Origin of the sequence: Flavobacterium aquidurense (assembly GCF_031458035.1) — a bacterium.
Classification (GTDB): domain Bacteria; phylum Bacteroidota; class Bacteroidia; order Flavobacteriales; family Flavobacteriaceae; genus Flavobacterium; species Flavobacterium aquidurense_C.
Genome location: NZ_JAVDXR010000001.1, coordinates 115,343 through 346,028 on the forward strand (window position 1 = coordinate 115,343; position 230,686 = coordinate 346,028).

At 34.0% G+C, this 230,686-nt stretch carries 197 protein-coding genes, 4 tRNA genes and 2 riboswitches (2 of these 203 cut by a window edge); of the genes, 99 read left to right on the forward strand and 102 right to left on the reverse strand.

Annotated elements, in window-relative coordinates:
* The 3 genes from J2X17_RS00450 to J2X17_RS00460 all read left to right on the forward strand — a co-directional run.
* Positions 1–1,358, forward strand: partial view of a hydrolase/aminopeptidase gene (locus J2X17_RS00450; protein WP_310293656.1) — the 3' portion only. 490 nt of this gene lie to the left of the window's left edge; 1,358 of the gene's 1,848 nt are visible here — the last part of the coding sequence; its start codon lies off the left edge, out of view; it ends in the stop codon at positions 1,356–1,358.
* 260 nt (positions 1,359–1,618) lie between these two features.
* Positions 1,619–2,170, forward strand: coding sequence for a carboxymuconolactone decarboxylase family protein (locus J2X17_RS00455; protein ID WP_310293657.1), 552 nt, complete (start codon positions 1,619–1,621; stop codon positions 2,168–2,170).
* A 78-nt stretch (positions 2,171–2,248) separates the two neighbouring features.
* Positions 2,249–3,127: a helix-turn-helix domain-containing protein gene (locus tag J2X17_RS00460; protein ID WP_310293659.1), complete on the forward strand. Its 879-nt coding sequence runs from the start codon at positions 2,249–2,251 to the stop codon at positions 3,125–3,127.
* Here the strand turns inward: J2X17_RS00460 and J2X17_RS00465 are convergent.
* Positions 3,124–4,368: a glycosyltransferase gene (locus J2X17_RS00465; protein WP_310293661.1), complete on the reverse strand. Its 1,245-nt coding sequence runs from the start codon at positions 4,366–4,368 to the stop codon at positions 3,124–3,126. The two genes, J2X17_RS00460 and J2X17_RS00465, sit on opposite strands and share 4 nt — an antisense overlap.
* A gap of 115 nt (positions 4,369–4,483) precedes the next feature.
* On the opposite strand from J2X17_RS00465, the gene J2X17_RS00470 reads away from it, so the two are divergent.
* The 4 genes from J2X17_RS00470 (at position 4,484) to J2X17_RS00485 (ending at position 10,536) form a co-directional block, all read left to right on the forward strand.
* The gene (locus J2X17_RS00470) at positions 4,484–5,065 is read left to right on the forward strand and encodes a MiaE family protein (protein WP_310293663.1); all 582 of its coding nucleotides are present in this window, start codon (positions 4,484–4,486) and stop codon (positions 5,063–5,065) included.
* 48 nt (positions 5,066–5,113) lie between these two features.
* Entirely contained in the window at positions 5,114–7,876 is a 2,763-nt protein-coding gene (locus J2X17_RS00475; RefSeq protein WP_310293665.1) for an AsmA family protein, read from the forward strand.
* A gap of 104 nt (positions 7,877–7,980) precedes the next feature.
* On the forward strand, positions 7,981–8,793 hold the full coding sequence (locus J2X17_RS00480) for a helix-turn-helix domain-containing protein (protein ID WP_310293667.1): 813 nt from the start codon (positions 7,981–7,983) through the stop codon (positions 8,791–8,793).
* Between the two features lie 75 nt (positions 8,794–8,868).
* A complete protein-coding gene (locus tag J2X17_RS00485; RefSeq protein WP_310293668.1) occupies positions 8,869–10,536 on the forward strand; it encodes a serine hydrolase domain-containing protein in 1,668 nt (555 codons plus the stop codon).
* A 92-nt stretch (positions 10,537–10,628) separates the two neighbouring features.
* Here J2X17_RS00485 and J2X17_RS00490 read toward each other — a convergent pair whose 3' ends face one another.
* The gene (locus J2X17_RS00490) at positions 10,629–12,173 is read right to left on the reverse strand and encodes an Rne/Rng family ribonuclease (RefSeq protein WP_310293669.1); all 1,545 of its coding nucleotides are present in this window, start codon (positions 12,171–12,173) and stop codon (positions 10,629–10,631) included.
* Positions 12,174–12,585: 412 nt separating this feature from the next.
* A complete protein-coding gene (locus J2X17_RS00495) occupies positions 12,586–12,876 on the reverse strand; it encodes an HU family DNA-binding protein (RefSeq protein ID WP_007805026.1) in 291 nt (96 codons plus the stop codon).
* Between the two features lie 140 nt (positions 12,877–13,016).
* Between J2X17_RS00495 and mutY the strand changes: the two genes are divergently transcribed.
* Genes mutY through gldD form a run of 4 tightly spaced genes read left to right on the forward strand, consistent with a single transcriptional unit; the run spans position 13,017 to position 16,421 of the window.
* Positions 13,017–14,063: an A/G-specific adenine glycosylase gene (mutY, locus tag J2X17_RS00500; RefSeq protein WP_310293671.1), complete on the forward strand. Its 1,047-nt coding sequence runs from the start codon at positions 13,017–13,019 to the stop codon at positions 14,061–14,063.
* A 36-nt stretch (positions 14,064–14,099) separates the two neighbouring features.
* Complete coding sequence (locus J2X17_RS00505; RefSeq protein ID WP_310293673.1) at positions 14,100–14,540, forward strand: single-stranded DNA-binding protein; 441 nt, start codon at positions 14,100–14,102, stop codon at positions 14,538–14,540.
* A 23-nt stretch (positions 14,541–14,563) separates the two neighbouring features.
* Positions 14,564–15,859, forward strand: a complete 1,296-nt coding sequence (locus J2X17_RS00510; RefSeq protein ID WP_310293675.1) for a gliding motility-associated protein GldE — start codon at positions 14,564–14,566, stop codon at positions 15,857–15,859.
* A 1-nt stretch (position 15,860) separates the two neighbouring features.
* Positions 15,861–16,421 (forward strand): gliding motility lipoprotein GldD, encoded by a 561-nt coding sequence (gene gldD / locus J2X17_RS00515; RefSeq protein ID WP_310293677.1) that lies wholly within the window; start codon positions 15,861–15,863, stop codon positions 16,419–16,421.
* Positions 16,422–16,581: 160 nt separating this feature from the next.
* Here gldD and J2X17_RS00520 read toward each other — a convergent pair whose 3' ends face one another.
* Positions 16,582–16,959, reverse strand: coding sequence for a heavy-metal-associated domain-containing protein (locus J2X17_RS00520; protein ID WP_310293679.1), 378 nt, complete (start codon positions 16,957–16,959; stop codon positions 16,582–16,584).
* Positions 16,960–17,061: 102 nt separating this feature from the next.
* Between J2X17_RS00520 and J2X17_RS00525 the strand changes: the two genes are divergently transcribed.
* Positions 17,062–17,928 carry a DMT family transporter gene (locus tag J2X17_RS00525; RefSeq protein ID WP_310293681.1) on the forward strand — a complete coding sequence of 289 codons (867 nt, stop codon included), beginning with the start codon at positions 17,062–17,064 and terminating at the stop codon, positions 17,926–17,928.
* A gap of 202 nt (positions 17,929–18,130) precedes the next feature.
* Here the strand turns inward: J2X17_RS00525 and J2X17_RS00530 are convergent, their stop codons facing one another.
* Both J2X17_RS00530 and J2X17_RS00535 read right to left on the reverse strand, forming a co-directional pair.
* A complete protein-coding gene (locus J2X17_RS00530) occupies positions 18,131–20,179 on the reverse strand; it encodes an insulinase family protein (RefSeq protein ID WP_310293682.1) in 2,049 nt (682 codons plus the stop codon).
* 12 nt (positions 20,180–20,191) lie between these two features.
* Entirely contained in the window at positions 20,192–21,514 is a 1,323-nt protein-coding gene (locus tag J2X17_RS00535; protein WP_310293684.1) for a M16 family metallopeptidase, read from the reverse strand.
* 274 nt (positions 21,515–21,788) lie between these two features.
* Between J2X17_RS00535 and rplU the strand changes: the two genes are divergently transcribed.
* Entirely contained in the window at positions 21,789–22,232 is a 444-nt protein-coding gene (gene rplU / locus J2X17_RS00540; RefSeq protein ID WP_056190314.1) for a 50S ribosomal protein L21, read from the forward strand.
* A 24-nt stretch (positions 22,233–22,256) separates the two neighbouring features.
* Positions 22,257–22,517, forward strand: coding sequence for a 50S ribosomal protein L27 (gene rpmA, locus J2X17_RS00545; protein ID WP_017497241.1), 261 nt, complete (start codon positions 22,257–22,259; stop codon positions 22,515–22,517).
* A gap of 205 nt (positions 22,518–22,722) precedes the next feature.
* On the opposite strand, the gene pbpC is transcribed toward rpmA, so the two are convergent.
* The 5 genes from pbpC to J2X17_RS00570 form a co-directional block, all read right to left on the reverse strand.
* Complete coding sequence (pbpC, locus tag J2X17_RS00550; RefSeq protein WP_310293687.1) at positions 22,723–25,098, reverse strand: penicillin-binding protein 1C; 2,376 nt, start codon at positions 25,096–25,098, stop codon at positions 22,723–22,725.
* Positions 25,099–25,256: 158 nt separating this feature from the next.
* Complete coding sequence (locus tag J2X17_RS00555) at positions 25,257–25,847, reverse strand: transposase (protein WP_310293689.1); 591 nt, start codon at positions 25,845–25,847, stop codon at positions 25,257–25,259.
* A 112-nt stretch (positions 25,848–25,959) separates the two neighbouring features.
* On the reverse strand, positions 25,960–31,632 hold the full coding sequence (locus J2X17_RS00560) for an alpha-2-macroglobulin family protein (protein ID WP_310293691.1): 5,673 nt from the start codon (positions 31,630–31,632) through the stop codon (positions 25,960–25,962).
* 183 nt (positions 31,633–31,815) lie between these two features.
* On the reverse strand, positions 31,816–32,259 hold the full coding sequence (locus tag J2X17_RS00565) for a nucleoside deaminase (protein WP_310293693.1): 444 nt from the start codon (positions 32,257–32,259) through the stop codon (positions 31,816–31,818).
* Between the two features lie 79 nt (positions 32,260–32,338).
* Entirely contained in the window at positions 32,339–33,448 is a 1,110-nt protein-coding gene (locus J2X17_RS00570; protein ID WP_310293695.1) for a Fic family protein, read from the reverse strand.
* Positions 33,449–33,582: 134 nt separating this feature from the next.
* On the opposite strand from J2X17_RS00570, the gene J2X17_RS00575 reads away from it, so the two are divergent.
* Genes J2X17_RS00575 through J2X17_RS00585 form a run of 3 tightly spaced genes read left to right on the forward strand, consistent with a single transcriptional unit; the run spans position 33,583 to position 37,211 of the window.
* Entirely contained in the window at positions 33,583–34,353 is a 771-nt protein-coding gene (locus tag J2X17_RS00575; protein WP_310293696.1) for a hypothetical protein, read from the forward strand.
* A gap of 33 nt (positions 34,354–34,386) precedes the next feature.
* Positions 34,387–36,174, forward strand: coding sequence for a 1-deoxy-D-xylulose-5-phosphate synthase (locus J2X17_RS00580; RefSeq protein ID WP_310293698.1), 1,788 nt, complete (start codon positions 34,387–34,389; stop codon positions 36,172–36,174).
* A 35-nt stretch (positions 36,175–36,209) separates the two neighbouring features.
* Positions 36,210–37,211 carry a DUF3078 domain-containing protein gene (locus J2X17_RS00585; protein ID WP_310293700.1) on the forward strand — a complete coding sequence of 334 codons (1,002 nt, stop codon included), beginning with the start codon at positions 36,210–36,212 and terminating at the stop codon, positions 37,209–37,211.
* Here J2X17_RS00585 and J2X17_RS00590 read toward each other — a convergent pair whose 3' ends face one another.
* Positions 37,212–38,558, reverse strand: a complete 1,347-nt coding sequence (locus J2X17_RS00590) for a deoxyguanosinetriphosphate triphosphohydrolase (RefSeq protein ID WP_310293702.1) — start codon at positions 38,556–38,558, stop codon at positions 37,212–37,214.
* Between the two features lie 447 nt (positions 38,559–39,005).
* On the opposite strand from J2X17_RS00590, the gene J2X17_RS00595 reads away from it, so the two are divergent.
* Positions 39,006–39,380 (forward strand): helix-turn-helix domain-containing protein, encoded by a 375-nt coding sequence (locus tag J2X17_RS00595; protein WP_310293704.1) that lies wholly within the window; start codon positions 39,006–39,008, stop codon positions 39,378–39,380.
* Here J2X17_RS00595 and J2X17_RS00600 read toward each other — a convergent pair.
* Positions 39,366–39,956, reverse strand: coding sequence for an outer membrane beta-barrel protein (locus J2X17_RS00600; RefSeq protein ID WP_310293705.1), 591 nt, complete (start codon positions 39,954–39,956; stop codon positions 39,366–39,368). The two genes, J2X17_RS00595 and J2X17_RS00600, sit on opposite strands and share 15 nt — an antisense overlap.
* A 144-nt stretch (positions 39,957–40,100) precedes the next feature.
* Between J2X17_RS00600 and gldA the strand changes: the two genes are divergently transcribed.
* Positions 40,101–40,997 (forward strand): gliding motility-associated ABC transporter ATP-binding subunit GldA, encoded by an 897-nt coding sequence (gldA, locus tag J2X17_RS00605; RefSeq protein ID WP_310293707.1) that lies wholly within the window; start codon positions 40,101–40,103, stop codon positions 40,995–40,997.
* Positions 40,998–41,083: 86 nt separating this feature from the next.
* On the opposite strand, the gene J2X17_RS00610 is transcribed toward gldA, so the two are convergent.
* The 29 genes from J2X17_RS00610 to J2X17_RS00750 all read right to left on the reverse strand — a co-directional run bounded on the left by J2X17_RS00610 (position 41,084) and on the right by J2X17_RS00750 (position 75,190).
* Positions 41,084–41,938, reverse strand: coding sequence for an alpha/beta hydrolase (locus tag J2X17_RS00610; RefSeq protein WP_310293708.1), 855 nt, complete (start codon positions 41,936–41,938; stop codon positions 41,084–41,086).
* 33 nt (positions 41,939–41,971) lie between these two features.
* Positions 41,972–43,375, reverse strand: a complete 1,404-nt coding sequence (locus J2X17_RS00615) for a pyridoxal phosphate-dependent decarboxylase family protein (protein ID WP_310293711.1) — start codon at positions 43,373–43,375, stop codon at positions 41,972–41,974.
* Positions 43,376–43,408: 33 nt separating this feature from the next.
* Entirely contained in the window at positions 43,409–44,632 is a 1,224-nt protein-coding gene (locus J2X17_RS00620) for a dicarboxylate/amino acid:cation symporter (RefSeq protein WP_310293713.1), read from the reverse strand.
* Between the two features lie 94 nt (positions 44,633–44,726).
* Complete coding sequence (locus tag J2X17_RS00625; protein ID WP_310293714.1) at positions 44,727–45,380, reverse strand: class I SAM-dependent methyltransferase; 654 nt, start codon at positions 45,378–45,380, stop codon at positions 44,727–44,729.
* Between the two features lie 138 nt (positions 45,381–45,518).
* The gene (gene metF, locus J2X17_RS00630) at positions 45,519–46,475 is read right to left on the reverse strand and encodes a methylenetetrahydrofolate reductase [NAD(P)H] (protein ID WP_310293716.1); all 957 of its coding nucleotides are present in this window, start codon (positions 46,473–46,475) and stop codon (positions 45,519–45,521) included.
* Between the two features lie 69 nt (positions 46,476–46,544).
* A complete protein-coding gene (locus tag J2X17_RS00635) occupies positions 46,545–46,901 on the reverse strand; it encodes a four helix bundle protein (protein WP_310293718.1) in 357 nt (118 codons plus the stop codon).
* A gap of 86 nt (positions 46,902–46,987) precedes the next feature.
* Complete coding sequence (gene metH, locus J2X17_RS00640) at positions 46,988–49,663, reverse strand: methionine synthase (protein WP_310293720.1); 2,676 nt, start codon at positions 49,661–49,663, stop codon at positions 46,988–46,990.
* A gap of 261 nt (positions 49,664–49,924) precedes the next feature.
* The gene (locus J2X17_RS00645; RefSeq protein ID WP_310293721.1) at positions 49,925–50,431 is read right to left on the reverse strand and encodes a hypothetical protein; all 507 of its coding nucleotides are present in this window, start codon (positions 50,429–50,431) and stop codon (positions 49,925–49,927) included.
* Between the two features lie 15 nt (positions 50,432–50,446).
* Positions 50,447–51,451, reverse strand: coding sequence for a homocysteine S-methyltransferase family protein (locus J2X17_RS00650; RefSeq protein WP_310293722.1), 1,005 nt, complete (start codon positions 51,449–51,451; stop codon positions 50,447–50,449).
* 325 nt (positions 51,452–51,776) lie between these two features.
* Positions 51,777–51,891: riboswitch (SAM riboswitch) on the reverse strand.
* A 121-nt stretch (positions 51,892–52,012) separates the two neighbouring features.
* Positions 52,013–52,306 carry a type II toxin-antitoxin system RelE/ParE family toxin gene (locus J2X17_RS00655; protein WP_310293724.1) on the reverse strand — a complete coding sequence of 98 codons (294 nt, stop codon included), beginning with the start codon at positions 52,304–52,306 and terminating at the stop codon, positions 52,013–52,015.
* The gene (locus J2X17_RS00660) at positions 52,297–52,524 is read right to left on the reverse strand and encodes a hypothetical protein (RefSeq protein ID WP_310293726.1); all 228 of its coding nucleotides are present in this window, start codon (positions 52,522–52,524) and stop codon (positions 52,297–52,299) included. The genes J2X17_RS00655 and J2X17_RS00660 overlap by 10 nt, the downstream gene beginning before the upstream one ends.
* Before the next feature lie 185 nt (positions 52,525–52,709).
* Positions 52,710–53,762, reverse strand: a complete 1,053-nt coding sequence (locus J2X17_RS00665; RefSeq protein ID WP_310293729.1) for an NAD(P)/FAD-dependent oxidoreductase — start codon at positions 53,760–53,762, stop codon at positions 52,710–52,712.
* A 243-nt stretch (positions 53,763–54,005) separates the two neighbouring features.
* Positions 54,006–54,587 carry a precorrin-2 dehydrogenase/sirohydrochlorin ferrochelatase family protein gene (locus J2X17_RS00670; protein WP_310293731.1) on the reverse strand — a complete coding sequence of 194 codons (582 nt, stop codon included), beginning with the start codon at positions 54,585–54,587 and terminating at the stop codon, positions 54,006–54,008.
* Between the two features lie 124 nt (positions 54,588–54,711).
* A complete protein-coding gene (gene cobA, locus J2X17_RS00675) occupies positions 54,712–55,488 on the reverse strand; it encodes a uroporphyrinogen-III C-methyltransferase (protein ID WP_310293733.1) in 777 nt (258 codons plus the stop codon).
* A complete protein-coding gene (locus J2X17_RS00680) occupies positions 55,481–57,571 on the reverse strand; it encodes a HEPN domain-containing protein (protein ID WP_310293734.1) in 2,091 nt (696 codons plus the stop codon). The genes cobA and J2X17_RS00680 overlap by 8 nt, the downstream gene beginning before the upstream one ends.
* Positions 57,572–57,653: 82 nt before the next feature.
* Entirely contained in the window at positions 57,654–58,898 is a 1,245-nt protein-coding gene (locus J2X17_RS00685) for a sulfate adenylyltransferase subunit 1 (protein ID WP_056207855.1), read from the reverse strand.
* A 145-nt stretch (positions 58,899–59,043) separates the two neighbouring features.
* Positions 59,044–59,943, reverse strand: coding sequence for a sulfate adenylyltransferase subunit CysD (gene cysD, locus J2X17_RS00690; protein WP_072970415.1), 900 nt, complete (start codon positions 59,941–59,943; stop codon positions 59,044–59,046).
* 197 nt (positions 59,944–60,140) lie between these two features.
* Entirely contained in the window at positions 60,141–60,851 is a 711-nt protein-coding gene (locus J2X17_RS00695; RefSeq protein ID WP_310293738.1) for a phosphoadenylyl-sulfate reductase, read from the reverse strand.
* Positions 60,852–60,875: 24 nt separating this feature from the next.
* On the reverse strand, positions 60,876–61,778 hold the full coding sequence (locus tag J2X17_RS00700; protein ID WP_310293740.1) for a sulfite exporter TauE/SafE family protein: 903 nt from the start codon (positions 61,776–61,778) through the stop codon (positions 60,876–60,878).
* Between the two features lie 115 nt (positions 61,779–61,893).
* Positions 61,894–62,304, reverse strand: coding sequence for an RrF2 family transcriptional regulator (locus J2X17_RS00705; RefSeq protein WP_012023576.1), 411 nt, complete (start codon positions 62,302–62,304; stop codon positions 61,894–61,896).
* Between the two features lie 372 nt (positions 62,305–62,676).
* Positions 62,677–63,849, reverse strand: a complete 1,173-nt coding sequence (locus tag J2X17_RS00710; RefSeq protein ID WP_310293742.1) for a trans-sulfuration enzyme family protein — start codon at positions 63,847–63,849, stop codon at positions 62,677–62,679.
* 141 nt (positions 63,850–63,990) lie between these two features.
* The gene (locus J2X17_RS00715; protein ID WP_310293744.1) at positions 63,991–64,416 is read right to left on the reverse strand and encodes an OsmC family protein; all 426 of its coding nucleotides are present in this window, start codon (positions 64,414–64,416) and stop codon (positions 63,991–63,993) included.
* 74 nt (positions 64,417–64,490) lie between these two features.
* The gene (thrA, locus tag J2X17_RS00720; RefSeq protein ID WP_310293746.1) at positions 64,491–66,905 is read right to left on the reverse strand and encodes a bifunctional aspartate kinase/homoserine dehydrogenase I; all 2,415 of its coding nucleotides are present in this window, start codon (positions 66,903–66,905) and stop codon (positions 64,491–64,493) included.
* A gap of 1 nt (position 66,906) precedes the next feature.
* Positions 66,907–67,896 carry an alpha/beta fold hydrolase gene (locus J2X17_RS00725; protein ID WP_409025234.1) on the reverse strand — a complete coding sequence of 330 codons (990 nt, stop codon included), beginning with the start codon at positions 67,894–67,896 and terminating at the stop codon, positions 66,907–66,909.
* A 72-nt stretch (positions 67,897–67,968) separates the two neighbouring features.
* A riboswitch (SAM riboswitch) is annotated at positions 67,969–68,077 on the reverse strand.
* 190 nt (positions 68,078–68,267) lie between these two features.
* Complete coding sequence (locus tag J2X17_RS00730) at positions 68,268–68,471, reverse strand: hypothetical protein (protein WP_310293750.1); 204 nt, start codon at positions 68,469–68,471, stop codon at positions 68,268–68,270.
* Between the two features lie 612 nt (positions 68,472–69,083).
* The gene (locus J2X17_RS00735; RefSeq protein WP_310293752.1) at positions 69,084–70,172 is read right to left on the reverse strand and encodes a homoserine dehydrogenase family protein; all 1,089 of its coding nucleotides are present in this window, start codon (positions 70,170–70,172) and stop codon (positions 69,084–69,086) included.
* 195 nt (positions 70,173–70,367) lie between these two features.
* Complete coding sequence (locus tag J2X17_RS00740; RefSeq protein WP_310293754.1) at positions 70,368–71,672, reverse strand: O-acetylhomoserine aminocarboxypropyltransferase/cysteine synthase family protein; 1,305 nt, start codon at positions 71,670–71,672, stop codon at positions 70,368–70,370.
* Between the two features lie 82 nt (positions 71,673–71,754).
* On the reverse strand, positions 71,755–71,940 hold the full coding sequence (locus J2X17_RS00745) for a hypothetical protein (protein ID WP_310293756.1): 186 nt from the start codon (positions 71,938–71,940) through the stop codon (positions 71,755–71,757).
* 403 nt (positions 71,941–72,343) lie between these two features.
* On the reverse strand, positions 72,344–75,190 hold the full coding sequence (locus J2X17_RS00750; protein ID WP_310293758.1) for a TonB-dependent receptor plug domain-containing protein: 2,847 nt from the start codon (positions 75,188–75,190) through the stop codon (positions 72,344–72,346).
* Positions 75,191–75,717: 527 nt separating this feature from the next.
* On the opposite strand from J2X17_RS00750, the gene metK reads away from it, so the two are divergent.
* From metK to J2X17_RS00765, 3 genes are all read left to right on the forward strand, one after another.
* The gene (gene metK, locus J2X17_RS00755) at positions 75,718–76,968 is read left to right on the forward strand and encodes a methionine adenosyltransferase (RefSeq protein WP_310293760.1); all 1,251 of its coding nucleotides are present in this window, start codon (positions 75,718–75,720) and stop codon (positions 76,966–76,968) included.
* Positions 76,969–77,266: 298 nt separating this feature from the next.
* Complete coding sequence (locus tag J2X17_RS00760; RefSeq protein WP_310293762.1) at positions 77,267–78,082, forward strand: hypothetical protein; 816 nt, start codon at positions 77,267–77,269, stop codon at positions 78,080–78,082.
* On the forward strand, positions 78,082–78,696 hold the full coding sequence (locus J2X17_RS00765) for a deoxynucleoside kinase (protein WP_026983862.1): 615 nt from the start codon (positions 78,082–78,084) through the stop codon (positions 78,694–78,696). The genes J2X17_RS00760 and J2X17_RS00765 overlap by 1 nt, the downstream gene beginning before the upstream one ends.
* A gap of 118 nt (positions 78,697–78,814) precedes the next feature.
* Here J2X17_RS00765 and J2X17_RS00770 read toward each other — a convergent pair whose 3' ends face one another.
* The 5 genes from J2X17_RS00770 to J2X17_RS00790 all read right to left on the reverse strand — a co-directional run bounded on the left by J2X17_RS00770 (position 78,815) and on the right by J2X17_RS00790 (position 86,537).
* Positions 78,815–81,361: a sodium-translocating pyrophosphatase gene (locus J2X17_RS00770; RefSeq protein WP_310293764.1), complete on the reverse strand. Its 2,547-nt coding sequence runs from the start codon at positions 81,359–81,361 to the stop codon at positions 78,815–78,817.
* 112 nt (positions 81,362–81,473) lie between these two features.
* Complete coding sequence (locus J2X17_RS00775) at positions 81,474–82,004, reverse strand: inorganic diphosphatase (protein WP_026983866.1); 531 nt, start codon at positions 82,002–82,004, stop codon at positions 81,474–81,476.
* 132 nt (positions 82,005–82,136) lie between these two features.
* Positions 82,137–82,736 (reverse strand): DNA-3-methyladenine glycosylase family protein, encoded by a 600-nt coding sequence (locus tag J2X17_RS00780; protein WP_310293767.1) that lies wholly within the window; start codon positions 82,734–82,736, stop codon positions 82,137–82,139.
* Positions 82,737–82,990: 254 nt separating this feature from the next.
* Positions 82,991–85,492 (reverse strand): DUF5686 and carboxypeptidase-like regulatory domain-containing protein, encoded by a 2,502-nt coding sequence (locus J2X17_RS00785; RefSeq protein ID WP_310294675.1) that lies wholly within the window; start codon positions 85,490–85,492, stop codon positions 82,991–82,993.
* A 67-nt stretch (positions 85,493–85,559) separates the two neighbouring features.
* Positions 85,560–86,537: a pyruvate dehydrogenase complex E1 component subunit beta gene (locus J2X17_RS00790; protein WP_026983869.1), complete on the reverse strand. Its 978-nt coding sequence runs from the start codon at positions 86,535–86,537 to the stop codon at positions 85,560–85,562.
* 490 nt (positions 86,538–87,027) lie between these two features.
* On the opposite strand from J2X17_RS00790, the gene J2X17_RS00795 reads away from it, so the two are divergent.
* The 4 genes from J2X17_RS00795 (at position 87,028) to J2X17_RS00810 (ending at position 90,585) form a co-directional block, all read left to right on the forward strand.
* Entirely contained in the window at positions 87,028–87,774 is a 747-nt protein-coding gene (locus J2X17_RS00795; protein WP_310293770.1) for an electron transfer flavoprotein subunit beta/FixA family protein, read from the forward strand.
* 126 nt (positions 87,775–87,900) lie between these two features.
* Complete coding sequence (locus J2X17_RS00800) at positions 87,901–88,869, forward strand: electron transfer flavoprotein subunit alpha/FixB family protein (protein ID WP_310293772.1); 969 nt, start codon at positions 87,901–87,903, stop codon at positions 88,867–88,869.
* A 163-nt stretch (positions 88,870–89,032) separates the two neighbouring features.
* On the forward strand, positions 89,033–89,656 hold the full coding sequence (locus J2X17_RS00805; protein WP_310293775.1) for a bifunctional nuclease domain-containing protein: 624 nt from the start codon (positions 89,033–89,035) through the stop codon (positions 89,654–89,656).
* 77 nt (positions 89,657–89,733) lie between these two features.
* Positions 89,734–90,585 carry a thymidylate synthase gene (locus J2X17_RS00810; protein WP_310293777.1) on the forward strand — a complete coding sequence of 284 codons (852 nt, stop codon included), beginning with the start codon at positions 89,734–89,736 and terminating at the stop codon, positions 90,583–90,585.
* A gap of 34 nt (positions 90,586–90,619) precedes the next feature.
* Here the strand turns inward: J2X17_RS00810 and J2X17_RS00815 are convergent, their stop codons facing one another.
* Complete coding sequence (locus tag J2X17_RS00815) at positions 90,620–90,916, reverse strand: isoamylase early set domain-containing protein (RefSeq protein WP_310293778.1); 297 nt, start codon at positions 90,914–90,916, stop codon at positions 90,620–90,622.
* 246 nt (positions 90,917–91,162) lie between these two features.
* Here J2X17_RS00815 and J2X17_RS00820 point away from each other — a divergent pair, with 246 nt between their 5' ends.
* The 4 genes from J2X17_RS00820 to porT all read left to right on the forward strand — a co-directional run bounded on the left by J2X17_RS00820 (position 91,163) and on the right by porT (position 94,035).
* Complete coding sequence (locus J2X17_RS00820) at positions 91,163–91,507, forward strand: 2TM domain-containing protein (RefSeq protein ID WP_310293780.1); 345 nt, start codon at positions 91,163–91,165, stop codon at positions 91,505–91,507.
* Between the two features lie 11 nt (positions 91,508–91,518).
* Positions 91,519–92,001 carry a dihydrofolate reductase gene (locus tag J2X17_RS00825; RefSeq protein WP_310293783.1) on the forward strand — a complete coding sequence of 161 codons (483 nt, stop codon included), beginning with the start codon at positions 91,519–91,521 and terminating at the stop codon, positions 91,999–92,001.
* 581 nt (positions 92,002–92,582) lie between these two features.
* Positions 92,583–93,314, forward strand: coding sequence for a bifunctional demethylmenaquinone methyltransferase/2-methoxy-6-polyprenyl-1,4-benzoquinol methylase UbiE (gene ubiE / locus J2X17_RS00830; protein ID WP_310293785.1), 732 nt, complete (start codon positions 92,583–92,585; stop codon positions 93,312–93,314).
* A gap of 1 nt (position 93,315) precedes the next feature.
* Positions 93,316–94,035, forward strand: coding sequence for a type IX secretion/gliding motility protein PorT/SprT (porT, locus tag J2X17_RS00835; RefSeq protein WP_310293786.1), 720 nt, complete (start codon positions 93,316–93,318; stop codon positions 94,033–94,035).
* 9 nt (positions 94,036–94,044) lie between these two features.
* Here the strand turns inward: porT and J2X17_RS00840 are convergent, their stop codons facing one another.
* The gene (locus J2X17_RS00840) at positions 94,045–94,773 is read right to left on the reverse strand and encodes a TrmH family RNA methyltransferase (protein WP_310293788.1); all 729 of its coding nucleotides are present in this window, start codon (positions 94,771–94,773) and stop codon (positions 94,045–94,047) included.
* 37 nt (positions 94,774–94,810) lie between these two features.
* On the opposite strand from J2X17_RS00840, the gene tamL reads away from it, so the two are divergent.
* The 3 genes from tamL to accD all read left to right on the forward strand — a co-directional run bounded on the left by tamL (position 94,811) and on the right by accD (position 99,430).
* The gene (gene tamL, locus J2X17_RS00845) at positions 94,811–97,366 is read left to right on the forward strand and encodes a translocation and assembly module lipoprotein TamL (RefSeq protein ID WP_310293790.1); all 2,556 of its coding nucleotides are present in this window, start codon (positions 94,811–94,813) and stop codon (positions 97,364–97,366) included.
* A 60-nt stretch (positions 97,367–97,426) separates the two neighbouring features.
* On the forward strand, positions 97,427–98,494 hold the full coding sequence (fbaA, locus tag J2X17_RS00850) for a class II fructose-bisphosphate aldolase (RefSeq protein WP_310293791.1): 1,068 nt from the start codon (positions 97,427–97,429) through the stop codon (positions 98,492–98,494).
* An 81-nt stretch (positions 98,495–98,575) separates the two neighbouring features.
* A complete protein-coding gene (gene accD, locus J2X17_RS00855; protein WP_056190173.1) occupies positions 98,576–99,430 on the forward strand; it encodes an acetyl-CoA carboxylase, carboxyltransferase subunit beta in 855 nt (284 codons plus the stop codon).
* A gap of 155 nt (positions 99,431–99,585) precedes the next feature.
* On the opposite strand, the gene J2X17_RS00860 is transcribed toward accD, so the two are convergent.
* A complete protein-coding gene (locus J2X17_RS00860; protein ID WP_310293792.1) occupies positions 99,586–100,833 on the reverse strand; it encodes an ABC transporter permease in 1,248 nt (415 codons plus the stop codon).
* Between the two features lie 165 nt (positions 100,834–100,998).
* Here J2X17_RS00860 and purH point away from each other — a divergent pair, with 165 nt between their 5' ends.
* The 6 genes from purH to rodA all read left to right on the forward strand — a co-directional run bounded on the left by purH (position 100,999) and on the right by rodA (position 108,247).
* Complete coding sequence (gene purH, locus J2X17_RS00865) at positions 100,999–102,525, forward strand: bifunctional phosphoribosylaminoimidazolecarboxamide formyltransferase/IMP cyclohydrolase (protein WP_310293793.1); 1,527 nt, start codon at positions 100,999–101,001, stop codon at positions 102,523–102,525.
* 55 nt (positions 102,526–102,580) lie between these two features.
* Complete coding sequence (locus J2X17_RS00870; protein ID WP_026983887.1) at positions 102,581–103,609, forward strand: rod shape-determining protein; 1,029 nt, start codon at positions 102,581–102,583, stop codon at positions 103,607–103,609.
* A gap of 108 nt (positions 103,610–103,717) precedes the next feature.
* A complete protein-coding gene (mreC, locus tag J2X17_RS00875) occupies positions 103,718–104,542 on the forward strand; it encodes a rod shape-determining protein MreC (protein ID WP_310293797.1) in 825 nt (274 codons plus the stop codon).
* The gene (locus J2X17_RS00880) at positions 104,535–105,041 is read left to right on the forward strand and encodes a rod shape-determining protein MreD (RefSeq protein ID WP_310293799.1); all 507 of its coding nucleotides are present in this window, start codon (positions 104,535–104,537) and stop codon (positions 105,039–105,041) included. Before mreC ends, J2X17_RS00880 begins: the two co-directional genes overlap by 8 nt.
* A complete protein-coding gene (gene mrdA, locus J2X17_RS00885) occupies positions 105,038–106,996 on the forward strand; it encodes a penicillin-binding protein 2 (RefSeq protein WP_310293802.1) in 1,959 nt (652 codons plus the stop codon). The genes J2X17_RS00880 and mrdA overlap by 4 nt, the downstream gene beginning before the upstream one ends.
* 15 nt (positions 106,997–107,011) lie before the next feature.
* The gene (rodA, locus tag J2X17_RS00890; RefSeq protein WP_310293803.1) at positions 107,012–108,247 is read left to right on the forward strand and encodes a rod shape-determining protein RodA; all 1,236 of its coding nucleotides are present in this window, start codon (positions 107,012–107,014) and stop codon (positions 108,245–108,247) included.
* Positions 108,248–108,373: 126 nt separating this feature from the next.
* Here rodA and J2X17_RS00895 read toward each other — a convergent pair whose 3' ends face one another.
* From J2X17_RS00895 to xrtF, 6 genes are all read right to left on the reverse strand, one after another.
* Positions 108,374–109,060 carry a DedA family protein gene (locus J2X17_RS00895; RefSeq protein WP_310293806.1) on the reverse strand — a complete coding sequence of 229 codons (687 nt, stop codon included), beginning with the start codon at positions 109,058–109,060 and terminating at the stop codon, positions 108,374–108,376.
* A 131-nt stretch (positions 109,061–109,191) separates the two neighbouring features.
* On the reverse strand, positions 109,192–109,533 hold the full coding sequence (locus tag J2X17_RS00900; RefSeq protein ID WP_310293808.1) for a heavy-metal-associated domain-containing protein: 342 nt from the start codon (positions 109,531–109,533) through the stop codon (positions 109,192–109,194).
* 28 nt (positions 109,534–109,561) lie between these two features.
* Positions 109,562–111,568, reverse strand: a complete 2,007-nt coding sequence (locus J2X17_RS00905) for a TonB-dependent receptor plug domain-containing protein (RefSeq protein WP_310293810.1) — start codon at positions 111,566–111,568, stop codon at positions 109,562–109,564.
* 114 nt (positions 111,569–111,682) lie between these two features.
* On the reverse strand, positions 111,683–112,081 hold the full coding sequence (locus J2X17_RS00910) for an HYC_CC_PP family protein (RefSeq protein WP_310293811.1): 399 nt from the start codon (positions 112,079–112,081) through the stop codon (positions 111,683–111,685).
* Positions 112,082–112,126: 45 nt separating this feature from the next.
* Positions 112,127–112,573, reverse strand: coding sequence for an exosortase F system-associated membrane protein (locus J2X17_RS00915; protein ID WP_310293813.1), 447 nt, complete (start codon positions 112,571–112,573; stop codon positions 112,127–112,129).
* Positions 112,563–113,099, reverse strand: a complete 537-nt coding sequence (gene xrtF / locus J2X17_RS00920; protein ID WP_310293814.1) for an exosortase family protein XrtF — start codon at positions 113,097–113,099, stop codon at positions 112,563–112,565. The genes J2X17_RS00915 and xrtF overlap by 11 nt, the downstream gene beginning before the upstream one ends.
* Positions 113,100–113,170: 71 nt before the next feature.
* Here xrtF and J2X17_RS00925 point away from each other — a divergent pair, with 71 nt between their 5' ends.
* From J2X17_RS00925 to rpe, 13 genes are all read left to right on the forward strand, one after another.
* The gene (locus J2X17_RS00925) at positions 113,171–113,626 is read left to right on the forward strand and encodes a GAF domain-containing protein (RefSeq protein ID WP_310293816.1); all 456 of its coding nucleotides are present in this window, start codon (positions 113,171–113,173) and stop codon (positions 113,624–113,626) included.
* Between the two features lie 35 nt (positions 113,627–113,661).
* Positions 113,662–114,678, forward strand: coding sequence for an energy transducer TonB (locus tag J2X17_RS00930; protein ID WP_310293818.1), 1,017 nt, complete (start codon positions 113,662–113,664; stop codon positions 114,676–114,678).
* A gap of 153 nt (positions 114,679–114,831) precedes the next feature.
* Entirely contained in the window at positions 114,832–115,098 is a 267-nt protein-coding gene (rpsO, locus tag J2X17_RS00935) for a 30S ribosomal protein S15 (protein ID WP_026983900.1), read from the forward strand.
* A 220-nt stretch (positions 115,099–115,318) separates the two neighbouring features.
* Complete coding sequence (locus J2X17_RS00940; RefSeq protein ID WP_310293821.1) at positions 115,319–117,454, forward strand: polyribonucleotide nucleotidyltransferase; 2,136 nt, start codon at positions 115,319–115,321, stop codon at positions 117,452–117,454.
* A gap of 181 nt (positions 117,455–117,635) precedes the next feature.
* On the forward strand, positions 117,636–118,382 hold the full coding sequence (locus J2X17_RS00945) for a hypothetical protein (protein WP_310293824.1): 747 nt from the start codon (positions 117,636–117,638) through the stop codon (positions 118,380–118,382).
* A 5-nt stretch (positions 118,383–118,387) separates the two neighbouring features.
* Positions 118,388–121,177 (forward strand): TonB-dependent receptor, encoded by a 2,790-nt coding sequence (locus tag J2X17_RS00950; protein WP_310293826.1) that lies wholly within the window; start codon positions 118,388–118,390, stop codon positions 121,175–121,177.
* Between the two features lie 3 nt (positions 121,178–121,180).
* Positions 121,181–122,362, forward strand: coding sequence for a DUF4249 domain-containing protein (locus tag J2X17_RS00955; protein WP_310293827.1), 1,182 nt, complete (start codon positions 121,181–121,183; stop codon positions 122,360–122,362).
* Positions 122,363–122,449: 87 nt separating this feature from the next.
* Positions 122,450–123,625 carry a DUF4249 domain-containing protein gene (locus J2X17_RS00960; protein WP_310293829.1) on the forward strand — a complete coding sequence of 392 codons (1,176 nt, stop codon included), beginning with the start codon at positions 122,450–122,452 and terminating at the stop codon, positions 123,623–123,625.
* Positions 123,626–123,689: 64 nt separating this feature from the next.
* A complete protein-coding gene (locus tag J2X17_RS00965) occupies positions 123,690–124,856 on the forward strand; it encodes a DUF4249 domain-containing protein (RefSeq protein ID WP_310293832.1) in 1,167 nt (388 codons plus the stop codon).
* Between the two features lie 27 nt (positions 124,857–124,883).
* The gene (locus J2X17_RS00970) at positions 124,884–126,059 is read left to right on the forward strand and encodes a DUF4249 domain-containing protein (protein WP_310293834.1); all 1,176 of its coding nucleotides are present in this window, start codon (positions 124,884–124,886) and stop codon (positions 126,057–126,059) included.
* Complete coding sequence (locus J2X17_RS00975) at positions 126,047–127,795, forward strand: peptidase associated/transthyretin-like domain-containing protein (RefSeq protein ID WP_310293836.1); 1,749 nt, start codon at positions 126,047–126,049, stop codon at positions 127,793–127,795. Before J2X17_RS00970 ends, J2X17_RS00975 begins: the two co-directional genes overlap by 13 nt.
* A gap of 137 nt (positions 127,796–127,932) precedes the next feature.
* Positions 127,933–128,796, forward strand: coding sequence for a sigma-70 family RNA polymerase sigma factor (locus tag J2X17_RS00980; RefSeq protein WP_007804760.1), 864 nt, complete (start codon positions 127,933–127,935; stop codon positions 128,794–128,796).
* Positions 128,797–129,211: 415 nt separating this feature from the next.
* The gene (gene rpe / locus J2X17_RS00985) at positions 129,212–129,874 is read left to right on the forward strand and encodes a ribulose-phosphate 3-epimerase (RefSeq protein ID WP_310293839.1); all 663 of its coding nucleotides are present in this window, start codon (positions 129,212–129,214) and stop codon (positions 129,872–129,874) included.
* Here rpe and J2X17_RS00990 read toward each other — a convergent pair.
* Positions 129,851–130,639, reverse strand: a complete 789-nt coding sequence (locus J2X17_RS00990) for a DNA/RNA non-specific endonuclease (RefSeq protein ID WP_310293841.1) — start codon at positions 130,637–130,639, stop codon at positions 129,851–129,853. The genes rpe and J2X17_RS00990 overlap by 24 nt on opposite strands.
* 98 nt (positions 130,640–130,737) lie before the next feature.
* Positions 130,738–132,921 carry a carboxy terminal-processing peptidase gene (locus tag J2X17_RS00995; RefSeq protein ID WP_310293843.1) on the reverse strand — a complete coding sequence of 728 codons (2,184 nt, stop codon included), beginning with the start codon at positions 132,919–132,921 and terminating at the stop codon, positions 130,738–130,740.
* A gap of 211 nt (positions 132,922–133,132) precedes the next feature.
* Between J2X17_RS00995 and surE the strand changes: the two genes are divergently transcribed.
* From surE to J2X17_RS01020, 5 genes are all read left to right on the forward strand, one after another.
* On the forward strand, positions 133,133–133,912 hold the full coding sequence (gene surE / locus J2X17_RS01000) for a 5'/3'-nucleotidase SurE (protein ID WP_310293845.1): 780 nt from the start codon (positions 133,133–133,135) through the stop codon (positions 133,910–133,912).
* Positions 133,905–134,177 carry a hypothetical protein gene (locus tag J2X17_RS01005; protein WP_310293846.1) on the forward strand — a complete coding sequence of 91 codons (273 nt, stop codon included), beginning with the start codon at positions 133,905–133,907 and terminating at the stop codon, positions 134,175–134,177. Before surE ends, J2X17_RS01005 begins: the two co-directional genes overlap by 8 nt.
* A gap of 67 nt (positions 134,178–134,244) precedes the next feature.
* On the forward strand, positions 134,245–135,363 hold the full coding sequence (gene lpxB / locus J2X17_RS01010) for a lipid-A-disaccharide synthase (RefSeq protein ID WP_310293848.1): 1,119 nt from the start codon (positions 134,245–134,247) through the stop codon (positions 135,361–135,363).
* Positions 135,364–135,374: 11 nt separating this feature from the next.
* Positions 135,375–135,860: a C40 family peptidase gene (locus J2X17_RS01015; protein ID WP_310293849.1), complete on the forward strand. Its 486-nt coding sequence runs from the start codon at positions 135,375–135,377 to the stop codon at positions 135,858–135,860.
* A gap of 51 nt (positions 135,861–135,911) precedes the next feature.
* Positions 135,912–137,936, forward strand: a complete 2,025-nt coding sequence (locus tag J2X17_RS01020) for a ComEC/Rec2 family competence protein (RefSeq protein ID WP_310293851.1) — start codon at positions 135,912–135,914, stop codon at positions 137,934–137,936.
* Positions 137,937–137,957: 21 nt separating this feature from the next.
* Here J2X17_RS01020 and J2X17_RS01025 read toward each other — a convergent pair whose 3' ends face one another.
* From J2X17_RS01025 to J2X17_RS01045, 5 genes are all read right to left on the reverse strand, one after another.
* Positions 137,958–138,410 (reverse strand): thioredoxin family protein, encoded by a 453-nt coding sequence (locus J2X17_RS01025; RefSeq protein ID WP_310293854.1) that lies wholly within the window; start codon positions 138,408–138,410, stop codon positions 137,958–137,960.
* A 219-nt stretch (positions 138,411–138,629) separates the two neighbouring features.
* Positions 138,630–139,097: a thioredoxin family protein gene (locus J2X17_RS01030; protein ID WP_310293856.1), complete on the reverse strand. Its 468-nt coding sequence runs from the start codon at positions 139,095–139,097 to the stop codon at positions 138,630–138,632.
* Positions 139,098–139,149: 52 nt separating this feature from the next.
* Positions 139,150–140,634, reverse strand: a complete 1,485-nt coding sequence (locus J2X17_RS01035) for a peptide MFS transporter (RefSeq protein WP_310293857.1) — start codon at positions 140,632–140,634, stop codon at positions 139,150–139,152.
* Between the two features lies 1 nt (position 140,635).
* Positions 140,636–142,312, reverse strand: coding sequence for a peptide MFS transporter (locus tag J2X17_RS01040; RefSeq protein ID WP_310293859.1), 1,677 nt, complete (start codon positions 142,310–142,312; stop codon positions 140,636–140,638).
* A gap of 37 nt (positions 142,313–142,349) precedes the next feature.
* Positions 142,350–144,521 carry a S9 family peptidase gene (locus J2X17_RS01045; RefSeq protein WP_310293861.1) on the reverse strand — a complete coding sequence of 724 codons (2,172 nt, stop codon included), beginning with the start codon at positions 144,519–144,521 and terminating at the stop codon, positions 142,350–142,352.
* A gap of 180 nt (positions 144,522–144,701) precedes the next feature.
* On the opposite strand from J2X17_RS01045, the gene J2X17_RS01050 reads away from it, so the two are divergent.
* Both J2X17_RS01050 and J2X17_RS01055 read left to right on the forward strand, forming a co-directional pair.
* The gene (locus tag J2X17_RS01050; protein WP_310293863.1) at positions 144,702–146,015 is read left to right on the forward strand and encodes a hydroxymethylglutaryl-CoA reductase, degradative; all 1,314 of its coding nucleotides are present in this window, start codon (positions 144,702–144,704) and stop codon (positions 146,013–146,015) included.
* 153 nt (positions 146,016–146,168) lie between these two features.
* Positions 146,169–147,089: a GYDIA family GHMP kinase gene (locus J2X17_RS01055; RefSeq protein WP_310293865.1), complete on the forward strand. Its 921-nt coding sequence runs from the start codon at positions 146,169–146,171 to the stop codon at positions 147,087–147,089.
* Positions 147,090–147,112: 23 nt separating this feature from the next.
* Here J2X17_RS01055 and J2X17_RS01060 read toward each other — a convergent pair whose 3' ends face one another.
* The 7 genes from J2X17_RS01060 to J2X17_RS01090 all read right to left on the reverse strand — a co-directional run bounded on the left by J2X17_RS01060 (position 147,113) and on the right by J2X17_RS01090 (position 154,072).
* The gene (locus J2X17_RS01060; RefSeq protein ID WP_310293868.1) at positions 147,113–147,547 is read right to left on the reverse strand and encodes a hypothetical protein; all 435 of its coding nucleotides are present in this window, start codon (positions 147,545–147,547) and stop codon (positions 147,113–147,115) included.
* Positions 147,548–147,838: 291 nt separating this feature from the next.
* Positions 147,839–149,938: a peptidylprolyl isomerase gene (locus J2X17_RS01065; RefSeq protein ID WP_310293869.1), complete on the reverse strand. Its 2,100-nt coding sequence runs from the start codon at positions 149,936–149,938 to the stop codon at positions 147,839–147,841.
* 108 nt (positions 149,939–150,046) lie between these two features.
* Positions 150,047–151,306, reverse strand: coding sequence for a hemolysin family protein (locus J2X17_RS01070; protein ID WP_310293870.1), 1,260 nt, complete (start codon positions 151,304–151,306; stop codon positions 150,047–150,049).
* Positions 151,307–151,308: 2 nt separating this feature from the next.
* Complete coding sequence (locus J2X17_RS01075; RefSeq protein ID WP_194658185.1) at positions 151,309–151,503, reverse strand: hypothetical protein; 195 nt, start codon at positions 151,501–151,503, stop codon at positions 151,309–151,311.
* An 8-nt stretch (positions 151,504–151,511) separates the two neighbouring features.
* Positions 151,512–152,063, reverse strand: a complete 552-nt coding sequence (lptC, locus tag J2X17_RS01080; RefSeq protein WP_310293873.1) for an LPS export ABC transporter periplasmic protein LptC — start codon at positions 152,061–152,063, stop codon at positions 151,512–151,514.
* A gap of 52 nt (positions 152,064–152,115) precedes the next feature.
* Positions 152,116–153,345 (reverse strand): BamG family beta-barrel-assembly machinery protein, encoded by a 1,230-nt coding sequence (bamG, locus tag J2X17_RS01085; RefSeq protein WP_310293875.1) that lies wholly within the window; start codon positions 153,343–153,345, stop codon positions 152,116–152,118.
* Positions 153,338–154,072 carry a type III pantothenate kinase gene (locus tag J2X17_RS01090; RefSeq protein WP_310293877.1) on the reverse strand — a complete coding sequence of 245 codons (735 nt, stop codon included), beginning with the start codon at positions 154,070–154,072 and terminating at the stop codon, positions 153,338–153,340. Before J2X17_RS01090 ends, bamG begins: the two co-directional genes overlap by 8 nt.
* Positions 154,073–154,176: 104 nt before the next feature.
* Here J2X17_RS01090 and J2X17_RS01095 point away from each other — a divergent pair.
* The 3 genes from J2X17_RS01095 (at position 154,177) to J2X17_RS01105 (ending at position 156,441) form a co-directional block, all read left to right on the forward strand.
* Positions 154,177–154,252: transfer RNA gene (locus tag J2X17_RS01095), tRNA-Phe, on the forward strand.
* A 454-nt stretch (positions 154,253–154,706) separates the two neighbouring features.
* The gene (locus tag J2X17_RS01100; RefSeq protein ID WP_310293879.1) at positions 154,707–156,203 is read left to right on the forward strand and encodes an MFS transporter; all 1,497 of its coding nucleotides are present in this window, start codon (positions 154,707–154,709) and stop codon (positions 156,201–156,203) included.
* Between the two features lie 13 nt (positions 156,204–156,216).
* A complete protein-coding gene (locus J2X17_RS01105) occupies positions 156,217–156,441 on the forward strand; it encodes a DUF6814 family protein (RefSeq protein WP_310293881.1) in 225 nt (74 codons plus the stop codon).
* Between the two features lie 247 nt (positions 156,442–156,688).
* Here the strand turns inward: J2X17_RS01105 and J2X17_RS01110 are convergent, their stop codons facing one another.
* The 3 genes from J2X17_RS01110 to J2X17_RS01120 are packed head-to-tail and all read right to left on the reverse strand — an operon-like array spanning position 156,689 to position 162,659.
* Positions 156,689–157,786 carry a SusE domain-containing protein gene (locus J2X17_RS01110; protein ID WP_310293883.1) on the reverse strand — a complete coding sequence of 366 codons (1,098 nt, stop codon included), beginning with the start codon at positions 157,784–157,786 and terminating at the stop codon, positions 156,689–156,691.
* A gap of 20 nt (positions 157,787–157,806) precedes the next feature.
* Positions 157,807–159,648: a RagB/SusD family nutrient uptake outer membrane protein gene (locus J2X17_RS01115; protein WP_310293884.1), complete on the reverse strand. Its 1,842-nt coding sequence runs from the start codon at positions 159,646–159,648 to the stop codon at positions 157,807–157,809.
* A 35-nt stretch (positions 159,649–159,683) separates the two neighbouring features.
* Positions 159,684–162,659: a SusC/RagA family TonB-linked outer membrane protein gene (locus tag J2X17_RS01120; RefSeq protein ID WP_310293886.1), complete on the reverse strand. Its 2,976-nt coding sequence runs from the start codon at positions 162,657–162,659 to the stop codon at positions 159,684–159,686.
* Between the two features lie 235 nt (positions 162,660–162,894).
* Between J2X17_RS01120 and J2X17_RS01125 the strand changes: the two genes are divergently transcribed.
* The 11 genes from J2X17_RS01125 to J2X17_RS01175 all read left to right on the forward strand — a co-directional run bounded on the left by J2X17_RS01125 (position 162,895) and on the right by J2X17_RS01175 (position 178,607).
* Positions 162,895–163,926 carry a LacI family DNA-binding transcriptional regulator gene (locus J2X17_RS01125; protein WP_026982748.1) on the forward strand — a complete coding sequence of 344 codons (1,032 nt, stop codon included), beginning with the start codon at positions 162,895–162,897 and terminating at the stop codon, positions 163,924–163,926.
* A gap of 179 nt (positions 163,927–164,105) precedes the next feature.
* Positions 164,106–165,461, forward strand: coding sequence for an MFS transporter (locus J2X17_RS01130; RefSeq protein ID WP_310293888.1), 1,356 nt, complete (start codon positions 164,106–164,108; stop codon positions 165,459–165,461).
* A gap of 15 nt (positions 165,462–165,476) precedes the next feature.
* The gene (pgmB, locus tag J2X17_RS01135) at positions 165,477–166,130 is read left to right on the forward strand and encodes a beta-phosphoglucomutase (protein ID WP_310294677.1); all 654 of its coding nucleotides are present in this window, start codon (positions 165,477–165,479) and stop codon (positions 166,128–166,130) included.
* An 86-nt stretch (positions 166,131–166,216) separates the two neighbouring features.
* Positions 166,217–168,517, forward strand: coding sequence for a glycoside hydrolase family 65 protein (locus tag J2X17_RS01140; RefSeq protein ID WP_310293890.1), 2,301 nt, complete (start codon positions 166,217–166,219; stop codon positions 168,515–168,517).
* A 277-nt stretch (positions 168,518–168,794) separates the two neighbouring features.
* A complete protein-coding gene (locus tag J2X17_RS01145) occupies positions 168,795–170,909 on the forward strand; it encodes a glycoside hydrolase family 97 protein (RefSeq protein ID WP_310293892.1) in 2,115 nt (704 codons plus the stop codon).
* 146 nt (positions 170,910–171,055) lie between these two features.
* Entirely contained in the window at positions 171,056–172,930 is a 1,875-nt protein-coding gene (locus tag J2X17_RS01150; protein WP_310293894.1) for a glycoside hydrolase family 13 protein, read from the forward strand.
* A 228-nt stretch (positions 172,931–173,158) separates the two neighbouring features.
* The gene (locus J2X17_RS01155) at positions 173,159–174,826 is read left to right on the forward strand and encodes an alpha-amylase family glycosyl hydrolase (protein ID WP_310293896.1); all 1,668 of its coding nucleotides are present in this window, start codon (positions 173,159–173,161) and stop codon (positions 174,824–174,826) included.
* A 198-nt stretch (positions 174,827–175,024) separates the two neighbouring features.
* Complete coding sequence (locus J2X17_RS01160) at positions 175,025–175,711, forward strand: glycerophosphodiester phosphodiesterase (protein ID WP_310293898.1); 687 nt, start codon at positions 175,025–175,027, stop codon at positions 175,709–175,711.
* A gap of 147 nt (positions 175,712–175,858) precedes the next feature.
* Positions 175,859–177,067 carry a BaiN/RdsA family NAD(P)/FAD-dependent oxidoreductase gene (locus tag J2X17_RS01165; RefSeq protein WP_310293899.1) on the forward strand — a complete coding sequence of 403 codons (1,209 nt, stop codon included), beginning with the start codon at positions 175,859–175,861 and terminating at the stop codon, positions 177,065–177,067.
* A 4-nt stretch (positions 177,068–177,071) separates the two neighbouring features.
* Complete coding sequence (locus J2X17_RS01170) at positions 177,072–177,719, forward strand: HAD family hydrolase (RefSeq protein ID WP_310293901.1); 648 nt, start codon at positions 177,072–177,074, stop codon at positions 177,717–177,719.
* A gap of 156 nt (positions 177,720–177,875) precedes the next feature.
* Positions 177,876–178,607 carry a hypothetical protein gene (locus J2X17_RS01175; RefSeq protein WP_310293903.1) on the forward strand — a complete coding sequence of 244 codons (732 nt, stop codon included), beginning with the start codon at positions 177,876–177,878 and terminating at the stop codon, positions 178,605–178,607.
* A gap of 51 nt (positions 178,608–178,658) precedes the next feature.
* On the opposite strand, the gene J2X17_RS01180 is transcribed toward J2X17_RS01175, so the two are convergent.
* Entirely contained in the window at positions 178,659–179,135 is a 477-nt protein-coding gene (locus J2X17_RS01180; RefSeq protein WP_310293904.1) for a TspO/MBR family protein, read from the reverse strand.
* 265 nt (positions 179,136–179,400) lie between these two features.
* Here J2X17_RS01180 and J2X17_RS01185 point away from each other — a divergent pair, with 265 nt between their 5' ends.
* The 5 genes from J2X17_RS01185 (at position 179,401) to J2X17_RS01205 (ending at position 184,281) form a co-directional block, all read left to right on the forward strand.
* Complete coding sequence (locus J2X17_RS01185; protein WP_310293906.1) at positions 179,401–180,510, forward strand: diphosphomevalonate decarboxylase; 1,110 nt, start codon at positions 179,401–179,403, stop codon at positions 180,508–180,510.
* Positions 180,511–180,540: 30 nt separating this feature from the next.
* Positions 180,541–180,759: a hypothetical protein gene (locus J2X17_RS01190; RefSeq protein ID WP_310293908.1), complete on the forward strand. Its 219-nt coding sequence runs from the start codon at positions 180,541–180,543 to the stop codon at positions 180,757–180,759.
* 307 nt (positions 180,760–181,066) lie between these two features.
* Positions 181,067–182,005 carry a mevalonate kinase family protein gene (locus tag J2X17_RS01195; protein ID WP_310293909.1) on the forward strand — a complete coding sequence of 313 codons (939 nt, stop codon included), beginning with the start codon at positions 181,067–181,069 and terminating at the stop codon, positions 182,003–182,005.
* A gap of 171 nt (positions 182,006–182,176) precedes the next feature.
* A complete protein-coding gene (locus J2X17_RS01200; RefSeq protein WP_310293911.1) occupies positions 182,177–183,133 on the forward strand; it encodes a geranylgeranylglycerol-phosphate geranylgeranyltransferase in 957 nt (318 codons plus the stop codon).
* 239 nt (positions 183,134–183,372) lie between these two features.
* The gene (locus J2X17_RS01205) at positions 183,373–184,281 is read left to right on the forward strand and encodes a pseudouridine synthase (RefSeq protein ID WP_310293913.1); all 909 of its coding nucleotides are present in this window, start codon (positions 183,373–183,375) and stop codon (positions 184,279–184,281) included.
* 62 nt (positions 184,282–184,343) lie between these two features.
* Here J2X17_RS01205 and J2X17_RS01210 read toward each other — a convergent pair whose 3' ends face one another.
* Positions 184,344–184,946 (reverse strand): DUF937 domain-containing protein, encoded by a 603-nt coding sequence (locus J2X17_RS01210; protein WP_310293915.1) that lies wholly within the window; start codon positions 184,944–184,946, stop codon positions 184,344–184,346.
* A 280-nt stretch (positions 184,947–185,226) separates the two neighbouring features.
* A complete protein-coding gene (locus J2X17_RS01215) occupies positions 185,227–185,727 on the reverse strand; it encodes a DUF456 domain-containing protein (RefSeq protein ID WP_310293916.1) in 501 nt (166 codons plus the stop codon).
* 47 nt (positions 185,728–185,774) lie between these two features.
* On the opposite strand from J2X17_RS01215, the gene J2X17_RS01220 reads away from it, so the two are divergent.
* Positions 185,775–186,158, forward strand: coding sequence for a hypothetical protein (locus J2X17_RS01220; RefSeq protein ID WP_310293918.1), 384 nt, complete (start codon positions 185,775–185,777; stop codon positions 186,156–186,158).
* A 44-nt stretch (positions 186,159–186,202) separates the two neighbouring features.
* Positions 186,203–186,688 (forward strand): hypothetical protein, encoded by a 486-nt coding sequence (locus J2X17_RS01225; RefSeq protein ID WP_310293920.1) that lies wholly within the window; start codon positions 186,203–186,205, stop codon positions 186,686–186,688.
* Between the two features lie 247 nt (positions 186,689–186,935).
* Here the strand turns inward: J2X17_RS01225 and J2X17_RS01230 are convergent, their stop codons facing one another.
* Positions 186,936–188,039 carry a glycosyltransferase family 2 protein gene (locus J2X17_RS01230; RefSeq protein WP_310293922.1) on the reverse strand — a complete coding sequence of 368 codons (1,104 nt, stop codon included), beginning with the start codon at positions 188,037–188,039 and terminating at the stop codon, positions 186,936–186,938.
* Positions 188,036–188,962 (reverse strand): hypothetical protein, encoded by a 927-nt coding sequence (locus J2X17_RS01235; RefSeq protein WP_310293924.1) that lies wholly within the window; start codon positions 188,960–188,962, stop codon positions 188,036–188,038. The genes J2X17_RS01230 and J2X17_RS01235 overlap by 4 nt, the downstream gene beginning before the upstream one ends.
* A 143-nt stretch (positions 188,963–189,105) precedes the next feature.
* Between J2X17_RS01235 and ruvC the strand changes: the two genes are divergently transcribed.
* The 8 genes from ruvC to J2X17_RS01275 all read left to right on the forward strand — a co-directional run bounded on the left by ruvC (position 189,106) and on the right by J2X17_RS01275 (position 195,179).
* Positions 189,106–189,660: a crossover junction endodeoxyribonuclease RuvC gene (gene ruvC, locus J2X17_RS01240; protein WP_035686340.1), complete on the forward strand. Its 555-nt coding sequence runs from the start codon at positions 189,106–189,108 to the stop codon at positions 189,658–189,660.
* 151 nt (positions 189,661–189,811) lie between these two features.
* Entirely contained in the window at positions 189,812–190,945 is a 1,134-nt protein-coding gene (hemW, locus tag J2X17_RS01245; protein ID WP_310293927.1) for a radical SAM family heme chaperone HemW, read from the forward strand.
* Between the two features lie 127 nt (positions 190,946–191,072).
* The gene (locus J2X17_RS01250) at positions 191,073–191,450 is read left to right on the forward strand and encodes a GxxExxY protein (protein ID WP_310293929.1); all 378 of its coding nucleotides are present in this window, start codon (positions 191,073–191,075) and stop codon (positions 191,448–191,450) included.
* A gap of 77 nt (positions 191,451–191,527) precedes the next feature.
* Positions 191,528–192,313: a cyclase family protein gene (locus tag J2X17_RS01255; protein WP_310293931.1), complete on the forward strand. Its 786-nt coding sequence runs from the start codon at positions 191,528–191,530 to the stop codon at positions 192,311–192,313.
* 108 nt (positions 192,314–192,421) lie between these two features.
* The gene (locus J2X17_RS01260) at positions 192,422–193,414 is read left to right on the forward strand and encodes a DUF4421 family protein (RefSeq protein ID WP_310294679.1); all 993 of its coding nucleotides are present in this window, start codon (positions 192,422–192,424) and stop codon (positions 193,412–193,414) included.
* A gap of 90 nt (positions 193,415–193,504) precedes the next feature.
* Positions 193,505–193,909, forward strand: a complete 405-nt coding sequence (locus J2X17_RS01265; RefSeq protein ID WP_310293932.1) for a GNAT family N-acetyltransferase — start codon at positions 193,505–193,507, stop codon at positions 193,907–193,909.
* Positions 193,910–193,997: 88 nt separating this feature from the next.
* Entirely contained in the window at positions 193,998–194,366 is a 369-nt protein-coding gene (locus tag J2X17_RS01270; RefSeq protein WP_310293935.1) for an MmcQ/YjbR family DNA-binding protein, read from the forward strand.
* A 102-nt stretch (positions 194,367–194,468) separates the two neighbouring features.
* On the forward strand, positions 194,469–195,179 hold the full coding sequence (locus J2X17_RS01275; RefSeq protein ID WP_310293937.1) for a PH domain-containing protein: 711 nt from the start codon (positions 194,469–194,471) through the stop codon (positions 195,177–195,179).
* Positions 195,180–195,318: 139 nt separating this feature from the next.
* Here J2X17_RS01275 and J2X17_RS01280 read toward each other — a convergent pair whose 3' ends face one another.
* The 3 genes from J2X17_RS01280 to J2X17_RS01290 all read right to left on the reverse strand — a co-directional run bounded on the left by J2X17_RS01280 (position 195,319) and on the right by J2X17_RS01290 (position 198,799).
* Positions 195,319–196,419: a DUF4407 domain-containing protein gene (locus tag J2X17_RS01280; RefSeq protein WP_310293940.1), complete on the reverse strand. Its 1,101-nt coding sequence runs from the start codon at positions 196,417–196,419 to the stop codon at positions 195,319–195,321.
* A 184-nt stretch (positions 196,420–196,603) separates the two neighbouring features.
* Positions 196,604–198,208, reverse strand: coding sequence for a phosphoenolpyruvate carboxykinase (ATP) (gene pckA, locus J2X17_RS01285; protein ID WP_310293942.1), 1,605 nt, complete (start codon positions 198,206–198,208; stop codon positions 196,604–196,606).
* Positions 198,209–198,412: 204 nt separating this feature from the next.
* The gene (locus tag J2X17_RS01290; RefSeq protein WP_310293944.1) at positions 198,413–198,799 is read right to left on the reverse strand and encodes a DUF423 domain-containing protein; all 387 of its coding nucleotides are present in this window, start codon (positions 198,797–198,799) and stop codon (positions 198,413–198,415) included.
* Positions 198,800–198,992: 193 nt separating this feature from the next.
* On the opposite strand from J2X17_RS01290, the gene J2X17_RS01295 reads away from it, so the two are divergent.
* A complete protein-coding gene (locus J2X17_RS01295) occupies positions 198,993–200,357 on the forward strand; it encodes a saccharopine dehydrogenase family protein (protein WP_310293945.1) in 1,365 nt (454 codons plus the stop codon).
* Between the two features lie 176 nt (positions 200,358–200,533).
* Here the strand turns inward: J2X17_RS01295 and J2X17_RS01300 are convergent, their stop codons facing one another.
* From J2X17_RS01300 to J2X17_RS01320, 5 genes are all read right to left on the reverse strand, one after another.
* The gene (locus tag J2X17_RS01300) at positions 200,534–201,757 is read right to left on the reverse strand and encodes a M56 family metallopeptidase (RefSeq protein WP_310293947.1); all 1,224 of its coding nucleotides are present in this window, start codon (positions 201,755–201,757) and stop codon (positions 200,534–200,536) included.
* On the reverse strand, positions 201,754–202,125 hold the full coding sequence (locus J2X17_RS01305; RefSeq protein ID WP_310293949.1) for a BlaI/MecI/CopY family transcriptional regulator: 372 nt from the start codon (positions 202,123–202,125) through the stop codon (positions 201,754–201,756). Before J2X17_RS01305 ends, J2X17_RS01300 begins: the two co-directional genes overlap by 4 nt.
* Positions 202,126–202,195: 70 nt before the next feature.
* Positions 202,196–203,164 (reverse strand): DUF6624 domain-containing protein, encoded by a 969-nt coding sequence (locus J2X17_RS01310; RefSeq protein WP_310293951.1) that lies wholly within the window; start codon positions 203,162–203,164, stop codon positions 202,196–202,198.
* Positions 203,165–203,182: 18 nt separating this feature from the next.
* Positions 203,183–203,605 carry a toxin-antitoxin system YwqK family antitoxin gene (locus tag J2X17_RS01315; protein WP_310293953.1) on the reverse strand — a complete coding sequence of 141 codons (423 nt, stop codon included), beginning with the start codon at positions 203,603–203,605 and terminating at the stop codon, positions 203,183–203,185.
* A 453-nt stretch (positions 203,606–204,058) separates the two neighbouring features.
* Positions 204,059–205,447: a dipeptidase gene (locus tag J2X17_RS01320; protein WP_310293954.1), complete on the reverse strand. Its 1,389-nt coding sequence runs from the start codon at positions 205,445–205,447 to the stop codon at positions 204,059–204,061.
* 108 nt (positions 205,448–205,555) lie between these two features.
* On the opposite strand from J2X17_RS01320, the gene J2X17_RS01325 reads away from it, so the two are divergent.
* Both J2X17_RS01325 and J2X17_RS01330 read left to right on the forward strand, forming a co-directional pair.
* Positions 205,556–205,637 (forward strand) — tRNA-Leu (locus J2X17_RS01325).
* A gap of 265 nt (positions 205,638–205,902) precedes the next feature.
* Positions 205,903–206,559 (forward strand): 3-keto-disaccharide hydrolase, encoded by a 657-nt coding sequence (locus J2X17_RS01330; RefSeq protein ID WP_310293955.1) that lies wholly within the window; start codon positions 205,903–205,905, stop codon positions 206,557–206,559.
* An 84-nt stretch (positions 206,560–206,643) separates the two neighbouring features.
* On the opposite strand, the gene J2X17_RS01335 is transcribed toward J2X17_RS01330, so the two are convergent.
* The 10 genes from J2X17_RS01335 to trxA form a co-directional block, all read right to left on the reverse strand.
* The gene (locus tag J2X17_RS01335; RefSeq protein WP_310293956.1) at positions 206,644–207,312 is read right to left on the reverse strand and encodes an HAD family hydrolase; all 669 of its coding nucleotides are present in this window, start codon (positions 207,310–207,312) and stop codon (positions 206,644–206,646) included.
* A 292-nt stretch (positions 207,313–207,604) separates the two neighbouring features.
* Positions 207,605–209,188 carry an MFS transporter gene (locus J2X17_RS01340; RefSeq protein ID WP_310293957.1) on the reverse strand — a complete coding sequence of 528 codons (1,584 nt, stop codon included), beginning with the start codon at positions 209,186–209,188 and terminating at the stop codon, positions 207,605–207,607.
* A 1-nt stretch (position 209,189) separates the two neighbouring features.
* Positions 209,190–210,242 carry an HlyD family secretion protein gene (locus J2X17_RS01345; RefSeq protein ID WP_310293959.1) on the reverse strand — a complete coding sequence of 351 codons (1,053 nt, stop codon included), beginning with the start codon at positions 210,240–210,242 and terminating at the stop codon, positions 209,190–209,192.
* A gap of 97 nt (positions 210,243–210,339) precedes the next feature.
* The gene (locus J2X17_RS01350; RefSeq protein WP_310293960.1) at positions 210,340–211,698 is read right to left on the reverse strand and encodes a TolC family protein; all 1,359 of its coding nucleotides are present in this window, start codon (positions 211,696–211,698) and stop codon (positions 210,340–210,342) included.
* Between the two features lie 546 nt (positions 211,699–212,244).
* The gene (locus J2X17_RS01355) at positions 212,245–213,066 is read right to left on the reverse strand and encodes a helix-turn-helix domain-containing protein (protein WP_310293962.1); all 822 of its coding nucleotides are present in this window, start codon (positions 213,064–213,066) and stop codon (positions 212,245–212,247) included.
* 176 nt (positions 213,067–213,242) lie between these two features.
* Positions 213,243–213,316: transfer RNA gene (locus J2X17_RS01360), tRNA-Asp, on the reverse strand.
* Between the two features lie 224 nt (positions 213,317–213,540).
* The gene (locus tag J2X17_RS01365; RefSeq protein WP_310293964.1) at positions 213,541–213,720 is read right to left on the reverse strand and encodes a hypothetical protein; all 180 of its coding nucleotides are present in this window, start codon (positions 213,718–213,720) and stop codon (positions 213,541–213,543) included.
* A gap of 119 nt (positions 213,721–213,839) precedes the next feature.
* Positions 213,840–213,913: transfer RNA gene (locus J2X17_RS01370), tRNA-Asp, on the reverse strand.
* 86 nt (positions 213,914–213,999) lie between these two features.
* Positions 214,000–214,926: a DUF58 domain-containing protein gene (locus J2X17_RS01375; protein WP_310293966.1), complete on the reverse strand. Its 927-nt coding sequence runs from the start codon at positions 214,924–214,926 to the stop codon at positions 214,000–214,002.
* Positions 214,927–215,198: 272 nt separating this feature from the next.
* On the reverse strand, positions 215,199–215,516 hold the full coding sequence (gene trxA, locus J2X17_RS01380) for a thioredoxin (RefSeq protein WP_035621938.1): 318 nt from the start codon (positions 215,514–215,516) through the stop codon (positions 215,199–215,201).
* 263 nt (positions 215,517–215,779) lie between these two features.
* Here trxA and J2X17_RS01385 point away from each other — a divergent pair, with 263 nt between their 5' ends.
* A complete protein-coding gene (locus J2X17_RS01385) occupies positions 215,780–218,251 on the forward strand; it encodes an AsmA family protein (RefSeq protein WP_310293967.1) in 2,472 nt (823 codons plus the stop codon).
* A gap of 510 nt (positions 218,252–218,761) precedes the next feature.
* On the opposite strand, the gene J2X17_RS01390 is transcribed toward J2X17_RS01385, so the two are convergent.
* From J2X17_RS01390 to J2X17_RS01400, 3 genes are read right to left on the reverse strand one after another with little or no spacing between them, the layout of a single operon-like run.
* Positions 218,762–220,132: a hypothetical protein gene (locus tag J2X17_RS01390; RefSeq protein WP_310293969.1), complete on the reverse strand. Its 1,371-nt coding sequence runs from the start codon at positions 220,130–220,132 to the stop codon at positions 218,762–218,764.
* Positions 220,129–221,583: an McrB family protein gene (locus tag J2X17_RS01395; protein ID WP_310293971.1), complete on the reverse strand. Its 1,455-nt coding sequence runs from the start codon at positions 221,581–221,583 to the stop codon at positions 220,129–220,131. Before J2X17_RS01395 ends, J2X17_RS01390 begins: the two co-directional genes overlap by 4 nt.
* Before the next feature lie 48 nt (positions 221,584–221,631).
* Positions 221,632–221,838 carry a helix-turn-helix domain-containing protein gene (locus J2X17_RS01400; protein WP_072970280.1) on the reverse strand — a complete coding sequence of 69 codons (207 nt, stop codon included), beginning with the start codon at positions 221,836–221,838 and terminating at the stop codon, positions 221,632–221,634.
* A gap of 80 nt (positions 221,839–221,918) precedes the next feature.
* On the opposite strand from J2X17_RS01400, the gene J2X17_RS01405 reads away from it, so the two are divergent.
* Positions 221,919–222,188 (forward strand): hypothetical protein, encoded by a 270-nt coding sequence (locus J2X17_RS01405; RefSeq protein ID WP_310293975.1) that lies wholly within the window; start codon positions 221,919–221,921, stop codon positions 222,186–222,188.
* 380 nt (positions 222,189–222,568) lie between these two features.
* Entirely contained in the window at positions 222,569–222,883 is a 315-nt protein-coding gene (locus J2X17_RS01410; protein ID WP_026982687.1) for an HPF/RaiA family ribosome-associated protein, read from the forward strand.
* Between the two features lie 366 nt (positions 222,884–223,249).
* On the opposite strand, the gene J2X17_RS01415 is transcribed toward J2X17_RS01410, so the two are convergent.
* Complete coding sequence (locus J2X17_RS01415) at positions 223,250–223,909, reverse strand: hypothetical protein (protein ID WP_310293978.1); 660 nt, start codon at positions 223,907–223,909, stop codon at positions 223,250–223,252.
* A 447-nt stretch (positions 223,910–224,356) separates the two neighbouring features.
* On the opposite strand from J2X17_RS01415, the gene J2X17_RS01420 reads away from it, so the two are divergent.
* The 5 genes from J2X17_RS01420 to J2X17_RS01440 all read left to right on the forward strand — a co-directional run bounded on the left by J2X17_RS01420 (position 224,357) and on the right by J2X17_RS01440 (position 228,553).
* Complete coding sequence (locus J2X17_RS01420) at positions 224,357–224,848, forward strand: nuclear transport factor 2 family protein (protein ID WP_310293979.1); 492 nt, start codon at positions 224,357–224,359, stop codon at positions 224,846–224,848.
* 263 nt (positions 224,849–225,111) lie between these two features.
* The gene (locus J2X17_RS01425) at positions 225,112–226,494 is read left to right on the forward strand and encodes an ammonium transporter (protein ID WP_310293981.1); all 1,383 of its coding nucleotides are present in this window, start codon (positions 225,112–225,114) and stop codon (positions 226,492–226,494) included.
* A 160-nt stretch (positions 226,495–226,654) separates the two neighbouring features.
* Positions 226,655–227,332: a tRNA (guanosine(46)-N7)-methyltransferase TrmB gene (gene trmB, locus J2X17_RS01430; RefSeq protein ID WP_310294681.1), complete on the forward strand. Its 678-nt coding sequence runs from the start codon at positions 226,655–226,657 to the stop codon at positions 227,330–227,332.
* A 44-nt stretch (positions 227,333–227,376) separates the two neighbouring features.
* Entirely contained in the window at positions 227,377–228,015 is a 639-nt protein-coding gene (locus tag J2X17_RS01435) for a LysE family transporter (protein ID WP_310293983.1), read from the forward strand.
* Between the two features lie 208 nt (positions 228,016–228,223).
* The gene (locus tag J2X17_RS01440; RefSeq protein WP_310293985.1) at positions 228,224–228,553 is read left to right on the forward strand and encodes an MGMT family protein; all 330 of its coding nucleotides are present in this window, start codon (positions 228,224–228,226) and stop codon (positions 228,551–228,553) included.
* Positions 228,554–228,841: 288 nt separating this feature from the next.
* Here J2X17_RS01440 and J2X17_RS01445 read toward each other — a convergent pair whose 3' ends face one another.
* Both J2X17_RS01445 and J2X17_RS01450 read right to left on the reverse strand, forming a co-directional pair.
* Entirely contained in the window at positions 228,842–230,167 is a 1,326-nt protein-coding gene (locus J2X17_RS01445; RefSeq protein WP_310293987.1) for a sensor histidine kinase, read from the reverse strand.
* A 124-nt stretch (positions 230,168–230,291) separates the two neighbouring features.
* Positions 230,292–230,686, reverse strand: partial view of a sigma-54-dependent transcriptional regulator gene (locus J2X17_RS01450; RefSeq protein WP_310293989.1) — the end only. 964 nt of this gene lie beyond the right edge of the window; 395 of the gene's 1,359 nt are visible here — the last part of the coding sequence; its start codon lies off the right edge, out of view — the gene reads right to left on this strand; its stop codon occupies positions 230,292–230,294.

Below are 230,686 nucleotides of genomic sequence, written 5' to 3' on the forward strand. Positions count from 1 at the left end.
TTCCATGTCAGGATTCGCCTGGAATTCGTTTTACTTATAATGCAAAAGTTACAGTTCCTAAAGATTTAATGGCTGTAATGAGTGCTGTAAATCCACAAAAGAAAAACGATACCGGAGTTTATACTTTCAAACAAGACAAAGCGATTCCATCTTATTTAATGGCAATTGCAGTTGGAGATATTGAATTTCAAGCTATCGATAATAGAACTGGTGTTTATGCCGAACCGTCTTTACTAAAAAAAGCGGCTTATGAATTTGCTGAACTAGGCAAAATGGTTGGTGCTGCTGAAAAACTTTATGGACCATATCGTTGGGGCCGTTATGATGTTTTGGTTTTACCTCCAAGTTTCCCTTATGGCGGAATGGAGAATCCAAACTTAACTTTCTTAACTCCGGGTGTTATTGCGGGCGATCGTTCATTAACAAGTTTATTGGCTCACGAATTAGGCCATAGCTGGAGCGGAAACTTGGTTACCAATGCAACCTGGGATGATATTTGGTTAAATGAAGGATTTACAACTTATGTTGAACATAGAATTGGAGAAGAGATTTTTGGTAAAAAAGAAGCTGAAATGCAAGATGTTTTAACCCGCAAAGATTTAGATGATAATATTACAGAATATGGCGCAACAAACCCAGATACAAGATTAAAAGTAAGTCTTACCAACAGAAATCCAGATGATGGAATCAGCCAAATTCCTTATGTAAAAGGATATAATTTCTTAAAAGTAATCGAAGCGGCTGTTGGCCGTGAAAAATTCGATCCGTTTATTAAAAACTATTTTGATGCACATGCTTTTCAATCGATCACAACAGAAGATTTTGTAAAGTATTTAAAGGAAAATCTGATCAAAGATGACAAAGCACTGGCTGATAAAATAAAATTAGATGATTGGATTTACAAACCAGGAGTTCCATCAAACATTACTGCTGTTTCTTCTGAGGATTTTAATGCAATAGATAATATTCAGAAAAACTGGAGAACAACGGGTGTTAAAGGATTAAGCGAGAAAATAAAATCGACTACAGAAAAACAGCATTTTATTGATTATTTACCTGCCGATATTACTGTTGAAGAAATGACAGCAATTGATAACGAATTCAGCTTTACTAAAAACGGAAATTTCGTTATTAAACGTCAATGGTTTATTCAGGCGATTCGTCATCAATACAAAACTGCTTATCCTGCAATTGAACAATTTATGATTGCAACAAGCCGAACCGGATCTTTAATGTCACTTTATAAAGAAATGGTTAAAACTCCGGAAGGAAAAACATGGGCAAAACAGATTTTTGACAAAGCAAAATCTGGATATCATGCAACTACTGTTCAGGCGGTTGGAGGTTTGTTGAAATAGTTTTCAGTCGCAGTTTTCAGTCGCAGTCGCAGTCGCAGTTTTCAGATTACAGCTTAACGCTATCCTAACTGAGACTGAAAACTGAGACTGAGATTGAAAAAATCCCTAATTACATGGTAATTGGGGATTTTTTTATAAAAAACACCTGGGGAAAATTGTCCATCACATAGCGTTAATTCTCCATGTTGTAAAATCTGTCATCGTCGCATCTTTGTAATGTCAAAAGACAATAATTATAAACAAGATAAAAATTACATAAAATGACACGATTAACAGCATTAAACCCAGAAGAAGCAACAGGAAAAACAAAAGATTTATTCAACGCTGTACAAGCTAAATTAGGAGTTGTTCCGAACATGATGAGAACAATGGGGAATTCTCCAGCCGTATTGGAAGGATATTTGAACTTAAGCGGTGCTTTGAGCCACGGAAAAATTGGCGCAAAAACTGGTGAATTATTAGCCTTGGCAATTTCAGAAAGCAATTCATGTGATTATTGTTTAGCCGCCCACACTTTCATCGGTGAAAAATTAGTTAAGGCTGCGCCGGAAGTTTTGCACGCAGCCAGAACAGGTAATTCTGCTGATCCAAAAACAGCTGCTATTCTAAAATTTGCAAAAACATTAATCAGCAAAAATGGTTTGGTAAACGACGAAGATGTAAATATTGTTAGAAATGCCGGAGTTTCAGATGCCGAGATTGCAGAAACTGTTGGTCACGTTGCTTTGAACATCCTGACAAACTACTTCAATAATACTGCAAATACAGAAGTTGATTTTCCAGCAGTTCAAAGTTTAGAACTACAAAACTAATTCAACAAAAAACAATTTATAAAGATAGCTGTGAATTCATTCATGACTATCTTTATATTTTTAAAAACGCTATAGATTATGAGCAGTCAAAATGTTTTTACATTAATAAATCCAAACAACGGAAATTTGGCTTTCAAACTTCTTCCGTTTGACGACAACAGCCATTTCGATCATTTGCAGCGCAATAATTATTTTTCTTTAATTTGGGTTACGAAAGGAAAAGGAAAGGTAAAAGCTGATTTTGCAGAGCATCATTTTGAAGAAAATTCACTCCTCGCCTTCTCGCCTTACCAGCCCTTTATGCTTTGCGTAAACGAACCAATTGAAGGAATTGCAATTCATTTTCATCCCGATTTTTATTGTATTCACTTTCATCAAAAAGAAGTTTCGTGCAATGGCGTTTTGTTTAACAATGTATATCAGCCACCATTTACGATAATTACAGAAGAAGCTGCTACTACTTTTAAAATGGTTTTGGATCAGATGAAAACCGAAATCCAAAATACTGATTTGGCTCACTATGAATCGCTGGTTTCTTATCTAAAGATTTTTTTGATTACGGCTTCCCGATTAAAAAATCAGCAATTGGAAGAAATGAAATCAATTCCGAATTCTAAAGAACCTTTCATTCTTCAAAACTTAAAAGATGCTATTGAAGACAATTTCAAAACCAAACATTCAGCTGGAAATTATGCAGACATGCTGAATATTTCGGCGAAAGCCTTAGCCAAATTATCCAAAAATTATTTCAACAAAACACTAACTGATCTGATTGCCGAAAGAATAATTATTGAAGCCAAAAGAGAATTATACATGACTAACAAAACGGTAAAAGAAATTGCTTACGAATTAGGCTATGATGACGAACATTATTTCAGCCGGTTTTTTAAAACCAACGCTGATGTTTCGCCACAATTATACAGGGAAACGGTGGGATTTGGAAAGATGGAAGCTTAATTTTTATTCTTAGCTTCAATCCATTTTGCCATGTATTTTGTGCTTTTTAAGGTGTGATGCTGTAGCAGGCTTCCCATAAAATTATTTAGACGATGACTTTCGGAATCCTTCAAAAGTGAATTAATTTTTGTCACCAAAAGTGTCGAATATTTACTTAACTGATAACATTCATTCACGATTGCAATTCCATTTTTTTGAGATTGTTTCCACAAATTTTCATCGTGATATAACTCGACTGCTTTTTTTGCAAACACCTCAATATCATCAGAAATAAAACCATTCCATGGCAAATTTGCATACATCGCCTCAGAACCTATGGTCGTAGTTACACTTGGGGTTCCGCATTGCATAGCCTCCAGTAATTTTCCTTTTAATCCGGCTCCAAAACGAATTGGTGCCAAAACTACTCTGGCGTTTTTAACTACTTCATTTGCATTTTCGGCTCTTCCCATGATAAAAAAACCATTTTTAGGCTGATGCAATTGCAAAACTTTCTGCGAAGGATATGCGCCATAAACTTCTAAAACAGCTTCTGGAAATTGCTTTTTGATGATGGGCCAAATTGTTTCTTTCAAATATTGAACGGTATTCCAATTTGGCTCATGAAGAAAATTTCCGATGAAAACAAAATTCCTGCGTTCTTCAAATAATGGCAATTTCAGAAGATCCAATTCGGACATTTCATAGACCAAAAATGGTAAATAATATAATAAATCAGAATCAATTTTAAAAACCTCTTTAAGAACTTTCATTTCAAATTCAGAAATAATAAAAGAGAGATCGCATCTTAAAATACTGGCAATTTCACGTTTTGCCACCTCTTCAGACAATAAATCATTTAGAGCAAAAGTTCTGTTTTCTTTGAAAGCTTTTTGTCTTGCGGTTCTTAAACAATGCAAATCTTCAGTATCTAATAATCGAATGGCTTTTGGGCAATTTTCGGCCACACGCCAGCCAAACTGTTCTTCTATCATGAAACGATCAAACAAAACCACGTCCGGATTTAATTCGATTATAAAATCATCAAAACTGCTGTCGTTCAAAGCAATGCTTCTTTTTTCAACTCCAAACGAATTCAGATCAACCATAAAATCGCTGTCTAAAGCGGGACTTGCAAATGTAATTTCAAACTTATTTTCTTTGAAAATAGAAATCAATTGCATCATTCTGCCGCCAGCCGCAGACGAATTTGGTTCAGGCCAGACAAAACCAATAATTAAAAGTTTTTTTTTCTGATTCATCTTATTTGTTTCATGTTACAAAATAATACTTTTTTACGCGGATTTGCACCATATTTGCTGACTTTCGGTCATAAAAAACACTAATTTTGCAGGATATAACTTTTTGAGTGAAATTATGTTAGGATTAAAATTAGCCACAGACCCTCGCTGGGTAAATATCGTCGAATCGAACATCGAAGAAATTTTGACCGATCATGCCTGGTGCGAGCAAAAAGCAGCTTCAAACGCCATTAGCTTAGTGACTTACAATTCTGAATTAGAAGAATTAGTAACCGAAATGCTCGTAATTGCCAGAGAAGAATTGGAGCATTTGCAAATGGTTCATGATTTGATCAAAAAAAGAGGCCTTACCCTGGGACGCGAAAGAAAAGATCATTATGTAAATGAACTTTTTAAATTCATGAAAAAAGATGGCAGCCGAAAAGACGCACTTTGCGATCGTTTATTGTTTTCGGCCATGATTGAAGCCAGAAGCTGCGAACGTTTTAAAGTACTTTCTGAAAATATAAAAGATGAAGAATTAGCCAAATTCTATCGTGATTTGATGATTTCCGAGGCCGGACATTATACTACTTTTCTTGGTTTTGCCAGAAAATATGCTGACAATGTTGATGTAGACAAACGCTGGAAAGAGTGGATTGAATATGAAGGCTCAATTATTACCAATTACGGTAAAAGCGAAACCGTTCACGGATAATATTACTTATTCGAATCTTATCTTATTATTTACACACCTCAATTTGTTATGACAGCAAGTAAAAAGAAATCCGTTTTATTAAAAATAGCTAAATATTTAGGAATAACTTTTGCCATTATTTTCGGATTACTTTTCTTGATGCCCATTATTTTTGCTGATACCATTAAAGAACAAATTAAAAAAACAGCTAACGAAAAACTAAGCGCAGAATTGAATTATTCTGATGTTTCAGTTTCGTTTTTTCACCATTTCCCCTCGTTGACTTTAACTTTGACTGATCTAAATCTTAACGGATCGGCGCCTTATAAAAACGAAAAATTCATTACTGCAAAAGAAATTTCTTTCGGAATTAATGTTGCCAGTTTAGTCTTCAGCAAAACCGTAAAAATTGATCAGATTTATTTATCGCACTCTTTTATTAACGTAAAAGTCAATGCCAACGGAGAAGCAAATTATAATATTTACAAATCAACAAAACCTTCAAATCCACAGGACAGCACTGAAACTGCTCTGAAATTAGAAAAAATTGAGATTTTAAATAGTAAAATAATTTACGACGATCAATCGACAAAAGTTCATTTTGACGCATTTGGATTTAATTATAAAGGAAAAGGAAATTTAGACAAAGCCGTTTTCGATTTATATTCTGTAGCAAAGATTGAAAAGCTAAACGTTATATACGAAGGCGAACCTTATTTAATGAATAAAAAAGTTGACGCAGACTTGATTACAAAAGTAAATGTAAACTCATTATCGTTTTTCTTCCAACAAAATAACTTAAAAATCAATCAGCTTTTGGTCGATTTTAAAGGGAAATTTGACTTTTTGAAAGATGGCTATAATATGGATTTTGTCATAAAATCAGACAATAGTAATCTGAAAGATGTTTTTACAGCATTTCCTCCAAAATATGTAACATGGCTTTCTAAAACTGAATTAAAAGGAAATACCGATTTGCTTTTAACGCTGAAAGGAGATTATATTGCAGCACAAAACGTTGCGCCAGACCTTAATCTGGATATTAAAATTGACAGCGGATTTGTAAATTATAACAAAAGTGCCTTTCCGGTTTCAAACCTGAATTTGGAAGTAAAAACTAAAGTTCCATCTTTAAATCCGGATCTTTTGGTTGTTGACGCCAAAAACTTGTCCTTAAACATTAATAAGGATTATCTAAAATCAAAATTTTATGTAAAAGGTGCAAATACGCCAGATATTAATGGTGAATTTAAAGCAAAAATAGATCTTGAAAAACTAATGCAAGCGCTTGGGATTCCGAATGTGGTATTAAAAGGAAGTTTGACTGGCGATGTAAAAGCGAACGGAAAATTTGACCAAAAAAACAGACTTTTCCCTGTTACAAAAGGATTTATTGATTTAGAAAACGGTTATTTAAAAACGCTATATTATCCAAATCCGATTACGAATATTACAATAAAATCAAAAATTGACAATCAAAAAGGAACGTTTGATGATTTGAAAGTCAGCCTGAAACCGGCTCAATTTACCTTTGAAGGAAAACCTGTTTTTGTAGAAGCTAATTTGAGTAATTTTGATGATTTAACTTATGATATCAAAGCAAAAGGAGAATTGAATATCAACAAAATCTATAAAGTTTTCTCTCAAAAAGGACTTGATTTAGATGGCTTTGTAAAAGCTGATGTGGTTTTGAAAGGAAAACAAAGTGATGCCGAAAAAGGAAATTACAGTAAACTTCATAATAAAGGAACGCTTGAGCTTCGAAATATTGGTATTACATCAGAATATCTTCCTAAGAAATTTATCATTAAAGAAGGTCTTTTCAAAATCAATCAGGATAAATTGTCGTTCAATAACTTTTTGGCAACTTACGGTCAATCTGATTTTAAAATGAATGGTTATTTACAAAATGTTTTCAACTACGCAACTACAAATACAGGCGTTTTACGAGGTTCATTTACCGTTTTTGCCCGTTATATCAATATTGATGAATTTATGTCGAGTACATCGCCAAATACATCTGTAACAGAAAGTAAAAACGGAACTACAAGTACAACTCCACAAACAGGAACAGAACAAACTGGTGTTATTATAATTCCCGCCAATCTTGACGTGCAATTAACCGCCAATGCTCAAAAAGTATATTTTGACAAATTAAATCTGCTGAATGCTACCGGGAATTTAAAAATGTACAAAGGCAAATTGACCATGCAAAATACAGGCTTTAATTTAATTGGCTGTAATGTTACGATGAATGCCAATTATCAGGCAATAAGTCCTCAAAAAGCAAATTTCGATTACGCAATAAAAGCTTCTGATTTTGATATAAAAAGAGCTTATAACGAAATAGAAGTATTCAGAAAAATGGCTAGTGCTGCCGAAAAAGCCCAAGGAATCGTTTCTTTGGACTATCAATTAAAAGGTCGTTTAAATGGTAATATGGAGCCTGTTTATCCTTCACTAATCGGTGGTGGAACGCTTTCTGTAAAAGACGTAAAAGTGAGAGGATTAAAAATGTTCAATGCCGTCAGTAAGGAAACAAGTTCTGAAGCTATGAAAAATCCGGACCTTTCTAAAGTTGACATCAAAACGACGATCAAAAATAATATCATGACGGTCGAACGCTTCAAATTTAAGTTTGCAGGCTTCAGACCAAGAATTGAAGGTACAACAAGCTTAGACGGAAAATTAAACTTAAAAATGCGTCTTGGCTTACCTCCTCTTGGGATTTTCGGAATTCCGTTAACGGTTACCGGAACACAGGATAATCCGAAAATACAAGTTGGAAAAAAATCCCAGGATTTAGAAGAAACAAAGGATAGTGACGAATAAAATTACAGAAACCTGTTTATTATGAGCAGGTTTTTTTATTTTATTGCCAATTATATTTATAGCTTTGATCTTCAAATCGAAAACAGGCCGTAAGTAATATAATCATGAAACATTCAAAAAAGGGAGAATTTTACGGCCAGACCAATAAAACCATTTCGCTGGAAGGAATAACACTGACAGATACCGTTTATACACATCCAAAAGTAGATTGGCATTATCATGAGCATGCTTATTTTACCTTTATTCTGCAGGGAAATGTCATCGAAGGAAATAAAAAAGAAATTTATAATTGCGCTCCGGGAAGTTTGCTTTTTCACAACTGGCAGGAAGCTCATTATAATATTAAACCGGAAGGTTTTACGAGAGGTTTTCACCTTGAAATTGAAAGACAATGGTTTGATGATTTGACTATAAACAGCAATAATTTACAAGGAAGCACTTCAGTCTTAAATCCGGACATTAAACTTTTGATGTATAAAATTTTTAGGGCAACTAAGATTGATGACACCCATTCTGATCTTGCTACCCAAACTTTATTGATCGAAATACTATCGAAATTAAATGGTGATGCGCAGTCGGTTTTACATAAAAATCCCAAATGGGTTTTAATGATTAACGAAATTCTTCATGAGCAATTTACAGAAACAATCACGCTCGATTATTTATCAAAAATACTGAATATACACCCTATTCATCTTTCAAGAGATTTTTCAAAATATTTTCACTGTAATCTGGGGGAATATATCCGGAAATTAAGAGTAGAAAAAGCATTATCTTTAATTTCATCACCCTATAAATCTCTTACTGAAATTGCCTACGAATGTGGATTTTCTGATCAGAGTCACCTGACCAGATCTTTCAGGGAAATAAACGGTTTAAATCCTTCCCAACATAAAAAATTGCTTTTCAAAAAATAAGCAAGATGTTAATTCTGTACAATTTTTTGAATTTGTTGTACTGTAATTTTACATTTTCACCCTTAAAAAATCCAAATGATAAAACGAATTTTATTAGCATCAATACTATGTTTTGCCTGTATTCTTTCGGCACAAAATAATGATCTGATTAAAACCGATGGAATCACAACCGAACTTCACAAAAAAAATGTCGGAAAGATTACTTTTATGAATGGAAACACTCCTCTAGATCAATACAAAGAATCTGATTTTCTAAAATCTTTCGAGCTGAAACACAAATCAGACCTAAATATCAGGGTTTTCATGAATAATTCTGTTACAAATTATCTACATCAATTAAATCCTGATTTAACTGCAGAAAAGCTTTTGCAGACAGGAAATCTTCAATTTTCTTTTTATATTGACAACAAGTTTGTTTATAAAGAAAATATTAATTACGGATGTAATTTTGGATCAGCAGGAAACAAAAATACTTCAACAACATTTAGGGTTCCACTTACCAGTTCAAAAGGAGAAGATTGGTGGGCAATGTATATGTGGGACCGATTTAAATTTAATGGCGGAGAAAAAGCTATGACTGAGGGCACACACAAATTAAAAATAGAAATTCGTCCTTATCTTAAAAATAATATTAATGATGATGTCAAAACGGGAAATCTAATCGCAAGCGGAGAAATTCGGCTTATTATAAAAACACCCAAATTAACGACTAAACAAATTGAAATTCAGCCAATAGCATCAAACAGCGATTGGGAAATTTCAAATTTTCCTTTAGATAAAAAGAAAATCGAAAAGCTTAATATTGATATCGCAAATTATAATTTGAAAGAAACAACGAGCGTAGTTGTTATTTATGAAGGAAAGCTTTTGCTTGAAGAATATTTCAATGACGCAAGCAGAACCACTTTACATGATACCCGATCAGCGGGAAAATCTTTTGCCTCTACATTAGCGGGAATTGCGATAAAGAATGGTCATATTAAAAATGAAAATCAGACCTTAAACAAGTTCTATAATTTAAAGGAATTCGCAAATTATGAAGCAAAAAAAGACAGCGTAAAAATAAAAGATTTACTCACGATGAGCTCCGCTTTCGATGGTTCTGATCAAGATGGCGATTCACCAGGAAATGAAGAAAACATGTATCCTACGGATAATTGGGTAAAATTTACTTTAGATTTAGCGATGGATAAATCTAAGACTAATGGAGGCAAATGGGATTATTTTACAGCCGGCACAATTTTATTAGGCGATATTATAAATAAATCAGTTCCTGATGGATTAGAGAAATATGCTGATAAAATGCTTTTTAAACCGTTAAATATAACAAATTATCAATGGCAATATACGCCACAAAAGGTTGCCAATACAGCAGGAAGTCTACAAATGACTTCGCTTGATTATGCTAAATATGCGCAGTTATATAAAAATAAGGGTACTTGGAAAGGCAAACAAATTATTCCAACCGACTGGGTTGAAAAAACGTTAACACATCAAATTCAGATCCCGGAGAGAGACAATGAATTCTATGGTTTTTTGTTTTGGAACAAGACCTTTTCTTTCAACGAGAAAAAGTACGAAGCCTATTATTGTGCGGGTAATGGAGGAAATGAGTTTATAATTTTTAATGACCTGCCTTTGGTAGTTATAATAACTTCAAAAGCCTATAACAAACCCTATGCACATCCTCAAGCAGAAAAAATTGTAGTAGATTATATACTGTCTTCGATAATAAAGGAATAAAATTTGCCGTTTCCTTATTATATACGCCGATAAATCAATTTCAATTTTATGCATAAAAAAAACCGCCAATCTTTCGAGAGGCGGTTTTTATTTTATTCTGAAATAACATTTCCTTTTTTATCATAGAAATGGTATTCTAAGTACGTGTAAGCGTCACGAGGTATGATTTTCACCCATTTCTTATGTTCAAAAAACCATTTTGAACGTAATGATGGAAAACCTTTACTGAGGTAAGCAGCCACAAACGGATGTACATTAAGCACAACTTTATTGTGGATTTTTAAAATTCTGTCCAGATCAGATGCGATTTTGTCAATGATTAAAATTGGCGCTTCAATTTCGCCATTTTCATTGTTTGGATCTTCTTCTCTGGTTTTAATATTAACTTCTGGTCTTACGCGTTGTCTGGTAATTTGAACTAAACCAAATTTACTTGGCGGTAAGATTTTATGTTTTGCTTTATCGTCGCTCATTTCTTCTCGCAAGAAGTCGAACAGGACCTTCCTGTTTTCAGGATTAGACATATCGATAAAATCAACTACGATTATTCCGCCCATATCACGCAGACGAAGTTGTCTGGCAATTTCAGCGGCAGCAATCATATTCACTTCCATGGCTGTGTCTTCCTGATTAGTTGCCTTATTCGAACGGTTTCCGCTGTTTACGTCTATAACGTGAAGAGCTTCAGTGTGTTCGATAATAAGATAGGCGCCTTTACTCATGGAAACTGTACGTCCAAATGAAGTTTTGATTTGTCTCTCTATATTGTATTTCTCGAAAATTGGAGTGTCGTTTGATTGATAAAACTTTACAATCGATTGTTTTGAAGGTGCAATTTCTTGCAGATATTCCTTCGTTTGATGGTACAACTCTTCGTCATCTATCTGAATACCGCTGAAGGTATCATTAAATACATCTCTTAATATCGAAGAAGCTCTGTTAAGCTCTCCTAATACTTTTGATGGATGATGAGCAGTTGGTAATTTTTTACACATTGCAGTCCATCTGCCAAGCAGGTTCTGCAAATCTTTTTCTAATTCGGCTACGTTTTTGCCTTCGGCTACTGTGCGAACAATAACACCAAATCCTTTAGGTTTGATCGATAGAACAAGTTTTTTTAGACGATCCTTTTCCTTTTTGTCTTCTATTTTTTGAGAAATAGAAACACGGTCAGAAAACGGAACGAGAACAATAAATCTTCCTGCCAATGAAAGCTCAGCGCTTATCCTTGGACCCTTGGTCGATATAGGTTCTTTAACAACTTGAACTAAAACAGATTGATTGGCACTTAAAATATCAGTAATGATGCCATCTTTGTCAATCTCTTTTTCAAACTGAAAGGTTTTTAGGGAGAAATCTTTTAATTTACCTGCGCTTACAAGTTTTATGAATTTCAGTTGGGAAGCTAAGTTAGGTCCTAAATCGTGATAATGTAAAAAGGCATCTTTTTCGAAGCCTACATTTACAAAAGCAGCGTTAAGTCCGGCAACTGGTTTTCTTATTTTGGCGATAAAAATATCACCAACCTGAAAGTTGCTTTTCTCTTCTTCTTTGTGTAATTCAATTAGTTTTCCATCTTTTAATAAGGCAAAATCTACGGCTTCAGAACTAGATCTAATGATTAATTCTTTATTCACACTGTAAATTTTTATCCGTGAATTGGTTGTCGGTTGTTTGTTGTCAGTTGTTGGTGAAAACCATCAACCAAAAACCATCAACCATCAACTTCTACAAGGATGGATTAAACAATATTTTTAACAGGTATTGAACCCGGGAGGGAAAGTTTAAATTTCAACTTTTAAATTCCAAATTCCAATTGAATCAATATTGATTTCTTAATTTTTGGATTTTGGATTTTATTTTTTGGAATTTTTGAAATTTCCCAAATTTCAATGAACGTTTAAAAAGAAAAAAGTAGTTTAAAACTACTTTTTCTTTTTGTGACGGTTAGCTCTCGCTCTTTTTTTTCTTTTGTGAGTAGCTACCTTATGTCTCTTTCTTTTTTTACCACTTGGCATATCGTGTCGATTTTATGATTAATTAATAGTATTATTTTGCTTCGTTATTCGTTTTTACTCCTTCTACAAAAACTTTTGCAGGTTTAAACGCAGGAATGTTGTGTGCTGGAATTTTGATAGTTGTGTTTTTAGAAATGTTTCTACCTGTCTTTTCAGCTCTTGTTTTTACGATAAAACTTCCAAAACCTCTTAGGTAAACATTGTCTCCAGTTTCCAATGAAGTTTTAACTTCTTCCATAAAAGTTTCTACTGTTGCTTGAACATCTCCTTTTTCAAGACCTAGTTTCTCTGAAATTTTCGCTACGATATCTGCTTTCGTCATTTTCTTTCCTATTTTATTTTATAAATGGTGTACTATTTTTTTGAGTTTGCAAATATAGGAATTAAAAAAATAATTAATCAAGCTAATTCGTTAAATTTTAATTACATAAACATTTACTTTTGTATTCTAAGTATTTTGCAATGGATTTTCATAACATATTGATAAATTGGTATTTACAAAACAAACGTGATTTGCCGTGGCGAAATACGACCAATCCGTACCAAATTTGGCTCTCAGAAATTATGTTGCAACAGACAAGAGTTGCTCAGGGAATGCCTTATTTTTTCTCTTTTACGGAGGAATTTCCTACTGTGTTTAATTTGGCAAATGCCGATGAAGAGCAGGTTTTGAAACTTTGGCAGGGATTAGGATACTATTCGAGGGCCAGAAATTTGCATAAAACGGCTCAATATGTCGCTAATGAGCTTAATGGGGTTTTTCCCAAGACATATAAAGATTTACTTAAATTAAAAGGTGTTGGTGAATATACTGCCGCTGCGATCGCATCTTTCTCTTATAATGAAGCCGTTCCGGTTGTGGATGGAAACGTATTTCGTGTGCTTTCGCGTTACTTCGGAATAGAATCTGATATTACTTTGCCAGCCACCAAAAAAGAATTTACTGAACTTGCCTTCGAATTAATGCCAAATCATAACCCGGCTCTCTTCAATCAGGCGATAATGGAGTTTGGTGCTTTGCAGTGTGTTCCTAAAAGCCCGGATTGTTCTGTTTGTGTTTTTAATGCCAGTTGTGTGGCTTTGCAGAAAAAGAAAGTGGATGTTTTGCCTGTTAAATCTAAAAAGCTAAAAGTCACCAACCGATTTTTTAATTATTTAATTTTGGAGGATATTCTTGGTAATACTTTAATTCAAAAAAGGACTTCGAAAGGAATTTGGCATAATTTATATGAATTTCCTCTTCTGGAAACTACTGAAATTGTTGGTTTTGATTTTGTTGCAAATGCAATTCAAAAAGACATTTTTTCTTCCTATACTATTATAGGTATAGAAGACTGCAGTCATGCAACGGTAATTCATAAGCTTTCGCACCAGCATTTACATATTCAATTTTGGAAAGTCAAAATCAAGGATGTGATAGTAAATGGCGTGAATACCAGTGAATTAAAGGTTTTTCCGTTTCCGATTGTAATATATAATTTTATAGAAAAGCAGGAAATAATTTGCTAAAAAAATGTATCTTTGGGATAAATACCACCAAAAACTATGAACGGAACATTAAATAAAGTGATGCTGATTGGCCATTTGGGCGATGACGTGAAAATGCATTATTTTGATGGAGGAAACTGCATCGGTCGTTTTCAGTTGGCCACAAATGAAGTTTATATCAATAAAACTACCAATGAAAAAATAACTTCGACAGAATGGCATAATTTGGTTGTGCGCAATAAAGCAGCCGAAATTTGCGAAAAATATTTATCTAAAGGGGATAAAATTTATGTTGAAGGTCGTATTAAATCGCGACAATGGCAAGCTGAAGATGGTACAACAAAATATACCACCGAAATTCAGGTAACCGAATTTACTTTCTTGACAACCAAAAAAGAAACAGGAAATCATAAGCCGCATCACGATACAGAATCCACAAAAAATACTAACTTTGATGCGACTAATGAAGGCTTGCCGGTGAACGATTTGCCTTTTTGATTGTTTAATTAATCTTTTTCAATTTGGACCCAGAGCCCAGTTTATATTTCACTACAAATCTTGACATCAATTTAATAATTGGTTTTGTCGGAATATTTATTTTGCTGTTTTTATCGGCAATTGTTTCAGGTGCCGAAGTAGCATTATTTTCTTTATCTCAAAAAGACATTGACGAAACCTTACAAGAGAATCTTACGAAAGGAAAAATAATTTCGAACCTTCTTGATAAACCTAAAAAGCTTCTGGCTACGTTATTAGTGGCTAATAATTTTTTAAACATCGGTGTTGTTATTTTATTCTCTTTTATAGGGAAAAATATATTTGCCCATATAAGTTCTCCGGTTTTTAAATTTATTTTAGAAGTAATTCTTGTTACTTTTCTGATTTTATTATTTGGAGAAGTTTTGCCTAAAGTTTACGCTAGCCGAAACAATGTGAAATTTGCTAAATTGGTCGCATATCCAATTTCTTTTTTGGATAAATTACTATCTCCAATAAGTTTGCCGATGCGTAGTGTTACGTTATATTTGCAGAATAAACTCGGAAAACAAAAAAATAATTTTTCAATAAACCAGCTTTCTCAGGCATTAGAACTTACAGATTCTGAAGGAACATCAAGTGATGAGCAAAAGATACTGGAGGGAATTGTTTCTTTTGGAAATACAGATACAAAACAGGTTATGAGTCCGAGGATTGATATTTTTGGATTGGAAATTTCGGAAACATTTGAAACTATTTATCCAAAAATAATCGAAAAAGGATTTTCAAGAATTCCGGTTTATCGCGATAATATTGATCAGATTGAAGGTGTTTTGTTTGTTAAAGATTTACTGCCTCATATTGATAAGGAAGAATTTGACTGGACGACCTTGATAAGAGAAGCCTTTTTTGTTCCTGAAAATAAAAAACTGGATAATTTATTGAAGGATTTTCAGAGCCTTAAAAGTCATTTGGCGATTGTAGTTGATGAATACGGCGGAACATCAGGATTAGTTTCCTTAGAGGATGTTATTGAGGAAATAGTTGGGGATATCAGCGATGAGTTTGACGATGAAAACTTGAATTATTCTCAGATAGATGAAAAGAATTTTCTTTTTGAAGGAAAAATCAATTTGAAGGATTTTTATAGAATTGTTGATGTTGATGAAGATGTGTTTGAATCTCATAAAGGTGAAGCTGAAACTTTAGCGGGTTTTATTTTAGAGATTCTAGGGAATTTCCCTAAAAAAGATCAGAAAATTGCTTTTGAAAACTGTGTGTTCACCATAGAAACAGTGGATAAAAAGCGTGTAAAACAAATAAAAGTAACAATAGAATAAAATGTTTAAAAGAATAATTTCTATAACTATAATTTTGCTGACACTGACAGTAGTAAGCTGTAAAGATGACGTATTGCCCAAGCCTGCAGGTTTTCTCCGCTTAGATTATCCGGAAGCAAAGTATGTTAATTTTGAAAATAATTGCCCGTTTACTTTTGAAATGAATGAAGCTGCAACTATTAAAGGTGAAAAAAACTGTGGTTTTGCGATTACGTATCCAAAAATGAAAGCAACGATTTACCTTACTTACAAGCCGGTAAATGGAGATATTAAAAAATTATTGAGAGATGCTCAGAAATTAACTTATGAGCATGTTATAAAAGCTGATGATATTTTAGAACAGCCTTATTTAAATCCGCAGAAAAAGGTTTACGGGATGTTTTATCAGGTTGACGGAAACGCGGCGACAAATTCACAATTTTACGTTACAGATAGTACGAAACATTTTTTAACAGGATCGGTTTATTTTTATGCTAAACCAAATTTTGATTCGGTTATGCCAGCCGCGAGTTATATAAAAAACGATATGCAGCGATTGATGGAAACTTTGAGATGGAAATAAAAAATTAGACATAAAAAAAAGGCATTCAGTTATGAACGCCTTTTTTTTATGCTAAAAATCAAATCTTATTTTAAGAAAAAATCCCAAATTCTGGCAAGTAATTGGAATTTGGAATTTATCCCGTTCCAAAGTTTCGGAATTAGGATTGGAATTTATTTAATTACGATTTTATATTCGAAACTTTATAGGTTTTTCCGTCACCGGTAGCCTGAACAACTTTAGTTAAGTTTTCCTGGTTTTGAATCGTTTTGTCAAATACAACAGTAGCGGTCTTTTTATCAAAATCAACAGTCGCTTTTTCTACTCCTTCAAGGTTAGATAATTCTTTTTCAATTGTTTTTGCACATCCCATTGCGCAAGTCATTCCTTCGATTTCAAAACTTGCCGTTTGTACATTTTCAGCAGCAATTGCTTTGTGTTCTTTTGGAGCTGTTTCTATGGCTTTGATATTCGCTAAATTTTTATCTTCTTCTTTTTTGCAGCTTACCAATACTAAACCTGCAATTGCTAATGTTGCTATGATCTTTGTGAATTTCATTCTATATAGATTTTAAATTTGTCAATAAGTTGATTGCAAAATTAATAAAATTCGAGAGGCTAATTTGTAAAATTATTTCAAATTTGCATTAAAATATGGTTTATGGACGCAAAACAATTAAAGTGGGTTTATCTAGTGGTTCTTTCGCTAATTTGGGGAAGTTCTTTTATTTTAATTAAAAGAGGACTTGTCGGATTGACGGCAATTCAGGTAGGTTCATTCCGAATTATTTTTGCAGCCTTATTTCTATTGATTATCGGCTTTAAAAGTTTGAAAAAGATTTCGCGTCGCCAATGGAAATTTGTTGCCATAACTTCCCTTTTTGGAACTTTTACTCCAGCTTACCTTTTTGCAATAGCAGAAACTGAAGTCGATAGTTCGATTGTTGCGATTTTAAATTCGCTAACGCCTTTAAATACATTAGTTTTAGGAATTCTTATTTTCGGAATTCAGTTTCAAAAAAGACAGGTTTTAGGAGTTTTTGTGGGATTGGCTGGCTGTTTGTTATTGGTTTTAAGCGGTGCCTCCGCGCATCCTGGTCAAAATTATTATTATATTCTATTGGTTGTAATTGCGACACTTTGTTATGCTATAAACGTAAATTTAATCAAGAAATATTTATCCGATTTGAATTCGCTGAGTATTACCACAGGAAACTTTGCGGTTTTATTGATTCCTGCATTGATAATTTTAAGCACGACGGATATTACAAGCAGAATCACTTTTGAGGCCACACAGCATTCAATTTTATTCGTAATGATTTTGGGAGTTTTAGGAACCGGAATCGCGAATGTTTTGTTTTTTAAATTAATCCAAATGTCATCGCCGGTATTTGCAACATCGGTAACCTATTTGATTCCGATCGTCGCTTTCTTTTGGGGATTATTAGACAATGAAATGCTGACGCCAATTCAGTTTTTTGGAGCGTTTATTATTTTGATTGGAGTTTATTTATCTGCTAAAAAATAATAGTAAAATGTTTTTTGTGAGATGTGAAATGTTAATTCATGTCACCCTGAGCGAAGTCGAAGGGCGCAAAGGGCTTCGACTCCGCTCAGCCTGACAAACTGAGAACGCATAAAAAAAGCTTTGTCAAAGTTTAAAACTTTGACAAAGCTAAAAATCTTAGAGCCTTAGCGCCTTAGCGTCTCAGAACCTTAGAACCTTTTCCTTAGAGAAAATCTGCATCAGAAACTCCTTCGTTAATTTTAATATCAGACATTTTAATGTCCAATTCAAAACCAACATTCTGAATGATGTTAAAAGGAACTTTTACACCTTTTACATCTTTGTAATCGTTGAAGTTTGTTATTTGGGTAGACGATTTTCCGTCTTGCTCTCTAACTTTAGATTCTGCTACTTTCAATCCTGATTTTATATCGTAGAAATAAGTCGTTTTTCCGTCTTTAATTGCATATGCATCGCTGCCATTAATTGGCTCGATAGCGTCTATTTTTAGATCAGTTCTTTTGCTTAATTGTAATTCTTCAAACGGAGTTGCACTTGCTTTCATTTCAGCAAGATCAGCGCCTTCAAGATTTTTGCGTTGCCCTTGTTGTTCGATGTAAGCACCTTTATCATTTACCACTTGTTTCATTAAAGTCATCGTTCCCATAGCAAGAGAAACCATCATTTTTCCTTTTGAATCTAATTTTGAAGTAAAACTTAAAGGGGCAGGTGCTTGCGGAATTGTCGTTGTCCCGTTCATAGCCAATGTTTTTACTGTCGAAACTGCTTTTTCACCGCCAATTGCTTTTAGGTAATTGTCAAAAACAGTTTTTGCTGTAACTCCGGCTGGAGCTTCTTTTTTAGTTACAGGTTTCTCAACAGGATTTCCGTATTTATCAAAATAGAAAATCGGAATTTGAAGCTTTTCTAGGCCAGTAATAACGTCTGAACCTTTTCCTGCAATTACGATTCGCATATTGTCCAAAAGGAAATATTTATTGGCAACACGATAAATATCATCGGCAGTAACATTGTTGATTGTCTGAATGTATTTTTCATAGAAATCGGCAGGAAGTTTTTCTGTTTCGATGTTCAATGCATAACGCGCGACAGCTTGTGGTTTTTCAACCTGCATTACAAAACGCCCAATATATCCTGCTTTTACATTTTTCAAAACATCGTCAGATACTTTTTGGGTTCGGATTCGTTTAATTTCTTCTACAAATTGTACAACGGCACTATCTGTAACTGTATTTCGAACAGCAGATGAAGCTTTGAATTTTGTTACATATTTTCCGCTTCCAATACTTGAACTTGCACCGTAAGTCCAGGCATGTTTTTCACGTAAATTCATGTTTAAATAACTATTGAAGTCACCTCCTAAAATCTGATTTGCAATTACAGCAGGGAAAAAATCAGGATCGCTCATTCTCAAATTTACAGTATTTACTAATGAAATTTCAGATTGAACTGCATTCGGAACATCAACAAAATCTATTTGAAGTTTAGAAACATTCACAGGATTTGGATAAGTGTTTTTTGGCGCACTTTGTTTTTTCCAACTGCCAAAAAGCTTTTCTACAGCTTCTTTGGTTTCCTTAAATTTGATGTCGCCAATAATAACTAAATAAGCATTTTCGGGTACAAAATAAGTGGCATAATTTGCCTGAACATCAGCAAGAGTTACGTTTTTAACGGTTTCTTCAGACAGATATTCACCAGCAGGATGATTTCTTCCAAAAGCTAAAACATCAACAACGCGGTTGGCGATTGCGGGAACACTTTTTTCATCGGCTTTAAGTCCTTCCAGTAATTTTGCTTTTTCTTTGTCAAATTCTGTTTGAGTAAAGTTGGGCTGTAAAGCTCCTTCGGCTAAAAGTTCTAAAACGCGCCCTGAATATTTAGAAAGCGAACTTGCATAAGCTCCTGATGAAGTGAAATTAATGTTGGCGCCATAAAAGTCAATTTCTTCGTTAAAAGCTTCTTTGGTGGTTTTTTTAGTGCCGTTTCCAATTAGGCTGCTTGTTAATTCATCGACACCTTTTTTGTTTCCTTCTGTAAAAGGTGCATTGTCGAGGGTAAGATTAAAGCTTACTCTTGGTAATTTATGATTTTCAACTAACAAGACTTTCATACCGTTAGCCAAAACAAAAGTTTGCGGTTTTTTGATGTTGACTACTGGCGAATTGCCTGGTTTTGGTTGTGGACGATCTTGTGCTTGCATAATTCCAGTTAGGAATAAAAGGATTAAAACTGTATGTATTTTTTTCATGACTTGGCGCTCTTAATTTTGAACTTTAGTAGAAGGAATATACTCTAAAACTAAACGTTGATTTGGATTTAGATACTTCTTTGCAACTTCTCTGATTTCTTCTCTTGTAATAGAGTGGTACAAATCAATTTCTGTATTGATAAGATTTACATCTCCATAAAGTAAATAATAAGAAGCCAGGTTTTCTGCAATTCCTTCTACAGTTGCATTTGCGTTCACAAAATTATTGTCGAATTTGTTTTGTAATTTTTCATAGTCTTTTTCAGAAATCAGATCGGTTTGAATTTTTACAATTTCTTCGTCCATTTCTTTTAAGATATCTGCCATCGTATAAGTTCCCATTGGTAAACCATATAAGATGTACATTCCGTAATCTTCCTGACTAAAACCTACGGCACCAATTTGAAGCGCCATTTTTTTATCATCGACAATTTTTTTGTACAACTTTGAACTTTTTCCATCACTTAAATAAGAAGAGATCAAATCTAAAACTCTTGCGTCTCTAGTTTTCATTGAGGGAGTTCTGTAAGAGGCAACTACCATTGGAATTTGAATGTTCGGATCTTCGTAAGTAGCTTTTATAGTCTGATTAATTGGCTCTTCAACAAAAGTTTGCTTTTTAACTACTTCTCCTTTTGGAATTGGGCCAAAGTATTTCTGAACCCACTCTTTAGTTTTGGTTTTGTCAAAATCTCCCGCTACTACTAAAACCGCATTGTTTGGAGTGTAGAATTTTTTATTAAAAGCCTGGAATTCTTCTAAAGTTGCTGCATCAAGATCTTTCATAGAACCGATAGTAGTCCAACGATAAGGATGGTTTTTGAACATATTCTCTTTGACTACAGGTAAAATGTTTCCATACGGCTGATTATCGTAACGCATTCTCTTCTCTTCTTTTACGACCTCATTTTGCGTATCAACGCCAATTTTATTGATAATTGGATGCATTAATCTTTCAGATTCCATCCATAAACCCAACTCTAAACTGTTTGATGGAAAAACCTCGTAATAGTAAGTTCTGTCGTCTGATGTATTGGCATTGTTCACTCCGCCATTTGCGGTAACAATTTTCATCCATTCTCCACGCTTTATATTTTGAGTTCCTTCAAATAATAAATGTTCAAAGAAATGCGCAAAACCAGTTCTGTCCGGACGTTCGTCTTTTGAACCAACGTGGTACATTACAGAGGTAATGACCACAGGGGCAGAAGGATCGTTATGCAAAATTACGTGCATGCCGTTGTCTAAATTGTATTCTTCAAAAGCTACTTTTTGAGCATGAGCCACTCCGCCGAGCATTAGTGCAGCACTTAACATCATTATTGAATTTTTCATAGAGATTAATAATTTGTATTACCTACTAATAAATAGGTAGACAAGAGTTGATTATAGTTACATCAAAAATAAGTTTTTTTACTTATGAATTAGGAATTAGTCTTTATTTTGATGATATTTTAACAATCTTTTACTTCTAATTCTCTTTTTCATGAAGTTAAAACGCCTTGAAAAACAGACTTTAAGAGGAAATAAATATTTTTAGAATAAGAGATTGCACAGTAAATTATTAATTGTATATTTGCAACCTTAAAAATCAATAAATCAATTTGGTATGTATGCAATCGTAGAGATAGCAGGGCAACAATTTAAAGTAAGCAAAGACTTAAAGGTTTATGTTAACCGTTTGGCTAACGAAGAAGGTTCAAGTATTTCATTTGACAAAGTTCTTTTATTAGACGATAACGGAAACGTAACTTTAGGCGCCCCAGCTATAGAAGGTGCTTCAGTAGAAGCTAAAGTGTTACAACACTTAAAAGGAGATAAAGTAATCGTTTTCAAAAAGAAAAGAAGAAAAGGTTACAAAAAGAGAAATGGTCACAGACAATATCTTACTCAAATTGTAATTGAAGGTATTACTGCAGCAGGTGGAACTAAAAAAGCAGCAGCTAAAAAAGCAGTTGTAGCAGAAGATGCTCCGGCAACTGAAGTTGAAGCAGCTCCAAAAGCAAAAAAAGCAGCAGCTCCAAAAGCAAAAAAAGAAGCTACTAAAGAATAATAACAATATTTAAACTCATACGTCATGGCTCACAAGAAAGGTGTCGGTAGTTCGAAGAATGGTAGAGAATCAGAATCAAAACGTCTAGGCGTTAAGATTTTTGGTGGACAAGCTGCTATTGCTGGGAACATCATCGTTAGACAAAGAGGTTCAAAACATAATCCAGGTGAAAACGTTTACATCAGTAAAGATCACACACTACACGCAAGAGTAGCTGGAGTTGTTAAGTTCCAAAAGAAAAAAGATAACAAATCTTATGTATCTATCCTTCCATTCGAAGCATAATCATTAGATTACTTATTATAAAAAACCCGATCTGAAAAGATCGGGTTTTTTGTTTTTCTATATTGTTTGCCACGAATTGCACGAATTATTTTTATTAGGAGCTTCCTGCTGTCCTTCCAATCTTTTGTGCCTCCCGAAGCCTCGGGACCGGCACAAAAGGATTTTCCCTCCCATCAGGGCTAGGGCACTCAGTTTCATAAGAATATTATTCTCTTACAATTTCAATTTTACGTCTAATTTCATTGCCAAAAGCATCCACAACCGTGATATAATGCGTTCCCGAAGTTGGCGTAATAGGCAATTCATGAAACGTTTTGGTTGTGGCTTTATAAACATCATCAACATACCAAAAAAGTTCTTTATCTCTTTCTGAATAAGCAACTTTCAAAATTACGGGCTGTACTTCACTATTAAAATTCTTCGTCAAATAAATTTTGCTATTCGTTTTCGGATAGATAAAATCCATTGTGGTGGTTTGCGTTCCCTGACAATCTTCTTTGAACGGAGGCAAAGGCAAATATTCAATATGCTGGCTTTTGTAATACCATGCCATAACCGGGGGCAAAACAAACCAGCTTTTAGTCACAATATTATCAACACTTTCGCAACTGCTATTAACCTGAAATCGCTCCGATTTATCCAAATGAATCTTTTTATGATACGGGCAAACGGCAGTAGATTTTCCTTTTTTAGAAACCCATTGCTTGATTTTCGGACAATCTTCTTTTGCCAAATAACCACTTAAACGGCAAACCTCAACTTCTTCTAAATCCTTATAGGGCGTTTCAAACCACTTTTGTCTCGGCAATAAATTAAAAACATCAAATAAAATAGGTGCTGCACTGGTAACTCCTGTTAAAGTTGGTCTTCCTTCACCTGTTGCATTTCCAACCCAGACTCCAACTACATATTTTGAATTTGTTCCAATCGCCCAGGCATCTCGATTCCCAAAACTGGTTCCGGTTTTCCAGGCAATTTTCAATGAACTGTCATAAAATTTCCAGGCTTCGTCTCCTTCTGGTCGGTTTACTTCTTCCATTGCATTATATGTCAGCCAAATTGCTCCGGCTCCTATTATATTTTTCTGATCTGTTTCTGATCCAAAGTCAGGTTCAAAATCATTTTTATAATTCAGTTCTATAAATTCCTTAGTTCTATATTTCGCCTGATTTTTAGTATAATAATTAACCGTCGAAGATAATCCAGCATAAGTCTGGCATAAATCCCATAAATTACTTTCGGCACCACCCAGAATAAGTGATAATCCGTAATGATCCGGCGTTTTATTAATATCTCTCAATTTAAACTTTTGCAATTCTTCATAAAACTTATTTACGCCAAAATCCTGAAGCATTAAAACTGCCGGAATATTCAAAGAACGCGACAAAGCCCGATGTGCCGGAACAGCTCCATCAAATGTGAGATTAAAATTCTGTGGTGTGTATCCTGCAATCTGAGTTGGTACATCAGCCACTAAAGTGTTCGGCAGTAATTCGCCATCGTCGAGCATTCCCGCATATAAAAGCGGTTTCAAAATACTTCCGGTACTTCGTGGAGCATCGATAATATCAACATCTTTTTGATGATCTTTATCTGTTGGAGCATTTCCAACATAACTCATTACATTTCGATTCGAAACATCAATTACTAAAATCGCCAGATTGTTTACTTCATTCTGCTTGTACTGATTGTAATAATACTTCGCAATTTGATTGACTCTATTCTGTAAAGCATAATCAATTGTCGTTTTTACACGAGTTCCTTCTTCATTTTTTGCCACACGCTGTAATAAATGAGGCGCAATTTGAGGCAAATCATAAGGTTTTTGTGGCAACGGTTCATCGATTGACAATTCGTAAGTCTGCTTATCAATAATTCCTTCCTGATGTAATTTCAATAAAAGTCGGTTACGCTTATTCAATAACTTTATTTGATTCTTTCCTGGGTAAATTAAACTTGGAGCATTTGGTAAAACGGCCAAAGTCGCATTTTCTGCCCAGGATAATTGATTGGATTGTACTCCAAAATAACGCCACGAAGCCATTTCTAAACCAACGACATTCCCTCCAAATGGCGCATGAGCGGCATACATTTCTAAAATTTCATTTTTTGAATACCCCAATTCTAATCGGGTTGCGAGAATAATTTCAATGATTTTTTCAAAATAAGTTCTTCCTTTTCCTTTTCGCGATAAACGAATAACCTGCTGTGTTAATGTACTTCCACCTCGGACAACTTTTCCCGCTTTATTGTTTTGTTTAATGGCATTTACCATCGCAACGGGATTAAATCCGGGATGTTTGTAGAAGTATTCGTCTTCAAAATAGACAATACATTTTTTAAATTTATCAGGCACACTGTCTTGGGCAGGAAAACGCCATTGTCCGTCATCGGCTATTTTCGCACCAAGTAATTCTCCTTCTTTGCTTTCAATTACCGTTGAATAAGGCTCTTGAAATAATGTTCGGGGTATAGAGAAATAATAAATCAGCAAGAACATAAATGTAATTGCTGATTTTATTTTATTCTTTTTTATCCAATTTATAATGCGTTGTGAGAACGCTATGAATTTATTTTTCAAAGTAATTCGAAAGTTTTTTTTAGTATCCTAACAGGTTTTCAAAACCTGTTAGGTATCTTTTTAATACAACTATAAGGAAATCAACTTCCCCTCAATATCATACCTAACAGGTTTTGGAAACCTGTTAGGAGAGAAAACTAAATAATAAAACGGCTCTTTTAATCGTCACTTAAACTTACGTCATTTAGTATTCCTTCATAAACAATTCTTCTTTCATCATGACAAAATTTAAAGTTTTCTAAGTCATCAAATAATTCAAGAATAAATTGTCTATCAATACTACTTTGTTTAACTGATAAATAGGAACGATACGATGAATGTAAATAATTATCGAAGTGTTCAGTAAATTTATGCTTAATCGGATTCAAATGAACATAAATGATTAATTGCTTTAAATAATTTTCATTTTCAATTCTATTGCGTTGCAGATGTTCTTGAAATAGGCTCCCAGTTCTATTATATGCTTTATTTATACTTTTAGAATAGGCATTAAACAAATTCGAAAATGGTAAATGAATTTTTTCTTTAAATTTTTCCGGTATATCTTTTCTATCCTTAATTCGTAAAACTATATGAAAATGATTCTTAAGTAAACAATAGGCATAAATATCAGCAATTGGAATAATATATTTTTTTAATTTTTCTAGAAAATAACTGTAATTCTTTTCTTCAATAAAAATATTCTCTTTGTTATTTCCTCTATTATAAATGTGATAATATTGTCCTTCTTCGAAAAAATCCTTCTTCACCTTCTCTAATTTTATTATCCTAACAGGTTTTTAAAACCTGTTAGGTATGTTTTTCTTTCTTTAACTAACTCCAATAATACCTAACAGGTTTTGGAAACCTGTTAGGATACGTTTATTTCACCACCTCAACCCAGAATCCTTTTGTTCTCGCCAGGAATGTATTATCATACATGGCTTCACATTGTAAACCTGGCAAATAATAATTTCCAAGATAAGAAGCGTTCAACAAAATTCGGAAGACTTTTGTTTCTCCGGCTTTCATTCCAAAATAGAAATTAGTTCGGTCGTCTCGAATATCAATGTAATCTGCAATATTGTTTGTTGCATCTCCATAATCAGTAAAACGAGTATTTACAATTTCGAATCCTGAAGGGAGAATTTGAGATAATGCTACATTTTCAACGTGTTCATTTCTTTGATTTCGTATTGTAACTTCAGCAATGAATTCTGTTCCCTGACTAATTTTTGAAACATTGATTACGCTTCCTTTTCTGTTTTTGAAAACAATAGCAGCCGAAACATCACTTTGGATTGCTTTCTCTTGTCCGATTGGCAATATTCCAGTGTTCAAAACACGAACATAAACTGTGTTGTTTTTAATGTTTTTCAGCGTTATGCTATTAGAGCCCATTTGAACAACCAAACTTCTGTCTGCGATTGTTTTTTGAGTATTTATCGTCTCGCCTTTTCCATTTTTGCTAAACTGAATATTGATTCCTTTTGGACCGTTACTTACAGCAAATTTCGACATAGCATACAAACAATAAGCCGTTGTCTGCGTGCTCATCCATTGATTATTTGACATTTGTTTGGCTAATTTTGAAGCCATCACAAATGCTTTTTGTTTTTGTCCTAACAGTAACATTGTTTCCAATGCCATTGCTCTGTTTCTTTCGCTTGAACCATAATAGTAATAATTATAGTTACTCGATTCGTCTTCAATTTTACTATGTAAAAACAAATTCAGTCCTGCCGATTTTTGACCTGCCAAAACATATGCTGCAGCCAAACGCAGCTTACTTTCGTTTGAAATTCCTTTGGTTTCTCTCAATCTGTTCATCGACGATAAATCAGCATTTCCGGCTAAAGCCAAAGTGTATAATCTATACGACTGAGCCAAATCATTTCCGTATTTCGCTTCAAAACGCCATTGTTTTGCTTCGCGTTGTTGGTACGAAATCCATTTTGATTTGAAATTGATTGGCAAAACATACCCTTTTTTCTCTGCTTCAATTAAGAAATGTCCTGCATACGAAGTTCCCCAATCGTCTGCAATCGTATTTCCTTGCCAGTAAGCCACTCCTCCATTTGATAATTGGAAACTTCCTAATCTTGTAATTCCGGCTGTAATATTCTTTTGAATAATTCCTTTTCTAGTTGCATCTAGATCAACAACATCATTTAAATACAATTGTGGAAAAACAGAAGAAGTCGTTTGCTCCACACAACCATGCGGATATTGAATAAGATATTGCAATCTTCCATTCAGATTCATCGTTGGCATTGATGAAACTTCCAATCTTGCTTTATTACTTCCTGAAACTCCAAAAGTTTTCCATGAAATCGTTTTGGTACTGTTTGGAGGCAGAATTACATCCGTAAAAGTATTCGTAACCGGATTTGGATTCGTCATGTCGATTTCGACATCATAAACCGATTTCTCTTTTCCTGAAGTGGCAACAACCTGAACTTTGGCAATTCCGGTTGAAGAACCCACAACCAAATTGAAATAGGCCATTTTTTCGTCAGGCGAAGCAAAAGTCAAGGATTGCGTTGCGCTTCCCATCACTTTTAATCCGTTGCTCGTTTTGATCTGAATCGACACATTTTTGATATTATTTTCCGTTGCAAAAACAGTAACCGGAATCGTTACTTTTTCTGAAGGCGAAATTTTTCGTGGTAACGAAGCCAAAACCATCAACGGACTTTTTACGGGAGTTGCTTTTTCGACACTTCCGTAAGCACTAGTATTCGCATCTCCCGCAACCACCATAGTTCGAACTGAACCAATATATTTTGGTAATTTTAATTGGTGTGATTTCGTTTGTCCTTTTTCTAATTTAAACGGACCATAATAAAGTACCACAGGTTTAAAACGATTTGCTTTCTTAGCTTTTCCACCGCCTAAATCCTGATCTCCACCAATACTGAAAATCTGATTTATTTTTCCGCCATACGCTCCAATTACATCATCGTAGATATCCCAGGTCTTAACACCCAAAGCTTCACGAACATAAAAACTATCCCACGCATTTGGTGTTTTAAATCGGGTTAAATCCAGCAAACCTTCATCGACAACCGCAATCGTATACGTCATTTCTTTTCCGGTTTTTTCTCCCACTTTTACCGTAAAGGCCTGCTCTGGTTTTAATACATCCGGCATTGATAATGTTGGTGCCAAAATGGTGTTTTTATCCACCACTTCAATCGGAACAATTCCATACATACGAATAGGTGAATCATTTTTAGTTGAAGCGTGAGGCTGTAATAAGGTAATATTAAAATACACATTTGGAGCCATTGCGGAAGTAATTGGGACTTCAACTTTTGTTTCTCCTTTTTGTGTTTTTGCCCATATGGTCTGTACCACTTTTGATCCGTTTTCGATAGAGATTAAAGCTCTTCCACCTTCACTTGAAGGGAAAGAAATCTGCGCTTTTTCGCCTACAGCATAGTTTTTCTTATCTGTAGAAAAAACCAACATATTGGCTGTAGAAGCATCTCTGTTACGTGTTTTTCCAGACCAAATTGGCCAGTCAATATTTACCGTTAAAGCTGTTGCATGACCGTCTGTATTATCTGAAACACGTATTAAATAACGTCCCCATTCTTCATCGGTTAACGAAAACTGAACACTCCCTTTTCCGCTAGAATCGGTATTGATTACAAATGTTTTGTATGAAGTAGTCGCATTCGAAGAATTATAATTGGATAAATTATCACTCGACGCATCCCACCACCAACGCCATTCTACCTTATAGACTTTTACTTCGAGATTTCTAACTGATTTTGGTCTTCCGTTTTCATCAACCGTCACAATATCAAAACGATTGTTAGTTCTCGTTTCCAGCATGCCGTATTTATTCGGTTCCGGCGATTTAATTCCGACATAGGTTTTATATGGCGAATAAGTCGTTGAAATTACATCAGTACTAAAATCTCCACCTTCTTCATACACTTTTGTGATGAACGAAGCACGAAGCATTCCCGGTGCCTGACCTTGTAGTTTTGGCTGAATATTTACCGATGCTTTTCCGTTTTCATTTAATTTTCCTGAGAAAACATTTATTTCTTCTGTATTGAATTGACGTACTAAATCATCAAAACTAAATTTCTCGTAACCTTTAAAAGTGGTAGTTTGCTGGGAAAATTTCGCCTGCATTTCTACATTCAGATTTTTAGCAATCGCACCATGAAGCCAGGTTACTTCCAGATTATCAGTATTTGGATAAGAAGATGAAAGTGTTTTTCTGGTAAATGTATTTTTGATTTTTAAGCGATTGGGTTTGATCGTTTCAATTTTGATGCTTTTATAAAATTTAGCTCCACCAACGCTTACCATTGCTTCCCAATTTCCTGTTGGGGCATCCTGGCTAGTTGGAACCGTAAAAGCATAATGATTCAGTTCATTTGTTTTTTGAACCGTCTGATAAACGGTTTTTCCATTCGGATCATTCAGTCTAAATTTTATTGGATGCGATTTCGGAAGTTTATTTGATGCGTCATTCAAGATGAAAGACAAATACAAATTATCGCCCGGACGCCAAACGCCACGTTCTCCATAAATAAAACCTTTTAATCCTTTTTGCAAAGTTTCGCCGGCAACATCAAAATTACTCACAGACAAAGAAAGTCCGTCATCCAGCTTCACATACGTGGACTGATTTCCTAAGGAAACAATAGCAAAATAGGCAAATTTATTCAGCTGAAAAGAAGCAATTCCTTCGCTGCTTGTTGCTGCAGTTGCGATTTTTTGCTGTTGATAGGTATACAAATCCACTCTTGCATTTGAAACCGGTTCTGTTGTTACAATATTATTTACAGCAAACACATACGATTTATTTTCGCCTCTTTTTGCAATTACGCCTAAATCTGTTGCCAGAATATTAGTTGCGATTTTAGCATTATAATAATAAGAGCTGGTACAAGGATCCTGACTTTCTCTCCATTCGTAATCATCATAATAATAATCATCGTAAGAGTTCTCACTATAGTTCACATCATTTTCATCGACTTCTTCTTCCTCTTCTTCATTTTGATCAGCCTCTGAAGTTTCGCATTTGTACAGAGAATATTTCTTTTTATAGACAAATTCTACTCTGTAAATAGCGCCGGGTTCTGATGTGATTATTTTAGATAAATCCAACGCAAAAGTGTTCCACTTAGCTGGGTTTATCAATTTACTTTCAATTAAATTCAGCGTTGTTTTGGCAATAGGCTGTGCGACCTTCTTGAGATTTTGACTCCCGTTTAATTCATTGTATTGAAGAAATTGCAGAATATTATTCTTGTAAATTTTATATACTTTTACATCAACCGCGCTTAAGTTTACAGCTTCAAAATTCAGTTTTAAATTATTGGAACTTGGTAAAATAGTTCCATTTTTAATGAAACGAACATTTGGTTTGATTTGGTCAAAAGAGATTTTCTCGTTGTAATTCGAATCCATTTTTTTGCCGTACTGACTTTCGATTCCCTGAAAAACTTCAATCAATAAATCTCCGGCCAAAATTTGTTCCGGTTCTGCTTCTTCGTTTTGAACCACTTCGACAGCATCATCAACTACCGCCGCAGCACTATCAACTACAACTGCAGCCGAATCTACTAACGAAACCGCCGTTTCTTCTACAGGTACCGAAACCTCAACTTCTTTTTTAACGGGTGCTTTTTCATTGTTGAAATACACTTTCAGTAAATTTCCCTGAGTTGAAAATTTCAGATTATTGGTATTCTGAATTGACACTAGTCCAGCGAAATTCTGTCCTTTTTCTAAAGGCTCAGAAAAATTAATCAAAACCGATTGATTGCTGCCATCAGGAACTTCAACTTTGACGATTTTAAATTCATTTATATTCGTAATCGGAAGATCGATTTGACCTTTCTGATCAATGTCAAAATCGCTTCCGTCGTAAATAATCTCCAGATTTGTTGCTTCAGAATAACGCTGAATACTGTCAATTATAAAATGAAATTCTTTTCCGGAACCAGAGTTTTTCTCAAATTTAATTTTAAGATTATTCCCTTTTTGCTTGGCCTCAACCAGCTTTTTAGCGGTTTCAATATCAATATTGTCTGCCGTTTTTAGAACGCAGTTCAGGTATTGATATTCTTTACTGTACGACTGAATATCAGCCGTATTTATTGTAAAATCCTGCTTGATGGTTTTAACCGTAAAATTGAAATCCGAAAGCTCTTTTTCTTTCTCTTTTGGAAGTGTAATCAGTTTATCTAAGTTTAAAGTAACCTGATATTCTGTTCCCGGTTTCAGCTTTTTTTCCGGAATGAAAGCAATTGTATTAGTAGAAAGTGCCACGACTTTACCGTCAACACCTGGAGAAATATCAAACAAATCACTGTCTAAAACCTGACCGGCTTTCCATTCTTTTTTATCGAAAGCCAAAACCACTCTAATATCAGATTCCGACGAGACAATCCCTCCCGTGAAACTGACTATATACTCTTTAAATAATGAAAAATCGGAATTGAAATCGGCTGCTGATTTTCTGCCGCAAGATTGAAAAATAAAAAACACACAAAACACGAGAACTAATCCTTTTGCTTTCACTTTTATTTAGAGTTAATGGGTTACGAATTTTAAGAAATGACAGAACGTTTTAACATTTTACTATTAAAACCATAACTAGCGAAATACCAATTATATTGTAGTAAATGTAAAGTATTTTCTGAAATATTTTAAGAGGAAAATTCGCTATTTTTATTATTTAACTTTTGTGGAAGTTTTTAAAAGTTATTTCCGTCTTTCAATAAAAAAACGCTTCATTAAATCAGCGGCTTCATTAGCCATAATTCCTGAAACGACGGTAGTTTTTGGATGCAGTTTTGTTCCCATAACCATAAAACCGCGTTGCTCGTCACGGGCACCAAAAACAATTTTTGAAATCTGACTCCAATACAAAGCTCCGGCACACATTTGGCACGGTTCAAGCGTCACATATAAGGTACAATCTTTAAGATATTTCCCTCCCAGAAAATTTGCTGCAGCTGTTATGGATTGCATTTCGGCATGAGCCGTAACATCATTCAGTAATTCGGTTAAATTATGACTGCTTGCAATAACTTTATTAGCAACAACAATAACAGCTCCAACAGGAATTTCGCCTTTTTCAAAGGCCATTTCAGCTTCCTGCAAAGCTTTTTTCATAAAGTATTCGTCGGTGAAAGGATTTATCATAGGTGCAAAAATACATTTTTGAAATAATGTGGGATGAAAAAATTGAGAAGGATTACCAAAAGCTTTAACTTTTAAATATTTATTTGACTGAAAAGTTCAAGTCGTAAGATCGATTTCTACCCTCTCCTTTTGGTTTCAAAATGTTCTTTTCTGTCAAATCCTGCAAATCTCTTGTAGCTGTTGCTCTTGATGTTTTAGTAATGGAAACATATTTAATGGCAGTCATTCCTCCCTCAAAACCAGACACACCGTTTTCAAACATTTTTAAAACAGCTTTTGTTTGTCTTTCATTCATTTCGTTTTTAAACTGCTCTATGAATTTACTTTTGTTTAATGTAAAAAGGATTGTTTGTTTTGCATTTCGTTGAGATTCTAAAATCAGAGTAGAGAAATAGAAAATCCATTCTGTAATTTCTAGAGTTCGTTGCGCTTGTTTTAACGATTGGTAATATTTTTTTTTGTTCTTTTCAATAGTACTTGAAATACTCATTAAAACTGGTCGATTCAAAGATTCAGCAAGAGCTTTTTCAGCAATAGCTCTACCGATTCTTCCATTTCCATCTTCAAAAGGATGAATACTTTCAAAATACAAATGTGAAATCGAAGTTTTAATCAACGCTTTTTTTATATCGTTTGGTTTTACTTCAAAATCATGGTACCATTTAATAAATTTTTTCATTTCGACTGGAACCTGATTAGATGGTGGCGCTTCAAAATGAATAATTTCTTTTCCATAAGAACCTGAAACAATTTGCATTGGCTCTTGTCCCGTTCTATATTCGCCGGGATTAATTCTTTTTGAATATTCCATCAAAATATCATGCCAGTGCTTAATCATATTTTCAGATAATTGTTCAGAATAAGAATTACGAACAATTACCATTAACTTCCCAATTCCCTGGGCATTTTTATCTCTGATATGACCAAAAGTTTCACCAACACCTAAATTTTTCTTGATGGATGACATTATATCTTGTCGACTAAAAAATTCCCCTTCGATTTCAGAAGTTTTGATTGCCTCCGAAATCATAAATTGCAAAATAGTTTCCTGTTGAATTACAGTTGACAAGGACTCAACAAGGCCTTTTACTTCTCCTGTTTCAAATGCAAAATCAATACATAATGAGTCGATTATAGAATCATCGTATATGAAGTTTTGCCAATCCTGTAGTTGCCAATTATATTTCATGAGGCGATTAAGAAGATTAATTGCCTCAAATATAGTCATTTTTTGAGGCGATTAACGAAATTAATCGCCTCAATATTTTTGGAAATGATTTTCATATTGATTTTTTATTACATTTAAATATTGAAATTCAAAACATGGAGAGAAAATTTAAAATAACGATTCCAGAACCTTGCCACGAAAACTGGGATAAGATGACACCAAAAGACAATGGAAGATTTTGTTTGAATTGTTCTAAAACCGTTGTTGATTTCACGGCAATGCTTCCGGACGAAATTCAGCAGTATTTTATTTCACATAAAAATGTCTGTGGAAGACTTAAAAACGAGCAGTTAGGTGAAATAAATATTCAGATTCCATCTCAAATATTATACAGCCAAATCCATTATCGAAAAATGTTTTTATTGGCACTATTTATAGCAATGGGCACTACATTATTTAGTTGTCAAGACAAAGACGGAAATAAGAAAAAAATAGATAAAGTTGAAATTGTAGAAGATGTCAAACCAAAACAACACGCTACTACTGGAATTATTTTGATGCCTATAGAGAAACTTAGCGCCGAAGAAAATTCTCAATCTGAACCTCAATCTGGACATTACGGAATTATTTATAATTCAAATGATTTAGACGTTGCAGCTGTTCCAAAAAATGGAATGAAAAAATTCAATTCTAATTTTTCAAAAAATCTTATCACAGCAAAACAAGGAGAAATATCCGTTTTATTTGTAATTGAAGGCGACGGAAGTCTTAGCAATTTTAAAATACTTAAAAATACAACGTCAGCAAGTGAAAAAGACATTATCGGAATTTTAGAAAAAACTCCAAATTGGATTCCCGGAAAACGAAAAAATAGAATTGTTCGCTCCACATATATTTTACCAATTTCATTTCAACAAAAAATTTAAATTTAAAACCGTAAATTTGCTTTTTAACTTACAATGAAAAGCAACTTACTTTCAAACATATACAATCCTTCCGATTTACGCTTACTTTCTGAAGAACAGCTTCCAGAGGTTGCACAAGAATTACGTCAATTTATTATTGATATTGTCTCTTTAAAAGAAGGACATTTGGGCGCGAGTTTGGGTGTTGTCGAACTCACAATTGCTTTGCATTATGTTTTTAATACACCCGAAGATTTATTAGTTTGGGATGTGGGGCACCAGGCTTACGGACATAAAATTTTGACCGAAAGAAGAGAAAATTTTCATACCAACCGACAACTGGGAGGTGTTTCCGGTTTTCCAAAAAGAAGCGAAAGTGTTTACGATACTTTTGGCGTAGGTCATTCTTCGACTTCTATTTCTGCAGCTTTAGGAATGGCGATTGCCTCTAATTTAAAAGGTAATTTCGACAAACAGCATATTGCAGTTATTGGAGACGCTTCGATTGCATCCGGAATGGCTTTTGAAGGTTTGAATCACGCCGGAGTTACCGATGCTAATTTACTGGTAATTCTGAATGATAATGCTATCGGAATTGATCCGAGTGTTGGCGCACTTAAAAAATATCTAACTGCCGTAAAAGAAGGGAAAAATCCAAAGAAAAACAACATGATCAAGTCTCTGAACTTTGATTATTCAGGTCCAATTGACGGTCATGACCTTCCTGCTTTAATCAAAGAATTAAATCGTTTAAAAGAGATAAAAGGCCCTAAATTTCTTCATATTGTAACTACAAAAGGAAAAGGTTTACAGCAAGCTGAAGAAAATCAGGTAAAATATCATGCGCCAGGAAAATTTGATGCTGCAACGGGAGAAATTCATTTAAAATCGGAAGAAAATTTACCTCCAAAATTTCAGGATGTTTTTGGTTTAACCATTTTGGATTTAGCTAAAAAGAATGAAAAAATCATTGGAATTACACCTGCAATGCCATCCGGAAGTTCTCTTAAATTTATGATGGATGAAATTCCAGAACGTGCTTTTGATGTTGGAATTGCAGAGCAGCATGCCGTTACGCTTGCCGCAGGAATGGCGACACAAGGTATGATCGTATATTGCAATATTTATTCGACTTTTTTACAACGCGCTTACGATCAGGTTATTCACGACGTCGCGTTACAAAATATACCAATAATTTTTTGTTTAGACAGAGCTGGTCTGGTAGGCGAAGATGGCGCAACACATCATGGGGTTTTTGATATTGCTTATTTACGTGCAATTCCGAACATGATTATTTATGCACCAATCAATGAAATTGCCCTTCAAAACATTTTATATACTGCTCAATTGGGTCTAGATCACCCAATCTCGATTCGATATCCACGCGGAAGAGGCGTCTTACCTAACTGGGAAGTAGAAAATTTCGGACAATATGAAAATGTTAAAATTGGCCAAGCAAACTGCCTTAAAAAGGGAACAAAAACTGCTGTTTTATCTACAGGAACTATCGGAAATAATGTGATTGAAGCATTGCACAAATGTTCAAATTCGGAAGAGATTGCACATTATGATTTCCCATTCATTAAACCACTAGACAACAATACATTAAGTTCTATTTTTTCTGATTTTGAAAACATAATTACCATTGAAGACGGTACAATAAATGGAGGTTTTGGAAGTGCTGTTTTAGAGTTCGCGGCCACAAATAATTTCAAAAATAACATCAAAATCCTAGGCATTCCAGATACATTTATTGAACACGGAACAGTAAATCAGTTACAACAATTATGCAGGATTGACGTTAAAAATTTGGTAAATCTTTTTTCTAACGATTCAAAATAATTATTTTGCACAACCAAAATATTAAAACCAACCTAATGAAATTATTGCGTTCTACCTTTTTGTTGCTGTTGCTTTTGTGTACTTCAAATAATTTTGCTCAGATTATACAAACTACTTTAGACCCTGATCAATTACCAAAACTGCCTACCAATTGGACCAAAAAAAACCAATTAGGTTTTGACATTTCAGAAATTGCTTTTGTAAATTGGAGTGCAGGGGGAACAAGCTCAGTTTCAGGCTTATTTAAGGGAGAATTTGGCAGAACTTACACCAAGGGTAATCATAAATGGGTAAACGAACTTTTTATAAAATATGGTTTAAACAAGCAGGACGGTAATGAGTTAAGAAAAACTGATGATGCTTTTCAGATCAACTCGACCTACGGATTTAGAAAAGATACAATCTCAAATTGGTATTATTCTGCCAAGTTTAACTTCAATACACAATTTTCAAACGGTTACAATTATCCGAATAAAGATATTGCAATCTCGAAACCTTTTGCCCCAGCTTATATCTTTTTAGGAGCCGGAGCTGAAAACTCAAATAAGAAAAAAAACAGAACATTTTACTTCTCTCCTATTACCTTAAAAACCACTTTAGTACTTGATGATTATTTAGCAAATCAAGGATCTTTCGGGGTTAAAAAAGCCATTTACGCGACCGATCCTCTTGATCCTACTCAGAAAATATTAATTGAAGAAGGGCAAAAAGTAAAAGCTGAATTTGGTATTCTCGCTACGGGATACATGAAAAGTGAGATTTACAAAAATATATTTTACGAAAACAGATTAAGTCTTTATACCGATTATCTGAACAAATTCGGAAACGTCGACGTTGATTATGATACCCGCTTAGACCTTGTTGTTAATGCTTATGTAAAAGCCAATATTGGACTTCACATAGTATATGACGACGATATCAAAACTAAAAAAGACGTTGTTGACCCTTCAACCGGCGCAACAACTCAGGTTAATGACGGCCCAAGAATGCAATTAAGACAAGTTTTGGGAGTTGGGCTGGTTTACGCTTTCCAATAATTAATTCTGCTTTCTGCCGTTAATTGTATCGAATAATTCCAACGCATTTCCATCTGTTAAAAGTGATACATAATGGCAAATGTGCAATAAACGCTCATATAAATTGGCTTTGTCCAAGTGATGCTTTTCCGGGAGCATTTTCAGAATTAACTTATCGTAGTTTGAAGCCGTTCCTTCATATTTATTATTGAAAGCGGTTATAAATTTATCCAGCAAGGTTTGAATAATTTGATAACCTACAATTTCTTTCTCGATGACTTCACGGCTTTGATAAATTTTTTCTACGCTTAAATTGATAATATCATTCATCTGAGCCTTGTATTTACTTTTATCGGTTAAAGCATATGGAAATTCTCCGGCCAAAATTGCTTCTTCATTTTCGATAAAAACATCAACAGCATCGTTTATCAAAGATCCGATTGCCAGTGCTCGCAAATAACTGATACGATCTTCTTTGGTTTCTAAAGTCTTGTATTTAGCAACTCCAATATTATCTTTTACGAGTTTTATCAGATATTCTAAAGCATAATCTTCAGAAACCAATCCTAAATTTATTCCGTCTTCAAAATCTATAATGGTGTAGCAAATATCATCAGCGGCTTCAACCAAATAAGCTAAAGGATGTCTTTCAAAACCAATGTCATCACCAGATTTATTGGCAATCATTCCCATATCTTTGGCTACTTCTTCAAAGAATACTTTATCTGTCTGAAAGAAACCGTACTTTTTATCTGAAATATTGTTTGTTGGCTTTTTAGGCAAACTTTCTTTCGGATATTTCATAAACGCTCCTAATGTCGCGTATGAAATTCTAAGTCCGCCTTCAATTCCCGGACGACTTGCCGTTAATACTGAAAATCCGTTGGCATTTCCTTCAAAATCAATTAAATCCTGCCATTGTTTTGCAGTCAGTTTATCTTTAAATTTTAATCCGTTTCCGATAGAAAAATATTCTCCAATTGCTTTTTCACCAGAATGTCCAAAAGGCGGATTCCCAATATCATGTGCCAAAGAAGCGGCTGCTACAATTGCACCAAAATCATTCATGTGATAGCCATGAACTTCTTTTAAATATGGATATTTTTCAATGATTTTTTTTCCAACCAAACGTCCTAAAGAACGTCCCACAACTGAAACTTCTAAACTGTGCGTTAATCTCGTATGCACAAAATCTGTTTTAGAAAGTGGAATAACCTGAGTTTTATCCTGCAAAGAGCGAAATGCAGCCGAAAAGATAATTCGGTCGTAATCTACCTCAAAACCTAATCGTGTATCGTCTTGTTCTACACGTAATCTTTTGCTAGTATCGCCTTGGCGTTTTAGTGATAAAAGTTGTTCCCAGTTCATTTCTTATTTTAAATTTGTGATTGTTGTCCCGAAGCCTCGGGATAGATTTACGATCTAAACGTCAAAAATACATTTTATTTTAGGATAATATTGAATAAAAATAGGCCACAGATTAATTTGATTTGAGTTTTATTCGCCACGAATTCACGAATTATTTTAAATACAATGATTTATAAAAATTCGTGAATTCGTGGCGGAAATTTAAACAATGAGTATATAAAAATCATTGCAGCGGCTCAGGAAATGAGAACTACCGTTGAAAACGCAATTCCAGAGTAACTTTATCTTAATTATATTTTTGTTTTTTAGTGCCAACAAAGTGGAGTCGAAATTCGTGTAGTTATGATGTTTCGACTGTGCTTAGGTTGGCATTTTTATTTTAAATGTTATTTATTTGAAAAATGTTCACTTTTAAGATAACTTTAAAATATAAGGTAGAAGATAACTATGAAAAACTACAAAAACATAAAATCTTTTGATGAGCTTATTGAGGCTGAACACGGAAAAATAGGCACTGAAGGAAGAAATCAATATGAAGAAAAGTCTCAAATGTTCATTATAAGCGAAATGTTAAAAGAAGCTCAAAAAGATGCCAATGTAACGCAGGAACAATTAGCAGACAAAACCGGAACAAAAAAAAGTTATATCTCAAAGCTTGAAAATGGAAAAGGCAATATTCAACTTTCAACTCTAATAAGAATTTTTGAAATTGGATTAAATAAAAAAAGTTGGATTGACTTTTTTATAAAAACAAAAAAAGCATCTGCCGTGGCAGATGCTTCTTCAAAATTGAAATATATTCTAAGACTAGAAATTTTTTGAAATTCCCACAGAAAATTGTTGTCCGAAAGAGAAATTGAAATTCTTAACGGTATCTCCGTTTCCGTTATCTCCATCAAAGTTTAAAGTATTGTATCCGATACCACCAATATTGAAGTTTAATCCAAATCCTTTATTAATATTGATAAAAATTGCCGGCGTAACTCCAACGTAAAAACCATCTCCCTCATTTGTAGCGGTAGTAAAACCGTTTTTAATTGTTGATTTAGTATTTTGGTAACCAACTCCCAAGTCTGCATAAGCTGAAAAAGTCTGGTTTAATGGTTTAGAATAACGTAAAAAACCTCCAAGTGAGAAATTATTTGTTTTATCCTCCATATTCCCAGCTTCATTTTTTGCAGTTCCAACTCCAGCTTCAAGACCAGCAGTCCAGTTTTCGTGAAATTGGTAACCTACTTTAGGTAAAAAAGCAAAAGAATTATACTTACTTTCTGTACCAGAGTTTGATACATTTTGAGAATTATACTCAATACTTCCCATAACTAAAATAGATCCTTTTTTTTGAGCATTTGCAAAGCTAACTACAGCTAATGCAAGAACAACTAACATTTTTTTCATAACTGATATTTAAAAATTTTAATAGTCCTTTAACAATAACAATGCCGTGAGAGTCCGCAAATTTTATTTTTTTATAAATTCTTTAAAAGACAAAATTTAGCAATCAATACTATTTCTGTTTACTTTTGTAGCAAATAAAAAGTCATGTCGATAGAAGTAAACAGCATATCAAAAAGTTACGGAACTCAAAAAGCGTTGAACGAAATTTCGTTCTCAATTCAAAAAGGAGAAATCGTTGGATTTCTTGGTCCAAACGGAGCAGGAAAATCTACTTTAATGAAAATATTGACTACTTATTTAATGGCCGATGAAGGCTCAGCCCTTGTAAATGGTCACGATGTCATGACAAACACCAAAGCCGTTCAACGTTCTATTGGTTATTTGCCAGAGCATAATCCGTTGTATTTGGACTTGTATGTTCGTGAGTATTTGGCTTTTAATGCCGATGTTTATCAGGTTTCAAAATCAAGAATCGAAGAAGTAATTCAACTGACAGGACTGTCAGCAGAAAGTCATAAAAAGATAAGTCAATTATCTAAAGGGTACCGTCAGCGTGTTGGACTTGCGAATGCATTACTACACAATCCTGATGTTTTAATTTTGGATGAACCAACTACTGGTCTGGATCCGAATCAGTTAATGGAAATTCGTAATGTGATTAAAAATGTTGGGAAAGACAAAACAGTTTTTCTTTCAACACACATTATGCAGGAAGTTGAAGCTATTTGTGATCGTGTCATTATTATTGACAAAGGACAAATTGTTGCAGACAAAAAATTAGATCATTTAGTTTCTGAAGATAAACAGCAAGTTATAGAAGTTGAGTTTGATTATCAGGTTGAAGAACAGCTTCTGGCTAAACTTGAAAATATTACTTCATACATAAACACCCATGATATGACGTGGGAATTGACTTTTGTAGCGGATAAAGATATGCGTCCTGTTATTTTTGATTTTGCCAATGCAAACGGATTAAAAACATTACAACTGAATCAGAAAAACAAAAATCTTGAAGCTGTTTTTAGAGAAATTACAAAATAATTCTTCACTTTCAAGTTTGAAGAACAATATTTTTTTTCAAGGTTTGTTATTGGAGCGTTGATTGTATCAAAATTACTTTTACCAAATCATTTCACAAAATAGTTATTGTCTTCAAACCAGTCTGCCAATCTTTGTGGCCAGGTTTTTAAGGAGTTTGTTTTTGCTCTTTTCCCCATGTTAAATGCATGCCCGCCTTTAGAATACAAATGCATCTCTACCGGAACATTTGCTTTTCGATAGCCGTTAAGCAATTCAATTATGGGAGCCGAGCAGCAAGAATCGTCGTTTGCCGCCAATAAAAAAGCAGGCGGTGCATCAGCCTTAATTTCTTTCGGAATAAACAACGGTCCGGGATAAATCAATATTTGAAAATTGGGTTGCGAATCAGTCTTATCAATTTCATCCGTAGTATTTTTCAAAACATTATTGGAATTATAAGCAATCAACGCGACTACTTCCCCACCTGCTGAAAATCCCATTGCGCCAATTCTGTTAGCGTCAATTTTAAATTCAGCTGCTCTGCTTCGTATTATTCGCATCGCTCTTTCAGCATCCTGCTTCACGTGGGTTTCCAGCTTGTAAGGTGAGTCTTTAGTTCTTGCTAAACGATATTTCAAAACAAAGGCAGTTATTCCAATGCTATTTAAATATACGGCAGCATCTTTTCCTTCTGAATTAAAAACCAGATTTTCATGTCCTCCTCCGGGGCAAATAAGTACCGCCATTCCGTTGGGTTTTTCCGGAAAATAAGCTGTTATTGACGGATTATGAATATTCCTTACCCACCAATCCTGAGCTTGTTCCGGTTCATTTTTACGGTTTTCGAAACCCGGAGCTCCATTTTCCCACAGGTAAATCTTAGTCTCATTCTCTTGTGAAAATCCCTGATGACAAAAAATGTAGAAAAATAGACAAAGACAAAATTTAATTCCTGGTTTCATTACTATTTCATTTAAAACTGATTTATAAATATACTATAAAGCATTTAATGTTTCTTTCATTTCAGCTATAACAATTTCAATATCAGTTTCATTTGTACGCCAATTTACAAAAGACGCCCTGATTCCTTTACGATTTTCATAAACTGTTGGCGTCATAAACACTTTTCCTTTATCATTTAAAAGCGTTAGAAACTCGCTTACTTTTTCCCGATTATGATTTCCTTTCAAAGTAAAACAAACATTATTCAGACGAATTGGGGCAAGCAATTCAAAACTACCTTCTTCGATAAGTTCATTCCCAAACTGTAAAGCCATTGCAACACTATTTTCAACAATGTCCTGAAAACCTTCTTTACCATACGCCAATAAAGAAAACCATACCGGTAATGCTCTTAAACGACGTGAGTTTTCCGGTAATACATTCAGATAATTAAAATTCTCTAACGGATTCCCTAAATAGGGTGCATTCGAATTCTGAAAAGTTTCTACTTGCAAACTTGTATGTTCTTTCTTGATCAAATAAAAAGCACTTTCGTAAGGCACATTCAGCCATTTATGACAATCAATTGTAATACTGTCTGCTCCTTCCCAGCCTTCAACAAAATGATTGAATTTATCTGAAACTGCAGCAAATCCGCCAAAGGCAGCATCAATATGCCACCAGAAATTGTACTTTTCTTTTAATTTTGAAATTGCCTGAAAATCATCAAAATCAGCCGTGTTTACAGTTCCAGCACTGGAAATTAAAACAAAAGGTTTTCCGTTTAAACTTTCAATATTTTTTTCTAAATCGGTAATATCGATGGCTTCGCGATTGCCTTCAATTGTTTTTAAAATTGTGTAATTATTACTTCCTATTCCTAGCATTGCCAACGATTTTACAGACGAAGAATGTGGGGTTGCAGTCAGAATATTTATGGTTTCTGAAATTCCATTTTTAGCAAAATCTTTTCCAAATTGCTTTCCAAACCATTGTCTCGCTACTCCTAAACAAGTGAAATTCGACATGGTTGCTCCGGTTACAAATCCACCCAAGAAAGAATTTGGCAAGTTTAATAATTGCAATAACAAATTAATTGTTTCAAATTCTATTAAGGCCGAAACTCCACCTTGTGCTTTTATAGCTTGCGTATTTTGATCGTAAACCGTAGCCAGCCAATCTCCTACAATTGAAGCCGGCGTTGAACCTCCAGTAACGAATCCCCAATATCTTGGACCTGAAGAACTAACCATTAAAGGCGCCAATCTTTCATTAAATTCTTCTAACGCAGCCAATGAACCCAAACCTAATTCGTTTAATGCTCTGTTCGTATCGATTGAATTTTTAGTAGACGTTGGAATATTATCGAGATTATTTAGAAAATCTATTCCATGTTGTTTTGTCTTATCAAGAATGTTTTCAAGATTATTTAAATCATTTTGCAGTATTGCATTCATTATAAATTAGTTTGATATAGTTGTAATAGTGTTTTACCATTTGGTTTTTTCGGAAAAGCGCGAAATCACCATCGAACAAATTAAATCGCCATTTACATTTAATAAAGTAGCAATTGGGTCGACCAGAGTTCCTAAAATCATCGCCACGGGTAAAGCTTGTTCCATTGGGAAACCATAAACGGTTATGGCTAAAACTTCTCCAATATAACCTCCATTGGGTATTCCGCCTTCTACAATTGAGACGATTACGGTAATTCCTAAAGCCAAAAGTATTGTTGAAGGTTCTGTAAAATCTTTTCCAAACATGGCAAAAAGAACCGTTATTTTTAAAATAGAAGACATGCTCGATCCGTCTTTATGCAAAGGCGCTCCAAGTGGAATAACCAAATTGCGAACATGTTTTGGGATGTTCATCTTTTCGGCAGCTTCCAAATTTGCAGGAATCGTTGCAATACTACTACAAGTTCCCACTGCGGTTAAAGCAGGGGTAATATTGTTGCTCCAAAATACTTTAAAAGCTCTTTCTCCTCCGGCAATCAAAGCGTACAAACTAAAAAATACAAAAAAGTAAAAAGTACAAGCGCCGTAATATACTCCTAATGGTTTGGCATAAACACCAAATAATTGTGGCCCAAAAACACCAACCTGATAGGCGAAGTAAGCTCCTAAACCAATTGGCGCCAATTTCATAATCATATTCAAAAGCTGCTTCATAACTTCATTTCCTGAATCGAGAAAACTTCTGAAAGCAGTTCCTTTTTCTCCCGACTGCAAACTGGCAAATCCAATCAAAAAAGAAAAAATAATAAGTGCCAACATACTTTTTCTCGACAATAATTCGAAGAAATCATTTACGGTCAGCAGTTGCGCTATTTGATCTCCAATACTACCGGATTTTATATTTTCGATTGGAACTTTTGAAATGATAATTCCCTGATGAATCGGGAAAAAGTAAACTGCCAAAATCATTACGATTGCAGAAATCAGAACTGTTGTCAGAAAAACAATAATCATGATTACAAACAATTTTCCTAACTTTTCTGTACGTTCTAAATTGGCAATGGAAGAAGCAATTGTGAAAAATATGAGCGGAATAATAGCTGTAAAAAGTAAGTTAAGAAAAATATCCCCGAGCGGCTTTATAACTAACACATCTTTACCATAAAATAACCCTAAAATACTGCCAACTATAATTCCACCAAGAAGTAATAAAATACTGCTGTAGCTTTGCAGAAAATTGATTTTTTTAACCTCCATAATTTTTTAAAGTATTAGGATTTGCTGAAATAAAACTTGAAATGGAAACTTGAAATAAAAATCAATTAAATTACTCAAAAAAAGAGTTCGAAAATTATTTTTCTAAAACAATCGTAGTAAAATCCCGATCGACCAATTCGCCTGTTTTAGTTTTGACCTTTTCGGTTAAAGTTTCTTTGTTTAAGATTTTGAAAGCCGTTTTTTGAACTAATTGCTCTACTTTTTCGGTGCTGTAAAGTTCAAATTCAAATTTGGTAAAAGGCAATTGTTTCATGAAACCTTCTTGGGCAAAAGTGATGCAGAATAGGCCATTTGGTTTTAAAACCCTGTATATTTCTAAAAGCAATTTTTCAGGCTCCTGCCAGAAATAAATGGTATTTACCGTGAATATTTTGTCAAAAAAAGTATCTTGAAACGGAATTACATTTCCGTCATAAGGCGAAAAGAAAGCTTGTTTTTGAGAGACAAAATTTCTGTTGATTTGTCTTGCTTCCTGAAACATCAATTCAGACATTTCGAGTCCATAGTATTTCAGGTTTTCAGCTTGTTCAAATATAAATGCTACATGTCCTGCATTTCCGTGACCTATTTCTAAAATAGAATTGCCGGCTTTTATATTTAGATTTTGAACAGAATGACGCGTCATGTTGATGTTGGTTTCATTCATCATGTTCGCCATTTCTATCCCTTTTTCTCCTGTCGGATGTTTTAACTGAGCGGCGATTGCTTGTAATTCTTCTTTTTTCATAAAACTAAAATTAAATTCCAATTAAAAAATAACAAATTCCAATAGCTCCTCTAAGTCATTGCGAGGAACGAAGCAACCACACTAACAATAATCACAAAAGATATACAGCGTGAGATTGCTTCGTCCCTCGCAATGACATTAAAAAACCTGACTCGCGATCTGACGAATATTTTCAGATTTCCCCATTGAATAATAATGCAAAACTGGAACTCCAGCCGCTTTTAATTCAAGAGATTGCTGAATCGCCCATTCGATTCCGACTTGTTTGATTTCAGTATTATTTTTACATTTATCGACAGCATCAATTAAATCTTCAGGTAAATCGATTCTGAAAATCTGTGGTAAAATCTGTAAATGTCTTTGAACGGCAATTGGCTTAATTCCAGGAATAATCGGAATTGTGATACCTATTTCTCTTGCTTTTTTCACGAATTCAAAATATTTGCTATTGTCAAAAAACATTTGTGTAACGACATAATCAGCTCCAGCATCTACTTTTTCTTTCAGTCTCTTTAAATCTGATTGCAACGAAGGAGATTCTAAATGTTTCTCCGGATAACCTGCAACGCCAATACAAAAATCAGCTTTGTTGTCGATATCCATCACTTCGTGCAAATATTTTCCGCAGTTCAAATTGTTAATTTGTTTAACCAAATCTATAGCAAAATGATTGCCTCCTACTTTTGGCACAAAAGATTGCTCATCTTTCATGGCATCACCACGAAGTGCCATTACATTGTTGATTCCTAAATACTGGCAATCGACCAGCATGTATTCTGTTTCTTCCTGTGTAAAACCTCCGCAAAGCAAGTGAGGCACAGTGTCAACATTATATTTGTGTTTTATAGAAGCGCAAATTCCAAGCGTTCCCGGACGCATACGAGTCAATTTTTTGTCTAAAAGCCCGTTACCTTTATCAATATAAATATACTCTTCGCGCGAAGTCGTTACATCAATAAACGGCGGTTTAAACTCCATTAACGGATCGATATTATCATATAATTCCTGAATGCTTTTCCCTTTTTGAGGCGGAATAAGTTCAAATGAGAATAAGGTATTTCCTTTGGCGTTTTCTATATGTTCTGTTACTTTCATTACTTATTAGTTGATAGTTTTTGGTTGATGGTTGATCGTTTATTTGCAACTTGAAAATAGCAACCTCAACTATATTAATTTTTTATAGTAGTTAATAAACCCGTTTAATAACTTTTTGCAAGTTTGAATCTGTTCAAGCGCAAAATTAAAATTATTTTCATCAATATATTTTTGATCAAACGCCAAATAATATTGGGTTTCTAACTCATACAATGAACCCCTTGATATATGAAGAAAATGTATTGTATCTTTTGAGGTTTGTCTCCCGCAGCCTTCAGCTATATTTGAAGGTACTGAAATTGCTGCTCTTCTCATTTGATTAGTTAATCCAAATAATTCTTCTTTGGGAAACAATTTAGAAGAATCATATAATAAATTCACTAATTTTCGCGCTTCCAGCCAAACTCCTAATTTACTGTATTCCATTCTTTTGGTTGATAATTTTTGATTGTCAGTTGATAGTTATTGAGCTATTATCTAACAACCAAAAACTATCAACCATCAACTATATTTTAGTCTGCTATATTAGGGTTTAACCATTTTGCTGCGTAATCTGTTGGAACGTTGCGTCGTTTGGCGTAATCTACTACCTGATCTTCTTTTATTTTTCCGAGTCCGAAATACCTGCTTTTTGGGTTTCCGAAGTAATATCCGGAAACAGATGAAGCCGGCCACATCGCCATGCTTTCTGTCAAAGTCACTCCAATTTCTTCGGCCACATTTAAAAGTTTCCAAATCGTTGGTTTCTCCAGGTGATCAGGACAAGCAGGATAACCTGGCGCCGGACGAATTCCTTTATAATTTTCTTTAATCAATTCTTCGTTTGTTAAAGATTCTTCTACATCATAACCCCAGAAATCTTTACGAACTCTTTCGTGAAGATATTCGGCGAAAGCCTCAGCAAAACGATCGGCTAATGCTTTAACCATAATCGAATTGTAATCATCCAAATCCTTTTCAAATTCTGCTGCCCATTCATCAACACCAAAACCTGTCGTTACGCAAAAAGCTCCCATATAATCTTCTATTCCGCTCTCTTTTGGCAGAATAAAGTCAGACAATGCAATATTCGGCGCGCCTTTTGTTTTTTGTGATTGCTGACGAAGCGTTAAGAATTTCTCCAACACTTTTCCGTTTTCATCACGCAATTCGATATCGTCATCATCAACCTGATTTGCCGGGAAAATTCCGTAAATACCTTTTGCTTGTAGTTTTTTCTCAGCCAAAATTACTTTAAGCATCGCCTGAGCATCTGCAAAAAGAGAAGTTGCTTCTTTACCCACAACCTCATCCGTTAAAATTGCAGGATATTTTCCATGCAATTCCCAGGTTTGAAAAAATGGCGTCCAGTCGATATACGGAACCAAAACATCCAGATCAACCTCAACGGTTTGTTTTCCAATAAATTTTGGTTTTGTTGGAGTGTATTCGCTCCAGTCTAACTGCATTTTATTTTTACGCGCATCTTCAATACTCAAGAAGTTTTTATCTCTAGAACGATTTAAAAACGTTTCTCTAAAAGCATCATATTCTGCACGAATATCGCTTGCATATATTTTGCGGTTATGATCTAAAAGATTTCCTGCAACGGTCACGGCGCGCGAAGCATCGTTTACGTGAATTACAGTTTCTCTGTATTGCGGAGCGATTTTCACAGCGGTATGCGCGCGCGAAGTGGTTGCTCCACCAATCATAATCGGAATTTTAATGCCTTGTTTGTCTAATTCTTTGGCCAGATAAACCATTTCGTCAAGCGAAGGTGTGATCAATCCGCTTAAACCGATAATGTCAACATTATGCTCAATCGCAGCTGCAATAATTTTTTCCGGAGGCACCATAACACCAAGATCTACAATCTCATAGTTATTACAAGCCAAAACCACCGAAACAATATTTTTTCCAATATCGTGAACGTCGCCTTTTACGGTCGCCATCAATATTTTTCCGTTTCCTTGTTTGTCTCCGGCTTGTTTGCTTGCTTCAATATAAGGCAATAAATAAGCAACGGCTTTTTTCATTACACGTGCTGATTTTACCACCTGAGGCAAGAACATTTTTCCGCTTCCGAATAAATCTCCAACCACATTCATTCCCGTCATCAAATTGATTTCGATAACTTCAATTGGTTTAGTCGCAGCCAAACGCGCTTCTTCAACATCTTCTTCAATAAAAGCATCAACCCCTTTTACTAATGAATGCGTAATACGCTCCTGAACCGTTCCTAAACGCCATTCCTGAATCGCTTTTTCATCTGATTTTACATCGCCTTTTACGTTTTCTGCAAAATCTAAAAGTCGTTCTGTTGCATCGTCGCGTCTGTTTAAAATTACGTCTTCAACATGCTCTAATAAATCTTTTGGAATCTCATCGTAAATCGAAAGCATCTCCGGATTTACAATTCCCATTGTCATTCCGTTCTTGATCGCGTGGTACAAAAACACCGAGTGCATCGCTTCACGAACGGTATCATTTCCTCTAAAAGAAAACGAAACGTTACTCACACCACCGCTGATATGCGCGTGAGGCAAGTTTTCGCGAACCCATTTTGTACCTCTAAAAAAGTCCAAAGCATTTAAGCGATGTTCTTCCATTCCGGTTGCAACGGGGAAAATATTTAAATCGAAAATGATGTCCTGCGGAGGAAAACCAACTTTATTAACCAAAATATCGTACGAACGCTGACAAATTTCAACTCTTCGATCGTAATTATCTGCCTGACCCACTTCGTCAAAAGCCATGATAATAGCAGCAGCTCCGTAACGTTTGATTAATTTGGCGTGGTGAATAAAGGCTTCTTCACCTTCTTTCAACGAAATCGAATTTACAACGCTTTTTCCTTGTACTACTTTTAGACCCGCTTCGATGATTTCCCATTTCGAGCTGTCGATCATAATCGGCACTCTTGAAATATCCGGTTCTGATGCAATTAAATTCAGGAATTTTGTCATAGCCTGAACACCATCAAGCATTCCTTCATCCATATTAATATCGATGATTTGTGCTCCACCTTCAACTTGTTGTCTTGCAATATCAAGCGCCTCGTCATATTTCTCTTCCTTGATCAAGCGAAGGAATTTTCGTGAACCTGTTACATTCGTACGTTCCCCAACGTTTACAAAAACACTTTCGGGCGTAATAATCAATGGTTCTAATCCTGCTAATACAAGGTCTCTTCTTTTTTCTGCCATTTTTTTTAAGTTACTAAGGGCCTAAGGTGCTTAGGTTCTGAGTTTTTTAATTCTTTGTTTTATTTTCCTGCAAGGTTTTCAAAACCTTGTAGGTATATTTCGTTTTTAATAACCTTATTTTGGGCGTGACCCTCCGGGTCGGGCTATCCGTTACAAGTCCTCGACCAATTTCGTTATCACTGCATTGGTCTGCGGGCTTTTCACTTCTATCCCTCACGCGATATCGATTCCATAACATGTTTAATGTTTTATCACCCCCACTTAATAATATGTGTAATCCGATTTTGGCAACTCGCTTATTTCTTTCTTTTTGTACAAAATATTCCAAATCATATTACATAAATCTAGAAACGGCTTTGCTTTTTTTTCATTTAAGTCATTTGTGTAACCATCATTATAACTTACAAAACTCTTCTTGTTATTTGCATAAACCACAACTACTTTTTTAAATCTTGGGGTTTTAATTTCAATTATGCCGGTGGGCTTGAACTCGGTTGGCATCTTTAAAAAATTGACTTTCTTAATATATGTGTATATCTTTTCTTTTTCTTCTTTTGTCAATTCAACCTTAATTATCTTCTCTCCATCACTATAATTCCTATAAAAACTATTATACTGAGAGTTATAAGCATCATTTCCTCCATCATCAATTGTAAAATAAAAATCAGTTGGCACTTCCTGTTTAGTTGCTATTGTTTCTTTTTTATCATTGAAACCAAATAAACAGAAGGAGAAAAATATGAACGATATTATTTTCAATATTTTCATTTAAAAAAATCTTATTTAAGCCAATACCGGTGCCACACGTGGCTTATAATCCTTCGCAACTTCAGCAATTAATCGAATATGATCCGGAGTTGTTCCGCAACATCCACCAATGATGTTGATTAAATTATCATCAAGATATTCTTTGATCAATGCCTGCATTTCTTCCGGTGTTTCGTCGTATTGTCCGAATGCGTTTGGTAAACCTGCATTTGGATGCGCCGAAATATTAAACTGTGTATGCTGTGATAATGTTTTTAAATATGGTTTCAATAAATCGGCTCCCAAAGCGCAATTGAATCCTACGCTTAATAATGGAATATGTGAAACTGAAATCAAAAACGCTTCAACTGTTTGCCCTGAAAGTGTTCTTCCTGAAGCATCGGTAATCGTTCCTGAAACCATGATTGGAATATCAAGATTACGTTCATCTTTTACTTCTTCGATGGCAAAAAGTGCTGCTTTAGCATTTAATGTATCGAAAATCGTTTCCACTAAAAGTAAATCGCAACCTCCATCCATTAGCGCTTCTACTTGTTGTTTGTACGCAATACGCAAATCATCAAATGTTACGGCTCTATAACCAGGATCGTTTACGTCTGGCGACATACTTGCGGTTCTGTTTGTTGGTCCGATGGAGCCGGCCACAAAACGTGGCTTGTCTGGATTTTTGGCTGTAAATTCATCGGCTACTTCACGGGCAATTTTAGCCGATTCGTAGTTCAATTCGTAAACCAAATCTTCCAGGAAATAGTCGGCCATACCGATCGTAGTTCCTGAAAAAGTATTGGTTTCTACGATGTCTGCGCCGGCTTCAAAATAAGCGGCATGAACATCGCGGATCGCTTGTGGTTGTGTTATGGATAGTAAATCGTTGTTTCCTTTTAACGGATGCGGAAAATCCTTGAAACGCTCTCCTCTGAAATCTTCTTCTGAGAAATTATAGCGCTGCAGCATTGTTCCCATTGCTCCATCAAGGATTAGGATATTTTTTTTAATTGCTTCCTGAATTGTTATTGCCATTTTTTTTATCTTTTAGCTGCTAAGGTGCTGAGGCACTAAGATGCTAAGTTTTTATTCTATTATTTGAAACATACGTAACAGGTTTTTGAAACCTGTTACGATACGCGTTTTGATTCACATTGATGCCAAGAATTCACTATTGCCGGCTAATTAGCCCCGATGGGAGCAAATATCCTTTTATTCTGGGGTTCAGAATAAAAGATATTGTGGACAGCGGGAACGATGATGGCAAAAATGCGCCAATAATTCGCTCATTAAACTGTAAATTCAGTAAAATAATATTGTAAGGTTGTCAGGAAAAGTTGAGGAAATACTTTATGTATTTGTGTTATCTATCTTTAATACTATGAATTAGTGTAAAGTAGAATTTAGCACCTTCTTTATGATAAAGGGTTGCTAAGGTTTCATCGGGTCTATCCCTCCGCCTTTCGTGATAACTTTCAATAAATTTAGGAACGGTGCAAAGGTATGAAATAGCCTCACGACTTGCAAGTTTTTTTTTTTGAAGGTTCTGAGGGGCTATCCCGAAGCCTCGGGACTGAGGTTCTAAGGTTAAATAAGCTAATGTTTAGGTCTTTGCTTTGTTCCTCTAAAGTTGATTATTTCAACAATTTTAGACTCTTTATTTAATTTGTAAACTAAATAATTATTTTTATCTACAATTGCTTTATATAAAGATTCGCTTTTTTTAGATTTTGGAAATTGTTCCGGATTAAGATTAATTTGATTGATAACCTGTTGGATTTTATTTTCTAAGTTTAAAATTTCTTTTGCCGTCCATTTCGCTTCTAAATAATCAATAACCTTATTAAAACCTTTGAAAGCTTGTGAAGTCCAAATAAATTTTAATGCCATTTTGAAAATCTTTTCATAACATCTTCATGACTTGTAAACTCGCCTTTTTCAGCCTGATCTAATCCTATTTGAATTTCAGTTTGTTCAGATTCTGATAATTCATCAAACCAATCGCTTTGATTTGCTTTCAAAACCAATTCCAATTTTTCTAAAACGCTCTCATCATCGACCTTAACCAATTCTTGAATAAACTGATATTTTCTAGCTTCTAAATTCATGATAATCAAAATTTATATAGCGCAAAGATACGTTTTTTTTAGGTTCTGAGATGCTATCCCGAAGTTTCGGGACTAAGTGACTAAGCTTAAAAAAAGCCCAAACTTGATTACAAGTTTGAGCTTTCCTTATATAAAAAATCTTAGTGCCTTAGCATCTTAGAACCTTAGTATCTTAGAATAGCAACTTAGACAATCGCTTTCACAACTGCCTTCGGTGCTTCTTTACGAGTTCCGTCGAAACCGTCTACTCCTGAAACTGTTGTATATTTCAATACATATTTTTTACCTGGATTGATAATTTGGTATGCGGCCTGGCACATTAAAGTTGCTTCGTGGAAACCACAAAGAATTAATTTTAATTTTCCTGGGTACGTGTTTACGTCTCCAATGGCAAAGATTCCCGGAATATTCGTTTGATAATCTAATGCATTGTTTACTTTGATCGCATTTTTCTCGATATCTAATCCCCAGTCTGCAATTGGACCTAATTTTGGAGTCAATCCGAAAAGTGGAATGAAGAAATCTGTTTCGATTTTACGGTGTGCTCCGTTTTCTTCGATATCTAACGATTCAACGTGCTCAGCACCATTGATTCCGATTACTTCTGCAGGTGTAATTAATTTAATTTTTCCAGACGTTTTTAATTCCTGTACTTTTTCTACAGAATCAAGAGCTCCTCTAAATTCATTTCTTCTGTGAATTAAAGTTACTTCTGAAGCTACATTCGCCAAGAAGATACTCCAGTCTAACGCTGAATCTCCACCTCCTGCAATTACAACTCTTTTGTCTCTGAATTTCTCCGGATTTTTGATGAAGTATTTTACTCCTTTATCTTCGTAAAACTCGATATCTTCAATAAGGGGCTTGCGTGGCTCAAAACTTCCTAAACCTCCTGCGATAGCGATAACTGGCGCATGAAATTTAGTTCCTTTATTTGAGGTTACGATGAAAGTACCGTCTTCTTGTTTTTCGATTGTCTCAGCTCTTTCTCCTAATGTATAACCTGGCTCGAACTGCTTAATTTGCTCTTGTAAGTTATCAATTAAATCTCCTGCTAAAACTTCTGGAAAACCCGGGATGTCATAAATAGGTTTCTTTGGATACAATTCTGAAAGTTGTCCTCCTGCTTGTGGTAAAGCATCTAAAATATGACATTTTAATTTCAATAATCCTGCCTCGAAAACGGCAAATAAACCTGTTGGGCCTGCTCCTATTATAAGTATATCTGTTTTAATCATTATGTTGTTGTTTATAATCATTCTTAATAATACAAAGAAACGAATAATTTGCTCTTTATTCAATGATTTTTATCATTCATTTCTTTGGGAAATTTTTCATCGGGTTAATCCCGAAGCTTCGGCCCGACGCTACAATATGAATCGTTCCTCCGCTATCATCGGGTTAAAACCCGACGCTACAATATGAATCGTCCCTCCGGGACTCTTGTTATTCTTTATTCTTTACTCTTTATTCTTTGCTCTTTATTCTTTATTCTTTAATGAATTAGTTATTTCATTCATTCTTTTAACCTTTTCTTCAAAATCACCTTTCAATGTCTTTCGGTATTCGTTTAGATTTTCTACCATTTGGTTGATGTCTTCCGGAATTACTTCTTCGAAAAACTCGCGCAATCTTTTAGCGGTTGTTGGCGATTTTCCGTTGGTCGAAATGGCGATTTTTACATTCCCTTTTGTTACGATTCCGCCTAAATAATAATCACATAAATCGGGCGTATCGGCAATATTGCAAATCAAATAACGCTTTCGGGATAAATCGTAGACCTTTTTATTGACTTTTAAATCATCGGTACAAGCGATTACCATGTGGCACTTTTTGAGCATTTTCTTTTTGAACTTCGATTCCGTCAATTTAATTGAAGGATGATTTTCGGCTAAAACTTTAATTTCTAAATGAAAGTCGGGCGCTACGACCTCAACATTTGCATTTGGACTTGACTTTAGCAAAAAAGAAAGCTTCTCTAATCCGACATTTCCTCCACCCACAATCAACACATTCAGATTGTGAAGCTTTAGGAATATGGGATATAATTCATTCTGTTCCATTTTAATTTATTTTCAACTAATCAAAATTAGATGATTTATTTTTAACAGCATCTAAAATCCAACGTTTGCTTTGAGACATCGGGTTAAAACCCGACGCTACAATATTGTTCGTCCCTCCGGGACTTTATCGAACGATTTCTTTCGACAAAAATTCTTCGTAAAAGCCTTTTAATTTATTGCTTTCTCTTACGACTTCGCCGAGGACGATAATCGCTGGCGAACTCAGTTGCTTCTCTTTTACAATTGCTAAAATCGAATTTACGGTTCCAACTCCTACTTTTTCTTCGGAAGTTGTGCCGTTTTGAATGATCGCTACGGGTAAATCTCCTTTGGATTCTTTTTGAAACAAATCGATAATTTGAGGCAATTTGTGCATTCCCATCAAAATCACGACTGTTGCAGATGACTGTGCGGCCAAGGCTACATCTGAAGATAATTTTCTGTCAGAAGTTGTGCCTGTAATCGCCCAGAAACTTTCTGATACACCTCTTTTTGTAATCGAAATTCCCAGACTTGCGGGAACTGCCACTACTGAAGAAATTCCAGGAACGACAACGGTCTCGATTCCGAAGCTTTCAATAAATTCTATTTCTTCGCTTCCACGCCCAAAAATAAACGGATCCCCGCCTTTTAAACGAACCACATTTCCGTAGGTCAGCGCGTTATCAACAATTAATTGATTGATCTGATCTTGCGTATAAGCGTGATTCCCAATTTTCTTCCCAACAAAAATTCTAATGGCATTTTTGGGTGCGTAAGCTAGTATTTCTTCATTGGCCAATGCATCATACAAAACCACATTCGCTTCAGCCAATGCTTTTGCGCCTTTCAGCGTAAGCAAATCCGGATCGCCAGGACCTGCACCGACTAAAGTTACTTTTGGTTTTATTGTATTAAGCATTTGCTAATTCTTGAGCTCTATATTTTTCAATGGTATCAAAAAATGCAATTCCTTCCTGAATGTATTGTTTTGCAAAAGCTTCTGAAGGCTCATTTTGATTGATTTGATACACTAATTCTTTGAATGATGTTGCCAATTCTATTTTACCAGTCACAATGAAAACATTATCAAACAAATCAACAATTCCTGCGTGATTGTTTGTTTTTTCGTTTTCTGAAAGTAATAAAGCTTTCGCTCCATTTACAAATCCTGCGTAAGCGTGGTAAATAGCATCAGACCATTTTCCTTCGTCGAATGATTCTTGCGCGAAAGTCAATTTGTCTTTAGCTTCTAATAACAAAGTCGCTACTAAATCGATCACAACTCCGGCACATTCTCCAACTCCAACTGCTTTTACGTAGTTATCGGCGTTACCCCAATCAACAAAATCAGCTTCTGTTAAATTGGTTACATCTGCGAAAGGTTTTAAAATTTCATAGAAATATTTCTCTCCTTTTTGATCATAATAGTTTAGGAATTTTTCTCCGTTTGCATTTTTGTCAAAATCATTTAAGATTGTACGCAAAGCATCCGGACCTCTTCTGCTTGGAATCTTAATTACTTTATCTGCAAAACGTCCTTCTCCGTTTCCTAATCTTCCTCCACCTAATAATACTTGTAATGCCGGAGCTACTAGTTTTCCAGAGTTGATTGACATCCCTTGAAAACCAATTGCTGACATATTGTGTTGTCCACAAGCATTCATACAACCAGAAATTTTAATTTCGATTTCGCGGTTGTTTAAGTATTGAGGATATTCAGCATTTATTACTCTTTCTAATTCTTCTGCAATACCGGTACTACTTGCAATCCCCAAGTTGCAAGTATCAGTACCAGGACATGCCGTAATATCTACAGTAGAATTATAACCTAAATGAACAAAGTCTAATTTGGCTAATTCCTGATAAAAGAATGGAAGATTCTCTTCTTTTACGTGACGTATTACAATATTTTGACGCAATGAAAAACGTAATTCATTTGCTGCGTAATTTTTAATTAAAGCGGCTAATAATCTGGCTTTATCAGTATAAAAATCTCCCAATAAAACTTTGATTCCAATTGCGTAATAACCTGCTTGTTTTTGAGCAATTACATTTGATTTTTTCCAGGCTTCATAAGCTGCAGTATCTTCAATTGTAACTTGCGGAACTTCTAATAAGGGCTCTGCAATTGGTCCGTCAAAAGCGGTTGTATCAATTTCGTAGGTTTCAAAAGCGATTGCTTTTTTCTCTTTTTCAACTAAATCAAGGAAAACATCTCTTCCCATTTCTTTGATTAAGAATTTCATACGCGCTTTCATTCTTTTGGCACGCTCGCCATATCTGTCAAAAATACGGATGATTCCTTCTGCTGTCGGGATGATCTCGTTTGCCGGTACAAATTCTGAAAGTAATTCAGCATGTGCTGGCTGAGATCCTAAACCTCCACCAAACATGATTTTGAAACCGCGTTGTCCGTCAACAATTTTTGGAATAAATCCTAAATCGTGTAAATAACTCAAAGCGGTATCTTCATCAGATGATGAGAACGAAATTTTGAATTTACGTCCCATTTCCTGACAAATCGGGTTTCTTAATAAATATTGAAATAAAGCGTGTGCGTAAGGCGAAACATCAAATGGTTCGTTTACATCTACACCTGCCAATTCGCTTCCTGTAATATTACGAACGGTGTTTCCACAAGCTTCACGCAAGGTAACATCGTCTTTAGCCAAATTTGCCCAAAGTTCCGGAGTTCTGTCTAAACTGACATAGTGAATCTGAATATCCTGACGCGTTGTAATGTGCAAACGTCCTGTAGAATATTCATCAGAAACTTTAGTAATACGTACTAATTGCTCGCTGGTTACTTTACCATAAGGCAATTTAATACGAATCATTTGAACACCTTCCTGACGTTGACCGTAAATTCCACGTGCTAAACGAAGACTACGAAAACGCTCATCATCAATTTTTCCTCCACGGAATAAATGAATCTTTTTTTCTAAATCGATAATCTCTTTTTGAACTATCGGATTTTCTATTTCTGTTCTAAAACTTTCCATTTCTCTTTAGTTGTTGGTTGTCAGTTGTTGGTTGTTGGTTTGCTGGCAGAATAACTATCAACCAAAAACCATCAACTATCAACTAGCGAATGAATCCTACTCCTGCTGTTGTGTTCGTTGCGGTATCAATTAAGATAAAAGCTCCGTTTGATTTATTTTCGTTATAGGCATCAAAATATAAAGGCTTGCTTAATTTGATGGTTACTTCGCCAATTTCGTTGATCGCCAATTGCGATGCTTCTTTGGTTCCTGAATAATCTGTTGAGATTGTATTTTTAATACTTTCTACTTTCGCTAAAACTGAGTTTGTGTTGTGTTGTACGATATATTTTGTACCTGCAACCAGTTTTTTACTGTCCATCCAACAGACAGTTGTTGTGATTTCTTTTTCAATTTTTGGAAGCTCTGATGATTTTACAATCATATCGCCTCTTGTAACATTGATATCATTTTCTAATTCGATTGTAATGGAAGAACCTGCAACGGCTTCATCAAATGTTTTATCGAAAAAGTGAATTTTTGATACTTTTGATTCTGTTAAAGAAGGTAGAACCGTAACAGCATCTCCAACTTTAATTGAATTTCCGTATAATTTTCCAGCGTAACCTCTAAAGTCATGATATTCTTCTGTTTTTGGACGAATAACGGTCTGAACCGGGAAACGTGCTTTTCCTGCTTCAAAAACATCTGAAGAATGCAATCCTTCTAAATGTTCCAATACAGTTTGACCTGTATACCAAGGCATATCTTTAGATTGATCCACTACGTTTCCACCGTTGATCGCGCTTAACGGAATGTAACTTACGTTTTGCTCTTTGAAAGTACTTTTAGCATTCAATGCCTGAAAATCGGCTTTGATTTTGTTGTAAACTTCTTCAGAATAATCAACTAAATCCATTTTATTAATCGCAACAATTACTTCTTTTACTCTCAATAAATTATTGATAAAAAAGTGACGGTATGTTTGCTCAATTACACCTTTTCTTGCATCAATTAAAATGATAGAAACCTGAGAAGTCGACGCTCCTGTAACCATGTTTCTTGTGTATTCTACGTGGCCCGGAGTATCTGCAATAATGTAACTTTTCTTTGCGGTCGAAAAATAAATATGCGCAACGTCAATTGTTATTCCTTGTTCTCTTTCTGCTACTAATCCGTCAGTTGCCAAAGAAAAATCAAGATAATCGTACCCTTTTTGTTTACTGCTTTTTTCGATTGCTTCAATTTTATCTGTGGTCAATGATTTTGTATCGTACAATAATCTTCCGATCAAAGTACTTTTCCCGTCATCTACACTTCCTGCTGTTGCTATTTTTAAAACTTCCATCTTAATATTTGTTTCAGGTTTAAATTTTTGTTTCAAGTTTCAGGTTTCAAGTTGTTGAACCGCTCTGACAAAATTTAAATCTGTATGTTTTTTTTGAATTTTCTTTTAGAGATTTTTAATTTTTAATTCCAAATTTTTAATTGAATTAAAAGTACCCTTGTTGTTTTCTTTTTTCCATTGCAGCTTCAGAACGTTTGTCGTCGATTCTGGCTCCTCTTTCAGAAATAGTTGAAGTTCTGATTTCTCCAACAACTTCCTGAATTGTTGCTGCGTAAGATTCAACAGCAGCTGTACAACTCATATCTCCAACGGTTCTGAAGCGAACAATTCGTTCTTCGATTTGTTCGTCTTCTTCCTGATACACAAAAGGAGAATGCGACCAGATTAAACCGTCTCTCAAAAAAACTTTTCTTTTATGTGAAAAATAGATTGATGGAATCTCGATGTGTTCTTTTTCGATATAACTCCAAACATCTAATTCTGTCCAGTTTGAAATTGGGAAAACACGAACGTTTTGGCCATTTTCTATTTTTCCATTCAAAATATCAAACAATTCCGGACGTTGATTTTTTTCATCCCATTGACCAAAATCGTCTCGAACTGAAAAAATACGTTCTTTAGCTCTTGCTTTTTCTTCATCACGACGCGCACCACCAATACAAGCATCAAACTTAAATTCTTCAATTGCATCTAAAAGTGTAATCGTCTGTAAGCTGTTTCTACTAGAATATTTTCCAGTTTCTTCAACCACTTTTCCTTCATCAATAGCATCCTGAACATTACGAACGATCAACTCTAAACCTAATTCTTCAACCAATTTATCTCTGAAAGCAATCGTTTCAGGAAAATTATGTCCCGTATCAACATGTAAAAGAGGAAACGGAATTTTTGCAGGGAAAAAGGCTTTTTGTGCCAAACGCACTAATGTTATAGAATCTTTTCCTCCAGAGAAAAGTAAAACCGGTTTATCAAACTGTGAAATTACCTCTCTGAAAATGTATATTGCTTCACTCTCTAAAGCGTTTGTTTTTAATACTGAACTCATTTTGTTTTTTTGTTTCAAGTTTCAAGTTTCAGGCTGCAAGTTTTGTGGTTTACTCTGAAATTTCAACTATTGTTTTATTCTAATTTCTATATTCTTTTTCGGATCCCATCGGGTTAAAAGCCGACGCTACAATATGAATCGTTCCTCCGGAATTTTAAATCTAAAGTCTTAATTCTTGATTCTTTGCTCTATTCTCTCTATTCTTTCTTAGCGCTGTGTAAACCGCATTCTTTATGACTGGATTCCCACCACCATCTTCCGGCTCTGATATCTTCTCCAGGAAAAATCGCTCTCGTACATGGTGCGCATCCTATACTTACGAAACCTTGTTTGTGTAAAGCATTTTGCGGAACATTGTTTTCTAATAAATATTTTTCGACTTCCTCTAAAGTCCATTTTAATAAAGGATTGAATTTGATGATTTCAAAACCTCCGTCGTATTCAAAAAGTTGAAGATCATGTCTGTTCTCCGATTGTTCTGCTCTTAAACCGGTAATCCAAACTGAGTTTCCAGCCAAAGCTTTTCTAAGCGGAACGACTTTTCGAATAAAACAGCATTCTTTTCTATTCTCAACCGAATCATAAAAGCTATTCGGTCCTTTTTGTTTTAATAAATTTTCCACCGCCGTTGCTTCCGGAAAATAAACTTCAATCTGTTTTTTATATTTTTTTAATGTTTTATGAAAAACATCATAAGTCTCCTGAAATAATCTTCCGGTATCTAAAGTAAAAATGGTAATATCAGTATTGCTTTTTGCAATGTAATCTGTAATTACCTGATCTTCCTGACCAAAAGAAGTCGAAAAAATTACTTTTCCCGGAAATTCTTTAGCTAAAAAAACCAAGGTTTCTTCAAGCGAGAAATTTTTTGTTGTATCTAATAATGATTCTATAATTGGTGCACTCATATTCTTTTCCTTTCTAAAAATTGCTTACAATAATTTAGATAATGTTTTTAAACTCAATAGTATAATTAAAATTCCAACCGCAACCATCATTGGTTTTCTTTTGATCTTATTCACCAAATAAGCTGCTAATGGTGCTGCAATTACACCTCCTATAATCAAACCTATAATTACCTGCCATCCGTGAATTCCTCCAAAAAGCATAAAAGTTATACCACTTGCAAATGACACTGCAAATTCTGCCGCATTTACAGAACCAATTGTATATCTTGGGTTCCTTCCTCTTCCTAACAAAGTAGAAGTTACGATTGGCCCCCAGCCTCCACCACCAACGGCATCCATAAAACCTCCAAAAGTTGCCAGAATTCCCAGCTTTTTAGTTTTCTTTTTAACTATAGTTTTAGCTAATGCTTTTCTGATAATTATCACAGCCAAAACAATCATATATACTGCTATAAAGGGCTTTATTACATCGCCATTGATAACATCGGACAATAAATAAGCCCCTGTAATAGAACCCAAAACACCCGGAATCAATAAATGTTTTACCAGTTTTTTATTGATGTTTCCAAAGCGGTGATGCGAAATCGCCGACGCTCCGGTTGTAAACATTTCCGCAACGTGAACTCCAGTACTACTGATTACCGGAGGAACTCCATAAGCCAACAAAAATGAAGTAGAAGTTGCTCCATAACCCATTCCTAAAGTACCATCTACTAATTGTGCAAAAACACCAATGAAGAAAAAAACTAAAAATTCCTGATTAAATCCTCCAACAAAACCACTCCAGGAAAACTCTGCATAATGATTGTATATTAGTGTAGATAACAAACCTACCAACAAAATCACAGGTATTGCAACCCATAGTTTTTCTTTTATTGACGTATCAGACTTAATACCAACATTATTCAGTTTCAATTCCTTTTCCATATTTCTATGTTTTTTTCTATTTTTAAAATCCATTACCCTATCGGCTTAGTAGATTACTTTGCAAAAGTAACACTTTTTTTTAAATTCAAAATTTTTTTTTGATAATTTTTATCGATTAAAAAGCAATGTCTGCAAGAGAATTACTTTCAAGTATTTTAAGCGTATTATCCCTAACCTCAGTCATTAAGCGTCGTGCGGCACATGTTGACTCATCGTCACAATCATCACATTTTTCATAAAAATTGTGACTTGCACACGGAAGAAGCGCAATTGGCCCTTCGAGGATGCGATAAACTTTGGCCATACTGATATCTTTTGGGTCTTTTATCAGATAATAACCACCGCCTTTTCCTTTTTTTGCTCCCAGAAAACCAGAATTTCTGAGCAGCAATAAAATACTTTCTAAAAACTTAATTGAAATGTGTTCACTTTTGGCAATTTCAGCAATTTGTACAGGCTCGTTATTTTCGCGTCTGGCCAGGTAGGTCAAAGCTTTTATTCCGTATTTTGTTTTCTTTGAAAGCACTTATATTGATTTTAGATTTTAGAATGAAAATTTTAGATTTGCGATCTAAATCTACATTCCGCATATTTATACAACAAAAATATACTTTTTGAATGAGAAAATAACAGAATAGGTATTTAAATTCTACTAAATCTATCAATTTACTGCGTTAGTTATGATTAAATTCAGTTTTTACAAGGAAATATTATTTGCTCTATTCTTTTCCCACATCATAAGATTGAGTTTGTGAGAGATAGAAACATGCCTTCTTTGACAAATTTATATTTTTTACCGAAACAAACACTAAAAAAGAATGACGATTTTTGACAGCAATTCATTTACTATCAAAAATCGTCATTTAATATTATCGTGGTTTCTTAAATCTCAAACTGATTAAGAAAGTGCCTGATCTAAATCGGCAATAACATCTTTTACTGTTTCCAGACCTACAGAAACGCGCACCAAACCTTCTGTAATTCCAACCGCAAGCTTTTCTTCAACAGATAATTTGCTGTGTGTTGTTGATGCCGGATGCGTTACAATAGTTTTTACGTCACCAATGTTTGCAGAAAGTGAACATAATTTAATTTTGTCCAAAAATTTTCTTCCTGCTTCAAGTCCGCCTTTAATTTCAATGGCAATAATATTTCCGCCTAAAAGCATTTGTTTTTTGGCAATCTCATACTTTGGATGTGATTTCAAAAACGGATATTTCACACTCGCTACATTCGGATGACCTTCTAAAAACTCTGCTACTTTTAAAGCATTTTCGCAATGTTTGTCAACACGAACAGCTAAAGTCTCTAAGCTTTTAGACAAAACCCACGCATTAAATGGCGACATTGCAGGTCCTGTATTTCTTGAAAACAAATATATTTTACGAATCAATTCCGCATTTCCAACCGCAACTCCGCCTAAAACACGGCCTTGTCCGTCTATCAATTTTGTTGCTGAATGAATTACTATATCTGCACCATATTTAATTGGCTGCTGAATGTACGGCGTAGCAAAACAGTTGTCAATGATTAAAATCAAATTATGTTTTTTTGCAATTTGCCCTAACAATTCCAAATCAATTACATCGACACCAGGATTTGTTGGTGTTTCAGCATATAAAATTTTAGTATTTGGCTTAATAAAACTTTCGATTGTTTCCGGTTTATTGATATCAAAATAGGACGTTTCAATCTTCCATTTCGGAAAATAAGTCATAAACAACGCATGAGTTGAGCCAAAAACACTTCCTGCAGAAACAATATGATCACCAGATTCAAGCAATCCTGCAAACGTAGAATAGATTGCCGCCATTCCGGTTGCAAAGGCATAACCTGCTTCGGCACCTTCCATAGCGCAAACTTTGTCAACAAATTCTGTAGTATTTGGGTTGCTAAAACGAGAGTAAATATTGCGGATTTTTTCTTCTGTGAATGAAGCTCTCATGTCTTCTGCATCTTCAAATACAAAACTTGATGATAAATACAAAGGAGTTGAATGTTCCTGAAATTGTGTTTTTTCTAAATGTGTACGGATGGCTTGGGTTTCAAAACCAAATTCTTGTTCGTTCATTTTAATTTTTTGTTTTTTTTGTTTCAGGTTTCAAGGTTCAGGTTTCTGCAATGCATAAAACCATGATTTGAAACGTAAACAAGTGAGTCTTTTTGCCAATTTAAAAATTATCTAATTCTCTAATTGACTAATTTTCTAATTCTATAAAATTTCGTTGTTCAAGACAACTTTATATTTAATGGTAGCTGTCGGCTCAACCGTTTTCGCCACTGAGCAATATTTCTCAAAAGAAAGCTGTGCAGCTCTTTGTGCTTTTTCAGGATTGATATCGCCTTCTAAATAAAAAATAACATCAATTTCTTTAAAAGGTTTTGCTTCGTCAATTTGCACTCGGGTTCCTTCTACCTCAGCATTAAATGAGGTTATTTCCTGGCGCTGTTTCTTCAAAATCGAAATCATATCAATAGCGCTGCATCCTGCAACTCCCATCAATACTAATTCCATCGGACTTGCACCTAAATCGCTTCCGCCAAATTCGGCTCTGCTGTCAACATCAACCACATGACCTCTTTCATTTTTTACTTTAAAATGAAACGCGTCGTTTACTCTGTTTAAGGTTACTTTCATTTTTTTTTGTTTTTTGTTTTTGTTTGAGTTCAAATCAGAAATCTAAACTCTAAAATCTGCAATCTAAAATACTTTTACCCTTTATCTGACAATCTCAAAATATCTCCAAAAACACCTCTCGCTGTAACTGCAGAACCTGCACCGGCTCCTTGGATTACGATTGGACGATCGCCATAAGATTCTGTGTAAATTTCGAAGAAAGAATCTGAGCCTTTCAATCCGCCTAAAGCTGTATCTGAAGGCACTGAAACTAATTTTACTTCTAATATTCCTTTGTCATTCTGTAAATCTCCAGACAATTCACCAATGTATCTTAAAACGTGATTTGGTTTTTGATCGGCTTTGATTTTCTCATAAATCGGATCGAATTCTTTTAATTTGGTTAGGAAATCAGAAACATTGCCGTCGCGTAAATGTTCCGGAATTAAATTCTGAATTGAGATTTCTTCAAACTCATTCTGCAAATCTAATTCTCTAGCCAAAATCAATAATTTTCTTCCAACATCATTTCCGCACAAATCCTCACGCGGATCCGGTTCTGTGTATCCGTTGTCAATTGCTTCTTTTAAAATTTCGCTAAACGGAACATCTTTTGCAGAGAAATTATTGAATAAATAACTCAAAGTTCCTGAGAAAACGCCTTTTATTTTTGTGATGTTTTCACCTGAAAGATGCAGTAATTTTATGGTATCTATCAATGGTAAACCGGCACCAACATTAGTTTCATATAAATAATTCTTTTGATTATCTGCAAGAGCTTTTCTCAATTCTTTATAAAAACCATAACTCAAAGTGTTGGCTACTTTATTCGAAGAAATCAAGTCGAAACTGCTTTCTACCAAAGGCACATAATTTTCAACGAATTTTGCACTTGCTGTATTGTCAATCGCAATTAAATTCTCTAAATGATGCTCGTCTGCGTAAGCGATAATATCATTTATCGTATATGCTTCACCTTTATTCTGAATATCGTTTTTCCAATCTTTAGTTACTCCATTTTTATTTAAAAGCAGTTTTTTAGAATTGGCAATCGCGAAAACATTCAGTCTCACATCTTTTCTTTTTTCAATGGCTGAAGCCGATTCTAATATTTGGTTAATTAAAGTTCCGCCTACTAAACCGTGCCCTATAATTGCAATGTTGATTTTTTTAGAAACTCCAAAAATCTCCCCGTGAATTACGTTTAACGCTTTATTAAGTTCTGATTTTTTTACCACCAAACTCACGTTTTTACCCGTAACGGTGTTGTTAAACAAAATCGGAACAATTTTATTTTTGATTAATGCCGTGTAAGGCTTGTGGAAAGTGCTCAAATCCTGACCAATAATCGAAATTACAGACACATTATCTGTCACCGTAATTTGATTTACATCTTTAGAATAAAAGTCGTTTTCAAACTCTTTTTCTAACTCAACCATAGCCAAAGTAGCCTTATCAGTTGCCACAACAAGCCCGATTCCTCTTTCAGAAGAACCTTGCGAAATAATACTCACACTGATATTATGGTCGCCCATTACTTTAAAAATTCGGGCATCGACTCCGGCTTTTCCAAGCAATCCGCGGCCTTCAAGATTTACTAAAGAAACGTTTTCAAGAACAGAAAGTGTTTTGATTCCTTCTTTAGCCGAATCTGAAGTAATTAAAGTTCCGCGATTTTCATGGTTGAAAGTATTTAAAATACGAAGCGGAATATTTTTTTCCAACAGCGGAATAATAGTTTTGGCATGCAAAATAGTTGCTCCAAAATTTGCTAATTCGTTTGCCTCATTAAAAGATAAATATTCGATTTTCTTGGCGTCGGCAACTAAATCCGGATTTGCTGTATAGATTCCGTCAACATGCGTGAAGTTTTGAAGCTCCTCGGCATCTAAATAATTAGCAATTAACGAAGCGGTATAATTACTTCCGTTTCTTCCTAAAGTAGTCGTATCATTATTATTGTTTGAACCGATAAAACCGGTAACAATATTAACCGTAGAACCATTATGAAGCTTGAAATAATTGATTACGTTTTTCTTAGAAAGCTGCTCTAACGGCTGCGCATCTCCAAATTTAGAATCGGTTTTAAGCAATTCTCTTGTATCAACAAAATTGGCAGGAACACCTTTTTCGATTAAAATTGAAGTCAATAATTTAGCTGAAAGCAATTCGCCTTTAGATAAAATCTGATCTTTAATTTTATTGCTGTAATCTCCAATTAAACTAACACCTTCAAAAAGTTTATCTAAAATATTAAATTCTTCTGACAAATCAACTTGCGGATAATCTGAGGTCTGATACGCTTTAAAACTTTCTAACAAAGGCTTGTAATTACCGTTTTTAGCAGCAATTCGTAAAATATCTTCTAATTCATCTGTTGCGTTTCCGCGGGCAGAAACCACAACAGCTATTTTTTCTCCCTGATTTACTTTGTCTAAAATGATTGAAACGACTTTGTTTAGCCCTTCTCCGTTTGATAACGATTTACCTCCAAATTTTAATATTTTCATTTTATTTTTCTATTGTTTCTGCCTTAAAAATAGCGGCAAGTAAATGATCTAATTGTTTGTACTCGATTAAAAAAGCGTCATGTCCGTGAACCGAATCTATTTCGCTGTAAAAAACATTTTCTTTAAACTTTTTGATCTCCTGAAAAGTCTCCAGGTTTTCTTTTGGTGTAAAAAACAAATCCGAATTGATTCCGATAATATGGATCGATGCCTTTGTCTTAGAAATTAATGTCTCGAAATTCTCACTATTTCGAGTTATATCTATGGTTTTGAGCAATTGGTTCATCAATTTATAAGATGACAATTGGTATCTCCTTTGTAATTTTTCGCCGTGGTGCGCCAGCCAGCTTTCTATATTGAATATTAAAAGTTCCTGATTAATGGTACGCTGAAATTTCTCTTTGAATGATTCAGGAGAACGGTAACACAGCATGGCGTGAATTCTGGCATCTTCAACCGGTTTCGAAGAATTATTAAGAATCTGTTCCTGCAAATAACAATTGGCAATCATCCAGTCGGTCGATTTCCAGTCGGTTGCTATCGGAATTAAATGCTCGGTAATATTTGGCTTCAGGGCAATGATTTCCCAAGCAATTCCCCCACCAACAGAACCACCAATGATCGCAAAAACCTGCTCTATTGCTAAAGCCTGAATTCCTTTTATAAAAATGCGTGCTATATCTCTTGTGGTAAAATCCTGGTAATTTTCAACTATAAACGAGTCGTTTCCGTTACCTGGCACATTAAAGGCAAGGATTGTATATCTGGATGTATCAATTGTTTTTCCGTCTCCAATTAAATCGTTCCACCAGCCATTTTTGCCTGTAACCTCAGCATTACCAGTTAATGCATGATTTACCAAAACAATAGGCGCAGTATGCAACGGCAATCCAGAAAGCGTAAAACTTAAAGGTAATGACGGATAAAGTGCACCACTTTCGGTGATGAAATCTTGTATTATAATGGGACTTGGTATATTTTCCAATTTCAAATCTTTTTTATTTTTGATTTGTATGTGGAAATATTAGAAAGAAAGTCTAGAGTGAAACTAGAAAAATTCTTGTTGTTATCTTTCCACGTTTGGGCGTGGTAGAATGCAGCACCTTCTTCGATTTAACGAAGGGTTGCTAAGGATTCATCGGGTCTAATCCCTCGTCCTTTCTTTATAACATTTTCAATACGTTTTTGAACTTAAAGGTGCAAATTAACTACTAATTTCTCTAACAAACAAATTTTATCGAAACTGATTCCGCAATTTCTTGAACATACTTCAAACTAAAACTTATTATACGCAAAAAATTACCGAACAAATTGCCCAGTAAAATTAAGCAGGTATTACCCTATTTTATGATACTTTTCGATTTAGATAAAAAGCGTTTCATTCTCTTTTGAATACATCAAAAACAATAAAGAATTTGGTTCTTTTTTCTCTTCTTTTTTATCGGTCTCCGTCATTCCGAATCTTGGATGTACCAATTCATTTTTTGGTGGTGGCGGATTATTTCTTTTTGCTCTCAAGTCTTTCAATGTAGAAAATGTCTTAGTTAAGTAGTTTAATGTGCTCATGATATTTAAGTTTATGTTAGTTTGCGTTTTATAATCTTTATTTTTTCTTTAATTTTTTGTTATGGCGACCAAAATGGAATAAAAAAACCCTTTTGGATCAGAATACCAAAAGGGTTTAAGTTTTTTACAACTTATATATTCTTTTAGTATCAACAGACGCGTACACAAATAAGTGCGACGTTAAACATCTTGTTCATCTGTAGGGATTTATTCATCTGTTGTGACTTGCTCGCTATTTTAAAAAATTCTTGCATTTGTTTATTTTTATAAGCTTCTCGAAACTGCTGACACATTCTTACTTTTTCTTCTATATAATATTCCAAGAAAAGAAGTTTATTTCAACCGTTTTATCCGATCTGCATAACTTATTAGATAACTAAATTTTTGTTTTTTTGGTAGTTTTTAGGTATTACAAATGTGCGAAATTTTTTTCAATATTCCAAGTGATAATCAAGCAATTAATCTAAAAAATCGTTAAAAAACACAATTTAAACGTTAAAAAACATCTTACAAAAACCTATTTTTACTTTATGAGAGTTAAAACCTACAAATAAAAACTTAATTTTTCTGTTTCAATTTATCAAAGAACAATCTATTAATATTACAAAACCACTACAGCCAAACCGCTTCCTTGTTTTTAATTTTCTCGGCTACTTTCAAAATATCTGTAATAATTCCTCTTGAAATTGCCTGCTTGCACGCCGATGCACTCTTAATCACAATTGGAACACCTGCATAAGATTGTGTATAGATTTCGAAAATCGTATCAGAACCTTTCAATTGTCCGATAGCACTTGTCGCTGGTTCTGAGATTAATTTTACTTCGAGTTTGTTTTTTTCTACATCAAATTCTCCTACATATCTCAAAACATGATTATCTGCCTGAGTGATTTTTGCAATTTTGTAATATTTATCGACAGATTCTTTATCAAGGATTCCGTTTTTTGCCAGATGTTCTTCCCGAATAAGGGAATTGATTTTTATATCCGAAAGCTCAAAATCCTTCCCGATTTCTCTTGTCAGGATCAGTAATTTTTTTGCGGTGTCATTTCCTGATAAATCTTCTTTAAAAGTAGAACGCATTAATCCAAGTAAACTGGCATCTTTCAGAACAGATGAAATAGTAGTTTCTTCAGATGAAAATCGATTAAAAACATAACTCAGATTATCTGAAAATACACCCCTGATTTTGGTTACTTTTTCTCCTGAATAATACAAATCCCTTAAAGTCTGTAAAACCGGAAATCCCGTATCCACAGAGGTTTCATACAAAAACTCTTTATCATACTTTTTAAGATTTACGCGAATTTCTTTATAAAGGTCAATTGGCAGTGTATTGGCTTTTTTGTTTACGGCAACTATATTAAATCCGTTTTGAATTAACGTATTATAATGACTGATCAATTCGTCACTCGCCGTGGCATCAACTGCAATCAGGTTTTCGAATTCATTTTCTTTTGCAAATTCTACAATATCTTCTACTTTAAAAGGAACTGCCAATTGCACAAAATTTGTTTCCCAGGCATATCCAACACCTTCTTTTTCAAAAAAAGCTACCGTAGAATTGGTGATAATCGGGAAATGAAAATCAATATTTTTACTTTGCAGAAAAAACTCCTGACTTTCGATAATCTGATTGATCAACGTGCTTCCTATATTTCCAATTCCGAAAAGAATGATATTTATTTTAAGCTTTGACATAATTTAATGTATTGAGGTTAATTTGAACCATTTAAGTCATATAAGTTTTTATGTTAGGTGTTTACGCTAAAAGGAACTTATATAACTTATATGGTGAAAAAACTTTTATGTTGAATTTCTTATCATAAAAAATCACCTCTAGCAAAACCACTTGCTAAAGGCAATTTTTCAAACAAAAAACAAAAAAACCAAATTCTAATTCTTATTAATGCTGTATTGTGAATGTGTTACACTTTCGAAAACCGTTTTCAAATCAGCAATTAAATCTTCAATATCTTCGATTCCCACTGAAAGTCGGATCAAATCTTTCGAAACTCCTGTTTCTAATTGTTCGTGATCCGTTAATTGTTGATGCGTCGTACTTGCAGGATGAATAATTAGTGATTTCGTATCTCCTATATTGGCCAAAAGCGAGAATAATTTCGTTTCATTAACAACTTTTTTAGCCGCTTCGAAACCCCCTTTTAATCCAAAAGTGATAATTCCGCTTTGTCCTTCAGAAAGATATTGCTGTGCTAAATCGTAATATTTACTTGATTTCAATCCTGGATAATTTACCCAAACCACTTCTTCTTGTTTCTCCAGCCAAGAAGCTAAAGCCAAAGCATTTTCGCTATGTTTTTTAATTCGGATAGGCAATGTTTCTAATCCCTGAATAATCTGAAAAGCATTAAACGGACTCAATGCAGCCCCAAAATCACGCAATCCTTCAATTCTTGCTTTTGCAATAAAGGCTGCATTTCCTAAAGCTTCATGATAAACCAAACCGTGATATCCGGCTGAAGGCTCTGTAAATTCAGGGAATTTTCCGTTAGACCAGTCAAAAGTTCCGGCATCGATAATTGCGCCTCCTAATGAAGTTCCGTTTCCGGAAATATATTTGGTTAAAGAATGAATGACAATATTCGCGCCGTGCTCAATTGGGTTTAATAAATAAGGTGTAGCTACTGTATTGTCTACAATAAACGGAACTTTGAAATTTTTGGCTTCCGCCGAAATTCCTTTCAAGTCCAAAACATCCAATTTTGGATTTCCTAAAGACTCCACAAAGAAAGCTCTCGTATTTTCTTTAGCCGCTTTTGTAAAATTTTCTGGTTTTGAAGGATCTACAAATGTTGTTGTAATTCCTAATCTTGGCAAAGTCACTTTTAATAAATTATAAGTTCCTCCATATAAACTATTTGAAGCCACAATATGATCACCGGCTTTTAGCAAAGTCAGCAAAGTTGTTGAAATTGCCGATGCTCCCGATGCCGTAACCACCGCCGCGATTCCGCCTTCAAGTGCTGCCAGCCGTTGTTCCAAAACATCATTCGTTGGATTATTTAATCTTGTGTAGATAAATCCGGCTTCGGCAAGACCAAATAAATTAGCTGCATGATCTGCATTATTAAATACGTATGACGATGTCTGATAAATTGGCACTGCTCTGGTTCCTGCATTTTTTGTTACGTCGTGTCCTGCGTGTAGTGCGTTTGTTGCAAATTTTTGTGTACTCATGATTTCTTAATTTTTAAATATTAGTTAATACTTATTATATATTGTTATTGAAATTGTTTCGTTGAAATTGAATTTGCATCTCCTAAACATAAAGATCCTCTTCTTCCAGATTATACATTTGAAATAATAAAGATTTCTGATCCTTTATATGCTGTTCAGGATTATACCTTACAGCTTCATTTGTTGGTTCTTCAGATTTATTATTTTTTTGAGAATCTGTTCTCAACAAGTACTGAAATGCGATTGTATTTATATCTAATGTTTTCATGATTTAAAGTTTAAAATGTTGAAATGAAAAAAGCCCTTTCGGATGGCAACCAAAAGGGCTTATAGTTTAACTATAACAAAGATTCTATCTTTTACTTTTGGCAACAGCAAGTTTGGATGCACATTTGCATCATACTACAACACATCATATCTGTTCTTGCTATTGTTTTCATTTTTATTTTAATTTAAAATTTAATTCTTTTTTTTAAACTCGACTAATTCGATAGGGTAAATGTAATAACTATTTATCGAACTACCAAATCAAATATTGATATTTAACAATAAAATTTCATAACAACCTTATATAGTATTGGTTTAGCCACAGATTAAAGGATTACAATGATTAAAGAAATCACTGCTAATTCGTTTAATCGCTATAAATCTGTGGCCGATTTTCCTAATCTTTAAAATTTGAAACTCAAACGGGCAAAACCAAATCTTCCGTTTAATCCAAACTGTGATACAGCTCTTGAATAGGCAAACTGGTTCGCATTCGTTAAGTCAGTACTTGGCGCAGGAGATAAAGTTGGTGTTGTATTTGTAAAGGCAGGAGTTGCCGGATTGTTTCTGTCCGGGTAAACATCTCCTATATTATTAAACCCAACTGTAGCTCTAAAATGCTCATTAATCTGATATCCTAAAGATAAATCGGTTACCAACTTTGCACTGTATTCCGGGTGTTCGTACACTGAAGAAAATCCGTCTAAATTTACATCTGTTGCTCCCGGATCAGTAACTTTTCCGAAATAGCTGTTTCTTAAATAAATATCTAGTTTTTTGATACTGAAAGTTGTCATTAAATTAGCTTTCAATTTTGGAATCGCTTCTTCTAAATAAACTCTGCTTGACTCTGGAAAAAACGAATATTTATAAGGTTCTCCGCCAGCATCAATAATAGATTGCGGTACGTTTAAAGCCCCTACTCTTTTCGTTTCATTAAAACTCAAGGCAAGATCATTTCTGATAATGAAATCTGGAATTACATCATATTTCTGTGAAATTACCAGGTCAATTCCCTTCGTTTCAGAGTTGATTCCGTTTGTCCAGAACGATGCTCTTTCTATACCTTTTGCATCAAATGCCTGTTGAAACAATGTCAGCGCCTCAGCTTGTTCCGGAGATGTTGCCGCAGCTATTTGAGCATCTGTAGGTCTTGAATATTGACCTGTTAAAACAATTCGGTCATCAATTCTGGTGAAATAAGCATCTGTTGCAATTGTTATATTTGCCTCCGGAATCTTAAACGTAAATCCTGTACTGATACTTTTAGATTTCTCTGGTTTTAAATTTTCAACTCCAATACTTTGAGCCGCCTGCGAATCATTTGGGAAATAACCCACCTGATATGGCGAACCATTTATAAATTGAGTCGAACTAGCTTCAAAATATTTTTGCTGTAATGATGGCGCTCTAAATCCGGTTTGACCAGATATTCTCCAATTGATATTGTCGTTTAATTTTAAAAGAGAAGCCAATTTAAAAGTAACCGTGCTTCCAAAATCCGAATAATTCTCGTAACGCGCAGCTCCATTTATAAGCCAGTTTTCGTTTGCATTTAATTCTAAATCAATATAAACTGCACCACTTTTTCTGTCTTTTTCTTTAGCATCTGAAGGCTGAAATCCAGAAAAACCCTGTGCTCCTGCTCCACGTTTGTTACCAAAAAAGTCTGTAACAATTAAAGGCGAGTTGCTTGGCAGAATTCCGGAAACAAAAGCTCCATTAACATCATATAAGCCATAAGAAGCTTCTTCACCTTGTTGTATCTGATAGTTTTCATATCTGAACTCTCCACCAAAAGCCACATTCAATCCAGCCAAAAAATCATACTTTTTAGTAAAATCTAAATTGGTTGTACTCTGCAGAAATGAAACTTTTCCTGCGTCAAAATTAAATGGTGAATTCACTCCCAAAGTCGCATTGATAGTATTATTTACCCCATATTCAAAAGAGTTTGTTCCGAGATTCGTACTTAAATCAGTGTCAAATCCAAATAACTCTGTCGTAACTCCAACAGCCGCAGAAGCATCTAATACATCTGATTCTATCTCAGGTAAAAAACCGTTTTCGTACACTTGCGTGAAAGTTCCGGAACCATTTGGAAGTCGGTTAAAAGCGTATGATTTACCATTTCTATACGAAACACCTCCGAAAGAATACAAAGCAGTTGTTTCATTTAAAGGATATTTAGCATTAAAATAAGCTTGTCCGGAAGCCAATTCCGATTGCCCCACGCTCATATTATAGTCGGTTCTGTCCTGACCTCTGTATGCTAATTCATTATTGGTTACATCAAAATTCAAAGCAGTCTGCATTTGCGCAAGCGTCGTTGCCGAAGAAATCGCAGTTTGCTGAGCAGGTGTAAAATAACTTACCTGAGGAGCGTATTGCTTTAGTGAAGTAAGAATTTGTGCCGAATTTGGAGTTGAGTTAATATTGCTGAAAAGCGAATTGATTTCAACACCATTTTGAGCCGCTCTGTTTTCGACAGCGTTATAGGCATTAAAAATACCATTATTTCTGATTCCGGCTCTGCTGGTCGCTTGTCTTGTTACGGCTGTTCCTGTAATGTTCAGGAAACTTCCCGGTTTACCCAATGAAGTTCCGTAATTTAAATCTGCCTGCAAGGTTTGTCCATCAGATCCGCCTTCAAAATTATTAGATCCTGAAGATAAATTAGCTCCGTACTGAATACCCCCTGAAAGATAATTGGCGTTCTTTTTTAAGACTATATTGATAACGCCCGCAATAGCATCAGAACCATATTGTGCCGCCGCTCCATCTCTTAAAACCTCGATTCTCTCAATTGCAAAAGAAGGAATAGCATTTAAATCCGTTCCGACTGAACCTCTTCCAGGTGAGCCGTTTATGTTTACTAAAGCACTTGTATGCCTGCGTTTTCCATTTACTAAAACCAATACCTGATCTGGTCCCAATCCTCGAAGTTGTGCTGGATCGACGTGATCGGTAGCATCAGCAGTTGAGGTTGGATTACTGGTAAACGATGGCGCAACATAATTTAAAATTTGAGTTATGCTGGTCTGTGGCGATCCTTTTGTTATTTCAGAAATATTGAAAACATCAACCGGAACCGGCACATCTGTTTTTACTCTGTTTTTACTTCTTGATCCAACGATTGTTACTTCTGATAATTCATTGTTTTTTAAAGTATCCTGCTCTTTTTTATTTTCTTGTGCGTAAATACCTGAAAATGTCAAAAGACCTAAAACGATTACTACATTTTTTTTCATTGCTTTTTTCTGATTAATTAATGTTTTGGCTTAAAAAGGTTTTACAGTTTTGTTTGATTTTTGAACAAAAAAAAACCTCTGCGATGTGCAGAGGTTCTATATGATGTTTGAAAATAAACTACAATAGCGTCTCTGCGGAAGGCTCCGGCATCATACAAGACATATTGCAAACTGTTAATTTCATTTTTTCTTTTATTTTGATGAGGCAAATGTGCGAACTATTTTTTAATCGACCAAACAAATACCAAAATAATTTCTATTACCCTATCAATTTAGTATGTTATGTTAAATTTCTACTTATAAAACTAAAAAAAACAGAACTTTAATTTGCAAATCAAAATGGTTTTATACCTTTGCACGCGAATACAGAGGAAAAATTTGAACTGATTGCAACCTCTTCATAATGAAACGGTTCGTTATGAATACTGAAAGATTGATTTCAGTAGTAAAAAATGCTAAAGCAGAAACTCTCCTTTAGCCTTTTTTAGCAATTATTTTCCTCGCTTAATTTTAATTTAATAATTATTATGGCTTATTTATTTACGTCAGAATCTGTTAGTGAAGGGCATCCAGACAAAGTTGCAGATCAAATTTCGGATGCATTAATTGATAACTTCTTAGCATTTGATGCTGACTCAAAAGTAGCATGTGAAACTTTAGTTACAACTGGTCAGGTAATTTTGGCTGGTGAAGTAAAATCGAATACCTATCTTGATGTGCAGCAAATTGCCCGTGAAGTAATCCGTAAAATTGGATATACAAAAAGCGAGTACATGTTTGAGGCTAATTCTTGTGGAATTTTATCAGCAATTCACGAGCAATCAGCAGATATTAATCAAGGTGTTGACAGAGCTAAGCCAGAAGAGCAAGGTGCAGGTGACCAGGGAATGATGTTTGGTTATGCAACTAACGAAACTGAAAACTACATGCCATTGGCTCTTGATTTATCTCATAAATTATTACAGGAATTAGCAATTTTAAGACGTGAAAATAAAGAAATCACTTATTTGCGTCCTGATGCTAAATCGCAGGTCACTTTAGAGTACAGCGATGACAACAAACCAACTCGTATTGATGCTATCGTAATCTCAACTCAACATGATGATTTTGACGAAGAAGCTACGATGTTGGCTAAAATCAAAAAAGACATTATCGAAATTTTGATTCCAAGAATTATCGCTAAAAACCCAGCACACGCTCATTTATTTAATGATAAAATCAACTACCATATTAACCCAACAGGAAAATTTGTTATTGGAGGACCTCACGGAGATACTGGTTTAACAGGAAGAAAAATTATCGTTGATACTTACGGTGGAAAAGGTGCTCACGGTGGTGGTGCTTTTTCTGGAAAAGACCCGAGTAAAGTAGACAGAAGTGCCGCTTATGCTACACGTCATATCGCTAAAAACTTAGTGGCTGCAGGTGTTGCTGACGAAATCTTAGTACAGGTTTCTTACGCAATTGGAGTTGCTGAGCCAATGGGTATTTTTATTGATACTTACGGAACATCAAAAGTAAACTTAACAAACGGTGAAATTGCTAAAAAAGTAGAGTCTTTATTTGATATGCGCCCTTATTTTATCGAGCAACGTTTGAAATTAAGAAATCCAATTTATAGCGAAACTGCTGCTTACGGACACATGGGTCGTAAACCAGAAGTCGTTACTAAAACATTTTCTGCTCCGGGAGGAAACGAAAAAACAGTTACAGTTGAATTATTTACTTGGGAAAAACTTGATTTTGTTGACAAAGTAAAAGCTGAATTTGGATTGTAATTTAATCTGAATCTCATATAAAAAAAGGGCTTTCTTAATATTTTAAGACAGCCCTTTTTCTTTCACTATAAATTATTCATTGAAAAGATGATATTCGCGGCTGAACTGTATATTGTAAAACTCTTGTAGAAAACTGCGAAAAACTGTCATCGTTCACTAACAACCAATCGATAAAATCACCTGTTAATTAGATCGTTGCAATTTTGATGTTTTGAGAACAAAATCAGACTAAATATCTGTTTTAAGTTATTTTATACTTTTGTTTTTTGTAATTTGGCTTTTTTGAAACCAACTTCTTATGAAAAAAACAGTACGTAAAATTTTAGTTCTACTTTTTATTGCCTGTTCATTTTCTATTATTTCTGCACAAAATCAAAAAACAAAGGCTTCTTTAATTTCTCAATTTAATGCTGATGTGGATGATTTTTTAGGATATGATTCTTTTGGATTTTCTTATGACATAAAAAATAATGTTTTTAGAAAAATTAAAGGAAACGAGGCTTTTGAATTCAAAAGTGTTTCATTAGGTAAAATCACGAAAGTCGACATACTAAATCCACTTAAAATAGTATTGTTTTATGAGGATTTTAATACTGTTGTTTTACTCGATAATCAATTAAATAAAATCACAGAGATTAATTTTTCACAAAATAGCGAACCCATTGTTGTACCGGCTATCGGAATGTCAACTCAAAATCAATTGTGGATTTTCAATACTTTAAATCAGCAAATTGGACTTTTTGATTATTTGAAAAACGAATATAAAACGGTTTCTACACCTTTGACAGAAGGTATAAAATACTATCAAACTGACTTTAATACCTTTTTTTGGATTGATAAAAAAAACAATTGGTTCTCTTGTGATATTTTCGGAAAAACAACCGCATTAGGAAAAATTCCTGATTTTGATAAAATTGAAATTCTAAACGACCATCAATATATTTTTAGCAAAGCTAATTTGTTGTTTTTTAAAGACATCGGCAAGACAAAATCAGACACAAGTTCTGAAATTGAAATTTTACAAAAAAGCTTTGATAAATTCTGTTACAAAGACCAAATTTTATCTATTTTTACAACTAAAGAAATCACCAATTATAAAATCGTAACACCGTAATGCACATAGCAATAGCAGGAAATATAGGCGCTGGAAAAACAACATTGACCAAATTACTGGCCAAACATTTTAAATGGGAACCACATTATGAAGATGTTGTTGACAATCCTTATTTGGATGATTTTTACCATCAAATGGAACGTTGGTCGTTTAATTTGCAGATTTACTTCTTAAACAGCAGATTTCGCCAAGTGCAGCAAATTCGCGAAAGCGGTAAAAAAATCATTCAGGACAGAACGATTTATGAGGATGCTTACATCTTTGCTCCCAACTTATATTCGATGGGATTAATGACAAGCCGTGATTTTGAAAATTATACTTCTCTTTTTGAATTAATGGAATCATTGGTTAAAGCTCCCGATTTATTGATTTACCTTAGAAGTTCTATTCCGAATTTAGTGGGACAAATTCACAAACGCGGACGTGAATATGAAAACTCGATTTCGATTGATTATTTAAGTCGCCTGAACGAAAGATACGAAGCCTGGGTTCAGACTTACACTAAAGGAAAACTACTTATTATTGATGTTGACAATATTAACTTTGTTGATAATCCCGAAGATTTAGGAAATATCATTAATAGAATTGATGCTGAATTGAACGGTTTGTTTTAAGAAACATCAATTACACCAATTTACACGAATAAAAAATGCCTCTAAATTTTTAGAGGCATTTTTGTTTGCTTTTTGATATCCATCCTAACAGGTTTCCAAAACCTGTTAGGGTATCGATTTACTTCGCAGCTTCGATTTTTGCTTTAACCTCAGCTTCTGTTCCTTCGTAAACTTCAGTGGTAGTTTTTCCGTTTTCGGTTTTGGTAACGGTTCCAACTGTCACACCATTTGTGGTAGATAAGTTTACTTCAACACGTTTTTTATCGTATTTACTGGTGTCAAAACAATCTGTTTTTTGATACTTATACTTTCCATTTGCATCGTAATGTGCCAGACATTTTGCTGTTTCTTCAGCGGTACATCCTTTTTCTTTGCACATTTTAGCACATTCTTCCTTAGTCATTTTTGAAATATCGCCGCATTTAGAAACACCAGTTGCAGACATTTCCATTTTACAGCATGAACCTTTTTCAGCAATTCCTGAAGTCGAATGACCTTCTCCTAAAATTGGCGCAATTACCAATCCAATCAAACAAGTCAATTTAATTAAGATGTTCATTGATGGCCCTGAAGTATCCTTAAACGGATCTCCAACAGTATCTCCGGTTACAGCAGCTTTGTGTGCGTCTGAACCTTTATATGTCATTTCGCCGTTAATCATCACACCAGCTTCAAAAGATTTTTTAGCATTGTCCCAGGCACCTCCGGCATTGTTTTGAAAAACCGCCCAAAGCACACCTGAAACTGTAACTCCTGCCATATAACCTCCTAACATTTCAGCAATTAACTGATTGTTATCTGCATAAACTAATTTTCCTAATAACACGATTGCAATCGGAAAACCAATGGTCAAGATTCCAGGTAACATCATTTCGCGTAAAGCGGCTTTTGTAGAAATTTCAACACATTTTCCGTATTCCGGTTTTCCGGTACCTTCCATAATTCCCGGAATTTCCTTAAACTGACGACGTACTTCGTACACCATATCCATAGCAGCTTTTCCAACAGAGTTCATAGCCAAAGCTGAAAAAACTACCGGAATCATTCCGCCGACAAATAACATTGCCAAAACAGGTGCTTTAAAGATGTTGATTCCGTCAATTCCTGTAAACGTTACATAGGCAGCAAATAAAGCCAATGAAGTTAAGGCCGCAGATGCAATTGCAAAACCTTTTCCTGTTGCAGCTGTTGTGTTTCCAACTGAATCTAAAATATCTGTTCTTGTACGAACTTCTTTTGGTAATTCGCTCATTTCGGCAATTCCTCCGGCGTTGTCAGAAATTGGTCCAAAAGCATCAATCGCTAATTGCATGGCTGTAGTTGCCATCATGGCCGATGCCGCCAAAGCTACTCCATAAAATCCTGCCAAAGCATAAGAAATCCAAATAGCTGCTGCAAACAAAATCACGGTCGGAAAAGTAGAAATCATACCCGTTGCCAAACCTGCAATTACGTTTGTTCCTGCTCCGGTTGATGATTTTTGAACAATCGCCATAACCGGTTTCGTACCTAATCCTGTGTAATATTCTGTAACCGATGAAATAGCTCCACCCACTACTAATCCAACTAAAGTGGCATAAAAAACACGCATTGAAGAAATATCTTTAGAACCTTCTCCAAAGAAACTCATCTGCATTGTTTCCGGCAACATATGTTTTACTAAAAAGAAACAAGCGATTGCTGTTAAAGCGATTGAGACCCAGTTTCCTATATTTAATGCTTTTTGCACTTGCGCTTCTTTAGCATTATCGTCTGAAATTTTCACTAGTGTCGTTCCGATTATCGAAAATAAAATTCCGAAACCGGCAATTGCCATTGGAAGTAAAATTGGTCCGATTCCTCCAAAAGCATCCTGAATACTTCCGCCCATATCTTTAATAACGTAGTTCCCCAGAACCATCGCTGCTAAAACCGTCGCTACATACGACCCAAATAAATCGGCTCCCATTCCGGCTACGTCTCCAACATTATCTCCAACATTGTCAGCAATTGTAGCAGGATTACGAGGATCATCTTCCGGAATTCCGGCTTCCACTTTACCAACTAAATCGGCACCAACATCGGCTGCTTTAGTGTAAATTCCGCCTCCAACTCTTGCGAAAAGGGCAATCGATTCTGCACCTAGTGAAAATCCTGCTAAAGTTTCTAAAACCTTAGTCATATCCTGAGAGGAAGTCCAGACTCCGTTCATAAATATCTGAAAGAAAACAATAAAAAATCCTGTTAAACCAAGAACTGCCAACCCTGCAACCCCTAATCCCATTACGGTTCCGCCTCCAAAGGAAACTTTTAGAGCTTGTGGCAAACTAGTACGTGCAGCCTGAGTGGTTCTAACATTTGTTTTAGTGGCTATTTTCATCCCCATATTTCCCGCTAATGCCGAGAAAAATGCTCCAAAAATAAATGCTACTACTATTAATATATGTGTGGTGGGAACAATAAAAGAAATTCCGGCTAGTACTAAACTCGCGCCAATTACAAAAAATGTCAGTAATCGATATTCGGCTTTTAAAAATGCGAGGGCTCCTTCGTAAATGTGATCTGAAATCTCTTTCATTTTCCCGTCGCCTGCGTCTTGTTTTAAAACCCAAGTCCTTTTAATTGCCATGAAAAGTAATCCAATTATTGCCATAACAATTGGCAAATAAATCATAAATGCATTCATAATGTTTTAGTGGTTTTGGTTAATAGTCAACAAACTAACTAAAACGAATTTAAACAAAAAAGCAATACTCTTGACGGAGTATTGCTTTTTTTATAATAGAACAGGGTAAAAATTATTTAATACTAAATAATCCTTCTGGTTTGTTTTCAATATCGTTAAAACGTTTAGTACATTCAGCAATAATTGCAAACGCTTCGTTTACGTCTCCCCAACCTTCAACATCTACTTGTTTGTTTTCAAGATCTTTGTAAACCTGGAAGAAATGCTCTATTTCTTTCAATAAATGTCCATTAATATCTGAAAGGTCGTTTAATGAATTCCAGATTGGATCTGAAACTGGTACACAAATAATTTTTTCGTCTGGTCCTTTATCATCTGCCATATGGAAAACACCAATTGGTTTTACTTCTATAACACATCCAGGAAAAGTTGGTTCGTTAATCAAAACCAATACATCAAGAGGATCACCATCAAGAGCTAAAGTTTCTGGAATAAATCCGTAATCAGCTGGGTACATCATTGAAGAGAATAACATTCTGTCAAAACGCATTCTTTTGATTTCAAAATCGTACTCGTATTTATTTCTGCTTCCTCTTGGTATTTCGATTAATACATCGAAAGTTGTTAGTTTGTCTGCGGTCATTTTCGTTTTTTATTTTTTCTATAATTTCGACTGCAAAAGTAACTAAAGAATCCTTTTTTACAATGAAAAAAGTGCATTAATCTACGCATTTTACGCATAAATTAATATACTTTCCTTTTATCTAACAGATAGTTAATAAGTAATTTTCCGATTTCGCTTATTTAAGTAATAATGCCAGAGCAAATACGTAGCATAAGAACGATATGGACTCCACTGTTCCGAGTGAATTTCCATTTCTTGTTTGTCGTGAATATTCAATAATTCTTTGATGGTATTCACTACTGCAATATCGCCTAGGGGAATTAAATCTGGTTCCTGAAGACAGAACATCAGGTAAATGTCAATTGTCCAGTTTCCGATTCCTTTTAATTTGATGAGTTCTTCACGAACTTGTTTTGCGGACTTCGAAGCCAGACTCTCAATATCCAGTTCTTTGTTTAAAACGGCTTCGGAAAGTATTTTGATGTATTTTGTTTTTTGACGGCTGACACCCAAAGCCCGAAATTCTTCATCAGATAAAACCGCCATTGTTTCGGGATTGCAAGTGGTATACGCTTTAATTTTTAAGAATGTGGCTTTCGCTGAATCTATAGAAACCTGTTGTTCGAGAATTAGCAATACCAAAGTTTCAAAACCCTGAGGGCGTTTTGGAATTGGAGGCAAACCATATTTCTCAATGATTTCCTTAAATATTGGATTTTTGGTTAATAGAAAATCGATAGCTTCTTGCATTACTCTGATTTTAAGTCTAATTCAAAATTAAATAAAAAAAGAATCTCGCAAAGGCGCAGAGGCGCAAAGTTTTTTTGCACGCAGATTCCGCAGATTTAAAAAGATTTATTCTAAAACCTAATTATAAATCTGCGCAGATCAGCTTAAATCTGCAAAATCTGCGTGAAATTATTAAGTTGTCAAAAATACAAAAACGCCAAGTTGCAAAGAATAAACTTAGCAACTTGGCGTCTTTGTAGCAATATATATTTTTTTTAGAAATAGAACCCGAAAGATCCTTTTACTGCAAATTTATTAGCATCCGGAGCGTTTAGATAACTTCCTCTCCACGAGAAATCGATTCGGAAAACCTTGAAGATATTCCCAATTCCCGCGTTGTATTCCCAATACACATTTTCCGGTGCATTATAAGGCTGATCTGAAGCGTTGATGGCTCTGTTGGCATCAGAAATGGTTCCATAAACTCCTTTTATACCCACGAATTCTCTCCAATTTAACTTTCTCATAAATGGCACTCTGGCGAATAATCTTCCTCCAAAATCATGATTCCATTGCAAAGTAGTGTATTGGTCAGATATAAATTCATAGAAATTCAGGTTACTAAATGTATTTTCGATGGTCCAATATGTCTGGTTACCCGGAATAACACTCATTAATCCTAACGGAATTGTACCAAATGTTTTACCGGTTTCGACGATAATATTTGATCTTCCTAACGGACCAATAGTGATTGGCTGTTTGTAATATAACTGTACTTTTTCGTAAGCGAAATCACTATTGAAAACGCCTTTTATACCATAACTGAAATTCACAAAGAAATGGCTAAACGGACTATCAACAAGGTCACGCTCTACTCCAAAACCGATAGTTTTGCGATTTGGCATAAATTCAAATTGAACATTTGCTTCAGATTGGGTCACTTGACTTGCAACAACTCCAGCAGGATTTGCAGGACTTGGCAAAGTCGTATAATAATCTAAACTAAAAGTTGGTGAAGCAGATTCTAATGTTCGATATGAAAGACCTGCCTGAACAACGAAATTTTTCATTGGTTCCATTTCAACCGAAACGTTACTCAAATTAATATTGGTTAATTTTCCGTTACTCCCCGTTGTAAATAGTGCTGATGATGCAAAACTTCGCCCAAGAATATCATTAGTTGTGGTTAAACTAGCTCCTATTTGTTCGATGTCGCGCCTGTTTCCTCCAGAAATGATGACTCTCTTTTTTTTGTCGACCATCCATTTTCCTGAAGCTCCGTATTTGAATTTGTTATCATTAAAACCATATGCGGTGTAAGCTTGTATACGCCACGGATCATTTGGTCCAAAATAGGTTCTTCCTCCAACTCTAACCCTCAGACCTTCGACTTCATTATATCCAAATGTGGAGAAAATTGGCCCGTAATCGAAATTTTTGAACTCGACGTAACCACTTCCTAAAATAGAGACCAGATTATATATTTGCTTGAATCGCTTGACGGTTTGTAAAGTATCGAGCATTTTATAAATACCCTGCTCGTCTTTGTTTAGTTTCTCGAAACGATTTTCTTCCCAAAATTCATCGGGGCGATCGTAAACAGCATTGTCGATATAATTTACTTCTTCTTTATAGAATTTCTCTGGTTTCTGAATATTGAATTTATGATCTCTATATAATGTTGTTCGTTTTCCGTAAACGCCTTTAGATTTTTCCTTTTTGTTTAAAGCAAAATCAGACATCATATAATCTCTGGTCAACAAGAAAACCGAATCGTTTTCAACCTCAAATTCCTGTTCGATATAAATATCTTTTACCCAGTTAATATTAGCACTTTTGGTCACGCCCATATTAATTTTCTTGATCGCAAAGGTGGTATCGTTTACCCAGAAATCTCCCTTGAAAGTCAATTCATTTTTTCGCCTAGGATAAAAAACAATGTTATAACACCATTTTTTATCGATATAAGCACTGTCCTTCAGAACATAATTATAAACATCGATTCCGGTTTTTGAAAGCGGGCTTGTAAAACTTTTGTCAAAAAATGTAAGATGGTTATCGTAAATGTTATAATCAGAATAAAGATCTTTTACGAAAGATAAAATCTGCTGATTTCCATTAAAACCAGAAGTTTTGCTACCGGTAATATTTTCTTTTGTTTTCTTTAATTTATTGTCACCATAAACGTCATAAACAGATTCATTAATGAAAATTGGCAAATACGTTTTTCCGGTAACATCAGATGTATCCACATGATCAAATACAAACTCCATTCCTTTAAAGAGTTTATTTTTCATGAAAGCACTGTCGATCGTATTCATATCAAACTCAATTTTTTCGTACTTCTGCATTTGATATTGATTGAACTGATACAATCCGTTTTTACGTTTTCTTTCCCAAATTTTCCTTAGAATATCCAGTGCAGGATTATTTTTTTTGGATGTTTTCCCAGTATAAATTACAACTTCATTAAGTGCTTCAGCTTCGCCCAAAACAATTTTAAAGTTATAATTGACTGCTTTTTCCAATGGTACTTCTTTATCTGAAAAGCCTGCAGAAGTCACTAATAATGCTGTGTACGTTTTTGGTGATTCCAAATAAAAACGACCATCTTCATTCGTAACTATTCCGGTATTTGAACCTTTAAAAACAATATTTGCAAACGGAATAGGCTGATTAGATTTGTCCAAAACAATTCCGCTCACTTTAGTCTGTGCAGTAGCAATATTCGCAAATGCAAATACAAAAAACAGGCTGAGTAAAATTATTTTCTTTATCATATGGCAAAAAAAAACTTCATCAATTAATATGACTGATGAAGTTTTATAAGTATTGTTTGTTTGACTATTTGTACATTACTTTCTTTACTGCTTTTACTACATCAGCTGCATTTGGCAACCAGTCTTTTAGTAAAACAGGAGAGTAAGGCGCAGGAGTATCTGCAGTTGTAATACGTTGAATTGGCGCATCAAGAAAGTCAAAAGCCTGTTCCTGAACGATATATGTAATTTCAGATGAAATACTGGCAAATGGCCACGCTTCTTCTAAAATTACTAAACGGTTTGTTTTTTTAACTGATTTCAAGATCGCTTCGTTATCCATTGGACGAACTGTTCTTAAGTCGATAATCTCACATGAAATTCCTTCTTTAGCCAATTCATCAGCAGCGATAAAAGCTTCTTTAATGATTTTCCCGAAAGAAACGATAGTAACATCTGTTCCTTCACGTTTAACATCAGCAACTCCTAATGGAATTGTATATTCTCCGTCTGGCACTTCTCCTTTGTCACCATACATTTGCTCAGATTCCATAAAAATTACAGGATCGTTATCTCGAATTGCAGATTTCAAAAGGCCTTTTGCATCATAAGGAGTTGAAGGCACAACAACTTTAAGACCTGGAGTATTAGCAAACCAGTTTTCTAAAGCTTGAGAGTGAGTTGCTCCTAATTGACCTGCAGAAGCAGTTGGTCCACGAAAAACGATTGGCACATTGAATTGTCCACCAGTCATTTGACGCATTTTAGCAGCGTTATTTATAATTTGATCAATACCTACTAAACAGAAGTTGAAAGTCATGTACTCTACGATAGGACGACAACCGTTCATAGCTGATCCTACTGCAATTCCTGTAAAACCAAGCTCAGCAATTGGAGTATCGATTACTCTTTTTTCGCCAAACTCAGCAAGCATTCCTTTTGAAGCTTTGTATGCTCCGTTGTATTCTGCAACTTCTTCGCCCATTAAATATATGGATTCATCGTGACGCATTTCTTCGCTCATCGCTTCACAAATGGCCTCTCTAAATTGTATTGTTCTCATATTTATATTGTATGTTGAATTTTCTGAAGAGCAAAAATAATTATTTTAAATAACTTAAAAGCATAAATTGAATTTAAAATCACCCAATCTCTATCCTATACTTCGGTTTTAACTTTTAAAAGAAGTTTGTGATATTTACGAAATCGATATAATAGTGATTATTCCACTGTAAATACATTTTTCAGACAAACTCAAACTGTTTTGTGTAATTCTATTTCTAAAAATTGTTTTGTTAGAACGTGAAAATTAAAAAAGCGGTATAAATTTCATCAAAATTTTATTCCAAACAAGATTATGCCAATTACAAATTCCTTAAGAATCAGCAACAATAAGTGAATTTTCCATTTTGTAAACCGATGAAAAGTATTCAAAAATTCAGAATCTGCGAAAACGTAATAGTTTTTAAAAAATATTATGCGCGCATAGTATATTATTCCGATTTTAATTTCTAAATTTGTAAAAGAATATTATAAATATAAAATATATACTTATGAAAATATTAGTTTGCATCAGCCATGTACCTGATACTACTTCAAAAATTAACTTCTCCAATGGTGATTCAGAATTCGATACCAATGGTGTTCAATATGTAATAAATCCTAATGACGAGTTTGGTTTAACACGTGCAATTTGGTTTCAGGAACAACAAGGTGCTAACGTAACTGTAGTAAATGTTGGAGGTCCGGATACGGAACCAACTTTGCGTAAAGCCCTTGCTATTGGTGCAAATGAAGCGATTCGTGTAAATGCAAATCCAACTGATGGTTTTTTTGTTGCAAAACAATTAGCTGAAGTAATTAAAAATGGCGGATACGATTTAGTTATTGCCGGAAAAGAATCTTTAGATTACAACGGAGGAATGGTTCCTGGAATGATCGCAGGAATTTTAGGTTCTAACTTCTTAAACTCTTGTACAAGTTTAACTGTTGAAGGAAGCAATGTAAAAGCAGTTCGTGAAATCGATGGTGGAAAAGAAACTGTTAGCACTACTTTACCGTTAATTATTGGTGGACAAAAAGGTCTTGTTGAAGAAAAAGATTTACGTATTCCGAACATGAGAGGAATTATGACTGCAAGAACAAAAGCCTTAACTATTCTTGAGCCAGTTGATGCTCCGATCAATACAAAAGCAGTGAAATTTGAAAAACCAGCTCCAAAATCAGCAGTGAAATTAATTTCTCCTGATAATTTAGATGAGTTAATCAATTTATTACACAACGAAGCTAAAGTGATTTAAGATTGTAGATTGTTGAATTGCAATGTAAAATCTAAAAAACAGCTTAAATCGTTAATTTAAAATAACAACCATTTTAATTTCAGATTTTCAAAATCTGAAATTAAAAATCTAAAATCTAAAATTATCATGTCAGTATTAATATATGCAGAATCTGCAGAAGGAAAATTTAAAAAAGTTGCTTTTGAATTAGCTTCATACGCTAAAAAAGTAGCTGAAACTTTAGGAACTACCGTAACCGCTTTGACAGTAAACATTAGTGATGTAAGCGAATTATCAAAATATGGAGTTGACAAAGTATTAAAAGTTAACAACGATAAATTAGCAGGTTTTACTGCGAAGGCTTACGCCGATGTTATCAAACAAGCTGCTGAAAAAGAAGGAACAAAAGTAGTTTTACTTTCTTCTACAACAGACAGTATTTATCTTTCATCATTAGTAGCGGTGGCTTTAAACGCTGGTTTCGCTTCAAATGTTGTTGGATTACCATTGAGCACTTCACCTTTTCAGGTAAAAAGAAATGCTTTCTCAAATAAAGCTTTCAATATTACAGAAATCAATACAGATGTAAAAGTTCTTGGCTTGGCTAAAAACTCTTACGGAATTTTCGAAAATGCAGGATCTGCAACTGAAGAAGATTTTAACCCAACAATTGGCGACAATGATTTTGGAGTAAAAGTAGAATCTGTAGAAAAAGTATCAGGAAAAGTTTCTATCGCTGACGCTGATGTTGTAGTTTCTGGCGGACGTGGATTGAAAGGTCCGGAAAACTGGGGATTAGTTGAAGATTTAGCTGCAGTATTAGGTGCTGCGACTGCTTGCTCTAAACCTGTTTCTGACTTAGGATGGAGACCTCACAGCGAGCACGTTGGACAAACAGGAAAACCGGTAGCTACAAACTTATATATTGCAATTGGTATTTCAGGAGCAATCCAGCATATTGCAGGTATCAACTCATCTAAAGTAAAAGTAGTAATCAACAGTGATCCTGAAGCTCCTTTCTTTAAAGTGGCTGATTACGGTATTGTTGGAGATGCATTTGAAATCGTTCCAAAATTAACAGAGAAACTAAAAGCTTTTAAAGCACAGCATTCATAGTTTAAAAATCTCTATAAAATATAGCTGCCTAAAAATAAGATAATCGTATCTTTGTTTTAGGTGGCTTTTTTGTTCCATATTTTTTGATTAAAATTGCACCTTTATTTTTCAATCAAAAAAAGTATTAAAATGAGGCATTAATTGCCCTTTTTTACCCACATATATGAGTCTAGTAAAATTATCCATAAAAGGAATTTCATACAGTCAAACTCAAAATGGCGCTTATGCCTTAATTTTGAATGAAGTTGATGGTGAAAGAAAATTACCAATTGTTATTGGTGCTTTTGAAGCCCAGTCAATTGCTATTGCCTTAGAAAAAGAAATAAAACCTCCTCGCCCATTAACGCATGATTTATTCAAAAACTTCGCAGAAAGATTTGATATAGTCGTAAAACAAGTCATTATTCATAAATTGGTTGATGGTGTTTTCTATTCAAGCTTAATTTGCGAAAGAGATAAAATCGAAGAAATTATTGATGCAAGAACATCAGACGCAATTGCACTTGCTTTGCGATTTAACGCTCCGATTTTTACCTATAAAAACATTCTGGACAAAGCAGGAATTTATTTAAAATCAAATACTGCAGACACCGATTCTGGTGCTCAGGAAATTGATGACGTCCTTTCAAATCCGGAAACTTTTGGTCATGAAGAAGAAACGAATCAATCTGGCGATGTATATTCTAAACACACATTACAAGAACTAAATGAACTTTTAGATCAGGCCGTTTCTCAGGAAGATTACGAAAAAGCAGCAAAAATTAGAGACGAAATCTCGAAAAGATAAAAATTATTGTTTAATCGTTGATTTGTTTATTCGTTAAATCGGTTAAACAATTAAACGAATAACCGAATAAACCAATTATGAAGCAATACTTAGATTTAGTAAAACATGTTTTAGAGAACGGAAACCAAAAAGGAGACCGAACAGGAACCGGAACAAAAAGTGTTTTTGGTTACCAGATGCGTTTTGATTTAAGTGAAGGTTTCCCAATGGTTACTACCAAAAAACTACATTTAAAATCGATCATTTACGAATTGCTTTGGTTTTTAAAAGGCGATACCAACATCAAATATCTTCAGGACAATGGAGTTAAGATTTGGGACGCCTGGGCTGATTCTAACGGCGATTTAGGTCCGGTTTATGGTCATCAATGGCGTAATTGGAATAGTGAAGAAATTGATCAGATCTCTGAATTAATTACCGAGCTAAAAACAAATCCAAACAGCAGAAGAATGTTGGTTTCCGCATGGAATCCATCAGTTTTGCCAGATACTAAAAAATCATTTGAAGAGAACGTAGCCAACAACAAGGCAGCTTTACCTCCTTGTCATGCATTTTTTCAATTTTACGTTACAAGTCCCGATATTGAAAAAGGCGAAACAAAAGGAAAACTTTCTTGTCAGTTATACCAACGAAGTGCTGATATATTTTTAGGCGTTCCTTTCAACATTGCTTCTTATGCATTGCTAACGATGATGATCGCTCAGGTTTGTGATTTAGAATACGGTGAATTTATTCACACTTTTGGTGACGCACACATATACAACAACCATTTTGAGCAATTAGAATTGCAATTAACCCGTGAACCAAAACCATTGCCAAAAATGATTTTGAATCCGGAGATAAAAAACATTTTTGATTTTGACTACGACGATTTTACACTTTTAGATTATGAACCACACGCTGGTATAAAAGGAAGTGTTGCTGTATAAACAAAAAAATCCGCCATTAATTTGAGCGGATTTTTTATACAATTAAAACACTATTTTCACTTCCTGCAAAATCATTCCATTTATAAGAATCTGCTTCAGGATCATTTACATACAATCCGTCAATAACATACTTAAACTCGTAAATTGCATCTTTTACCAAGTCATATGTAGCTTTAAAAGTTCCGTTTTTTAATTTGCTCAGAGTTCCTTCTTCGGGATTCCAATTGTTAAAATCCCCGACAACAGCTGCTGAAGTTGCATCTTTAGCATCTACCAAAAATGTAACTTTACAAACTGGTTTCGTTTTAATAAATTGTTTCTTTAAAGACATAACTGTTTAATTTTTAGATTTATACATCTAAATTACAGAAATTCAACTAAACAGTCGACAGCCACCACACCGATTTATCATTATAGCAAAAACAGATTATTTTTTTAATATATCAATAATTTAAAGTGCATATAATTTTGTGTTTCTCATTTTTGATTACGTTGAGTACAAATATTCTACAGTCAAAAACATCCAAATTTCAAAATAAATTTTAACTTTATAACCTCATTATTCATTTATTGTCTTATGGAAAAAGAAGTACACGAACAATACGAATACGCCAGAAGAAGACTAAGGCAAAAGAAAATCCTATATTTTCATTTTGTACTTTTTCTTTTAGGTAGTTTATTTTTATTTATTGCAAACAGATTTTTTGGTTTTGGAGCCACTACTGATCAAAATTGGTGTATTTGGGGAATCACAATATGGTTTTTTATCTTCATTTTGCACTTCATAAAAGTCTACATCACAGATCGATTCATGAATAAAAAATGGGAAAGAGAACAAATTGACAGACTTGTTGCTTTGCAGCAAAAAAAAATCAGTCAATTAGAATCTAAAATAAACGAGGATCCTGAAAATAAAATTTAGTTTAGAATACCATGATTATAATGATAGCGGCAGTTGCCGAAAATAATGCTCTTGGAAAAAATAATGAGTTAGTATGGCATCTGCCAAATGACTTTAAAAGATTCAAATCGCTCACAACCAATCATCACATTATTATGGGAAGAAAAACTTTCGAAAGCTTCCCTAAACCTTTACCAAACAGAGTTCATGTTGTGATAACGCGTCAAAGCGATTACAATCCGGAAGGCTGTATTGTTGTTGACAGCATAGAAAAAGCAATTGCAATTTGCCCTGAAAACGAAGATTCATATATTATTGGAGGAGGAGAAATTTACAACTTAGGAATGGAGCATGCTGATATTTTAGAAATAACAAAAGTTCACCACACTTTTGATGCTGATACCTTTTTTCCTAAAATAAATGAAAGAGATTGGCAACTTGTAGAATCTGAAGAAAATCTTAAAGACGAAAAACATCTTTATGATTACACTTACGAAACATATATCCGTAAATAAAAAAACATCCTCTTTTGAAGGATGTTTTTTAAAAAATGATTGATTGTTTTTTAAATCTGACTTTTCAGGAAGTAGTTTACAGAGAAATCACAGATGTTTAAACATCGTAATAACTGGATAACATTTAAATTATTTGAGAATAAGTCTCAAAAAAGCCTTTAATAACAAATACCACTAAGATATTAAAGGCAAGAAAAATTAAAATTTCCAAAAACAAATTTAATCCTAAGAACGTATTTTGCACTTTAAAAAATAGTATTGCATTTTAAGCACAATACTTCAAAACTACTTACAAGAACAAATGAGATTACCAGCGCAAAAAAAGTATTCATTTGATTTAAGTCATTATACTATATCAATCATTAAAACTTTTGTCATTTTGTCTTTAGCAAAGATGTTTATTAAATCATCACCGCACAATACCCACTTTTAGTGATTTTTTTAAAATACCCACTTTTGGTGATAGTTAAAACAGAAGTAAAATACACCCGGAAAAACTTCTTCTAAAACATTTGATTTACAAATTAAAAAACGCAATTACAGTTAACACAGATTGTGTTATATTTGCGTAAATAAAAAAAATGTCTGAGAAAATAACCCCATATAAAGACTCTTCTTTAGGTAAAAAAGAGCAAGTTGCCCAAATGTTTGACAACATTTCTGGGAACTACGACAATTTGAATCGCGTAATTTCATTTGGAATTGATATTAAGTGGCGTAAAAAAGTATTAAAAATAGTATCTGATACTAACCCGAAAATCATTCTTGATATCGCTACTGGAACTGGAGATCTGGCTATCTTAATGGCTCAGACGAATGCTGAAAAAATCATTGGTTTAGATATTTCTGCAGGAATGCTTGAAGTTGGGAAAAAGAAAGTTCAAGAAAAAAAACTATCACATATTATTGATTTAGTTTTAGGCGACTCAGAAAACATCCCATTTGAAGATAATTATTTCGATGCCATTACAGTTGGTTTTGGGGTTCGAAATTTTGAAAACTTAGAAAAAGGATTTGCTGAAATTTTAAGAGTTTTAAAACCAAATGGTGTATTTGTTATTCTTGAGACCTCTGTTCCGGATAAAACTCCATACAAACAAGGATATAGATTTTACAGCAAAAATATTCTGCCTATAATTGGAAAACTATTTTCAAAAGACAATTCAGCTTATGGATATTTATCAGAATCTGCGGCTGCTTTTCCTTACGGGGAAGCCTTAAACAATATTCTGAGAAAAATTGGGTTTATAGATGTTGTAGCTATGCCTCAAACTTTTGGAGTTGCAACCATTTACTCTGCTTCTAAAAAATAGTATGAAAAAAACAGTAATCTTACTTTTATTAGTCCTAACGACAAAAGGATATTCACAATTTGCTAAAAGCATGTTTAGCAAAGATCCCATAATCAATCTCGAAAACTGGCAAAAACAACGCCTTTATTTCGGATATTATTTAGGATTTAATAGTTTCGACTTTAAATTTGATTACGTAACGCCACCACAAGAAGATATTCAGGTAAAGAAAACAACCGGATTTAATGTAGGTGTTGTTGCCGACCTTAGATTGCAGGAATATATTAATTTACGTTTTGAACCAGGTTTGTACTATACAAAACGTGATCTTTATTATCCACATCAGCCTAATAGTCCAGAATCTTATTACTTAAGAGAAGTAAACAGTACTTATATACATTTTCCTCTATTATTGAAATTCTCCGCATTACGTACCGGAAATATCCGTCCGTATTTAGTTGGAGGAATGTCAACGACATTGAATCTTTCCAGTAACGCAAAATCAAAAGACGACAACTTTGAAGGTAAATTTAGAGTAAAACAGTGGACTGCGGCTTATGAATTAGGTTTCGGAATTGATATTTTCTCTGAATATTTTATTTTCTCTCCTTCAATTAGAGGAATGTTCGGTATTACTGATGAATTAATTCGTGATAATCCTGAAAACAGACCAAGTCCATGGACGGATAATATCGACTCTATGAAATCACGGGCGATTTTGATAAATTTCACTTTCCATTAAAACAAATCCTTAACTATTTCGTTTAAATTCACTAAGAATAATGGCTGTGGCAGTAGCGACATTTAAACTTTCGGTTTTTTGTAACTCTCCAAACCTTGGAATTGTGATACGGCTGGTTACCATTTTTTCAATCTCTGCCGAAATACCATTGGCTTCATTACCCATAATAATGATTCCGTTTTGAGGCAAATTTGATTGATAAATGTTTTCTCCGTTCATAAAAGTTCCGAAAACTGGTAATTTTGTATTTGTGATAAAAGCTTTCAAATCAACATAATTTACATTTACTCTGGCAATAGAACCCATTGTAGCCTGAACTACTTTTGGATTATAAATATCTACTGTTTCTTTAGAGCAAATAATTTGTCTGATACCAAACCAATCACAAAGGCGCAAAATTGTCCCCAGATTTCCGGGATCCCGAATGTCATCTAAGGCCACAATTAAGCCTGAATCAATTGTATTATTTTCGGCAGGGATTTTGAACACAGCTAAACAGGAATTCGGAGTTGACAGGGCACTTATTTTTTTAAGTTCCTGATCATTTACAAGAGTTCTTTTTGAAGATTGAACTGTCTCAAAATCGTTTAAAGTTGTGTATAAGTGTTCTAATTCAAAATTGGATTGCAACAATTCTTGAATTACTTTTACTCCTTCGGCAAAAAATAATTGATTTGCAAAACGCTGCTTTTTTTGATGTAAACCTGTTATAAGTTTTATTTGGTTTTTACTAACCATAAAATAATGTACTTTTGAATTAAATATTTAAGAACACTTGAAAAAGAATTCCACAAAAATAATAGCATTTATTCTAATAGCAATATTTATTTGTGCCTGTAATGCTGTAAAAAGAGTTCCGGACGGAAAAAAGCTTCTTACTAAAAACAATATTCTTGTAAATGGAAAATCTACAAATGATGAAAATGCATCTAATCAGATGTATCAAAAACCTAACGGCAAGCTATTAGGTTTTAAATTACGTCTGAATTTGTACAATTTAGCCAATTTAAATCCAGATTCCACTTATCAGGCAAAGTTTAAAAATCATCCGGGCTTATACGAACGTCAGGCCAAAATTTTATCTGCTAAACAAGTAGACCGACTTGGCCAATCATTTTTATATAAAGGTATTCACGAATTCTTAAAAAGCACCGGAGAACCTCCTGTAATTATTGATACCACAAAAACCAAAAAAACTTTATTACGTTTAAAATTTTACTATTTCAATAATGGTTTTTTTAATGTAAAAACCGATTATACAATTGATAGTATTGCTCCAAAAAAAGCAAGAATAAACTATAATATTTTAACAGGACCCGGCTATACTCTGGATTCTATCAGAACCACTATTTTAACTCCGGCGCTGGATTCATTATATAAAACCAATCCAGAACCTTCTGTTTTAAAATCTGGAAATCAATATAAAACTTCAGATTTTGAAGAAGAAAAAAACCGCATTACTACTTATTTTAGAAACCACGGCGCCTATTTCTTTCAGCCAACATACATAACTTTTGACATCGATACAATTGGCAAAAAAAGTAAAGCTGACATCAATTTAAAAATTGGCAATAACAGTATTCAAGAAAGAGATTCAAGCCGAACGGAACCATTCAAGCTTTACAAAATTAGCGACGTTAATATTTATACTGATTATTCTGCCGCTAATTCAAAAAGCCAAATTAAGGACAGTACAACTTACAATAATTTCAATTTGTACAGTTATAAAGGTCTAAAATATAAACCCCGTGCTATTACCGATGCCGTTTTTATCACTAAAGGAAGTGTTTTTTCAGATACCAGAACAACGCTTTCGTCACGTTATTTAAACAATCTTAAGATTTTCAATTATCCTTCGATACAATATGAAGTCGATAAAAGAGACTCGACTGCGCAATCACTAATTGCAAATGTTTATTTGACACCAAGAAAAAAATATAGTTTTGGTGCCTCTTTGGATGTTACACACTCTAATATTCAGGATTTTGGAATTGGAGCCAGTGTTTCAGAAACGATCCGAAATGTTTTCAACAGAGCTGAAACATTAGAAATTTCTGCTCGTGTCAATGTCGGTTCTTCAAAAGATATGGCTAATCCGAATAATAACTTCTTTAATGTTTCGGAATACGGAATTGACACAAAACTTAATTTCCCAAGAATCTTGATGCCCTTTGGAACTGAAAAAATTATCCCTAAAAGGATGATTCCCTCGACCAGTATTGCTGCTGGTTTTTCAAAACAGCGAAATATTGGTTTAGATAAAGAAAATTTTACCGGAGGACTAGCTTATAACTGGTCGCCAAAACGTCACAATACTGTAAAATTTGAAGTTCTTAATGCGCAATTTGTCCGCAACCTAAATCCTAATAATTATTTTAATGTTTATACTTCCTCTTATGATGAACTGAATGGTATTGCAAATGTTTACAATACTGACCCTTCAAATGTTGATGCGAACGGAAATCTAATTATCTCTGAGGGAACTACAAATTTTACAAATCAGGTTTTGACAGACCAAACTGCTTTAACTCCTGCAGATGAGCAGTATAAAGACGTTAAAAGCATCGAGGAAAGAAGAGTACGTTTGACCGAAAATGACTTTATTCTGGCTTCAAGTTATACTTTTACCAAAACAACAAAAAAAGATCTTGCAGACAATATTTTCTATCAATTTAAAGCTAAAATAGAATCGGCTGGTACTTTATTATCAGCGATTTCTAACGTGGCCAATCTTCCTCAAAATATAAATGGCAACTACGAAATATTCAATTTAGAATATTCTGAATATATTAAAACGGAGTTCGATTATATCAAACACTGGGATTTTGGGAAAGAAAAAGTTTTGGCTGTTCGTAGCTTTTTCGGAATTGCAATTCCTTTCGGCAATTCAGATTATATTCCGTTTTCACGAAGTTATTATTCGGGAGGTTCAAATGATAACCGTGCATGGCAACCTTACTCACTGGGTCCGGGAAGTACTGATGCTTTAGATGATTTTAATGAAGCAAACATGAAAATTGCGCTGAGTGCCGAATTCCGATTTAAAGTTTTTGGAGATGTCAAAGGAGCGGTCTTTGCAGACGCCGGAAATATCTGGAATGTGCTCGATAATGTTATTGATGAAAAGGCAAAATTTGACAGCGTAAACGATTTAGCTGAAATTGCTTTAGGTACAGGATTCGGATTACGATACGATTTAAGCTTCTTTGTTGTTCGATTAGATTTAGGCTTTAAGACTTATAATCCGGCACATGAGGCGGGAGATCGCTGGTTTAAAGAATACAATTTTGGTCACTCGGTTTTAAATTTTGGAATAAATTATCCTTTCTAATGCTAATTAATTCTTATTTTTGCAACCTAAAAACTAAAAACAACTATAAAAAAAATTACAATGGCACACAATATCAAACCAGGAGTAGCTACAGGAGATCAGGTTCAGGAGATTTTTAATTATGCTAAAGAAAAAGGATTTGCACTTCCAGCAGTAAATGTAACGGGGTCAAGCACAATTAATGGAGTTCTTGAAACTGCAGCGAAACTTAATGCGCCAGTTATCATTCAATTTTCAAACGGAGGAGCACAATTTAACGCTGGAAAAGGATTGTCTAACGCAGGTGAAAAAGCAGCAATCGCTGGTGGAATCGCAGGAGCAAAACACATTCATACTTTAGCAGAAGCTTACGGTGCAACTGTAATTTTACACACTGACCACTGTGCAAAAAAATTATTACCATGGATTGATGGTTTATTAGATGCTTCTGAAAAACATTTTGCAGAAACAGGAAAACCATTATTCAGTTCGCATATGATCGATTTGTCTGAGGAGCCAATCGAAGAAAATATCGAAATCTGTAAAGAATATTTAGCGAGAATGAGCAAAATGGGTATGACATTAGAAATCGAGCTTGGTATTACAGGTGGTGAAGAAGATGGTGTTGACAACTCTGACGTTGATAGCTCAAAATTATACACACAACCGGAAGAAGTAGCTTATGCTTACGAAGAATTATCTAAAGTAAGTCCTAAATTTACAATTGCAGCCGCTTTTGGAAACGTTCACGGTGTTTACAAACCAGGAAACGTAAAATTAACTCCAAAAATCTTAAAAAATTCTCAGGATTTCGTTCAAAACAAATTCAACACTGGTCCTAACCCAGTAGATTTCGTTTTCCACGGAGGTTCAGGTTCTACACTTGAAGAAATCAGAGAAGGAATTAGCTACGGAGTTATCAAAATGAATATTGATACAGATTTACAATTTGCATATACAGAGGGAATCCGTGATTATATGGTTAAAAATATTGACTATTTGAAATCACAAATTGGTAACCCAGAAGGTGCTGATGTTCCGAATAAAAAATATTATGACCCAAGAAAATGGGTACGTGAAAGCGAAGTGACATTCAACACAAGACTTGAGCAAGCTTTTGCAGACTTGAATAATGTGAATACACTATAAGTAAAAGTTTAAAGTTTCAGGTTTCAGGTTTCAGGTTCCGCAACTTGAAACTTGAAACCTGAAACAACAAAATTAATAAATATGGCTTGGTTTAAAAGACAGGAAAAAGGAATTACGACCGCTACAGAAGATAAGATGGACGTTCCGAAAGGATTGTGGTACAAATCTCCTACCGGAAAAATTATTGACGCAGACGAATTAGCAAGAAACTTATTTGTTAGTCCGGAAGATGATTTTCACGTTCGAATTGGAAGCGCAACCTATTTTGAAATTTTATTCGACAACAACGAATTTGTTGAGTTAGATAAAAACATGACATCAAAAGATCCTTTGCATTTTGTGGATACAAAAAAATATGCAGAACGATTGAAAGATGTAATGGAAAAAACTCACCTTAAAGACGCTGTACGTACGGGAGTAGGGAAATCTAAAGGAAAAGAACTTGTAATTTGCTGTATGGATTTCGCCTTTATCGGAGGATCTATGGGAGCTGTTGTAGGTGAAAAAATTGCCAGAGGTATTGATCACGCGATCAAAAATAAACTGCCTTTTGTAATGATTTCAAAATCTGGTGGAGCTCGTATGATGGAAGCTGCTTACTCGTTAATGCAATTAGCAAAAACATCTGTAAAACTCGCTCAATTAGCAGAAGCTAAATTACCATACATTTCACTTTGTACTGATCCAACAACTGGAGGAACAACTGCATCATACGCTATGTTAGGAGATATTAATATTTCTGAGCCAGGTGCTTTGATTGGTTTTGCGGGCCCTCGTGTTGTCCGTGACACTACTGGAAAAGATTTACCAGAAGGTTTCCAAACTGCTGAGTTTCTTTTAGAGCATGGTTTCCTTGACTTTATAACGCCTAGAAAAGAATTGAAAGACAAGATCAACTTGTATATTGATTTGATTCAAAATAATACTATTAGATAGTTTAAAACTTCTAAAAACATAAAAAATCCCATTCGCTTCGGCAAATGGGATTTTTTTTATCTTAAAATTTATGTTTTCCATGCAACTTCTGAATTTGACTGAGAATTTATAATACTTAGAATCTCTGTCACTCCGTTTATCATAACATCCAAAAACTACATTCCAGTTCTAATAGCCTCAACAGGATCCAAATTAGCCGCCGAAATCGCTGGTAGAATTCCTGATATTAATCCGATAATAGCTGCCAAAGTAGTTCCTAAGATTATATTCCCAAAGCTTAATACAAATTCAAAATCAAGTGCTTTTGTGAGAATAACTGAAATTCCCCAAACCATTATTAATCCAATTATTCCTCCAATAACGGAAAGAATTATAGCTTCAAACAAAAATTGAAATAAAATAAAACGATTTTTAGCACCTAATGATTTTTGAATTCCTATTAAATTTGTTCGCTCTTTTACCGAAACGAACATAATATTAGCAATTCCGAAACCACCTACCAAGAGAGAAAATCCACTAATAATCCACCCCACCACATTCATCTGACCCAAAATTCCATCAATAAAATCAGTAAATCCCGAAAGCACATTAATGAAAAAATTATCCATTTCTCCCGCTTTCATACCACGAATTGCTCTTAGTTTTTGTGCTACTTCAGCTTTATAAGCTTCCATATCAATACCCTTAACTGGCTTCAAAACAATTACTGGCGTCATAGCATCACTATCACCGTACATTCTGCGTAGAAAATTAGCCGGGAAATAAACCGATGTATCATTACTATCGCCAAAAAAACCAGCACCTTGTTTTGTCATTACTCCAATAACCGTAAAACGCTGTCCATACAAACGAATACTTTTCCCTACAGGATCATCAGATCCGAAAAGCCCCTCTGCAATTTCGTATCCTAAAACAATTACCGGTGCCCCGGAATTTGATTCAGATTCAGTATAAAACCTTCCTTTATCAAAAGTCAATCCGTCAATATCAACCATTTCATAGGAAGAAGGAACCATATTTACATCGGCAACAGTCTTTGAGTCATACTTTAAACTTTCGTGATTCACAAAAAGCTGATACCCTACTTGTTCAGTATTATTAAGAGAATTTTTTAAGGCAATATATTCATCATATTTTACATTTGGAAACTGCTCTCTTTTCCATTGTGGAATTTCAGAAGGCCCGAAACAATATTTCATTAGATAAATTGTATTTTTATCTAAACTGCTTAAATCCTTCGAGATTTTACGATCGAGAGAATCAACAGCAGCTAAAACAGCAATAATTGAAAAGATACCAATTGTCACACCCAACAGTGACAAGAGTGTGCGCAATTTATTATTTCGCAAAGCATTTATGGCAAAGCTTAGACTTTCCTTTAATAATCTTAGATAAAGCAGCATATTTTCGTATTTTTCAATAAAGTAAAATTCAATAAATTAAAATCAAAAACCTAATAAAAGTTAACTAACTCATCAGTAGTTTTTTTTAAGATAATGTTACATTAATTTTCTTTAAAATAATATTTAAAAAAACTACTTTTGCAGTCTGAAAAACATAACTACACAATGAGCACAACAAAAAAAATTCAATCAGCATTAATATCAGTTTTTTCGAAAGACGGGCTAGAGCCAATCGTTAGAAAATTACACGAACAAAACGTAATACTTTATTCGACTGGAGGAACTGAAGATTTCATCAAAAACCTTGGAATTCCAGTAGTTCCGGTAGAAGATATTACTTCATTTCCTGAAATTCTTGGTGGACGAGTGAAAACTTTACACCCGAAAATTTTCGGTGGAATTTTAAATCGTCAGGATAACGAAAGCGATGTTCAACAAATGAAGGAATTTGATATTCCTCAGATTGATTTAGTGATTGTTGATTTATACCCTTTTGAAAAAACAGTTGCTTCAGGTGCTAGCGAACAAGATATTATTGAAAAAATTGATATTGGCGGAATTTCATTGATTCGCGCCGGTGCAAAAAACTTCAAAGACACTGTAATTGTAGCTTCAGTAAATGAATACAGTTTACTTTTAGATCTGATTACAGAACAAAATGGAGCTACAACTCTTGAAAACAGAAGATTGTTTGCTACAAAAGCATTCCATGTTTCATCTCACTACGATGGCGCAATTTTCAATTATTTCAATACAGACGAAACTATTTACAAAGAAAGTATTGCAGACGGACAGGTTTTAAGATACGGAGAAAATCCACATCAAAAAGGGTTTTTCTTTGGAGATTTTGATGCTATGTTTAAAAAAGTTCACGGGAAAGAGTTGTCTTACAATAACTTATTAGATGTTGATGCTGCCGTAAATTTAATTAATGAATTTAAAACTGACGGACCAACGTTCGCCATTTTAAAACATAATAATGCTTGTGGTTTAGCTTCAAGAAAAACAATCAGCGAAGCTTATCTAGCAGCATTAGCATGCGACCCTACATCTGCATTTGGAGGTGTTTTGATTGCAAATACTAAAATCGACTTAGCTACCGCTCAGGAAATCAACAAATTATTCTGCGAAGTAGTTATCGCTCCGGCTTATGATGATGAAGCAATTGCAGTTTTACAGGAAAAGAAAAACAGAATTATATTAGTTCAAAATGAAGTTGAATTACCTTCAAGACAAGTAAGAACATGTCTTAATGGTTTGTTAATTCAGGACAGAAATAATATTACAGATACTAAAGAGCATTTAAAAACCGTTACTACTACAGAGCCAACTGCTCAAGAGATAGAAGATTTAATTTTTGCTTCGAAAATTTGTAAAAACACAAAATCAAATACAATCGTATTTGCTAAAAACGGAACTTTAATTTCATCAGGAACTGGTCAGACATCGAGAGTTGATGCATTGATGCAGGCAGTTGAAAAAGCAAAAGCATTTGGATTTGATTTAACTGGAGCTTCTATGGCAAGTGACGCATTTTTCCCTTTTCCGGATTGTGTTGAATTAGCCAAAAAAGCAGGAATTACAGCAGTAATTCAGCCAGGAGGATCGATAAAAGATGAATTAAGCATAAATTATTGCAACGAAAATAATCTTGCAATGGTATTTACAGGAACACGTCATTTTAAACATTAATTTGTTTAACTTTGTTCGATAATTATTTATAACATTTTAAACCCCTAAAAAACTTATGGGATTTTTTGATTTCATGACCGAGGATATCGCGATAGACCTTGGTACCGCAAACACTTTGATCATACATAATGACAAAGTCGTTATTGATAGTCCGTCAATCGTTGCACGTGATCGAATATCAGGCAAGATCATTGCTGTTGGTAAAGAAGCTAACATGATGCAAGGTAAAACGCATGAAAACATCAAGACCATAAGGCCTTTGAAAGACGGTGTAATTGCCGATTTCGATGCTTCGGAAAAGATGATCAATATGTTCATTAAAAGTATTCCGGCATTGAAAAAAAGAATGTTTACTCCAGCTTTAAGAATGGTAGTATGTATTCCTTCCGGTATTACTGAGGTTGAAATGAGAGCTGTAAAAGAATCTTGTGAAAGAGTAAACGGAAAAGAAGTTTATTTGATTCATGAGCCAATGGCAGCGGCAATTGGTATTGGTATCGATATCATGCAGCCAAAAGGAAATATGATCGTTGATATTGGTGGTGGTACTACTGAAATCGCTGTAATTGCTTTAGGCGGAATTGTATGTGATAAATCTGTAAAAATTGCAGGTGACGTTTTCACAAATGATATCGTGTACTACATGCGTACACAACATAACCTTTTTGTTGGAGAAAGTACTGCTGAGAAAATTAAAATTCAGATTGGTGCAGCTATCGAAGATTTAGACGGACCGCCAGAAGATATGTCAGTTCAGGGTAGAGATTTACTTACAGGAAAACCAAAACAAGTAGATGTTTCATACCGCGAAATTGCAAAAGCATTGGATAAATCTATTCAACGTATCGAAGATGCCGTGATGGAAACTTTATCACAAACTCCTCCTGAATTAGCTGCCGATATTTACAATACTGGTATTTACTTAGCCGGTGGTGGGTCTATGTTAAGAGGTCTTGACAAACGTATTTCGTTAAAAACAGACTTACCTGTTTACATTGCCGAAGATCCTTTAAGAGCAGTTGTTCGTGGAACCGGAATGGCACTGAAAAACATTGCTAAATTTAAAAGTATCTTAATTAAATAAGATTCAAAATAACAACCAATATTTTTTTATTAGAGTCAAATTTGAATATTTGACTCTAATAAACTTGAAACCCAAAGCATATCCTGAAACAAAATAACCAAACAAGAAATGCAGCAAATTTTTAATTTCATTATAAGAAACAGTAATCGATTGCTGTTTTTGCTGCTTTTAGGTATTTCGTTGGCTCTCACAATTCAATCGCATTCCTTTCATAGAAGTAAAGTAATCAGTTCTGCCAATTTTTTAAGCGGAGGAGTATATGAAAGAATCAATCATATCAACGAATATTTGAATTTAAGAACCGAAAATGACGAGCTTGTACTTGAAAACGCAAGATTGAAAAGCCTACTCTTTAACAAAGAGGACACTACAAAACTACCGGCTCCGGATAGCGTAAAAGGTGTAAAACCTGCAGACATTATTGTTTCAAAAGTTATTCATAATTCATATAACAGACACGAAAACTATATTACATTAAATTCCGGAGCAAACGATGGAATTAAACCTGATATGGGGGTAATTAATAGCTTAGGAATTATTGGAGTTATCGATAATACCTCACCAAGATATTCAACGGTGGTTAGTATCTTGAATATGAAATCGCAAATCAATGCGAAACTAAAAAAATCAAATCACTTTGGCTCCTTAACCTGGGACGGAAAAAGCACAGGATTTGTTCAATTAGAAGATGTACCGAGGCTGGCTTCTGTAAAAAAAGGAGATACCATTGTTACAGGTGGGCAGTCTGTAATTTTTCCTGAAGGAATTAATATTGGCACAGTAGATGTTGTATATAAGAAAGAAGGTACAAGTTATTATGTTATAAAAGTTAAGCTATTTAACGATATGACAAATTTAGGCCACGTATATATTATCAAGAGTAAAGACAGAGAAGAACTTATTAATTTAGAAAAAAAGGAAAAAGATGAATAGCGCATTGTTAGTCAATATTTTTCGATTTATTATGTTACTGGCAATTCAGATTGTTATTTTTAATAATATGAATTTTTTAGGATACATAAGTCCTTTTCCGTACATTCTATACATCATACTCTACCCTGTTAACAGTAATAGATCTGGTTTGATAATTTCAAGTTTTTTACTTGGTCTTACTATGGATATGTTTTGTAACTCGGGAGGAATTCATGCTACTGCATGTGTTATTCTTGCTTATTACAGGCCTTATATTTTTAAATTTTCATTTGGACTGAGTTATGAATACCAAACCATAAAACTAAACGATTCGCTAACACCAGAACGTTTTTCATTCATTTTGGTTTCTGTTTTATTGCACCACATTATCTTATTTACACTTGAAGCTTTTCAGTTTAAATTTATTTGGGACATTTTACTGCGAACCTTGTTTAGCACAATATTTACGATAATCATTTCGATCATAATAATTTACATTATCAAGCCCAATAAAAGATGAGAAAAGTTCTGCTGCCCTCTTTAATCATTATCGCAGCATCTTTGCTGCTGATCAGGGTATTTTATCTGCAAGTTATTGATGATTCATTTAAATTAAAATCAGAAAATAACGCAATAAAAAAACAGTATGACTATCCTGAAAGAGGTTATATTTATGACCGAAATGGTAAATTACTAGTTGCCAATCAGGCTTCTTATGATATTATGGTTATTCCCCGCGACATTAAGGAAGATCTTAATGTTGATGAATTATGCACGCTTTTAAACATCACAAAAGAAGATTACGAGAAGAGAATTGCAAAGGCAAAAGTATACAGCCCTCGATTACCTTCTGTTTTCTTATCACAATTAAATAAAAGTGAATTTGCTGCTTTTCAGGAAAAAATCAGAAAATTCGAAGGTTTCTATTTCCAGAAAAGATCGCTTCGTGATTACGAGGTAGACTATGGTGCTAATATTTTTGGATTCATCACTCAGGTAAACGAAAGATTAATTGCTAAAAATCCATATTACAATAGTGGTGATTTAATAGGAATGCAAGGAGTTGAGCAAAGCTATGAAGAGGTTTTACGTGGTATTAAAGGTGTAAAATACATTCAGAAAGACAAATACAATCGTGAAATTGGCTCCTATAAAAATGGAAAATACGATACTATCGCCGTTGCCGGAGAAGACATCAACTTAACAATTGATGCCGAACTACAGAAATATGGCGAAGAATTAATGATTAATAAAAGAGGTGGAATCGTTGCGCTTGAACCAAAAACTGGTGAAATTTTAGCATTAGTAACTGCGCCCTCGTACGATCCGGGTATCTTAGTTGGAAGACAAAGATCTAAAAACTACACTCTTTTATATCACGATTCGATTGCAAAACCATTATATGACAGAGGACTTCTGGCGGAATATCCTCCCGGATCACCTTTTAAAATCTTAACCGGTTTAGTGGCACTTCAGGAAGGGGTAATTAACGAACAGACCACTTTTATGTGCCACCATGGATTTAGTTATGGTAGAGGTCGTTTCATGAAATGTCACGGTTTTGGCCCACACCAATTAAATAATGGTATTTATAATTCCTGCAACACTTACTTTGCACAATCTTATATGTTAACCATTAACAAATATAAGAACCCGGGTCAGGCAGTTGATGTCTGGAGTGATCACGTAAAAAGTTTTGGATTAGGTCAATTTATGGGTTATGATTTACCAACAGGTAAAAAAGGAAATATTCCTACTTCTAAAACATATAAAAAAATATATCCTAACGGTGGATGGAGAAGTACAACAATTGTTTCTAACGCCATTGGTCAGGGAGAAGTTTTAATGACGCCTATTCAACTTGCCAATATGATGGCAACTGTAGCAAATCAAGGTTACTACTACACACCTCATATCATTAAAAAGATTGAAGGCAAAAAAATAGATGCTAAATTTACCACCAAACATGAAACTACTATTGACAAAAAGTATTTTCCACCTGTTATAAATGGTTTATTTGACGTGTACAATAAAGGTACAGCTTACGCTCTAAAGGTTGAAGGTATCGATATTTGTGGAAAAACGGGTACTGCAGAAAACTACGCAAAAATTGACGGAGTTCGAACAAAATTAAAAGATCATTCTATTTTTGTGGCTTTTGCTCCAAAAGACAATCCGAAAATTGCAATCGCTATTATGATTGAAAATGGAGGTTTTGGTGCAAATGTGGCTGGTCCGATAGCTAGTTTGATGATAGAAAAATACCTGAGAAAGAAAATCACAAGAACTGATTTAGAAGTTCGCGTCCTGAATAAAAGTCTTTTAAGCGAATACGCAAAATTAGGAGGTATGACTGAAGCAAGCTTAATTGAATCAACACCGAAAGATTCTATTTTAAAAGCAAAAATTGTCACTCCAAAAGTACCTCTTAAAACAGAAATTAAAAAAACAACCGCAGACACCACTGACAACTAACAAAGATTATTTCAAATGAAAAATCAAAGTGTAAAAAATAACATCGACTGGATAAGTGTTTTTATCTATACTGCGTTAGTAATATTGGGGTGGCTAAACATTTATTCCTCATCATTACTTTCTACAGAAGGAACATATCAAAAACAATTAATTTTTATTGGCTGTACTATTCCACTAATTTTTGTAGTCCTTTTTGTTGACGGAAAGTTCTATGAAAAATATGCCAGTATTATTTTTGGGGTTTCCTTGCTATCCTTAATTGGTTTATTTGTTTTCGGAAAAACTATTGCCGGACAAAGATGCTGGTATGCTATAGGAAGTTTTACATTACAACCTTCTGAGTTCGCTAAAGCCGCAACATCATTGGCATTAGCAAAATATTTAAGTGATACTCAAATAAATTTAAAAGACGTAAACAGGCAAATCCAGGCTTTGGCCATTGTATTTTTACCAGTTTTACTGATTTTACCACAACCCGATCCCGGAAGCGCCTTAATTTACAGTATTTTTATTGTTGTTCTATACAGAGAAGGATTGCCTTCATGGTATGTTTGGACTGGTTTTATAACCATTCTGTTATTTGTACTTACGCTTGTTTTAGAACCCTACGTTGTTATTCTACTAGCTTTAGCGGTGTTATTGATTATTCATTTTAAAGGAAGAGTTGTAGATCGAAATATCATCTTAAGCGGTATATTATTAGTAGGAATCTCGGCTTTTGTTTTATCTGTAGATTATGTTTTTGATCACGTTTTTAAACAACACCATAGGGACCGTTTTAACATTTTGCTTGGAAAAAGTGTCGATATGAAAGGTATCGGATACAACACCAATCAATCGGAAATTGCTATTGGATCAGGAGGATGGCTTGGCAAAGGTTTCTTAGAAGGAACCCAGACTAAAGGTGGTTTTGTACCGGAGCAACATACCGATTATATCTTTACTACAGTTGGTGAAGAATGGGGATTTGTTGGTTCTCTTGTTGTTATTACACTTTTTGTTGGTCTTTTTTTACGTGTAATATATTTAGCAGAAAGACAAAAGACTAAATTCAGCCGCGTTTACGGATATTGTGTTGCTGGTATTTTATTCACTCACTTTTTTGTGAACATTGCAATGGTTATTGGAATTTTCCCTACAATTGGAGTGCCACTTCCCTTCTTTTCTTATGGAGGTTCCGGACTTTGGGGATTCACCATTTTGTTATTTATATTCTTAAAAATGGATGCCAATAAAGTAAATGAATGGTAGCAGATAAATATACCAATATTTAAAATCTAAATTCCTATAAATAGAATTTAGAACATTCTAAATTAAATTCTAAGTAAAAAAAACTAGATATAAAAAAGTCCGAAGTTTAACTTCGGACTTTTTTATTTATATTTCTTCGCTTGTATTTGTTCGTTTTTTAATAAGTTTTAAGAAAACTGGAAATGTCGATAGTATGATAATTCCAATTACAATAACTTCAATATGCTCTTTTAAATCTATTCCGTGTTCCAAAAACACTCCGTATAAATAATGTCCTGAAAAGATCAATATAAAAGACCATAAAAATGAACTTAAAATATTGTAGAACATGAATTTCTTTTTATCCATTGAAACTATTCCTGCAATTATTGGAGCAAAGGTTCTGAAAATTGGAAGGAAACGAGCATAAATAATTGCTTTACCTCCGTACTTTTCAAAAAAGTCTTTTGATTGTAATAAATACTTTTTCTTGAACCAAAACGTATCTTCTTTTTTAAACAGATAATATCCGCTTTTGGCTCCAAACCAATATCCGGTCATATTACCTAAAACACCCATTATACCAACCAAAGTTGAAAGTAAAAAGACATTTATGAAATCACTCGGAATATGAAGAACATTCTGAATTAAATCGCGACTGTAAATTCCTGACAAAAAAAGCAAACTATCTCCTGGTAGAAAAAAACCTGCAAAAAGCCCTGTCTCAGCAAATACTATAAACAGCACAATGTATAAACCAATTTGATAACCGCCAATACTTAATGTTATATAAAATTCAGGGTTAACTAATTGAGTCCAATCGAAATTATTCATAAAATGGTTTGGTTACATTTATAAGTTTGTGAAAGTAAGAATAATTTAGGTTAACCACAATAAATTATGGCATTTTAAAGATTAATTAACGATATAAAAAGCCCAAGTCGAAGCTTGGGCTTTCAAAAAAATTAATCTCTTTCGTACTTACAGCAAGTGTGCAAATTATCATAATCTACCTGTGTTGCTTTTACTTCTTTAGTATCATGACCAACCTTTGCAATGGCCTTATTTAGATCTGACGGCGAACATTTTTCTTCATTTAAAATAACAGTTAGCTGATGTGAGCTAATATCCCAGTTAGCAGTTTTTACACCTGGAACACTAAAAGCCGCCTTTTCAATGCGTTTTTTACATTGCTCACAATTACCGTTTACTTCGGTTGTATATTTTAAATTCTTATTCTTTTTTGTTTGAGCCTGAAGTGAAAAGCCAACAAATGTTACCAGTAATATTAAAACTATCTTTTTCATTATGTTTATTATTAAATTTTTTAAATTTTTATTTTATTTTAAATCGTAATCCTGCGTAATACATTTGTCCAAAAATTGGAGCGTACGCAATAGAAGCATCAAAGTTAGGACCAAACGGATCGTTGGCACCAAGAATTGCTTTTTCCTGTTTATAATTTCCAATATTTTCTCCTCCTATATATACTTCAAAAACAGGCGAAAAAACTCTTGTTACCTGAATATTCATAACTGCGTAAGAAGGTGAAAATTCAGGAAACTGATCTTCAACAGGATTTGATGCCGTGTAAGGCAATTGCTGTTTTCCTGACCAATTGAAAGTATAATCAAACTTCCATTGTTTGTCCTCATTCATAGCAGTTTCATATTCCAGATTCCCTAAAAAACGATGTTTGGCTTGAAGCGGACGCTGAAAAGTTCCTTTTAAATAATCGGTTTGGATATCATAATATTTGTATGCCGTTCTTAAATTCAAATTATGAACCAACTCGTAATTGAACTCTAACTGAAAACTATTCGCAAATGAACTTCCTTTTAAATTATAAAACAACACTTCTTGCGGACTTTGCATTACATCAACAACGGCCTGATTCTGAAAATCTGTTCGGTAGAAATCAAAACCAGCGTCAGCATTTCTATTAAAAAGTTTAAATTTCTGCGAAAAACTTACGCCATAATTCCACGCAATTTCAGGATCCAGACCATAAATTTTTCCGCTATTATCTAAAATCGAAAAAGTTCGCGAACTCGCAAAAAGCTGTTGATTTTCGGCAAAAATATTAGCTGTACGTTTCCCTCTTCCGGCAGAAAAACGAATTACTCCGTCTTTCCACGGATTGTATCTCATGTGCAGACGAGGCGTTACGAAAAATCCCAATCGGTTATGGTTATCAACTCTTCCACCCAAAATCAAACTAAAATTATCCGTATTGTCATAAGTATATTCAAAGAATGCGCCAACCGAATTATCAATTCTACTATAATCATTTACGTTTACAAATTCCTGATACTGATCATAAGTAAAATTTAAACCTGTAGTAAATTTGTGCATCGTATTATTGATAATCGAATTGAAAATTAAATTCGAATAAAAGCTATTCTGCTTAATATTATACAGATTCAGACCAAAATACGAATTTTGATTATGGCTGTTAAAGGCATTCTGAAAACCAATACTCTGATATGGCATATCTTTAAAAACATAACCAATTTTAGTCGACACATCAAAACGCTCCGTATTGATCTCCGAACCCCAATGCTTTGTTGTACCGCGATCGGTGTCTTTATAAAAATCAACTTCTCCGGTTTGTTTTTTATCATTCATATATCTGAAATTGATAAAACTCACCAACCCACTTTCGGGATCGTAGTATTGGTACCGATTTAAAATATTGATTTGCTTTCCTAAAGGATTGTCCAAAAATCCGTCATTATTCATGTCGTTTTTTGCCACACGAGTATTTCCGTGAACGAACAAACCCGTTGCCCATTTATCAGATAGTTTTTTATTGAACTGTGTATTCAATTCAAAACGTGCATCCGTAGATCCGTAAGCATTTAGAAAAAACGGAATATCGGTTAATGGTTTTAAAAGTTCCGTATTTATTTGTCCCGAAATGCTTTCATAACCGTTAATAACACTTCCGGCACCTTTTGTAATCTGGACACTTTCGATCCAGGTTCCTGGTGTGAATGATAATCCATAAGCCTGAGAAGCACCTCGAACCGATGGAATATTTTCTTCAGTAATCATTAAATAAGGACTCGTTAAACCTAACATTTTTATTTGTTTGGTTCCTGTCAGAGCGTCCGAGAAGTTGACATCTATGGACGGATTTGTTTCGAAACTTTCGGCAAGGTTACAACAAGCTGCTTTTAATAATTCCTTGCTAGTAATAACACTTGTATTGGCTGTAAGTGTATAAGATTTTTTTATTCCTTTTTGCTTTTTAGTAACTTTTACTTCCTGTAAATCTTCTTGTGAAAAAACAGATACCGAAAATAAAACCATACCGAAAAACATGATACTTTTTTTCATAAAAATGATTTTAATATTAATTAGAAAACTGTTCCTGAAAGTTGATCATTATTAGAAAAACTCAAAACAGTACACTTCAAGTCATAAAAAGACTTGATTCTAAAAACATTAAAATCAGGAGTAAAAAATATATTGATTATATAGTTTGAATAAGGGAGGCGCATTCGCATCAGAATAATACGAAATGATTTTATTGTTTTTGAAATTCGGAATGGCTAAAAACGCAATTGGTTTATATTCCTGAATTACCGCCGGGAATGCGATTTGAAAAAAGAATATTTTGAAAGTAGCATTATCCGATTTTTTTTCGAAATGAACTACTTTATCTTTACAACACGATGATTTTTTTTCAGATGATCCGCAGCATTTTTTTTTCGGAGATTCTGAATCTGTAGTGTTTAATGAAACCGAGGCTATTTTACCTCCACAATAATGCACATCAAAAGCAAACCCAATGTTGGAAACCAACAATAGGAACGCTAAAAATAGTCCTGTGCACTTTTTGAAATTCATACTGCAAAATTATTTAAAAAAATCTCAGTAAGATATAATGAAATGTTATTTTTTAAAATTTTGCTGCTGATAGTAAAATGCGGGGATAAAAAGCAAAACAAATATGGGCTGAATTATAAATCTTCTTACGTAAAAAAGAAGCCAGTTTGCTTCAGGAAAATAATTCAGAATTATAAAAAACATTCCTAGTAGTAGTATTAAAAAAAACAAATAAAGAAAAGCAGTAAACTTTAAAATTTCCTTATCCTGAAATAATGCGTAAAGAAGTATTAACGATAAAATCGTATTTAAAAAATAGCGAAAGAAAAGACCTTCAAAAAGCCTTAAAGTTTCCACTTGAGGAAATTGCGAATTTTTAAAATTGACTGCGAAATATTTCAAAAAAGGATCATAAAACAATTGGTTTTCAAAAGCTCTAATTGCTCCAAAACACAATATAATAATAACCGTAACTAAAATTTTGACCCTATGTTCTAAAATTTTATTTAGCATATTTTGAAAATTTATTGACCCAAATTATCCACAAAATAAAAACCAGTCCATAAATGATTAAAGGAAATAAGACACCATGTAAAATGTGCTCCTTTTCAGGAAAACGATATAAAAGGACAGTTAATATCGCGATCCGAAAAACATTTAAGATATAAATAAAAATAGTACCTGCTAAAATAAACAATAAAGTGGATTTGAATTTTCCTGAAAAAGCGATTACAAAAGAAATAAACAAAATAATAACACTAATTGCATTGCAGCCTTCGACAATGCGAATTGTAAATTTTTTATTATACCAAACTTCCAGATTAGGATAAAAAATGCTTTTCTGAATTTTAATATCGCAACTAAACATTTGCATCACTTGTTCTACATTACGGCCAACAATAGCTGTTATGCCATCAACATCATTCGCTGCATATGAGTTTAAATAAAACTTGTAAATTAAGGTAAGTAAAATATAAGCAAGAAAAAAAGTGCCAATAAAAATGAGGAAAGGCTTAAATTGTATTAAATATTTTTTCAAGAGATTTTTTTTTCAAATTTATGTATTTTTTGAGATTAGCTTTAAATACTTTTGTATAAAATTTTTATATCATGACATTTCAAGAATTACAACCAAAAATAAGCGCTATTGTAGCTGACAACAATACCATTAGAGACGAAAAATTATTGGCAATTTGTCAATTGTTAAACGAAAATGTAGAATATTATAACTGGGTTGGTTTTTATTTTGCCAATCACGAGAACAAAACTTTGCATTTAGGCCCTTATGTTGGCGCAGAAACTGATCATACAGTAATTCCTTTTGGAAAAGGAATCTGTGGACAAGTTGCAGAAAGTAATGCCAATTTTGTAGTGCCTGATGTTGCCGCTCAGGACAATTATATTGCCTGTAGTTTTACAGTAAAATCAGAAATTGTGGTTCCGTTATTTGTTGATGGAGTAAATATTGGGCAAATTGACATCGACAGCCATGTCATCGACCCTTTTACTGAAGCTGACGAGAGATTTTTAGAGTTTGTAAATCAAGAAGTTGCTAAATTGTATTAAAAGTACTACATTTGTTTTCTGATCAAAAAGAATTCATGAAAAACCATTTGTTTACCAGATTACTATTATTTGTATCAATCGCTTCATTTTCGCAAATTATTAAACCAACCAGGTATAACCTGGATTCTTTGCGTATCCCAACAATCAAACAAGATTTTAAATACATCAGATTGGTTGAAAATTACGACAACCGTCCTAACGTATTCCTTTTCACAGAATATACCCGAGAAGGCAAAATAACAATGAGGGCTATTTCGACAAAAAAAGATGAGCAAAAATTTGAGGGTCCTAGAATAGACTATTACGAAAACGGAAACATAAAACAAGAATCCAACTATATTGATAATAAATTGAGTGGGACACAAATTGATTATTACGAAAACAACGATAAAAAAACAGAAAAAGAAATAACATGGAATCCCGAAAAAAAGATTTCCTCTGTCAAAATTTTACAGTTTTGGAATAAAGACAAACAACAAACTGTAGTCGATGGAAATGGTATTTATGAAGACACTGAGGATGATCTCTATGAAAAAGGAGAAATTAAAAAAGGAGAAAAACAAGGTATTTGGGAAGGGAAAGATCTAAAGAAAAAAATTAATTTTACGGAAAACTATAATGAAGGAGTATTAATTTCCGGCATAAGTACCGATGAAAACAATAATCTATTCCCATATAAAGAAATACTGGAAAAGCCTTTTCCAGCAAAGGGAATGCAAAATTTTTACAAACATATAGGAAGAAATTACAGTACTCCAAAAGTAGAAGGACTAAAAGGAAAAATATATATCACTTTTGTTATAGATGAAGATGGAGATCCGACCAATTTTAGAGTATTAAGAGACATTGGTTATGGCACCGGCTTAGAAGGCATCAAAGTGATAGCAAGTTATGGAAAATGGATTCCTGGCAAAATGAGAGGTATCCCGGAAAAAGTAATGTATTCATTGCCTATTACAGTACAAGCAAGCACCAATCCGTTTCAATATAACAACAATTCGTCTCAAAGAAGCAACGATCCTTTTCAGCAGAACAACAATTCATTTAGATAAACAAATAATTTGTTATTCATATTTCACCATTGCTTCGCCAGTTCACAAAATAAAGAAACCTTTATTTTGTTCATCTCATAATTATTTTTTACATTTGCACCCGTCTTACAAAAGTTGTGAAGACATACATAAAAATCATTAAATAATATTGGAATGTATTTAACTAAAGAAAAAAAGGAAGAGATTTTCGCTCAACACGGTGCTGCAACAAACACTGGAAGCGCAGAAGGTCAGATTGCATTGTTCACTTACAGAATTTCACACTTAACTGAACACTTGAAAAAAAATCGTCACGATTACAACACTGAGCGTTCACTTGTACTACTAGTAGGTAAAAGAAGAGCTTTGTTGGATTACTTGAAAAAGAAAGAGATCAACAGATATCGTGAGATTATCAAAGTATTGAATATCAGAAAATAATCAATATAGGAAAGAGGTGCGAAAGTGCCTCTTTTTTTATTTTAAATTAAAAATCACATTTTTAGATTTTTAACTTTACAAACGCATAAATATTGATTTTTGAAATTGATATTGACATTAAAAAAAGTTTGGTTTTTCATTGGGTTTTAGAAACAATAACTACACACACAACAACTACAACACAACTAAAACCCATTGTATAACCAATAAGGAAAAATTTATGATTCCACAATTATTTGTAGAGAAAATCGATTTAGGTGATGGCAGAAGCATCACAATCGAGACAGGGCGTTTAGCTAAACAAGCTGATGGTTCTGTAGTAGTAAGAATGGGCGACACAATGATACTTGCAACAGCAGTTTCAGCTCGCACTTCTAACCCAGCGGTAGACTTTTTACCATTAACGGTAGATTATCGCGAAAAATTTGCAGCAGCAGGTCGTTTCCCAGGAGGTTTCTTTAAAAGAGAAGCACGCCCAAGCGACAGCGAAGTATTAACAATGAGATTAGTTGACCGTGTCTTACGTCCGCTTTTCCCAGACGATTACCACGCTGAGACTCAAGTTATGATTCAATTAATGTCTCATGACGAAGAAGTTATGCCAGATGCTTTAGCTGGTTTAGCTGCATCTGCAGCATTAGCAGTTTCAGACATTCCTTTTTACAACTTAATTTCTGAAGTACGTGTTGCACGTATCGATGGAAAATTTGTAATCAACCCAAGCAGAACAGAATTAGAAAAATCAGACATTGACATGATGATTGGAGCTTCTTTGGACTCAGTTGCAATGGTTGAAGGAGAGATGAAAGAAATTTCAGAAGCTGAAATGGTTGAGGCAATTAAATTTGCTCACGAAGCTATTAAAGTTCAAATTCAAGCGCAATTGCGTTTACAAGCTGCTTTTGGCAAAAAAGAAATTCGTACTTACGAAGGTGAGAAAGAAAACGAAGAAATCTATAAAAAAGTAAAAGCTGCTGCATACGATAAAATTTATGCTATTGCAAAAGTTGGATCTGCTAAACACGAAAGAAGTGCTGCATTTGCTGAAGTAAAAGAAGAAGTTAAAGCTTTATTTACTGAAGAAGAATTGGCTGCTGATGGAGATTTAGTTTCTAAATATTTCTATAAAACAAACAAAGAAGCTGTTCGTAACGTAGTGTTAGAATTAGGCGTTCGTTTAGACGGTAGAAAAACTACAGATATCAGACCAATCTGGTGTGAAACTGATTATTTACCAAGAGTTCACGGTTCGTCTTTATTTACACGTGGAGAAACTCAGGCATTGGCTACAGTAACTCTTGGAACTTCTAGAGAAGCTAACCAAATTGATTCTCCATCTGAACAAGGTGAAGAGAAATTCTACTTACACTATAACTTCCCTCCTTTCTCAACTGGTGAAGCAAAACCATTAAGAGGAACTTCAAGAAGAGAAGTTGGTCACGGTAACTTAGCTCAAAGAGCTTTGAAAAATATGATTCCTGCTGATTGTCCTTATACTATCCGTATTGTTTCTGAAGTTTTAGAATCTAATGGTTCTTCTTCTATGGCAACAGTTTGTGCTGGTACAATGGCTTTGATGGATGCTGGAGTCCAAATGGTAAAACCAGTTTCTGGAATTGCTATGGGATTAATTACTGACGGTGAGAAATTTGCTGTATTGTCTGATATTTTAGGTGATGAAGATCACTTAGGAGATATGGACTTTAAAGTAACCGGAACTGCTGACGGTATCACAGCTTGTCAAATGGACATCAAAATTGATGGATTACGTTATGACATCATGGAGCAAGCTTTAGGGCAAGCACGTGAAGGACGTTTACATATTTTAGGAAAATTAACTGAAACTATTGCTGCACCAAGAGCTGATGTAAAAGCTCACGCACCAAAAATCATTACCAGAACTATTCCTGGAAACTTTATTGGAGCATTGATCGGACCTGGTGGAAAAGTAATTCAGGAATTACAAAAAGCTACCGGAACAACTATTGTTATCAACGAAGTTGACGAGCAAGGTGTTATCGAAATCTTAGGTACAGATCCTGCTGGAATTGAAGCAGTATTGGCTAAAATTAAGTCAATCACTTTCAAACCACAAATGGGAGAAGCTTACGAAGTGAAAGTAATTAAAATGTTAGATTTTGGAGCTGTTGTTGAATACACTGCTGCACCAGGAAATGAAGTTTTATTACACGTATCTGAGCTAGCTTGGGAACGCACTGAAAACGTAGCTGATGTTGTAAACATGGGCGATGTTTTTGAAGTGAAATACCTAGGTGTTGATCCTAAAACCAAAAAAGAAAAAGTGTCAAGAAAAGCACTTTTACAAAGACCTCCACGTGAGGAGAAAAAAGAGTAATCAGATCTTAGTTTACTAAAGGTTTATTCATAGAAAACCCCAATTCATTTACTTGAATTGGGGTTTTTCGTTTTCAATTATAAATATTTTATTACATTTTAACAATTGTTCATGATTTTTAAGATTTTTTTTTAATACTTTTGAGTTCAACCAACCAAAAACATTAAAATCTACCAATCCTTTGAAAAATCACCAACAAAGATCCTTATTTCTTTTAATATTTGGATTATTCTTAAACTTTTCGACGATTTACAGCCAAACCAATGCAGATATTTCAACCTACAAATGGTTTGATCAGGCTATTAACGACAAAGATCTTGACATTATTAACGGTACACTTCATACCAATCCCTACCGAACAGTTGGGGAGAATAACATGTATTACATTGATGATAAATATGAATCAGGAATTCTTATTTATGAGAATCAAGCGTATTATAACGTAAAACTAAAATATGATATATACCGAGATATTTTAGTTTTAAATCCACCGCAGGCATCCGAGAATATGGGACTCAATGTAATTAGCAGCAAAGTTCAATCTTTCTCGATTAAGGGCAAAACTTTTATAAGAATTGACAGAAAAGATAATGCTGTTCCAGAATTCAGTACAGGATATTACGAAGAAAATAAAATCGCTTCCGATTTTATATTTTATATTAAACATCATAAAGACCAACAAAAAGGAATTAATGATGGTGGTGTATATTATATCTATAAAGAAAACACTTCTTTCTTTCTTGACTTGAAAAACAAGATTTACAAAATAAATGACAAAAGTGATGTTGTTAATCTTTTTCCGGAACAAAAAAAGCAAATCAATGGGTTTTATCTAATGAACAGAGAATTAAAAAAATCTGACTTAAATCAATTTATGACAAATTTGATGAAATATATTAATAACTCTATTTCTGTTCAAACTAAATAAGACAAATGAAAAAAATTCTACTCGCCTTAGTTCTCTTATTCTCTTTTCAATTATCTTTTGCCCAAAATACGAATGAGAAATTAACTATTACATTTAAAGATTCTACTTTAGAAAATGCTCTAAAATCTATTGAATCTTCAACATCGTACAAATTTTATTTTGATCCAACATGGGTTAGCTCAAACAAAACATTAATATCTGGCACCTATACAGATATTAAAATTGATGACTTACTGGATAAAATTTTAAATAAAACTGATTTGAATTTTATTGTATTGAAAAACAAAGTGATCTTAACACTTAACAATACGATTCACGATGACTTGCCTTCAAATTATTTCAAGGATGCTCCTATTGCCACTAGCGATCAAAACAATGCAGGCAATAATGGTGATAATCCTGTTTTCTATCAACAATACGATTCACTAAACAATTATAGTGTAACTAAAAAGGCGTCTATAGTATTTATCGGTAAAGAAAATAAAGAAGTTGGTAAAAAAAGTTATACCGTTTCCGGTTCTATTAAAAATGCTGAAACTGGTAAACCTGAGCCAAACATTTACATTACTGTTCGAAATAAGAACATAAATACCTCAACTGATCCTGATGGAAATTATAGCTTACAACTACCAAGAGGAATAAATGTTATTGAAATTAAATCTTTAAGCCATAAACAAGTTGTAAAAACTTTAATGGTTTATGACAATGGTACTTTTGATGTTAACATTAATGAGAAATCAAATCAATTAGACGAAGTTGTCATTAAAAAGAAAGGCCAAAGACAAACGGAAACCGCTGTTTCGGGATTAGTTTCAATAGATATCGAGGGAATTAAAAATGTTCCGTTAATCCTTGGAGAAAGAGATATATTAAAGGTTGCAACTACTTTTCCCGGTATCAAAACTACTGGCGAAGGATCAGCGGGATTTAACGTTAGAGGTGGAAAAGATGATCAGAATTTAATTCTGTTAGACAATGCCGTTTTGTATAATCCGCAACACTTTTTAGGTTTCTTTTCGGCTATTAATCCATACACTGCAAAAAAAGCTGACATCTACAAAGGTAGTATACCTGCTGATTTTGGTGGAAGATTGTCTTCTGTATTTGATATTGCAACAAAAAATGGAAATCCGGAAAAATTTTCAGGAGAAGGCGCTATTGGCCCAATAACATCAAATCTTACTCTTAGCATGCCAATTGAAAAAAATAAATCAAGCATTATCTTTGGAGGTCGCGCAACATATTCAGACTGGATTTTAAAATCTTTAGATAATGAAGATTTAAAAAATAGTGAAGCCGGATTTTATGATGGAATTCTAAAATACAACAATGCAATCAACAGCAATAATAATTTAGAAGCTACAATGTATTATAGTCATGACCGCTTTAGTCTAAGCTCTGACTCTATTTACAAATACAGCAACAGACTTGCTTCGGTAAAATGGGATCATTCATTCAGCAAAAAAAGCAAAGCTGCATTAATTTTTACAAATAGTGAGTATAAGTTTAATATTGATTATGACTCAGCAGATATTAACTCTTTTGACTTCGGATACAAAGTAAACGAATCACAATTACAGTTAAAATTTAATTATGTACTTAATCCTAAGCATACATTTTCATATGGAATTGCGAGCAAATTATATAACATTTCACCAGGTTACCAACATCCTACTAAGCCAGAAGCTACTTTAATAGCAACTGATATTGAAAAGGAACGAGCCTTGGAATCGGCAGTTTATTTTGCCGACAGTTATAAATTTAGCGATAAATTACTTATCGATTTAGGATTGCGATACTCCTATTATGCAGCTTTAGGAGAAGCCAATGTAAACGTTTACCAACCAGGCTTACCTCTTAGCGATGAAACAGTAATTGGCACTGAACACTATGCGAAAAATGAGGTGACAAAAACCTATGGCGGTCTAGAACCTCGTTTAGCGGCAAGATATTTCTTTACAGAAGATTTCTCTATAAAAGCTGGATTTGACATGACAAGACAGTACATTCACCTTTTATCAAGCAACGTAACTCAATCTCCAACAGACACATGGAAATTGTCTGATGCAAATGTAGCCCCACAAAGTGCACAACAAGTTTCGTTAGGTCTTTTTAAAAATCTAAAAGATGAGGAATACGAACTTAGCCTTGAAGGATATTACAAAAGATCGAAAAACATTCTTGATTATAAAGTTGGTGCCCAGCTTTTACTAAACGAGAATGTTGAAACGGAGCTTCTGCAAGGTGAAGGTAAAGCTTATGGAATTGAATTTTTAATAAAGAAAAACATTGGACGATTAAATGGCTGGATTGGCTATACTTACTCTCGTACCTTTATTAAACTGGATAGCCAATTTAGCTCAGAGATTGTAAATAATGGAGACTATTTCCCAGCAAATTTTGACAAACCTCATGATTTGAGTGCTATTTTAAATTATAAATTTACAAAACGTTACAGCTTGTCTACTAACTTTTTATATCAAACAGGAAGACCAATAACTTACCCGATAGGAACTTTTCACTATGGAAATGCTGATTATACATTATATAGTGATCGAAATGCCTACAGAATCCCTGACTATATTCGTCTAGATATCGGAGTAAACATTGAAGGAAATCATAAAATAAAAAAATTAGCTCATAGTTTCTGGAACATTTCAGTTTATAATGTCTTAGGCAGAAATAATCCATATTCTATTTACTTTGTAACTGATCAAAGCGGAAAAGTAAAAGGATATAAAACGTCTATATTCTCTATACCTGTTCCAAGTATTACTTATAATTTCAAATTTTAAAGAGTGAAAAATCTGAAATTAATAAATATTGTTTTGTTTGCGGTATTGGCTATTGTCTGCAATAGCTGTACCGAAGCATATCCATTACTGACTAATACTTATGAAGAAGCACTAGTCGTGGAAGCAACCATAACAAATGAACTTAAAATCCAGGAAATAAAACTTACAAAAACGGCAAAATTTGAAGATGAAAGCTATCTCCCGGAAAGTGGAGCAGAAGTTAGCGTAACAGACGATGCAGGCAATCATTACAACTTTAGAGATGATGGTGACAGATATGTTTCCGAAATTGAATTTCAAGCTGTACCTCAAAAAAAATACCAATTGCATATTAAAACGAAGGACGGAAGATCTTTTGAATCATCACAAGAAACCCTTCCAGCCATAAATCCTATGCAAGATGTAAAAGCCGCAGTTGAAACCAAAGATGGCAAAACAGGAGTTAGTATAAGAGTCAATAGTTACGACCCTAATAAGCAATCTAATTATTATAGATTCGAATATGAGGAAACGTATAAAATAGTTACTCCCAGATGGGTTCCGACTAAAGCAGTTGTAGAAAAAAATGGATCGGTTTCTTTTGTTCCAAATTCACCTGAAACAAAAGTTTGTTACGGATACAAAAAAAGCACTGACTTGCTTTTGGAAAGCACAAATAAGTTGAGCGAAGATCGGTTAGATTATTTAATCCGTTTTATCAGCGATCAGAATTATATTATTACAACAAGGTATAGTATTTTAGTAAAACAATATGTCGAAAGCTTAAATGCCTATACCTATTATAGTACTTTAAAACAAATTTCAGGATCAGGAACTGCTTTATCTCCTACACAGCCAGGGATTTTGTTAGGCAATATAAGATCTGTAAACAATTCTAACAGCAAAATAGTGGGTTATTTTGATGTAACTTCTGTATCGACCGAAAGGATTTATTTTAATTATTCAGATTTATTTCCAGGAGCACCTCCTCCTCCCTATTACACAGAATGCACAGAGTTTTGTTATGCCGGATATCCATTCAATCCTGTTCCGTGTACGCATGAAGGAAGTTATGCAGATGGTATATTGTCTAATTCCATAAATTATTTATTACATGGTGAGCAATTTATTTTTTGGGTAAATGCTCCTTGCGGAGATTGTACCACATTTGCTTCAAATTTAAAACCTCCATTTTGGATAGATTAAAAGAATCTACTGAGTTGAAGGTCAAAAAAACAATATAGAGTCCATTCTTAAACAGAATGAAAACTATACCAAATACATATTAATATAATGCCTATAAATAAAATATTATATATACTTACAGTATGCTTTTTTATACAAGGCTGTACGGAAACATATCCTTTACTGACTAATACTTATGAAGAGGCATTAGTGGTAGAAACAACCATAACAAATGAACTTAAAACTCAAGAAATAAAACTTACAAAAACGGCAAAATTTGAAGACGAAAAATATCAGCCAGAAATTGGAGCACAAGTCTTTATAACTGATGATGGAGGAAATCAATATGATTTTAAAGATAATGGTGAAAAATATATTTCAACGATCGAATTTCAAGCCGTACCGGATAGAAAATATCAATTGCATATTAAAACTGCGGATGGAAGATCATTTGAATCGTCACCAGAAACCCTCACTACTGTAAATCCAATACAAGAGTTAAATGCAAGTGTAGAAACTCAAGATGATCAAAGAGGAGTCGCTATAAAAGTTGTCAGTTATGATCCTAACCGAAAATCTAATTATTATAGATATGAATACGAGGAAACCTATAAGATAATTGCTCCTAAATGGACATCAGCTTCAATGACACTGGATAAAAATAACGTACTTGTGCCCGGAGTAAATAGTCCTGATCTCAGAGTTTGCTATGGTGACAAGAAAAGTACAGATATCCTTTTAACAAATACAAATGATCAAAATGAAGACCGTACCAATTATACCGTTCGTTTTATAAGTAACAAAAACTACATAATAACAACAAGATACAGTATTTTTGTAAAACAATATATAGAAAGTTTAGGAGCATACACCTATTACAGATCTTTGAAAGAAATGTCAGGCACTCAGAGCATTACATCTCCTAAACAACCCGGAATCTTATTAGGAAATATTAGAGCAGTAGATAATTCTAAAAGTAAAGTTTTAGGTTATTTCGATGTTGCTTCTGTATCATCAGACAGACTTTATTTTAACTATGAAGATTTGTTTCCAAATGAAGCACCTCCTCCATATGTTGAAGATTGTACCCCATTTTGCTATACCGATGTTATTAGTTCCGGTAACCCTTGTACACATGTTTTGTTTAACGATTATAAAGGCGATTTAGAACGGGGCAGAATAATCTTTTTTATGCCCGCTCTATCTAATTACTGGGTCTATACGGCTTGCGGAGATTGTACTTCTTTCTCTTCAAATATAAAACCACCGTTCTGGATAGATTAAAAAAATAAAAATAAAAAATACGGAAAATATTTAACGATTTCCAAGCAAGAAACAATTCAATATCATGTCTTTAAATAAAATATTTTGTATTCTCTTACTCTCTTTTTTCGTACAAAGCTGTACGGAAACATATCCTCTATTAACGAATACGTATGAGGAAGCAATAGTTGTCGAAGCGACATTAACAAACGAGCTTAAAACTCAGGAAATAAAAATCACCAAAACATCCAAGTTTGAAGACAACCAAATTCAAACTGAAAAAGGAGCAATTGTAACTATCAAAGACAATCAAAATAATGAGTATCAATTTGAAGAAAATTCAGGTTCATACAAATCTAAAACAGCATTCCAAATACTGCCAGAAAGACAATATACTTTACAAATTAAAACTACTGATGGCAAAGTTTATCAATCATCACCTGAAACATTAACAACTGTATCACCAATACAAAATGTTGTCCCAACATTAATAACAAATAAAGACAATATAACAGGAATTCAAATTAACGTACAAAGTTACGACCCAAAAAACACTTCAAAATACTATCGATTTGAATATGAAGAATCTTATAAAATTGTCACTCCGAGATGGATGCCATATAAAGTAATTGTAACCGGTCCGGAATCAGTACAAGTAATCCCAAATTCAGCTGATTCCAGAATCTGTTATTCAACCAAAAACTCAACTGATATTATTTTACATACAACAACTGATTTAGCAGAAGACCGTGTTGACCTTCCTATTCGCTTCATTGATGAAGAAAATTATATAATAGGTCACCGATACAGCATTTTAGTAAAACAATATGTAGAAAATTTAGCCGCTTATACTTTTCATAAAACAATGAGGGATATTGCAAGTTCTGCGAGTATTTTGTCTCCGAAGCAACCCGGAGTGATTGCTGGAAACATAAAATGTATTAGCGATTCGAAGACTAAGGTTATTGGTTATTTTGATGTCTCTTCAGTTTCAGAGCAAAGAATATTTTTTAATTATAGTGATTTTTTCCCAGGAAAACCTGCACCATATTTTGATCCTTGCAATGACACATTTTTTAATTTCTGTTTCCGAGGTCCAAACTGTGATGGCGACAGTATGATATACACTATCGAAGAAAACTTAATGACCTATATTAGTAACGCAGGTTTAAGATATACATTTACCCCAGTTGTCTGCGGAGATTGCACCTCTTTTTCATCGAATGTAGTACCTCCATTTTGGATTGAATAAAAAAATATAAATAGATTTTGTTAAATAATGTTGCATCAAAAAATAAATAATATTATCCTTCTTATACTAGCGTCCATCCTTTTCAACGGATGCACAGAGACATTTCCATTACTTACTAACACGTATGAAGAAGCAATTGTAGTGGAAGCCACATTGACCAATGAATTAAAAAATCAACAAATAAAAATCACTAAAACTTCTAAATTAGAAGACAAAACGATTCAAACAGAAACTGGTGCCATGGTAATTGTTAAGGACGACCAAAACAATCTATATGTATTTGCAGAAAATGCTGGGATATATCAGTCACAATCACCTTTTCAAATTTTGCCAGATCGAAAATACACGCTGTCAATCAAAACAAAAGACGGAAAAATATATGAATCAGCGCCGGAAACTTTACCAACTGTAAGCCCAATTACAAGTGTCGTGCCGTCAATCGCTACCAATAAAGACAACGAAACAGGTATTCAAATTAACGTTAATAGTTACGACCCTAAGAGAACTTCTCAATATTATCGATATGAATATGAGGAAACTTACAAAATTATAGCACCGAGCTGGTCTTCGCTAAAAGTAGTTGCAACTGGACCAGAAAGTGTAAAGCTTATTGAAAATGACCCTAATACTAAAACCTGTTACACAACCAAAAACTCAACAGATATACTATTGGTAAACACCACTGACCAATCTGAGGATCGCATAAATTACCCAATCCGATTTATTCAAGAGGACAATTACATTATTGGACACAGATATAGTATTTTAGTAAAACAATATGTAGAAAATTACGAGGCTTATAGTTTTCATAAAATAATGAGAGACATTGCAAGCTCTGCCACCATTTTGTCGCCAAAGCAACCTGGAGTGATTTCCGGAAATATAAAATGCATTACTGATTCTGCAACAAAAGTCATTGGTTATTTTGATGTCACGTCAGTATCAGAGCAGAGAATATTTTTCAATTACAGTGATTTTTTCCCAGGAAAACCCGCTCCATATTTCAATCCTTGTTTTGATGTCGATTATTTATTCTGCTTTAGTTCAGAAGGATGTAATGGCGATTCTATGATTTATAATATTGAACAAAACCTGCAAACTTATGTCAGAAACACTGGCATTCGATATAAACTAGTTGACGCCGTATGCGGAGACTGCACAACATTTTCGTCTAACATAATACCACCATTTTGGATAAACTAAAACACATTATCGTATTCTTAGTGCTTATTAGTACACAATTAATAAATGCACAACAAATAATCCCGCTGGATGAAACAGTTTTTGTTCATGCAAATGCTACAACATTTGTTTCTGGAGAAACATTGCTATACAAAATCTATTGTATAAAATCATCTGATAAAACAGCGAGCAACATTAGTAAAGTTGCTTATGTAGAATTAGTGGATGATAGCAAAAAATCTGTTTTTAAAACTAAAATATTTCTGGAAAAAGGCTCCGGTCAAGGGGATTATTTTATACCTACAACCTTAAAAACCGGAAATTATAAACTGATAGGGTATACCAATTGGATGCTAAATCAACCTGTTTCAGAATTGTTTCAAATACCAATTAATATCATTAATCCGTATAAAACAACTGAAAAAGGCGATACAGAAAATGTTTTAAGCAGTAATTCAGCATCTAATAGTAATCAAAATATTTCGACAGAAAACAGTCGCACTAATGAAAATGTAAAATTTGAGCTGAATAAAAAAACATTTACAAACCGTGAATTAGTAGACTTAAAAATTAAAGCTTCAAATAAAGCTTTTGAAGATGGAACGTACTCTTTATCCGTTAGAAAATTAGATAATATTCCGTCGAAAACTCAGATTTCATCTGAAAAATTTGCAGCTAATTTACCGAGCCCAAAATTAATTGATACGCAAAACCCGGAAAAGAAAATCATCTTGCCTGAATTGCGAGGAGAAATAATTTCCGGTAAAATTATATCAAAAAACAATACAGATAAACTTGAAAATGTAAACGTTGGATTATCATTACCTGGTAAATCGTTTGCTTTTAAAGTAGCAACAACGGACGCTGAAGGGAATTTTATTTTTTATATTGGTAAACCATATTACACCTCTGATATTAAGATTCAAATACTGGATGAAAATGCAAGTAACTTTAATATTACTATAGACAATGCTCCAGAGATTGATTACTCAAAACTGACATCAGAATCAAACACAAATTTATCTTATACGATAAAAGAAAGTATTTTAGATCGCTCTGTCTCAAGTCAAATAGAAAATGCTTATTTCCACAAAAAGGTAGATAATGTTTTGAAACCGGAGGTAATTGAACCGTTTTATTCCCCTCTTGCTAAAGAATATGTGTTAGATGATTTTACAAGATTTAAAACACTTAAAGAAACAATTACGGAAGTTGCAACCGAAATCTATCATAAACAAAAAGAAGATAAATTCTATTTGCATGTAACTGACCCATCTGTTTTTCCACAATTGCCAGAATCTGCATTAGTTTTAGTTGATGGATTGTATTTGGAAAATCAAACGGAACTGTTTTCATATAGCATGAAGAATGTTTATAAAATTGAGCTAATCGTTGGAAGATATTATATAGGACCAAAATCTTTCAATGGCCTAATTAGTTTTACCACATTTGATAAAGATTTTAAAAGCACGCAAAGTGGCAGCTATATGATAAAACCAACCGTTTTAAGACCATTGCCAAAAAAAATATATAATAGAATAGATTACTCAAATGCAACTGATAATGCACGAATTCCTGATTTTAGAAATCAATTATTCTGGAATCCTGATGTAAAATTTAGTAATGATAACAATAACTCATTTTACACATCAGATATTTCAGGAACATTTGAAATAATATTAGAAGGATTTACGAAAACAGGTATACCAGTTTCTTTAAAAGAAACCATTGAAGTAAAAGATTCTTCAACTAATTAAACCCATGATTATCAAAATAAAAAATCCCGTTTCGAAGAACTGAAACGGGATTTTTATTTTTATTGAAAAATATTGTAACTTTATTGTTACTCCTTACGTATAACCATTGTACACTTTAAAAATAAGGAGACAAGAAAATGAGACAACTTAAAATCACCAAGCAGGTAACTAATCGTGAAACTGCATCGTTAGATAAATATCTACAAGAAATCGGAAAAGTTGACCTAATTACCGCTGACGAAGAGGTAGAATTAGCACAAAGAATAAAGGCTGGTGATCAAAGAGCTTTAGAAAAACTTACAAAAGCCAACCTACGTTTCGTAGTATCGGTTGCTAAACAATATCAAAATCAAGGATTAACACTTCCTGATTTAATTAACGAAGGAAACTTAGGATTAATTAAAGCGGCTCAACGTTTTGATGAAACTCGTGGTTTCAAATTTATCTCGTACGCAGTTTGGTGGATCCGTCAATCGATTCTTCAGGCGTTAGCAGAGCAATCACGTATTGTACGTTTACCATTAAACAAAATTGGTTCTATCAATAAAATCAACAAAATGTATGCTTTATTAGAGCAATCTAATGAGCGTCCGCCTTCTGCTGAAGAAATTGCAAAAGAACTTGACATGACTGTAAATGACGTAAAAGAGTCTATGAAAAACTCTGGCCGTCACCTATCAATGGATGCACCTCTTGTTGAAGGAGAAGATTCTAACCTTTATGACGTTTTACGTTCAGGAGAATCTCCAAACCCTGACAGAGAATTAATCCATGAATCATTACGTACTGAAATAGAGCGTTCATTAGAAACATTAACTCCAAGAGAGGCTGATGTAGTTCGTTTGTATTTTGGTCTTGGCGATCAGCACCCAATGACATTAGAAGAAATTGGAGAAACTTTCGACTTAACTCGTGAGCGTGTACGTCAGATTAAAGAAAAAGCAATCCGTAGATTAAAACATACTTCAAGAAGTAAAATTCTTAAAACTTATCTTGGGTAAATCCCAAAAGTCCAATACTAGAAATTCCAAATTCCAATTATTTTTTTGGAATTTGGAATTTATTGCGAAACTGCCTATATTGGACCTCAAAGCAAACAACAGTTTGATTGACTGTTCGTTTTTTGATTGATGATTGAAACTCCGGCTGATTACCGGAGTTTTTTATTTATTATCGGGTTGGATTTTTTTTACCACAAAGCGCACAAAGATTTTTTTATCTTATGGAATGTTGAAAAACACAGAGTTCGCAAAGCTTTGTGAACTCTGTGTTTTTTAACAAAACTTACGAAAATTCTTTGCAAACCTTGTGTAATCTTTGTGGCCTTTGTGGTTAGATAAACTTTGCGTAAACCTTTGCGCACTTTGCGGTTAAAAAATTTATCTTTGCAAAAAATAACACACACAACTACACACAATGAAAAATACACTTATTGCTCCTTCTGTTCTTGCAGCTGATTTTGCCAATTTACAACGCGATATCGAAATGATTAATAACAGTCAGGCTGATTGGTTTCATATTGATATTATGGATGGAATTTTTGTTCCAAATATCTCTTTCGGAATGCCTGTTTTAGAAGCAATTTCAAGACATGCAAAAAAAACGATCGATGTACATTTAATGATTGTTGATCCTGACAGATACATTAAAACTTTTGCTGATTTAGGAGCAAACATTTTAAGCGTACATTACGAAGCTTGCACCCACCTACACAGAACTTTACAAGCAATAAAAGCCGAAGGAATGAAAGCAGGAGTTGCCATCAATCCTCATACTAATATTGACCTATTAGAAGACGTAATCAACGATATTGACTTAGTTTGTATTATGAGTGTGAATCCTGGTTTTGGAGGACAATCATTTATCGAAAATACTTATGCAAAAGTTCAGAAACTAAAAGGTTTGATTAATCGCAAAAACGCTTCAACAATTATTGAAATTGACGGTGGTGTAACAAGCAAAAATGCAAAACAATTAGTAGAAGCCGGAGCAGATGTTTTAGTTGCAGGAAGTTTTGTATTTAAAGCTGAAAACCCGACACAAACTATCGCTGAATTAAAAGCTCTGACTACTTTTTAAGTTTTTCAAATTCGGAAAGAAATCAATTCCGGTCATTTTTTCAAGTGTTTCAATCGGAACAACAAAATCGTAAAGTGACTTATCGCTATCTTCATTCGGAATCAAAAATGCAATTGCTTTGTGTTCTTTTCCGGATTTAGCTAAAATGATTTTATAAAAATATTTAGGGACAGCCACTTTTTCTGTCCCTATTTTTTTGTCTGAACCTTTCAAAATCCCTCCAGTTACCACAAAAATATCATTGTATTTTTCAGCCCAATAACGTGTTTTCTGTTCAAGTCTATTCCAGATCCCGCTATTAAAATCGTGTTTTTGAGGTGAAATATTTGAAGTAAAAAAAGTGTCGTTATAAGCATTTTCGTTAAACTCCATATCGCCGGCCGGACAAAGATGCCCTTTATCATAGCCAGATTTTTTATAATTCCTCCAATCTGCTGAACCTGTCGTTACTTTTGGATCTTCAATAAAGTAAGGCCTTTTAAAATCATTATTTTTCAGATATTCCTTTTTCAATTCATAAGCAACCCATTCCGCCTGTTCGAATTTTTCATTATAAGAAAGTGTATAATATTGATGCTTTACAATTTGTCTGGTTGTTGAAGTTGGCAAATAAGCAATAGTATAAACTGGCCCTTTTTCACTCTGATTGGAAACAAAATTCGATTGTAGTTCCTTCACTTCGCTTTTATAATTTTCATTCGTTGCTTCTTTTTTACAAGCAACCAACACAAAACCAATCAAACTTAACAAAATATAATTTCTCATTTACAGGATTTATTTTATAGATTAAACTTACAAAAAAACGCTCCAAAAAAGTTTATTTTTTTTGGAGCGTTTTTATAATGATTGTTGTTCTTCTAAAATTAAGATTTTACTAACTTATCTTTTTTCATTTTAGGAGCGACACCATTTTTTACATAACTCTTAGTCTGTAAATCATCTAAAACATTCAATGCTTCTTCCACATATACATCTTTAGATAATGCCTGATGCCAAGCTTCTCTTTTTTCTTTTAATGTTGCATCACTATTCATTTCAAGTTCTTCATAAGGTAATGATTTAAAAACCAAATTGTTTTTGTATTCTAAAATTGGTTTGTATTTTTTACCTTCATTCTCAACTTGTTCCTGAGTTGCTTTAAAACTATCGATGTTTAAACTATACGTATTTTCTTTGCTCTTAACGTCAATCCATTTAGCATTATCTTCAATTAAATTAAACTGTGCATTTCCAGCAATTCTATTTCTACTGTTCGCAATTGCCTGATTGAATTTTTCATTTGATGTCCAGGTACTGTAATCAGCAGGATCAATTTTATCCCAAGGCATAGCATTATCAATATCACGTTCTCCCATTTTAAGGTAAGCGTAGCGATCTGGCATTACTACATCACTATGAACACCTTCTAACTGTGTTGATCCTCCATTGATTCTATAGAATTTTTGACCTGTAATTTTCAAGGCACCTAAGTCTCCATAATTTGCATTACGAACAAATTGATTCAAATCTAAAACGTTCTGTACAGTACCTTTTCCGTAAGTTTGTTTACTTCCAATAATTACTCCACGTTTGTAATCCTGAATTGCCGCCGCCAAAATCTCTGACGCAGAAGCTGAGAAACTGTTAACCATAATTACTAATGGTCCGTCCCACTCGATTTTTTTATCTTTATCGTATAGAACTTCTTTCTTTTTGCCGGCAGATTTTACCTGAACAATTGGTCCTTCTTCAATAAATAAACCTGCAATATCAACCACTGTGGACAAAGATCCACCACCATCATCACGAACATCAAGAACGATTCCGTTGATATCTTCTTTTTTCAGTCTTTCTACTTCAAGTGCGATATCTTTCCCGGCGTCACGACCGTCTTTATTTTCAAAATCAATATAGAATTTAGGTAAATAAATTACTCCGTATTTCAATCCGTTTCTTTCTACAATACTAGATTTAGCGTAAGTTTCTTCAATTTCAACAACGTCTCTAATAATTGAAATCACTTTAATACTACCATCTACTTTTTTAACTGTAAGTTTTACTTCAGTTCCTTTATGTCCTTTAATTTTTTTCACAACATCATCCAAACGCATTCCTACAACATCTATAGGCTCTTCATTTCCTTGTGCCACTTTCAAAATTAAATCACCAGCTTCAAGTTGTTTTCCTTTCCATGCCGGGCCACCAGAAATTAATTCGTCAATTTGGGTAAAGTCGTTTTTCTTAATTAATCTGGCACCAATTCCTTCTAATTTTCCACTGATATTTACATCAAAACGATCTTTATCTTCCGGCGCAAAATAACTTGTATGCGGATCAAAACGAGTCATTATTGAATTTACGTAAACAGAAAACCAGTCTTCTTTATTCAAATCTTTAATTACACCGAAATTATCATCTAATGATTTTAATGAACTTTCACGGGTTTCTTTCTCTAAAGTTTCAAAAGATTTTGCTTTATAAGCAGGATCTGTTTTCTTTTTATCTTCTTCTAATTTTTGCTTTGTAACAAGAGAAGAAAGTGTAGATAATTTGATTTGTTTTCTCCATCTTTCGTTGATTTCTGTTGCATTTTTAGCATAAGGAAGATGCTCATAATCTGCATTAAAAGTCTCATCAACATTGTAATTGAAAGGTTGCGCCAAAATCGCCTTATAACGTTTTTTGCTTTCTTCCATACGCTTCATCAATCTTGTATATGTAAGATTAAAGAATGTCAGATCCTTGTTCAGAAACTGATCATCTAACTGTAACTCATATTGCTTAAACTCATCAATATCAGACTGTAAAAAGAATCTTTTTGAAGGATCTAAAGCTTCAATATAGTCTTTAAAAATTCCTTTAGAAAAATCATCATTTATTTCTGCCGGACTATAGTGTCCTTTTTCAATAACAAATGCAAGTAATTCTAAAAGTGTTTTATCTCTGTTTGGGTCCGGATCTTCCTGCTTATCTGCATTTATTTTAAACGCAAATAAGGTTAATGACAAGCATAATACGGCTATAAGTATTTTATAATTTCTTTTCATAAATTTAATAATAGCATTCATCAATTTTTTAATCTAAGTTACGGTAAAAACTATGCCACGAAAGCCAAGTTCACTATAATTTTTTGTTAAAGATATAAAAATGTTTAATGCACGTAAACGTTCTTTAATTTAGTTGACAATTTTTATTTATTTGTTAGTATTCTACCAAAATCTGTTACTACATTTGCTTTAAGAAGCTTTAATTTTGACAATTCATAAATGACATTCAGGCATGAAAAATGAAAGACCTTTAATATTAGTTACTAATGACGACGGAATTTTAGCCCCTGGAATAAGAGCTTTGATTAGCGTTATGGAAACTATTGGAGAAGTTGTTGTAGTAGCTCCGGACAAACCGCAAAGCGCTATGGGGCATGCCATCACGATCAACAACACCTTATTTCTGGATAAAATCTCTAAAGAAGATGATTTTATTGATGAATACAGTTGTTCAGGCACACCCGTAGATTGCGTAAAATTGGCAGTAAATGAAATTTTGAAAAGAAAGCCTGACTTATGCGTTTCCGGAATTAATCATGGATCTAATTCATCTATAAATGTAATTTACTCCGGAACAATGAGTGCTGCAGTCGAGGCTGGAATTGAAGGAATTCCGGCAATTGGATTTTCATTGTTAGATTTTGATTGGAATGCGGATTTTGGGCCCATTAAATCTTTCGTAAAAAGAATAACCTTAGAAACTCTGGAAAACAAATTACCAAAAGGCGTCGTGTTAAACGTTAATTTTCCAAAATTAAAAGAAAACGAAATCAAAGGAATTAAAATTTGTCGTCAGGCGAAAGCGTATTACGCTCAGAAATTTGACAAACGACAAACTCCATTTGGGAAAGATTATTACTGGCTTACCGGCAAATTTGTAAACGAAGACAAAGGTGAAGATACTGATGAATGGGCTTTGGAAAATGGTTACGTTTCAGTAGTTCCCGTACAATTTGATTTAACAGCACATCATACTATGCAACAACTTAATACATGGAAATTAAATGAATAAAAAAGACATTCTTATTGGTTTTATTATCGGAATTTTTACTGCTCTTCTTGGTAGTTATTTGTTTATTACATTTTTTACAACTTTTGATCTTTCGTCAGGAATTCAAACTATAAAACATTATGGTTATTTAGGAAAAATAATCACTTTAGGAACTCTTTTAGACCTTGCTGTTTTTCTTATTCTTCTTAAAAAGGACAAGGAATTAATGGCTCGCGGCGTTGTTTTAGCCGTGATTGTTCTGGCAATTTCAACTTTGTTTATTTAAATCTTATCTTTGTACTGCAAAAAAAATTCTGCCTTTATAACTAAAACAGACCTTCAAAAAAAATCATATGAAATACTACATAATAGCTGGTGAAGCTTCTGGAGATTTACATGGCTCAAATTTAATGAAAGCATTATATGAGGAAGATCCTCAGGCCGAAATTAGATTTTGGGGAGGTGATCTAATGCAAAAAGCCGGAGGAACTTTAGTAAAACACTATCGTGAGTTGGCTTTTATGGGTTTTGTTGAAGTTATTTTTAATTTGAAAACTATTTTAAGCAATATTACTTTTTGTAAAAAAGATATTTCTGAGTTCAAACCTGATGTTATCATTTTTATAGACTATCCGGGTTTTAATATGCGTATTGCAAAGTGGGCCAAAGAGCTCAATTATAAAACGCACTACTATATTTCCCCTCAAATTTGGGCATGGAAAGAAAACAGAATCAAAGCCATTAAACAAGATGTCGACAAAATGTTTGTGATTTTGCCTTTTGAAAAAAGCTTTTACGAAGACAAACATCGTTTTCCAGTAGATTTCGTTGGGCATCCCTTAATTGATGCCATTCAAAATCAGCCTCCTTTTAATGAAGCTGTTTTTAGAAGTGAAAATCAATTGGGCGAAAAACCAATAATTGCCGTTTTGCCAGGGAGCCGTAAACAGGAAATCACTAAAATGCTAAGTGTAATGCTAAGTGTTGTTAATGATTTTCAGGACTATGAATTTGTAATTGCTGGCGCCCCAAGTCAGGAATACGATTTTTATCAGCAATTCATCAGCAACAAAAACATCAAATTTGTTTCGAATAAAACCTACGACTTACTTCGTTCGTCAACTGCTGCTTTAGTAACTTCAGGAACAGCAACATTAGAAACTGCGCTTTTTAAAGTTCCCGAAGTGGTTTGTTATAAAGGAAGTTCAATTTCATATCAAATTGCCAAACGTATTATTACATTAAAATACATTTCACTGGTCAATCTAATTATGGATCAGGAAGTTGTAACCGAATTGATTCAAAGTGAATGCAATACCAAACGCATCCAAGAAGAACTTCAAAAATTACTTGAACCGAATCACAGAGAAAAACTGCTTAAAAATTATGATATTTTAGAACAGAAATTAGGTGGTGTAGGTGCCAGTAAAAAAACGGCAAAACTTATTGTGGCCGATTTAAAGCAATCTTAAAAACTTTTGTTTTGAAAAAAATACTGATTTTTCTTTTCCTTGCTGTTGCTTTTACTTCTTGTAAATCAGCTTCTAATGCTGTAAGCAAAAAAGAAACGAAGCGAGAAAACAAACTCCTTGTTGACCATTTAATTGAAAATGCGACCGACAATATTGGGGTAAAATATAAGGCAGGCGGTACAACCAAAAGTGGTTTTGACTGCTCTGGTCTAGTTTTCACTTCTTTCGAATCTGAAAACATAAAACTACCACGCAGCTCTTACGAACAATCTAAAATCGGAAAAATAATCAACATTGACGATGCTCAAAGAGGAGATTTAATTTTCTTTAAAACCAATAAAAGCAAGCAAATTAATCACGTAGGCCTAATTACAGATGTAAATCCAAATGAGATAAAATTTGTACATTCTTCAACTTCAAAAGGTGTTATTATTTCCTCTACAAAAGAATCCTATTATCAAAATTCTTTCGTTCAGATTAATAGAATTATAGAATAAATAATTTTATTATTTATTATTTTTCTTACAAAATTTTAATACTTTTAGATCATGAAAGTATTGGATTTTCCCTTGGCCAAAATTACAATTTGGTTTATTATCGGTATTACGATTTCTTATTTTTGGCAGCCAGCAATTATGTCAGCGATGACACTTCTAATAGCAAGTATCAGCCTCTTTTGTATCTTATATTTTCTACCTAAAAAGAACAAAAATTTAAATGCCCTTTTTGGCTTAAGCACTTGTTTTATTTCATTATGCACAGGCCTGACTGCACTATTAATCAATACCGATTCCTTCCAAAAAACAAATTATATCCACTATAATGAAGCTTTTGAAAAACCACATTATATTAATCTGATTCTACGCGAAAAGCTAAAAAGCAATGATTATAATGATCGTTACATCGCTATTATAAAACATATTGACAACAAAGCTTATTCAGGGCGAATAATTGTAAACTTCTCAAAAGACAGCATTAAAAATCAATTAATTATTGGAAACCTAATTCGGCTAAAAACTATTCTCCAACATAATAGTCCTCTTAAAAATCCAAATCAATTTGATTACAATAAATACCTCTCTAATAAACAAATATATGGACAAATTTATGTTTCAAAAGATGAAATAAGTATCAACAGAAAAATAAAAAAAGACATTTGGTTTTACACCTCTCGTCTGAATGCGAGAATAGTTCGAAATCTGGAAAAAGCAAAATTCCATAAAGCAGAAATGAATGTCGCATTAGCACTGATTTTGGGTCAACAACAGGAAATTTCTTCAGATATTATTCAGGATTATCAATATTCAGGAGCAACTCATGTACTTTCCGTCTCAGGTCTGCATGTTGGTTTTATAATGCTATTTATACTATTTATTTTAAAACCAATTCCAAACACCCAGAAAGGATCTTTGATAAAATTAATTGCGATTTTAATTTCATTATTCCTATTTGCCATTATTTCAGGGCTTTCACCGCCAGTTTTAAGATCAGTTGTAATGTTTTCATTTCTTGCTCTCGGAAACCATTTGCATAGAAACAGCAATACTTATCACACCTTATTGGTTTCAATTTTATTGATCTTACTTTTCGAACCATACTATCTGTTTGATGTTGGTTTTCAATTAAGTTATATTGCGCTATTTTCTATCCTGTGGCTACAGCCATTGCTAAAACAAATTTGGGCTCCCGAAAATAAAATTCTCAATTATATTTGGGAAGCATTAACCGTTTCGTTTGCAGCACAAATAGGCACTTTCCCCCTTTGTCTATATTATTTCCATCAGTTTCCCGGGCTTTTCTTTATAACCAATATTTTAATTATACCTGTTTTATCATTTATCATGGTCGTCGGAATTATAGTTATGATTATATCTGTATTTACTAATTGCCCTTTATTTTTAATCCAAATTTTTGAAAAAAGCATCTATATTCTCAATCAGATAATTCATTACATCGCTGCTTTCAAAGTCTTCGTCATTACGGATATCAGTTTCAATTTATATTTTTTATTTTCTTTTTATTTTCTCGTAATCACAGCCACGATTTATCTTAAAAAACCGAGTTATAATAAATTAATAGCCGTCTTTATTTCAGTTATTCTTGTTCAAATATCTTTTATATTTACTAAAAAGGAAACGCAAAGCCAACAAGAATTTATTGTCTATAATGCGAAGAAAAAAACAATTATTACTGAGAAAAAAGGAAAAGATGTAGCACTTTTCACCAACGACAATATTGCAAAAAACAGCTCTTTAAATTCCTATTTAGTTGGGAATTTTGGGATTTTAAAGTCAGTTAGCAAAACTAAAAATGTCATGTTTTTTAATGATAAAAAGATTTTATTGATAGATAGCACCTGTATTTATAAAAACACAATTGAACCAGATATTCTTATCCTGATACAATCCCCGAAGATTAATTTAGATCGTGTTTTGAAAAATCTACATCCGAAAATTATCATAGCTGATGCTTCAAATGCATATTTAATTCAAAAACGATGGAAAGCTTCCTGTCTCAAAAAAAATATCCCTTTTCATTCAACGAGCGAAAAGGGATTCTACAAATTAAATTAAGAAACTTAATTTTTAACGTTATTACTCACTCGGATGTAAAATCGCATTCGAATCTGATATCCATGCTTTTGCGCCACCTGGTTTATAGGCAATTTTTCCTAAAGCACTAAAAGTAGTTTTGTTTTTTCGTATTGAAGCGCTTGCAAAACATACTTCCGGCAATTCTTCAACACCAAAAGCATTTTTAAGTTTAATATTTTGCTCTTTATCACTATCAGATGCAGATGAATCTGATAAGTCTAGTTTTACCAGAATAACATTGTCACGGGACCATACAGCAAAATCGGGAGTTTTGAATATCTCATTTTGGAGATTGTCTGGTACACCAGATGCAGTGAATAAAATCAACATTGGTTTTCTTTGTTCATTACTAATGGCAATCGCATCGGTCATATTAGTTCTCCATACTAAATTTTGCCCTTGCGATAAAAATGAACCTAAAAAAAATAGTAGGATAAGTAATTTTCTGTTCATATGATTTGGTTTTGGTTAGATTAGAGGAACTAAATTAACATTATATTTTAATTTTCCAAATTTTATTAATACAAAAAATGAATTATATGTTTTTTTAATTATAATAAAATAACAAAACCATAATTATACCGAAAACCATATGAGCAACTTTTCCTACGAAAAAAAATCCCTACACACAAGGTATAGGGATTTTTTTTAATATTATATTGAAGCTTAATGCTACGATTTCTTCGGATTAACAATTCCATCAGCAACTGCCAACCAGGCAGTCGGGCCTCCAGCAACATATCCTGTTTGACCAAGACCTTTGAAATTCACTTTACCATCTTTAGATTCAGCACTTGTAAAATAAATCGTAGGAAATCCTTGAATTCCGAAAGCCTGCTGTAATTCAAGATTCTGATTCTTAATCTCAGGAGTCTGAGGTGTTCTTCTTGGATAATCTAATTCAACCAAAATTACATTATCTGAAGCCCATTTTTTAAACTCTGCAGTCGTTAGAACTTCATTCTGCAGACGGATACACCATCCGCACCAATCACTTCCTGTAAAAAACATCAGCATTGGCTTGTGCGAATCATTACTAACAGTAATTGCCTCTCTTACATCAGTATACCATTTTAATTCTTGTGCCTGCGTTGCAAACGCTCCAACAAAAAACAAGGTAATCAAAATTATTTTTTTCATGCTGTTTTAATTTTCTACAAATTTAAATAAAATATGCATTGATTAATGTCGTCTATTTTACTTCTTGCATTAATTTTTTGATTAACGGCATAGCAATTATTAAAACAACACCTGCAATTACCGCATAAATTGCTAATTGATAATATCCATCAGTATAAGCAATCAACTTAGACATTAAAGTAGTTCCAGTATTAGCATCTGACATTTCAGCTCCTAATTTACCTGCAGCAAACTGACCGAATGCACTTGATAAAAACCATAATCCCATCATCATTCCAAACAATCGCTTAGGAGATAGTTTAGTAATTACAGACATTCCGATTGGCCCAATGCATAATTCTCCAAGCGTATATAAAAGGTATCCTAAAGCAAAAACATCTAGAGAACTTAATCCATCTTTATTTACAAAAAATCTGGCAGCATAAAAAATAAAGAATCCCGCCGCCAGTAAAAGAAATGACAAACCAAATTTAATAATCGTATTTGGCTCAATTTTTCGCTTAGCCATATATATCCATAGGAAGCCAACTAATGGGCTAAGAACAATAACATATAATGAGTTTATACTATTATTTACCACATTTGGATCAATGTTAAAAAACAACAATTTAGTAGATAAATTATCTTTTGCAAACAAAGACAACGAACCCCCTGATTGTTCTGAGATAGCCATAAACATAAAATATGCAAAAATAAAGATGAATGCCGCCAACAGCTTAAGCTGTTGCCTGCTCTCTTTTATCATTATTAATTCATATATAAAATATACTAAAGCCAAAATCCCTATCGTGTACATAAAATACTCTGTATAATCAGAGTTTATAACCATTATGTAAACAAACGGAATTACAACAATAGAACCAGCATAAACCAAGATTTCGTAAAGATTTCGTTTTTTAGGTGCCTGTCTTTCTAATGGAGAATTTCCAATTGGAGCAAGATATTTTTTCGTCAAAAGAAAAGTTGCAACACCAATAATCATAACAATTGCTGCAGAAAGGAAACATAAACTCCAAGAATAGTTTTTCCCTAAATAAATAGGAATAGCGCCTCCCAGCATTCCGCCAATATTGATTCCTGCATAAAACAATCCGTAACCTGCGTCACGGCGTCCATCATTTTCGTGATACAATTCCCCAACCATTGAAGAGACATTTGGCTTAAAAAATCCAGTTCCAATAATAGAAAGTGTTATACCATAATAAAAGAAATCATGCGGATTAGCAGCAATCAGTAAATTACCCAAAATCATAACGATTCCTCCAAAAAGAAGCGACTTCTTAAAACCTAAAACTTTATCAGCAAAAATTCCCCCAATAAAAGTAAAGGCATACACAAAAGCCTGAATCGCTCCATATTGAAGATTAGCTTTTCCTTCTAACAATCCTAACTGGTCAACCATGAAAACTGCTAAAACACCTCTCATTCCGTAGAAGCAAAAACGCTCCCACATTTCAACCAAAAACAAATACCACAATTGCTTTGGGTAATTCCCTTTAAAATTTTGTATTTCTTCTAATGTTATCGTCTTTTCCATATTATCTAACACCGTGCATCATTTTTTTCAAGAACGGAGTCAATGCAAATAAAATTAATGCAGCAATACCAGTAAGAACAACAAATACCATGAAAAACTCGTATAAGTTATGTATTTCGAATCCTGCAAAAAAGTGATTATGCGCACTAATCTGATGTTGATCTAAAAGTGCTAATTGCTCAGCAGTTGGCGTAATTTTATTATCCAAAACCGCCTGAAGATCAATCCCTAATTCTTTTGCTTTAGCAAATTTATCACCTGTTGCGGGCAAAATAGAACCTAGAGTTCCGCCTAAAGCATAACCTGATGCATTTGATAAAAAGAATACTCCGTATAATAATGAAGCAAAACGTTTTGGAGATAATTTACCTACCAATGATAAACCAATTGGAGACAAACATAACTCAGCACAAGTATTTAAGAAATATAATAAAATAAGCCATTTTACTAATAACAATCCAGAAGTTCCGATGTATGAAACCTGAGTTGCAATCATAAAGAAACTAATCGAAATTATAACTAAACCAGCCGCTAATTTTACTGGAGAAATCGGCTCTTTGTCCTTAGCTCTTAATGTATCCCAAAGAATACTAAAAGGCACCGCCATAATAACTACAAATAATCCATTGAAAATTTGAACCATTGATGGTGGCATTAGAAAACCAAAGAAATGTCTGTCTGTCTGGTTATCCGCAATAAAAGTCAAAGAAGAACCAGCCTGTTCAAAAGCTGCCCAGAAGAAAATAATAAAAAACGAAACAATATAAATTACAATAATTCTGTCTCTTTCTATTTTAGTTAATGAAGTATCAGAAATAATTAAACCGGCCAATGCCAATCCACTAGAGTAAATCAAAGTATAAATTAAATTCTGACCTACCGCGTAATGAAAAAAGAATCCTAACGCAATAAATGCAAGCCCCGCAATTGCTAAAGCTTTATTTGAAAAATTAGCTTTTTGCGCTTCACCTTCTTCAAAGTCAGAAGCTTCATTTTTAGAAGGCAAACCTCCTAATGGTCTTCCTTCAGGAGAAACCACATATTTATTTTTTAAGATGTAAAATACAACTGTTCCAATAAGCATTGCTAAAGAAGCTGCCATGAAACCCCATCTAAAAGCATGAATATCTCTAATTCCACCAGCATCTTTAACATCTCCTAATAAAGGACAAATCGACTGACCTAAAAAAGCTCCGATATTAATTCCCATATAGAAAATAGTAAATGCACTATCTAATTTTGTTTTCTCTTGTTTAGGATATAAACTTCCCACCATACTCGAAATGTTTGGCTTAAAGAATCCGTTACCAAATACAATAACTCCTAATGCAGAATACATAATAATCTTTGCTAAAGGCAAATTATTTTCAAAAATACTTCCGCTGGTAAACAATAACATTTGTCCGGTTGCCATTAACAAACCGCCTAACAAAATACAGTTTCTGTTCCCTAAAAAACGATCGGCAACAAAACCTCCCAACATTGGTGTTAAATAACAAAGTCCAAGAAAACCTCCATAAATTAACGAAGCCTCTTCTTCTTTCATCAATAATGAGTTAACAAGAAATAAAGTCAACAGCGCCCGCATTCCATAAAAATTGAATCTCTCCCACATCTCCGTTCCAAACAGTACCCAAAGTCCTTTTGGATGCGCAGTTTTTACTTGAGTTTCTCCCATATTATTCACTATTTATTTAAGTTTAATTGTATTTAAATTATAAATTTTCTTTGATAAAGTTAGTCATTTTATTATAAAGCTGAACTCTCGTTTTCCCTCCATAAATACCATGATTTTTATCTGGATATATCTGAGAATCAAATTGTTTGTTCGCCTGAATTAAGGCTTCCATCATTTGCATAGAATTTTGCACATGAACGTTATCATCTCCTGATCCGTGAATCAATAAAAATTTACCTTTTAATTTCTCAACATGATTTATTGGAGAATTTTGATCATATCCGCTAGCATTTTCCTGTGGAGTCTGCATATATCTTTCTGTGTAAACGCTGTCATAAAAACGCCAGTTCGTTACCGGAGCAACAGCAATCGCCATTTTGAAAACGTCGTTTCCTTGGAAGATACAGTTTGAAGCCATAAAACCACCATAACTCCATCCGAAAATTCCAATTCTTGAAGCATCAACATACGGATACGCTCCAATTACTTTTGCAGCATCAATCTGATCTTCTACTTCATATTTCCCAAGTTCTTTTTGAGTCACTTTTTTAAAATCAGCACCTTTAAAACCAGTACCTCTACCATCGACGCAAGCCACAATATAACCTTGTTGCGTAAGTGACAAGAACCAGTAATCATCTGTATTATTCCAATCGTTGTTTACTTGTTGTGATCCCGGACCAGAATATTGGTACATGAAAACAGGATATTTTTTAGAAGGATCAAAATCTTTTGGCTTTAAAATCCAGGCATTCAATTCATTCCCTTTAGCCGTTTTCAAAACGAAGAATTCTTTTGCAGGAAGGTTGTATGCTTTCAGTTTATCAGCAAGAGCCTGATTGTTTTCGATAACCTGAATTTCTTTTCCAGTTTTCGCCTCATTTAAAGTATAAGTTGTAGGCACTAAATTACTAGAGAAAGTTGTAATGAAAAATTGGAAATTTGGGCTAAAAGTTGCAGCACTTGTTCCTACTTTTGAAGTTAAACGTAATTTATTTTTTCCGTCTAAACCAATTCTATAAATATCTCTGTTGATTGAACCATTTTCTGTAGATTGGTAGAAAATAGTTTTTGTTTTTTCGTCGAAACCGTAGTATGAAACAACTTCCCAGTTTCCTTTTGTAACTTGATTTTTAAGTTTCCCTGTTTTATCATAAACATAAATATGATTGAAACCGTCTTTTTCACTTGTCCAGATAAAGCTATTATCTTTTAAGAATGTCAAATTATCTGTTACATCAACGTAAGCCTTATCTTTTTCATTCAAAACTACTTTTGCAGCGGCAGTTGTTCCGTCTACAAACAATAAATCAAGATTATCCTGATGGCGATTTAAAACCTGCGCTGATAAAACATTGTTATCATTGGTCCATTGTAATCTCGCAATATAAAAATCATTATAGTTTCCTAAATCAACTTTTTTAGTTGCATTTGCAGCTGCATCATATATATGTAATGAAACTACTGAATTTTTTTCTCCTGCTTTTGGATATTTAAACGTCTCAATTGTTGGATATAAATCTTTCTTGAAAATAGACATTGAAAATTCCGGAACAGCACTTTCATCAAAACGAATATAAGCTAGTTTTTTACTGTCTTTGCTCCAATCAAAAGCACGAACAAAAGCAAATTCTTCTTCATAAACCCAATCCGTAATACCATTAATTACAGCATTTTTCTTTCCATCAGTAGTAACTGCTGTTGATTTTTTAGAAGCTACGTCATATACATAAAGATTATTTTCTTTTGCATAAGCGATTTTAGTTCCATCAGGTGAGAAAGTTGGCTCCTGAACTTGAAAATCAAAAAGTTTCGTAAGTGATTTTGAAGCAATATCATATAAAAAATAATCCGCAGTAAATGAGTGACGGAATATTTTATTAGAATTACAAGCAAGTAAAATCTTCTTTTCAGATGCATCAAAAGTATAGCTGTCAATTCCGTTTGCAAGTGCTGCGTGATTTTTCGTGTCGATTAAGTTTGATACTTTTTTTAAAGTTGCGAAATCATACAAATCAATCTGTACGCTTCTGCTGGCTTGATCAACATTTAAAACAGTATATTGATCTGTATTTTTTAAGGATTGCAATTCATCCATACCTTTGGCACGAAATGCTCCGCCATAAATATTTTCGACGGTAATTTTTTGTTGTCCAAACACAGTAGCAACTAGAAACAAAAGCACTACAGTTATTTTACTTGTATTCATTCGAATTGTTTTAAATATAAAAAGAGCCCAATTTTAGTAAAAAAAATAAACATAATACACATTTCAAGTGTTAAATGTTAAAAAAAATAACGATTGCGTACTTTTCAAATATCAAATACATTACAAACAAAGTCTTAAAATAGTATCTTTGTCAACACATTATTATTTAATATACTGAGAATGAACAACGCTGTTGCCGGATTTTCTAAATTATCCAAAAAAGAAAAAATAAACTGGATTGCCAATGAATATTTTTCAACTCCTGAAGAAGCTTTAAATATTATAAGAAATTACTGGAATTCAGATGAAAAGCTTCAACAACTGCATGATGAATTTATAGAAAATACCATCACTAACTTTTATATACCATTAGGAGTAGCACCTAATTTTTTAATAAACGGAAATTACAAAACGATTCCAATGGCAATTGAAGAAAGCTCAGTTGTCGCTGCAGCTTCAAAATCAGCTAAATATTGGGCAACTCGTGGCGGATTTAAAGCAACCGTAATTAATACCGAAAAAATTGGACAGGTTCATTTTACTTTTAATGGAGATGCCGAAAAACTACAATCATTCTTTGATCAAATAAAACCAAAATTCTTCTCAGACACGCAGAGCATCACTAAAAATATGCAGCAACGTGGTGGCGGAATTTTAGACATAAAACTTAAAGATAAAAGAAGTTTACTTGAAAACTACTTTCAGCTTCATGCCACTTTTGAAACCAAAGACAGCATGGGAGCGAATTTTATAAACTCTTGCCTGGAGCAATTTGCCACAACTTTAAAAGAAGAATTTCAGAATTCTGATTTATTTTTAAAAGAAGAATCGGTTAAAGTCATCATGAGCATACTTTCTAACTATGTTCCGAATTGCATCGTTCGTGCCGAAGTTTCATGTCCTGTTGAAGACTTAAACGAAAAACATATTCCGAATCCACAGGAATTTGCAGAGCGCTTTGTTCAGGCAGTACAAATTGCCGAAGTTGAGCCTTTTAGAACGGTAACGCATAATAAAGGTATCATGAATGGTGTTGATGCAGTGATTTTGGCAACAGGAAATGATTTTAGAGCAGTTGAAGCAGGCGTGCATGCTTATGCTTCGCGAAATGGTCAATATTCAAGTTTATCGCATGCTAAAATCGAAAACGGAATATTTACTTTCTGGCTGGAAATTCCTCTTGCATTGGGAACAGTTGGCGGATTAACTTCTTTACATCCTTTAGTAAAATTATGCCTGGAAATGCTGGAAAAACCTTCAGCTGAAGAATTAATGCAAATTGTTGCCGTAGCAGGTCTGGCGCAAAATTTTGCTGCTTTGCGTTCCTTAACTACAACTGGTATCCAGGAAGGCCACATGAAAATGCACTTAAACAATATTATCAATCAGTTTGAGGCTAACGAAGAAGAGCGTCAATTGATAAAGTCACACTTCAAGAAAAATACCGTTTCGCACAGTGCCGTCGTTGAGTTTATTGAAAATTTAAGAAAATAAAACAAATAAAAAATTCCAGTATTACACTATCAGAAAATTCCAAATCCCAACAATAATTTGAATCTGTACTCTAGTGCAGACGAACAGGCGAAGCAATTTTAAAATATTGGAATTTATTATAAAACATAATATATCGGGGCTAAAAAATACAGAATGAAAACAACCTTTTACAGTAACGGAAAACTCTTAATTACGGGTGAATATTTAGTTCTAGATGGCGCCAATGCCTTTGCATTACCAACAAAATTTGGACAAAATTTAATTGTCGAAGATGGCAAAAATCAGGAAATAATCTGGAAGAGCTATAATTTTGACGATCAGCTTTGGTTTGAAGACATTATTTTATTTTCTGAAATCATAACCAATATTGAAGCTAAAATCGAAACTGTAAAATCGACTTTGATTAACATTCTGCACGAAGCCTATCTTTTAAATCCAGATTTTATTAAGAGTAGTGATGGATACAAAATCAGTACGCATTTAACATTTCCAAAAAATTGGGGGCTAGGCACTTCTTCTACCCTATTAAACAACATAGCACAATGGACCAAAATTGATGCATTTACACTACTTAAAAACAGTTTTGGAGGCAGCGGTTATGATATTGCCTGCGCGCAAAATAATGCTCCCATTATTTATCGACTTGAACAAAATACGCCAACTGTAGAAACGGCAGAATTTAAGCCTGATTTCACTCAAAACATATTTTTTGTTTACCTGAATAAAAAACAAAGCAGCAAGATTGCGATCAAAGCGTACTATAATAACAAAAATGAAGATTTAGCTGAAAATATTGCAGTTAGCAACAAAATTACCAATGCCATTTTACACGCAAAAACACTTAAAGATTTCGCACATGCTGTTGAAAAACACGAAATTCATTTAAGTAATATTCTGGAACTTGAAACCATTCAAGAACTTGCTTTCCCAGATTTTAATGGTGTTGTTAAAAGTCTTGGTGCCTGGGGCGGAGATTTTGTAATGGTAATTTCAAAAGAAAATCCGAAACAATATTTTACCACAAAAGGATATGAGACAATTCTTACGTATGACGAAATGATTTTACAGGAATAAAATATTGATGTAATAAAAACAACTTAGAAATTTACTTTCTTATTCTCAATTTCATTCGTTTCAAGACGACGAACCTTTTGAGATTCTAGTTCATTAGATTCGATAAGAGTATTGTGTAAACGTTCCGCCATTTTTTCTATACTATTAGTGATAGAATCATATACGACTTCCATTCTACGATGCTTTTCTTCCTTAACGGCTTTTAAAACATCTTCAACAAATACCTTATCATATTTTTCCGCAACAGAATCACGAGTGTTGGTTAGCCTGATAACATAATCGTTACTTAAGATAGTAACCTTAAAATGTTGTTCTTCGTTACTTAAATAATATTTCCCTCCCAATTCATCAACATTGATGTCGGTGCTGCTAACTTTTAAAAGTTCCGTTATTATTCCATAAATATGATTCTCAATTTTGGAATATACTCTAGGCTTTCTTTTAAAAAAATCAAACATGAAAAACATTAATCACTTGATTATTAAGGTAGTTTTTTATCATTTTTTTGCAATTTTTATTTAACATTTATAAAATTAAATATACTTTCCTAAAACAAAAATTCGAGCAAATTAACTGTATAATTTTGAATATCACAAATTTTTTAAATTATATTTCGATTACTCCTATATAATTAAAATTAACGAGACGGCATTTATTCCAAAAAGGCAAATTTTAAAACGCCTTTAAAAAGCAAAAACCCGAAACGCATTGAACATTTCGGGTTTTCTATTTTATATAAAATCTTGAACTTAGTAATTAAACTGTAGTCTGTTGTCTTCAATTTTAGCATTGTTTTTCAACGCTGGTAAAATTCTGCTTGCGTCAGATGCGCTTTGTGCTTTTACTTTAGCAACATATTCTGCATGGTTAGCAAGCGCAGGAGCTTTTACAGTACTGATGTTTTTCACAACATATACTCCTGTATTTCCTTCAATTGGAGCAGAAATTTTATTAGCACTTAAAGCAAATGCATTACCAACAACTTTTGGCTCTTGTCCAACTCCACCAGGTAAAACCGGGTTATCCATTGTTACATTAGCTGCTTGTTGAACAGTAGTTCCAGCACTTTTAGCAATAGCTTCAAGACTTGAACCTGTCATTTTAGCTGTTAACATTTCAGCTTTTTTCTTGTTTTTCAAGATTGATTCAACGTATGGTCTAGCCATAGCTACCGAAACTAAACCTGATTTGTTTTCGCTTTTGTATTGTGCAATAACGTGACCGATATTTGCCAATTCAAAACGTTTTACATCTCCAATGCTAGTTTCTTTATCAAATGCCCATCTGATAATGTTACGTTGGTTTCCTAATGGACCAAATGCTTCATCCATTGCTTTAGCAGTTACCGGAGCAGCAACTTTTAAACCTAATTCTTTCGCTGTAGCAGCAAAATCTTTGTCGGCAGCATCCATTTCGAATTTAGTTGCCAATGTAAATACTTTATCAGAAGTAGCTTCAGAAGGCTCAATTTTTTGAGCGATTGTAGCTAAACGAATTCCGTCTTGCTTATCAGTAATTTTGATGATATGAAATCCGAAAGGTGTTTCAACTAAACCAACTTTACCAATACCGTTACTGAATACAAAGTCATTGAATGGTTTTACCATTTGGTTTGGACCAAAATACCCTAAATCACCACCTTGCTGAGCAGATGAATCATCAGAAGCTGTAAAAGCCAACATCATGAAACTATCCGGATTAGCCTGAACCTGAGCTAGAATTTGTTCTGCTTTAGCCTTAGCTTCTTCTTTAGTTCTTTTTTCTTTTTGGTTTGGAGTTTGAGATCCTTCATAACCAATTAAAATATGACTTGCTTTTGCATTAACTCCAGATTTAAATCCTAAAGATTTAGAAATACATAAGTATTTTCCAAAAACGTAAGGCCCGTAGATTGCACCAGCAGGCAAACTGAATAATTTATCAGCATCAACAGCTGGTAATTCATTTTTCGCTACATAAGTTGAATCGTAAGGAACATCAGAATTTGAGTTTACAAATTCAGCAATATTTGTTGCGTTTTTAAAACCTGGCAAAGTATCATTTTTACCTGTTTTAGCATTGTAAACAACACTTCCGTTTAATAATCCAGTAATTTTAGCTTTAATTTCAGCCTCATCTTCTTTCGAAGCTTTGTCTTCAACTAAAACGTATTGAATTTCACGAGTTTCATCCGCTTTGAATTTTTTCTCGTTTTTCTTCATATAATCTACGATATCTGAATCAGAAATTTTTACTTCACTATCTTTAATAGAAGAATACAGTGCACCAACATAAGCAAAGTTTACTTTGTTAGCTTCCATTTCGTATTTCAACTTTCCTTCACTAGCAGTTGTGTAAAGTCCAGATTTAATTAACGTATTGTAGATTTGAAATTTTGCGTTTAATTCAGCATCTTTTTCTTTTGCAGAAATATATTGCGCCGCTTCAGGATTTGTTTTGAAATACTCTTTGAATTTCACAACATCAAACATTCCTGCTGCATTTAAGAACATTGGGTTTTTTCCAATATTTGGATCTGCTTTCAAAACTTCAATTAAGTGTTTTTCACCAACTCTTAATCCTAATTTATCAAACTGAGCTGATAATAATGCGATTGAAACTTCTTGATCCCAAACTCTGTTTGCAGCTTCAGTGGAAGTAATCCCTTGCCCACTTTTTTCAACATTACTAACTTTAACTCTAAAGTCTTCAAATGAAATATCTTTTCCGTCGATGCTTCCCACATCTTTTGAACTTTGACTAAATGTTCCTTTACCGATTAGATCTTGTATTATAAATGCAAATAATGCAAGTGCAATAACTCCTATCAATAAAGCGGAACGCTGTCTAATTTTTGCTAAAACTGCCATTTTTATTATCGTTAATTTTATATTCAGTTTGCGAAAATACAATTATCTAGTTAATAACAATACAACTAGCAATTTATTTTGCATATTTTTTTTTATTAATAAAAGAAATCACTCTTTTATTGTCATTTTAACCAATTCAATTTTCTTATTTGTCGCTTCTTCTATCACAAAATGATAGCTATCTATTACAATTTCTTCGCCTTTTTGAGGGATTTCCTTCGTGTGATGCACTATAAATCCGCCTAAAGTTCCGTACGAATCTTCTTCAGGAATCTCTAATTTATAGGTTTCATTCAAGTACTCTACATCTAATCTGGTCGAAAACAAATACTTACCATCACCTAATTCCTGCTCTATTAATTCTTCATCTAAATCATGCTCATCTTCAATTTCTCCAAACAGCTCTTCAACAATATCTTCTATTGTAATAATTCCGGATGTCCCCCCATATTCATCTAAAACGACAGCCACATTTTTTCTTTTTTTAATCAAAAGATTTAAAGCATCTTTAATCAAAATTGTTTCAGGCACAAACTCAACAGTCATCAGAACCGATTTGATTGTTTTTGGCTTTTTAAATAAATCGAATGAATGCACGTAACCCACAATATCATCAAGAGAGTTCTGACTCACTACAATCTTAGAATAACCGGTTTCTATAAAAAGCTCTTTAAGATCTGCAATACTGTCAAACAAATCGATATCGACAATTTCAGTACGCGGCGTCATTATATCACGCGCTTTTACACCTGAAAATTCTAACGCATTCTGGAAAATCTGAATTTCAGAATCTACCTCTTCGTCATCTTCCACCGAATTCATTTGTTCTGTGATATAATTTCCCAGCTCGACTTTACTAAAATACAATTGCACCTGATCTCCTTCTGTTTTAAAAAATTTTCTCAAAACAAAATCGGAAATCCAGATAAAAAAAGTAGAGATATAGTAGAACAACCGATAAAACAAATAGGCCGGAACTGCCAAAATCTTGATTAATGAATTGGCATAAATCTGAAAAAAAACTTTTGGAAGAAATTCAGCTGTTATCAAAACTATAAAAGTTGAAATCACTGTCTGAACCAATAAGCCGGTAATATCTGAAAAATGAAACCCCAGTTTGGCGATACAATTTAAAATTAAATCACCCATAAAAAACCCGTAAACTACCAAGGCAATATTGTTACCTATAAGCATTGCAGCAATAAATTTTGATGGATTCTCTGTAAGCTTGCTCAGGATTTGGGAGGCAAAATTATCTTGTTTTTTTTCAATCCCGAGATAAATTTTATTTGAGGAAATAAAGGCTATTTCCATTCCTGAAAAAAAGGCGGATAGTATTAAACAAAGTATTATAATACTAATTTCCATTTTTACTGTTTTTTATTACGATCATCAAATTTCTTGACAAACTTTCTTCTGAAGAAAAACATAAAAACTGCCATGCCGGCGATTATAAAACTCAAGGCATAATTCTCACTACCTTCATTCAATTTTATAACACCATCATAAATAAAGTAAACTGCAAATGCGATATAAACGTATTGTGTATATTTTAAGTAACCCATAATTTGTTTTATTCGTTGGCTTCTAATTCGCCAGTTATTCGTTGTGAATTTATTACTTTAAAATCTTTACTAAAATCTATACCCTGCCCGTTTGATACTCCTTTAGCATCAGTAAGCTTGAATTTTCTTTCGGTATAAAACCATTCGTTTTTCTGATCAAAATAAAGTTGTTCCGTTTCGAGCATCTGACCAGTTTCTGATGTAATTTTAACTTTACCCTGTAAATCTATAATTCCGGTTTGCTTATATGAAACCGCATAATTTCCTTTTATAAATGTACGCTTTTGTTTTTTATCATAAAGTGTAACATCAATTCCTTTTGGGAATTCTGTAAAAGGGAATTCAAGATTGGAGTAATCGAGCATTTTTCGGCTTTTCAAAACTCCTGTAATTCGGCCAGAATCAGTATATTTTATATTTACAGTATCCGCATCACTTCCCGGAACGAATTCTGAAAAGTTAATTTTTTGAACTTCCTTAAAATTACTTTCGCATCCAAAAAACATTGTCACAGCAAGAACTGTGACAGCGTTGATAATATATTTTTTTGGTAAATTCATTTGCCAAATGTAGTAAATTGTAACGAGCTTAAAAAAGCGTAAAACTTTATGCTTAATTGAATTTACTTTTCACGAACCATCTGTCGTTAAAAGAGAAGCTTAAACTAAAATTGAAATAATTTTCCTGAACTAAACCTGCAGTCGTCGTCCCTCTTTTACCAAATTCAAGTCCTAAATTTACATTTGAAAAAGATCCGGTAATAGGAAATCCTGCTCCTAAAGTCATTCCAACATCATTAATTGATTCATTATTAATCACTAAACCAATTTTCTCATATTTTAAACCCGCTCTATACGTGATTCTGCTGAAATAACTTGAAAATGAAGTGTAGTTCGGAATATAATATCCACCAACAGCATATTTTGAATATTTTTCGTAACGAACTTCATCACTTGAATTATAGTAATTTGCGTATTGTCCATTACCCTGAAAAGCCAATGTAGTACCAACTAACCATTTTCTTGCCTCTCCAACTCCAACTCCAATACTTAATTTGTTAGGCAATTTCAATTTATTATCTGTTGCAGGATAAGGATATGGATCCGGATCTCCAGAAACTGTAATAACTCTTGTATTAGCAGAATTTAAAGTACTGGCAAAGGTGTAATCTAAACTTGTAAAAATTGACATTTTCTTGTAAATTTTTCTTTGATACATAGTACCAATATTAAAATTCACACCAGATAATTCTGATTCATTAGTCTCTGCAGTTACATTTTGAACATCTGTAATCCCCTCGATACTTGACGTTGTAATTTTTCCAAAATTATATTGCACATCCGTTCCAATATTCCAGTTCGGCAAAATTTTATATCCAAGGCCAAAAAACACTTTGTTAACGCCACCTTTTCCCTCATATTGAGTATTTCTGGCACCACTAACATCGGTATTATTATTAATAATCTTATATCCAACTGATGATAATGGAACCAAACCAAAAGCAGCACCAAATTTACCCATAGGAATTCCCAATGCCAAGTAATCAAAAGTAGCTCTTTGCGCTTTTGCAGATTCATCACTATTTTTTAATGTAGTTGTTCCAAAACTTCCTCCAACTGTAAATGTAGTTTGTCCCAAACTGGCATAACTTGAAGGATTGTCAACATTCAAGTGGATACTATCCTGCTCTACTGAAACTCCAGCCATAGATCTATTTTCAAGAGTACCTTTAAATCTTGCATCACCAATTCCGTAAAAAGAATAAGGAGAAGCAGTACCTTGCTGAGCAAATGAAACGAACGAGATAAGTAAGCAGGCACTTATTATAATTTTTTTAATCATTGTCGATTTTATATTGAAATGTTTGGTTCAAACTTTCCAGAAGGAAATTTGAATTGGCAAATATGGTATTTTTTAATCGTTTAGCCAAAAAATCTGCATCGCCTCCCGTTAAAATTATTATAAAATTTGAAAAGTTCTCTCGATATTCGTCGATAAAACCGTCAATCTCATAGACGAAGCCGTTTACAACACCAGAATGAATTGCCTCTTTAGTAGAATTGCCTATATATGATTCAGGTGTATCTAAAGTCAGCAACGGCAACTTGGCCGTGAAATTGTGTAATGCTTCGTAACGCAATCTCAAACCTGGAGAAATAGCTCCGCCTAAATAATTATCGTTTTCGTCGATAAAATCATAGGTTATGCATGTACCAGCATCAATGACCAATCTATTTTGTTCCGGGAACTGCAAAGTAGCTCCGGCTGCCAAAACCATTCGATCAATCCCTAAAGTTTTTGGAGTTGCATATTTATTTGTAAAGGGAAAAACATCTTCATGTGTTAAAAAATGGATTTTAAGTTGATTTTCGAAAGTCAAAAAAGATTGTTTTTCGACACTACCAACCGAAGCAACGACCAAATCGGAACAATTTTGAAATTTTTTTAAAATTTTTTCAATTTTTTTTTCGAGCTCATTTTTCTCAAAAATAAAATTTTCAAGAACAGTACTACCCTCAAAGACAGCTGCTTTAATTCGAGTGTTTCCGACGTCAACCGCTAAAACCATATTTATTTTTTTACCAGTGCGAAGATACGAATTGATTTTTTTAAAAAAATCTTTTGGATAAACGAAAAATGATTCTATCTTTGCACCCGCAATGAGCACAGCTCGGTACCTTAGCTCAGATGGTAGAGCAATGGACTGAAAATCCATGTGTCCCTGGTTCGATCCCTGGAGGTACCACCAAAACCCACTCAACTGAGTGGGTTTTTTGTTTTTAATACTTTGTGTGAATTTAAATTCCAATTTTTTTAAATTCCAAATTCCAATAAAACTAAAGCACTAAGGTTCAATAAGTTTAATCTAAAGCTGTGTGAATTTGTATGTTTTGTTTCTCGATGTTATCTTTCTACTTAGAAAATATTACAAGAAAATTAAAGCGCTTAGTGAAATATCTCGCAAAGACGCTAAGTCGCAAGGGCTCAAAAAAATTTAGCGGTATAACTTCTTTATAGCATTTTCCTCATTAGGCTTTCTCCTTAAATTCATCTCCATCAATCTTTCCTGCTGCTTAAAAATGCAAAATCAACAATTAAATGGTTTTTGTTAAAAAAGCATCAATTAAATAAAAAAATATCTTATATATTCGTAAAATAATACTTTATACTTTTATTTATTATCAAGAACACAAGAACACTTTATGAGTAATACTTCTACAAAAGGCATTTGGAAAGTAATTTCGGCCTCATCAATGGGAACCATGATTGAATGGTATGATTTCTATATTTTTGGTAGCTTAGCCGTTGTAATTTCAACTAAATTCTTTCCAAGCGATAATCCAACCGCTGCATTTTTATCGACATTGGCAACTTTTGCCGCCGGATTTGTTGTAAGACCTTTTGGAGCTTTATTTTTTGGAAGACTTGGTGATATCATTGGCCGTAAATATACTTTTATGGCTACCTTATTATTAATGGGAGGTTCTACTTTTTTAATTGGCTGTATTCCGAGTTATGAAACAATTGGCTTTTTTGCACCACTCCTGGTCTTAATTCTTCGTTTATTGCAAGGACTTGCTTTAGGAGGGGAATATGGCGGTGCAGCAACTTATGTAGCAGAACATGCTCCTGCTGGGCAAAAAGGGTATTGGACTTCGTGGATTCAGACTACAGCTACTGTTGGACTATTTATTTCTTTGATGGTAATTCTTGCCACAAAAAATGTTCTTTCAGCTGAAGACTTTGACACTTGGGGATGGCGTGTACCGTTTTGGGTTTCTATAGTTATGGTTGGCGTTTCTTATTTGATTCGAAAAAATATGGATGAATCTCCTGAATTTGCCAAAGCAAAAAAAGAAGGAACAACCAGTACGAATCCACTAAAAGAAAGTTTTGGAAACCGATATAATTTAAAATTTGTTTTACTGGCTCTTTTTGGGGCAACAATGGGCCAAGGTGTCGTTTGGTACACCGGACAATTTTATGCTATGAGCTTCATGAAAACTGTCATGAACATAGAGTCTTCTCAAGTTGATGGATTACTTGGAATCGCATTATTAATTGGAACTCCGTTTTTTATTGTCTTTGGATGGCTAAGTGATAAAGTGGGAAGGAAATACATTATGATGGGCGGTATGTTACTTGCGATTTTATTGTACAGGCCAATTTATAAAATGATGTATACCACAACCGATGTCAGCCTTAAAACTGAAATCATCGCACAAACAAAACAAACTGTAGAAATAAACGGAAGCAATGATGCTATAACGACAACTAAAAAAGTATATACCGACGGAACAGTTTCTGTAGAAAAGAAAACCCATTTTGCAAGCAAAAAAGAAGATCAGATCACTACCTCTATTAGCATTAATTCAAATGATGAATGGACTCTTATCTTTCTGGTTTTTATCCAGGTTTTATTTGTAACTATGGTGTATGGGCCAATCGCAGCATTTTTAGTCGAAATGTTTCCAACTAAAATCAGATACACTTCGATGTCACTGCCTTATCATGTTGGAAATGGAATTTTTGGAGGTTTACTTCCTGCAATTTCAACTTATTTTGTGACACATGCCAAAGCCAACGGGAAAACAGATTTTTACCTTGATGGCCTCTGGTACCCAATTATTATTGCATCAGTATGCTTTGTAATCGGGATGATTTATATTGACAATAAAAACAAAACTAATCACCTTTAATACCTACATCAATATGAATGCAATTAAAAGAATTTTAGGTGTTTTGTGGATTATACTTTCCGTTGCCGCAGCCTACTTTTGCGTGTTTGAATTTGGCTTACCTAAGTTTTTATCAGACAAACAAGATGATTTAGTCTTCGGAATTATCATCCTATTTATTCTAACCCCATTAATCGTTTTAGGACTGGGAACATTTGGTTATTTTTCTTTGCTTGGAGAATACGACAAGAAAAAATAACTAAATCCACTCAAAAAACAAAAGGGCTGTCTATAATAGACGGCCCTTTTTGCAATTACTAACAAAACCAAATTTTAATCGGTTAGAAGCAAATGATATACTTCTAACTTTCTTTCTTAATAAATTTCATTACCTGAACTTTATTATTTTTATCTAGTGCTTTTATAATTTTTCATCAACCAGTTTGGTTGATGCTCTATGAAAAAAGAGCTATCCTGCGATAGCCCTTTTGTATTTTTAAGAAATATTACCCTTGATTTGGAATCATTAAATAACTTCCGTCTAAATCATTGAAATAAACAACATATTTAGATTTTTGAACCGGAATATTATCTCCTGTACCGCCTCCTGAGAAAGGAGTTGTACCTCCCCAAGAAACATCCCATGCGTTATTTGCTCTAAATTTCATTCCACCATCTTTTAAAGGAGTTATTCCAAGGCTCCAAATGTGTGGATTGAAAGAAGATTTAGTCATTGCTGTCGAAGAATCCCAACCACCTTGTGTACTGTCTCCAATAATACCCACTGTTGAGTATGTTTTTGCAGCAGAAGCATCATAAGGAACTAAATCATAAGTTAACTTTTTCACATCCATTGTAAAAGTGTAATATCCATCAGTAGGAATTACAAAACTAGCCGGATCAGGATCCGATTCTTTCCCTCTGTACACTAAAACTTTATTAGAACCACCATACATTGGTGCCCAAGCCCCTAATGTTGAAATGGTTTTAAAAGCACCAGCTTTAAAGAATCCTGTATATTTATACACGTTAGCATCTTTTCCATCTCTGAATAAAATTTGGTTTCCTTTATTGTTCTCCCAGCCTGAAACAGTTGCATCTCCAACCAAATACCACTCCGTAAAGTTGTAATCAACTTTTCCTGCATAAGGAGTTACACTAATTGTAATCACACCTTTAGCGGTTTGTGGAACTCCACCAGAAACGCTCGAAGTAACTTTTACATCAAACTGAGTTGCTACATCTGTAGGTCCTCCAAGATCAATTGCTGCCTGATTTAATTCTTTAACAATTATAGAAGCTTCAGTAACATTACTTGTTGTAGCCAAGGTTTTAGCTTTTGTAAAATCACCGCCTTTTTTATCAATTAATAAAGTGTATTTTACTACTACCGCTTCATTATATGTTGCAGCAGACCAGGTAAATTTAGCTGCTACATCTGATCCTTTATCACCATTTAAAACAAAGGCTGTTCCCGTTGCAGGCGCAGTCATTTCTGGCGTTGAAACTGCTTCGACAATTGGTCTGTTATCTACATCATCAGCATTACATGACACCGCCAATACACCAATAAATGCGATTAAAATTTTATATATATTTTTCATTTTACTGTTTTATAAAGGTGTTAGTATCCTGGATTTTGCTTCAAAGTTGGATTTGCCTGAATAATTCTTGATGGAATTGGCATTAAATCTCTATATGATTCTGTTGCAGCACCATTCATAGCCCCACCTTTCCATTGCCATAGTTTAGATCCACCTGTGAATTTTCCAAAACGAATTAAATCCGTTCTTCTGTGACATTCCCAGTACAATTCCCTTCCTCTTTCAGCCAGAATAAAATCAAGCGTTAAATCTGCTGTTCCGACTGTAGGTGCATTTGCTCTGGTTCTAATTTGGTTAATGTAACCCAAAGCAGTATTCAAATTACCTGTTGAAGCTCCTCTTACAACTGCCTCAGCATACATTAAATAAGCATCCGTAAGTCTAAACATTGGAAAATCAGTATCAGGCATATCTACCCTTTGACCAGCTGTTCCGTTTGATTTTAAGTTAGTATATTTTGAAATTGCATAACCATCTGTAAAAGTTCCGATATTAGCAATATCCAATGCCTGTCCTGGTGTATAGGCATATAACCTTTTATCAGTCCATACTTGTTGTTTACCTAACGATACCGGAGCATTGTTAAATCCAACAGGAGCCGCAACTTCAACACCGTTCAAAGTAATTTTACCCGTTACAAGATTAAGCACATAAGTGTTATTAGCATTGTAACCAGTTTCTTTTTCGTTTTTATCACTTGAGTCAAAAGCCTGACCATCTTTATTAACCAAGATACCTGTGTTATTTACGAAATTTTTATTTTTTGTTTGATAGAACTCAAAAGAACTAGTTGGCGCACCAAAACTTTCTACAAACTCTTTACGAGCTCTTGTTCCAAACCAACCACCATCCATACCTCTTGAAGCGGCATCGATACTACCTCCGATAGAAGCGTGAATGATAAAACTCATTCCTCCACCAATTGCTCTAATAGCGTTTCCGTCACCGATAATTGGGAAAATAAATTCGTTTTGCGCTCCATTGGTATCATTATCTGCAGAAAACAAATTACGATATGGAATATTAGCAAAAGTATATCCTGAACCAATAATCTCACTACACAAAGTCGCTACTTCATTATTTCTTTCTGTGCCTGTATAAACTTTAGAATTCAAATAAATCTGTGCTAATAAAAATTTAGCCGCAGTTTTATCTATTCTACCGTACTCATTTTTTCTTGGTGCGACAAGACTACCATCTAAATCTTTCAATTCAGCTTCAACAAAAGCAAAAACTTCAGCTCTTGTTTTTTGTTCTGGATAAAAGAAACCTACAGGGTCTTTTTCTGTAGTAATTGGCACATTACCAAACAAATCCATCAAATTCACATAAGAAAAAGCTCTTAAGAAACGAGCTTCTGCTCTAAAAGTTGCAATTTCAGCCTTTAAATTTGCATCAACCCCTCTTTCGGAAAGTTTTTCATCAGTAGTCTGTCTTAAAAACTCATTAGCAACACTAATGTGATAGAATGCTCTAGAAAATGTTCCTGCTAAGAATTCGTTTGCAGGTGACCATGTTTGCGTATTAATAGTTGGCAACGAACCGTCAGCCCAAGCGATAACCGCCTCATCTGTTGGAAGTTCCTGAGTTACAAAAAGCAATCTCAAGTAACTACTAAAATCTCCACCAATTCCGGCAATATCAGCTTGTCCATCTCCATCATTTCCTCCTACATACAATCCTGCATATAATTTTGCCAATACTTCTTTGTATGATGCCGGATCTTTAAAAAATTCTTCAGATAGAAATTCATCATCATCGCCTGGTGTTACGTTTAAATCGTCCGTACACGAGGTAAGCGTCATACTTACTCCTAAAATGAATAGGAAAAAGTAAGATATATATTTAAATGATATTTTCATTTTATTTGTTTTTAAAATTTGTTTTCAATATTCTACTAGAAATTTGCATTTACTCCAAACAAGAAAGTTCTGGCTCTTGGGTAAACGTTATTATCAATTCCGTTGAATTTCTCCGGATCTAAACCATTATATTTCGTAAGAACAAAAACATTTTGAACACCAGCAGTAAATCTTAAAGAAGCTGCTTTTAGTAATGTTTTATCGAAAGTATACCCTAGGGTCACATTGTCTAGTTTAATGAAAGAAGCATCTTTAATAAAATAATTAGACAAATAACGCATTGTACCATTATCTTCATAAGTAAAGCCAGTGTTTAGATAATCTGAACTTACGTTAGAAAGATCTGTTTGTCTTCTTAAACCTGCATCTGAATATCCTAAGTTAGAACTTACGTTATCAAAAATGTAATTTCCTAAACTCGCTCTCCAGTTCATTGTAAAGTCAAACTTTTTGTAGTTTAACGTTGAGAACAAACCAAATGTATAATCTGGTGTTGGTTTGTGGAATCTGTAACGATCTGCATCGTCTATTTTTCCATCAGCATTTCTATCTACATAAGCACCTGCAATTGGTTTTTTGTTGGCATCATATAATTGCTCATAAACCAGGAATGAATTTGGAGCAAAACCTACTGAGTTAACCTGAATTTTATTTCCAGCTCCTCCAGCAATATTATCTCCTGAAAGGTATCCTTGGAAACCAGGAACTGTAATTCCTAAATCTGTAATTTTTTGATCAATATATGTTGTATTGAAAGCAACATTCCAGGTCAAGTTATCATTTTTAACAACATCTGACTGAATATTAAATTCGATACCTTTCGTTCTAACACTACCGATATTATAAGTACCTTGATTTCTAATGTTTGCTCCATCGGGAACCACAACATCAGCTAATAAATCGCTAGATTTTTTATCAAAATAGTTCACCGTACCAGTAATTCTATCATTAAGGAAACCAAAATCAACACCTACGTTTGTTTCTGCTAATTCTTCCCATTTAATGTTTTCATTATAACCTTCTGGTCTTGCAGTAGAATATACCTTACCACCAAAAATATATTGTGTATTAATTGTTCCTAAAGTAACACGTCTCAAATAATCATACTGAGCAGGAATATCTTGTTGTCCGGTTGTACCGTATCCGAATCTTAATTTTAAGCTTGATAAAGTCTCATTATCTTTTAAGAATTCTTCTTCAGCAATATTCCATGCCAAAGCAATACCTCCAAAATTACCCCATCTGTTATCTTCAGAAAAACGTGAAGTTCCGTCTCTTCTGTAATTTACAGTTGCTAAATAACGACTGTCGTAATTCAACGTTAAACGTCCAAAGTAAGATTGTAAGTTAATATCCGGATCAGTAGTAACATCCTCATTAGGATTTGGTTGTCTTGTTTCTCCTGATTGATATTTTTCTTTTTGGAATAATTGGTAGTTATAACCTGCAGTTGCATCAATTTTAATTTTTCCTAAATCTTTAGTATAATTAAAATAAGCATTTAAGTTTTTGTTCTGCAACATGTCAGTATAGCTAGAGTAGTTTCCTAAGTTCACATAGCCTGGATCACTAAAAGGTTTTGGCTGATACCCTAAAGCACTTTGAGTACTTACTTCAGTATAACCATCACTGTCAAATCTATCAATACCAGCTTCTACAACCGCTCTTAAATCTTCAAAGAAATGAAATTTATAATCTAATCTAACATTCCCCCATTTTCTGGTAGAAGTAGATCTTCTGTTATCTTGATTCAATCTTGCAACTGGGTTTCTAGCTGGCAATAAAGGCAAGTTTCCTGTTGGCTCTAACCATTCAAAGTATCCTCCATAACGAGAACCTGCTTCGTATACAGATTGTGTTGGGTCGAAACCAATAGCACTTCCAATTACAGCACCTTCGTCCTGAAATTGATTTTTACCAAAAGATAAGTTTCCGCTAATATCAATTTTTAAATGATTATCAAATAAAACCGGATTTAACGATAATGATGTCGTAGTTCTTTCAAAAGAAGTATTTCTTAAGATTCCAGGATTATTAACATTTCCAACAGATAAACGTACTGGCACTTTATTAAATAAAGAACCGCTAGCAGAAATATTGTTATTAGTTGTAAGGGCTGTATGGAAAATCTCATCCTGCCAGTTTGTATTAGCAGTACCCATTAAAGCTTGTTGATCTGCTGTACCTTTCGTATTTACCAATTCACGAAATTGGTCAGCACTTAATACATCAACCTGATTAGCCACAGTATTGATACCAACCTGAGAGCTAAAATTCACTTTTACACCACCTTTTGCCCCTTTTTTAGTAGTAATAACAATTACACCATTTGCAGCTCTGGAACCATAAATTGCAGCTGCAGAAGCATCTTTCAATACAGTAAAAGATTCAATATCATTAGGATCAATAGTAGATAAAATACTTGTTGAACCTTCTGGTTTAGCATTACTCAATGGTAATCCGTCCAAAACAATTAATGGCTCATTTGATGCCGTTAATGAAGATCCTCCACGAATTCTAATATCTGCTTTTGCACCTGGTGCTCCACCTCCTGTAACGTTAACACCGGCAATACGACCGCTAATTAAGCTTTCTGGAGTTACATTTATTCCTTTATTAAATTCTTTTGCAGAGATTTGAGAAACAGATCCCGTTGCGTCTTTTTTCTTAACAGTACCGTAACCAACTTGTACCACTACTTCCTTAAGTTGATTAGTATCTTCCTCTAAAGAAACATTCAATGTTTTTTGCCCGTTGAAATCAAGGGTTTGAGTTTTGTATCCAATAAAAGAAACAACAATTTTATTACCACTTTTAACATTTGACAGCTGGTAATTACCATCAAATCCTGTCGATGCTCCGCTTGGCGCACCCTGTACATTTACATTTACTCCCGGTATTGGCTGTCCTGTCGCTTTATCGACAACAGTACCTGTTAATGTGTTTTGAGCTAACACAGTAAACGGCAACAGTAGGAATAAAAATAACAACTTTTTGTAAATTGTTTTCATACTTTTTGTTTAAATTAGTTTGAGTTTGTGATTGTTAGTTAAGTTTTTAATTTTACTTCGAATTTCAAAATTATGAATTTATTAACACCACCAACCAAACTCAATTTTTATCTAGTTACGAAAACGTGATAGTGTTGAAAACTTTCTATTTTTTGTAATATTATCAGTCAAAAATTATCAATACTAAAAATTTAAGATACCTTTATTAATAATTAGATTTTTTCCAACAACTATTATGAAACGTAAAATCACCTTAAAACAGATTGCAAAAGAACTTGACGTATCTATTTCAACTGTCTCAAAATCACTACGAAACAGTCTTGAAATAGGTGAAGAAACGCGCTTAAAAGTGCAGGCTTTTGCAAAGTTTTACAACTATAAACCCAACAATATTGCCCTTAGTCTAAAAAATCGGAAAACCAAAAGTATCGGTATTATCATTCCGGAAATTGTACATTATTTTTTCTCTACGGTAATTAACGGAATTGAACAGGTGGCTAACGAAAATGGCTATAGTGTTGTCATATGTCTATCTGATGATTCTTTCGATAAAGAAGTCTTAAATATGGAGATGTTAGCTAATGGAAGCATCGATGGTTTTATCATGTCACTTTCGAAAGAAACCCAATACAAAGGTGACTTTCACCACATTACAGAAGTTATCAATCAGGGAATGCCAGTTGTAATGTTCGATCGTGTAACCAATGATATTTTATGCGATAAAGTAATTATTGATGATAAAGCTGCAGCTTATGAAGCCGTTCAGAGTTTGATTGATAATGGCCGAAAAAAAATCGCACTAGTTACAACTGTCGATTACGTAAGTGTTGGAAAACTAAGAACGGACGGTTACGAAAAAGCACTTTTAGACAACGGATTACCTTTCAACGAAGATTTAATCATCAAAATTGAAGATGTTGATACCTGCGAAATTACCATTAGCCAGCTTTTGCATGACAGAGCTTTTGATGCTGTTTTCGCTGTAAATGAGCTTTTTGCGGTAACAATTATAAAAACAGCCAGCAAAATGGGACTTAAGGTTCCTGAAGATTTAGCAGTAATTGCTTTTACTGACGGAATTATTTCAAAATACTCTACTCCAAGTATTACAACAGTGAGTCAAAGCGGTGAAAAAATGGGAAATAAAGCTGCAAAAATGCTTATTGAAAGACTTGAAGCCGAACACGATGATGACGAAGAAGAAAATGAAAATTACACTACAGAAGTAATAGAAACACATCTTATAAAAAGAGAATCTACTGACTAAAATTCTTAAAATCAACATATTCTAAAGCCATAATTAATATTTATGGCTTTTTTGTTAGCATATATCTAAAATTAATTTATACTTTTACGGCTGTCAAAGCTTTTACTTTTACTTCGAAAAAAACAGTAAGTTTTGATAAGCATAGCGCTTATCGTCTAATTAATTTTTTAATTACGATAATGGAAAAGCGTAAATTAAGTTTCTGGGAAATTTGGAACATGAGTTTCGGTTTCTTAGGAATACAAATGGGATTCGCACTTCAGAATGCAAATGCCAGTAGAATTCTTCAAATTTTTGGTGCCGATGTACATGAACTATCATGGTTCTGGATTATTGCCCCTCTTATGGGATTAATAGTACAGCCTGTTATTGGTCATTACAGCGATAAAACCTGGGGAAAATTCGGAAGACGAAAGCCCTTCTTTCTTGTTGGTGCAATCCTGGCGTCGGTTGGTTTAATTTTAATGCCTCAGGCTAATATTTTCATTTCTGTTTTGCCTGCCTTATGGGTTGGAGCCGGAATGTTAATGATCATGGATGCTTCTTTTAATATTGCTATGGAGCCGTTTCGCGCTTTGGTTGGTGATAATTTAAGAACAGATCAGCGTACTGCAGGATTCAGTATCCAAACTTCGTTAATTGGTTTTGGAGCTGTAATTGGTTCGGCATTGCCTTATGTCTTAACAAAGTATTTTCATGTTTCAAACAATGCTGCTGCCGGAAGTATTCCTTTAAATCTGAAATTATCATTTATCATTGGAGCTGCAGTTTTAATTGGATCAATTCTGGTAACACTTTTTACAACAAAAGAATATACTCCGGAAGAATTATCTAATTTTCAAGATCCTCAAAGTGAAGTTGATGTTCCTTCTGACGAAAAATCAAAACTCTCAGACATTTTTACTGATTTTGCAAAAATGCCAACAACAATGCGCCAGCTGAGCTGGGTACAGTTTTTCTCTTGGTTCGGATTATTCGGAATGTGGGTTTTTACAACTCCCGCAATTGCACATCACATTTACGGATTGCCATTAAATGACACTTCAAGTCAGCAATATCAGGATGCTGGGGATTGGGTTGGAATTTTATTTGGAGTTTACAATTTAGTTTCCGCCATTATCGCTTTATTTTTCTTACCGTTTATCGCTAAAAAAATCGGCCGTAAATCAACTCACGCCGTATCACTTATCATTGGTGGAATCGGATTAATTTCGATTTACTTTATGCCAAATGAAGACTGGGTTGTACTTCCAATGATTTTAATTGGCGTAGCCTGGGCAAGTATTTTGGCTATGCCTTACGCTATTCTTGCAGGATCTATTGCTCCTAAAAAAATGGGGGTTTATATGGGAATTTTCAACTTTTTTGTTGTTATTCCACAAATTGTAAATGCACTTATTGGAGGTCCAATTGTAAAATATCTTTACAATGGCGACGCTATTTACGCCCTAATTACAAGTGGTGTAAGTTTTCTAATTGCTGCTCTTTTAGTCTACAAAGTAAAAGATGTAGACGACACTATTCAAAAATCATAAATAAGAATTTCCCTTATAATGAAAAAAGCATTCATATTCGATCTTGATGGCGTGATCGTCGATACCGCCAAATACCATTTTTTAGCCTGGCAAAAAATCGCTCAGTCTTTAAATATAAATTTTACACATGAAGACAACGAACTGCTTAAAGGCGTGAGCCGTGTACGTTCATTAGATATTATACTTGGGTTAGGAAATGTTCAGGCTTCTCAGGAAGACAAAGACAAATGGCTGATTCAAAAAAATGAAGATTACTTATCTTATTTAGTTGACATGGACGAAAGCGAGATTCTTCCTGGAGTTTTTACAATTCTGCAACTATTAAAAGACAAAAACCAAGGAATTGCGTTGGGTTCTGCGAGTAAAAACGCCCGACCAATTCTTGAAAAGACAGGAATCCTTTCGTATTTCGATGTTATTGTTGACGGAAACGACGTTACCAATGCCAAACCAGATCCGGAAGTTTTCTTAAAAGCGGCTCAATTATTAAATATTGATCCAAAAAATGCAATCGTATTTGAAGATTCTGTTGCCGGAATTCAGGCAGCAAACATAGGAGAAATGGTGAGTGTAGGAATTGGTGAGGAAACAATTTTACATGAAGCTGATTATATTTTTAAAGATTTCACCGAAATAGACACTGCGTTTATTGAGAAATTAATCAACTAATTGAAAAATTAAAAGATTGAAAGATTTAAAAATTAAGATTCAAAATCTTTAAATTTTTAAATCTTTCAATCATTAAATTGTAAAAAATGAATCAAGATTATATAAAACCAGACAATTGGTCCATCATAGAAGAAGGATTTGATGTAGAAAGAGTAAAATCGTCTGAGAGTCTTTTTAGTATCGGGAACGGTGCTATGGGGCAACGTGCCAATTTTGAAGAAACATACTCTGGCGAAACTTTTCAGGGGAGCTATATCGCCGGAATTTATTACCCGGACAAAACTAAAGTAGGCTGGTGGAAAAACGGATATCCAAAATATTTTGCGAAAGTATTAAACGCGCCAAACTGGATTGGAATTGACGTTCAAATCAACGAAGAAAACTTAGATTTAAATACTTGTACGGAGGTTAAAAACTTCCGTCGAGAATTGAATATGAAAGAAGGATGGTACAACCGTTCTTTTGAAGCAACATTAAAAAACGGAACTGAAATTGCCGTAAATATTCGTCGTTTTCTTTCTTTAGATTTGGATGAAGCCGGAATTATCAAATACGAAATCACGCCTTTAAACAAAGATGCCAAAATTGTTTACAAACCTTATATCGACGCAGGAGTTACCAATGAAGATGCTAACTGGGAAGAAAAATTCTGGGAACCTCTTGAAGTAAAAAAAGGAACAAATGAGGCTTTTGTAACAGCGCAGACTTTTAAAACGCATTTTAAAGTTACAACTTTCATGCACAATACGATTTTTGCAAACGGAGAAAACGTAAACATTTCGCCTTCAACAATCGATTCCACTACAGATAAAGTTCAGTTTACTTACGGAACTATTATCGCCAAAGGACAAACCTCATCCATTCAAAAAATTGGTGGATATACTGTCTCTTTAAATCACGAAAACACTTTGGCTGCAGCCGAAAAAACAATTAAGGCTGCCGTTACTTTAGGATATGATGCCTTACTTCAAAATCAAATTGACGCCTGGAGCAAAATCTGGGAAATGTCAGATATTACCATTGATGGCGATGTAAAAGCACAACAGGGAATTCGTTTCAATATTTTCCAATTAAATCAAACCTATTTAGGTAAAGATTCTCGTTTGAATATCGGACCAAAAGGTTTTACCGGAGAAAAATACGGCGGATCGACTTATTGGGACACTGAAGCTTATTGTATTCCGTTTTACATGGCTACAAAAGATCAGCAAGTTGCAAGAAATTTATTGACGTACCGTTTCAATCAATTGGATAAAGCGATTGAAAATGCGAAGGACAATTTAGGTTTCAAAAATGGTGCGGCGCTGTATCCGATGGTTACCATGAATGGTGAAGAATGTCACAACGAATGGGAAATCACACACGAAGAAATTCACAGAAATGGTGCGATTGCTTTTGCCATTTACAACTATTACCGTTTTACCGGAGATTACTCTTATATTCCTGAAAAAGGTTTAGAAGTTTTAATCGGAATTGCGCGTTTCTGGCATCAGAGAGCTTCTTTTTCTAAAGAAAAAAATCAATATGTAATTCTGGGTGTTACCGGTCCGAATGAATACGAGAATAACATCAACAATAATTTCTACACCAATTATATTGCAAAATGGTGTATCGATTATGCAGCGGAACAAATTACTAAAGTCGCTTTAGAATATCCTGCAGATCACAAACGTATTCTTGAAAAAGTAAGCCTTTCGGTGAATGAAATTCAGGAATGGAAAAAAGTGGCTGATGATATGTATTTCCCAACTTCAAAAGAATTGGGTATTTATTTACAGCAAGACGGATTTTTAGATAAAGATTTAGTTCCGGTAAAAGACTTAGATCGTTCACAAAGACCAATCAATCAAAAATGGTCTTGGGATCGCGTTTTACGTTCTCCTTATATCAAACAAGCTGATGTTTTGCAGTGTTTCTATTTCTTTGAAGATCATTTTTCTAAAGAAGAATTAGAACGCAACTTCGATTTTTATGAGTCTTTTACGGTTCATGAAAGTTCGCTTTCGCCTTGTGTACACTCGATTCAGGCTGCACATTTAGACAAAATGGATATGGCATATACGTTCTACTTAAGAACTTCTCGTCTGGATTTAGATGATTATAATAAAGAAGTAGAAGAAGGCTGTCACATTACGTCAATGGCCGGAACATGGATGAGTATTGTGGAAGGTTTTGGCGGAATGCGTGTTAAAAATGACCAGCTTCATTTTGCTCCAAAAATCCCAAAAGAATGGGAAGGTTATTCGTTTAAAATCAATTTCAGAAATCAAATTTTGAAGGTTGCTGTAAACCACAACGAAACAACATTTACAGTAGACAGCGATCAGGATTTAACTATTGTAGTAAATGGAAAACCAGTAATAGCCACAAAATTGGCAACAGTTTAAAATTATTAAACACTAATTACACAGATTTGCACGAATTAGTTGGCTCATTCGCCGATTTATAAAATTAAACACATAGAAACATAGTTTTATTCTTTCGAAAGATTAAAATAAATGACAAATCATTTTCACATAGCTATGTGTTTTGTAGCAAGTGAAACGCCTTTTTAAACTATCCCAATCTATGATTCTATGTGTTAAAAAACAGCATTAATTTTAGTGTTAATTAGTGAAAATTGTGTTTAACTTTTAAAGCATTAATCACTTTTAAATAAAAAATATGAAAAAATTATTTTTCGCAAGTTTAATCTTGTTTGCTTTTAGCTCAATTGCAGAAGCACAACAATTAAAATCACCCGAAGGAAAGTTCGTAATGGAATTTTCGCTTCAAAACGACGGAACACCAACTTACAACTTAAAATACAAAAATAAAGAAGTCGTAAAAACAAGTAAATTAGGTCTTGAACTTAAAAACGACACCAAATCTTTACTAAACGATTTTACGATTGTTGATACTAAAACTTCCACTTTTGATGAAAACTGGAAACCGGTTTGGGGAGAAGTGGACAACATTAGAAATCATTATAATGAATTGGCGGTTACTTTAAATCAAAAAGGAACAGACAGACAAATCGTAATTCGTTTCCGTTTGTTTGATGACGGACTTGGATTTAGATATGAATTCCCAACTCAAAAGAACCTTACTTACTTCGTAATCAAAGAAGAAAGAACACAATTTGCAATGGCGGGCGACCACACTGCTTTTTGGATTCCAGGAGATTACGATACGCAGGAATACGATTATACAAAATCAAAATTATCTGAAATTAGAGGTTTATCTCAAAAAGCATATACGGCAAACGTTTCGCAAAAGAATTTTTCTCCAACAGGAGTTCAGACTTCTTTGATGTTAAAAACTGCTGATGGAATCTACATCAACCTGCACGAAGCAGCTTTGATCAACTATTCTTGTATGCATTTGAATTTAGATGACAAAAACATGATTTTTGAATCTTGGTTAACGCCAGACGCAAAAGGAGATAAAGGTTATATTCAGGCGCCAAGCCACTCGCCTTGGAGAACGGTTATGGTTAGTGATGATGCCAGAGAAATCTTAGCTTCAAAAATGACTTTAAACTTAAATGATCCATCAAAAATTGATGATACTTCCTGGATTAAACCTGTAAAATACGTTGGTGTTTGGTGGGAAATGATCACAGGAAAAAGCTCTTGGTCGTACACTAACGATTTTCCAACCGTACAATTAGGCGTTTCTGATTTTTCAAAAGCAAAACCAAGCGGAACGCACGGCGCAAACAATGCTAACGTAAAAAAATATATTGATTTTGCTGCTGCAAATGGTTTCGACGCTGTTTTAGTTGAAGGTTGGAATGAAGGTTGGGAAGACTGGTTTGGACATTCAAAAGATTATGTTTTTGATTTCCTTACCCCTTACCCGGACTTTGATGTAAAAGGTTTGCACGAATATGCAAAATCTAAAGGAATTAAAATTATCATGCACCATGAAACTTCTGGTTCGGTTCGTAACTACGAGCGCCATATGGACAAAGCGTACCAATTCATGAAAGACAACGGATACGATGCTGTAAAAAGCGGTTATGTTGGCGATATTTTGCCTCGCGGTGAAAACCATTACGATCAATGGATTGTAAATCACTACCAATATGCAATCGAAAAAGCAGCTGATTATAAAATTATGGTAAACGCTCACGAAGCCGTTCGCCCAACCGGAATTTGCAGAACATACCCAAATTTAATTGGAAACGAAGCAGCAAGAGGAACAGAATACCAGGCTTTTGGTGGTTCTAAACCAAATCACGTTACGGTATTGCCGTTTACACGCTTAATTGGAGGTCCGATGGATTATACTCCGGGAATCTTCGAAATGGATATCAGTAAAATGAATCCGGATAACAAATCGCATGTAAACAGTACAATCTGTAATCAATTAGCTTTATACGTTACAATGTACAGCCCGTTGCAAATGGCGGCTGATACGCCGGATAACTACAACCGTTTCCCAGATGCTTTCCAGTTCATTAAAGATGTAGCTGTAGATTGGTCTGAAAGTAAATATATCGAAGCTGAACCAGGTGATTTTATTACGGTTGCCCGTAAAGCAAAAGGAACTAACAACTGGTTTGTTGGAAACGTAAACGGAGATAATTCCCGTACTTCAAACATCGATTTCAGCTTCCTTGAAAAAGGTAAAAAATACACTGCAACAATTTATGCTGATGCAAAAGATGCGCACTACAAAACAAATCCGCAAGCTTATACCATCAAAAAAATTGCTGTAACAAATAAATCAAAATTATCACAGCTTTCTGCTTCAGGCGGAGGTTATGCGATCAGCATAATTGAAAATAAATAATTTTTTAAAGACAAGTAAATTTTCCCCAGAATTACTTGTCTTTTTTTTATTACTAAATACCTAACAGGTCTTGAAGACCTGTTAGGAAATCACCTCCATCTCCTAACAGGTTTTTAAAACCTGTTAGGTATATAAATTATAAGATTATGAAAAACTTAAAAACATCATTTCAAATTAACCACATCTTCTACAAAATAGTCCTCTTCATTCTCCTTTTTTCCGCTTCCGCGAATGCGCAAATTCAGAAAGTAGAACCGCCATTTTGGTACGCTGGGATGAAAAATCCGGAATTGCAGATTATGTTTTACGGGAAAAATATTGCACAATATGAAGCTTCGGTTTCTAATAATGTGGTGATTAAAAATGTCGAAAAAACAGAAAACCCTAACTACCTTTTTGTTACAATAGACACACAAAACCTAAAAGCTTCAGAATTGGTTTTCTCTTTTAAAGCCAATAACAAAGTCGCTTTTACTCAAAAATATTACCTTAAAGAAAGAAGAGCCAATTCGGCTAACCGAAAAAGTTACGATTCTTCAGACTTGATTTACCTAATTATGCCAGATCGTTTTGCTAACGGAAATCCGAAAAATGATACCAATGCTTCTTTAACTGAAAAAGGAAATCGCGCAGAACAGGCGGGACGTCATGGTGGAGATATCGAAGGAATTATTAAAAATTTAGATTATATTTCGTCTCTGGGTGCAACCACTGTTTGGAACACGCCTTTATGCGAAGACAACGACAAACAGCATTCGTATCATGGATATGCGCAGTCTGATGTTTACAAAATAGATCCTCGTTACGGAACGAATGAAGATTACGTTCGTTTGTCATCAGAATTGCACAAAAAAGACATGAAACTGGTTATGGATTATGTTACCAATCACTGGGGAATTACACACTGGATGATGAAAGACATGCCAACTAAAACCTGGTTCAATCAATTTGAAAATTTCACACAAACACACCACAGACGTGAGGTAATTACAGATATTCACGCTTCAAAAATAGATAAGGAAGTTTGTGTTGATGGATGGTTTGTGCCTTCTATGCCTGACTTGAATTTGAGAAATCCTTTAGTAGCAAAATACTTAACTCAAAACGCAATCTGGTGGATTGAATACGCCAATTTAGATGGATTTAGAGTGGATACTTATAATTACTCTGACCAAACGGCAATGGCCAATTGGGCAAAAGCAATTACAAATGAATACCCGAAATTTAATATTGTTGGCGAAATTTGGATGCACAATCAGGCGAATTTAGCGTATTGGCAAAAAGACAGTAAAATTGGCGCCATCGAAAACTACAATTCGAACTTGCCAAGTGTAATGGATTTTACGCTTCAAAGTCAGGTTACTTCTGCTTTCAATGAAAGTGATGCAACTTGGGACAATGGAATGATTAAATTCTACAATAATTTTGCTATGGATTATTTATATCCAAACACGAATAATATTTTAGTTTTTGCCGAAAATCATGACACTGATCGTATGAATGATAAGTTTAAATACGATTTACCAAAATACAAACTGGCGATGACTTTATTGGCTACAGTTCGTGGAATTCCGCAAGTGTATTATGGTTCAGAAATTGGAATGGGCGGTGACAAAAGTAAAGGCGATGCAGACATTCGTCAAGATTTTCCAGGTGGATGGGCCGGCGACAAAAACAATGCACTAACTGCAGCAGGAAGAACTGCTGAACAAGCGCAATACTTCGATTTTACTTCAAAATTATTCAACTGGAGAAAATCAAACGAAGCAATTCATACCGGTAAAATGACACATTATATTCCGGAAAATAACACTTATGTTTATTTCAGATATAATGATGCAAAAACCGTTATGGTCGTTTTCAATAACAATGCAAAAGCACAAACTGTCAAGACAAACCGTTTTAAAGAAAACATCAAAAACTTTAAATCAGGAAAAGATGTTTTGACGGGAAAAACATTTGATTTAGCTACTGAAATTACATTGGAACCAAAATCGGCTTTGGTTTTAGAATTGGAATAAGATAATAATATAGGAACAAAGATTTTTGCCACAGATTAAAGGATTAACCCAGATTAAAAAAATCATTTTAATCTTGTAATCTGTGGCTATTATTTTCAACGCATAATGTATTTCCGCCACGAATTCACGAATTATTATTTACCATCTTATTGAAGAAAATAAATTCGTGAATTCGTGGCGGAATTTTTATTTTGAACAAATTATAAATGCTTGTTAAATTTAGAATAAATGAAAAAATACACTTTCCTTTTTTTACCTTTAGTATTCTTAATCACGAGTTGTTCTGGCTCAAAATCAGTTTCAATGAATAACGAAAATACTTCGAAAACACCTTTCGTTTGGGAAGGAGCAAATGTTTACTTTTTACTTACCGATCGTTTTTATAATGGAAATACTGCCAACGATATAAATTTCAACCGAACCAAAACTCCAGCAAAATTGCGTGGATTTGAAGGCGGAGATATCATCGGAATCACAAAAAAAATAGAATCCGGATATTTTGAGAAACTAGGAATAAATGCCATTTGGCTTACGCCGATTGTAGAGCAAATTCACGACGGCGTTGATGAAGGAACGGGTTTGACTTATGGCTTTCACGGATATTGGGCAAAAGACTGGACCGCTTTGGATCCGAATTTTGGAACAAGGGAAGATTTGGCAAAACTAGTTCAAAAAGCACATGAAAAAGGCATCCGAATTATATTAGACGGCGTTATCAACCACACTGGGCCTGTAACTGCCGAAGATCCTGTTTGGCCTTCGGATTGGGTTAGAACTGGTGTTGTCTGTGATTACAAATCTTTCGAAAATACAACGATGTGTACTTTGGTTGATAATCTTCCGGATGTAAGAACAGAAAGTACTCAGGAAGTGCAGCTTCCTCCTTTTTTGATTGAAAAATGGAAAAAAGAAGGCCGTTATGAAAAAGAAATAGCCTCTTTGGATGAATTCTTCAAAAGAACCAATTATCCAAGAACACCAAAATATTACATCATAAAATGGCTTACGGATTATATTGTTGAATTCGGAATTGATGGGTACCGCGCTGATACCGTAAAACACACCAACGAAGACGTTTGGGCCGATTTTAAAAAAGAATGTGATTACGCTTTTGAAACCTGGAAAAAACATCATCCTCTACAAGTTTTAGATCAAAACCAGTTTTACACTATTGCCGAAGTTTATGGCTATGGAATTAGTGGTGGACAGGATTATGATTTTGGAGATAGAAAAGTAAATTATTTCCAAAATGGTTTCAACAGCATGATCAATTTTGAATTCAAATGGAATGCCGGTCAAAACAATTACGAAGGTTTGTTTTCTAAATATTCAAATGCTTTAAACAATGAACTCAAAGGATATTCTGTCCTTAATTATATGTCTTCCCACGACGATGGGCAGCCGTTTGATGCGAACAGAACTAAAACTTTAGAAGCCGGAACAAAACTCTTATTATCGCCAGGAATGTCTCAAGTTTATTATGGAGATGAATCCGGAAGATCGCTGGTTGTGGAAGGAACTAACGGCGACGCAACGCTTCGTTCTAATATGAATTGGGACGATATTCAGAACAATCCTGAAACGCAAAGAACGCTTTTACATTGGCAGAAATTAGGGCAATTCAGGAAAAATCATCCTGCAATTGGCGCCGGAATTCATCAACAAATTAGTTCAGAATTTTATGTTTTCTCCAGAACTTTCTCAAAAGGAACTTTCGAAGATAAAGTCGTTATTGGTTTAGATTTACCAAAAGGTAAAAAAGAAATTCCGGTAAATGCTATTTTCCAAAACGGAACAAAATTAAGAGACACTTATTCGGATCAAAACCTTGAAGTTATTGATGGCAAAGTGACTATTGATAGTGATTTCGATGTCGTTTTACTTGAAAAACCGTAGCGTTATACCACAAAGAAACACAGAGATTTTCGCAGAGATACGCTAAGATTTTTTAGCCACAGATTAAAAGATTAACACAGATTTAAAAAATCATTTTAATCTTTTAATCTGTGGCTATTATTTTAAATTGGAAAGTTGAAGAACAATTGTTTTCTTTCTTTGAGCCTTTGTACCTTTGCACCTCTGAACCTTCATGAAATGAACAAAATGCTCAAGATTGCACATCGCGGTGCCAAAGGCTACGAACCCGAGAATACTTTACAGGCCTTCCAAAAAGCATTAGACCTCAATGCTGACGGAATCGAACTCGACGTTCACTTAAGCGTTGACGGGCACATAATCGTAATTCACGACGAAACCATCGACAAAATGACCAATGGAAAAGGTTTTGTAAATACCTTATCTTTGCCGGAGTTAAAATCGTTTTTGATTAATGGAAAGCATGAAATTCCAACTTTAAATGAAGTTTTTGATCTGGTAAACAAAAAATGTTTCATTAATATCGAATTGAAAAGTAAAGACGCACTGCAGTACGTCTCTACATTAATTGAAGAATATGTTTCAGAGAAAAATTGGAAATACGAGCATTTCATTGTCTCGAGTTTTGATTGGAGTGCCTTGCAACATGTTCATGATTTAAATCAAAATATCCCAATTGGTGTATTAACAGAAACGGATCTGAATTTAGCTTTGGCTTTCGCCGAAACAATAAAAGCAAAAGCCATTCATCCTTATTATCATTTACTGAATGAGGAAAACACAAAAGAAATACAAGAAAAAGGATTTCTAGTTTTACCCTGGACAGTAAATATTGAAGAAGACATTCAAAAAATAAAAAGCTATAAAGTAGAAGGAATCATTACTGATTTTCCAGATAAAATATAAAAAATATAGCCACAGATTTCACAGATTAACACAGATTTTTAATCATTTAAATTTGTGAAATCTGTGGCAAAAAATTACAAAAGCCAAAAGAAAAATTGGTGCAAATTCGTGGAATTCGTGGCAAAAAAAAATGGCAATCCAAAAAATATGATTCAAAATTTCGATATCCTAATTGTTGGCGGAGGCGCTGCAGGATTTTTTACAGCGATAAATATTGCAGAGAAAAATCCTAAACTGAAAATTGCCATTTTAGAAAGAGGAAAAGAAGTACTTTCTAAAGTTCGCGTCTCTGGTGGCGGAAGATGCAACGTAACGCATGCTTGTTTTGAACCGAACGAATTGGTTAAATTTTATCCCCGTGGCGAAAAAGAACTTCGCGGTCCTTTTCATCAATTTTGTTCAGGAGATACAATTGAATGGTTCGAAAAACATGGTGTTGAATTAAAAATTGAAGACGACGGCAGAATGTTTCCTGTTTCTAATTCTTCACAAACTATAATCGATTGTTTCTTAAAAGCAACCGAAAAATTGGGCATCAAAGTTTTGACAGGCCAAAGTGTACAATCGATTTACAAAGCTGAAAATCATTGGAAAATCGACACACAAAACGATAAATTTATTGCCGAAAAATTAGTTATGGCAACCGGAAGCAATCCTAAAATTTGGGAAATGCTTCAAGAGAAAGGGCACGCTATTGTGAGTCCGGTTCCTTCCTTGTTTACTTTCAACATTAAAGATCCAAGAATTAAGGAATTGCCCGGCGTTGCGGCACAAGTTACCGTTAACGTAAAAGATACCAAACTAGAATCCACCGGACCTTTATTAATCACACATTGGGGAATGAGTGGTCCAGCAATTCTAAAGCTTTCAGCCTGGGGTGCCCGCATTTTATTCGACAAAAATTATCAGTTTACGATTTTCGTCAATTGGTTAAATGACGTTGATACTGAAGATGCCGCGAAAATCCTAAAAGACTTAAAACAGGAACATGCTAAAAAAGCAGTTTCAAAAAAATCTCCGTTTGACTTTCCAAATCGTTTGTGGGAAAGTTTGGTTTTAGCTTCTGAAATTGAAGCTGAAACAAAATGGGCTGATTTATCTAAAATTCAATTACAAAACTTAGCTGGTCAATTGACAAAAGCAAAATTTCAGGTAAACGGAAAAAGCACTTTTAAAGAAGAATTTGTAACTGCAGGTGGAATCGATTTAAAAGAAATCAACTTTAAAACCATGGAAAGCAAACTGCATCAAAATCTTTATTTTGCCGGCGAAATTGTAAATATTGACGCCATTACCGGAGGTTTTAATTTTCAGAATGCGTGGACAAGCGGATTTATTTTGGCCAATAATATTTAAAAGAATGAAATACAAAGGAATTATTTTTGATTTAGACGGAACTTTAGTGAATTCATTAGAAGACATTTCAGACGCCATGAATAATGTTCTTACCAATCTAAATTATCCAACCCATACTTACGATGCTTATCAATATTTTATTGGTAGCGGATTGCGAAATTTGGTAAGTAAAGCTTTGCCTGTATCAAACAATTCTGAGGATGAAATCGAAGTCTGTTTCCAAAATATGATTGCAGAATATCGTGAAATTTGTACGCTGAAAACAAAACCTTATGCAGGAATTGTTGAATTGCTGGATAATTTAGTTTCGAGAGATATTAAATTAGCTGTTTTTTCAAACAAAGCCGACGAACTTACCAAAAAGATCGCATCAGAAATATTCCCGGATTATTTTAATACTGCAGTTGGTTTAAGCACTGAAGCACTTAAAAAACCTAATCCGTTTGAAGCAATAGAAATAAGCAAAAACTGGAATTTAAAAACAGAAGAAATTATTTTTATAGGCGACTCCGATATTGATATGTTAACGGCAACTAACGCCAATATGTTTCCTCTTGGTGTTTCATGGGGTTATAGAACTGAAGATGAATTAATCGCAAGTGGCGCAAAATTGGTCATAAATACACCTTTAGATTTAATTGAAATATTGTAGAAAGTTTTCAGTCGCAGTTTTCAGTCACAGACTTGCAACTTAAAACTGCGACTGTGACTGAAAACCCCACAAAATCGAATTAACAAGAATTTACAGATTCGCTAAGTTTTCGTTAAGACAATTCTAATAATTTTACTATCAGCTAAATACCATTAGATGAAAGTAAAATTACTTACCACAATTTCTTTTTTCACTTACCAGCTTTCTGTTTCTCAAACAGAAAAATTACTTCACGGAAAAGTTGTTTCTCAAAATTTAGTTCTTCAGGATGTTGAGGTCATTAATAAAACAGCCAAAACAAGTACGACAACAAATGCTTTGGGAGAATTTTCTATCTTGGTAAATGTCAAAGACAGTTTGATATTCTTTTCTAAAGATTATTTCTTTTCAAGATTAAAAGTAACATCTCAAAATATTGAAACTAATAATCTTGTGGTTAATATGATTTTAAAGCCAGAAGAATTAGATGAAGTAGTAATAACAAAAATAAAATTTCCTCATGTAGGCGCTGCTGACGAAGGTTCAACTGTAATACCGTCTCCATCTTTGCAAAAATATACTGGAGTTTATGATGGAACTATTGCAAATGGTGTAAATTTTATAGCAGTTGGGACTCTAATTTCTGATTTATTCAAAAAAGAAGAAGAACCTAAAAAGAAAATTCCGGAAATCGATTTTAAAAAACTTATAATCACTACAATCCCTGAAACTTTTTTTACAAAAGACTTAAAATTAACTTCTGAAGAAAAAGAGCTATTTCTCCAATTCTGCGATGCTGATCCGAAATCTAAAACGCTATTAGAGCATCCCAATATTTTGGCGACAATGGATTTTTTAACTGCTAAAAGTGAAGCGTTTAAAAAATTAAAAACAGAACTAAAAAACTAAAAGCATAATTAAACCTGAAACTAAAAAAACCTGAAACCTGAAACTAACCTTTTATCGATTCAACCACCAAATACTGGCATTCAAAATCCCTGCAAAAGCCACCCAAGCCAAATATGGAATCAATAAATAACCTGCCGTTTTATTGATTTTGGTGAATTTCAAATAGGTTTCATAGATTATCAGCCATAAAAGCACAATTTCGATTAGAGCCAACATTGGATTTTTTAATCCGAAGAAAATATACGACCAAACGGCATTCAGAATTAATTGAGCTAAAAAGAAACCCAACGCTTTTTTCACTTCTTCATTTTGCTCTTTTATTTTATCCCAAACTAATCCGGCAGCAACGCCCATCAAAATAAAAAGTAAGGTCCAAACTGGCATAAAAACCCAATTTGGCGGATTAAAACTTGGTTTTAAAATCGTTGGATACCAAGTCTCTACTCCTTCCTTTGTAAAAGTAGAGGATGAATATCCAACTGCTAAACAAACGATTACAGCTATTGCGATTCGTATTATTTTGTTCATTTTTGTTTCTTTTTTTATCCAAAAATAACTAAAAAGATAGTTTAAACCATATAAGAGATGTAAGTTCATTTTAACTTAACTGAAAAATACTTTATCATCTTAGAACATATTAGATATAAACTCTAATTGATTATTCCATAAATTGAATTCTTAGAGCTTTCTTTTAACTTATATGATTTAAAAACACTCTAAACAACTTAAATTTACTTACATAACTTATATGGTGAAATATTTTAAAAACTATCTTTGCCAAAATTTATATTTCATGTTTACAGCAGCCGATTTTATTCCTAAAAAATATACTTCTACAATCGAAAACGGAAACTTTGAGTGGAGCGCTCCCAGCAATATCGCATTAGTGAAATATTGGGGGAAAAAAGACAATCAAATTCCGGCAAATCCTTCCGTGAGTTTTACGTTGAGTAATTGTAAAACGATTACGAAATTAGGTTTTAAGAAAAATGCTTCTCCCGAAATTTCGGGATCGCTCAGCAAGACAAGCGAGTTTTCATTTGATTTATTATTTGAAGGAAAACCAAAAGAAGATTTCAAGCCAAAAATTCAGAAGTTTTTAGAGCGAATTGAAGTTTATTTGCCTTTTTTGAAAGATTATCATTTTACGATTGATACTCAAAATACTTTTCCGCACAGTTCCGGAATTGCTTCTTCTGCATCTGGAATGGCGGCTTTGGCGATGAATTTCATGAGTTTAGAAAAAGTTTTGAATCCAGAAATGACAGAAGATTATTTCTACCAAAAAGCATCATTTTTAGCACGTTTAGGCTCTGGAAGTGCTTGCCGAAGTGTAAAAGGAAATGTTGTGGTTTGGGGAAATCAGGCAAATATTGAAGGAAGTTCAGATTTGTTTGGAGTTGAATTTCCTTATGCTATCCATGAAAATTTCAAGAATTATCAAGACACAATTTTATTGGTTGACAAAGGCGAAAAACAGGTTTCGAGCACTGTTGGTCACGATTTGATGCACAATCATCCGTATGCAGAGAGACGTTTTGCGCAAGCACATGAAAATCTGGATCAGTTGATTGCTATTTTTGAAAATGGAAATCTCGAAGAATTCATTAAAGTGGTCGAAAGTGAAGCTTTGACTTTACACGCCATGATGATGACTTCAATGCCGTATTTTATTTTGATGAAACCAAATACTTTGCAAATCATCAATGCGATTTGGAAATTCAGAAACGAAACCCAGATTCCGGTTTGTTTTACGCTGGATGCAGGAGCAAATGTTCACGTTTTATATCCCGAAAACGTTAGCGAAAAAGTACTGCAGTTTATTCAGGACGAATTAGTTGTATTTTGCCAGAATGGTCAGTACATTTGTGACCAAATTGGAGAAGGATCAATTGCATTATAATTTTCCGTATCTTTAATTAAAATTTTGATTATGGACATTCAATTAGAAAAACGTGAAGTGATAGATATTCTGGAAGGTACAAATGACCTTTCAATCATTTTGGCGGTCAAAAAATTGTTAACCAAAAAGAAGAAAGATTGGTGGGATGATTTGACTGAGGCCCAAAAAGAAGATATTGCTCAAAGTGAATTAGAATTTGAAAAAGGAGAATTTACAAGCTTTGAAGATGTGATGAAAAAATACAAGTAGTGAATCTAAAAGTAAATATTTCAAAAACAGCTGAGAAGAATTTAGAGACTGTTTTAAATTTTATTGAAGTAAGATGGTCTAAAAAATCAAAGGATATATTTCTAATTAAATTTCAAAAAGCAGTTTCAATAATCAGCATGAATTCTGAAATTTTTCCGAAATCATCAGTAAATAAAAAATATCGAAAATGTGTAATTACAAAACAATCAAGTTTCTTGTATAGTTTTGGTTCAAATGAAATTAGAATTCACACCATTTTCGACACAAGACAAGACCCAAATAAAATAAAGAAAGACATAAAATAAACATGAAAGGACCATTATTTTACTCAAAAATATTACTCTTTGGAGAATACGGAATCATCCGCGACTCTAAAGGACTTTCTATTCCTTATAATTTTTACAACGGTGCTTTGAAGAAAATCGAAGATCCTTCGGCAGAAGCAATAGCATCAAACGCAAGTTTAAAACGTTTTACATCTTACCTTGAAACTTTACAAACAGAACAACCTGAATTGGTTGCTTTTGATTTGGCAGCTTTAAAAAACGATGTTGAAACCGGAATGTATTTCGATTCTAGTATTCCGCAAGGTTACGGCGTTGGAAGCAGCGGTGCGTTGGTTGCTGCGATTTACGATAAATACGCTACTCACAAAATAACAGTTTTAGAGAATTTAACCCGTGAAAAACTGTTACAATTAAAAAATATATTTTCTCAAATGGAGAGTTTTTTCCACGGAAAAAGTTCTGGTTTAGATCCGCTAAACAGTTATTTGAGTATTCCGATTTTAATTAATTCTAAAGATAATATTGAAGCAACAGGAATTCCGACTCAGAGTTTTGACGGAAAAGGTGCTGTGTTTTTATTAGATTCAGGAATTGTAGGCGAAACGGCTCCAATGGTGAACATTTTCATGGAAAACCTGAAAGACAAAGGTTTCCGTACGATGCTTAAAAATCAATTTGTAAAATATACGGATGCCTGCGTAGAAAACTTTTTACACGGTGACATGAAATCCTTATTTACCAATACCAAAAAACTTTCTAAAGTGGTATTGAATAATTTCAAACCAATGATTCCCGAACAATTTCACGGAATCTGGCAAAACGGAATTGACACAAATGATTATTATTTAAAACTTTGTGGCTCTGGCGGCGGTGGTTATATCCTAGGTTTTACTGAAGATCTTGAACGTGCAAAAGCTTCTTTGAAAGATTATAAACTTGAAGTGGTTTATCAGTTCTAGAAATCAAATTCATTTCGAACGGTTTAATTTAAAATTATCCTTCTAAAAATTAATAAAGCCATTTTTAGGATGAATGATAAGCATTAATGAACTGTTAAATTAACTTTGATTGAACGGCGGCTTCGGCAAAAAATCTTAAATTACGTCAAAATCCCAAACTTAAATCAAAAAATGTTAAGCAGACAGCACAAACTTTTAGTAATGAAAATTGTTAGTTTGTTCTCTGTCGTAAGGGGTTACAACATTCCTATAATTGTTCTGGCGCAATATTTATCGGCTATTTTTATTTTGGCTCCAGAAAAAAGGGCTCTCGACATTTTACTTGATTTTAATTTATTTTTGATTGTTTTTGCTTCAGCGATTACGATTGCTTCAGGATATATCATCAATAATTTTTACGACAGTCAGAAAGACTTAATTAATCGACCAAACAAATCAATGCTGGACCGTTTGGTGAGTCAGAAAACGAAATTGACAGTTTATTTTACTTTGAATTTCCTTGCCGTTTTAATGGCACTGATTGTTTCCTGGCGTGCTTTCTTATTCTTTTCGGCTTATATTTTTCTGATATGGTTCTATTCGCATAAAGTCAAAAAACTTCCAATTGTCGGCAATCTAATGGCGGCTTTTATGGCGGTTATTCCATTTTTTGCAATACTGCTTTACTTCTATAATAAGATTTCGTTTGAAGACATTGAAGATCATATGAGTCATTTTATGGTTATTTCGGCACATGCGGTCTTCTTGTTTTTGTTACTGCTGATTCGGGAAATGATAAAGGATTTAGAAAACTTAAAAGGCGACTTGGCAAACAATTACAGAACGATCCCAATACTTTATAACGAAACGACTTCGAAGCAAATTATTACTGTTTTGACTATTTTGACAGTACTTCCGGTTTATGTTTTGATCAATATTTATGATGTTGGCTATATGGACATTTACTTCTATGTTTGTTTTGGCGTTTTACTTTTTTTTCTGATTTATTTATGGAGATCTAATTCGAAGGAACAATATTTACTGCTTCACAATGTTTTGAAATTCCTGATTGTGTCGGGCGTTTTTTGCATTGTTTTGATTAACCCGAGTGTTTTGTGGCACGGGAAGAATTTAATATCCCGATTCTAGGAAAGTTATTTCACAGAGATTCACGAAGATTTCGCGAAGATTCACAAAGCTCTTTTAAAAACTTTGCGAATCTCTGTGTGAACTCCGTGAATCTCTGTGAAATAACAACAATTCAAAATGACTAAAAAAGCCAATTACGACTCTTTAAAACTCCAAAAAATGAAAGCTATTAATCTAAGAACAATGAACTTAAGATTATTTAGCAAGAATAAACTATCTTTGCACAAATTACAGAATTTATGAACAATAAGGAAGGCAATAATAAAAGAGGCGGTTCGAGACCAAACAGCTCGAGATCAAACTCTAGCAAGCCAAAACCTCCTATGGCGAAGCGTGCGCAAGGGCCAAAAAAAGTGAAACCAGCTGTGAAAGCTGCTGAAGAAGAAAAAGCGGAAAAAATTAAAAAACAGAATCAGGCTCCGAAGAGACAAAAAGCTGCAGACGAAATTCGTCTGAACAAATACATCTCTAATTCAGGTGTTTGCTCGCGTCGTGATGCCGATATATACATCCAGTCTGGAAACGTTAAAGTAAATGGCGTGCCGGTTACTGAAATGGGTTATTTAGTAAAATTAAACGATGTTGTGAATTTTGATGGTGTTACTTTAACTCCTGAAAAGAAAGAATACATCTTACTGAACAAACCTAAAAACTTTACAACAGCACTTGACGAAGGTCAGGAATATCGTAATGTTCTGGAACTTGTTCGCGGTTCTACCACGGCAAAAATTGCTCCGATTGGAAGAATGGACAAAAATACAACTGGTTTGTTGTTGTTTACAAACGACACTGATATGATTCGTAAATTTACTTTACCGAGTCAGAAATCGTCTAAAATTTACCAGGTTTCATTAGATAAAAACTTAAAATTTGAGGATTTAGAAAAAATCAGCAAAGGTTTAGTTCTTGACGGACACCGTGTGTTTGTTGAAGAAGTAAGTTATATTGATAATGAACCTAAGAGCGAAGTTGGCCTTAAATTACGTTCATCTAATGTAAAAGTGGTTCGTGCTATTTTCGAAAACTTTGACTATGATGTTTTACGTATAGATCGTGTTTCTTTTGCTGGTTTGACCAAAAAGAATTTACCTAGAGGTAACTGGCGTTTCTTGACAGATCAAGAAATCATTAATTTGAAAAACGTTTAATAAACGACTCAAATTCAAGAATATAAATCCTGTTTTACTTTGGTAAGATGGGATTTTTTATTTTAGAAACTGAAAAAATTGTGTCCAAAAAGTGTGAAAATTGATCTTCCCATGGATTGGTTTTTGTCTTCGACAACTTCGTAACAGGTAAAACCTAAGATAATTTTAATTCCGGGCTGGATACTGTTTAAAATCTCTCTTTTTTGCTCTTCCAGCAATAATTTTAAACTGTCTAATAATTGCAAATTATTTTTAAGATACGAAACTACCAGAAGTGCTGAGAAGTTAAGAATTTCCCTTGCTGTTTCGCTTTTGATTCCGACTTCATTTGAAATCATTTCTGAAATTCTTCCTTTTTTCTCTGTAAAAATTTCTTTCAATAATGCATTTCCTTCTAAACGGTAACAATCATCCACTGATAAAATTCGGCCAGAAGCAAAATCAACTTCCTGATAAAAAGTAGAATCTTCTTCAATTAATTTTATTAGTTCTTTATAAAAACCCGACTCCTCGGCCCTGTTATACAAACCCATTAAAATTGTTCCAATCGAAACATCGATTCCTTTGATTAAAAGTGCATCATTTTCAAAATAAAACTTGTTTAACTTTGAAACAACATTAGAAGAAATAAAACGTCTAAGTTCAATTTGTAGGTTAGGAGTCATAGTTAATTTATTTAAAATTATTTAAATTAATTCAAAATAATCGATAAAAGGGGCGTTTTTATCGTTTATCAGGATAAAAATATAAAATATTTTAACATTTCCAAAGATTAAGTTAAAAATTTAATAAAGGCATTAAACAGTTTTAAAACTAAAAATTGTTGAGTCCCAACAAACATAACCCTTTCGTAATCAAACCAGCTGAAAAAAAAATTTATGAAAAATTAAGGATCCATTCCAAAACTTATTATTATAAGAAAAAACTTAAATGCATGTTATACAATTAAAATAATATTGTTCGATATTCCCATGTGAGATGTAGAAAAATACCTAGAAAAATAATACAAAAAACAAAATTTATAAAACTAGATGCAAGAAAACCCAGCAAAGAACCGGTCGCAGCTTTCAAGGCTCTTTTATGATTTTTTGAATCGTAAATTAACTCGCCTACGAAGGCTCCAACAAAAGGCCCGATAATTACACCAAACGGAATTGGAGCTAAAATTCCGACCACTAAACCAATATTTGTTCCCCAGACACCGTACGAACTTCCGCCAAATTTTTTAGTCCCTTTTGCAGGAATTACATAATCGAGAATTGTGATTATTATGGTTATCAAAAGTGTAATACCCAACATCCAATAATTATTTTCGACCGCCTTTGTCAAGTACAAAAGCAACAAACCAAGCCAACAACTTGACAAGCCTGGCAAAACAGGCAAAAAGCTACCAAAAACACCAACAATCATGCAGATAAAACCAAGAAGTAAGAGTAGTAAATCCATATATTTTTTTGTAAATTTGTAGTCCACTCCGTCAGAAAAATTAGACAATGCATAGACTCTTAAAATTATTTTTTATTTGTTTCTTGATCCTTTTGATCAATCCTAATTCATACGCACAAGTTAAAAAACTCTCTGTCGACGATCAATTGCTTCAGGACAGTATTTATAAAAGTAATAAGAAAAAAGTTTTAAATTTCTCTATGAAGGATTTTGATGCCCTTTTCTTTGAATTTTTTGAGCGTAAAAATGATCCGAATATTATGATGACTAAAACCGAGTTTTTTAATTATACCGTTCAGATTGCCACTTTTTCAGATCGGTTAGCGCATTTATATCCTGAACAAAAAGAAGTTGCAGCTCAAAATAAAGAACAATGGCTTTCTGAAAGCTATGAAGATTATTTGCAATACAAAGCTTCCCAAAAAAAATAATTGTATTTTTATATCATAATAAGTTCAAAATCAACATCAAAAAATTGAAGCAGTTTTCCCTTTTTTTAGTTTTTATAATTTTCAATTCTTGTCAATATTTTGACAAGCAGGTTCCTTCTGAAAAAGAGTTACTACAAAAAGAATTAAAAGCAATCAACTGGAAAGAAGTTGACGAATATCCATCTGTAGTTGATTGCGAAAAAATTGCCGACAAAAAACAGCGTCAACAATGTTTTTTTCAGGTTATGGCACAGCTTATTCAGGAAAAACTGGATGTTGATACACTTTCCATATTGTATCCTGAATTGGATACTATTGCAGTAAAAGTGACTGTTTTTCCTAATGCGACAATGAAATTCGAACCGCAATTCCCTAAGGATTCTGTGGCTTATGATACCATTAAAATCGACAGCATTTTACACGCGCGTCTTGTCGATTTTCCAAAAGTAAATCCTGCGATTAAAAGAGGAATTCCCGTAAAAACGCAATTTATTCTGCCTGTAATTATTAAGGAAAAAGTAAAAGAATAATTTTTTTCTACCATATAAGTGATGTAAGTCAATTATGTAGTTTTGGAATTTTTAAGGAGCTATTCCCGCTATCCGTTTCAATCTTTTGTATCCGCTGTCGCGGCAACAAAAGGATTTTCACTACTATCGGGGCTAGGGCACTCATTTTCATAAGAAAGTTTTACAGTTTTGTTTGTCATCCGGAGGGACGAGGGATATCAAGTTTGTGCTCTTATTCTATTGGAATTTGGAATTTATTTTTTGGAATTTATTTTTCAAACCTTCTCCCCTTCCACTCATAACTCCCAACCAAACTGTACAAAGCCACAGCCGAACTAAAAAAAGGGTAAAACAAACTGCTCAAAAACAGGCTTTTTATCTTAGTTCTTGTCAAAAATTGATTGGTTTTGTAAAGTAAAACAAAATCAATTAAGAATTTTAAAAAGGCAAACAAAACAAAAATTGGATATGACCAAATTCCGAAAAGGAAAAAGAAAAAGCCAATTACAAAACTTAAATTTCCGAAGAAAACAATCATACCTAAATATTTGCCGAAACTGCTTTCGTACGAACTTGTTTTGGCGGCCCAACGCACTCTCTGATAAAATAAGTCTTTCCAGTTTTCAGTAGGTTTGGTTATTACAATTGCTTCTTCAGCTTTTAAATAATGAACTTCTTTTGGGAATCTTTCAACGGCTTTTTGCAGTAAAAAAACATCATCGCCGCTGGCAATTATATTGTTTCCTTCAAATCCATTTAGTTTTTCGAACAATGATTTTGTGTACGCAAAATTTGCCCCGTTGCACATAAAAGCACGATCGAGTCCAAAACTTCCAATGGTCGCGCCTTGCAGACTTGTTAAATCCAACTGCTGAAAATGATGCAAAAATGAATTCTTACACGCATACGAAACCGCTCCGGCCAGCATCGAAACCTGATTTTCCTGAATATAATTATCGAACGTTAAAAGCCAATTTTCTGGTACAATACAATCGGCATCTGTTGTAATAACCCAATTGGTTTTTACATGCTGCATTGCTGTTGTAATGGCGTCTTTTTTAGGTGAATTTGAAACCCGAAGATTATCAACAATCCTTATTTGGAATTTGGAATTTAAAATTTGAAATTTTTCTAAAGAGCTATCATCTACTAAAATAACTTCAAATAAATCCGTCGGATAATTTAGTTTTGAAATGCTATTTAAAAGATTCGGAAGATTCTCTGCTTCATTACGAAACGGAACAATAATGGTAAAACTCGTTTGTGGCTTTAAATCTTTCTTTTGATACTTTTTTATTCGGCTAAAGCCAAAAATCAGCAAGCCAATGCTAATTAAATAAATTTTTAATATGACGAATAAAGCCAAACTCATTCGGCAGCTTTTGTTTTAAAATTCAGCACATAATAACTTCCCCAAACTACTGGTAAAACTACATTTAAAAACCACATTAAGGTAGTTACAAAAACGACAATCCATTCGTTTACATGCAGTATTCCGAAGAAATAAACTGCTACACTTCCTTTTACTGCAAAGTCTAAAAACTGAAAAGTCGGTAATGAAGAGGCTAAAAAGTAAACAACCGCAATCGTTGAAATCAAAGTCAAATAAGGCAACTGAACATCAAAAGCCAAAAACAAAAAGTAATATTGATGCGAGAAAACCAAATATCTTAAAATGCCTAAAAGAATATTTTTACGATGAATCGTCTTCGGAATTTCGTTGATTTTCTGGATCAACTTTTCAATTGAATATCCTTTGATTTTTATGTTTTTTAAGAAGAAAGAAAAAAGAATCAGGAAAAAAGATAGTGCGATTATTGCCAGAACCCATTTCCAATATCCTAGAAATAATAGACCGATTGTTCCGAAAATCACTGTCAAGATCATTTGGATTCCGTTGCAGATTAAATTCAGGAAAACCACTCTTTTTGCTTCTGATTTTTGAAAATACAATGCTTTTCCGGCGTACTCTCCTACTCCATTTGGCGTAAAAATTCCGGCTGTAAGTGCTGCCAAAACCTGTTTTGTGGCTTCTCCCAAAGAAATTTCATGAATGACTTTGGCCAGATTCTGCCATTTTAAAATCTCAAAATAGCGATTCAAAACACTCAAAAGCAATATAAATCCAATTCCTAAAATGGATTGATTTTTTCGGAACAATACTATGAACTTTTGCCAATCGAGTTTATCGTTATTCGCCAGTTGATTGTAAATAAAATAAAATGCACCGCCTACAATCAAAAGTTTGATCAGAAGAACTAGGAATTGCTTAGCTTTGTGTGGAATTGAAATCATGCCGCAAAAGTAATCAAAACTATTGCGAAAAAGCTATTTCACAAAGATTCTCAAAGAAGCCACAAAGACACACAAAGAGATTAAAAATAAACTCAGTGAAGCTCTGCGCTGACTTTGTGAAACTCTGTGTAACCAAAATAAAAATGACAAAAGAACGTATCATATTAGGTATCGACCCGGGAACTACAATTATGGGTTTTGGACTGATTAAAGTCATCAACAAAAAAATGGAGTTTTTGCAGTTAAACGAACTGCAATTGTCCAAATATGACAATCATTACCAAAAACTAAAAATCATTTTCGAACGTACCATTGAATTAATCGAAACGCATCATCCTGACGAAATTGCAATTGAAGCTCCTTTCTTCGGAAAGAACGTTCAATCGATGCTAAAGCTAGGTCGCGCACAAGGCGTTGCCATGGCAGCGGGACTTTCGAGAGATATTCCAATTACTGAATACGAACCTAAAAAGATAAAAATGGCGATTACCGGAAACGGAAACGCCAGTAAAGAACAAGTTGCCAAAATGCTCCAACAACTTTTAGGCTTAAAAGAATTGCCTAAGAACCTGGATTCAACAGATGGTTTGGCAGCGGCAGTTTGTCATTTCTTTAATTCCGGAAAAATCGTAGCCGGTAAAAGTTATTCGGGTTGGGATGCTTTTGTAAAACAAAATGAAGACAAAATCCGCAAATGAGAAAATCCGCAAATGAGAAAATGTGCCAATTAGAAAATTAGATAATTCTTGTATTGTACATATTTTAATTTTCTAATTTGTTAATACCTTTTTTGGCTAACGTTCTCATTATCTAATTATCACATTATCTAATTATCTAATTATCTAATTAATGTCCGGTATCTACATCCACATTCCTTTTTGCAAGCAGGCTTGTCATTATTGTGACTTTCATTTCTCGACTTCGATGAAGAAGAAAGAGGAGATGGTTTTGGCTTTGGCCAAAGAAATTGGCATGCGTAAAAATGAGTTCGAAAATGATGTTGTAGAAACCATTTATTTCGGCGGGGGAACTCCTTCTGTTTTGGCAAATGAAGAAATAAACTTTTTAATTTCTGAAGTTTATAAAAACTATAAAGTCTCAGAAAATCCGGAGATTACATTGGAAGCCAATCCGGATGATTTGTCTTCAGAACGAATTTTGGAATTGTCTAAAAGTCCGATAAACCGTTTAAGCATTGGGATTCAGTCTTTTTATGAAGACGATTTGAAAATGATGAACCGTGCTCATAATTCGGCGGAAGCCAAAAAATGTTTAGAACAAGCTACCAAATACTTTGATAATATTTCACTCGACTTGATTTACGGAATTCCGGGATTAACTGATGAAATGTGGAAACAAAATATTGAAACGGCTTTGAGTTTTGGTATTCCGCATATTTCAAGTTACGCTTTAACGGTCGAACCGAAAACAGCTTTAAGAAAACTAATTGATACCGGAAAAATTGCTGAACCACAGGATGAAGTAGCTTCAAACCACTTTATGATTTTGGTCGACACCCTTCAAAAAAATGGTTTTATTCATTATGAATTATCAAATTTCGGGAAAGAGAATTATTTCTCCAGAAACAATTCGGCGTATTGGCTTGGGAAGAAATATATCGGAATTGGTCCTTCGGCACATAGTTATGACGGCGAAAAAAGAGGCTGGAATATTGCTAATAATTCGCTTTATTTAAAATCGATTCAGGAAAATATTTTACCGATTGAAACTGAGGTTCTTTCAAAATCGGATCGTTATAATGAATATATTATGACTGGATTGCGGACGATTTGGGGTGTTTCATTAGAAATAATTGAAAAGGAATTTGGCTTGGAATACTTAAATTATCTGCAAAAACAAAGTCAGAAATTCCTAAACGATGATTTACTTTCAATTGAAAATGACATTTTAAAACCAACTGCAAAAGGAAAATTTCTGACAGATGGAATTGCAAGTGATCTGTTTTACTTAAATTTGGAATGAGACTTAACCGCAAGGTTCGCTAAGGGTTTACGCAAAGTTCGCGAAATCTAATTTACCATAGGAATAATCTTATTTTTTTGTATTTTAATTGTATTTTTACTAATCTTAAAATATATAAAAATTATTTATGTCAGAGAATGAACTATCCCGAATTGCTTTTGATTGTGCTTTAAAAGTTCATCAAACTTTAGGACCGGGTCTTTTAGAAAGTGCTTATGAAGAATGCCTCTTTTATGAGTTAAAGAAGACAGGCTTAACAGTTGAAAAACAAAAACCATTACCCTTAATTTACAATGAAATAAAACTAGAAATTGGTTACCGACTAGATATCATAATCGAAAATAAATTAATTTTGGAAATAAAATCAGTTGATGCTTTAAATGAAATTCATTTTGCGCAACTATTGACTTATTTAAAATTAACAGATTGCAAGTTAGGTTTACTACTTAATTTTAATGTTATTTTGATAAAAAACGGAATTAAAAGAGTTGTAAACAAACTATAGATTTTAAATTAAAAAACAAAAAAATAAGCCTTGCGAACCTTGCGTAAACCCTTAGCGACCCTTGCGGTTAAATAATCATGCTAGCAAAAATCAACAACTTCGAAATCGACTTATCAAAACCCATTGATATTTCAATTCCTTTAACCAATACAGACGAAAACCCGATTGCGTGGTATATTGAAAAACCAGCCATAGAACCCGTAGTTTTTGGAGATTGGATTGGAAAAGTTTCGGAAGGGAAATCGTCAACGAATTTCAATAATATTTTCTTTAATCCGCATGGGCACGGGACGCACACGGAATGTCTAGGACATATAACGAATGATTTTTACAGTATAAATCAAGCTTTAAAACAATTTTTCTTTTTTGCCAAATTGATTACGGTTGAACCTGAAAAGATTGGTGAAGATTTCGTTATTACGAAAGATCAAATTTCGACTGCGATCAATATAACAAGTGCTTCTACTTCGCTCAGCATGAAAAACCAAGCTTTAATTATCAGAACACTTCCAAACCAAAAAGAGAAAAAATCGAGGAAATATTCTAATACAAATCCGCCCTATTTATCTGAAGAAGCAGCGACTTTCATCCGCGAAAGCGAAATTCAGCATCTACTGATTGATTTACCAAGTGTCGATAAAGAGCATGACGAAGGCAAATTATTGGCTCATAAAGCGTTTTGGAATGTAAAAAATACGCATCAATTAAATGCTGATGCACGACTCAACGCTACAATAACCGAAATGATTTTTGTTTCTGATGAAATTGAAGATGGAGATTATGTACTAAACTTACAAATTGCTTCTTTCGAAAATGATGCAAGTCCAAGTAAGCCAGTTTTATATAAAATTATTGGCAATTAATCCGTAGTTTTATAATTATCAATGATTAAGAATCTTATATTGAGACCTTTAAAGAGACAAATCCCAAGCCGAAAAAATCATAATGTTATTGGATTATGTATTTTCGTGATGATTTTTTTTCTCAGTTTTACACCTTTATACAGCCAAAAAGAAAATCAAAAAGATACTGCCAATTTTATCTATTATCCAGATAAAATAATGATCCGGGCAAATTTGAGTTCGCAAACTGACAATTACTTATTGAACAGTAAAAATGGCGCAAATCTCGATTTGGAAACCAATAGTAGTTACAAATTATTTTTAAGTATCGATTATAAATTTATTGGTTTCAGTTATGGTTTTTACCCAAAATTTTTTGGAACGAACAAAGACGAAGATTTAAAAGGCAAATCTTCTTTTTCAGATTATAATTTTCGTTTCTTTTTAGGACGCTGGTTTCAAACGGTCAATTATAGTAAGACAAAAGGATATTATGTCGCCAATATGAAAGATTTTGCACCGGATTGGGTTGAAGGAAAAGATCCTTATCTTCAATTTCCCGATTTCAGGACTTTGCAATTAGGAATGTCGACCTCATATCTTTTCAATCCTAAATTCTCACTTAAAAGTATTACCTCTTTTATGGAATGGCAAAAAAAGAGTGCCGGAAGTTTTATTCCTTCGTTGATTTACAATTACAATACAATCAAGTCGAAAGCAACTGATTATGATGGCAAACAAAAAGAATTTGACCTTAAACTCGCTGCGGGATATTACTATAATTTTATTATCCACAAAAACTTTTATGTGGCTCCCAATTTATCTCCATCCATTGGAGTGAAATTTATGAAAGATAAAAGTAGAGATGCCGGAGTTGAAACGATAGAGAAAGACACCTATTTTACAAGAAATCTGGATGGCGGACTTAAGATGGGATATAATTCGGACCGAGTACTTTTTGGTGCCAGCCTAAATTTCAGCGTTAGCTCTTATAATGAGGACAAAGACAATATTATTAGTAATGATAAAGTTTATGGTTTGTTGTATTTTGGTTACCGTTTTAAAGCACCCGGTTTTATTGCAAAACCCGTAGAAAAAATTGACGAGAAAATTAAAATGTAGTAAAAATAATTGCTAAGGTTCTGAGATCCTAAGAAGCTAAGTTTCCTTAGTACCTCAGAACCTTAGTACCTCAGAACCTATTCAAAAAAAATGAATCAAATTACCGTTTCTACTGATAAAAACAAACTCGACGTTCCGTTTATTCAGGACTTTTTAAAAGATATTTATTGGGCAGCCGGCCGAACTATCGAAGAAGTACAAACTACAATTGATGCTTCAGTTTGTTTTGGAATTTACTTAAACGACAAACAAATTGGTTTCGCGCGCGTTATTACAGATTATGTCGTATTTGGGTATGTAATGGATGTTTTTATTTCTGAAGAACACCGTGGAAAAGGATATTCGTCTATTTTGATTGAAAAGATGGTGAATGAACCGCTTTTGAAAAACATTCAAATTTGGAGATTAGCCACAACCGATGCTCATTTCTTATATGAAAAATTCGGTTTTAAACCTTTGGAACATCCCGAGAAAATGATGGAGAAGAAAATTTAACAACACAAATTTCACTAATTTACACGAAGTTTTTGCTTCCACATTAGTGAAAATCTGTGCTATTCGTGTTTAATTTTATATTTTAAAAATGAATCTAGAAACGTATTACGAATATTGTCTTTCGAAAAAAGGTGTCAGCGAACATTTTCCTTTTGATGAAGATACTTTAGTTTTTAAAGTAGGTGGAAAAATGTTTGCTTTATCTTCCTTGTCGCAATGGGAAAAGAATGAACCTTCTGTCAATTTAAAATGCGATCCCGAACGCGCGCAGGAGCTCCGAGCCGAATATGATGAAATAAAACCGGGCTTTCATATGAGCAAAGTGCATTGGAATACTATTGCGCTGAATGGCACTTTGTCGACCGCTTTTATAAAAGAACTTATCGATCATTCGTATGAATTGGTTTTCAAAAGTTTGACAAAGAAAATTCAGAATGAAATTATCGCCCCGAGGTAATTTTTTACCGAACAGGCGGAGCAATTAGAAAATTAGGCATTACATTTGTAACGTTAGTCAAAAAACTTAGCAAATCAGTTATTTAGCAACTTATCAAAAAACATGAAAGAACAATTTAAAAAATTTCTGAACGAAGAACAAGATCCAAAAGCGATTGAAAAAATCACATCAAAACTCAATGATTTATTGATGAAAGGTGAAGAAGTTGGATATATTGCAGTTCAAAAAAAACCTGCAATTACTGTTTTTCCTGATAGTATTGTATTGACAAATAAAAGAATTATCATCTGTAAACCTAAAAATTTAGGACTTTCAATGGACTTTACAGATTATACCTGGGATGAAATTGTAGGTACTTTTGTAAAAGAAAACATCTTAGGATCTGAGTTTTCTTTTTCTACAAAAACTGACATTCAGGCTTCGATAGATTATATTCCAAAAATTCAGGCAAGAAAGATTTTTACTTACGCCAAAGAACAATTGGATATCTTGAAAAACCCGGTTACAGCTGCAACACCTATTCAGGAAATTGTTGAACCAGAATACGAAGAGGAAGAAGAAGCAGTTGAAGAAGTTGAAACTGAGGAAGTGATGAATTATGCTGAAATTATGCCGGCAACAACACCTTCTTACACGGAGACTTTTGAGCCAATTCAACCAACACAACCTTCAACGGGAGAACGTAAATTAAGCGAATTATCGAAAGAGGAACTTTTTGATAAATTACAGAATTATAAAAAATTATTAGACAACGGATTGATCCTTCAGGGAGAATATGATTCGTATAAAAAAGAGATATTAAATTATATGTAAGTCTTAAAGTCAAAAGTCGAAAGTCTTAAAGTTTTTGACTTTGACTGAAATAAAAAAGCCAGAATAGAATTTTCTATTTCTGGCTTTCTTTTTTATATAAAGCAAACGACTTTATGACTTTTGGCTTTCAAACTTTCGACTAAAGAGTCGCTTTCTGTTTTTCTACAAAATTATTTGATTGCAATTCTAATAATTCTGTTGCATTTTTACGCTGCAGATCGTATAAACTTTTATCCTCGGCAATATCAGCATAAACTCGGTCGTGCATTTGAGCGCTGGTTTTCTTAAGCAATTCACGCTGGTATTTGTTTTGTTCCAAAGTCGCTTTCATTGCTGTTTCAGCTTCTTCCTGCTTGAAGTCGAATTCACCTTTTGGAGCCAATAATTTTGCAATAATTGGAGATGTTTCGATTGCCAAAAACAACAGCATAATGAAAAAAGAAGGCATCCACGGTAATTTGTTCAAGGCATTAATTCTGGCCATTAAACCATCAAAGCCTTCAATAATAGGCTGTGTTTGCGAAACTTTTTTATCTAAGTCAGCTTGCAGTTGTTTGCCTGTTTTTTCTTTTTCTGCGATTTTAGCTTCGTTCGTTGCTTTCAAAACTTCAAATTCTTTTAAAGTCGCATCGTGTTTTTCACGTTTCTCTTTATAAACGGGTCCTTTTCCAAGTTTTTTAGTTCCGGAAGTTCCTTCTGCTTCTGTGATATAGGTTGAATATAAAGCATTTAATTCTTTCTCTTTCGCTACAATATCATTTTTCAAACCAGCAATCTCAGCTTTATTTTTATCTAAATCCGATTTGAAATAATTGCCGACTTGTTTTTTATTGGCCAATTCCATTTCGTTTTTTTCCTTCAATAAAACGGTATTGATTTCTTTTTCGAAAATTTTGATTTCCAAAGGTTTCGAGATTACGATTGCAATAATAATCGCCAACGCAATACGCGGAGTGGCTTGCAGAAATTCATCAAAAAAACGATCTCTTTTTTTGATTGTCGAAACTATAAATCGGTCCAGATTGAAGATCAATAAACTCCAGACAAATCCAAAAATTAAGGCAGGATAAATAGAGTCAAAAACAGTAAAAAGCGCATAAGCACTGGCTAGGAAAGCCATAACTGCTGTAAAAAAAACGGTGGCTCCAATACCAACATATTTGGTTTGTTCGCCTTCTGAACAGCCTTCGAGAAGATCTCTGTCGGCGCCAGAACATAGGATGAAAAATTGTTTTAACATGATTGATGATTTTTGATTGTGATTGATAAGGCAAATTTAACGCCAAAAATTTAATTCTGAGATAAATAGTTGATTTGTTTTTAGTTGGCTCTATTTTTTTCACTATTCTGTTATCTCCAAAATATTTAAAAACAAAAAAGCTGTTCATATGAACAGCTTTTTTAGTTTGAATTATTAATTTCCCTTATTCTGTAATCGGTGCACCAGCCAAGATTTCGGCATTGGCAAACTCTTCAAATTTGGCGAAATTAGCTTTAAATTTTGCAGCTAATTCAATTGCTTTTTTATCGTATAACTCAGGGTTTTCCCAAGTATTTCTAGGATTTAAAATTTCACTTGGAACATTTGGACAGCTTTCAGGCTGTGCAATTCCAAATACTGCATGATTTTTAAATACTACGTTATCTAATTCACCATTTAAGGCAGCAGTAATCATGGCACGCGTATATTTTAATTTCATACGGCTTCCTGTTCCGTAAGCTCCGCCTGTCCAACCTGTGTTGATCAACCAAACTTTTACGCCTGCATCTTTCATTTTTTTAGTTAGCATTTCGGCATAACGTGTTGGGTGCAAAGGCATGAATGGTGCTCCAAAACAAGCTGAAAAGTTAGGTTGTGGCTCTGTTACACCCGCTTCAGTTCCGGCAACCTTTGCAGTATATCCTGAAATAAAGTGGTAAGCAGCCTGACCTGGTGTCAATTTTGAGATTGGAGGCAAAATTCCAAAAGAATCTGCCGTTAAGAAAAATATATTTTTTGGATTGTGTCCAATAGAACCCGGCTGAATATTATCAATGTGTGTTATTGGGTAACTTACACGCGTATTTTGAGTGATTGAAACATCATCATAATCTACTTCGTTCGTTCCGGCTTTGAAAACCACATTTTCTAAAAGCGCTCCTTTTTTGATCGCTCTAAAAATGTCCGGCTCATTTTCTTCTGATAAGTTGATTACTTTAGCATAACAACCTCCTTCAAAGTTAAATACCGTATTTTCAGCAGTCCATCCGTGCTCGTCATCTCCAATTAATTTACGTGCAGGATCGGCAGATAACGTTGTTTTTCCTGTTCCTGATAATCCGAAGAAAATTGCAGTGTCTCCAGCTTCACCAACGTTTGCACTACAGTGCATTGGTAATGTATTTTCAAAAACTGGTAAAATGAAATTTAAAGCCGAAAAAATTCCTTTTTTCATTTCTCCAGTATAACCAGTTCCGCCAATAAGTGCTATTTTTTTAGTAAAATCTAAAATAGCAAAATTAGACTGACGTGTTCCGTCTACAGCAGGATCTGCCATAAAACTTGGAGCACAAATTACTGTCCATTCCGGAGTAAAATTTGCTAGTTCAGACTCTTCCGGTCTTAAAAACATATTGTAACAAAACAAATTAGACCAGGCCGTTTCAGTCACTACACGAACATTTAATCTGTAATTAGCATCTGCACAAACATAAGAGTCACGTACAAATACTTCTTTATTAGATAAAAACTGTGTTACTTTATTATATAATTTCTCGAAAGCTTCTGATGAAAACGGAATGTTTACATTTCCCCACCAAACTTTATCTTCTGTAATACTATCTTTTACAATAAAACGATCTTGCGGAGAACGCCCGGTGAACTCACCTGTATTGATCGCCAATGCTCCTGTAGAGTTTTCGACACCTTGTCCTGATTGCACTGTAATTGCATGCAGTTCGTCTGCAGATAATTGATAGTGAACTTTGGCATTTTCAATTCCTAATTCTTTTAACGAAATCGATTGCGAGAAAAGTGTGTTAGTGTCCATAAATTTGTCGTTGTGTATGTTATTTTTTTAGTGCACAAACATATTTTTACTTTGGCTTTTAAGCGATTAACTTAAAAAAACGAATTGTTATATTTTTTACCGATACAGATAAAAAGTAATAAAAATTCACAGAAGTAAAGTTTTATGTTATTTATGAGACAAAATTAAAGATTAATTTTTAGATAGAATTTTTTATTCGGTATTTTATGATTTTTGCTTCAAAATACTTACAAATAATGCCAACCAAGCAAGAATTAATAAAAACCCGCCTACTGGAGTTGCGAATACGATAATTTTAGAGTCAAATACCGTAATGTTTTTTGTAGCTAATAAATAGATAGAACCGCTAAATAAAATTACTCCTGCAAGAACCAAATTGTAAATAGTTTTTAATGTTTTTTGAGCTAGCTCTTTTCTTGTCGAAAGAAAAAACAAAAAGAAAGCATGATACATTTGGTAACGAACACCAGTTTCAAAAGTAACCAATTGCTCTACTGACAACCATTTTTTAAGTAGATGAGCTCCAAAAGCACCCAAAATAATAGCCAACATTCCAATAAAAGCACCAGTCAGGATAATTTGTCTTTTCATATTTTCTACAGCTTTACAATTTTTAGCAAAAATACTTTAATACAATTTAAAAAGCATTTTACTTTTAAAATATATTTTAAATATCCCAGAATCATTGCTTAATTTCTTAAAATTGAAAAGAAATGAATTTTTTCGAATATTTTAATTGTTACATTTATAACATTTTAATATATTTGTGTTATATATTTAAAACATGAGAAGCATTTTAATCATCGGAGCCGGAAGATCAGCTTCTTCATTGATACGTTATTTACTATCAAAATCAGAGAGCGAAAACCTACATCTTATTGTAGCTGACTTATCATTGGCTTTAGCCGAAAAAAAGACAGAAAAGCACCCGAATGCAACTCCTATTGCTTTAAATATATTTGATACAAAAGAAAGGAAAGCAGCAATAGAAAAATCTTCTATCGTTATTTCGATGCTGCCTGCTCATTTGCATATTGAAATTGCAAAAGACTGTCTTGAATTTAAAAAACATCTTGTTACGGCTTCCTATATAAGTGATGCCATGCAGGCACTAAACGAGGAGGCAATAAAAAATAATTTGATTTTCATGAACGAGATTGGTCTTGACCCCGGAATAGACCATATGAGTGCCATGAAAGTTATTGATGAAATTAGATCAAAAGGTGGTAATATGTTACTTTTTGAATCTTTCTGTGGTGGTTTGGTAGCGCCGGAATGCGACAACAATTTGTGGAATTACAAATTTACCTGGGCACCAAGAAATGTAGTATTGGCGGGTCAGGGTGGCGCGGCAAAATTTATTCAGGAAGGCACTTACAAATACATTCCGTACGGAACTTTGTTTCGCAGAACGGAATTCCTGGAAGTTGAGGGCTATGGTAAATTTGAAGCCTACTCCAACCGTGATTCGCTTAAATATCGCTCAATTTATGGTTTAGATGATATTCTGACTTTATATCGGGGAACCATCAGAAGAGTTGGTTTCTCTAAAGCGTGGAATATGTTTGTGCAATTGGGAATGACGGATGATAGTTACATCATGGAATATTCTGAAAACATGAGTTACCGTCAGTTTACAAACTCCTTTTTGCCGTATCATCCAACGGATTCTGTCGAAATTAAAACCCGCCTGATTTTAAAAATTGATCAGGATGATATTATGTGGGATAAACTTTTGGAATTGGATTTGTTTAACCCAAACAAAAAAGTGAATTTGCCAAATGCTACTCCTGCGCAAATTTTAGAAAAAATACTTTCTGATAGCTGGACACTTGAACCTGCTGATAAAGATATGATTGTGATGTACCACAAATTCGGTTATGAATTGAACGGCGAGAAAAAACAAATCGACTCAAAAATGGTTTGTATTGGCGACGATCAAACGTATACTGCAATGGCAAAAACAGTCGGACTTCCGGTTGCAATCGCTACCTTATTGATTTTGAACGGAAAAATTACAACCCCGGGTGTTCAGCTTCCGATTAGAAAGGAAGTTTATGTGCCAATTTTAGATGAATTAGAAGCGTATGGCGTCGTTTTTAACGAACAAACCATGCCTTATTTTGGATATAATCCGGACTTATTTTAGTTCTGATCTTTACTTTAATTTTTTAGAATTTTTTTTGTTTTTATTTTATCCGCTTCCCTTAAAAGAAGCGGATTTTTTATTTTTGAAGGGACAAAGGTTCGGAGCGACAAAGGAGCAAAGGTTTTAGTGAGGAGTTTAATTCCTTCTTAACCTTTGCAACTTGCACCTATGTTTCTTTATTTTTCAGCTTGAATAGTAATTGGCAGACTGTACATAACGCGTACTGGTTTTCCCTTGTCAGATGCCGGAATCCATTTTGGAGAAAGTTTCAAAACACGAACTGCTTCTTCCCCTGCACCATATCCTAATTTATCTCTTAAAATAGTTATTTCGCTTAGCGAACCATCTTTCTCAATCATAAATTGAAGGTAAACTTTACCATTTGTTTTGTTTTCTGAAAGCTCTTTCGGTACTCTATAATTTTGTCCAACAAGCTTATAAAACTCCACAATTCCGCCCGGAAACTCAGGTTTAACATCAACATCAGTAGTCATCAGAAAATCTTTAGAATTATTTTCTATTTTTGAAACTTCCTGTGCAACGGCATCAGTGCTAAAAATAAAAAGCATTAAAACACTAACAATCCCTACAGTAAAAACTTTCAGGATAATTTTAATCGGAGATTTTTCTTTGCTCATCATAAGAAAACGTTTTTTTGTTATTAAATAATTGATGTTACTCGCCAGAGCAATGTTTGTTTTGTGGTAAGCAATATCAAGCAGCAGGCTCTGATAAGTTGAAACCGATTCAAATTGTTCGTTTACAGCCTGATCTGCCAGGAATTCATGATTGAGTTTAATGGCTTTTTTAAATAAAATTATTAGGGGATTAAACCAGAATATAATCTGTAAAATCTCTATAAAAAGTATATCCAGAGAATGTTTTTGTTTTATATGAGCTTGTTCATGTACAATTAATTCCGACGGGATTTTACCATTTTCGAATTCTTTGGCATTGATAAAAATGGCATTCCAAAACGAATGAGGCAAGATGGATTCTTTAACCAAAACAATTTTTTGGTCATTTATGATCTCTGTTTTATTGTTTTTGATTTTTTTATAGAAAGAATACAAATTCCTGAAAAAACGAATGATCAAAATCAATACAATGGCACCGTAGACAATTCCTGGAACATACATTAAAATTTGATTGTAGTCAATTTTGCCCAAAACCTCCCGGTTAGTTTTAATGATCATTCCATCCATCTGGATAACATTAATTCCTGCCGAAAAAAATGGTTTTATTGAAAACAATCGCAATGGAATTATCAAACTAAAAATTATACTTCCAAGAAGATAAATGCGGTTAAAACGAAACAACCTTTCGTTTTCTAAAAGTAATTTATATACTGCAAAGAATATTAAAAGCAGTACTCCGGATTTTAAAAGATACGTTATCATTTTTTCTTCTTTTTAATTTCTGAATCGATTATTTTTTTGAGCTCTTCTAATTCCGATGCCGATAAATTGGTTTCAGTTGTAAAGAAAGAAGCAAATTGAGATGCTGAATTATTAAAAAAGTTACTTATTAATCCGTTGACGTGTTTGGAGAAATAAGCCGTTTTTTTAACCAACGGATAATATTCACGCGAATTCCCAAATTCATTGTAAGCAACAAATTTCTTGTCGATCATTCTTTTCAAAAGCGTTGCTACTGTTGTGGTTGCAGGCTTTGGTTCCGGATATGCTTCGAGCAAATCTTTCATGAAAGCTTTTTCAAGTTTCCAAAGATGCTCCATTAACTGTTCTTCTGAGTTTGATAGTTGCATATTTTTATTTTTTTAGGTTCTATCCCGAAGCCTCGGGACTGAGATGCTAAGGTGCTAAGTTTTTTTTTAATTATTTTTCCTTTTTTTGATTGCTAACTTTTTCCAATTCTGGTAGTTCTTTTTTGTAGGCTTCGACGTCCCAAACGATATCAAATTTTTTCGCATATTCGGCGATTGGTCCTAATCCTACTTCAGCTCGTCTTTTATCTACATTGTCAGGATCTTCAAGAGGCGAAACAAATGATTTTTTTGTTATTGAATTTGTCGCAATCTGGCTTCCGTATATTTGCTTGTGTCCTTCTCTTAAAGCGACTCTGTCTTCCATTAAGGCCAATGAACCTGCGTTTGCATTTCCTTTTTTCACTGCTTCTCTCATCATTGGCAAATACTTTTGCTGCGATTTTAAATCGGCATGCTGAATGACTAAAAATAAGGTTTGATTTGCCTGTGATCCTACAACATCTTTTCCAACCCAACCGCGTTCATCAAGTATTTTAGAAACTTTGATAAGATTTAAACTATCTCTGTGCATCATGATTTTCCCAATACTATCAACAGCTTTGCTTCCAGTACCTTTCTCTTTGTAAATTTTCATAAAATCAAAACGAATACTCTGATCATCAGCATAAATTGCCAATAGCTCTTTTTGCAGAGGCTTATCATAATTTGCCTCTAAAACTTCTAATTTCTTTTGAAATTTAGTAATTAATTTCTCCCATTCTTTTTTATCATGCAAAAATTCTAAATCTTTATCAATTTGCAAATGTGTTATATTTTCGTAACCATTATCAATCGCCAGATTTAACCAGTTAAAGGCTTTTTTATCTTCTTTAAACAACGCTGCAGAACATGACGCATTATATAAATCCGTTGTGTTTTTTTGTTCTATTTTGAAAGCTTTGTCATAATAACCAACAGACAATTTATATTCTTTTGCACGATAACACGAATCGGCCTTTTGAACAAAATCCTTGTAGGTTTGAGCTTGCACTAACCCAATATTTAATGAGATAAGAATGATAACGAATAGTTTTTTCATAGATTTAATGTTATGTTGCTATTTTATTTTTTGTACCGAGATTAATTCGCCGTTGTTGTATTTTTTAATCTCTGTTAATTTTCCGTTATCTGAATAAAATTTCCAATCACCGAAGTAAAACCAGTGTGTTTCTTTTGAATTAGTTTCCATTTTAGTTTTCCCTGTTGATTGTACTTTTCCGTTTTCATAATAATATTTAACCGTAGAGATTCCGTTTTTGTATTTCTCCGTTTTGTAGATTTTTCCATTAATGTAGGATTTCCACTTTTTTACGGGTTCATCGTGTTTGTAATATTCGAACGATTTGTATGGTGTGCTGTCTTGTTTATAATTGTCAATCCATACACCCTCTTTTTTGTGATCGATCTTCTGATTGATGGGTTTGCTTTTACAACCTGAAAGCAGAATTCCGCAAAATAATAAAACAAATATTGTACGCATATTTTTGGTTTTATCTCTACACTTATAGATGTTGTTCTACAAATGTAGAGATTAATTTTTAATGTGCAAGTGTTTTTTGAAAAAAGGTTCTGAGGGGCTAAGTTGCTAAGGGTCTGAGCTTTTTTTGAATAGGCTCCAGCTTTAGCTGGGGTTTATTATAGATTGTGGAGAAATGGCTTTAGCCAAATAATTGCGTTTTGAGAATAAAAAAATTCGGCTAAAGCCAATTCATTTTCGCTAAAAACTATTCAATTTTACGCTAAAACCTCTTTCGTTTTGAGCTATTCTTCTGCGTTAGGGATAGGAGCGGTATCCTTTTTTGTGGCTTTTTCTGCCACGAAAAAGATATAGCGTATAGCCCGACCGAAGGGAACGCCCAAAAAAAAATCCGCTCATTTCTGAACGGATTTTATATATTAAAACTTAGCGTCTTAGCGCCTTCGTGGCAAAACCTTACTTACTTAATTCCACAAAATACTTGTAAAACAACGGAATAGTCTCAATTCCTTTTAAGTAATTGAAGATTCCGAAATGCTCGTTTGGCGAGTGAATGGCATCAGAATCTAAACCGAATCCCATCAAAATGGTTTTGCTTTTTAATTCTTTTTCGAACAACGCTACAATCGGAATACTTCCCCCTGAACGAACCGGAATTGCAGGAAGTCCAAACGTTTCTGTGTATGCCTTATTGGCTGCCTGATATCCAATGCTGTCAATTGGCGTTACATAACCTTGCCCGCCGTGGTGTGGCTTCACCTTTACGGTAACTCCGGCCGGTGCAATGCTTGTGAAATGTTTGGTGAAAAGTTCTGTGATTTCTTCCCAATCCTGATTTGGAACCAAACGCATTGAGATTTTAGCAAAAGCTTTGCTCGCAATAACTGTTTTTGCTCCTTCGCCCTGGTATCCGCCCCAGATTCCGTTTACGTCTAATGTTGGACGGATTGAGTTGCGCTCGTTGGTTACATATCCTTTTTCGCCATAAACATCGGCGATGTTTAAAGCATTTTTATATTTTTCTAAACTGAAAGGCGCTTTTGCCATCTCCGCTCTTTCTTCAGCTGTTAATTCCTGTACTTTATCATAGAATCCCGGAATCGTAATGTGATTGTCTTCGTCGTGCAACGAAGCGATCATTTTTGCCAGAATATTAATTGGGTTCGCCACTGCTCCACCGTATAATCCTGAGTGTAAATCACGATTTGGTCCTGTAACTTCAACCTCAACATAACTCAAACCTCTTAAACCTGTTGTGATTGAAGGCTGTTGATTCGAAATCATTCCGGTATCTGAAATTAAAATAACGTCGTTTTTCAGTTTCTCCTGATTACGTTCGACGAACCAGGCTAAACTTGCTGAACCTACTTCTTCTTCTCCTTCGATCATGAATTTTACGTTGCACGGAAGTGTATTGCTTTGCACCATATATTCTAATGCTTTTACGTGCATATACATTTGCCCTTTGTCGTCACACGCACCGCGCGCGAAAATTGCGCCTTCTGGATGAATTTCGGTTGTTTTGATAACAGGTTCGAAAGGTGGTGATGTCCATAATTCCATTGGATCTGGCGGCTGAACATCATAGTGCCCGTACACTAAAACGGTAGGTAAATTTGGGTCGATTATTTTCTCTCCGTAGATAATTGGATAACCTGGAGTATCGCAAGTTTCGACAAAATCGCAGCCTGCTTTTGATAAACTTTCTTTTACAGCGGCTGCTGTGTCAATAACATCTTGCGAGTATGCAGTGTCGGCGCTAACCGACGGAATTTTTAATAATTCGATCAACTCATTGATAAAGCGATCTTTATGTTGTTGAACGTATGACTTAATATTTTCCATTTAAAAGATTTTTATAGAATTTCAAAAATACAAAAAAGAGAATTAATATTTTTTTTCAAAAATGCTTTGAAAATTCGAAGTTATGCTTATCTTTGCACCCACAATTACGCGGATATGGTGAAATTGGTAGACATGCCAGACTTAGGATCTGGTGCCGCAAGGCGTGTAGGTTCGAGTCCTATTATCCGCACTGAAAAAGCTTCTGAGAAATCAGAAGCTTTTTTGTTTTTAGGCATTCGCCGAAATTGTATTTAAACCTTATAAGTAACATTAAGTTCATTTTCGTCAATTATCAAATCTTTCTACGTTTTTAGGTATATCAGAAAGTAGTTCCAATATTTATTAGCCAATCAAACAAAAAAATAGAAAAGTCAATTTTTTTATATTGGCCTGTATCCTTATTTTTACTTTTTAATAAATCTTCAATTGGGTTAATTCGTTTTAAACTTTTATATATGTTCAAAAAATCAACTTTTGCTATTATTGTTCTTTTTGTTTTAAATTCCTGTGCCGTTCAGCAAAAAAACTTAGCAATGGACGATTGGTATGCCTTTACCAAAACAAATACAGCACAACAAAAACCATCAGACATTTATGAGTTTAAAGACGGCATGATTCGCATGCATGGAAATGACAATAGCTGTTTGATGACCAAAAACAGCTATAAAAATTTTGAACTTGAATTAGAATACAGATGGAATCTGGAAGAGCAATACAAAACAAACAGCACAAAAAACAGCGGTGTAATGTATAATATTCCTTTAGACGCCTCTGATAAAATCTGGCCGAAAGGAATTCAATTTCAAATAAAAGAAAAGACTACCGGTGATTTTATTTTCCTGGATCAGGTAACGGCAAAAGTAAACGGTAAATTAATTGAAGCCGGCGCAAGTGTCGTTTCGCCTAAGTTTTTAGCCAATGAGAAACCTTATGGCGAATGGAATATTGTTGTTATTAAATCTTTCAACGGAAAAATTACGCAATACTTAAACGGAAAATTAGTGAATGAGTGTACTGACGCTTCTTCGACAGAAGGCAAAATTTCTTTGAATTATGAACGGTCACCAATTGATTTCAGGAATATTACGATAAAAGAGATTTCGAAAGAATAATTTTCGACAAAGTTTTTTTTCCGCCACGAATTCACGAATTAATTTAAAAATTCGTGAATTCGCGGCGGAAACTCAGTGTGTTTATTACTTTGTATTGGGATTTAGTAACTCAATTATCTTATCCACATTAACCTCACTGTAATCATTTATATAAAAGTCACAAGGAGGCAACTGTTCTTTTGTATGTGAACTCAAAACACCAACCACTTTCATTCCTGCACTTAATCCAGCTGTAACACCCGAAAAAGAATCTTCGAAAACAACACAGTCCGAAGGAGCAACGCCAACACGTTCTGCCGATTTTAGATATACTTCCGGATTTGGTTTATGCTGTTTTACGTCTTCGCTTGATAGCATCGAATCCATTTTTTCATCTAATTTTAAAACATTGGCAATCAAATCCAAATTCGCACGTGGAGCTGATGTTGCAACGGCCGTTTTAAAACCACGAGATCTCAATTCGCTTAAAAAATCCAAATAATGCGGAATCGTTTCGACTTTGTCTTTATAAACCTCACGGAACATTCCTTCTTTTTCATCTTCCAGTTTTGTAAGTTCTTCTCCGGTAATTGGACGCTTGAAAAAATGCGACATAATATAACCGTTATGTTTTCCATACATATGTTCCTCAAACTCTTGCTCTGAATGAGGAATTTGATATTTATCGAAAAAGGTCTCGAAAGCTTTTGCATGATGTGGATTGGTGTGACAAATCACGCCATCCATATCAAAAATAACACATTGCTGCTTCATTGTATATTTTGTTTTTTTAACGGTCGCAAGATAATTAATTCCACAGAGTTGCACAGAGGTTTCTCGCAGAGATTCGCTAAGATTTGTTTTTTAATCGCGCAGAGCCGCAAAGTTTTGTTTCACGCAGATCCCGCAGATTTAAGCAGATATCCGCAGATTTATTTTTGATTAATCATCTGCGGATATCTGCCTAAATCTTTTTAAAATCTGCGTGAAACAAAATCCTTACAATCTTTTTAATCTGTGGCATAAATAAAACTTTGCGACTCTGCGCCTTTGCGCGATTAATTTCCTACCCTATCCAAATTTTACTCTTAACCAAAGTCATCGTTTGTTTTAAATGCTGATTTAATGCAATTAGAATAATCAAAACCACCAAACCATATCCAACAATCGTATAAATTTCCATATCAGCCAATAACGTTGCTTGTTTGGTAATCGTTCCGAAAACTTTTTTCAAGGCCAAAGTATTCGCGTTGTCTGCCGAATAACCTTTTGCCATAAAACTCTGTGCTGTTGAAGCAATAGTTTGTTGGGCTTCCGGGCTTTCGCCAGTTACAAATTGACTTAGTTTTAAAAAGTGCTTTTTATTCAGGAATACCATTGCATTCTGCATCACGCAAAACCCAATTGTACTTCCCCAAAAACGCCCTGAAACACCGACGATCCCCGAAGAAACGGCCATTTTAGCCGGAACGGAAGATGTCGTAAACAAGATTAACGGAACGAATAAAAAACCAACTCCAACACCTTGTAAAATATATGGAATAATAATATCTGACAGCGCCACATCGGGCACAAAAAGAAACGTAAACCAAAAATGAAACAACGCAATCAATGAAAATCCAATGATAAAGATGATTTTAGTCGAAACGGATTTCATTAGAAAATAAGCAGCCAAAACCAATCCGATTACGTTTCCTAATCCGTTAATGTATTGCACGCCCGCAACACGCGACGGATCCCAATTCCAAATAGAAAACATTGCGGAATGACAAAGACTAAGCGTTGCTCTGCTGATGTAAAAAAGGAAAAACAATAGAAACCCAATTCGCAAATTGGCATACTTAAAAACTTCAAAATTAAAAGTTGGTCTTTTTACCAAAAGCTCTTTAAAGATGAACAAGCCTCCCGTTATCAAGGCAATGATCAGCATTAAAACCATTTCAGAAGACTGAAACCAGTATTTTTTTTCGGCATAAACAAAGAAATAAGCACCACAAAGTATGGCAGTTAAAACCAAAATATAACTCAGCCAGTCGATTTGATAAAGTGGAATTTTCTTTGTAATTCTATGTCCACGAAAAGTAACTAAGATCAAAAAAACATTCAAAACCTGAAGTCCGCCTGAAACATACAACATGTATTTCCAATCGTAATGATCCAGAAACCAAACCGCAATATTCATGATAAACGGCGTTGACAATAATAGTGAACCATAATAAAAGGAGAAACCAATTATAATGGCGTTTTTAGAATTAAACTGTTCAATCAACAATTGTCTGATCGTAATTACCGGAAGCGCCATTAAAATTCCCTCGGCAACTCTCAATAATAAAAAGAGATAAAAGTTGGTAATGTAGGCCGATGAAATAATAGTAATTCCGATTACCGAATACACCGCCATCAGGTAATTTTTTGCAGGGAAAAAACTCGAAAATCGGCTTTCGATCAAAATCGTGGCCAGCAAAGTTCCGTAGGTAACGCACATCGCAAACTGCAAATCTTCTGGTTCAATGTCCAGAAAACTTGCGGCGTAGGTTACGTTTGAAGTATAAACTCCCAATAAAATCATGGAATGCAGCAAACAGACAAACAAAATAATAATGATTGCCCATTTGGGAACCCAGGATTTAAAAATACTTTTATCTTCCATTTTAGTGGTGTTCGGCGATAACGGTGATGTTCATTCCGGCTCTTAAAAAGTCGGTTTGTTTATCGTTGTCTTTTAACTGAATTCTAACCGGAATTCTTTGCTCGATTTTCACGAAGTTTCCTGTTGCATTATCCGGAGGTAATAACGAAAATCTCGCACCGCTCGCAGGTGATAACGAAGCAATAATTCCTTTAAATTCTTTATTATTTAAGGCATCGGCTTTTATTTCAACTTCCTGACCTACTGTTAAATATTGCAATTGAGTTTCTTTAAAATTGGCTGTAATCCATTTTTCTTTGCTTACAATTGATAGCAGCGATTGACCTTCTTTTACCAATTGTCCCGGCTGTAAAGTTCTTTTCCCGATCCAGCCGTCGTAAGGTGCTGTGATAATCGTGTACGAAAAAAATAATGCAGCATTATCAGCAACAGCTTGTCTGGAAGCAATGTTAGTCTGCGTTGTTGGCACATTAGCTTCAGCAACGGAAGTACTTAAAGTAGAAGAATGAATTCTTTCTTTCATCTCCTGAAAATGCGCCTGTGCCGATTCGTAATCGGCTTTTACTTTCTCTAATTGCTGAGATGTTGCCGCTTCCTCTTTTACCAAAGCTTTGTACCTTTCGTATTCTAATTTTGTTTTCCAAAGATTCGATTTCGAAGCTTCTAATTGTGATTCTCCAATTGCCGTCGTACTGGCTGTCGTTGCCACATTTTTCTCGGCCACAACACTACTTTGCTGCGCGCTTTGAACATCGGCCAGCGCCACATTCAATTTCGATTTGTATTCTCTGTTATCAATCACAACTAAAGTATCGCCTTTATGCACAAACTGATTTTCATCAAAACGAACTTCCTGCACATAACCTGTAATTCTCGACATAATTGGCGTTACATATTGCTCCACCTGAGCGTCATTGGTTTCTTCGTGATTGCTATTGAAAACATAAAACCAAATCCCCAAAATAACCCCGCTCACCACAAGCGCACAAGCTATACTTATTATTATGATATGAAACGTTCTGTTTCTACTAGTTTCATTTTTTATCTTAACCATAAACTCTATATATTTTGTCTATTTTCTATATTCTATTTTCTATTTTCCAAAATCTTGTCTCTTGTCTCTTGCTTCTAAAAGTCTAAAATCTAACAAGCTAACTCTGAGGCATTATCCCCGCAGTATGCAACAACTCATAATGTTTTAAAACAGCATCCAATCGGGTAGAAACTTTGTTGTATTTCGCCTGAAGCAAAGCATTATCAGCATCCACCATTTCTGTTATTAAAACCAATTGATTTAAGTATTTCAGCTTTACAATGCGGTAATTTTCATTCGCTAAATCCAAAGCTTTGTCTACCACCACAAATTTTTCAAGGATTTCATGATATTGCGTATGTTCTTTATATAGTTGATCCTGAATTTCATCTTTTATAATTTCAGACTGCATTTGCTGCCATTCGATTTTAGTATTCGCCTGCGCCATTTTGGTTTTGTTTTTATATAAAGCCGAAATATCGAAATGCGCTGCTATCCCGATTTGCCCTAAAGTGTACAAATACGGATTTGGTGGGAAAAATTTGTAGTTCGGATAATAGAAACCATAATTTCCGAAGAAGTTTACCGTTGGAAGATAATTTCCTTTAACCAATTTCAACTCGGTTTTTTTGATCTCTAATTCCTGGCTCGCCATTCGCATTTCTTCGTTTTGAGAAGCTTTATTCAGATAATAATCATACGGATCTATACCATTCATTTCATCAAAATTTGCTGTAGTATCAATCGCGATTTCTTCATTTTCAGGAAGCTGAATTAAAGTTTTCAGATCGTGAAGCGCAATTTTTATGTTTTTGGAATTTGTAAGCGCATTTAATTCACGATCCGAAAGCTGTAATTCGGCTCTAATGACTTCATTTTTAGTAAGCGTTCCGTGTTTTTGAAGCGACTGTACTTCTTTCAATCGGCTTTTTTCTTCCTTGATATTTTCTTCAAAAATCTTCTGAAGTTCTATCATTTTATAAATCGCCAGATAGTTGGCAACCACTTCAAGCTCGATATCATTTTCAGTCTTTTCTGTTTTTATTTTGGCAATTTCACTTTCCTGATTTGCAATTTTGATGGCATTATTGATCTTATTTCCAGCATAAATTGGCATTGTAAAAGTTGAATTTACCTGATAAATTTCAGGAATTGCTTTCGTAACCTCTTTGCCGTTCAAAAAACCGCTTCCTTTGAATTCGGTAATATTCGTAATTCTGGAATACTCGCCGTTTAATTCGATATCCGGCAGGCGGAGTTCTTTTCTTTCTTTGATGTTTTGCTCTGAGAGCGTAGTCTCTAATTGAGATCTTAGGATTTTTTTATTGTTTTCTTTGGCTAATTTCAAGGCTTCACTTAATGAAACCGAATGAATTTCCTGTGCTTGTACATTATTGAATGTGAATACAATTAGAAATAACAGCAGGATTTTGAGAAAACAATCTTCTGTAGAATTTGTTGTTTTATTAAGGAACATGATTACATAAATAATTTTATGGTGCAAAGTTCCCACATTATTTTATTGACTGATAATTCTAAAAAGTCAATAACATATTCATTTCAGACAAATGCTAAAATTGTTATTTTCGAAAACGTTATATTAAAACACTGGTAAACAATTCATTAAAACATTTCTTATTTTAAAGGTTTAACGCAGATTTAAAAAGGATTTAGGCAGATGTACGCAGATTATTTATTCTGAGGAAAATTCTACGTAGATTCTAAATAGATTTAATCAGATATTTTAAATTTAAATCTGCGCCGATCTGCTAAAATCTGCCAAATCTGCGTGAAATATTTTTAAAACACCTACGTAAATAATTTATCTGCTTTTTAAGGTTTCACGCAGATTTAAAAAAAGATTTAGGCAGATGTACGCAGATTTTTTATTTCTGAGGTAAATTTTACAGAGATTTTGAATAGATTATTAAGCAGATATTTTTAAATTAAATCTGCACTGATCTGCTTAAATCTGCCAAATCTGCGTGAAATAATTTTTAGAATGTCTGCGAGAGAAATAATTTTATCTGCTTTTTAAAACATCTTCCCCATTCAAATAGTCAGAAGGTCTTTGTCCGAGGATTTTGAAGAAAGTATTACTGAATGTCGGCACACTATTATAACCTACTTCCAGCGCGACTTCTTTGACTGAAAGTTTTCTGTCCAGCAGCAATTCGATTGCTTTCAGAATTCTTCTGATGGTATAATATTGAATGAAAGACATTTTGAGATCTTTTTGAAACAAGCGATACAAAGAGCGTTCGCTATAACCGAATTCATGGGCAACTTCAGAAAAGAGAATTGTTTCTCCTAAATTATTCTCGATATGTCGAAGGATTTTCCCTAGTCGTTTGTCTTTTGGCTGTGGTAATTCCAAAGGCAGATTGTTAGTGCAAATTTGAGGTAAGATTGCTTTAATAGCTTTTGCAATTGTAAAATTCGGAGAACCTTTCTTCAAATCACCATTCCATTGATTGGTAAAAAGCATCATTTGAAGCAGTAAATTATTCACCGGATAAATACCTTCGTTTTTATAATATTCATCCTCATCTTTCTCCACCGGAAAATATAAATTTCGCATCATGACATTTTCCGACTTCGGTTGGATGCTATGCTCTACACCAGCCGGAATCCAGATAAAATGCCTTGCCGGCAAAAAATACGTTTTGGTTTCAGTAGTTACAAAAACCACATCTCCTTCGGCATAGAGCATTTGTGCTTTATTGTGTTTGTGCGTTGGAACCAACAACTCTCCCATCAAATCATGGTGGCAGTAAATACTTTTTTTATCAGCATCTACTTTTGTGAGGTAGTACTTGTCTACTTTGAATATTGATTGTTCCATTTGAAGTGGTAATATCTTATAAAAGTAGACAAATTAAATTCCAAATAAAAAATTCCAAATTCCAATGGGATAGAGATATTATTGGAATTTGGAATTTAAAAGATTGGGATTTATTTTAGAACACTTTCTAAAATTAAAAAAGCCTTTCCGTTAAGAAAGGCTTCTTCCAATATTTGCGGTCTGGACGGGACTCGAACCCGCGACCCCATGCGTGACAGGCATGTATTCTAACCAACTGAACTACCAAACCAACTGCGTTATTGTGACTGCAAAAATACAATAGAACTTTGATTCTGCAAGGGTTTTTAAGAATAAAAATTTAGAAAATTTTAATGAGCTAAATTCCAATATTTTATCCCGAAGCATCGGGACCAAATTCTAATAGAATACGCAAACCTTTGTCAAAGTTTGAAAGTTTTCAAAAGTTTTTTCGTACACAAATATACATTTTCTTGTCAAACATAGCCCGTGGTTTCAACCACGGTGATACGGAGTTTGATCATAATCCATGATTGTTTCCCCGTGGTTGAAACCACGGGCTATGCTTAAAATGGAATTTGGTCCCGATGCTTCGGGATAAAAATTTTGGGATTTGCCTTTTACCAAAAGGCTATAAATCAAAAAAGCCATCCACAAAAGTGGAAAGCTTTTCATTGGTCTAACTACTAAACCAGCTACGAGTTACAAAGTCGTAGCAAAACAACACAACTAATCTTAGATACCGTATTTGGGCAAAAAAGCCTTTCCGTTAAGAAAGGCTTCTCCCAATATTGCGGTCTGGACGGGACTCGAACCCGCGACCCCATGCGTGACAGGCATGTATTCTAACCAACTGAACTACCAAACCTCTGCGTTATTGCGGTTGCAAAGATAGTACAGAATTTCGTTTCTGCAAGTGTTTTGATAAAAAAAATTGAATAAATTTTTAAATTATTAGCCAAAGTTTTGTTTTTCAACTAAATATGTTGTCAATATTTTTTCAAAATTATCACCAACATTGACCGGTACATACTTAATTTGGTTCTTTGCACAGGTTAAAGCCAGGTTTTTAAAATAAGCTTCTGCCCTTTTTTCATATTCCAATTTTACGTTATCTGCAAAAATCGATACTTCTTCGCCCGATTCTACGTCGATAAACTTCCTTGGCGTATTATCAAAATCGAATTTCAACTCGGTTTCATGATCAACGACATGAAATAAAACGACTTTATGCTTATTATGTTTTAAATGCTGTAACGCATTAAACAACTTCTCATCATCTTCCGACTGAAACATATCGGTGAACAAAATAATCATCGAACGTCGGTGCATTTTCTCCGCAATTTGATGCAAATACGTAATTGTATCTGTGCTTTTTCTAACTTTTGGCTGCACTAACAATTGCTCCAGTTTGTTAAGTAACATTCTGTGGTGACGGTCGCTTCCCTTTTCGGGAGCGTAATATTCGTAATTATCTGAGAAAACGCTTAAACCAACAGCATCACGTTGTTTCTTTAAAATATTCATCAAAACGGCCGAAGCGAGAACTGCAAAACCAATCTTCTTTTCATAAAAAGGCTGATTCGATTTTAATTCCGGGTAATGCATTGAAGATGAATTATCGACAATAATATGACAGCGTAAATTGGTTTCTTCTTCAAAACGTTTTGTGTACAAACGATCCGTTTTAGCAAATAATTTCCAGTCGATATGTTTAGTGCTTTCGCCGGCATTATATACTTTATGCTCAGCGAATTCAGCCGAAAACCCATGAAACGGACTCTTGTGCATTCCGGATATAAAACCTTCCACAACCTGATTCGCCAGCAATTCAAGATGTTGAAAACTGGAGACTTTCTCTATTTCCGATTCGATTTTCATTCCGTTCTTTTTTTAATATCGGACTAAAATTAAGATTTCTTTTAAGATGTTTGCCACTAATTTCCACTAATTATTTTAATACCGCTTAACTCTTGGCGTAATTAATAAAAATATTTAAACACATAGCAAATGGTTTTTGTAAACTTAAAAAAAAGCATTATTCTAAAATAAGAGTTATGTCTCTATTGTTTAAAATAATTAAGCCAACTTTATTCCAATAAAAAAGGCTTGACTTTCGCCAAACCTTTTTTATATAAATCATAATCTTACGATTACAACAAAGCGTCTAAACTATCTGCATAGGTTTGTTTCGGAGCAACTCCTACTTGTTTACCTACAACTTCACCGTTATGAAAAACCAAAACGGTTGGTATGTTACGCACACCATATTTTGCAGCGAATTCCTGATTAGCATCAACATCAACTTTTCCAACAACTACTTTACCTGCGTATTCGTTGCTTAATTCATCGATGATTGGACCAACCATTCTACAAGGACCGCACCATGCTGCCCAAAAATCTACCATTACTGGTTTATCTGATTTTAAAACTACTTCGTCAAAAGTAGCATCTGTTATTGCTAATGCCATAATAATTTTTATTTAAGTTCATCCCTTCGACGTTGCTTAGGGAACAATTTTGAATGTTGTTTTTTAACAGTACAAATTTAGAAATTTAAAACCAATCAAACACCATTCGTAAATTAGTTTTGACTATAAATGCATTGTCAATAATTATATTAATAACAAAGCGGTTGCTGGTGCGAAATACAATCAATAATAAACTGGAAATCACATTATTAATATTGTATCATTTTTTATATTATCTTTAATGGTATCGAAAATCTGATCCTATGCCAGCAATTTTACATAGAATAAAAAACTTTCTACAATCAGCCCCATTAAAAAAATACGCCAAACGCTTTGGTTATTTTATTTTAGGATGTATCGGAATCATTCTTATTGCCTGCGGTGGTTTATCCGTTTATTTCAATCGGAATAAAACCGAAATAATGGCCAAAATCAACAGTAAAATTAATGATAATATCAATGGTGATTTCCATATTGGCGATTTCCAGTATAAATTTTTAACCGGTTTACCCAATTTTACTTTGGCTTTAAAAGATGTTGAACTTAAAGACAAACAATGGAAAACCCACAAACATACTTTACTGAAAGCCAATGAAATCGAAGTACGCTTAAACGTTTGGAGTTTGCTTCAAAAGGAAATCAACATTCATAAAATCCTGATCAACGACGCTCAGATTTATCTTTATAAAGCCGAAAACGGTTATTCGAACTCGGACATTTTCAAACCAAAAAAGAAAAAAACACCCGAAAACAAAGAGAAGCCTGAAACCATAATCAATCAGGTCGACCTCAACAATGTTCATTTTGTTTTGGACAATCGCATCGGGCATAAATTATTTGATTTTGATGTTGCCAGTTTAAAATCTAAAGTAAAATATGAAAATGACGGCTGGCAAACCGATGTTTTTTTAGACACTCAAATTGGCAGTTTAGCCTTTAATACCGTTCACGGAAGTTTCGCCAAACAAAAACAACTCAAAGGAACATTTGCCGTTTCTTATTCTGGCGCAAACGAAAAAATTGACGTAAAAACCAGCGGCCTGAAAATCGGAAGTGATTCTTTTGATATAGTTGCTTTTTTCAATTTAGCCAAAGGAAATGCGCTGTTCGGCATCAATATTGGAACTACAATTTTATGGCAAAATGCTTCCAATTTATTATCGGCAAACATCAGTTCTAAGCTGAACCATTTTAATCTAAAAAAAGAAATTGATGTGAATTGCGACATCAAAGGCGATTTTAATGCCGAAGGTGATCCGCGAATTGTCGTTCAGGCAGAAGTTCACAACAATGAATTGAGTATTCCAGACGGTTTAATTACCGATTGTGATTTTAAAGGAATTTTCACCAATAATTTCAAACCAAAAGAAGGTTTTTCAGATGCCAATTCGGCTGTGATTTTGACGCGTTTTTCTGGGAAATACAAAAATGTTCCACTTAAAATTGCGCAATTATCGATCAATAATCTCGAAAAACCACTGGCCACCGGAATCGTGAGTTCCGATTTTGACCTTCCGGTTATGAACGAAGAAAGCACCGAAAAATGGATTCATTTTACTGAAGGTCATGCCTCGCTCAACTTAAAATTTCAGTTTGATATTGTCAATTTATACATTACCAAACCGCGTTTTATTGGAAATGTAGATATTAAAAATGTCTCTTTCCATTTTATTCCGAAAAACGTTCATGCCGAAAAAATAAACGTGCAATTACAATTTACGCAAGAGGCCCTGATCATTAATAAAATTGCCTACAAAAATAAAAACAACACCATATTTATAGACGGAAAAATCAATAATTTCCTGAATTTATATTACGATGCTCCAGAAAAAATGGTCGTAAACTGGAATATCTATTGCCCAAGTATCGATGTCAAACAGTTTCTGGGCGTTTTGGCCACTTCTCAAAAAAGGAAAGTAAATGCCAAAAAACCTTCTATGTCGAATCAGTTGCGCAACGCGATCGAAAAATGTATTGTAGACATCAACCTCAAAGCCGACAAAATCACGTACAATAAACTGACCGCAACCAATACAAAAGCGCAGATTCAGATGATCGATTCCCGATTGGTAATCAAAAATGGTTCACTGCAGAGCTGTGGCGGAAGCATTAATTTTAGTACGACGCTTTCTCCAAATGGCAAAAATTACAATTTCGCTTCAAACGCACAGGTCAATCAGGTTGATATTACACAGTTTTTAAAGTCGTTTAACAACTTCGGAATCAGATCCTTTACGCCAAATAACATTCGCGGAAAACTCACCAGCAACACCAATTTTACGGGAATGATCCATAACGGCGAATTAGTCCCGAATTCAACACACGGAAGCCTGAATTTCAACGTCACTCAGGGCGCCTTGATAAATTTTGAGCCTATTATGAAAATTGGCAAATTTGCGTTTCCGTTTCGCGATGTCAAAAACATCACTTTCAGCGATATATCCGGCAATTGCAAACTTCGCGGCGAACTCGTCGATATCAACAAGCTAACGATAAGTTCGAGCGTTTTAAACCTCGATGCACAGGGTATTTATTCCTTTGGAAGAGGCACTAATATGGCGCTCACCGTCCCACTCCGAAACTCCAAAGACGACGCCAAACTTGCCACCAAAGCCGAGCGCGACGCCGTTCGCAACAACGGAATTGTCCTGCATTTACTTGCTGTAGATGATAATGGAAAAATGAAAATTAAATGGGGAAAGAAGGATAAGGGGAAGAATAAAAAGGAGAGATAAGCGAGCAGTTTGTCATTGTACAAAGAGAAAAACACCCCAGTTTGTCATTCCGAGGAAGTTCTGTTTTGTCACTCTGAGCGAAGTCGAAGAGCCACACAAGAAACTCGACAAAGATTAGCACTATAGTATAATCAAGTTTGTCATTTCACCCGAGTATAAACACACAGTTTGTCATTCCGAGGAACGAGGAATCCCCGCAAGAAACTCGACAAAAATTGGCACTATAGCACACAACAAACAACCCAGTTTGTCATTTCGACGAAGGAGAAATCCTCGCAAGAAACTCGACAAAGATTGTCACCAAAGTCTACACAAAATAAGAGTTGGAATTTGGAATTTTCAAATTTTGGAATTTTGGAATTTCTTTTTCATTAGGAGCTATTTCCTGCTATCCACTTGTATCTTTTTAGGCAGATAATTTACGGTAAACAAAATATTTCCGATAGCCTAAAAAGGATACCGCTTCTATCAGGGCTAGGGGACTTGGTTTCAGTAGAAAGTTTTAGAAAATCAGATTTCTAGCATACTTTCTATTCTACTAAGTTCTTTTATAAGTAAACGTTTTGCTTCAATTATACAATCTTTTTTTAATGGTATTCCTAATACAAAAATCAAACTGGTAACTTCATTAATTGTATTTTTATACTTTATTTTTTTTATTTCTAATTGGTCAGATGGATAGCAAAGAAAACCAAACTTCAAATCTGTTTTACCAAATGAAGAATAAGCCATGATCTGATGTAAATCATGTCTATAATCATCTTTAAGAGTTTCACTATTGCTAGACTTATTATACAGATTTGATTTATATTTAGCATCGATGAACACCATCAGATTTTCCTTTTGATAAATAGCATCCGGTTCAATATGTTTTAATTCCCAAGAATAGTGTTTAGAAGTTTTAGAATGAAATTTAAAATTTGAAAATAATCTACCGCCAGTTTCTTTAGTAACTTCTCTGAAAATATATTGAACAAATTTTTCAAAAACATCACAAAAATCCACTCTCCAAGCAGTAGAATCAATTAAATTAAAGTTTAATATCTTATTAGCTTGTTCTTTGCAAGATTTTACAATTACATTATCAGATGTTTTAACTGTAATGTTATTCGTTATTTTTGGTTTGTGATAATACAATTTTTCTTCAATGAAATTTAACTTTGCTCTCATTGTATTTTTAATTCTTTGAGGAGTATTTGAAGAAAGTAACTCGCCTTTACAAATGCCAAATACATAACGTACTTCTGCATACTCACTATGAAATTCGCTTAATATATTTTTTCGGACAGGAAACTTTAACCGATTTTCAATTTTGAATTCATTGTTGATGTATTTCTTCCAATTTATTTGACCATTTGGTTGATTTGATATTTTTTCAACATTATCAAATTTACACCAAGACTTCGACAATAATAGTTCAAGAGAGGAGATGAATTTTACTGCTTCTAAATACAATGGTGGTCTAAAATTTTTACCTGAAGCAAGAGGTAAGCTATCAATAATTTCTGGGCTTATTTCTGCACCAAGTAAGTTTAAAATTTCAATGTAATCTTCAAAACGATCACGACCAGTAAATCTTGGCATTACTACAAAATCACCAATTTGTTTACCTGTGTCAGAGGCTCTTAACGGAACAGTTCCAATGAAACCCGATGATCGGAAAACTAATGCAATATTTTTGTCCGTACCAATTAGAAATGGCTGAATACCTAAAAATTTAAATTGAGCTAAATTGTATTCTATAAACTTTTGAAGATTTTGCCCTATAACTCTTGGATCTACCGATTTGAACCATTTTTTTTGCAAATAAATCCCACTTAACTGTCTGGATTGTTCAGTTAAGCATGGCATCTCAAAAAAAACATCTATTGGCTTACTCATTCAAAAAGTGATTGATTTATACGTGAAGCAAAATAATTATTAAATTCTTCTTTGGCAGTTCTAACCAATCCTTCTTGCAAATATTCTTTTATCAATGGAAATATTTCATATTGAATCCTGCTTTTCATTTCCTCTTCACTTTTTGCAATAAAGTAGCCTTGTCCGGGTTGTAATGAAAGCTCATTACTAGAAGCATACCAATCAAAAATTTCATTAATTTTCGAGAAATCTTCAAGAAAGAAATATTCTTCAGAATTATTTATTTCAGACACACTCACATTTGCCAAATTTTTCTTTTTCCCGTTAATAGGTGTTGGCTTTAAATCATACCATGCAAATCTTCTTCTCAATGCAAAATCTACTACAGACAAACTTCTATCGGCCGTATTCATAGTCGCGATTACGTGAAAATTATCTGGCAATCTATTAATTTTAAAGTCCGGCGAAATCTCTATTTCAACATCCCAAGTGTCCATTTTATGTTCAAACAAATAAAAAATAGGCCCCAAAACATTAGAAAGATTTGCTCTGTTAATCTCGTCAATTATTAAAATTATTTTTTCATTACTATTTTCTTTTGCATACTTCAAGGCTTTAGTGAAAATTCCTAAATTTTCTTTATAGAGAAGTTGATTACTATTCAAATCTGGTCGGATACCAAATATGAAATCAGAAAAGCTTGTTTCTGCGTGAAATTGAGTGAAAAATGTTTTTGCTTTTATTTTTTCTGCAACTTCCTTCGCCGTTCTAGTTTTTCCGGTTCCGGGAGATCCTTGAAGAACAACGTATTTTCTATCACTAAGAAGATTTTTAATTTCTTCAACTTCGTCTATTTTCTCTTCTTTAAAAAAAGGTTTTAATGCATCTAAAATTGCTTTACGCTGATCCTTATTGGATGGCCAATTTCGAAGTTTCGCATAACCAGCAACAAATGCAGTTATTATTTTCTTTCCTTCTTCACTTTCAGGATTTTCAACAATTTGGCAAACAGGTAAAACTTTTGTGTAGGTCTTTATTGTGTTCTTTATTTGCTCTAGATCTTCACTATTAGCAATCGTTTTTGGCAAAGGAGTTTCTATATCTGCAAAGTCTAATTTACAAAAACCTTTATCATTAATAAGTTTCGAAAAAAGTCTTCTGACGCCAGGATAGTTGGCAAGCTCGTAATCATTTTTGAAACCGCTTGACCCAATACCTAAGCAAACTAACCAAGGTTTATCTTCAATACATGGAAAAATAGTTAATGAAAAATCATGGAATGGCCCTCCAGATTCTTCCTCTGGGTGAATAAACCCAAAATAAGCTCCTTTATCTTTAAGAGAATCTGAACCAGTATTATTTCTCTCGATATAGGATTTATTAAATTCTTTACCATTATTTGCTCCAAATTCCTCAGCTTTTTGCTTGATGAAAGCTCTTATATTTTCAATACTTGTTTTTTTTTCGCTCATATTTTCTATTGAAGTATCATATTACAATTATGCAAATCTTTATTAATATTATTCATCGAATAAGTCTTTTATCTTAACTTCTAAAGCATTCGCTAATCTTTCAACAACTTCAATAGAAACATTTCTTTCACCTTTTTCAATCGTTGGCAGATAGGTTCGATCTATCTCTGCTAAATTGGCTAGCTTTTCTTGAGACAGTCCTTTGAGTTTTCTAAGCTCTTTAATTTTAAGTCCAAATTTTTGCTTAATATCCATGTTAACAAAAGTTGCAAAATGTAGACTCTAAAACAACGGAGTATAGTCGGGTTTTTATTTATCTTTGAAATAAAATTCCTATGTTAAGCTTAAATAAAAAAATTCAACATTTAGAAAATTACTTATCGCAACCAAATGAAAATTATGCAGATAGCTTTAAAGAAGACATTCTTATGTTTATAGATGATTTTACAAATCAAAATAAGCTTTTGTCTTTTCTAAACAACTTTAATTCTTTAGAAGGAATTGAAAATTGGGTGGACAATTTATGCTCTAGGATTGTTTTAAAGTTTGATTCTGAAGGAGAAGAAATCAACGATTTTATATATGATTATATACAATTTGGTTAATTTAAAAAAATATGAAAGAATATTCAATCTTAGAAATTCCAACTGTACTTAATCCACCCATAAAACTTACAGATATTATTTACAATTGTCCTCTTTGTGATTACGAAATTGAAATAGATATGTTTGTCGACGATAATAGTTTTGTAAAATGCGACGTTTGTGATCACATAACTAAATTTAAAATTAAAAAAATCTGAATAGAGACAATTACTTTTAATTTACTTTTGATTGTCGAGCTACTTGCGGGGATTCCTCTCCCGAAGCCTCGGGATCGGAATGACAAAAAAAGCGCTCAAAATTTCATAATGTTTCCTTAACTCACTTGGCTTTTCATCTTAAAAAAGATAGCTTTGAGAAACAATCATTAAATATAAACCGATATGAAAATTCAAATCAATACCGACAAAAACATCGAAGGACACGAAAGATTAGAAGCGTATTTCTCTGGAGAATTAGAAAAAGGGCTAACACGTTTTGAAGAAAAAATAACCCGCGTTGAAGTACATTTTGGTGATGAAAACGGCGAGAAATTCAGTTTAAACGATAAGAAGTGTGTAATCGAAGTGCGTACAGCTAAACTACAACCCATAACCGTTACAGAACACTCAGATACACTTGAAAAAGCTTTTAGTGGCGCTTTGGCTAAAGCCAAAAAAACATTAACAACTACTTTCGAAAAACAAAAAACTTTTTAGATATATAGCAGACGGTTTTTTTTACCATATAAGTGATGTAAGTTCATTTAATAACTTTGTGCTTATTTTTTTTACTATATAAGTACATATAAAGTGCTTATTGGTGCCTGTTCTCACGCAAAGTCGCGAAGCCGCAAAGTTTTAATTTCTTTGCGGCTTCGCGACTTTTAGTGAAATTTAAGTTGAATACTTATATGACCTTTGTTATTTAAAAATTTAGCGCAAAGTAAACATTCCAATTAAATGAACTTACATCACTTATATGGTGAAAAAATTTAGCGCAAAGCAAAACACTCCAATTTAAATGAACTTATATCAGTTATATGGTTTTTACTTTGGACTTTTGACCTTCGACTTTCGACTAATTTAAGTTTTTGGTAAGGGTGCACCTACTGCAATATCGCAACGATGTCCCGGTTGTCCGTGTGCCGGATTCATTCCTTCAGCAACTTTTGGCGCTTCGGTACTTAATAAAGCCGGAACTGCATTTGTATTTGCTGGTGGTGGTGTAACGGTAAAACTTTGTGTGGAGCTTCCACTTTGCGTTGGCGTTGCAGCAACTGGTTTTGCAACCGGAGAATTTAAAGGAGCTCCAACCGGAATATCACATCTGTGCCCTGGCTGACCGTGCGACGGATTCATTCCTTTTCCCACTTTTACCGGAGCGGCAACAGTTGTCGTCGTAACTACATTCTGCTTACTCGGATTTGCTTGTATTGTTTGTGTTTGTTGTACTTGTGTTTGTGCCGGAGCCGAATTCAATGGTGCGCCAACCGCAATATCACAACGATGTCCTGGTTGTCCATGCGCCGGATTCAATCCTTTGGTTTCACTTAAAACAGAATTCGGATTGGTTTGTGGCTGTGGCGCCTCAACTACCGATTTGACTTTTGCTGTATCTTTCGCTAATCCTAATTTTACCAATTCTGATGTTGGCGTGTTTTCCTGAGGCTCTAATTCTTTTTTACAAGAAGTAAAAACTAACGAACTAATAACAATCGAACTGATAAAGATTTTCGGATTCATGATGTGGTATTTTAAAGCATTCAAATATACTCTTTTTTTAAAATTACACCATATAAGTTATATAAGTTCATATTAAGTTTTACCGTGATTTACTTTGTCATTTAATCGCGCAAAGGCGCAGTCCCGAGGCTTCGGGAGCAAAGTTTTGTTTCACGCAGATTTTAAAAAGATTTAAGCAGATCTGCGCAGATCATTTATAAATTAAATCTGTGTGAATCTTTTAATCTGTGGCTAAAAATAAAACTTTCCCGCTCCGCTTTCGATAGTTATCGGGACCAGTGTTTTTGTTTCACGCAGATTTTAAAAAGATTTAAGCAGATCTGCGCAGATTATTTATAAATTAAGGTTAGATAAAATCATTAAAAATCTGCCTAAATCTGCAAAATCTTCGTGAAACTTTTATCATTTACCAATTGATTCTTACCTTTAACTAAAATAACCTAACTCATGAAAAAATCAATACTACTTTTATTATTTGTGACCGTTTTTGCGAATGCTCAAAAGGCAGAAAAAGAAAAAATCAATAAAACGTTAGACGCATGGCATAAAGCTGCTGCCGAAGTGAAATTTGAAGACTATTTTAACGCAATGACCGAAGATGCCGTTTTCATTGGGACAGATGCCAATGAAAACTGGGTTAAATCTGATTTTCAGACTTGGGCTGAACCATTTTTCAAAAGTGGAAAAACATGGAATTTCACTTCATTAGAGCGCCATATCTTTTTTGATAAAACCGGAAATGTCGCTTGGTTTGACGAATTGCTAAATACGCAAATGAGAATCTGTCGTGGATCAGGAGTTTTGGTTAAAGTAGGAAAAGAATGGAAAATTCAGCAATATGTTTTATCGATGACTATTCCGAATGACGAAGTTGAAGCCGCAATTAAACTAAAAGCGCCAATCGAGGATGTTTTGATTAACAAACTTCAAAAAAAATAAAACAATTTCTAACTTTCTTATTATAAACCTAACTTTTATAGCACTTTAGCAATCAGAGTATCAATTCTTTTATGATAAATTTGACAATTAGAACTCTCATTTATTACTTATAAATGTAATTCTGTCAAAAAAACGGGGTTGATTTTATAAAATTGACTAAAATAAAACACTAGCCTCTATTTTAACAGCCCTCAAAATCTAAATCTTTATTTTTTTTTAACTTTGACCCCAAAAAAAATAGGGTTCAATAAAGTATTTGAAGAATGAAAATAGAAAGACGCTGGATCATTTCCTTTATTATAATAAGTTTAGTTTGTATTACAGGTGCCATTTGGCCAACAGTTACTCAAAATAGTTACGTATTATCAGAATTTGGCACTACAGATCATATTGTTCCTGCCGACGTTGCCTGGATGTTAACTTCATGCTGTCTCGTTTTGATCATGACTCCGGGATTATCGTTTTTCTATGGCGGAATGGTAGGCAAGAAAAATGTAATTTCGACCATGCTGCAAAGTTTCATTTGTTTGGGTGTTGTTACACTTTTATGGGTTGTTGTTGGTTTTAGTTTAGCGTTTGGTGATCCTGTCGGTTTTGGATCTGGTAAACACTTTTACAGCTTCTTCGGAAATCCGACTACTTTTGCTTTTATGGATTATGTGGGTGTATTGCCGCATAAAAAATTAGCCAGCACGATTCCGTTTATGCTTTTTGCTTTGTTCCAAATGAAATTTGCCATCATTGCTCCGGCGATTATTACAGGTTCATTTGCAGAGCGCGTTCGCTTTATTTCTTATCTGATTTTCATTAGTTTATTTACGATTTTTATATATGCACCGCTTTGTCACGCCGTTTGGTATCCGACAGGGGTTTTAGGAAGTTATTTTGGCGTAAAAGATTTCGCCGGAGGAACTGTTGTGCACATGAGTTCAGGATTCGCCGCTTTGGCTGGAGTTCTGGTTTTAGGAAAAAGAAAAAATAGTCATCATATTCCAACTAATATTCCGTTTGTATTATTAGGAACCGGAATGTTATGGTTTGGCTGGTTCGGATTCAATGCTGGTTCTGCTCTTGCTGCCAACGGAACTGCTGCGATGGCTTTTGCAACAACAACAACTTCATCGGCGGCAGCCATGTTAACCTGGATTTTCTTTGACCGGGTAAATGGCAGAAAAGTTTCGGCGTTAGGAGCTTGTATTGGAGCTGTTGTGGGTTTGGTAGCTATTACGCCTGCTGCCGGATTTGTATCTGTCCCTGAAAGTATGTTTTTCGGATTTGTAACAGCTCTGGTTTCAAACTCAGCGGTGAACTGTCGTTTTTCAAGACGATTTGATGATACACTTGATGTTTTTGCCTGTCATGGTGTTGGTGGAATTATGGGAATGATTCTGACCGCAATTTTTGCTCACGGCGAAAATGCCAGTTTGTTACACGGTGGCTGGAGCGTATTTGGGCATCACATGATGGCGTTGGTATTGGTTTCCATTTTTACTTTCTTCGGAGCGTATTTCTTATTCAAAGTAACCAACTTTATTATTCCCCTAAGAGTTTCAGAAGAGTCGGAACACATCGGATTGGATTTATCACAACACGATGAAACTTTAGATCCAAAAACAAAAGCAATCACAGAACCGCATTACGGATAAAAAAATATGCCACAGATTTCACAGATTCACACAGATTACTGATTTAATCCAATCAAAAAATCTTTTTAATCTGTGAAATCTGTGGCAAAAAATAAAACTAGGCACTTCTGTCCTGTTCATTCGTTTATATTCCTTAATTTTGCTGAAAATTTTTGTAAAAGTGGGAAGTAAAAATAAACTAAAAAGATTCAGAGAAAACGAAACATTTCAAAACGTTTTTCAACCAACAAGAGAAGAAGTTGTAGGCGATTTAATGCCTTTGAAAGGAAAATGGAATTCTGATTTCTTTAAAAATGACAATCCATTAGTTTTAGAATTAGGATGTGGAAAAGGAGAATATTCTGTTGGATTAGCGGAAAGATATCCAAACAAAAATTTTATCGGAATTGATATTAAAGGAGCCCGTTTCTGGAGAGGTGCTAAAACCGCTGTTGAAAACGGACTGCATAATGTTGCTTTCATTCGAACTCAAATCGAATTGATTGATCATATTTTTAATGAAAATGAGGTAGACGAAATCTGGATTACTTTTCCGGATCCGCAAATCAAATACAAAAGAACAAAACACAGAATGACAAACTCTGAGTTTTTAAAATTGTACAAAAAAATCCTTAAAAAAGACGGTGTTGTAAACCTTAAAACCGACAGCGAATTTATGCACGGTTACACCCTTGGACTGCTTCACGGTGAAGGACATGAAGTTTTATATGCGAATCATAATGTATATAAAAATGAAGGAAGTCCTGAAGAAGTTACTGCTTTTCAGACTTTTTATGAAAAACAATATTTAGAAATTAACAAGGCAATTACGTATATTCGTTTCAAAATTAAAGACTAATTTAATTTTGAAAAACAGATTTCACTAACCCCTCAAACTACTGAATGGTCTTAATTACTCCATTACTTTCAGGTTTTATTGCCGCTTTCATTGGAATTATTCCTCCAGGTTTAATCAACATGACTGCAGCAAAAGTAAATTTGAAAGAAGGAAGAAAGAATGCATTATGGTTTGTTGCGGGTGCACTTCTGGTTATTTTTTTTCAGGTTTATGTGGCTGTTTTATTCGCACATGTCATTGACAATCGCCCGGATGTCGTGACGTTATTGCGTGAAGTTGGTTTTGTGATTTTTTCCATGCTAACAATCTATTTTCTGTTTATAGCCAAAGGACCAAAAACCAAAAAAAAATCCAAGATAAAAAAGAGCAGCAAAAAAAGTCGTTTCTTTTTAGGAATGCTGCTTTCAGGATTGAACTTTTTCCCGATTCCGTATTATGTTTTGGTGAGTGTTACTTTAGCATCTTATCATCTTTTTGTATTTGAAAGCAATATCATTTTCACCTTTGTAATGGGCTCCGTTTTGGGTTCGTTTGCTGCCTTATACAGTTATATTGGTTTCTTCGGAAAAATAGAAAAAAAGACTGATTACCTGATGCGTAACATGAATACTATTATTGGAAGTATTACTGGTCTAGTTGCAGTTGTGACTCTTTTTAATATTTTGAATTACTATTTTGGATAAAAAATATTAGCCACAGATTAAGGGATTCGCTCTTTTGTGGTCAAAAAATATTTCACGCAGATTTTGCAGATTTCAGCAGATTTAAAGGGATATTTTTGACTAAACTAATGTTTCTATTTGGTAAAATATTCAACTTATTAAGGATTAAAAAGATTTATATTTGATCTGCTCAAATCTGCAAAATCTGCGTGAAACCAATTTTAAACTTATGGCTGAAGATAATTTTTTTGAAAGAGTTTATACGATCGCCAGACAAATTCCGTATGGAAAAGTAACTTCTTATGGCGCTATTGCAAAGGCTTTAGGAACCGCTCGCTCTGCCCGAATGGTCGGCTGGGCAATGAATGCCTGTCATAATATGGATGACGTTCCAGCGCATCGCGTTGTCAATAGAAAAGGCCTTCTAACAGGAAAGCACCATTTTAACGGAACCAATTTAATGCAGCAGCTTCTCGAAAATGAAGGCATTGAAGTCGTAGACAATCAAATTATAGATTTTGAAAAACACTTTTGGACACCGGATGTTTCCACCATATAAGTGATATAAGTTCATTTTTAAGGTTTTACTTCACTTTTTCATTTAATCTCGCAAAGGCGCGAAGGCGCAAAGTTTTTATTTACTCCTACAGATTGAAAAGATTATTTCACGCAGATTTTTAAAAGATTTAAGCAGATGTACGCAGATTGTTTATATATTAAATCTGCTTAAATCTGCAGAATCTGCGTGAAACAAAAACTTTGCTCCCGAAGCCTCGGGACTGCGTCTTTACGAGAGATTTATCCGCAATCCATAATGAACTTATATCACTTATATGGTGGAAAAAAATCAAATCAAACAAATAACAAAACTCGTTTTATCCTCATCGGTTTGATAACTCAAATAACCTCCGTGGGCTTCAATGATGTTTTTAGAAAGTGTTAAACCAATTCCGGCGCCGTCTTTTCTGGTGGTGAAAAACGGCAAGAAAACTTTGTCTCTAATTTCAGAATCAATTCCTTTTCCGTTATCCGAAATCGTGATGAAGAAACGATTGTTTTCGGTATAACTTGAAAGAAACATTTTCTTTTCCTGTTTATCTTTTAAAGCATAAATACTATTGGTAATCAAATTAATAATCACCTGCTCCATCTGGTTTTTATCAATTAAAATAGAACGTGAACTATTAATTTCATTAATCAATTCAATATTTTCTGCTTTCAAAATTGGATTCATGATTCGGAGGCAATCATCGAAAAGCGCGTTGATTGGTGTCATCACTTTAGTTGGCGTTGGAAGCATTGCCAGTTTTCTGTAATTCTCCACAAAAACCTGCAAATGATCACTTCTGTTTATAATCGTCGAAATACTGCTTTTGATATCGTCGAAATCGTCTTCTTCCAGTTTTTCCTGATCGACAATTTGGAGTAAATTCTGGGAAAGCGCGCGTATGGGCGTTAAGGAATTCATTAATTCGTGCGAGATAATTTTCATCAGATTAATCCAGGCTTCTTTTTCTTTTTTCTCAATAACCCGCTGAATGCTATCCAATAAAATAATGAAATATTCTTTATTATAGGTTTTTGTTAATGAGGTTTGCAGCATAAAAGTCTGCAAATCCTGCTCTTCAATTTTAATCGAAATCGCCGACTTTACTTCTGCAAAATCAGATTTTTCAATTTCATTACAAAGCGATGGCAAATAGTTTTTGAGGTAATTCCAATGACTGACTTTTGGTACTTTAAACAAAGTCGAAAAACAATCGTTCATCAAAAAGATATTCCACGCCTCATTTTCTTTTTCTAATATTAAAGTTGCGGTATCAATGCTGTTTAAAATAGATTTATAAACCAATTCTTTTGAAACCTGTTCCTGTTGCTGCACTTTCAAAGTGTCGTATAAGAGATACAAACTTTTAAAGTTATCCTTTTTATTCTCTTCAGGAAAATTGGTCGAAAAATCATTTTGAAGCATCGAAAGCAATGTTCTGTCATAAAAAAGCAATTTGTTTTTGACAAAAAAATACATTTCGAATAACATTACAACAGCAAAAAGCCCAACCAAAATAGCGTTGTAATAAAACATTTTATAGATCAGAAAAACGCAAAAGAAGAAGAGTGTCATGACAAACAAGACTCTCACAAATAAGGCGTTATAAAACTTCCAATTCTTCATTGTTTTATTTTTTTGTTGCCACAGATTACTCGATTAAAAATGATTTCTTCACTTGACTATATAATTCTCTCGCAGATTCTGCAGATTTGGCAGATAAAAATCTTGATTCTTGATTCTTGGCTCTTTAACCATTTTTCAAATCGTATTTCTCAATTCTTCTATATAAAGCAGCTCTTGACAAACCTAATTCTTCGGCTGTTTTACTGATATTTCCGTGGTGTTTGAATAAGGCTTTTTCTATCGCCGTTTTCTCCATTTCAGACAACGGATTTTCGTCGTTTTCCTGAATTTCTTCAAAATCCAAAATATCTAAGTTGTGTACAGAAATTGTATTATTATCAGCTAAAATCAAAGCACGTTCAATTTTGTTTTCCATTTCGCGGACATTTCCTTTCCATGGATATTTTTCTAAATAGGGACCGGCATTTTCTTCAAATTGCCATCCCGAAGCTTCGGGACCATGATTGTATTTCTCCGCAATCTGATCGAGGATAAAATTGGCCATCGGAACAATATCAT

Bases quoted from the DNA above. Each gene is read 5' to 3' on its own strand.
- J2X17_RS00455 (WP_310293657.1), top strand. From the start codon at position 1,619: ATGACACGATTAACAGCATTAAACCCAGAAGAAGCAACAGGAAAAACA.
- J2X17_RS00460 (WP_310293659.1), top strand. From the start codon at position 2,249: ATGAGCAGTCAAAATGTTTTTACATTAATAAATCCAAACAACGGAAAT.
- J2X17_RS00465 (WP_310293661.1), bottom strand. From the start codon at position 4,368: ATGAATCAGAAAAAAAAACTTTTAATTATTGGTTTTGTCTGGCCTGAA.
- J2X17_RS00470 (WP_310293663.1), top strand. From the start codon at position 4,484: ATGTTAGGATTAAAATTAGCCACAGACCCTCGCTGGGTAAATATCGTC.
- J2X17_RS00475 (WP_310293665.1), top strand. From the start codon at position 5,114: ATGACAGCAAGTAAAAAGAAATCCGTTTTATTAAAAATAGCTAAATAT.
- J2X17_RS00480 (WP_310293667.1), top strand. From the start codon at position 7,981: ATGAAACATTCAAAAAAGGGAGAATTTTACGGCCAGACCAATAAAACC.
- J2X17_RS00485 (WP_310293668.1), top strand. From the start codon at position 8,869: ATGATAAAACGAATTTTATTAGCATCAATACTATGTTTTGCCTGTATT.
- J2X17_RS00495 (WP_007805026.1), bottom strand. From the start codon at position 12,876: ATGACGAAAGCAGATATCGTAGCGAAAATTTCAGAGAAACTAGGTCTT.
- mutY (WP_310293671.1), top strand. From the start codon at position 13,017: ATGGATTTTCATAACATATTGATAAATTGGTATTTACAAAACAAACGT.
- J2X17_RS00505 (WP_310293673.1), top strand. From the start codon at position 14,100: ATGAACGGAACATTAAATAAAGTGATGCTGATTGGCCATTTGGGCGAT.
- gldD (WP_310293677.1), top strand. From the start codon at position 15,861: ATGTTTAAAAGAATAATTTCTATAACTATAATTTTGCTGACACTGACA.
- J2X17_RS00520 (WP_310293679.1), bottom strand. From the start codon at position 16,959: ATGAAATTCACAAAGATCATAGCAACATTAGCAATTGCAGGTTTAGTA.
- J2X17_RS00525 (WP_310293681.1), top strand. From the start codon at position 17,062: ATGGACGCAAAACAATTAAAGTGGGTTTATCTAGTGGTTCTTTCGCTA.
- J2X17_RS00530 (WP_310293682.1), bottom strand. From the start codon at position 20,179: ATGAAAAAAATACATACAGTTTTAATCCTTTTATTCCTAACTGGAATT.
- J2X17_RS00535 (WP_310293684.1), bottom strand. From the start codon at position 21,514: ATGAAAAATTCAATAATGATGTTAAGTGCTGCACTAATGCTCGGCGGA.
- rplU (WP_056190314.1), top strand. From the start codon at position 21,789: ATGTATGCAATCGTAGAGATAGCAGGGCAACAATTTAAAGTAAGCAAA.
- rpmA (WP_017497241.1), top strand. From the start codon at position 22,257: ATGGCTCACAAGAAAGGTGTCGGTAGTTCGAAGAATGGTAGAGAATCA.
- J2X17_RS00565 (WP_310293693.1), bottom strand. From the start codon at position 32,259: ATGATAAATCCTTTCACCGACGAATACTTTATGAAAAAAGCTTTGCAG.
- J2X17_RS00570 (WP_310293695.1), bottom strand. From the start codon at position 33,448: ATGAAATATAATTGGCAACTACAGGATTGGCAAAACTTCATATACGAT.
- J2X17_RS00575 (WP_310293696.1), top strand. From the start codon at position 33,583: ATGGAGAGAAAATTTAAAATAACGATTCCAGAACCTTGCCACGAAAAC.
- J2X17_RS00580 (WP_310293698.1), top strand. From the start codon at position 34,387: ATGAAAAGCAACTTACTTTCAAACATATACAATCCTTCCGATTTACGC.
- J2X17_RS00585 (WP_310293700.1), top strand. From the start codon at position 36,210: ATGAAATTATTGCGTTCTACCTTTTTGTTGCTGTTGCTTTTGTGTACT.
- J2X17_RS00590 (WP_310293702.1), bottom strand. From the start codon at position 38,558: ATGAACTGGGAACAACTTTTATCACTAAAACGCCAAGGCGATACTAGC.
- J2X17_RS00595 (WP_310293704.1), top strand. From the start codon at position 39,006: ATGAAAAACTACAAAAACATAAAATCTTTTGATGAGCTTATTGAGGCT.
- J2X17_RS00600 (WP_310293705.1), bottom strand. From the start codon at position 39,956: ATGAAAAAAATGTTAGTTGTTCTTGCATTAGCTGTAGTTAGCTTTGCA.
- gldA (WP_310293707.1), top strand. From the start codon at position 40,101: ATGTCGATAGAAGTAAACAGCATATCAAAAAGTTACGGAACTCAAAAA.
- J2X17_RS00610 (WP_310293708.1), bottom strand. From the start codon at position 41,938: ATGAAACCAGGAATTAAATTTTGTCTTTGTCTATTTTTCTACATTTTT.
- J2X17_RS00615 (WP_310293711.1), bottom strand. From the start codon at position 43,375: ATGAATGCAATACTGCAAAATGATTTAAATAATCTTGAAAACATTCTT.
- J2X17_RS00620 (WP_310293713.1), bottom strand. From the start codon at position 44,632: ATGGAGGTTAAAAAAATCAATTTTCTGCAAAGCTACAGCAGTATTTTA.
- J2X17_RS00625 (WP_310293714.1), bottom strand. From the start codon at position 45,380: ATGAAAAAAGAAGAATTACAAGCAATCGCCGCTCAGTTAAAACATCCG.
- metF (WP_310293716.1), bottom strand. From the start codon at position 46,475: ATGAAAGTAACAGAACATATAGAAAACGCCAAAGGAAATACCTTATTC.
- J2X17_RS00635 (WP_310293718.1), bottom strand. From the start codon at position 46,901: ATGGAATACAGTAAATTAGGAGTTTGGCTGGAAGCGCGAAAATTAGTG.
- metH (WP_310293720.1), bottom strand. From the start codon at position 49,663: ATGGCAGAAAAAAGAAGAGACCTTGTATTAGCAGGATTAGAACCATTG.
- J2X17_RS00645 (WP_310293721.1), bottom strand. From the start codon at position 50,431: ATGAAAATATTGAAAATAATATCGTTCATATTTTTCTCCTTCTGTTTA.
- J2X17_RS00650 (WP_310293722.1), bottom strand. From the start codon at position 51,451: ATGGCAATAACAATTCAGGAAGCAATTAAAAAAAATATCCTAATCCTT.
- J2X17_RS00655 (WP_310293724.1), bottom strand. From the start codon at position 52,306: ATGGCATTAAAATTTATTTGGACTTCACAAGCTTTCAAAGGTTTTAAT.
- J2X17_RS00660 (WP_310293726.1), bottom strand. From the start codon at position 52,524: ATGAATTTAGAAGCTAGAAAATATCAGTTTATTCAAGAATTGGTTAAG.
- J2X17_RS00665 (WP_310293729.1), bottom strand. From the start codon at position 53,762: ATGATTAAAACAGATATACTTATAATAGGAGCAGGCCCAACAGGTTTA.
- J2X17_RS00670 (WP_310293731.1), bottom strand. From the start codon at position 54,587: ATGGAACAGAATGAATTATATCCCATATTCCTAAAGCTTCACAATCTG.
- cobA (WP_310293733.1), bottom strand. From the start codon at position 55,488: ATGCTTAATACAATAAAACCAAAAGTAACTTTAGTCGGTGCAGGTCCT.
- J2X17_RS00680 (WP_310293734.1), bottom strand. From the start codon at position 57,571: ATGGAAAGTTTTAGAACAGAAATAGAAAATCCGATAGTTCAAAAAGAG.
- J2X17_RS00685 (WP_056207855.1), bottom strand. From the start codon at position 58,898: ATGGAAGTTTTAAAAATAGCAACAGCAGGAAGTGTAGATGACGGGAAA.
- cysD (WP_072970415.1), bottom strand. From the start codon at position 59,943: ATGAGTTCAGTATTAAAAACAAACGCTTTAGAGAGTGAAGCAATATAC.
- J2X17_RS00695 (WP_310293738.1), bottom strand. From the start codon at position 60,851: ATGAGTGCACCAATTATAGAATCATTATTAGATACAACAAAAAATTTC.
- J2X17_RS00700 (WP_310293740.1), bottom strand. From the start codon at position 61,778: ATGGAAAAGGAATTGAAACTGAATAATGTTGGTATTAAGTCTGATACG.
- J2X17_RS00710 (WP_310293742.1), bottom strand. From the start codon at position 63,849: ATGAACGAACAAGAATTTGGTTTTGAAACCCAAGCCATCCGTACACAT.
- J2X17_RS00715 (WP_310293744.1), bottom strand. From the start codon at position 64,416: ATGAAAGTAACCTTAAACAGAGTAAACGACGCGTTTCATTTTAAAGTA.
- thrA (WP_310293746.1), bottom strand. From the start codon at position 66,905: ATGAAAATATTAAAATTTGGAGGTAAATCGTTATCAAACGGAGAAGGG.
- J2X17_RS00730 (WP_310293750.1), bottom strand. From the start codon at position 68,471: ATGAGCACATTAAACTACTTAACTAAGACATTTTCTACATTGAAAGAC.
- J2X17_RS00735 (WP_310293752.1), bottom strand. From the start codon at position 70,172: ATGTCAAAGCTTAAAATAAATATCATTCTTTTCGGAATTGGAAATATA.
- J2X17_RS00740 (WP_310293754.1), bottom strand. From the start codon at position 71,672: ATGAGTACACAAAAATTTGCAACAAACGCACTACACGCAGGACACGAC.
- J2X17_RS00745 (WP_310293756.1), bottom strand. From the start codon at position 71,940: ATGAAAACATTAGATATAAATACAATCGCATTTCAGTACTTGTTGAGA.
- J2X17_RS00750 (WP_310293758.1), bottom strand. From the start codon at position 75,190: ATGAAAAAAAATGTAGTAATCGTTTTAGGTCTTTTGACATTTTCAGGT.
- metK (WP_310293760.1), top strand. From the start codon at position 75,718: ATGGCTTATTTATTTACGTCAGAATCTGTTAGTGAAGGGCATCCAGAC.
- J2X17_RS00760 (WP_310293762.1), top strand. From the start codon at position 77,267: ATGAAAAAAACAGTACGTAAAATTTTAGTTCTACTTTTTATTGCCTGT.
- J2X17_RS00765 (WP_026983862.1), top strand. From the start codon at position 78,082: ATGCACATAGCAATAGCAGGAAATATAGGCGCTGGAAAAACAACATTG.
- J2X17_RS00770 (WP_310293764.1), bottom strand. From the start codon at position 81,361: ATGAATGCATTTATGATTTATTTGCCAATTGTTATGGCAATAATTGGA.
- J2X17_RS00775 (WP_026983866.1), bottom strand. From the start codon at position 82,004: ATGACCGCAGACAAACTAACAACTTTCGATGTATTAATCGAAATACCA.
- J2X17_RS00780 (WP_310293767.1), bottom strand. From the start codon at position 82,736: ATGCAAGAAGCTATCGATTTTCTATTAACCAAAAATCCAATATTTAAG.
- J2X17_RS00790 (WP_026983869.1), bottom strand. From the start codon at position 86,537: ATGAGAACAATACAATTTAGAGAGGCCATTTGTGAAGCGATGAGCGAA.
- J2X17_RS00795 (WP_310293770.1), top strand. From the start codon at position 87,028: ATGAAAATATTAGTTTGCATCAGCCATGTACCTGATACTACTTCAAAA.
- J2X17_RS00800 (WP_310293772.1), top strand. From the start codon at position 87,901: ATGTCAGTATTAATATATGCAGAATCTGCAGAAGGAAAATTTAAAAAA.
- J2X17_RS00805 (WP_310293775.1), top strand. From the start codon at position 89,033: ATGAGTCTAGTAAAATTATCCATAAAAGGAATTTCATACAGTCAAACT.
- J2X17_RS00810 (WP_310293777.1), top strand. From the start codon at position 89,734: ATGAAGCAATACTTAGATTTAGTAAAACATGTTTTAGAGAACGGAAAC.
- J2X17_RS00815 (WP_310293778.1), bottom strand. From the start codon at position 90,916: ATGTCTTTAAAGAAACAATTTATTAAAACGAAACCAGTTTGTAAAGTT.
- J2X17_RS00820 (WP_310293780.1), top strand. From the start codon at position 91,163: ATGGAAAAAGAAGTACACGAACAATACGAATACGCCAGAAGAAGACTA.
- J2X17_RS00825 (WP_310293783.1), top strand. From the start codon at position 91,519: ATGATTATAATGATAGCGGCAGTTGCCGAAAATAATGCTCTTGGAAAA.
- ubiE (WP_310293785.1), top strand. From the start codon at position 92,583: ATGTCTGAGAAAATAACCCCATATAAAGACTCTTCTTTAGGTAAAAAA.
- porT (WP_310293786.1), top strand. From the start codon at position 93,316: ATGAAAAAAACAGTAATCTTACTTTTATTAGTCCTAACGACAAAAGGA.
- J2X17_RS00840 (WP_310293788.1), bottom strand. From the start codon at position 94,773: ATGGTTAGTAAAAACCAAATAAAACTTATAACAGGTTTACATCAAAAA.
- fbaA (WP_310293791.1), top strand. From the start codon at position 97,427: ATGGCACACAATATCAAACCAGGAGTAGCTACAGGAGATCAGGTTCAG.
- accD (WP_056190173.1), top strand. From the start codon at position 98,576: ATGGCTTGGTTTAAAAGACAGGAAAAAGGAATTACGACCGCTACAGAA.
- J2X17_RS00860 (WP_310293792.1), bottom strand. From the start codon at position 100,833: ATGCTGCTTTATCTAAGATTATTAAAGGAAAGTCTAAGCTTTGCCATA.
- purH (WP_310293793.1), top strand. From the start codon at position 100,999: ATGAGCACAACAAAAAAAATTCAATCAGCATTAATATCAGTTTTTTCG.
- J2X17_RS00870 (WP_026983887.1), top strand. From the start codon at position 102,581: ATGGGATTTTTTGATTTCATGACCGAGGATATCGCGATAGACCTTGGT.
- mreC (WP_310293797.1), top strand. From the start codon at position 103,718: ATGCAGCAAATTTTTAATTTCATTATAAGAAACAGTAATCGATTGCTG.
- J2X17_RS00880 (WP_310293799.1), top strand. From the start codon at position 104,535: ATGAATAGCGCATTGTTAGTCAATATTTTTCGATTTATTATGTTACTG.
- mrdA (WP_310293802.1), top strand. From the start codon at position 105,038: ATGAGAAAAGTTCTGCTGCCCTCTTTAATCATTATCGCAGCATCTTTG.
- rodA (WP_310293803.1), top strand. From the start codon at position 107,012: ATGAAAAATCAAAGTGTAAAAAATAACATCGACTGGATAAGTGTTTTT.
- J2X17_RS00895 (WP_310293806.1), bottom strand. From the start codon at position 109,060: ATGAATAATTTCGATTGGACTCAATTAGTTAACCCTGAATTTTATATA.
- J2X17_RS00900 (WP_310293808.1), bottom strand. From the start codon at position 109,533: ATGAAAAAGATAGTTTTAATATTACTGGTAACATTTGTTGGCTTTTCA.
- J2X17_RS00905 (WP_310293810.1), bottom strand. From the start codon at position 111,568: ATGAAAAAAAGTATCATGTTTTTCGGTATGGTTTTATTTTCGGTATCT.
- J2X17_RS00910 (WP_310293811.1), bottom strand. From the start codon at position 112,081: ATGAATTTCAAAAAGTGCACAGGACTATTTTTAGCGTTCCTATTGTTG.
- J2X17_RS00915 (WP_310293813.1), bottom strand. From the start codon at position 112,573: ATGCTAAATAAAATTTTAGAACATAGGGTCAAAATTTTAGTTACGGTT.
- J2X17_RS00925 (WP_310293816.1), top strand. From the start codon at position 113,171: ATGACATTTCAAGAATTACAACCAAAAATAAGCGCTATTGTAGCTGAC.
- J2X17_RS00930 (WP_310293818.1), top strand. From the start codon at position 113,662: ATGAAAAACCATTTGTTTACCAGATTACTATTATTTGTATCAATCGCT.
- rpsO (WP_026983900.1), top strand. From the start codon at position 114,832: ATGTATTTAACTAAAGAAAAAAAGGAAGAGATTTTCGCTCAACACGGT.
- J2X17_RS00940 (WP_310293821.1), top strand. From the start codon at position 115,319: ATGATTCCACAATTATTTGTAGAGAAAATCGATTTAGGTGATGGCAGA.
- J2X17_RS00950 (WP_310293826.1), top strand. From the start codon at position 118,388: ATGAAAAAAATTCTACTCGCCTTAGTTCTCTTATTCTCTTTTCAATTA.
- J2X17_RS00960 (WP_310293829.1), top strand. From the start codon at position 122,450: ATGCCTATAAATAAAATATTATATATACTTACAGTATGCTTTTTTATA.
- J2X17_RS00965 (WP_310293832.1), top strand. From the start codon at position 123,690: ATGTCTTTAAATAAAATATTTTGTATTCTCTTACTCTCTTTTTTCGTA.
- J2X17_RS00970 (WP_310293834.1), top strand. From the start codon at position 124,884: ATGTTGCATCAAAAAATAAATAATATTATCCTTCTTATACTAGCGTCC.
- J2X17_RS00980 (WP_007804760.1), top strand. From the start codon at position 127,933: ATGAGACAACTTAAAATCACCAAGCAGGTAACTAATCGTGAAACTGCA.
- rpe (WP_310293839.1), top strand. From the start codon at position 129,212: ATGAAAAATACACTTATTGCTCCTTCTGTTCTTGCAGCTGATTTTGCC.
- J2X17_RS00990 (WP_310293841.1), bottom strand. From the start codon at position 130,639: ATGAGAAATTATATTTTGTTAAGTTTGATTGGTTTTGTGTTGGTTGCT.
- J2X17_RS00995 (WP_310293843.1), bottom strand. From the start codon at position 132,921: ATGAATGCTATTATTAAATTTATGAAAAGAAATTATAAAATACTTATA.
- surE (WP_310293845.1), top strand. From the start codon at position 133,133: ATGAAAAATGAAAGACCTTTAATATTAGTTACTAATGACGACGGAATT.
- J2X17_RS01005 (WP_310293846.1), top strand. From the start codon at position 133,905: ATGAATAAAAAAGACATTCTTATTGGTTTTATTATCGGAATTTTTACT.
- lpxB (WP_310293848.1), top strand. From the start codon at position 134,245: ATGAAATACTACATAATAGCTGGTGAAGCTTCTGGAGATTTACATGGC.
- J2X17_RS01020 (WP_310293851.1), top strand. From the start codon at position 135,912: ATGAAAGTATTGGATTTTCCCTTGGCCAAAATTACAATTTGGTTTATT.
- J2X17_RS01025 (WP_310293854.1), bottom strand. From the start codon at position 138,410: ATGAACAGAAAATTACTTATCCTACTATTTTTTTTAGGTTCATTTTTA.
- J2X17_RS01030 (WP_310293856.1), bottom strand. From the start codon at position 139,097: ATGAAAAAAATAATTTTGATTACCTTGTTTTTTGTTGGAGCGTTTGCA.
- J2X17_RS01035 (WP_310293857.1), bottom strand. From the start codon at position 140,634: ATGGAAAAGACGATAACATTAGAAGAAATACAAAATTTTAAAGGGAAT.
- J2X17_RS01040 (WP_310293859.1), bottom strand. From the start codon at position 142,312: ATGGGAGAAACTCAAGTAAAAACTGCGCATCCAAAAGGACTTTGGGTA.
- J2X17_RS01045 (WP_310293861.1), bottom strand. From the start codon at position 144,521: ATGAATACAAGTAAAATAACTGTAGTGCTTTTGTTTCTAGTTGCTACT.
- J2X17_RS01050 (WP_310293863.1), top strand. From the start codon at position 144,702: ATGAACAACGCTGTTGCCGGATTTTCTAAATTATCCAAAAAAGAAAAA.
- J2X17_RS01055 (WP_310293865.1), top strand. From the start codon at position 146,169: ATGAAAACAACCTTTTACAGTAACGGAAAACTCTTAATTACGGGTGAA.
- J2X17_RS01060 (WP_310293868.1), bottom strand. From the start codon at position 147,547: ATGTTTGATTTTTTTAAAAGAAAGCCTAGAGTATATTCCAAAATTGAG.
- J2X17_RS01065 (WP_310293869.1), bottom strand. From the start codon at position 149,938: ATGGCAGTTTTAGCAAAAATTAGACAGCGTTCCGCTTTATTGATAGGA.
- J2X17_RS01070 (WP_310293870.1), bottom strand. From the start codon at position 151,306: ATGGAAATTAGTATTATAATACTTTGTTTAATACTATCCGCCTTTTTT.
- J2X17_RS01075 (WP_194658185.1), bottom strand. From the start codon at position 151,503: ATGGGTTACTTAAAATATACACAATACGTTTATATCGCATTTGCAGTT.
- lptC (WP_310293873.1), bottom strand. From the start codon at position 152,063: ATGAATTTACCAAAAAAATATATTATCAACGCTGTCACAGTTCTTGCT.
- bamG (WP_310293875.1), bottom strand. From the start codon at position 153,345: ATGATTAAAAAAATTATAATAAGTGCCTGCTTACTTATCTCGTTCGTT.
- J2X17_RS01090 (WP_310293877.1), bottom strand. From the start codon at position 154,072: ATGGTTTTAGCGGTTGACGTCGGAAACACTCGAATTAAAGCAGCTGTC.
- J2X17_RS01100 (WP_310293879.1), top strand. From the start codon at position 154,707: ATGAGTAATACTTCTACAAAAGGCATTTGGAAAGTAATTTCGGCCTCA.
- J2X17_RS01105 (WP_310293881.1), top strand. From the start codon at position 156,217: ATGAATGCAATTAAAAGAATTTTAGGTGTTTTGTGGATTATACTTTCC.
- J2X17_RS01110 (WP_310293883.1), bottom strand. From the start codon at position 157,786: ATGAAAAATATATATAAAATTTTAATCGCATTTATTGGTGTATTGGCG.
- J2X17_RS01115 (WP_310293884.1), bottom strand. From the start codon at position 159,648: ATGAAAATATCATTTAAATATATATCTTACTTTTTCCTATTCATTTTA.
- J2X17_RS01120 (WP_310293886.1), bottom strand. From the start codon at position 162,659: ATGAAAACAATTTACAAAAAGTTGTTATTTTTATTCCTACTGTTGCCG.
- J2X17_RS01125 (WP_026982748.1), top strand. From the start codon at position 162,895: ATGAAACGTAAAATCACCTTAAAACAGATTGCAAAAGAACTTGACGTA.
- J2X17_RS01130 (WP_310293888.1), top strand. From the start codon at position 164,106: ATGGAAAAGCGTAAATTAAGTTTCTGGGAAATTTGGAACATGAGTTTC.
- J2X17_RS01140 (WP_310293890.1), top strand. From the start codon at position 166,217: ATGAATCAAGATTATATAAAACCAGACAATTGGTCCATCATAGAAGAA.
- J2X17_RS01145 (WP_310293892.1), top strand. From the start codon at position 168,795: ATGAAAAAATTATTTTTCGCAAGTTTAATCTTGTTTGCTTTTAGCTCA.
- J2X17_RS01150 (WP_310293894.1), top strand. From the start codon at position 171,056: ATGAAAAACTTAAAAACATCATTTCAAATTAACCACATCTTCTACAAA.
- J2X17_RS01155 (WP_310293896.1), top strand. From the start codon at position 173,159: ATGAAAAAATACACTTTCCTTTTTTTACCTTTAGTATTCTTAATCACG.
- J2X17_RS01160 (WP_310293898.1), top strand. From the start codon at position 175,025: ATGAACAAAATGCTCAAGATTGCACATCGCGGTGCCAAAGGCTACGAA.
- J2X17_RS01165 (WP_310293899.1), top strand. From the start codon at position 175,859: ATGATTCAAAATTTCGATATCCTAATTGTTGGCGGAGGCGCTGCAGGA.
- J2X17_RS01170 (WP_310293901.1), top strand. From the start codon at position 177,072: ATGAAATACAAAGGAATTATTTTTGATTTAGACGGAACTTTAGTGAAT.
- J2X17_RS01175 (WP_310293903.1), top strand. From the start codon at position 177,876: ATGAAAGTAAAATTACTTACCACAATTTCTTTTTTCACTTACCAGCTT.
- J2X17_RS01180 (WP_310293904.1), bottom strand. From the start codon at position 179,135: ATGAACAAAATAATACGAATCGCAATAGCTGTAATCGTTTGTTTAGCA.
- J2X17_RS01185 (WP_310293906.1), top strand. From the start codon at position 179,401: ATGTTTACAGCAGCCGATTTTATTCCTAAAAAATATACTTCTACAATC.
- J2X17_RS01190 (WP_310293908.1), top strand. From the start codon at position 180,541: ATGGACATTCAATTAGAAAAACGTGAAGTGATAGATATTCTGGAAGGT.
- J2X17_RS01195 (WP_310293909.1), top strand. From the start codon at position 181,067: ATGAAAGGACCATTATTTTACTCAAAAATATTACTCTTTGGAGAATAC.
- J2X17_RS01200 (WP_310293911.1), top strand. From the start codon at position 182,177: ATGTTAAGCAGACAGCACAAACTTTTAGTAATGAAAATTGTTAGTTTG.
- J2X17_RS01205 (WP_310293913.1), top strand. From the start codon at position 183,373: ATGAACAATAAGGAAGGCAATAATAAAAGAGGCGGTTCGAGACCAAAC.
- J2X17_RS01210 (WP_310293915.1), bottom strand. From the start codon at position 184,946: ATGACTCCTAACCTACAAATTGAACTTAGACGTTTTATTTCTTCTAAT.
- J2X17_RS01215 (WP_310293916.1), bottom strand. From the start codon at position 185,727: ATGGATTTACTACTCTTACTTCTTGGTTTTATCTGCATGATTGTTGGT.
- J2X17_RS01220 (WP_310293918.1), top strand. From the start codon at position 185,775: ATGCATAGACTCTTAAAATTATTTTTTATTTGTTTCTTGATCCTTTTG.
- J2X17_RS01230 (WP_310293922.1), bottom strand. From the start codon at position 188,039: ATGAGTTTGGCTTTATTCGTCATATTAAAAATTTATTTAATTAGCATT.
- J2X17_RS01235 (WP_310293924.1), bottom strand. From the start codon at position 188,962: ATGATTTCAATTCCACACAAAGCTAAGCAATTCCTAGTTCTTCTGATC.
- ruvC (WP_035686340.1), top strand. From the start codon at position 189,106: ATGACAAAAGAACGTATCATATTAGGTATCGACCCGGGAACTACAATT.
- hemW (WP_310293927.1), top strand. From the start codon at position 189,812: ATGTCCGGTATCTACATCCACATTCCTTTTTGCAAGCAGGCTTGTCAT.
- J2X17_RS01250 (WP_310293929.1), top strand. From the start codon at position 191,073: ATGTCAGAGAATGAACTATCCCGAATTGCTTTTGATTGTGCTTTAAAA.
- J2X17_RS01255 (WP_310293931.1), top strand. From the start codon at position 191,528: ATGCTAGCAAAAATCAACAACTTCGAAATCGACTTATCAAAACCCATT.
- J2X17_RS01260 (WP_310294679.1), top strand. From the start codon at position 192,422: ATGATTTTTTTTCTCAGTTTTACACCTTTATACAGCCAAAAAGAAAAT.
- J2X17_RS01265 (WP_310293932.1), top strand. From the start codon at position 193,505: ATGAATCAAATTACCGTTTCTACTGATAAAAACAAACTCGACGTTCCG.
- J2X17_RS01270 (WP_310293935.1), top strand. From the start codon at position 193,998: ATGAATCTAGAAACGTATTACGAATATTGTCTTTCGAAAAAAGGTGTC.
- J2X17_RS01275 (WP_310293937.1), top strand. From the start codon at position 194,469: ATGAAAGAACAATTTAAAAAATTTCTGAACGAAGAACAAGATCCAAAA.
- J2X17_RS01280 (WP_310293940.1), bottom strand. From the start codon at position 196,419: ATGTTAAAACAATTTTTCATCCTATGTTCTGGCGCCGACAGAGATCTT.
- pckA (WP_310293942.1), bottom strand. From the start codon at position 198,208: ATGGACACTAACACACTTTTCTCGCAATCGATTTCGTTAAAAGAATTA.
- J2X17_RS01290 (WP_310293944.1), bottom strand. From the start codon at position 198,799: ATGAAAAGACAAATTATCCTGACTGGTGCTTTTATTGGAATGTTGGCT.
- J2X17_RS01295 (WP_310293945.1), top strand. From the start codon at position 198,993: ATGAGAAGCATTTTAATCATCGGAGCCGGAAGATCAGCTTCTTCATTG.
- J2X17_RS01300 (WP_310293947.1), bottom strand. From the start codon at position 201,757: ATGATAACGTATCTTTTAAAATCCGGAGTACTGCTTTTAATATTCTTT.
- J2X17_RS01305 (WP_310293949.1), bottom strand. From the start codon at position 202,125: ATGCAACTATCAAACTCAGAAGAACAGTTAATGGAGCATCTTTGGAAA.
- J2X17_RS01310 (WP_310293951.1), bottom strand. From the start codon at position 203,164: ATGAAAAAACTATTCGTTATCATTCTTATCTCATTAAATATTGGGTTA.
- J2X17_RS01315 (WP_310293953.1), bottom strand. From the start codon at position 203,605: ATGCGTACAATATTTGTTTTATTATTTTGCGGAATTCTGCTTTCAGGT.
- J2X17_RS01320 (WP_310293954.1), bottom strand. From the start codon at position 205,447: ATGGAAAATATTAAGTCATACGTTCAACAACATAAAGATCGCTTTATC.
- J2X17_RS01330 (WP_310293955.1), top strand. From the start codon at position 205,903: ATGTTCAAAAAATCAACTTTTGCTATTATTGTTCTTTTTGTTTTAAAT.
- J2X17_RS01335 (WP_310293956.1), bottom strand. From the start codon at position 207,312: ATGAAGCAGCAATGTGTTATTTTTGATATGGATGGCGTGATTTGTCAC.
- J2X17_RS01340 (WP_310293957.1), bottom strand. From the start codon at position 209,188: ATGGAAGATAAAAGTATTTTTAAATCCTGGGTTCCCAAATGGGCAATC.
- J2X17_RS01345 (WP_310293959.1), bottom strand. From the start codon at position 210,242: ATGGTTAAGATAAAAAATGAAACTAGTAGAAACAGAACGTTTCATATC.
- J2X17_RS01350 (WP_310293960.1), bottom strand. From the start codon at position 211,698: ATGTTCCTTAATAAAACAACAAATTCTACAGAAGATTGTTTTCTCAAA.
- J2X17_RS01355 (WP_310293962.1), bottom strand. From the start codon at position 213,066: ATGGAACAATCAATATTCAAAGTAGACAAGTACTACCTCACAAAAGTA.
- J2X17_RS01365 (WP_310293964.1), bottom strand. From the start codon at position 213,720: ATGAAAAGCTTTCCACTTTTGTGGATGGCTTTTTTGATTTATAGCCTT.
- J2X17_RS01375 (WP_310293966.1), bottom strand. From the start codon at position 214,926: ATGAAAATCGAATCGGAAATAGAGAAAGTCTCCAGTTTTCAACATCTT.
- trxA (WP_035621938.1), bottom strand. From the start codon at position 215,516: ATGGCATTAGCAATAACAGATGCTACTTTTGACGAAGTAGTTTTAAAA.
- J2X17_RS01385 (WP_310293967.1), top strand. From the start codon at position 215,780: ATGCCAGCAATTTTACATAGAATAAAAAACTTTCTACAATCAGCCCCA.
- J2X17_RS01390 (WP_310293969.1), bottom strand. From the start codon at position 220,132: ATGAGTAAGCCAATAGATGTTTTTTTTGAGATGCCATGCTTAACTGAA.
- J2X17_RS01395 (WP_310293971.1), bottom strand. From the start codon at position 221,583: ATGAGCGAAAAAAAAACAAGTATTGAAAATATAAGAGCTTTCATCAAG.
- J2X17_RS01400 (WP_072970280.1), bottom strand. From the start codon at position 221,838: ATGGATATTAAGCAAAAATTTGGACTTAAAATTAAAGAGCTTAGAAAA.
- J2X17_RS01405 (WP_310293975.1), top strand. From the start codon at position 221,919: ATGTTAAGCTTAAATAAAAAAATTCAACATTTAGAAAATTACTTATCG.
- J2X17_RS01410 (WP_026982687.1), top strand. From the start codon at position 222,569: ATGAAAATTCAAATCAATACCGACAAAAACATCGAAGGACACGAAAGA.
- J2X17_RS01415 (WP_310293978.1), bottom strand. From the start codon at position 223,909: ATGAATCCGAAAATCTTTATCAGTTCGATTGTTATTAGTTCGTTAGTT.
- J2X17_RS01420 (WP_310293979.1), top strand. From the start codon at position 224,357: ATGAAAAAATCAATACTACTTTTATTATTTGTGACCGTTTTTGCGAAT.
- J2X17_RS01425 (WP_310293981.1), top strand. From the start codon at position 225,112: ATGAAAATAGAAAGACGCTGGATCATTTCCTTTATTATAATAAGTTTA.
- J2X17_RS01435 (WP_310293983.1), top strand. From the start codon at position 227,377: ATGGTCTTAATTACTCCATTACTTTCAGGTTTTATTGCCGCTTTCATT.
- J2X17_RS01440 (WP_310293985.1), top strand. From the start codon at position 228,224: ATGGCTGAAGATAATTTTTTTGAAAGAGTTTATACGATCGCCAGACAA.
- J2X17_RS01445 (WP_310293987.1), bottom strand. From the start codon at position 230,167: ATGAAGAATTGGAAGTTTTATAACGCCTTATTTGTGAGAGTCTTGTTT.